Genomic DNA, 230,686 nt, shown 5'->3' with positions numbered 1-230,686 from the left:
CGCTACGCGTCGGACGACGCACCGATCGCGCTGCGCCATTTCCCGTACAACCGCTGCACCGTGAGCCGCTGCCGCGCGTGCGGCCGGCTGTTCCTGCGCTACCAGGAAGGCGGCGGCTACTTCATCGACCAGCGCATCCGCGCGCTCGATCCGGCGCTCGTCGTCGACGCCGACGCGTAAGCACCCGTCACGGGCATGCACGCATGCCCGGCCTGCACCGGCCTCTCGCCGGCCATCTGCTGCGCCCTTTTCGTCCCGATCTGCTGCTTGTCCCGCCGCCCCGCGTTCCCTACGCTGTCTCCGGTTGCCTGACACCCGTCGCAACGCCCTCCCGAGCCGTGCGCATCGTGCCGTGGCTCCTCTCGCGTATCACGTCATGTATCGATATACCGTTTTCGACCGGGCGCTTGTGCACAGCCGCGCCGCCCAGTTTCGCGACCAGCTCGAGCGCTGGCAGCTCGGCACGCTGAGCGAAGACGCGTTCCGGCCGCTGCGCCTGCAGAACGGCTGGTACGTGCAGCGCCACGCGCCGATGCTGCGCGTGGCCGTGCCCTATGGCGAACTGTCCAGCGCGCAGCTGCGCGTGCTCGCGCGGATCGCGCGCGACTACGATGTGCCCGACGACGCCACCTACCGCGCCGCATGCGACGCGCAGGCCCTGCTCGGCACGCTGCGCCTGCCGACTCGCAGCGCGCATTTCACAACGCGCACCAACGTGCAGTTCAACTGGATTCCGCTCGCCAGGGCCGCCGACGTGATGGACCTGCTCGCGACCGTCGACATGCACGGCATCCAGACGAGCGGTAACTGCATCCGCAATATCTCGTGCGACGAGCGCGCCGGCGTCGCGCCGGACGAGATCGCCGATCCGCGCCCGTTCGCCGAGGTGATGCGCCAGTGGACGACGCTGCACCCCGAATTCGCGTTCCTGCCGCGCAAGTTCAAGATCGCCATCACCGGGGCAGCCGAGGATCGTGCCGCGACCGACTGGCACGACGTCGGCCTCAAGCTCGTGCGCGACGATACGGGCGCACTCGGCTTTCGCGTGAGCGTCGGCGGCGGGATGGGCCGTACGCCGACGATCGCGACGCTGCTGCGCGCGTTCCTGCCCTGGCAGCACGTGATGAACTACATCGAGGCGATCGTCCGCGTGTACAACCGCTACGGACGGCGCGACAACAAGTACAAGGCGCGCATCAAGATCCTCGTGAAGACCGAGGGGCAACGCTACATCGACGACGTCGAGGAAGAGTTCCGCCAGATCGTCGAACACGACGGCGGGCTGCACACGATCGCCCAGGTCGAGTTCGACCGCGTCGCCGCGTCGTTCGTCGCGCCGCGCCTCAAGCCGCGCACGGCCAGCCTGCGCGACGCGAACCTGCGCGTGTCGGCCCAGGCGGCACACCATCCGGCCTTCGCGCGCTGGCTCGCACGCAATGTCGCCGATCACCGCGACCCGGCGCTGCGCATCGTCACGCTGTCGTTCAAGCGCCGCCTGCAGGCACCGGGCGACGCATCGCCGGACCAGCTCGATGCGCTCGCCGATCTCGCCGACCGTTTCTCGGCCGGCGAGGCGCGCGTCACGCACACGCAGAACGTCGTGCTGCCATGGGTGCATGTCGACGACCTGTTTCTGCTGTGGGAAGACGCCCGCGCGATCGGGCTTGCCAGCGCGAACGTCGGACTCCTGACGGATATGATCGCGTGCCCCGGCGGTGACTTCTGCGCGCTGGCGAACGCGCGCTCGATCCCGATCGCCGACGCGATCGCCGAGCGCTTCCAGGATCTCGACATGCTGCACGACGTCGGCGACATCGACCTGCACATCAGCGGCTGCATCAACTCGTGCGGCCATCATCACAGCGGCCACCTCGGCATCCTCGGCGTCGACAAGGACGGCGCCGAGTGGTACCAGGTCACGCTCGGCGGCTCGGACGGCTCGACCGCGAGCGGCCCGGCGCGGCCGGGCAAGGTGATCGGCCCGTCGTTTTCGGCGGACGAGATCGTCGATGTCGTCGAAGCGATCGTCAACGCGTACCTCGACGCGCGGATCGACAACGACGGCCGCAGCGAACGGTTCATCGACACCGTACGCCGCATCGGCACGGAACCCTTCAAGGCCGCGGCGAACAACGCGCGCCATCAGGTGGAGCCCGCATGAAGCCAGAACATCCCACCGAACGCATCCGGCTGCTGACGCCGGTCGAACATGCCGCTGATACGCAGCGGCACGACGCCGCGACGCTGACGATCGGCAACGACGAGGAACTGCCGCCGCTTGCCGCGCAAATCGCGCAGGCCGCGCGCATCGACCTGCAGTTTCCGTCGTTCACCGATGGCCGTGCATACAGCCAGGCCTACCTGCTGCGCAAGCGCTACGGCTTCGCCGGCGACCTGCGCGCGACCGGCGAGGTGCTGGTCGACCAGTTGCTGCTGATGGAGCGCACCGGGTTTTCGAGCGCGGTGCTCGGCGACGGCACGGACATCACGGCCGCGCGGCGGCAGCTCGACCGGTTCCCGGGCTTCTATCAGCACGATGCGAGAACGGCGATGCCGCAGCAGAACGCGGCAACGCCCGCCGCAAAATGAAACGGGCGGCACGCTGGCCGCCCGTACGAAGAACCGGAAAGGTCCGGCCGGCGCCCGCCGCGAAGCGGGCGCCGGCGTTCAGCGCGCCGCCACCGGCTTGCCGAACGCGCCGAGAATCTTCTTCTCGAGCGCGATGTAGTCGCGGCCGAAGTGGTGATCGCCCTGCGTCTTGATCACGTCGGCGCCCGTGTTCACGAGCGCCGGACACATCGTGTCCTTCTCCTCCGCGCCATAGAAGCACTGCACGAGCTGCGGCGGCACCTTCGCGATTTCCGGCGCGACCTTCAGCGCCTTGTCGCTCGCGGGCATGCCGAGCCAGCCCGTCACGCGGATCTGGAAATCGGCGGCCGGCGCGAAGCCGAGCAGCGACATCACGGCGACCTTGTCGCGCAGGTCGGCAGGCAGCCGGTTGTACGCGAACGGCATCACGTCGGCACCGAACGAGTAGCCGACCAGCGCCACGCGATTCGCATGCCAGCGCGCCATGTAGGTGCGCATCACGCGCGCGAGATCGCGGCTCACCTGCGCCGGCGGCTTCTCGCTCCAGAAATAGCGCAGGCTGTCGATGCCGACCACCGACACGCCGTCACGCTGCAGCGCCTCGGCGATCGTCTTGTCGAGATCGCGCCAGCCGCCGTCGCCCGAGATCACGATCGCGAGCTGGCCGTTGCCGACCTTGGCCGGCAGCTCGACGAGCGGCAGATCCGACACGTCGAGTTCGTCGCTGCTGGTGGTGTCCCTCAGGTGCGACGTGACGAGCGACACGAGCTTCGCGGAATCGCCCGCGGCCGCCGTTTCGACGAAACCCGGCATCGCGCGGCGCACGATCGTCGGATCGGGCGGGCACGGCTTGAAGCGCGGATCGAGCCTGGCCGCCGAACCGACCGATACGACGCCGGCGATCGTGTTCTCCGGCGCCATCGACAGGATCTGCTTCGCGATCGCGCCGCCCTGGCCCACGCCCGCGACGATCGGCGTGAAATAGCGCGACGATTGCGCGAGGCGTTCGAGCTGGTGGCTGACCGCTTCGGCGTCGCCGTCGAGGTGGTGGCAGGTCTCCTGCTTCGCGGCGAGATTCGTCGCGTAACGCTCCGAATCGACGCCGACCGTCATCGCACCGGCTTTCGCGAGCGCATCGGCGGCCTGCTGGTCGGCCGCACTCCAGCCGGCCTCGCGCGAGAACAGCACGACGAAGCCGCGCAGCGGCCCGCCGGGCTTGGTCACGGTCACGGGCCCGTAGCGGCCGCCCGATACGGTTTCGGCTTTCACCGCGGCCGGCTGCGTGGCGCACGCGGCGCCGGCCAGCATCATTCCCGCGCAGGCGGCTGCCGCCCGCGCGATTCCCTTCTTCAACATCATGAACGCCGACCTCCAGCCAGCAATGACAGGTCCGCGAGCGTGACGAACACGCCGACCGAGCCCGAGGCCGCGAGATAACGCGGCTCCCAGTGCGGTTCGAACTTGCTCTTGAATGCGCGCAAGCCGCGGAAGTTGTAGAAGCGGCCGCCGAAGCGCCAGACCATCAGGCCGACCCGGTGCCACGGCGACGGCATCTTCGCCGCCCCCATCCCCGAGAACGGCGCGATGCCCAGGCTCAGCTTGCGGAAGCCCGCTTCCTTCAGATGCAGCGCGAGCTGCGTAAACAGATATTCCATCGCGTACGGCGATGCGTCCGGCAGGTGCCGCATCACGCCGACCGTCGCCTCGGTGTTGAGGTCGGTCGTCATGAACGTGACGAATGCGATCGGCTTGTCGGCCTGCCGCACGAGCATCACCGACTGCGTCGCCAGATAGCCGTCGTGGAACGCCGCCACCGAGAAGCTCTTCTCACGCGCGTCGCGGCTGTCGAGCCAGCCGTCGGAGATGTCGCGCAAGGCCGGCAGCGTGGCCGGCACGTCGGGCGGTGCGATCACCTCGACCGTCAGCGCATCCTTGTCGCCGCGGCGCAGCGCGTAGCGCAGATGCGACCGGTTCGAACCTTTCAGGTCGAACTGGTCGAGCGCGATATGCGCTTCCTCGCCGAGCTTCATCAGCGTGAGCCCCGCGTCGAGATACAGCGGCAGCGCGTTGGCGCGCACCTGGTAGAACGCCGCACGACCGCTGTGCGCGTGCGCGAGCGCGATGAACTTGCCGATCAGCGCAGGCCATTCCTCGCGCGGCCCGACCGGGTCGTGCAGCGCGGCCCACGTGCGGCCGTACTTCGCGTACATCAGGAACGCCTGGCGCGATTCGGAGAACAGGAACGACTTGTCGCCCATCAGCGCGAGGCCCGCATCGCTGCATTCCTGCGCGCGGATGATCCGTTCGGCATCCGACAGGTCCTGCGCCGCGGGCTTCACGAAACGGCCGGGCGCCGGGCGCAGCAGTTGCCACAGCGCGAACAGCGCGACGAACACGCCGGCTGCGAGCGTCGCGCGCAGCGCACGCGGCGCACGCGCGTCGAACGAGAAATGCGACCACAGCTCGCGCGTGTACGGCACGTCGCGGAACGCGAAGAACAGCACCCACACGGCCAGCATCAGCACCATCGCCACCGACACGAACCAGCTCACCGTGAAGCGCTCCGCGAGCAGCGACGAATGGCGGTTGAAGCGGCGGCGGCTGACGAGCAGCAGCACCAGCAGCGTGCCGAGCACGCCGGCCTCGACGAACGCGAGGCCTTTCGCGAGCGACAGCGCAAGACTTGCGAGCGTCAGCGCGAAGGTCATCCACCACGCACCGTCGAGGCGGCGCAGCAGCCCGCGCGCGACGAACAGCAGCGCGACGCCGAGCACGCTGCAGATCACCTGCGAGCCTTCGAGCACCCACAGCGGCACGAGGTGGCGCAGGATCGCGATCCGGTGCCAGAACGCGGGCGTTGCGCTCGAGATCACCAGCATGCTACCGACCGCGAACGTCACGAGGCTCAGGAACACCGGCGCGAGCTGCGACACGCGCACGGCCTGCCGCGTGACGAGCCGGCGGCGCAGCGCGCGGCCCTCGAAACCGGCCAGCAGGCCGGCCGACAGCACGAGCGGCACGCCGAAATAGATTGCGCGATACGCGATGAGCGCGGCGACCATCGCGTGCGGGGGCACTTCGCGACCGAGCGTGAAGACCATCGCGGCTTCGAACACGCCGATCCCGCCCGGCGTATGGCCGATCATCCCCAGCAGCAGCGCGGCCGCATACACCGTGATGAAGGTCGGGAAGCCGACCGGCGCGGCCGGCAGCAGCACCCACAGCGTCAGGCCCGCGGCGACGACGTCGAGGATCGCATAGACGACCTGCGCGACGAGATCGCGCCGCGCCGGCACGTCGAACGACAGCCACTTGAAGCGCGTGACGACCGGGCGCGCCGTGCTGCCGCACATCGCGACCATCGCGGCCAGCACCACGAGCAGCGCGGCGCCGGTCCACGTCAGCACGCCGGGCGCGACGTGCAGCATCGCGGCGAGCGCCTCCGGCACGCAGACCATGCCGACCGCCGTCATCAACACCATGGCGAGCGCCAGCGTGCCGCTCGTGAACACCGTCATCCGGCCGATCTGCGCGGGCGTGACGCCCGACACGCCGTACACGCGTGCGCGGACCGCGCCGCCCGTCAGTGCGCCGAAGCCGGTCGCGTTACCGAGCGCGGACCCGGCGATCGCGCCGATCCACAACGCGACGCGCGGCACCTTCGCGGCGACATAACGCAGGCCGACCGCATCGCGGGCGACGAGCGCGAGATAACTGAGGGCCGTCGCGGCCAGCGATGCGCCCCACTCGCCGACGGACATGTGACGCAACTCGCGGATCACCGATCGGTAGTCGACGGATTCCGACAGGTGCTGGAAAACCACGATCAGCAGCAGGCCGATGCCGAGCGCGAGCAGCGGCGACAGCACACGCTCGTTGCGGATCAGCGCCCGGACACGGGCGATCACCGCCGCGGCGCGGCCGGGCGAACCAGAGTGGCGGGAAGACATAGATGTTCAGTGGTGGTGCATAGCGTGTCGCGGCGCAAGACGGCCAGGCGGCGACGTATCTGGTTGTTCTGCGTGGGCGGTCGGCCGAAGGAAATGGCAGGCGGCGCCTGGATCAGAACTTACGAGTATACGGAATTTATATTACAGAATCTTTCAGCTTCGGATTGTGCGGTTTTGTGGGGCCTCGCCCATCAAAATCGCATCAAAAATAGTGCGTTCGACAAACGCAAGGTGCGCATCATACCGGGAACCGGCGGGGATTTTTCATCGGATGAATGACTTGTGATGCATTTGGGAGAAATCTGCCGGGCGGAGCGCCGCGACGAGCACGAATTCGCAAGGCCGGGCGGGCTTCTTTGAATGGGGTCAAATGCTTTCGGCCAGCTTGTCATATCTTGCTGGCCCTTCGCCGCCCAAACGTGCAAGGATGCCTGGGCGACCCGATATCAAAGAAGCAGTGCTCGCCATGACTGCCGCGGCTCAACGCGCCAAGTCGTCGGTCTGACGACACGGGACGCTCGCCATGGCCGGGCACGGTGCTTATCGTTTCAGGCGCACCACATACAAACCGGGAGCGTTCGGATAGACACTCAGGCTGAAATTCGGCGGAGTTGAAATGAGGCTCCCCTGAATAGCCGGCTTGTACGTGACCGTCCCGCTCGATACGTCCGCCAGCTCGATCACCGGCGGGGACGGATCGGGAATGAGGTTCGACGTGAAGTTCAGGGTCAGTTTCCGGTCGGACATTTCGTAGAAACCGCCATACGTCTTGATCTCGTAGATCACATCGGCCTGAACGCCTGCGGGAACCGGATCGGGCTTGCCCAGACACACCGTCCCGTCACGAACCACGCCGTCCTGCGGCGTCTTGAACGTATACGTCGCCACGCCATCGTCGGTCACGAGCGTCATCGTTGCATTCGGGATCGTGCTCTTCGTCACCTGTATCGACTTGTAGCCGCTCGGACACTTGAATGTGGCGGTTTGATCGGTCGACGTGGTATCGGTCGCCGAACCGGTCGAGCCGTTGTTGCTGTTGCTGGTGTTACCGGTTGCCTTGGCACCGCTACCGTCACCATCTCCACCGCCACATCCCGCCAGCAGTACCGCCGCTCCGATCACGGTTGCCGCACACAGTCGATTCATTTTCATTTGCTTCCCTCTTATTTTTTAAATATTGCTAATTACTGATGCCGCATGCTCTCTTGATCGATGCAGCCCATTCTCCACTTGGCGGGCTACGCCAGCTTTCCGTCACATAGCCATCGCCGTCAAAACTGCGCCGTCAGCTGGAAGCCGAACGTCACGCGCGCGGTCGGGAAACCCGACGGCTTGTAGACTGGCGTACCCGCGAACAAGTCGTACGCGTAAGTGCCGAATCGCGTACCGACGCTTCCCTTCACACCGATCACGGCGCCGGCCAATTGCGTGCCGACCAGCGCGACGGGCTGCGGCCCCCACACGCGACCGTAATCGAGCCCTGCATACACCGCCTGCCCAGTCTGCCCGATCGGCATCTGCAACTCGTTTCGCCAGTAGAAGCCGCGCGCAGCTGCCAGCATCGTCTCGCCATCAAAACCGCGCACCGTATAGCGGCTGCCGATCGTCAGGTCGTCGATGTAGTACAGCGTGTTGCCCGTGTATTGGCCGTGGAAGGTACCGACATAGCGAAACGGCTGTTTCGCAATAGCGAACGGCATCTGCAGGTTCGCGTCGAGCACGGCCATCCGGTAGCGGTAGGTCGGGCCGCCTTCGGCCGCCAGAATGTCGTCCTGCGCGCCGAATGCACCGATGCCCTGCCGGTACGCGAGCATCCCGTCGAACTGCGCGCCGCCAAAGTAGTGGCGATCGGTCAGGCCGATCTCGACGAACGTGTTGTTGCGGCGCTGCTGCGGGATTTCCGTGTCTTCGATGAAGCTCTTGCCGAAGCGGCGCGACAGCCGGAATTGCGCGCCGAACACGTCGTTCTGGCTGCGCGACAGCACGCGGTTCAGCTTGAAGTCGATGGTCTTCGAGTTGCCGCTCGCGACGAAGGTCTGGTTCACACCCGCAATCTGCTGGTAGTACGTGTTCGTGTAGGCCGACAGCGTCGCAGTCCAGTAGCCCCACGGAATCGAATAGAAGCCGTTCCAGCCGTGCGAGCCGAGACGCTTGTCGCCGAGTTCGAGATCCTGACTCACCCCGATGTTGAAGATATCGTTCAGGCCGAGCGGGTTGTCGATGCCGACCGACAGGTTGCCTTGCAGGCGGCCGGTCGCGCGTGTGCCGGAGTTGTCGATCGAGGCGACGACGGTCCAGGGTTTGCCGCGCCTGATGTCGAGCACGACGTCACTTTCGCCCGGCGTGTCGGCAGGGACGATCTGCATCGAGACGTCCTGGCTCGAGACGCGCTTCATCTGCTCGAGGCCTTGCTCGAGGTCGCGCAGGTTCAGGAGGTCGCCATCGCGGGTCGGGAAGGCGGTCTTCCAGGTGCCGCGGAGTTTCTCGTCGGAGAAGCTCACGTGGCGGATGACGCCGGGGATCAACGCCAGCTTGAGCGTGCCTGCGGACAAATCCTGCTCGGGCAGAAGCACGCGCGTCGTGATGTAGCCGCGCGCAAGGATCGCCTGGGACAGCCCTTTCACGAGCACGTCGAGGCCCTGCTTGCCAACGCACTGCCCTTCATAGTGACCGAGCCACTCGCGCGCGAAGGCGAAGCGATCCATCGGCAACGCGGACGCGCCCTGGGCTTTCACCGTGTCGGGCAGCGAATCGGGTACGTCGAGTGCAAAACGGTCGATGCGGAAACATGGCGATTCTGTCGGCAATGACGGGAACGCGACACGCTCGGTCACCGATGAACGAACTGCAGGAGCAGAAACGGTTCTTTCGCGTTCGCGCGCTTCTTCCTGCTCGCGAGCGCGCTGATCATTGCTTGCGGGTAGCGTGCTAGGCGAAGCGGATTGCGCCGCGACTCCGGCCGATGCGAGCAGTACCGAAGCCGCGACGAGGTTGGCTCCCCGGATTTTTTTCTTCATATGCTGGTTTCTCTGGATTACGCGTACCGCGTGATCATCCAAACGCCGATCAGGATGACGAATGCGCCGGCCGCCTGCATCGGCCGCAATAGATGCTCATGCATTGCTGTGAACGACAGCACGACGAGCATGGAGATCGCCACCATGGTGGGATAGGCAATGCCGAGGGTTGTCTTGCGCAATGCGACCGCGTAAAGCACGAAGCCTGCGCCGTAAGCGGCAACGGCGGCACCGCGTGCAATCCATGGCAGTACGTCCGACTCGCCAAGTGAGATTTCCTTGAGCGCGGCAACCCTGAGCAATACGCTGGCGAGCCCGCCGAACACGCCACTCGCGGCAACGATCAGCCAGTTCATCGCGCCGCCTCCGTCGCCACCTCGATATCCGTCCGACGATTGGGCGAGACACGACTGTCACCCGAGGTATCTGTACTGCTGCTGAAAATTGCGTCGAACCGGTTCGCGCCGTGCAGCGCAATCAACACGAGCGCGGGGAACACGACCGAGAAATTGCGCGCCTCGTCCCGATAGCCGAAAAAGATGAACAGCACCAGCACGGGCAGGAATGCCGCGAAGAAGTAGCTTCGGTAGCGCGTCGGCGTCGCTCGCCAGGCTGCCAGGAAGAACACGGCAAGTGGCACGACCATCAGCGGATTTTCCAGGCTCGGCGTGAAGATGCCTTTGCCGATGAGGTTGTAAAAGGACAAATAGGATTTGGGATTCACCCAGAACTTCAGGTTGTCCCACACGTGATATTCGACGAATCCGCCAGCGTTTTCACTGTATCCGCTCATGATGAACTGCCGGGTCGCGATGCAGATCCCGAGCTGCAGTACGAGCCACGCAACGCGCCTCGACATTGCGACGTCCCGCTCGTGCAACAGGAATAACGCGAGCGGTACGAGAAAGAACGTTTCCTTGTTCAGGGAGAAGACGGCAATCATCAGCGTGCATGCCAGCATTCGCCTCTTGATCAGGAAGTAGCACGCACCCAGCACGCCGAGCAGTTCAAAGAAATCGTAGTAGTAGCCGCCCTGCTGAAACGTCAACGGATAGACGAAACTGAACGCCGCCAGAAAGCCGACGGAATGCCCGAAGCCGAGTCCGTGCAGCCTCGCCAGCTTATAGATCAGCAGAAGCGCAAAGAGAGTCGACAGCACGATCGCGATGTACGTCAGGTGATAGACGAGCGCCGTGACAGGCGTCCAGTATTCTTCCGGAACGCTCGTGAAATAAGCGTTGCGCAGGGAGTCATGTCGTTTGATCGATTTGAACAGCGTGTCCTGCTTTGCCTGGTCAAGCTGCTCGACAATCCACTTGGAGGCAGTCGGAAACGACGACCGGTAGACATAAGGCTTCGGTGCGTCGCCGTTCATCATGCCGACGAGGCTGTAGCTCGTTGCAAAGTCGCCCTTCTGATCGTCGCGGAAACCCCATTTCAGCAGCATGCTGTTCGTGATGTTTCCGGCACAGATGAACAGCAGCACGTAGACGATGGCGAAACGGCAGAAGGCTCGCACCCGGTTTTGGTTCTTTTCCGTCATTGGGTTGTCGCCGCTTACGGCGCCGGAAGGAAGTGAGCGGCCAGCACGATCGTCACCATGACGCAAAGCATGGTGAAGCTGCCGCGGTTTTCGAGGATATGAACGATCGGATCGTCGTGCATCGCGCCGCGAACCGTGGTGATCCAGAGTCGGCCGAACAAGTAGATCAGGCCGATCTGCACGAACCAGAGCAAGTGCGGAATCGCGTAGCGTGCGGCGGTCTCGGGGGCGTTGATGAAAAGGCCGAAGACGACTACTGCGGCAAGCGATGCACCGATACCGAACGGCCAGAGCACTTCGAGATCGCCCACGCGGTAATCGCGGCCTGCTGAAGCGCGTTTGTTGTGCTGACGCAAAAGCACCAGCTCGGAGCAGCGCTTTACGAGCGCGAGGCTCAAGAACGCAAATACGGAAAACGCGAGCAACCAGCGGCTGACCGTGATTTCCGCAGCGACGGCTCCGGCGATGATTCGATATGTGTACAACAACGACAACACGACGACATCGAGAAGCACGATCGATTTCAGGCGCCAACTGTATGCGGTCGTAAGCAGCAGATAGAGCGCAAACATGCCGGCAAATTCGGGCGACACCACAAATGCCAGCGCAAACGCCAGGGTCAGCAGCAGTGCCGCACAACCGAGCCCCTGCACGATCGACAGCGTGCCACTTGCGAATGCGCGGTTGCGCTTACGAGGGTGTCGGCGATCGTTGTCCAGATCCCAGATATCGTTGCCGATGTAGGTGGCCGACGCGCCAAGCGACATCGACAGGAAGGCGAGCGCGAGTGTGGCAACCTTGCCGGTGTCGAGGAACGCAAACGCAGTCAGCAGCGGAACGAACAGCAACAGGTTTTTCAGCCACTGGTGGACACGCAGCGCTTTGCACCATGTGGCAAAGCCTGCGCGCACGTTCGAAAACTCTCGTTCAACCGGAATGCGGCTGCGGACATTCGCCGCGACACCATGGGTAACGCCGACCAGGACCGCACCTTTCGCGCCGGCCCAGATCGGCAGATCGGCTTTGCTGTCACCCGCATAGACGAAGTCGTCGCCGACCTGCCGGCGAATGCCGGCCAGTTTGGTCGCGCCCTTGAGATTCGTATCGCCGCCAGTTGCGATGACGAAATCGAACAGACCGAGATGCGCGCTCACCTGCTCGGCGATCGAACGATGCGCGGCAGTTGCGAGCACGATCTTGCGGCCACGTTCGCGTTCGCTCTCGAGATAGTCGACAAGCGGTTCGCGATACGGGAGTGTCTCAGCTCGAAAATCGGCGTGTTCTGCAACTTTGGCCTTGAACGCGGCGCGCCCGCCGGCGAGCCAGAATGGCAATCGCAGCAGGTTTGAAGGCTTGCGTCTTACCGCGTGGATCACTGATTCCATCAGGGTGTCCGATGGGGTCAGCGTGCCGTCGAGGTCGACGACAAGCGGTGGTTTTCCGGTCTCTCGCATTTATTCCGCTATGTCTTTCATTTATTAATTTCACCAGCCACACCCAACCAACAACACCAACAAGCCTGACCCACAAATACGATCAATAAATTAATTGATACTCACCATCAACGCCCACAAATTCAATATAAAATTTAAAATTAATAATCAGACATGGGAGCGACGCGACGGCTCATCCTCCGCCAAAATATGCAACTCAAACCCTCGCGATTCGACATAAATACCTACCGACGATGCAAATCCACGTAAACTTCCTGCCAACTCGTACGCCTGCTCGCCGCCACCTCGCTTGCCAACATAATTAAAGGAGATTGGATTTTTCCATGACACAATGCCGTCAACCCTGTCATATGGCGTCACAACAAAATCAAACTTACTCACCCCTCTAAATACCAAAACACAATGCCCAACAAATCCATCTTCATTCTTTTTGCAAAAATCGTCCTCCATCGCACCAAACACGCCAAGCCAGTCGTTGACGTATATATGTGCATCCTCTCCATCAAAAAAATGAGCACCATACTGACAATCAAATGCAGCCAAGCAATCCCAGCAATTCTCGACAACTTTCATCTCTTCAATAATTTATTTTCAACCACCCCACCCCTCAAAAAATCAACCCTTCTTACCCGAACGCGCTTGAAGAAAAGCGCAAAATGCAAAAACCGCGGCAAACCCAATCGGCACCAATGCCCCTGGCATCCCCAAAGAAATCGCCACCGCAGTCGAAAACCCTTTCTCAACTCCAGACTTAAATATCGCAACCGAGAATATGAAAATATAAATGCACGTCAACATGAAAACAAAAACCTTCCAATATGAGAATTTCCCGATAATTTTTGCAACAACAGGCCCCAAAAATCCACCCAAAAGACCACTCCATAGACCATCAATCATTGATCTACTCCTTTTGTTTCTGCAACGCATTTTCAGGCTGAGCCGCGGCCTGAGCCGCTCGCCCCACAGTCTGACTTATCGCAAGCTTATTGGCATTTATAACAAAACCAGGAATTGCCCCAAAACTCTTGAGTGAGTTTGCAACACCTGCCCAGTTAAGCATCGATACGGTCAAAATGCTATTATACGCCCCAACCGTTGCAGCAACACCAAATCCAATCGGCGAAAAATTCCGACCAAATGACTCATAAAACGCCTGAGTCGACGAGAAATCCGATTTCACAAAAGCAGGAATTGTATAAAATCCTCCAGACACCGCCGCACCAGTTAAAGCCCCAGTAGTCAACGAATATGCTGCCTGCCCAGCCTTATATGCCTCGATCACCCCAGGGCCTGCAATTACAGCACCTGCAATTGCAGCGAAAGAGCCTCCCGCAATTACTGCGTTCGTCGCATGCTTATTGACTTCCTGAGATAACTCTGCCTGCGCCTTGAGTATCTCTTTTAATTTGGCATCCGAACACGGCGCAGTGGCACTACAGTATTTGCTTACCAGATCCACTACTACCGGATTTTGCTGCTTGCCGCCCGGAAGCGAGAGTTGATTATTCTCAGCCTCAATCTTGCCTGCGCCGGTCGCGGTTGCAACATCCTGATTCGATAGCGCGGCAATCCCCGCAACCAGACTAGACACCAAACTGTCACGCGCTTCACGCTCCGATGCCGACAAATTGCCTGACGGCGCGAGCAAACTTCCCAGTACCGAACTCGTTGCCGCTCCCATTGCAGCCGTACCGCAACTCTGGCTGCTGGCAGCTGCGCCCGCACATCCGACAATCGCGTGAAGACCGGCACGAGCCTCTTCGCTGCCAAGGTTGTCAGCAATCTGCTTCACTTGATTCGCGCCGAGTTCCTGCAGGTAGGCAATCGTAGCGTTCTGTGCGAATTGACCAACGCCCCCCGTAACATTGCCGCCCGCAGCCACCGACAAGGCTGTCAGGACTTGACGATAAGTACCACTCGGCCCCCAATTGGCGTTCAGTTCGTCAGCATGCTTCTGCGCTGCCGCGCGTTGATCCGGCGTCAACTTCGGGTCACTCGCGGCTACGTTCGCCGCATCGGCTTCCGCAGCACGATTCGTAACAAACGTCCCGACCTGATTGATGAACTGACTCGTGATGTCGAACCCGGCCTGAATTTTCCCCTTGTCGAAGATCGGCGCAAGTGCGCCGCCGGTATCTGACGTATCCCGATTGATGCTCGCCACAGTCTCAGCGGCGGACTGACCGGTGAGTTGCTGTTGCGCTGAATCGTCACGAATCGTCAACGCGCCGCCGCTTATCCCGCTTCGCGTGGTCGAATTCGCGTCGCCCGATGCGCTCAATGCAACCGAAGGCGCAACCGCGAGCCCACCATTCCCCTTCGGCAATTCGGTCCCTGCAACCGGGTTCACGTTATCGGTCTTGCCCTTCTGATCCTTGCCGATGCCGCTCTTGCTGCCCCCCGAACCGCTATCCCCACCAAAGCTGTAGCCACCGCTCAGCGCAACTTGCGACGCATCGTACGACGCATGATTTTCGATATCGCTATGCGTCAGCGTCGCCGTAGTCAGACTGTTCACACCGTCCAGCACAGCCTTGTCGCTGCTCGCGATTACGCCGCCCTTGAGATCGGTATTGCCCTTCACATCGACCTGGAAACCGCCATCGCCCGCCTTGATCCCCGATTGCTCGGTCACGCTGGCGTAGTCGCTGCTCATCTTCGTCTGGCCAACATTGCCCGCCACGCTCGATACGCACGGCGGGGGACACACGCTCATCGATACGCCCGCGTTCTGCTGCTTCGAATCGTAGCGATCCTTATCCTGCAGGCTTTCAATATTCAGGTTGCCGCCAACGTCCGCAACCACCTGCTTGCCGGATGCAACCGCGCCCTTCAGATTCGTATCTCCACCCGACTGAATGGTGAGTTGGTTGCCTGCGGTTACGTGCGTATTCGTCCACGTCGACGAATCACCGTCAGCGTTACCACGATTCCCTGCCACTCCTGCCGTGAGCGCAACCCCAGTCTTTGCGCCAACGGTGAACGAAACACCCACCGAAGCGCTCGACCCACTATTCGTACTGTGCTGACTGCTCGTATTCCGAGCCGCTTGAAGATTCACATCGCCTTCGGCGGCGAGCATCGTGTTCCTGCCCGCCGAGATCGTGCTGCCGATCACGTCGATATTGCTGTCCTTGCCGGCACCAGCCGCCGCGATCGTCACATTCCGACCCGCCGACACCGTGCTCCCCACCGCCGTGCTCGACTGTGCCTGCGTCTGGCTGTCGCTCTTGCTCGCCCCAACCGATACGTTGATACCGACACTGGCCGCCGCCGTCACCGGATTGCCACCGACCGATTTCACCGCGTCATAGGTATTCTTCGCCGCAAGCCCCGTTGTGGCCGCCGCAAGCGCAAGCAGGCGCGGATCGCCGCCCACGCTCTGCGCCGCGTTCGCCATTTGCCGGCCCGTCTGTACCGCAGCGACAACCGGATTCGTCACGCCGACCGTCAATCCGGATTGGCGGAACTGCTGTTGCTCCGCAAAATTCGTCGTATCGGTCGCGGCATCGATCTTGACGGTCTTACCGGCGAGGTTCACGTCATTGCCCGCGTGCAGCGCGCTACCAATTACGTGCAGGTCGTTGCCCGCCGCGACCGTCAGATTCCCGTTCAGCGAACCGACCATGCTGCCCGTGTTACTAACGTCTGTCGAATGCTGCTGATCCGACATCGAACGCGTGCCGACCGACACGGACAACCCGCCGTTCGACATGAACCCGGATTCTTTCTTCTCGTAGCTGTTCGCCGACTGGACGGTATCCTGAGAAGTCCCGATCGCGACGTTGTTCGCTGCGCCAAGCTTTACACCATTCGTGCCGACGATGTTGCTGCCCTGAACCGTGAGATCCCTGCCCGCCTGGATCTGCACCGTGTCGCCGGACACCGTGCTCGCCACGCCGATATTCGCGCGCGTATCGTGCGATTCCTTTGTCGCCGTACCCGACACGAAACTGCCGCGCTTGACCTGCACGTTCTGATAGCTGTCGTGCTCTTCGCGGGCTTCGGTGATTGTCACGTCCCTGGACGCCGCGATCGTCACGCCGCCAGGCGTCTCTGCGTTCGTACCGGCTGTCACCGACGAACCGGTCAACGTCACATTGCCCTTGGTCGCGTCAGTCCGGTTGACTGCCCCGAGGGTGGCATTCCGGCCGGCACTGAAGGTCGTCCCGACAGCCTGCTGATCGTATGTGCGATCGACCTCCTTGCGCGCACGGCCGTCGACCGCGACGTTGTTCAGTTGATGCTCGTCGGTTACCGCCTTCGCCGCCAGATTTCCACCCGCCACGACCGACAGATCCCTCCCGGCCGTCACGGTCGCTCCCTTGAACGACGCATCGTTGCCGCTTTGCATCGTCAGGTTGCCGCCCGCGCCGACACCGCTCGTCACATGCGTCGTCGTCGACTCTTCCCAATGATGCTGGTCGTTCAGATACAACGACTGATCCGTCTTCGACCGAACCGTATCGACGTTGATATCGTGCCCGGCCATCACGAGCGCATCACCGCCCGCCGAAAGATTCGCGCCATGAATCGACAGATCCCGCCCGGCTTGCACGGCGAGATCTCCCGTCGACGCGATCGTTCCTTGCTGGCCGATCAGGCTCTGGCTCACCTTGCTCGCGCCGGCTGCCCCGCTCACGCCGACCGTATCCACCAGCGTCGTATTGGCCACATCCCGCCCGGCCAGCACCGCCACCCGGTTGCCGGTAATCTGCCCCGACGCGTTCACGACGTCGTTGCTCGCCGACACCACCGTCGTGCCGTTCGTCCCGCTGCTTGCAATCGTGCCGCCGCGATTCAGGATGTCCGTCGCAGTCACGACCGTCTTCGTGCCGCCCTTGATCACGCCGCTGTTCGTCGTGCTGCCGGCTGCGCGGATCTCGACGTCGTCGGCCACGATCAGCGCGCCGGTCGGTTGAAGATCGTTCGCGTGCGTCTTCGCCAGATAAACGACCGGCGCGAGCACCTGCGTCGTACTTCCGTCCGGCAGCGTCACGGTCTGGTTCACGAGCCACACGATGTCGCTCGTCAGCGCATCCATCTGCGCGGCGGACAGCGCCATCCCCGGCACCATGCCGAACTGCTTCGCGTAATTCGCGCCACTGGTCATCAGCGCGCGATACTCGTCCTCGGCGCTCGCATAGCCCGGCAGGAACGTGCGCCCGGTCAATTGCGTGATCTGGTTGCGCACCATCTGCTGTTCATACATGCCGTCGCCGAGACGCTTCTCGATGCTCGCCGGATTCAGGTTGAGCTGGCCGAGCATGTAATCGCTCGAGATGAAGTTCGTGTAGCTCGTAAGGCGCGGGTCGGTGACGATCAGATACGGCTGCCCGGGTGCCGGATTGATCGAGTACAGGCCGCTCGTCGGCAGCTTCAGGTCGGGCAGTACGCCGGTCGGGTTCACCACTGACTGCACTGCGTCGACCGGCTTCTGCCCGGTCGCGGGGCCGACCTTCGACTGCCCGGTGCCGGTCACACCGCCATTGGCCTGGTTCGCGCCGAGCGTGCCGCCGGTCGCGCCCGTCGCCGAGTTTTCCGCTGCGACGTTGCGGTTGTTCACGTCCTTCGCGTCGATGTTGATCGACTGGTTCGCGACGATCGTGCCGCCGGTATTGCCGATCGCGACCGGCGCGTACACCCGCGACGGCTGCACGATCGTGCCGACGTCCGAACTGGTGTTCTCGTTCCACGCATAAGTGGAGACGATGTCGTCCCGCTGGTGCTGATACAGCGTCTGCCCGACGTTATTGACCGTCGTGCCGCCGTAGCCGCCCGAGCCTGCGCTTCCGGCAACGTCCGTATCGCCGATCTTGATCGACCGGCCTGCCGAGATCGCACTGTACTCGTTGTTGATCGTGCCCACGTTCTTCATGACGATGTTGCCGCCGGCGACGAGTTGCGCCTGCTGCGCCTGGCTCGTTACCTTGTCCTGCCGGATCGTCGTCGTGGTGTCGCGCGCGATCTCGACGCGCTGGTAGCCATTGTGGCCGTCGCTGCGGGTCGCGTATTCGCTGGCGGGATCGTAGTTGACATGCGGGTCGTAGCCGTCCCAGTAGACAGCCGTGAACGTCCCGTTGCCGTTGTCGGTCAGCGTGTTGTAGTAGATCGTCTGCGGCTGGCCGTTGACGTTGACGACGAGCACGCGATCGACCGCATTGTCGCCGTTTGTGCTGGAGACGAACTGGCTGCTCGAATACGTCGCGGTCTGCGGCGTCTTGTACGGCCCGCGCCACGTCGCATCGGAGCAAACACCGTGATTCGGCGCCGCGTTTCCGGTCGGGCAACCGATGTACTTGCTGCGCTTCGTCTCATGCTTCTTGTCGACGCTGGTCGTCTCGGTGTCGACCACGGGAGCCGGGCGCGTGTTCGTGAACGTATCGGCCGCCAGTTCGACGCTGCCCAGCGCCTCGATCGACGACTGGTCGTTCAACACCGTCGGCGCGCGATTGACGAGGAACCCATCGGCGTCTCGCTGGTCGTTCGCCGCGATGTTGATGTCGCCGACACTGAAGATGCTCGCCCCGCCGGTGTTCGACAACCGGTTCGACGCATACAGGTTCGCCCGATTGGCTGCAGCGATCACGGCCGCTGCCCCGGCATTCGAAATGACGCCAGCATTCAGCGTGACGTCGCGGCCGATGATCGTCGCCGTGTTGTTCAGCGTCGCGCTGTTCGTCGTGACCGTGTCGCCCTCGATTCGGCCCGCGTTGTCGACCGTTCCACCGTTCGCATTGACGGTCGTGTTCGCCGAATTCAGATCGGCGCCCGCCTGGTTGTCGACATTGGCTGCGTTGACGGTTAGCGCACCATTGGCGTCGAGCTTGCCCTGGTTCGTCAGCTTGCCCGACGTCGAGAACGTCAGATCGCCGTTCGCGTGCAGTTTGTTCGCGGCGGTATGCGTGTAATCGCTTGCGAGCGACACACTGCCGTTACGGCCGGCGACGACCGACCCGTCGCCGCTCAGCGAGCCGGCCGTCAGCGTCAGGTCCCGGTCGCTGCCGATCGCGCCGCCTTGGTTGACCAGCGCACCGGTATTCAACGCCACGCTGCCGCCGCTACCTGCATCGTTGCCGATCTTGCCGTTCGTGTTGTCTATCGAGGCGGTGGTCAGCCCTAGCGCGCCGTTCGCGCGAATGGACCCCGCCTGGTTGACGAGCACCGTGTTCGGGCCGTTCAGCGTTGCATTGTTCGCAGCGGACAGCACGCCGCTCGAATTGTCGAGCCGGTTGGCAACGGCGAGCATCAGATCGCGGCCCGCCAGCATCTGGGCGCCCAGGGTATTCGTCAGCGATTGTGCAGTGACCGTCACATCGCCGTTGCCGCCTATCACGCCCGCGCCGGGCTTGCCTGCCGCATTGCCGTTCGTGATCGATGCGCCTCCGTCGATCGTCGTCGCACCTGTCCCGACGTTGACGATCCGGCCATCACTGTTGTCGATGCTGCTGCCGGAAAGCGCCAGTGTCGATGTCGCATCGTTCGCCTCGATCTGCCCGCCGGTATTCCGGATCGCCCCCTGGGCGTGAACGTCCAGGGGGCCGTTGGCCTGAATCAGGCCGGCGGTGTTCGTCAACGCGCCGTTCGACTTTAGCGTAAGCGCCTGCGCCGACAACAGCGAGCCGGTCGAGTTGTCGATGCCGCCCGCCAGGACCGACACGTCGCCATTGCCGCCGATCGTACCGCCGGCCGTGTTCGACAACGCGTTCGTCGAGGTCACGCTCAGGCTGCTCGCACCGATGTTCTTGATCGAACCCGTGTCGTTCGCGAGACTGTCGGCCGCCACCGTCAGGCCGTTGTTCGCCTCGATCGTGCCGCCGCCGTTATCGATCCGGTCTTGCGCAGTCAGCGTGACGCTGTCGGCTCCGACGTAACCTCCCGCACGATTGTCCAGCGACTGGACGGCAACGGACGCCTGCCGCTGCGCACTCAAGGTGCCGGCCTGGTTCGACAGCGCGGCCGCTTGCAGCGCGAGTGCACCGTTCGTTGCGATCTGCCCGCCGTTGTTCGACAGCGTGCCGGTCGCGATCGACAACGTGCCGCTGCCGGCGTGCGCGATCTTGCCCTGGTCGTTGATCAGTGCGGTCGGCGAAAGGCTCAGGTCGGTGCTGTTGGTTTGCAGCGTACCGCCGGTGTTGTCGAACGTCCCGGAGACGGCCGCGAGCATGGCGCCCGTGCCGGTTTGCGTGATCGACCCGCCGCGGTTCGCGAGATCGCCGGCAGTCAGTGCCAGTTGCGCCGCGTTGACGGATCCGCCACCGTTGTCGAGCGACATCGCCTTGATGGCCGCCACCTGACCCGCCGCGATACTGCCGGCGGCGTTCGTCAGTGCTGCGCCTGCATCGAGGTTCGCATTTCGCCCGGCCGACAGCGTGCCGCCGCCGTTATCGAGCGACTGGCTCGTCGCGCGAATATCCTGCCGGGCGGTCACCGTACCGTGATTGACCAACTGACCGGCCTGGAGCGTGACGTCGCCGTTGCCACCTATCACGCCGCCCTGCGCGCCATCCGCCGTCGGTCCGCCCGCATTCGTCAGCAGTCCCGTCGTCGTCACCGACAACCCATCGCCATTCAGCGACGTAACGCGCCCGCCCGAGTTGTCCAGCGTCCCACCGGCCACCGTCATCCCGGCGGCGCTCTGGATCGTGCCCTGGTTGTTCAGGATCGAGCCGCCGCGCACCTCCGCGGCAGCTTGCGACACGAGTGTGCCCGACCGGTTGGCGAGCTGCCCGGCTGCCTGCACCAGCAGCGGCCCTTGCGCCGACACCTTGCCGCCCTGGTTCGATACGTTGCCGCCCGTGAGCGTGATGCCGCTATCGCTCGACACGCTACCGCGATCGTTGACAAGCGTACCGGTCGCATTCGCCGTAATGGCACCCTGCGCACTCGTCTTCGCGTCCGACAGGTTGAGGTCGCCCGCCGTCGCGTTCAACGCGAGCGCGCCGTTCGCAGCCGTCTGGCTGCCGGCAAGATTCACCCCACCGCCGGTGAGCGACGCGTTGCCGCCGGCCAGGTTCTGACTGGTCGCCGTCAGTTGCCCCGATGTCGTGACGTTCAGGTCGCCGCTGTGCCCGACGGTGCCGTCGTTGCTCACGCCCGCGCCGAGCGTGCCGGTCGAGTTCACCGAGCCCGCCGCAATCGTCGCGTTCTGTTGCGCAGCGAACGTGCCGCTGTTCACGAGATCAGCCCCCGTGTTCGCCGATACCGATTGCTCCGCATAGATCGTGCCGCTGTTGTCGATACCACCCGCTGCCGACATCGCGAGATTGCCAGTCGCCGTGGTCTTCCCGGTCAGCACGAGCCGGCCGTTCGACTGCAGCGTCATGTCACCGGCCTGGGCCGCGATCGTGCCGGCGTTACGCACGCCGACGCCACCTTCGGTGCCGACCAGATAAATCCGCTCGCTATACATCCCGCCGAGCTGGCCGACGTCGATCGCGACGCCAGGCGCGGCGCCGTCGCCCTGGATCGGCTTCGCTGTCAGCGTTTCGTGATCAACCTGGTTGGCACCCGCGACGACATTCAGGTTCTTCGCGTAAATCGCCGCATTTGCCTGTATGGCGCGGGCAATGATGTCGACCTGGTCGACGTTCGTCGCATTGAGCCCCGCGCCCTGCACGGTGACGAGACCGCGATTGACGTTGTAGCCGGCGAGCGACCCGTCCGCGCCGTAATATGGCTGTCCGGTCGTCAGCGTGGCACGCGACGTATTGATGAAGCCGCCGCCGTCGACGACGATGCCGGCCGGGTTGGCCAGCACCACTTCCGCGCGATTTCCGGCGACTTCGACGTAACCGCGAAGCTGCGACGGGTTCGCGCTGTTCACTTGGTTGACGATGATCCGCGCCGACTGTCCGGGCCCGAAATTAGGATTCCCGTTGATGTAACCGGCCTGCTGCGTATTGACGAGCGTCGGCGAGTTGTTGAGGATCGCGCCGTTTTTCTGAACATCGAACTGGTTGTAGGTATTGACCGACACGCCCGCACCCGACGGCTTCGCGATGTTTACCTGCGGCAGCCCGTTCTGCGTCTGGATCACGTGGGTGGTGGTGCCGGGCACTGGCGCGATCTGCGCCGATGCAAACGAAGGCACGGCCGCCAGCGACGCGACCGCGATCAGCAAGCCCGAGCTGCCGCGCGAACGCCGGCCGGCCCGGCTCTCACCGGATTCGGTTTTCCCCGCGGCAGTAGCTGTCTCTTCGACCGCCATCACCATTCCCCGGAGCCTGGAATACACCAGGCGGTAGGTCTTCTTGTTCATCGTCCGACATTGGTGTCTTTTTAATCCGATGAACGTTAGCAAATCAACCGTCAGGAAACCATAGGATGAATGTGAACAATTGCCAAGCGTCGTAAATATGTGAAGCACACTAACTTAAGACTTGTCTGATTGCATTTTTTATCTTCGGCTAATTCCCTTCCTCCAGCGCAGAATCGACGAAAATTCCTTGGCATTGCTTCCCGACCGTTTTCACGTCAGGTACGAATCGCACCAACGTCGGCCCCTGGTCTGTCACACAGGAAATAGTCAAAATATGTTTCGTTTAACCGCTTTATCAGGATACCGAGTGTGCCTTCGTATTTTTTCGAGGAATAAACAACCACCCTCTCCGCCGCAAAGAACTCCAGCTCTGCATTATCTTAAAAATGACGACTCATTCCAGTAACCGAGAACAGCGCATTTCCATTGACGCGACTGTTTTGAATATTCAACCTCACTTCGCCCGCTCATGCTCCCCCAACCCGATCGCCTTGTAGTCGTAAGTCGGATAGAACTCCGTCCGATACGCACCCCACGCCGTGTCTTCGAGCACCCGATTGACCTCGCGCACCCGCGATGCCGGCAACCGCAACACGACGATCTGCCCGATCCCCATCGTCACGGTCCAGCTCACCACTTCGACGCCCGGCGGCGGAAACGCCTTGTAGAACCCCTGCTTCGCCAATTGCGCGTTCAGCTCGGCGAGCGGGCGCGACTGATCGTGTTTCAGGAAGACGGTGAGCAGCACCGCATTGTCGGGCGTCGCCGCAGCCGAACCAGCGGGTACGGTCGATGTCTGGCCGATGGCCGGCGCGCTGCAGGTCACGGCCGCCACCAGCGCCGCGGCAACGGCCAAAGTACGAACCGGAAAATGAAGAGATACCGTCATGACGCGACTCCATCGTTTCGTGGCTGGAGCCGCCATCATGCGCTGCCGGGCAAATCGCCGCAGGCAGCCGGCGCAACGCTTACGCCGCGCGTGCGCCGTCGCGCTCCCGCAGCACGTCGATGAATGCGCGCAGCTTCGCCGGCACGTGCTTGCGATTCACGTAATACAGCCACATCGGCGGCAGCGTCCGGCACGCGCCCGGCAACACCTCGACGAGCGTGCCGTCGCGCAAGTCCTGTTCGATGCGCTCGCGCATGAACGCAAACGCGATCCCGACACCGGCACGCGCCGCGTCGATCACCGCATCGGCATCGTTCGTCACGAATACGCCTTCCGGATCGAGATCGACATCGCGGCGCCCGTCGTGCAGCAGCCATTTGTGCAGCCGCCCGCTCTCCGAAAACCGGAAGCGGATACATGCGTGACGTTCGAGCGCCGCAATCGACGCCGGCGTGCCGTACCGCGCCAGATAACCGGGCGACGCGACCAGCGCGCACGAAAGCGCCGGCGCGATCCGCACGCCGATCGTCCCCGGCTGCAGCCGGTCGGCGAGGCGAATCCCCGCATCGAACCCGTCCTTCGCGATGTCGACGAGTTCGTTCTCGTAGCGGATCTCGAGCCGCACTTTCGGATAACGCTCGCGGAATACGGCCAGCACCGGCGCGATCACGAGCGTGCGCGCCAGCGGCAGCGCGGTGACGCGCAACACGCCGCTCGGCTCGCTGCGCGTATCCCTCAGCGCGTCGCGCGCGTGCACGACCTGCCGGTACGCAGGCTCCGTCTGCCGCCAGTAGTGCTGCCCGGCTTCCGTCAGGCTCACGCCGCGCGTGCTGCGATTGAACAGCTTCACGTTCAGCTCGCCCTCGAGCTGCCCGATCGCGAGGCTGACGGCAGCCGGCGTCAGGCCGAGCGCGGCGGCCGCCCGCGTGAAGTTGCCGGCCGTCGCGACCGTCATGAACACGTGCAGCCCGGCCATCGGATCGCGTCGGCTCATCATTAGAAAAACTTGAAACTCTTTCGAGCGGAATGCGGATTCTCCCATATACCGCACCTGCCTACACTGGGGCCTGTCGTCCCACCGGAGCCTCGCATGGACCCGCTCACCGCCGCGCTGCCGCTCGCAGCCGCCCGCCGTACGATCGACGCAGCACTCGCGCATGCCGCGTCGCTGCAGGTCGCCGGCGTCGCCATCGCAATCGTCGATGCCGGCGCGAACCTGCTCGCGTTCGAGCGCACCGACGACTGTTTCCTCGGCGCGATCGATCTCGCGCAGCGCAAGGCGCTGACGGCGGTCCGCTTCCGCATATCGACCGGCGCGCTCGGTGCGATGTCGGGCGACGGGCTGCTGCGCGGGATCGAGCACAGCCACGGCGGGCTCGTCACGTTCGGCGGCGGCGAACCGCTCGTCGACGGCAGCGGACGCTGCGTCGGCGCCATCGGCGTATCGGGCGGCAGCGTCGACGAAGACACCGCGATCGCCCGGCACGGCCGCGACCGCTTTCAGGCAACCCTTCCCACCACAAGGTAAGCACATGGCACGGAAACGCATCCTCATTACCGGCGCAGGCACCGGCTTCGGCCGTGAAGTGGCGCTGCGGCTCGCCGAACGCGGCCACGACGTGACGGCCGGCGTGCGCGTCGCCGTCGAGATCGACGCACTGACGGACGCCGCCGCGCAACGCGGCACCACGCTGCGCGCCATCAAGCTCGATGTCACGTCGGCCGACGATCGCGCCCGCGCGGCCGAGCTGGACGTCGACGTGCTCGTGAACAACGCGGGCGTCGGCGAAGCCGGCGCGCTCGTCGACCTGCCGGTCGGGATCGTCCGCGACCTGTTCGACGTCAACGTGTTCGGGCCGCTCGAACTCACGCAGCACGTCGCGCGCGGGATGCTCGCGCGCCGGCACGGCAAGATCGTGTTCGTGTCGTCGATCGCGGGCCTGATCACCGGGCCGTTCACGGGCGCCTATTGCGCGTCGAAGCACGCGGTCGAATCGATCGCGGAGGCGATGCACGCGGAGCTGGCGCCGCACGGAATCCGTGTCGCGGTCGTGAACCCCGGCCCGTACAGCACGGGTTTCAACGACCGGATGATGGAAACGACGCGGCGCTGGCACGATCCGGCCGTCCACACGGTGACGCCCGAGCGGCTGACGTTCCCGCTCGAACAGCACGATCCGGAAGAGATGATCGCGAAGATGGTCGACGTGATCGACGGCGACGGCGGCGCGTTCCGCAACCTGCTGCCGCGGTCGTCGGAAACGTTCGTCCGTGCCGAACAGGCGCGCGCGTGGGAGCGTCAGCAGTAACGCAAACCGGCGGCGGCCGGCGGTTCATGCAGGAACGCCGTGCCCGCCGCCCGGCCTGTCGCGTGCGACGTTCGCCGTCGACGGCCTTCCCGACGGACGGCCCGGCGCGGCTCGTCGCAGGCCGACGCGTCGCCCGGCGCCGGGCCCGCAAACCGGCGGGCCGCGTCGCGCCACACCGCTCGCGGTCAGTACACGTCCCGCATGTAGCGGCGCGCCTTCGCGAGCCGCGCGACGTAGTCGTTCGCGGCTTCGTCCGACATGCCGCCGTGCTCGGCGACGACGGCCCTCAGCGCGGCATCGACGTCCTTCGCCATCCGCGCGGCGTCGCCGCACACGTAGAAGTGCGCGCCCTCCTCCAGCCACGCGAACAGCTCGGCGCCCTGCTCGCGCATCCGGTCCTGCACGTAGATCTTGTCGGCCTGGTCGCGCGAGAACGCGAGATCGAGCCGCGTCAGAAAACCGCTGTCGCGCATCGCGCCCAGCTCGTCGCCGTAGTAGAAGTCCGTCCGCGCATGCTGTTCGCCGAAGAACAGCCAGTTGCGCCCGCGCGCGCCGCGCGCCTGCCGTTCGTGCAGGAAACCGCGGAACGGCGCGACGCCGGTGCCCGGGCCGACCATCACGATCGGCACGTCGCCGTTCACCGGCGGCCGGAAATGCGCGGATTTCTGCACGAACACGGGCACGCGGCCGTCGTCCGCGCGATCGGCGAGGAACGTCGACGCGACACCTTTGCGCGCGCGCCGGCCGTTGTGATAGCGCACGGCCGACACGGTCAGGTGGATCTCGCCCGGGTGCGCGCTCGGGCTCGACGCGATCGAATAAAGACGCGGCTGCATGCGCTTCAGCATCCCGACGAGTTCGTTGCCCGACAGCTCGACCGGAAACTCGTGCAGCACGTCCGCGAGTTGTTGCCCCCACAACCATTGCTTCAGGTCGCCCTTGCGGTCGTCGCCGAGCAGCGACTTCAGCGCGCCGTTCGCGCTGCGCGACGCGATGAACGCGAGCGTGTCCGGATGCGGGCGCGTGATGTCGAAATGACGCGCGAGTGCGTCGCCGAGGCGCACGTCGCCGACACCCGCCACCGACACGGGTGCATCGGCCTTCAGCGCGGTGACGGACAGCAGCTCGTCCACCAGTTCCGGGCAGTTGGTCGGCCACACGCCGAGCGCGTCGCCGGTTTCGTATTCGAGGTTCGCGCCTTCGGTCGACAGCGACACGTAGCGCGTGTCCTTCGCCGCGCCCGGACGGTTGAGCCGCAGGTTCGCGACGAGCTTCGACGGCGCCGGATGCGCCTTCGTCGGCAGCAGCCCCGACGGGCCCAGGCCGCCGGACGGCACCGCGTGCAGCGCGGCATCGGCCTCCTTGATCCGCGCGACGACGCGTTCGAGCCACTGGTCGGCGTCGCGCTGGAATTCGACGTCGCAATCGACGCGCGCGCACAGGTGTGCCGCGCCGAGTTCCGCGAGCCGCGCGTCGAGCCGGCGGCCATGGCCGCAGAACTGGTCGTAGTTGCGGTCGCCGAACGCGAGCACCGCGAAGTGCACGCCGTCGAGGCGCGCGGCGCTGCCGGCCTGCAGCGCTTCCCAGAATTCGCTGCCGTTGTCGGGCGCGTCGCCGTCGCCGAACGTGCTCGTCATCAGCAGCACGTATTGCGCACCGGCGAGCGACGCCACCGGATAGTCGGACATGCACGCGGTGCGGATCTCGAAGCCCGCGTTCATCAGCTGCGTCGCGTAATCCTCGGTCAACGATTCGATGTTGCCGGTCTGCGACGCCCACAGCAGCACGACCTTCGGCCGCGCGCGCACGATCCGCACGCCGCCCGACGCGGCGGCATCGGCCGGCAGCGCAGAGGCCGCGGCGCCCGGCAAGCTCGCCGGCAGCGAGCGGCTGAACAACCCCGCGAGCATCCCGTCGAGCCAGAACCGCACCGGCGGCGTGAGCGGCGCGCCGGCCGGCAGCACCGGCACGCCGCCCTCGCGCCGGCCGGCGCTTGCCTTCAGCCCGCTGACGAACCCGGCCACATACAGCCGTTCGGTGTCCGTCAACGGCGGCGGCGCGAAGTCGGCAACGCCGAGCGCGGCCGCGAAAGTGTCGATGTCTGCCATGTCGGATTCCTGTGAAGCAGTCGCCTGCACCGTCGCCGGCGCGGGCCGTGCGTCGCCGGCGCGGGCATCGGGTTGCGCCGTCTGGTCGTCGGCGGACGCGATCGCAGCGGTCTCGACGCGCCGCAGCGCGACCGCGCAGTATTTCAGTTCGGGTTGCTGCGATTCGGGATCGATCGCGTCGTTCGTCACCGCGTTGATGCACAGGTCGTCGCCGTACACGTCGTTCCAGTGCATCGGCGCGAAGCAGTCGCCGCGCCGCACGCGCTCGGTCACGACGGCCGGCAGCACCGCGCGGCCGCGCGCCGAGCGGATCTCGACGCTGTCCTTCGCGGCGATGCCGAGCGCGCTCGCGTCGTCCGGATGCAGCTCGACGAACGGGCGCGGGTTCAGCTTGTTCAGCATCGCGACCTTGCCCGTCTTCGTCATCGTGTGCCACTGATGCTGCAGCCGCCCCGTGTTCAGCACGATCGGGTACGTGTCGTCGGGCAATTCGGCCGGATCGACGTGCGGCCGGGCGAAGAAGCGCGCCTTGCCCGACGGCGTCGGGAACGCGATGCGCGGCGCGTCGTCGCCGTCGGCGGCCGGGCGCAGCGGCTGGCTCACGCCGTCGTTCAGGTAGCGGATCGGGTGCCGCTCGCGCGCGGTGCCCGGCGCGACCGGCCACTGCACGGGCCCGTCGCGCAGCGCCGCATGGCTCGCGCCGCGCAGGTCGTAGCCCGTCGCCGGATTCGAGAAGCGGACGATCTCGTCGAACACGTCGGCCGCCGACGCATAGTCGAACGCATCGCCGAACCCCATCGCACGCGCGACTTCCGCGACGATGCGCCAGTCGGGCAGCGCGTCGCCCGGCGGCGCGACCGCCGCGCGCATCAGCGTCATGTTGCGCTCGGAGTTGATCATCACGCCGTCGCCCTCGGCCCACAGTGCACCGGGCAGCAGGATGTCCGCGTAGCGGTTGGTTTCGGTATCGAGGAACGCGTCCTGCGCGATCACGAGTTCCGCGGCCTGCAATCCGGCGATCACGTTCTGCCGGTTCGGCACGGTCGCGACCGGGTTCGTGCAGATGATCCAGCATGCCTTGATGTCGCCGGCCGCCATCCGTTCGAACAGGTCGACGGTGCCGTTGCCGGTTTCCTTGCGCAGCGTGCCGGCCGGCACGCGCCACAGCTGCTCGACGAAACGGCGATCGTCGTCGGACGCCACCGAGCGCTGGCCCGGCAGGCCGGGGCCCATGTAGCCCATCTCGCGCCCGCCCATCGCGTTCGGCTGGCCCGTCAGCGAGAACGGCCCGCTGCCGGCGCGGCAGATCCTGCCCGTCGCGAGATGCAGGTTGCAGATCGCGTTGGTGTTCCACACACCGTGCGTGCTCTGGTTGAGCCCCATCGTCCAGCAGCTCATCCATTCCTGCGCGTCGCCGATCCATTGCGCAGCAGTGCGCAGGTCGGCTTCCGCGAGCCCCGTGATTTCCGCCACGCGCCCGGGCGTGTAGTCGGCGAGGAACGCGGGCATCGCGTCCCAGCCTTCGGTGTACGCGTCGATGAACGCGCCGTCGGTGCGGCCGTTCGCATGCAGCAGGTGCAGCAGCCCGTTGGTCAGCGCGAGATCGGTGCCCGGCCGGATCTGCAGGAACAGGTCGGCCTTGTCGGCGGTGCCGGTGCGGCGCGGATCGACGACGATCAGCTTCGCGCCGGCCTTCACGCGGTCCATCATCCGCAGGAACAGGATCGGATGGCAGTCGGCCATGTTCGCGCCGATCACGAAGAACAGGTTCGCGCGATCGAAGTCCTGGTACGACCCGGGCGGGCCGTCCGCGCCGAGCGACTGCTTGTAGCCGGTGCTCGCGCTCGCCATGCAGAGGCGCGAGTTCGACTCGATGTTGTGGGTGCCGACGAAACCCTTCGCGAGCTTGTTGACGAGGTATTGCGCCTCGATCGACATCTGCCCCGACACGTAGAACGACAGCGCGTCCGGCCCGTGCGCATCGAGCACCGCGCGCAGGCGGCGCGCGGTGTCGGCGATCGCGTCGCGCGCCGGCAGCGGCACGAGGTCGTCCTCGCGCGCGCGGCGCACGAACGCGCGGTCCAGCCGCCCCGAGCGGCGCAGCGCGACGTGCGCCGACGAGCCCTTCGTACACAGCCGCCCGAAGTTGGCCGGATGGTCGGCGTCGCCGGACACCTTGACGACTTCGCCTTCCTCGACATGCAGCACCATCCCGCAACCGACGCCGCAGTATGGGCACACGCTCTTGACGGGGGTGGCGGTCATGCGCGCTCCGGGGCGGTCAGGCCGCGATCCACACGAAGCCGTCCTCGACCCGCGACGGATACGTGCTCACCGACTGCTCGGGTGCCTCCAGGCATTCGCCGGTGCGCAGGTCGAAATGCTGCTTGTACAGCGGCGACGCGACGACGATGCGCTCGCCGAGGCTGCCGATCAGCCCGCGCGACATCACGGCCGCCTGCGACACGGGATCGACGTTGCCGATCGCGAACACGCCGCCTTCCTCGGCATGCGCGACGTGAAAGACCGCGACCTGCTCGCCGTTGATGAGCGCGCACACGCCGGTGTTCGGCACGATGTCGTCGAGCGCGCACACGCGGGTCCAGGACGGCGGCAGACGATCGTTCATGATGGGCTCCTTGGAAAAGACACGGGTGTCGGTCAGGGTCAAACGGTGGCGGGTTCGGTTGCGGCCTGCGTCACGCCTTCGGCGACGACGGGAATCGAAACGGGCTTGCCGCCCGCCCGTTCGCCGGGCGTCGCGGGCCGGATCTGGCCGCGCGTCTCGACGAATTCGATGGTCGTGTCCGGCGCATCGCTGTTCACGAAGTGACGGAAGCGCCTGCGCGTGTCGGGATCGGTGACGGCCCGCTTCCACTCGCACTCGTAGGTGTCGACCACATGCTGCATGTCGGCTTCGAGTTCGGCGCCGATCCCGAGCCGGTCGTGCACGACGACGTCGATCAGGTAGTCGAGGCCGCCTTCGAGGTTGTCGCGCCATACGCTCGTGCGCTGCAGCCGGTCGGCCGTGCGCACGTAGAACATCAGCAAACGGTCGATGTAGCGAACCAGCGTCGCGCGGTCGAGGTCGGACGCGAGCAGTTCCGCGTGGCGCGGCTTCATCCCGCCGTTGCCGCATACATACAGGTTCCAGCCCTTCTCGGTCGCGATGATGCCGACGTCCTTGCCCTGCGCTTCCGCGCACTCGCGCGTGCAGCCGGACACGCCGAACTTGATCTTGTGCGGCGCGCGCAGCCCCTTGTAGCGATTCTCGAGGTCGATCGCGAGGCCGACCGAATCGTCGACGCCGTAACGGCACCACGTCGAGCCGACACACGACTTCACGGTGCGCAGCGCCTTGCCGTATGCGTGGCCCGATTCGAAACCGGCCGCGATCAGTTCCTCCCAGATCGACGGCAGCTGCTCGACGCGCGCACCGAACAGGTCGACGCGCTGGCCGCCGGTGATCTTCGTGTAGAGCCCGTACTTCTTCGCGACCTGGCCGACCGCGATCAGCCCTTCCGGCGTGACCTCGCCGCCCGGCATGCGCGGCACGACCGAATACGTGCCGTCGCGCTGGATGTTCGCGAGGTAGTAGTCGTTCGAATCCTGCAGCCCCGCGTGTTCCTTCTTCAGCACGAATTCGTTGAAGCACGACGCGAGGATGCCCGCCACCGCCGGCTTGCACACGTCGCAGCCGAGGCCATGGCCGTGCTTCGCGAGCAGCGCGTCGAAGGTCGTGATGCGCTCCACGCGAATCAGGTGGAACAGCTCCTGGCGCGAATACGGGAAGTGCTCGCAGATATGGTTGTTGACCGCGAGGCCCTGCTTCTTCATCTCGGCCTTCATGATCTGCGTGACGAGCGGCACGCAGCCGCCGCACGACGTGCCGGCGCCCGTGCACGACTTCAGCGCGCCGAGGCTCGTCGCGCCGTCGGCGACCGCCGTGCAGATCTGCGACTTCGACACGTTGTTGCATGAGCAGATCTGGGCGCCGTCAGGCAGCGCGTCGACGCCGAGCGCCGGCTTCGCGACGCCGTCCGACGACGGCAGGATCAGGAATTCCGGCGACTCGGGCAGCTCGATGCGGTTCAGCATCATCTGCAGCAGCGTGCCGTATTCGGCCGCGTCGCCGACCATCACCGCGCCGTGCAGGAACTTGCCGCAGTCGGACACGACGAGCTTCTTGTAGACCTGGCGACGCTCGTCCGCGTACTGGTAGGTGCGGCTGCCGGCCGTCGTGCCGTGCGCGTCGCCGATGCTCGCGACGTCGACGCCCATCAGCTTCAGCTTCGTGCTCATGTCGGCGCCCGCGAACGCAGGTGCGTCGTTCGTGTCGCCGCCCAGCTGCTTCGCGACCACGCGCGCCATGTCGTAGCCGGGGGCGACGAGGCCGTACACCATGCCGTTCCAGGCCGCGCATTCGCCGATCGCGTAGATGTCGGCGTCGCTCGTGCGGCACGCGTCATCGATCGCGACGCCGCCGCGCGGGCCGATTTCCAGGCCGCACGCACGCGCCAGCTCGTCGCGTGCGCGAATGCCGGCCGAAAACACGATCATGTCGGCATCGAGATGGGAGCCGTCGGCGAACGCCATCCGGTGCGTGCCCTCTTCGCCGTCGACGATCTCGAGCGTGTTCTTGCCCGTATGCACGGTCACGCCGAGCGCCTCGATCTTCGCGCGCAGCATCCGGCCGCCGCCGTCGTCGACCTGCACGGCCATCAGCCGCGGCGCGAATTCGACGACGTGCGTGTCGAGCCCCATGTCGCGCAGCGCCTTCGCGCATTCGAGGCCGAGCAGCCCGCCGCCGATCACGACGCCGCGCTTCGCGTGCGTGCCGCACGCCTGCATCGCCTCGAGATCCTCGATCGTCCGGTACACGAAGCAGCCCGCGCGATCGTGCCCCGGCATCGGCGGCACGAACGGGCGCGAACCCGTCGCCAGCACCAGCTTGTCGTACGCGAGCGTTTCCCCGGACGCGAGCGTGACCGTATGCGCGGCGCGGTCGATCGACGCGACGCGCGCGTTCAGGCGCAGGTCGAACTGCGGATGACGCTCGAAGAAGCCGGGTTCGACGAGCGACAGGTCGTCCGCCGACTTGCCCGCGAAGAATTCGGACAGGTGCACGCGGTCGTAGGCCGGGCGCGGCTCCTCGCCGAGCACGGTGACCTGCAGCGCCGCCGACGCGCCCGCTTCCGCCGCGACGCATTCGAGGAGCTTGTGGCCGACCATCCCGTGGCCGATGACGATGAGTTTCATGATGACGTTTCCCTCGGTCGATCAGTTCGCGACGCTGCCGGCAGCCAGCGCGCGGTCGCGCAGCTCGGCTTCGCGCGCCTTGTGTTCTTCGCTGAAGCGCACGGCCATCGCGCACAGCGCGGTCGCGGTGACGGCAAGGCCGAGCAGGCCGAGCGTGTGCTGCACGTCGCCGACGCCTTTGAGCAGGAAGCTCGCGGCGACCGCGCCGACGTTGCCGCCCGCGCCGACGATCCCCGCGACGCCGCCGAGTGCCTTGCGGTCGATGAAGGGCACCAGCGCGTAGGTCGCGCCGCACGCCATGTGCGTGAAGAGGCCGAACGCGAGCATCGCGACGAGTGCGATGCCGACGCTTTGCGCATGCGAAAACCAGATCAGCCCGAGCCCTTCGCCGACGATCAGCGCGCACAGCAGCATCGCGCGCACGTCGAGGCTGCGGCGCGCGGCGACCTTGTCGGACAGCCAGCCGCCGAGCGCACGGGCGAACAGGGCGAGCAGCCCGAACATGCCGACCGCGAAACCGGCGTCCTTCAGCGACAGGCTGAAGTGATCGACGTAGTACAGCGCGGCGATGTTGTGGATGAACACCTCGACGCCGAAGCACGCGCCGTACGTGATGAACAGCATCCACACGCGATAGTTGCCGCAGGCCGCGAAGAAGCTCGCCCAGCCGCCCTTCTTGCCGCTGTCGACCGTCACGCCTTCCTTGCGCAGCGCGACGAAGTCGCCTTGCGGGCAATCCTGCGTGAAGCGCCAGTACGCCCAGGCCATCGCGAGCATCGCGACGCCCGGCACGACCAGCGCGATACGCCACGACGAATCCTCGCCGAAGCCGAGCATCAGGCCGGCGGCGACGAGCAGCGGCATCAGCGCCTGCGTCGCGCCCGCGCCGGCATTGCCCCAGCCGGCCGTCGTCGCGTTCGCGGTGCCGACGACGTTCGGCGCGAACATCACCGACGTGTGGTACTGCGTGATCACGAAGCCCGCGCCGATCGCGCCGATGCCGAGCCGGCAGATCAGGAACGACAGGTAGTCGTGCGTGAACGACACCGCGAACACGGGGATCGCGCCGAGCAGCAGCAGGCCCACGTACACGCGGCGCGGGCCGAAGCGGTCGCACAGCGGGCCGACCAGCAGCCGCACGGCGATCGTCGCGGCCACGGCCGCGATGTTGATGTTGGCGACCTGCGCCGCGCTCAGGTGGAATTCGCGTGCGATCAGCGGCATCAGCGGCGCGCACGCGAACCACGCGAAGAAGCACACGAAAAACGCCATCCACGTCAGGTGGAACGCGCGCATCGGCGCGGTGCGGAGGCTGAAGAGATCGATACGGGTAGCTTTGTCGGTCATGTCATCCGCCAAACGAAAAACGGCGTCCTGCGCACCCGGTCTCGTCGAGACCCGATGCGTAGGACGCCGTTGCCCATGAAGCCCGTTGCCGGGCGCGTCTGTAATCGGTACTGCCGGACGAATCGCCATTGATTCGCCCGAACCGGCTTACGCAAACGCCGTGCCATGTCGCCGCGAATCGGGCCCGCAGCCCCGCCGCGCAAGGCTGGTCCGGCGTCGTGCGGCGCGCGGCGACAGCCGGCGCACGATGCGCGGTGATGCAGCGAGGCACAGATGTGGTGCGATGCAGCACTGTCGCCGTGCGACATCGCGGTGCGCGCGGGCAGGGCACGATGCACGCCGATGCGGCATTGCGGGTGCCGGCGCGCGGCGGCGGCCGACGGGCACGGGGGCCGTACTTGGCCCGCAATTGGCCCGTATTCGGCCCATACTCGGCCCGCATTTCGCCCGCACGTGGCCATCGCGTGGCGCGGTGCGCGCCGTTCCCGCCGCGCGGGCGCGACGGGCGATGCCGGTTGGCCCGGATATTGCTGAACCCGCTGCATGACACCGGCAACGGCGCCGGTGGGCAGTCCCCTCAAAACCGGGCCCGTCGTGCAGGCGGGCCGCCCAGGACAACGGCGTCCCCCCGTGCGCGGCACGGCCGGATGCCGATACGTCGACCGCCCGCCGCCGCCGCGCAACAACGCGCTATCGGCCGCCGCATGCAGGCGGCACTGGAACACGACATGACGACAGGCAAAGTCACCCTGCTGGGCGCCGGCCCCGGCGATCCCGATCTCCTCACGCTCAAGGCCGTGAAAGCGCTGGCCGCTGCCGACGTGCTGCTGCTCGACGATCTCGTCGCGCCCGGCATCGTCGAACTCGCGCCGCAGGCGCGCGTCATCCGTGTCGGCAAGCGCGGCGGTTGCCGCTCCACGCCGCAGGCATTCATCGAGAAGCTGATGCGCCGTTACGCACTGCGCGGCGCGCACGTGGTGCGCGTGAAAGGCGGCGAGGCGCTGCTGTTCGGGCGCGCTGGCGAAGAACTCGCGACGCTGCGCGCCGCCGCGATTCCGGTCGAGATCGTCAACGGCATCTCGTCGGGGTTCGCCGCCGCCGCGAGCCTCGGCATCTCGCTCACGCACCGCGCGCATTGCCACGGCGTCACGTTCGTCACCGCCCATCGTCAGGACCACGGCGAACCCGACTGGGCGCGTCTCGCCGCGACCGGCACCACGCTCGCGATCTACATGGGCATGAGCCGCGTCGACAGCATCGCCGCCGGCCTGCTCGCCGTGCTGCCGGCATCGACGCCGGCCGCGGCCGTTCAATGGGCCGGCACGCCCGACGAACGCCGCTGGACCGGCACGCTCGGCGATCTCGCGCGCGGCATCGACGCAGCACGGCTCGGCAGTCCGGCCGTGATCCTCGTCGGCGGCGCGGTCGGCGAAACGGCCGTGGCGGAGGTGCCGGACGCGGGCGCAGCGGGGGCCGCGATCGACACGGCCTTCTCCCGGGCCGCGTAGCATGCGCGACACCACGCGGCACCGGCCGCCCACCTGTCATGAAAACAGCGGCGCCGTTCGCACCGGCTGCCGGGTCGCCGCGCGCGGCACCGGCACGACGTGCGCGCGGGGCCGCCTCCGATCCGCGCATCGCGCCACGATTTCGACGCCGCCGTTCGCATCATGAGTGCGCCCGCTTCCTCCCCCCGCCTGCGCGTGCTGCTCGTCACCGATACCGACAAGCCGATCGGCGAGCTCGGCGACGCGCTCGCGCAGCTCGGCTACGACATGCTGAACGACGTCGCGACGCCCGCGCGCCTGCCGGCCGCCGTCGAGGAGCAGCATCCCGACGTCGTGATCATCGATACCGATTCGCCGTCGCGCGACACGCTCGAGCAGCTCGCGGTCATGCATGCGACCGCGCCGCGCCCCGTGCTGATGTTCAGCCACGACGCCAACCAGTCGCTGATCCGCGCGGCGGTCGGCGCGGGCGTCAGCGCGTATCTCGTCGAAGGGCTGTCGGCCGAACGCCTTGCACCGATTCTCGAAGTCGCGCTCGCACGCTTTTCGCACGACGACGCGCTGCGCCGCCGGCTCGCCGATGTCGAGCGCGAACTCGCCGAACGCAAGCTGATCGACCGCGCGAAGCGGATGCTGATGGACCAGCGCAGGCTGTCCGAAAACGACGCGTATGCTGCCCTGCGCAAGCGCGCGATGGATCAGGGCCTGCGCATCGTCGACGTCGCGCGGCAATTGCTCGACGCGTCACCCCAGTCATGAGCGCCATGGATACCACCTCTCCCGTCGCGCCGGAACGCGCGCATCTTCGCCTCGGGTTCGTCGCGCTGAGCGACGCGGCCCCGCTGATCGTCGCACAGCACCTGAACCTCGGTGCGCGGCACGGCCTCACGCTCGAACTCAGCCGCCAGCCGTCGTGGGCCGCCGTCCGCGACAAGCTGCTGAGCGGCGAGCTCGACGCCGCGCACGCGTTGTACGGGCTGGTCTGCGGGCTGCAGCTCGGGATCGGCGGCCCGCAGACCGACATGGCCGCGCTGATGGTGCTGAACCGCAACGGCCAGGCGATCTCGTTGTCGCGCGGCCTCGCCGACGCGTACCGCAACAGCGGCAGCGTGCGCGACGCGTTCGCGACGCTCGGCCGCAAGCCGCTCCTCGCGCAGACGTTCCCGACCGGCACGCACGCGATGTGGCTGAACCACTGGCTCGCGTCGCACGGTGTCGATCCGCTGCGCGACGTGCGCAGCGTCGTGATCCCGCCGCCCGAGATGGTGGCCGCGCTCGCCGGCGGCGAACTCGACGGCTTCTGCGCCGGCGAACCGTGGCATGCCGTGGCCGAGGCCTGCGACGCGGGGCGGACCGTCGCCGTCACGAGCGAGATCTGGCCCGATCATCCGGAGAAGGTGCTCGCGGCCCGGCGCGATTTCGTCGCGCTGTATCCGGCCACCGCGCGCGCGCTGATCCGCACGCTCGTCGATGCCTGCGCGTGGCTCGACAGCGCCACGCACCGTCGCGAGGCGGCCGGCTGGCTCGCGTCGCCCGACGCGCTCGGCGTCCCGGCCCGGCTGATCGCGCCGCGCCTGCTCGGCGACTACGGATCGGGGCCGTTCGCCGTGCCGCCGCTGCCGATCCGCTTTCACGACGGCGGCGCCGTGAACCGCCCCGATCCGCGCGAAGGCGAGTGGTTCCTGTCCCAATACCGGCGCTGGGGCATGCTCGACGGTTCGCACGACGACGCGGCGATCGCCCGCGCGATCGCGCAAACCGCGTTGTATGATGCTGCCGTCGCCGAAAGCGGCGCACCGGGCCCGTCGCGGGCGTGAGGCGCGCCGCGTGATGCAGGCGGCGCGCGCTCCCGCGCCACGCCTGCCCGGGCCGCCTGTCGGCGCCCGGCATGCGGCCCCCGGGGCGCCGCACGACCCCTCCGTCCCCGATCCGATTCGATGCCGAAACCCACGCGCGCGCCGCTCGACGTGCTGCTCACTGAAATCCGCGCGTGCCGTGCCTGCGAAGCCGACCTGCCGCTCGGCCCGCGCCCGGTCGTGCGTGCCCATCGCGACGCGCGCATCCTGATCGTCGGGCAGGCGCCGGGCGCACGCGTCCATGCGAGCGGCATCCCGTGGGACGATGCGAGCGGCAAGCGGCTGCGCGGCTGGCTCGACGTCGACGCCGACACCTTCTACGACGAAACCCGCTTCGCGATCGTGCCGATGGGCTTCTGCTACCCGGGCCGCGGCACGAGCGGCGACAACCCGCCGCGCCCCGAATGCGCGCCGCTGTGGATCGACCGGCTGCTCGCCGGGTTGCCGTCGATCCGGCTCACGCTGCTGATCGGCCAGTATGCGCAGCGGCATTTCCTGCGCGACGCGCGCAAGGCCACGCTGACGGACACCGTACACGCGTGGCGCGACTATGGCCCCGACGTGCTGCCGCTGCCGCATCCGTCGCCGCGCAACCAGGCGTGGTTCAAGCACCACCCCTGGTTCGACGCCGACGTCGTGCCCGAGCTGCGGCGCCGGGTCGCGCCGCTGGTCGCCCGGTAAACGAAATCACCGCCGTGTCGCGACGCTTCGCGACACCCCGTCATCCGTATCGAATCAAGCATGAACGACACCCCTACCGACCTCGACTTTGCCTGCAACGGCTGCGGCGGATGCTGCCGCGACCTGCGCATTCCGCTGACGATCGACGAGGCCACCGCGTGGCTGCAGCGCGGCGGCCACGTGGAGCTGCTGTGCGATGCGATGCCGTGGCTCGTCGAGCCCGAGCCCGACAACGCGTTCGCCGCGTACAAACGCGCACGCTCGACCGCCGCGCTCAGCGGCTCGCTGCCCGTCCGCGTGACGGTCATGCTCACGGCGTCCCACGCGGGGCCGTGCCCGAACCTGCGCGACGACCTGCGGTGCGCGATCTACGACGAGCGACCGCTCGTGTGCCGGATCTACCCGGCCGAAGTGAATCCGTTCGTGCCGCTGGCACCGGCCGGCAAGCAATGCTCGCCCGACGCGTGGCAGCAAACGCCGTTCGTCCGCGGAGGCACGATCGTCGACGCGGCCACCCACGAGAACATCGCGCGCTCGCGCGCGGCGAGCGAAGCCGAAACGCCGCTGCGGGCACGGTTGTGCGAGAGGCTGGGGATCGACACGGCGGCCGTGGCCAACGAAGGGTTCGCGATCCACGCACCGCCGGCCGCCACGCTGCTCGCCGCGCTGATGGATCTGCGCACATCGGAGTCCGCACCGGCCGGCGCCGACGCCACCACCGCCTGGACGCTGATCTCGAACCGCGCGACGACGGTGGACACGCTCGCATCGGTCGGCGGGGCAAGCCGGCGCGCCGGCGGCGACAGCCCGCACGCCCGCTACCTCGGTTTCCACCCCGACGAATGACCGCCGCGCGGCACGCCGCGAGCGGTTCCGGGCCAGGCCGCAAGGTGGCACGGATCGCCGTCGCGCCCGGTTCGCTGTACCATCGCGGCTCAACCGCGTCACGACCAGCAGAATCCTTCATGCCCTCCACCGCCCCGCCGCGCCTGTACGGGATGCCCGAACGCAGCGACCGGCTCGACTTCTACATCCGCGACCAGGCGTCGCGCCAGGCGATCACCGAGCCGCACCGGCACGCGTATTTCCAGATCCAGTTCAATCTCGGCGGCGACACCGAGCAGCGGATCGGCGGCGTCACGCGGCCGTTTCCGCGCGGCGCGCTCGCGTTCGTGCTGCCGCACCGCGAGCACCTGATCCCGCATCCGGAAGGCGCGCACTTCATCGTGATCAACTTCAGCCAGGCGTTCCTGCGCGCCGATCTCGACGTCGACCCGCTCGACCTCGAGGACGTGCCCGCCCACCGCTTTCCCGAGCTGACGCCGTTCCGCTTCCAGGAACACCTCGACTTCATCCTGACCGGCGACACCTACGACGAAGCGCGCCGCCTCGCGCTGTGCATGCTCGACACCGATCGCGTGCGCACGTTCGGCTCGACCACGTTGCTGCGCGGCTACCTGCTGCAGCTGATCGGGCTCGTCTGCACGCAGTACGCGGGCGCGCTCGACAAGCTCGCGCAGCGCGGCGCCCAGCGCGCCGGCCGGCGCGATGCGCTCGCGCGCGTGCTGCGGCACGTCCGCGCCAACCTCACCCGCGAGGACCTGACGCTCGCCGCGACCGCCGAGGCGGCGTTCCTGTCGCCCAACTACCTCGCGCACCTGGTCCGCAAGGAAACCGGCAGCACCTTCACCGATCTCGTGACGGAGCGCCGGATCGCGCTCGCGCAGTCGCTGCTGGCCCACACGAGCCGGCGCATCGCGGACATCGCCCGCTCGGTCGGCTTCCGCGACGAAGGCTATTTCGCGCGGCGTTTCCGCGCGCGGGTCGGCGTGTCGCCGAAGGCGTACCGCGACGCGAACGCCGCGCTGCCGGACGGCGACGACACGCCGGCAGCGCCCGACGCGTAGTTTTGTCCCGGTAAAACGCAGTTGCGTCGCATCCGGCGGCACGGGCGTCGGGTATCGTTGCACGCATGCCGGCCCGTGCGCCGCACGGGCGCGGCATCCGTCTTCCCACCGAACGAGGCCATCCGATGTCCGCCTATGTCATCGACGCTGCCGAGCGTCCTTCCATCGAAGTCGACCAGTCGTCCGCGCGCTTTCCGGTGCGCCGCGTCTTCTGCGTCGGCCGCAACTACGCCGACCACGCGCGCGAAATGGGCGCCGATCCCGACCGCGAACCGCCGTTCTTCTTCACGAAGCCTGCCGACGCGATCGTCCCGGCCAGCGGCACCGTCCCCTATCCGCCGCTGACGAACGACCTCCATCACGAAATCGAGCTGGTCGTCGCGATCGGCAAGGACGGGCGGTCGATCGACCCGGCCGACGCGCTGTCGCACGTATGGGGCTACGGCGTCGGCGTCGACCTCACGCGCCGCGACCTGCAGGCCGAAGCGAAGAAACTGAGCCGTCCGTGGGACTGGGCGAAAGGCTTCGACGCGTCGGGCCCCGTGACCGCGCTGCGGGCGGCGTCGGCCACCGGTCATCCGGCCAAGGGCCGCATCTGGCTCGCGGTCAACGGCGACACGCGCCAGCAAGGCGACCTGGCCGACATGATCTGGGCCGTGCCCGATGTCATCGCGTACGTGTCGCGCTCGGTCGAATTGAAGGCCGGCGATTTGATCTTCACGGGCACGCCGGCCGGCGTCGGCGCGCTGCAACCGGGCGACCGCGTGACGGGCGGCGTCGACGGCGTCGCGACGTTCGAGTTCGTCGTGGGCGCGAAGCCGTAAGCCAGAAGCCGTGACGCAGCAAGCACGGCGGCCGCCCGCGCGGGGCCGCCGTGCGATATCCCGATTTCGGTCAGTCGTAGCGGCGCAGGAATGCGTCGGCGACGGCCGGCGGATTCAGCGCTTTCGCCGATTCGTTTTCCAGCGCTTCGGCCGCGTCGTCGTCGCTGATCGACACGAACAGCGTGATCGCCGCCCGTTCGTCGCCGGTGCCGAACAGGCCCTCGCGGTCGAGCAGGCGCAGCGCACCGATCATGTCGGCGTGCAGTTGCCGCGAAAATTCCGGGAATCTCGACCGGACAAACTGCGGGCTCAGCACGTCATCGGCGAGCTTGCCGCAGATCGCATTGAACGGCGACGCTTCCGCCGCCGCATATGCCCATTCCGAAAAGCCCCACGCATACCACGGGTCGTCGTCCGCGACGGCCTGCTGCTCGCGGATCCGGCGCAGCCCCTCGACCGAATTGGCTGCCGGCACCACCGTCATCGCGCCGCTGTCGGTGTACAGCGCGAACGCGTAGAAATGCTCGTCCGGGTGCAGCGCCCGCAGCGCCCTGAATGTCGCTCTCGCGGCGTCGGCAATGTCTCGCTGGAAATCAGAAAAGTCGCTCATCGCTCCCTCGTCCAACCGCCCTTCGCGCGCCGGAGCATGCTCGGCGCGCGGCGGGTTCGTCGTCTCCCGATATTCGATCGATTGTCCGCCAATCGCCCGCGGCACGGTAGCGGTGCCCGCATCCATGCCCGCACCGATGCCCGATCCGGCGCGGCGATGCTGCGTATTCGCGTTCACCGCCCGGCGTCCCGCGCGTCGAACACCCGCACGCAGACGGCCGCCGCCAGCGCGATCGCGGCCGACAGCAGCATCATCGCCAGCGGCGCATAACCCGCGTTGCCGGGCGTCAGTACCGCCCCCGTCAGCGACGAAAGCGCGGCGCCGCCGGCGATCGTCATCGCACCGGCCAGCCCCGACGCGCTCCCGGCCAGCGTCGGGCGCACCGACACCGCGCCGGCATGGGCACCGGGATTCGTCAGCCCGTTGCCGATGCCGACCAGCACGCACGGCCCGAACCACGCGATCGCATGGGTCGCGCCGCCGAACATCGACGCGAGGCCGATCAACGGTCCCGCGCATGCAACGATCCGCCCGCACAGGATCGTCGTGGCCAGCGCGAAGCGGCGCGCGTAACGCGCGGCCAGGAAGCTGCCGCACACGAAGCCGGCCGTGATGGTTCCCATGTAGAAGCCGATCTCCGCGGGCGCGATGCCGAACACCGTTTGCGCGGCCGGCGGCGCGCCGGCCAGGAACGCGTAGAACGAGCCGGTCGAAAACGCCATGCACAGCGCGTAGGCCCAGAAACGGCGCGCGCGCAGCAGCGCCGGATACGCGCGCAGCTGCTGCCCGAGGCTCGACGACCGGTTCGCATGGGTTTCGACGAAATCGAACCCGCACCAGACGAACAGCGCGACGCCCGCCGCGCCGAGCAGCCAGAAGCTCGCGCGCCAGCCCGCCGTCTGGTCGAGCGCGCCGCCGAGCGTCGGGCCGAGCATCGGCGCGAACGCGGCCGCCATCGCCGCATAGCCGATCCGGCTCGCCGCGCGCGCACCGCCGCCGGTATCCCGGATCGTCGCCATCGACACCGGATAAACCGACGTGATCGCCGCCTGCATCAGCCGGCATGCCAGAAACGCCCGGATATCGGTCGCCATCGCACAGCCGAGCGAGCCGAGCGCGAAGATGCCGACGCTCGCCAGCACGACCGGCCGCCGCCCGAACCGGTCCGACAGCGGCCCCATCACGAACTCCAGCGACGCGGCCACCGCCGCGTAGCCGCCGAGCGAAAGCGCGACGAGCGCATAGTCGGCGCGCAGGTCGCGTGCGATTGCCGGCAGCGACGGCAGGAACAGGCTCAGCGGCAGCACCGAGCACGCGCACAGCAGGATCAGCGTCGCGTGTCGCGGCGACGCCCGTTCGGAAGCGATCGGCAGGTTCGGTTGCAAGCGGATGTCCTCCGCGCACGTGCCGCACGGCCGTGCGCAATGCAAAAAAAAGCCCCCGAACGAGTCGGGGGCGCAGGGATGCCGGCGCGGTGCCGCTACCGGACCCTGCGCCTGTGTACGACTACGATGAAGGTTGCTGCTTTCATGCCGGATGGCTCCTGGTTGCCTGGCTGGCTTCGTGCGGTGTCGGACGATACCGGACGATGGTAGGCGGACGATACCGACCGCGTCAACGCCCTAGCGCGCACGCACCGACACGAACTTCCGCGCGTTGTTGCGCTGGATCAGCACCGCGATCACGCTGCCGCCGTTCGCTTCGAGCGACTGCACGTCGTCCGGCGTCTCGAGCAGCGTGTCGTTGAGCTCCAGCACGACGTCGCCCGGCCGGATGCCCGCGTTCGCCGCCGGGCCGTGCACCGCGTCCACCATCATCCCGACCGCGAGCCCGGTCGAGCGGCGCTCGTCGTCGCTCAGCGCGTGCATCGTCAGCCCGAGGCGGTCGCCGCCGTCGCCCGCGCCCGCGCCCGCACTCGCTCCCGCTCCCGGCCCCGGTCGTGCGGCCGCCTTCGGCGCGGCCATGCCGACGGTCGTGCCCGCGTTGCCGGCGGCCTCGTCGGCGCCCGTGATCGTCAGCCTCACCGGCGCGCGATTGCGGATCACGCGCAGCGGCGTCTTCTGGCCGGGCGGCAGCGCGGCGGCCAGGTCGTTCAGCTCGGCCGAACGGCCGATCGACTTATCGCCCAGCTTGACGATCACGTCGCCGGGCCTCACGCCGGCCGCGGCGGCCGGCGAGCCGGGCGCCACGCCGTTGACGAGCGCGCCCGCCGGACGCGGCAGCCCGAACGCGGCGGCCAGCCCGATGCCGACATCCTGCACGTCGACGCCAAGCGCGTTGCCGGACGACGGCTCGCCCGGCTCCTGGGACTGCTGCGCCTGTGCCTGCATCTGCTTCTGCAGTTGCGCACGCACCTTTGCGGCAAACGCGATCGGAATCGCGAACGTCATGCTCGCGTAGCGGTCGGTGCCCGTATACACCTGCACCGCGATGCCGATCACGTCGCCCGCGCGATTGAATACGGGGCCGCCCGAGTTGTCGGGGTTCGGGGCGATGTCGGTTTCGAAGAACGGAAACGCGCTGCCGTCCGGCAGCCGGCGCGACGTCGCGCTGACGATGCCGGCCGTGACCGTGTTGCCCGATCCGTCCGGCGCGCCGATCGTCATCACCGGTTCGCCCGCGCGTACCTTCGCCGAATCGCCGATGCGCACGAACGGCAGTTTCGTCGCGGTAACGCGCAGCACGGCGACGTCGCTTTGCGGATCGACGGCCAGCACGGTCGCCTTGAATTCGCGGCGGTCCGTGAGCCGCACGGTCACGTCGGTCGCATCGTCGACCACGTGCGCGGAGGTGAGGATCAGGCCGTCGGCGCTGACGATGAAACCCGAGCCGGTGCCCGATACCGCACGCGGCGCCGTGTCGGGCGCCGGCGTCTGCGGGCCCTGCGCGGGAGGCGGCGCGCCGCGCCGGAAGAATGCGGCGAGCGGATCGTCGGGATCGAGGATCGTGAACGACTGGACACCGGCCTGCTGGTCGGGTGCGGCGGTCGTGACGGTCACGACCGCCGGTCCGTAGCGGTCGACGATCGCCGGAAAATCGACCGGCATCGCGTAAGGCGTCGCACTCGGCCTTTGCTTCGTCGCGGGTGGCGTGGCGGATGGCGACAGGGTTCCGGAAACGGCGGCCGGCGAAGGCAGCAAACAGCCGGCAAACACGCCCCCGATCAACGCGGTGCGAAGCACGGCGCGAGCAAGCGTCTGGCGAACCACGGTGCACCTCCCCCGGGAGTCGCGGCGCCGACATGCGCGAGACGCGCAGGCGCCTGACAAGCACCGGTACACGCATCCATTTATAGTCCACGCGGCCTGTTCGAACATACGAATCGAAACCCGTATGCCGGGGTGGCCGGCAAGTGCGGAGCCGCGATGGCGGTCGTTTCGAACAAAGTCGGCAATTCGTCAATCCGCACAAGTCCGATTGTCGTGCGCGGCGGTGGGCGGTTTGTGCCGGTATGCGGAGCCGAACCCGGCGGTTGCATCCGGTCGATGGACGAAAAACAGCCCGCTGGCAGCGGTGAACTTGCTGCCGCCGACCGCCGAGAAGCGGTATCGAGTCAAAGGTCGGCGGCTTCCTGCACCTGGTCGCCGCGCCGCCGGCTCAGGCAACGCGTACGCACGTCACGCCCCGCCCACCCGCTCCGCGATCGCCGACAGCATCCGCAACATCGGCTCGAACGCGTCGGCCGACGTATTGCCGAAACCGAGCACCAGCCCGTTGCCTGCCGATGCCGCATCGATCGAAAAGCCCGACAGCGGGAACGGCCCGATGCCGTGGGCGCGCGCCGCGTCGACGATCGCGCGATCGCGGTAGCGCGCAGGCATCCGCAGCGCGAGATGCAGCCCGCACGGCCCGCCCTCGATCTGGTGCGGCACGCTCAGGCTGCCGTCGAGCGCGGCGAGCAGCAACCGCCGCCGGTCGCGGTACAGCCGGCGCATGCGGCCGAGATGGCGGCCGTACTCGCCCGTCTCGATGAAATCGGCCAGCGCGAGCTGCACGTGGCGCGTGCCGCCGCGCAGCATCTCCGGCAGCACTGGCCGCACCGCGGCCAGCAGCGCGTCGGGCAGCACGAGAAAACCGATGCGCAGCGCCGGAAACATCGTCTTGCTGAACGAGCCGAGATAGACGACGGGCGAATCGGGCGCGAGCCCGTGCATCGCGCCGATCGGCTCGCCGGTGTGACGGAATTCGCTGTCGTAGTCGTCCTCGATGATCCACGCGCGATGCCGGCGCGCGGCATCGATCAGCGCGAGCCGGCGCGAGATCGACAGCACGGCGCCGGTCGGGAACTGGTTCGACGGCGTCGTATAGACGAGGCGCGGCGTCCGCTCGCGCCAGTCGTCCGCTTCGGCGCGCAGCCCTTCCGCGTCGACCGGCATCGGCACGACGTCGAGGTCGGCCGCCTGCATCGCGGTGCGCGCGCCGCGATAGCCAGGCTCCTCGACCCACACCGTATCGCCCGGGTTCGTCAGCAGCTGCGCACACAACGAGATCGCCCCCTGTGCGCCTTCCGTGATCACGATCTGCTCGGGATCGCAGCGCACGCCGCGCGTCACGGCCAGGTGGCGCGCGATCGATTCGCGCAGCGCGCGCTCGCCGAGCGGATCGCCGTAGCCGAGCAGGTCGCGGCCGCTGCGGCGCAGCGCTCGGTCGATCGCGTGGCGCCACGCGTCCACCGGGAAATGCGTCAGCGCGGGCACGCCCGGCCGGAAACCCTCCGTTTCGCCGGTGCCGATGCGGCTCGGGCGAATGCGGCCGAGCCGCTGCGCGACGGCCGGCGGCGCGGCACGCCGGCGCGGCGGCGCCGGCCGCGACAACCCGACGACACGCGTGCCGCGGCGGTCGGACTGCAGGAAGCCTTCGGCGACGAGCTGCTCGTAGACGGCGGCCGTCGTATTGCGCGACACGCCGAGCATCTCGGCCAACGCACGCGTGCCGGGCAGCCGGGTGCCGGCCGGCATCGCGCCGCCGAGAATCGCGTCGCGCACGCGGCGCAGCAACTGGCGCTGCAGCGAAGGCGCGCCCGGCGTGCGCGCCAGCGGCGCGTCGAGCGGCAGCAACGGCGCGTCGCCGGAAGGCAGGATTGTCGTCATCGGAACATCGCAGCGTGAAAATGTCGGAACGTGGTGGACGGCTAGTTGCGCACCGCCGGTCGCGGACGGCCAGCGGCGCACGGCTCGTGGCACCATAAATTTGCCAGTCTCTGGCGCTTCTCATGGTACCTCGCCACGACTACGATCGTCTGCATGCCGGCATGTCGCCGGCCGCCAACCGAAGCGAGATCGACCTTGTCCACGCTCACCAACGCTTTCCAGCAATCCATCGGCCACCCCGTTCCCGACTGGTCCGCATGCCCGCGCCCGGAGCGCATCGTGCTCGAAGGCCGCTACTGCCGGCTCGAACCGCTCGACGCCGAGCGCCACGCGGCCGACCTGTACGCCGCCTACGCCCAGGCGCCGGACGGCAGCGACTGGACCTATCTCGCACACGGCCCGTACACCGACGAGTCGAGCTACCGCGACTACGCGCGCGGCGCGCAGGCGAGCGCGGATCCGCTGCACTACACGGTGATCGACCGTGCCACGGGCCGCGCGGTCGGCACGCTCGCGCTGATGCGCATCGATCCGGCCAACGGCGTGATCGAGGTCGGCTCCGTCACGTTCTCGCCGCTGCTCAAGCGCACGCCCGTCTCGACCGAGGCGCAGTTCCTGCTGATGAAGTACGCGTTCGACACGCTCGGCTACCGGCGCTACGAATGGAAATGCGACGACCTGAACGTGCCGTCGCGCAAGGCCGCCGCACGGCTCGGCTTCCGCTACGAAGGCACGTTCCGGCAGGCGATCATCTACCGCGGCCGCAATCGCGACACCGCGTGGTTCTCGATCATCGACGGCGAATGGCCGGATGTCCGCGCCGCGTTCGACGCGTGGCTCGCACCGGAAAACTTCGACGCGCAGGGTCAGCAGCGCCAGTCGCTCACCGCGATCCGCCACGCGCAGGCGCGCGCGCGCGATGCGGCCGGCCGCGCGCACGACGCGACGCGCGTCACGGTGCGCCCGCTCGTCGCCGCCGACGAAGCCGCGTGGCGCCCGCTGTGGCAGGGTTACCAGAAGTTTTACGACACCGCGCTGAGCGACGCGGTGTTCGCGACGACGTGGGCCCGCCTGATGGATCCTGCCGAGCCGATGTTCGTGCTCGGCGCATTCGACGCATCGGGGGCGCTGATCGGGATCGTGCATTCGATCTACCACCGCTCGTGCTGGACCGAAGGGCCGTACTGCTACCTGCAGGACCTGTACACCGCGCCCGACGCACGCGGGCAAGGCGCAGGCGGTGCGCTGATCGAGGCCGTGTACGACCATGCCCGCGAAGCCGGCGCGAGCCGCGTGTACTGGCTCACGCACGAAACCAACACGACCGCGCGCGCGCTGTACGACAAGCTCGCGAACAACGCCGGGTTCATCCAGTACCGGCACGACGTGAAGAAATGACGTGACGCCGCGGCCGGCCGGCGTTCAGCCGCGAACGTCGGCAGGGGCGTATGCGTCGTCACCGTCCGCCGTGACGCCACACGCCGCGGCGGTTGCACTGGGCACCGACGCCGGGCGGATCATCTCGTCGCCATTGGCCGGCACGGGCCGCCGCACCGGCCGGAACACCGGCTCGCCCGGCTCGATCGGCTGCCCCGAGATCGCGCAACGGCCCGGCTGCAACGCGACGCGCAAGCGCCAGCGCTGTTCGCCGTAATGGCAACGGCCGCTCTCGACCCAGCGAACCAGCAACGCGTCGTCGCCGGCCTCCAGCACCGTGACGAACAGTTGCGGGCGCAACGGCGAGACGGCCGCAGCGGCATGCTCGGGAGCAGGCGCTCCGCCGAGCGTCGCGAGCGGACGCGCGGCGCCGCCGCGCGGCGGCATCGCATCGTGTTCGACCCGTGCCGGCGCATCGCACGGCACGTCTTCTTCGCAAATCAGGCTATCCATGGTGTTGAGCATGCTTGACGGATTTCCGTGCAGGTTGAACGGCGCCGCGCTCAGCGCCGGCCCATCGGTTCGCGCAGCAGCGACAGGCCGATCGCCGCGCCGGTGACGGCGGCCGCGAGCATCAGTCCGATGCCGCCCGACCAGCCGAATGCACCGACGATCGAGCCGATCGCCAGCGGCCCGATCACCTGTCCGAGATAGTTGCCCTGCACGACCCAGCCGATGCTCAGCGGCGCCAGCGACGGCGTCGGCGCGGAGCCCGGCGCGCACGCGAGGATCGTCGCCGGCAGCATCCCCGCGATCGCCGAGAACGCGAAACCCAGCGCGACCGCGAGCGGTGCCGGCGTGGCCGCGCTGAAGAGCCCCGCGCCCGCCGCGCCGATCGCGACCGACGTCGCAGCCATGACGATCCCCGGCCGTGCGCCGCGCGACAGCAACCAGCCGGCCGTCAGGTTGCCGATCACGCACGCGGCGACGATCGCCGCGCTGATCAGCCCCGCCGCGCCGACCGCGACGCCGAGGCGCTGCATCAGGAAAACCGGCAGGAACGTCATCGCCGCGAAGAACTGCACGTTGTAGGTGGCGAAACCCAGCGCGAGCAGCGTGGTCGACCGCGACGCGAGCACGTCACGCAGCGCGGGCCCGATGCGCGGCGCCGCGGCCTGCCGGGCCGGCGCACCCGCGGACGTCGTGACGGGCACCGCGGCGGCCGCGGCGAGCGTCAGCGCCGAAGCCGCGAGCCAGCCGTTGCGCCAGCCGCCGAGCAGCGGCCCGACCAGCATCGACAGCGCCATGCCGGCCGGCATGAACGTGCTCCACAGCCCGAACGCGAGATTGCGCCGCTCGGGCGGCGTCACGCGATTCAGCACGGCCGGCGCGGCGACCACCACGATCACGAAACCGAGCCCCTCGGCGAAGCGCGTGGCGAGCAGCAGCGCGAAACTGCCGGCCGACGCGCCGGCGACACTCGACAGGCCGAGGATCACCAGGCCCGCGATCAGCATCCGCCGGTCGCCCCAGCGCCGTACCAGCAGGCCGGCCGCGATGCCGCCGAACACGCCGACGAACGGAAACACCGACATGATCCCGCTCAGCGAAGCGAGCGAGCCGCCGAACTCGTGCTGCAGCGACGGCAACGCGATCGTCGCCTTGCCGACGTGCAGCGCGGACACGATGCTCGCCAGCACGACGTTCGCGACGGCGGCCCGGTAGCTGCGCGACGGCAGCGTCGCGGCATCGGCCGCGACAGGCGATTCGGTCATCTCCACCTCCGTTGGAGCGGCCGCGTGCAACGGGGTGCGTCACGCGTCCGCGATCGGACTGGCGCACATGATACAAATTGAAGTTAACTTTAAGTAAAGGGGTATCGCGCGCAACGATCCGTTTCGCCGATCGCGGCAATGGGCCCGCGCGGCGGCGAGCGGCCGACTGATTTAAGCTGTCGGCTTCGCCCCGACCACGTTGCGCCCGCATGCCGACCGCCTATCCCGCTCCCGACGCCCCGCTTCCGCTCGACGCAGCCTGGTCGACCTTCCCCCGCCGCAAGGCCGCCGTGCGCATCTTCGTCGCCGGCTACTGCGCCGCACGCGACCGGCGCGATGCGCCGCTGCACGACGGCCCGGACGGCCAGGTCGTGCGGTTCGACGCCGGCATGGGGCGGCCTTTCGAGCACTTCGTGATCGAGGGCGCGCCCGCGTATGGCGACGGCCCGTTCACCGTCGGCGCGTGGATCACGCGCTACGGCGCCGCGCCGCTGCCGCCCGCACTGGAAGGCAGGACACGCCGGTTGTCGGACGAGCATTTCATGGCCGCCGATATCGACACGCTGTCCGGCGACGATGCACTCGCGCAGGCGCTCGGGTGCCACACGCCGCGCGACATCGAAACGTTCAATGCGGACGCCCCGTTCCCGCCATTCCAGCCGAATCCGGCCGCGTTCCTGTTCGCGCATCGCCTGGACGGGCAGATCGCCGCCACCGCGCGCTACGGTTTTGCGTCGGCGCACGACATCGTCGTCGACCGCGTCGCGACGGCAGATGTGTACCGCCGCCGGGGTCTCGCGATGCAGTCGCTCGCCGCGATCGTCGCGCACGCACGGCAACGCGGCGCGCAGCGCGTGTGGCTCGTGTCCACCGAGGCCGGCCTGCCGCTGTACCGCGCCGCCGGATTCACGCGGCTCGCACCGGTCGCCGTCGACGAAATCGTCGCCTGACCGCGCGTCGAACGGCGCCGCGCGTCTCGGGATTCGTCTCATTGCACTGAGACGAACGTCCCAGCGTCTCACCGGCGTGCCGTTCAGCAGTTGCAGCAAATTTCGCGCGTCTCCCCCGCCGAATCTTTTCCTGTCAACGGAACAAGCGAATGGTGCATCGCATCACGCACGTTCCGTTGAATCGCCATCCGGCGTACCCGCTCGAGCTGGCCCCGTTCCTGCATACCGGTCGATCGCGCAATCGCGCAACGGGCACACCGGCCAACCATGCCGCGTGCCCGACGACAACCTGACGGAGACAGCAACGTGAGTACACCGGCATCGACCACCGCCCCCAGCATGAAGGCCGCCGTCTGGCACGGCCGCCACGACATCCGCGTCGAACAGGTTCCCGTTCCGGCGCGCCCGCCGGCCGGCTGGGTCACGATTCGCGTGCACTGGTGCGGGATCTGCGGCTCCGACCTGCACGAATACGTCGCGGGCCCCGTCTTCATCCCGGTCGACGCGCCGCATCCGCTGACGGGCCTGAAGGGCCAGTGCATCCTCGGCCACGAGTTCAGCGGCGAGATCGCCGAGCTCGGCGCGGGCGTGACCGGCTTCGCGGTCGGCGACCGCGTGACGGCCGACGCATGCCAGCATTGCGGCACCTGCTGGTATTGCCGGCACGGGCTGTACAACATCTGCGAGAACCTCGCGTTCACCGGGCTGATGAACAACGGTGCGTTCGCCGAATACGTGAACGTGCCGGCCGAGTTGCTGTACAAGCTGCCCGACGGTTTCCCGACCGAGGCCGGCGCGCTGATCGAGCCGCTCGCGGTCGGGCTGCATGCGGTCAAGAAGGCCGGCAACATCGTCGGGCAGACCGTCGTCGTGGTCGGCGCGGGCACGATCGGCCTGTGCACGATCATGTGCGCGAAGGCCGCGGGCGCCGGGCGCGTGATCGCGCTGGAGATGTCGGCCGCGCGCAAGCAGAAGGCGCTTGAGGTCGGCGCGAGCGTCGTCATCGATCCGAAGAGGTCCGACGCGATCGCCGAAGTCAAGGCGCTGACCGACGGCTACGGCGCCGACGTGTCGTTCGAGTGCATCGGGCACACGGCCACGGCGAAGCTCGCGATCGACGTGATCCGCAAGGCCGGCAAGTCGGTGATGGTCGGCATCTTCGAGGAGCCGGCACCGTTCAACTTCTTCGACATCGTGTCGACCGAAAAGGAAGTGATCGGCTCGCTCGCGTACAACGGCGAGTTCGCGGACGTGATCCGCTTCATCGCGGACGGCCGCATCGACGTGCAGCCGCTCATCACCGGGCGCATCGCGCTCGGCGACATCGTCTCGCACGGCTTCGAGGAACTGGTCAATCACAAGGACCGTAACGTGAAGATCATCGTTCGGCCCGCCGTCGCCTGACCGCTCGCGCGGCCGCGGCACCGATTCGCGCCGCGGCACGCCTGCTGCAGCATCGTCCTGAAGCGTCGCCCGTACACGGGCGGCGCACCTGCCTGCCATTCCCGTCCAGCCCCCTCCTTGCCGCCGTCGTCCGAAGCGGACCTGATGCCGCATCTCACGACAGACGCGCGGATCAAGAATATTCGTAATCCAAACCATCTGCCGTAGCGCGCCGCGGGTTCGATACGCGATCAGGGTTTCTCCGGATCAAGCGCGATTCGCCCGATGTCGACAGGGCACTGATGCAAGGCGATCCTGTGCAACGCGAGATCCGGCCTCCCGGCCGGGATCGCGGCCGCCCCGTGAAGGCGGCCGCCCCCCACAAAACCTTACGGCGTCACGGCGCCGACAGGCCGAGAATACGGGCCCACCCGGGACAGCTTGCAAACATGGTGTGTCATGAATCGTTCATTCTCGTTTAGCCGGGAACACGCATACAACATTCGATCGCTGACGATCCTGCAGAAGACGCATATCGGCTTCGCGCTCGTCACCACGCTGCTGGCCTTGCTCTGCGGCACGATCATCTGGGGGAGTTTCCGGCAATACCGGCAGGAAAACGCCGACCTGCAGAGCTTCGAATTCGTCCGCGGCGCGATGAGCGCCGCCAACGTGATCTCGGCCGAACGCGGCCCGACGAACGACCTGCTGGTGCGCCTGCAGGACGACGGCGCCGCCGAGATCCGCAACCTGCTCGCCGCGCGCGCGCGTTCCGACAACGCGCTCGACCGTTTTCGCGCCGGCATCGCGCAGGCAGCCGTGCTCGACGACCGCGAACGCGGCAACCTGCTGCATGCACTCGACTCCGTCCGGATGACGCTTGCCGATGCGCGTGCCGAAGTCGATGCGCTCGACGCGCGGCCGCTCGCGTCACGCACCGTTCACGATATCCAGCACGCGCAAGCGCGCCTGTTCCGGATCGTCGACACGCTGTCGCTGCTGATCGACGGCGCGATGACCGACACGGCGATGCGCGATCCGCGCACGTCCGGTGCGATCCTGCTCGCGCGGCTCCTCGGCGATCTCCGGGAATACGCGGGGCGCACGGGTTCGCTGCTGATCGCGCCGATGTTCGCGCGGCAGGCGCTCGATCGCGCGCAGCTCGCGGACATCATGCGGATGCGCGGTCGCATCGAGCAATTGCGCGCGCTGATCGACGGCGCGATCGGCACGCAGCTCGACGACCCCGACGTCGCACGCGAATATGCGCAGCTCAACGCGGCCTTCGACGCGCACATCCTGCCGCTCGTCGACGCGACCGTCGCCGGCGGCCGTGACGGCGCGTATGCCATGAGCGCCGCCGATTTTTCCCGCGCGATCGTGCCGCATTTCCGGCCGAGCGAGCTGCTGCGCGACCGCGTGATCGACCTTGCCCGGCATCGCGCGATCGGCGACCGGAACGCCGCCCGGATCAGGGTCGGGGTGTCGGCGTTCGCCACGACGCTGTGCATCGCGATCCTGGCCTCGCTCGCGCGCGGCATGCAGCGGCTGCTGTCGAAGCCGCTCGATGTGCTCGGCCGCCGGATCGTCGCGCTCAGCGAAGGCGATACGTCGCACGTCGCGATGCCGCGCGGCGTCGGGCCCGAGATCGTGCAGATCCACGCGTCGCTGGAAACGTTGCGCAACGCGACCATCCGCCGCGACATGCTCGAGCGCCAGCGCAACGACATGCTGACGCTGTTTTCGCACGACATGCGCGCCCCGCTGACGTCGCTGATCATCCTGATCGACACGCAGGCGCAGCGGGCGGGCGACGCGCAGATGAAGCAGCAGTTCGCGAGAATCGCCAGGCTGGCGCGGCACACGCTGGCGATGGCCGACGGTTTCGCGCAGCTGTCGCGTGCGGAGGCGAGCGAATACGAACGCGTGCCGGTCAACCTCGCCGACCTGATGAACGAGGCACGCGATGCGGTGTGGCCGCTCGCGCACCGGAAATCCATGTCGATCGACGACGTGCCGCGGCGCGACGACACGATCGTGCCGGGCGACCCGGCGCTGCTGTCGCGCGCGCTGATCAACCTGCTGGACAACGCCGTCAAGTACAGCGCGCCGCTGACGAGCGTCGAATGCAAGGTCGAGCCGGGCGCCGACGGCAAGACCGTGCGCTGCACGATCCGCGACAGCGGGTGCGGAATCAGCAGCGCGGACCAGACGCGGCTGTTCGAGCGCTACCGGCGCTTCCGCACCGCCGGCCAGCCGGAAACCAGCGGCGTCGGGCTCGGCATGGCGTTCGTCAAGGCCGTCGTCGAACGGCACGGAGGCCACATCCACGTGCACAGCGTCGTGCTGCAGGGCACCACCATCACGATCACGCTGCCGGCCGCGGCGGCGCCATGACGATGGTGCCGGCGGTGCCGGCGGAAAGCGGCCGAAGCCGTGCCGCAGCCCCGCGCGATTCTTCGATATACTGGACCGAACCCTTTTCGGGGCAACCGGTGGCCACCACACCCATTGCGCGTTCGCCCCAACCTGCGTGGAATTGCTCACCGTGAAACCGCGAGCCGGACTGATTCTCGAACTCTTCGTCAACCTGGTGCTGCCCTGGGTTGCCTACCGGGCCGCGCAGCCGTATTTCGGCGAAACCGGCGCGCTGTACGCGTCGGCGGTCCCGCCGGTCATCTGGTCGATCGTCGAATTCATTCGCTCACGCCGCGTCGATGCGGTGGCGGCCATCGTGCTGCTCGGCATCGCGCTGTCGATCATCGGGATGGCGTTCGGCGGCAGCGCACGCACGCTGCTGATGCGCGAATCGCTCGCGTCGGGCACGATCGGCGTCGTGTTCCTGCTGTCGCTGTTCCGCGAACGCCCGCTGATCTTCTATCTCGCGCGCGCCACCATCGCCCGCGAGATGGATGGCGGTGCCGCGCATTTCGAAGCGGTCTGGAACGCGCAGCCGGGGCTGCGGCAGATGCTCCGGCGCATGACCTTCGTCTGGGGCGGGTTCATGACGCTGGAAATGCTGCTGCGCTGCTGGATGGTCGTGACCTGGCCGGTCGAACGCGTGCTGGTCGTGTCGCCGATCATCGGCTATACCGTGTTCGGCTGTCTGCTGACGTGGACGTTCTGGTACCGGCGGCGGATGCGCGTGCGCAACAGCGTCCACATCCCGGGCCGCGACGGCGTCACCGAAACCGCCGGCCGCTGACGGCTCCCGGCCGGCATGACCGGAAGGCTGCTGTATGATGCGCGGCGTCTCGTCCGACGAATGCCGCTCCTGTCATGTCCCTCTCGCTCCTTCCATCCGCCACGATCTGGCTCGCCCTGTTCGCGGCCGCCGCGTTTGCGTGGCATCGCCCGCAGCACGGGCTGAGCGTCGGCCTTGCCGCGCTCGCTTATGCGTGCGCGCTGGCGTTCGGCAAGCTCGCGCCGCTCGCGCTGGCGCCGCTCGCGTTGCTGGCCGCGGCCGCCTGGGGCGTGATGCCCGGGCGCCCGCGCGCGGTGCGCATCGCCGCGCACGCCGTCTTCGCCGCACTCGCGGTCGCGCTCAGCCTGCACCTGCTTCCCGGCTTCCACAATCCCCTCGTGATCGCCCCGACGCGCTTCACGCCGGATGCCGTCCCGTTCACGATGTACCTGAACCTGGACAAGCCGCTCGTCGGCCTGTGGCTGGTGTGGGTGCTGCCGTGGGTCGCCCCGGACGTCCCGCTGTCGCGCGCGCTGCGCACCGGCGCGGTGGCGGCCGTCGCCACGGCGGCCGCGTGCCTGGCCGGCGCGCTCGCGTTCGGCATGGTCGGCTGGGCGCCCAAGTGGCCGGCGTCGGGCTGGCTGTGGCTCGTCAATAACCTGCTGCTCGTGACGCTCGCCGAGGAGGCGCTGTTCCGCGGCTACGTGCAGGGCGGGCTGACGCGCGCGTTCGGTGCGTTCGCGTGGGGGCCATGGGCCGCGCTGGCGATCGGCGCGGTGCTGTTCGGCGCCGCGCACGCGGCCGGCGGCTGGTCATGGATCGTGCTCGGCACGGTGGCCGGCGTCGGCTACGGCCTCGCATGGCGGCGCGGCGGACTGCTCGCGTCCGCGCTCGCGCATGCGGGGCTCAACGTCGTCCACTTCGGACTGTTCACCTACCCGATGCTCGCCGCCGCGCGCTGACGGCCGCGCGGCGCCGCTCAGTCGAACCCGGCGACCGCGTGCGGCACGTACGGGCGCTCGAGCGTGGCGATCTCGTCGTCGGTCAGCTTCAGCTCGAGCGCGGCCAGTGCGTCGTCCAGTTGCCGCGGCTTCGAAATACCGACGATCGGCGCGGTGACCCCGGCCTTCTGCGCGACCCACGCGAGTGCCACCTGCGCACGCGGCACGTTTCGTGCGGCCGCGATCGTCGCGACGGCGTCGACGACCGCCCTGTCCGACTCCGCCGTCGCGTCGTAAAGCCGCTGGCCGACCGCGTCGCTCTGCTGCCGCTCGGTCGACTCGTCCCAGTTGCGCGTCAGGCGGCCGCGCGCGAGCGGGCTCCATGGAATCACCGCGATCCCCTCGTCTGCGCACAGCGGCAGCATTTCCCGCTCTTCTTCCCGATACAGCAGGTTCAGGTGGTTCTGCATGCTGACGAAGCGGGTCCAGCCGTGCTGCTTCGACGTATGCAGCGCCTTCGCGAATTGCCACGCGGACATCGACGACGCGCCGATATAGCGCGCCTTGCCGGCCTTCACGACGTCGTGCAGCGCCTCGAGCGTCTCCTCGATCGGCGTGCCGTAATCCCAGCGGTGAATCTGGTAGAGATCGACGTAATCGGTGCCGAGCCGCTTCAGGCTCTGGTCGATGTCGGTCATGATCGCCTTGCGCGACAACCCCGCGCCGTTCGGCCCCGGCCGCATCCGGTAGAACACCTTGGTCGCGATCACGATCTCGTCGCGTTTCGCGAAATCGCGCAGCGCGCGGCCGACGATCTCCTCCGACGTGCCGTCCGAATAGATGTTCGCGGTATCGAAGAAGTTGATGCCGGCTTCGACCGCCCGCTGGATGATCGGGCGGCTCTCCGCTTCCGGCAGCGTCCACGGGTGCGAGCCGCGCGACGGTTCGCCGAACGTCATGCAACCCAGCACCAGGCTGGACACTTCCAGCCCTGTCGATCCGAATTTCACGTATTCCATTGCACGCCTCGCGATTGAAGTTGAGCTGACGGCCGGATGCGCGCCGCGCATCGGCCGGACCGTCGCATGGTATCCCGGGCGGCAAAAAGACGTGCGGCGTCGCCGCATCGGACGAAGGGGCGTTCGCCGGCGCGAGGTCGCGAGGTCGCGAGGCCGCGCAGGGCGCCGGCTGCGCGGGACGTGCGCTGCGGCGCGGGCTGCTTACTTGGCCTGGTCGGCGATTGGCTGCAGGAACGCGGAAAAGCCGGTCAGCATGATCTGCACGCCGATGCACAGCAGCAGGAACGCCGACACGCGCTTCGCGACCTTCGTGCCTTCGCTGCCGAGGTAGCGCGACAGCAGCGCGGAGCGGCTGTAGACCTGCCAGATCACGACCGCGACCAGCACGGACACGGCGATCGACACGATGCTCGACAGCATGAACTCCGACAGCTTGTGCGTGCGGTTCGCGTTCAGCGCGATCGCGGTCGCGATCGAGCCGGGGCCGACCGTCAGCGGCACGGTCAGCGGGAAGAACGCGCGCGTCATGATCGCGTTCGCGTCGATCGGCTTGACCGGCGTGTCGCCGCCGCCCGGCCCGTCGGGTTCGTTCAGCATCTGCCAGCCGGCCACGGCAACCGCGAAGCCGCCGCCGATCCGCAGCGCTTCCATCGAAATCCCGAAGAAATGCAGCACCGGCGTGCCGGCGAAAAACGCGACCAGCAGCACGATGAACGAGTTGAACGCGACCTTCCGGGCGAGCAGGTCCCGCTCGTGTTCGGTGAGCGCCTCGGTCCGTTCGAGAAACAGGAACGCGATGCCGATCGGGTTGATGATGCCGATCAGGCCGGTGAAGCCGAACAGGATCTCGGAGATAAGGCGGTTGACGATCATCGGATGAAGAATCGGTCGGGGCTGGGCCGGCGGGGCGCCGGGGGTCACGCATTGTAGAGCAAGCGCCCGCGGCGCAAAATGCGGGCTCGCCCGTTGCGCCGTCGATCGTCTCCGCTTGCGCTTATTCGGCGCCCGCCTCCCATGCCGGCGGCCGCTTCGCGAAGAACGCGGCGAAGCCTTCCTTCGCTTCCGGCGTCGCCCGCACGCGGGAGATCGTCTGCGCGGTGAACGCCGCGCGCTCGTCGGACGACGGATACTCGCCGATCGTGTCGAAGAAGCGCTTGATCTCCATCAGCGCGTTCGGGCCGTTCCGGCCGAGTTCGGCGAGCGTCCGGTCGAGCGCTTCGTCGAGCGACTCGAGCGGCACGGCCTGGTGGATCAGGCCGATCGCGACCGCCTCGCCGGCGGCGAGCTGCGTCGCGGTGAGCGCGAGCCGCCGCGCCTGGCGCTGACCGACCGCCTCGACCAGATACGGCCCGATCACGGCCGGCAGGATCCCGAAGCGTGCCTCGCTGACCGAGAAGCGTGCGTGATCGCTCGCAATCACGATGTCGCACGCCGCGCACAGGCCGACGCCGCCGCCGAACGCGTGACCTTGCACGCGCGCCACCGTCGGCTTCGGGCATTGCCGGATCGCGCGCATCATCGCGGCGAACCGCTCCGCATCGCGCAGGTTCGCGGCCGCGTCGTTCGCGCTCGCGCGCTGCATCCACTGCAGGTCGGCGCCGGCGCAGAACGCGCGGCCGTCCGAACGCAGCACGATCGCGCGCACGTCGTCGCGTGAGCCGAGCGTGGTGAACGCGCCGGTCAGTTCGGCGATCATCGTCTCGTCGAACGCGTTGAGCACGTCGCCGCGCTGCAACGCGACGGTTGCGATGCCGCGCGCATCGACCGTGACGGCCAGGGTATTCAATCCATCCATCGAACAGGTTTCCTCGGGTAGAACGGCAAACATCGGAATTACGCGGCCTGGCGGCGGTCGATCACGCGCCGGGCCTTGCCGGTCGCGGTCGCGGGAATGCCGCCCGCCGCCAGCACCGTCACGCCGGACGACACGCCGACCATCGTCTTGATCCGGTGCTGCAGCTCGCGCGCGAGCGCCGCGCGATCGCTTTCGGTGACGGACGCGGCCGCTTCGGAGCGCAGTTCGACCGCGAGGTCGAGCCGGTCCATGTGACCGTCGCGCGACAGCGTGATCTGGAACTGGCCCGACAGCTGCGGCAGCGCGACGACGATCTCCTCGATCTGGCTCGGGAACACGTTCACGCCGCGCACGATCAGCATGTCGTCGGAGCGGCCGGTGATCTTCGCGAGCCGGCGCATCGCGCGCGCGGTCGGCGGCAGCAGCGCGGTGAGGTCGCGCGTGCGGTAGCGGATCACCGGCATCGCTTCCTTCGTCAGCGACGTGAACACGAGCTCGCCCTGGCTGCCGTCGGGCAGCACTTCGCCCGTGACGGGATCGATGATCTCCGGATAGAAATGGTCTTCCCAGATTACCGGGCCGTCCTTCGTCTCGACGCATTCGCACGCAACGCCCGGCCCCATCACTTCCGACAGCCCGTAGATGTCCAGCGCGTCGATGCCCACGCGCGTCTCCACTTCCTCGCGCAGCGCCTGCGTCCACGGCTCGGCGCCGAAGATGCCGATCTTCAGCGACGACTCGGCCGGGTCCATCCCCTGTCGCACCATCTCGTCGATCAGGTTCAGCATGTACGACGGCGTGACGAGGATGATCTTCGGCTCGAAATCGCGGATCAGTTGCACCTGCTTCTCGGTCTGCCCGCCCGACATCGGCACGACCATGCAGCCGAGCCGTTCCGCACCATAGTGAATCCCGAGGCCGCCCGTGAAGAGGCCATAGCCGAACGCGTTGTGCAGCGTGTCGCCCGGGCGGCCGCCGGCCGCGCGGATCGAGCGCGCGGTCACGTTCGCCCAGGTATCGATGTCGCGCGCGGTGTAGCCGACCACCGTCGGCTTGCCCGTCGTGCCGCTCGACGCGTGCACGCGCACGACCTGCTCGCGCGGCACCGCGAACAGCCCGAACGGATAGTTGTCGCGCAAATCGTTCTTGGTCGAGAACGGGAATTTCGCGAGATCGGCGAGCGACTTCAGGTCGTCCGGGTGCACGCCGGCCGCATCGAACGTGCGGCGATAGTGCGGGACGTTGTCGTATGCGTGGCGCAGCGACCACTTCATGCGCTCGAGCTGCAGTGCCTGCAGTTCGTCGCGGCTGGCGGTCTCGATCGGCTCGAGGGCGGCGGCGGGATGCGTCGGGTGGGTCATCGGGGTGCTCCTCCAATGGAGTGATGTCGTTATCGTGTTCGAGGTGACGAAGCCGGCGTTACGACCGGAACGTGCGGCCGGCCGCATGCAGTGCGGCGATGCGCGGCGACACGCGATAGCGGTCCTCGCCGTAGCTCGCCGCCAGGTTCGACAGCACGCGAAACACGCGGCCGATGCCGATCGCATCGGCCCACGCGAGCGGGCCGCACGGGTAGTTCACGCCCTTCTCCATCGCGAGATCGAGATCGGCGGGCGAGCACACGCCCTGGTTCACCGTGTCGGCCGCCTCGTTCGCGAGCATCGCGACGGTGCGCATCGCGACCATGCCCGGCACGTCGGCGATGCCGACGACGCGAAAACCCGCCTGCTGGAACAGGCCGACCGCGTCCGCATAGGCCGCGTCGCTGCACTGGAGCGCACGCGTCAGCGCGACGAGCCCGGCCTGCGTGTAATCGCGCGCCAGGTCGACCAGCACGAGATCGGCCACGCCCGTCTGCGCGGCGCGCGCGGTCGCGGTGCGGCCGTCGGTCAGCGCGATCGACGCGCGGCCGGCCGTCGCGAGCAGGTCGTCGGCATGCGCGCCGGCCTGCCGGGCGCCCGCGATGCGTTCGGTGAAGCGCGTATGCAGCGCGGCTGCCGGGCCGTCCTGCGCAAACAGTGCGACGTCGGCCGGCGCGGCGCGCGGGGCTTCGAGATCGGGCGCGGGCGGCGTCGCGCCGTCCGTATACGAATAGAAACCGCGCCCCGACTTGCGCCCGAGGAAACCCGCGTTCACGAGTTCCTGCTGGATCAGAGACGGCGTGTAGCGCGGGTCGTTGAAGTACGCGCGGAACACCGATTCGGTCACCGCGAAGTTCACGTCGTGGCCGATCAGGTCCATCAGCTCGAACGGCCCCATCCGGAAGCCGCCGGCCTCGCGCATCACCGCGTCGATCGACGCCGGCGCACCACCCTGTTCGTTCAGCACGCGCAGCGCCTCCGCGTAATACGGCCGTGCGACGCGGTTCACGATGAAGCCCGGCGTCGATTTGGCCATCACGGGCTGCTTGCCCCACGCGGCGGCGGTCGCAACCAGCACCTGTGCGACTTCGGGCGCGGTCGCGAGCCCGCTGACCACCTCGACGAGCGCCATCAGCGGTGCCGGGTTGAAGAAATGCAGGCCGGCGACGCGCTGCGGCGCGCGCAGCCCGGCCGCGATCGACGTGATCGAGATCGACGACGTGTTGGTCGCCAGCAGGCACGCGTCGTCGACATGGCGCTCGAGCGTCGCGAAGATCTCGCGCTTCACGTCGAGCCGCTCGGCGGCCGCCTCGACGATCAGCGCTGCACCTGCGAAATCGGCCAGCGCACGCACCGCGCGGAGCCGGCTGCCTGCCGCATCAGCCTGTGCCGGTTCGAGCCGGCCCTTCTCCGCGAGCCGCGCGAACTGCGCGCGGATGCCGGCCAGCGCCTTGTCGCAAGCGGCTTCGTTCAGGTCGTACAGCAGCACCGTATGGCCGGCCGCCGCCGCGACCTGCGCAATGCCCGCGCCCATCGCGCCGGCACCGATCACGCCGACGACTGCCGACGGCGCCAGCGCGCCCGGGTTCACCGAATGTGCAGAAGAAACAGCCATCGCTTGCGATCCGTCATGAAGTGGAAGTGCGAGCGATTATAAACCGACCGGTCGGTAGATTTATGTCAGGGCGTGCCCGAATTTGTCGTGCAAGAGACCGTTACGGAAACTGCAAAGACAAAAAATTCGAACGTTCGGGGCACTTTTTGCAAACCGAAAGGTCAATGAAAGCGTTCGAATATGAGATAGCGACCCCCGAACGCCTGATAAAATCCGGCAAACCACCGGATTTCAGGGGGAAACCGCGTGTCACGCCGCCACTGCCGTCCATTGCCGGCCGCCCTTCCGGGGTCGGAACCGAGCCTCCGGCACGCGCGTCGTCTCACGCGCCCGCCTCGCGGTTTGCGGCGGGCGCATCGAATCGTTTCATCCCGCGACGGGCTCCGGCCCGCCCGCGCCCCTCGCTGCCTCGCGGCGGCGAACCCAGGGCAGCACCGTTGCGTGCTGCCATCTTTCGGTTTCATCATCCTCGTTCGGCGGATAGTACGGCCGGGCTTCGTCAACCCGTGACGGCGCGTCGCGCGCCGCCACTCGCATAAGGAAACCCTCCATGCCGCTCTCGTCCAACCAACTCCCGCACTGGACCCTCGTGGCCCCGCTTGCCGCATGGCTGGTCCTCGCGCTGTCGCGCGTCGTGCCGGCCGAAGGCCTCGTCATCGCGGTGTTCGCCGCCGCACTCGCCGGCGCCGTGTTCGCCGCCGTCCACCACGCCGAAGTCGTCGCCCATCGGGTCGGCGAACCGTTCGGCACGCTCGTGCTCGCGGTCGCCGTGACCGTCATCGAAGTCGCGCTGATCGTGTCGGTAATGCTCGGCGCCGGCCCCGAGAAATCGGGCCTCGCACGCGACACCGTGTTCGCCGCCGTGATGATCATCTGCAACGGTATCGTCGGCATCTGCCTGCTGGTCGGCGCATGGAAGCACGGCGAGCAGGACTTCCAGGGGCGCGGCGCGAGCAAGGCGCTCGCGGTGCTGGCTTCCCTGTCCGTGCTGTCGCTCGTGATGCCGAACTACCTGAACGCCGCACCGGGCCCGTTCTTTTCGAAATCGCAGCTCGCGTTCGCCGGCGTGTCGTCGCTCGTGCTGTACGGCGCATTCGTGTTCGTGCAGACCGTGCGTCACCGCGACTACTTTCTCACCGCGCACGACAGCGCGAACGAATCGGTGCACGCGGCGCCGCCGAGCAGCCGCACCGCGCTGATCAGCCTGCTGCTGCTGTTCGCGAGCCTCGTCGCGGTCGTGCTGCTCGCGAAGCTGCTGTCGCCGGCCGTCGAGCATGCCGTATTGCGGCTCGGTGCGCCCGAAGCCGCGGTCGGTATCGTGATCGCCGCGCTCGTGCTGCTGCCGGAAGGGCTCGCGGCCGTCACCGCCGCACGCGCGAATCGCCTGCAGACCAGCATGAACCTTGCGCTCGGGTCGGCGCTCGCGAGTATCGGGCTCACGATCCCGACCGTCGCGGCCGTGTTCATCTGGGTCGGCCAGCCGCTCACGCTCGGCATCGGCCCGATGGAAACCGTGCTGCTGGCACTGACGCTGCTCGTCAGCACGCTGACGCTCAGCCAGGGCCGCACGACGGTGCTGCACGGCGTCGTGCACCTGTCGCTGTTCGCCGCCTACCTGTTCCTGTCGATCACCCACTGACGCCCACCTGCGCGCGGCCCGGCGAATCACCTCCGCCGGGCCGCGCGCCGTCCTTCACGTCCCTTCCTTTTCGTTCACTTCACGCCGCCGTCAGCGCACCGGAATCACGAGATGCTGGCCCGCCAGGATCAGGTTCGGGTTGGCGAGGTTGTTGCGGCGTTGAATCTCGCGATAGCGCTGGCCGCTGCCGAGCTTGCTCGCCGCGATCATGTTCAGCGTGTCGCCCGCCTTCACCACGTACGTGTGTTCGCCCGACGCGGCCGCGGTCGTCACCGCCTGGTCGCTGACGAAGTACTTGCGCAGCAGCTCGAGATACTGCGGCGACTGCTTGAGCTTCGCGATCGCGGCATTCAGGTAGATCAGCAGATCCTGGTCATCCGCGCGCACGCCGATCTTGTACGCGATGTTCGAGCCGTCGAGCTTGGTCACCGCGAATTTCAGGTCGGTGCCCTTGATCGAGCTGACCGCGAACGGATAGTCGTAGATGAACGCATCGACCGTATGGCCGTCGATGCTCTTCGCGATGAATGCCGGATCGGAATCGTCGACTTCGACGAATTTCACGTTCGGATACTGGCGCGTGACGAACGCACGCACGTCCGGGTCGCCCTTCAGGATGCCGACCGTCTTGCCCGTGAGATCGTCGGTCGAGCGGATGGCGGAGCCTTGCCGCACGATCAGCGAATAGCCGAAATCGTCGACGTACGGCACCGAATAGACGACGCCTGCCGGCGTGTTGTCCGGGAACGTCAGCCCGTCCATCGCCACGTCGACCACGTGGTTCCCCTTCGCGTCGGTATCGAGCAGTTGTTTCGGCACGCCGGGGTACGTGTCGACCTCGTGGCGCGTATCGACGACGACCGGCTTGCCGCCGTGCGAGAACGACGGGTCCGCGAACAGCAGCCGCGCGAACTCGACGTTGAAGCCGTGCGGCGAGCCCTTGTCCTCGCCGAAGAACGGTTCGCTCGGGTTCTGCACCGAGATCCGCACGATGCCGTTTTCCGCGATCGATTTCAGCGTGCTGGCCTGCGGCGTGAAGCCGGCCGGCAGCACGCTGGCCGACGGCGGCGTCTGCGCCGCCTGGCCGCTGTCGCCGTTTTGCGCGGATGTCGAGGCCGGGGCCGCGTCATGCGCGGGAATCAGCGTCGACAGGCCGCCCTGATGAACGATCCATACGCCGACGAGCACTACCAGAAACGCGATGGCGCCAAGCAGTTTTTTCATGGTTGCGTGCCTGCAGGAAGTTATTGTTGTTTCGACGGCAGTTGCGCGGGGTTCGCCGCATCGAGCCCGGGCGCGTGCGGGGCGTTCGCCACCGCCTGCTGCTGCGCCTGCTTGACCTCGGGGTTATCCATCAGCGACGTCTCCATTTCGGAGAACGCCTTGTTGACCGAGCGCATCACCGAATCGACGGCCACGTCGGTCTTGATCTGCTCGAACGTGTCGGACGCCTGCCGGCCCGCGAGCTTGTTCATCTGCTGCGCCGCCTGCGACATGTCCCACATCGCCTTCGCGCGGTCGATCGCCGACGCGAAGTTCTTCAGCTCGGCCTGCACCTGCTTGTAGCGCCCCTCGCGGAACGAGAGCAGTTGCTTCATCGTATCGAGCTGCTGCCTGAAGCGCGGCGCGTCGTCCGGATACTGCTTCTCGAACAGTTCCGTCTTGTTCTCGAAGTTCTTCACCTCGGTACGGAACGCGGTGATGCTGTCCGCGAATTTCTGTGCCGCCTGGCGCTTTTCCGCGAGCTGGTTGATCAGCGTCTCGATCGGATTCGCCTGCGCCTCCTCGACGATCATCTTCACCTTCTGGTTCGCGAACTTCATCGCGACGACCGGCGCCAAGTAGATCGCGCCGAGACCGATCACGCCCGCCGTGACCAGCGCGATCACCCCCTTCAGGATGAACAGCGCGGCCGGTGCCGCGATCGCGACGCCGGCGATGATGATCGCCCACTTGACCAGCTTGACCTTGCCACTCCCCGAACTGCCGTTTGCTTCTTCATTCGAAAGCTGCGACATGAGTTTTTCTCCTTGAACCTCGAACCGAACTGCTTGCGTGTGCTCTTTCAAGCTCAATCGAAATGCTTCGGACTTCGGTGCCGCCGGGCAGCCAGGCAAAGCCGGCGGCGCAATACAAGGACGGGCGCGACGGGCGTCACGAGACGCCGGTGTAGGCGCCGTTCAGGATGCGGTAATGAAGGATGGCGGACGGTGCCGCGATGCGGCGCGCCGGACGGGCGCCGTTCATCGTCGCGGCTCGCGCGCGAACGGGAAAGCGTACCGAGGCACGGTACGAAACGGGATGACGGATACGTGACGCGGCGGGCGTCGGGAGAAGCGTGGTTCCGGCGGGCCGACAGACGCGGGGCCGGTATTCCGGTACGAGTGCGTAAAGGCTCATCGTTGTTCTTCTGCGTATCGCGGGTGCAGGAACCGCGCGGCCGGCGCGTCCCGCTCCAAATGCACGGACGTATCCTGCGCCGACCGGCATGCAGCGTCAAGCAGTTGTCGCAGTGCAGCGAAGCGCTGCGTTCCTCCGCTGGAACACCGGCAGCGAAACGGCTTTCAGTACGGTAAGGATTCGCAGGACTGCGACCCGTCGTGCTCGGTCAGGATTGCTTGTCATCGCATGCGCCCCCTTCCGGACTGAAAGCTTGTCACATCGCCCGGGCGGATTCCCCGGCGCATCACGTCACCGCGCCGCCCTGCTCCTGCGCGAGAAACCGCTCGACCATCGCGTTGAACACCGGCAACGCAGGATTGTCGTTGTCCGTGCGCCATGCGAGATACAGCTCGGCCGCCACGTCGGTGCCCGCCAACGGCCGGAACACCACGCCGTCGACATGCAGTTCGCGCGCCGACGCCGGCACGAGTGCGGCGCCCAGGCCCGCGCGCACGAGGCCCAGGATCGTATGCGTCTGCCCGACGTAATGCAGGTAGTTCGGCAGCCGCCCCGCGTTCGCGAACAGGCCCGAGATCAGGTCGTGGAAGTATTTCCCCTCGTTCGGCGAATACGCGATGAACGGCTGCCGGTCGAGATCGTCGGGGCCGATGCGCTCGCACGCGGCGAGCGGCGCCCCCTCCGCGACCGCGACCAGCATCGGTTCGCGCTGCACGAGCCGGTATTCGAGCGGCTGGCGGGCGGCCCGCTGGCGCACGAAGCCCGCGTCGAGCATCCGTGACGCCAGCGCGTCGATCTGCACGGTCGACACCATCTCTCGCAATTCGACGTCGACGTCCGGCAGCGCGTGCGCGGCATGCGCCAGCAGCATCGGGATCATCCGGTACGCGCTGACCGCCGTGAAGCCGAGCGTGATGCGGCCGGCGCCGCCGTGCGCGACGCGCTGCGCGGCCTGCTCGGCCCGTGCGGAGAATTCGAGAATGTGCCGCGCGTCGCGCAGGAACCGCTCGCCGGCCGCGGTCAGGCTGACCTGCCGGCTGCTGCGTTCGAGCAGCGCGATGCCGAGCGCATGCTCGAGCAGCTGGATCTGCCGGCTGAGCGGCGGCTGGGTCATGAAGAGCCGCCGGGCCGCGCGACCGAAATGCAGCTCCTCGGCGACCGCGACGAAGCAGCGAAGCTGGTGCAGTTCAATCATGCAATTCTTGAATCGATCGATAGTCTCTGGACGTTAGACCGATATCGATACGATTTCCATACTCGATTGCACCCGATGCACGGCCCGGGCCTAGCAGGACGTCAAGCTCGCTTGCGGCCGCCGGGCGACTGTTCGGTGGTCAGCCGGTCGAGTTCGCGCAGGTCGTCCTCCAGCGCGGGCGTGAGCGTCGTGCGCAGGTGGTCGAGGAACGTGCGGATCTTCGCATCGAGATAACGACGCGTCGCGTAGACGGCATACACGCTCACCGTCTGCAGCCGATACTCGGGCAGCACGCGGATCAGCCGCCCTTCGCGGATGTCGTCGAGCACCGTATACAGCGCGACGCACGCGATCCCGCGCCCGGCGCGCACCGCGACACACAGCGCGTCCGGCACGTTGACCTGGAACGGCGCGGGCTGCAGCTCGTAGATGGCCTCCTCGCCATCGCTGCGCTCGAGCCGCCATTCGCCGGCCGGCGATGCGGGCGTGTCGAGGCGCAGGCACACGTGGTTCGGCAATTCGTCGGGCGTCTGCGGCGTGCCGTGGCGCGCCAGGTATTCGCGCGACGCGACGAGCACGCTGCAGCTCGTGCCGCAGGTCTGCGCGACGTAGCCCGAATCGGGCAGTTGCGACGCCGTCACGATCGATACGTCATAACCCTCCTCGACGAGATTCGGCATCCGCTGCGCGAGCGTCAGCTCGACCGACACGTCGGGGTTGTCCTCCTGGTAGCGGACGATCGACGACACGACATGACTCTGCCCGAGCCCCGTCATCGCGTGGATGCGCATCTTGCCGCTCGGCCGCAGCAGTGCGTTGCGCGCCTCCGCGTTCGCGTAGTCGATTTCCGCGAGGATCGATTTCGCGCGCTCGAAATAGCGTTCGCCGCTTTCGGTGAGGCCGAGGTGGCGCGTCGTGCGATGCAGCAGGCGCGTCTGTACGTGCGCTTCGAGGTTCGAAACCGCGCGCGACACCTGCGCGGTGGTCGCGTCGATTTCCTTCGCGACCGCAGTAAAACTGCCGGCTTCGACAACGCGCACGAACAGGCGCATGTTTTCGAGCATGTCCATTGAATTAGCTTGGGGAGAGTCAGTGGGGAGGCGTCGGCAGCGCTCGCGTCAGGTGGGGAACGGAACGCAGCCGCGAACCACGTCGAATCGATCACCGTGCCGGGAGAAAGGCGGGAGAGCGGGCATCGCGTACGTGGTTCTGGCATGAAGGGGGGATTCAGTGGCCCGAATTGTACGCCGCTACAGACAAATTTGCGCTATTGCCACGACCATAAACTTTCATCGGATGAAAGGTTTTTGCAAGACATGCGTGTCGCGCACATGCACCGCCTTGATGCGGCGCGACAATTTATATCACAACACGATATAATTCGCGGCTCGTCGCCGCGCGCGCCCGCGCTGTCATCTTTACCGCTTACCGTCCATGTCGTCAGGCTCCCCTTCGTCGCGCCGCACGTTGCGGCAATGGCTGCACAGCTTCATTCCCCAGCCGATGTCGCTGGGCTGGCGCGAGCGCCTGCGTTCGTGCACGGGCGCGCTCGTCGGCATCGCGACAGTCGGCGTGACCATGCGCGTGCTGCCTGGCGTACCGGGCCTCGTGCCGCTGCTCGTCGCGCCGATGGGCGCGTCGGCCGTGCTGCTGTTCGCGGTGCCGGCGAGTCCGCTCGCGCAGCCGTGGTCGATCATCGGCGGCAATCTGGTCGCGGCGACGGTCGGTGTCGCCTGCGCACAATGGATCGCCGATCCGATCACGGCCGCCGCGGTCGCGATCGCGTGCGCGATCGGCGGCATGTTCGCGCTGCGCTGCGTGCACCCGCCGTCGGGCGCCGTCGCACTCACGGCCGTGGTCGGCGGCCCCGCGATCCATTCGCTCGGGTTCAGCTTCGTGCTGGAGCCGATCGCGCTGCAATCGGCCATCCTGCTGTCCGCCGCACTCGCCTATCACACGCTGACCGGGCACCGCTACCCGCACGGCGGCGTGCGCCCCGAAGCGAAACCGCAAGCGGGCGCCGCCGCACCGGCGCGCGGCCGCTTCACACGCGGCGACCTCGACGCGGTGCTCAAGCGCCGCAGCGAATGGCTCGACGTCGATCCGGACGACCTGGAAGCGCTGCTGCGCGAAACCGAGATGCAGGCCTACACACGCACGTTCGGCCAACTCTTGTGCGCCGACCTGATGACGAAGGATGCGATCGAAGTCGCGCCGTCGACATCGGTAATGACCGCGCTCACGCTGCTCGACCGCCATCGCGTGAAGGCGCTGCCCGTCGTCGACGGCGAAGGCCGCCTGACCGGCATCGTCACGCGCGCCGACCTCACGCGCCCGCTGCGCCGCCCGACCCCGTGGTGGCAACGCCTGTCCGCGCGGCTGCCGCAATCGTTCGGCGGCCAGCCGGCGAGCGTCGCCTCGGTGATGACACGCGACGTCGCGTGCGTGCCGGAAACGATGCCGATCACCGCGCTCGTCCCGCTGTTGACGCATTCGGGCCACCACCACATTCCGGTCGTCGATGAATCGCACCGGCTCGTCGGGATCATTACCCAGACGGATCTCGTCACGGGCCTTTATCGGCAGACGCAAATGCTCGAGGCTGCCTGACGTATGCCGCGCTCGTAACGCCATGTAGCGGCCGGTGCAACGCGGAGTGCATCCTATCCGCACGAATTCGGCCATTTATATCATGTTGTGATATATTTCACGCTACCGTAACCGACTGATCGACCGCCTCCGATGAACGATACCCGACGCGCGCTGACGAAAAGCGATTTCCAGCAACTGTCCGAGTTCCGCTACCAGATGCGCCGCTTCGAGCGCTTCTCCGAGCGCGCCGCGCAAAGCGAGGGCGTGACGCCGCTGCAATACCTGCTGTTGCTGCACATCAAGGGCTACCCGCATCGCGAATGGGCGACCATCGGCGAACTCGCGGAACGCCTGCAGGCGCAGCATCACGGAGTCGTCGCGCTGGTCACGCGCTGCGAAGCGCTCGGCCTCGTGAAGCGCAAGACGAGCGAAGCGGATCGCCGGCAGGTCGAGGTTCATCTCGAGCCGGCCGGCGAGACGCTGCTCGCCCGCCTCGCGGCCATGCATCGCGCCGAGCTGAAGTCGCTCAAGGACGCGTTCCAGGTTCCGCAGATCGATTACTGACCCATGCTTTTTCCACGCCGATGAATGCACCACACAAACGCGATTTCTCGACCAACGAACGCCTGCCCGGGATCGCGTTGCTTGCCGCCGGGATCGGCCTGCTCGGCACGCTTGCCGCGTTCGTGCTGTTGAGCCTGATCCATCTGTTCACGAACCTGTTCTTCTTTCAGCAGTTCTCGTTCGTCGACCGCTCGCCCGCGAACAACACGCTCGGCGCGTGGGTGATCGTGGTGCCGGTGATCGGCGGGCTGATCGTGGGGTTGATGGCGCGCTTCGGTTCGGAAAAGATCCGCGGCCACGGCATTCCTGAGGCGATCGAGGCGATCCTGTTCGGCAAGAGCCGCATGTCGCCGAAGGTCGCGATCCTCAAGCCGCTGTCGTCCGGCGTCGTGATCGGCAGCGGCGGCCCGTTCGGCGCCGAAGGCCCGATCATCATGACGGGCGGCGCGCTCGGCTCGCTGATCGCGCAGTGCGTGCACGTCACTGCCGCCGAGCGCAAGACGCTGCTCGTCGCCGGCGCGGCCGCCGGCATGACGGCCGTGTTCGGCACGCCGGTCGCCGCCGTGCTGCTCGCGGTCGAACTGCTGCTGTTCGAATGGCGTCCGCGCAGTTTCCTGCCGGTCGCACTGGCATGCGCGGTGGCGGGTTTCGCCCGCGCCGTGTTCTTCGGCGTCGATCCGCTGTTTCCGCTGACGACGGCCGCGCCGACGCCCGTCGCGCTGCTGTCGTGCATCGTCGCGGGCCTGCTGTCGGGCTTGCTCGCATGCGGGCTGTCGGCCGCGCTGTACCGCGTCGAGGACACCTTCGCGAAGCTGCCGGTGCACTGGATGTGGTGGCCCGCGCTCGGCGCGATCGTGATCGGCATCGGCGGCTGGCTCGAACCGCGCGCGCTCGGCGTCGGCTACGACGTGATCGGCGACCTGCTGCACCAGCACATCGCCTTGAAGATCGCGCTCGCGCTGCTGCTAGTGAAAGCCGTGACGTGGGTGATCGCGCTCGGCTCGGGCACGTCGGGCGGCGTGCTCGCTCCGCTGCTGATGCTCGGCGCCGGCCTCGGCACCGTGCTGTCGCCGATGTTGCCGGGCGGCGACCCGACACTGTGGCCGCTCGTGTGCATGGCCGCGACCCTCGGCGCAACGCTCGGCGCCCCGCTCACCGCGATCGTGTTCGCGTTCGGCCTCACGCATGACGCGAACGCGCTGCTGCCGCTGCTCGCGGCGACGCTCGTCGCGCACGGCTTCGCAACCATCGTGATGAAACGCTCGATCATGACGGAAAAGATCGCACGCCGCGGCTATCACATCTATCGCGAATACGGCGTCGATCCGCTCGAGCGGCACGACATCGGCGAAGTGATGACGTCCGCCGACCTGCTCGTCACGATCGACGGCGCGGCGACGCTCGATGCCGTCGAGTCGCAGTACTTCGGCGCGAAGCAGAAGCACCGTGCGTACCCGGTCGTGCAGAACGGGCGCCTGCTCGGTCTCGTCGATCGCGCGACGCTCGATGCGCAGCGCGCACAGGCTGCACCCGACACGCCGATCTCGCGCGCGTTCGCCAATCGTGCGCCGGCGGTTGCCCAAGCGCACGAATCGTGCCGCGTCGTCGCATCGCGACTCGCGATGCTCGGGCTCGAGCGCCTGCCCGTCGTCGCCGACGAGCAATCGATGCGCATCACGGGCATCGTATCGCGCAGCGACCTCATCAAGCCCGCGTTGCAGCACTTCGACGACGAACAGAAACGCGAACGCTTCCGCCCGATCGTCCCGGCCAACCTGCGCGACATCGGCACGCGCAAGGCCGGCTGATCCACCGCGCCGCGCGGCACCCTCGCCGCGCACAACCCGCTCTCGTCACCTCTGCGCACGACGCGGCACGCCCGTCGCGTGCCGCCTCGCATTCCGTCGCTTTCAGGGCAATCGCATGAAGGGGCGTTAACAATCAAGGAGTTACGCGCGGGGTTGTAAACCGAGGCGAATCAAGCGTTTACTACTATCTTTTGCGGAGGCATCGGATGGAGGAAACGCAAGCCTTGAGCATCGAAGACGCGTTCGGCGAGTTACGCGATCCGCGCAGCCGAACGCCTGCGCACGACCTGTCAGAGATGCTGGTGGTGGCGCTGTGCGCGATTCTCTCGGGAGCGGATAGCTGGGTAGCCATTCAGATCTGGGGTGAAGAGAAACTGGAGTGGCTACGCGGCTACGTGCCGCTGCGCAACGGCATCCCGTCCCACGACACGTTTGGACGGGTGTTCGCGGCCCTGAACCCACGTCAGTTCGAGGCGTGCTTCACGCGCTGGATGAGCGGTGCGTTTCCAACCTTGTCCGGCGAGGTCATCGCGATCGACGGCAAGACGGTGCGTGGCTCGCATCGCAATGGGGAGCGTGCCATCCACCTTGTTTCGGCCTTTGGAAGCGGCCTGGGCGTTGTACTGGGGCAGGTGCGCACGGCCGACAAGAGTAACGAGATCACGGCGATTCCGGAACTGCTCGATGCACTACTGCTCAAGGGTGCAATCGTAACGATCGACGCCATGGGCTGCCAGCAGGCGATTGCTCGCCAACTCGTCACGAGCGGAGCCGACTACGTGCTGGCGGTCAAGGAAAACCAGCCGACGCTGCTGGTGGAAGTTCGCACCACGCTCGAAGCCATCGACCGTCTTGCATCCGATGACCGATGGGACTGTTCGAGTGAATATCGGGAGGTCGAGAAGGACCACGGCCGGATCGAAACACGTCGTTGCCTGGTCAGTGATGTGATGAACACATGGCGCGCGGCCGCGCTCTGGCCGGGCATGCGCTCGATCGCTATGGTCGAGGCCACGCGTGAGATCGGCGAGACGGTGTCGGTCGAGCGCCGATATTACGTGAGCAGCCTGCCCGCCGATGCAACGCGCATTGCACACGCCGTACGCTCGCACTGGCGGATCGAGAACTCGATGCACTGGGTGCTCGACGTGGCGTTCGGCGAAGATCAATGCAGGGTGCGGGTCGAACATGCGGCGCAGAACTTTGCAATTCTGCGCCGCATTACGATGAACCTGCTGCGCAAGGACACGCAAACCAAGGCGGGCCTCAAGATCCGCCGGCTCAAGGCCGCCACCAGCGACAACTATCGCGCTCAACTCCTTGGCTGGTAAGCCCCTTCATGCGATTGCCCTGCCGTCGCTTTCCCTGTTTAAAGTTGGTTAACAATTCGACGGCCGAAAGTTTGTCATCATGGTGCTCATGCGACGGGGCCATCAATCAGCCATTCCACTGCGCGATCAAATAAAGAGTTGCGGCACGGCATGCACATGCATGCCGCTCGCCGCGACCATCACTTCACCACATGACCGGGCAGCGCGCGGACCACGTCGCGCATGACGTCGAACCGCACACGATGCATGCCGTGCCGCAGCAAAGTGCACAGCATCGGAGTCGCCATTTGGCAAGCGCGTTAACAACTTGTTTCGGAATAGCCGGAACCGTGCTTGTTCGATGCGATCTCACTTGCACGCAGTCCTGCTGCGCATCCCACTCAATCAATCACGACTCGAGGGAGATAACGTGAACGCGAAATACTTACCGCTCATCGCATTGACCGTGGCATTTTCTGCTCATGCAGCCGATTCTGCCCTCCAAAACGTGGGACAAAGCCAGAAACCCGCCGATCAGGTCGCGCAATGCATCGCCAAGACCTGGGCCGACAAGTCGCAGCAACAAGTGACGTCGCAGTATGAACTCGCGAACGGCCTCGCCATGGCCGTGTATGCGCCGGGTCAGCAGCCGCCGAACGGCGCCGCGGCCGTCGTGCGCCCGGCCAACGCCGCGAATGCAAAGACGTGGGTCGGTTTCCGCGGCGGCGACGCATCGTCGGCCGGCGACATCAACGCCTGCCTGTAAGAGAACAGGCGCTCCGGATGGCCTTGCGCCATCCGCTTGTGACGAGCCCCGCTTCGGCGGGGCTTTTCTTTTGCTGCGCGCGTCTTACAGGTAGCTGCAGACGTAATCGAGCGTCTCGAGCACTTCGATGTCGAAACGGCTCTTGCCCGGCACCGAGAACGATTCGCCGGCGCCGTAGGTCTGCCATTCGCTGCTGCCGTCGAGCTTCACGCGGCACTTGCCGGCCTGCACTTCCATCAATTCGGGCGCATCGGTGCCGAAGTTGAGCGCGCACGGCAGGATCACGCCGAGCGTCTTGCGCGTGCCGTCCGGGAAGAGCACGGTATGCGACACGCACTTGCCGTCGAAATAGACGTTCGCGCGCTTGACGACCGATACGTTGTCGAATTGGGTTGCACTGGTCATGAAATGCCTCTGATTGCTGGATGCCGGATGGCGATGTGGTTGGAGGCCGGCCGGAGCGGCGGGCCGGCCGCTATGATACCGGCTCGCGCGGCAGACGCCGCAATGACGTGCCCGCTGCGCAAGCCAGGTGCCCGCCGGGCGACGGCAACGCCGCACGCCCGATCGTCAGGATAACGACGCAACGACGGTCGCTGCCCGCGGGCGCAGGTTCACAGCAGCCCCTTGCGCCTCGCGGAATCGCGCAGGCAATCGAGCAGCATCGCCGCTGCCGGCGTCAGCGGGCTGTCGCGACGCGTGATGACCTGCACCGAGACGGCCGGCAACCGCTCGCGGATCGGCAGGACCGCGAACTGGTCGCGCGCCCACTCGCCCTGCAGCAGCTGCTCGGGCATCGAGGCAATCAGGTCGCAGCCCATCATCAGGCTGCGCGCGAGCCCGAAGCTCGGGCATTCGACGACGCGCGCCGGCACCGGCAACCCGTAGGCGACGAATGAATTGAACAGCACCTGCGTCGAACTTTCGGGCGACGGATTCATCAGCCAGTCGGCTTCGACGAGATCGGCGAGCGACGTGGCCGATGCGAGCGGATGCCCCTTGCGCGCGACGATCAGCGAACGGCTCGAATACAGTTCGGCGTGATCGAACTCGGCGGCCAGCAGTTCGGGCACGACGACGGCCACCGCGAAATCGAGCGAGCCGTCGTGCAACCGCGGCAGCGCGACGCCCGGAAACCCTTCGACGATACTGACGCGCGCCACCGGAAAACGCCGCCGGAACGCGCGAAACGCATCGGGCAGGATCGTCACCGCGGCGGCCGGCGTGACCGCCGCCGCGACGGAGCCCGTCATCGCCCCTTGCGCCTGCTCGATGTCGTCGCGGGCGCGCTGCATTTCGGCGACGATCAGCCGCGCGCGCACCTGCAACTGCTGGCCGAACGCGGTGAGCTGGACGCCGCGCGCGGTGCGCACGACGAGCGACACGCCGAGCGCGATCTCCAGCTCCTTGACCGCCTTCGTCAGTGCCGCCGGCGACACGTTCAGGCGCCGCGCGGCCGCGCGAATGCTCCCCTCTTCCGCGACGGTGACGAACGCTTTCAGCTGATGGTATTTCATGGCGGCGACGCGTGATCCGTGGAAACCCTGTGCTGCATGGCACACACGGGCTCAGGGTATTCCCGAGCGGCAACCGGTGGTGAGCACCAAAGCAATTTATCAGCTTCTGGTACGCAAAAGAAATTTATATGCTTGCTCGTCATATGTGCGTCAAACGCCCCAGCCGCCCCACAGGAGAGACCATGCTGCAAGCCGTGAACCCCGTCATCCCCGGTATCGCCGCGATCGCGCCCGAGCTGGTCGAGGTGCGTCGTCGCATCCACGCTCACCCCGAACTCGCATTCGAGGAAACGCTCACGAGCGACCTCGTCGCCGAGCTGCTCGCCGGCTGGGGTTACGACGTGCATCGCGGCATCGGCAAGACGGGCGTGGTCGGCGTGCTGCGCGAAGGGCAAGGCACACGCACGGTCGGGCTGCGCGCCGACATGGATGCACTGCCGCTCGCGGAAGCCACCGGCCTGCCGTACGCGAGCCGCCATGCGAACAAGATGCATGCGTGCGGCCACGACGGCCACACCGCGATGCTGCTGTGCGCGGCGCGCCACCTCGCGGCGACGCGCCAGTTCTCCGGCACGCTGAACCTGATCTTCCAGCCGGCCGAGGAAAACTTCGGCGGCGCGAAGGCGATGATGGACGACGGCCTGTTCGACCGTTTCCCGTGCGACGCGATCTTCGCGATCCACAACATGCCGGGCCGCGCGGCCGGCGACATGGCCTTCCGCACCGGCGCCGCGATGGCGTCAGCCGACCGTGTGACGATCACGCTGCGCGGTGTCGGCGGCCACGGCGCGATGCCGCATTTCGCGCGCGATCCGATGTCGGCCGCGGGCAGCATCATGGTCGCGCTGCAGACGATCGTCGCGCGCGAGGTCGATGCGCAGCATGCGGCCGTGATCACGGTCGGCAGCGTGCAGGCCGGCGAGACCTTCAACATCATTCCCGAAACCGTCGTGATGAAGCTGTCGGTGCGCGCACTGAACGCCGACGTGCGCGCACTGCTCGCGCGCCGCATCGAAGGGCTCGCGAAAGGCCAGGCGGAGAGCTTCGGCGTCACGGCGGAAGTCGACTACGACTACGGCTACCCGGTGCTCGTCAATCACGCGGAGCCGACTGCATTCGCGGCCGACATCGCGCGCCAGATGCTCAGCGCCGAGCGTGTCGAAACCGACGCCGCGCCGCTGATGGGCAGCGAGGATTTCGCGTTCATGCTCGAAGCGCGCCCCGGCTGCTACGCATTCATCGGCAACGGGATCGGCAGCAAGGGCGGCTGCATGGTGCACAACCCCGGCTACGACTTTAACGACGACATTCTCGCGATCGGCGCGAGCTACTGGGTTCGCATCGCCGAAGCCTGGCTCGCGGCCTGACGGCCCTTCATCCCATCGTTTCGCGCCAACCGGGGGAACCCCACATGGAAACGTCCGCCCTTTCGCTCGCCGGCACGCCGGTCGATGCTCGCGCCGCCGCGAAGAAACGCCGGCTGATCGCGGCCGCCGCCGTCGGCAACGCGCTCGAGTTCTACGACTTCACGGTCTACAGCTTCTTCGCGATCCTGATCGGCAAGCTGTTCTTTCCCGTGCATTCGTCGTTCGGGCAATTGATGCTCGCGGTCGCGAGCTTCGGTGTCGGCTTCGTCACGCGCCCGCTCGGCGGGCTCGTGATCGGCATGTATGCCGACCGCGCCGGCCGCAAGAAGGCGATGATCCTCACGCTGTTGCTGATGGCGCTCGGCACCGCGACGATCGCCGTCGCGCCGACCTACGCGCAGATCGGCCTCGCCGCCCCGCTGCTGCTCGTGCTCGCGCGCCTGCTGCAAGGGTTCGCGTCGGGCGGCGAAGTCGGCGCGTCGACCACGCTGCTGCTCGAACAGGCGCCGCAGCATCGTCGCGGCTTCTACGCATCGTTCCAGTTCTCGAGCCAGGGACTCGCCGCGCTCGCCGGTGCGCTGACCGGCGTCGCGCTGACGTCGACGCTCAATGCCGCGCAGCTCGAAAGCTGGGGCTGGCGCGTCCCGTTCATCATCGGCACGCTGTTCGTGCCGCTCGGCTACTGGCTGCGACGCACCGTCGAGGAAGTGCCGGCCGCCGCGCCCGCCGCCACGCACGACGAGCCGGTCGCATCGCTGCCGCTCGCGGACGTGCTGCGCCATCACGGCAAGGCCGTGTTCGCGGGCCTCGGCGTGACGATCGGCGGCACGTCGATCCACTACATCATCGTGTTCTACATGGCGATCTACGGCGTGCAGGTGTTGCATCTGCCGACCTGGCTGTCGATGACGGCCGGCTGCGTCGCGGGCGCAATCCTGATGCTCGTGACGCCGATCGGCGGCCACCTGTCCGACGTCTACGGGCGCAACCGGATCGTCTGGTGGACGCGCATCGCGCTGATGGCCGCGATCTACCCGGCGTTCATCGCGCTGAACCGCTGGCCGGGCGCCGCATCGCTGCTGTCGATCATCGCCGCGCTGTCGATCGTGCACGCGATCAACATCGGCGCGACGGGTGCGATGCTCGGCGAGCTGTTCCCGCGTGCGGTGCGCGCGACGGGCGGCGCACTCGTGTACAGCGTGGGCGTTGCGATCTTCGGCGGCTTCGCGCAGTTTTTCGTCACGTGGCTGATCGCGGCAACCGGCAATCCGAATGCGCCGGCGTGGTATGCGATTGGGTGCGGTGCGTTCACGCTGCTCGCCATCCGCTGCATGGACGAGAAGGCCGGGAAGGCACTCGACTGACCGGTGGGCGATGCCGGATGCGCGATTGACGCAGTGCGTGAGCATCGGGCATGATCGCTCCATGCGCCACACCACGACCGCCTCCTCGACCACGACGCGCACGACCGCCTTCGGCGGGCTCGTGCGGCGAGTGCGCGCAAGGTCGTAGCGCCACGATTCCTCACAGGCCCCGCCGGTTCCGGACGGGGTCTTGTCGTTTCTCCGTCCGTATCGGTCACTCAGGAGAAACGCCATGCCAGAAGCCTCTTCCCCGAAACGCGCACTGCTCGTCGTCGACATGCAGATCGGCCTGTATCACGGCCCCGAGCGGCCGTACGACGGCGAACGTGTGCTCGCGAACATCAACCGGTTGATCGACCGCGCGCATGAAGCCCGTGCACCGGTATTCGCGGTGCGGCACACCGGCCCCGCCGGTTCGCCGATCGCGCCCGACTCGCCGCTGACCGCACTGCTGCCTGAACTCGCAATCGATGCCGCACGCGATACCGTGTTCGCCAAGACGCAGTCGAGCTGCTTCACCGGCACGCCGCTCGCCGCATGGCTGCATGCGGCCGGCATCGGCGAGATCGTGATTGCGGGGATGAAGACGCAGTACTGCGTCGACACGGCGTGCCGTGCGGCCGCAGATCATGGTTTTCGTGCGGTGCTCGTGACCGACGGGCATACCTGCATGGATACGCCCGAACTGCCGGCCGAGCGGATCATCGCGCATCACAATGCGACGCTTGGAGGCCCGTTCGCGACGCTCACCACGACCGACGCATGCGTGTTCTGACCGGCACCGGTCACGCCGCCGTCAAAGCAACAACGCACGGGCAGCAACCGTCCGTGCGTTGTTGCGTGCAAGGCGTATACCTTCGCCGCTCAAAACGTATGCATCATCCCCACATACGCCCCCGTCTGCGACTCGCCCGTCATCGGGCTCGTACCCGACGTCGCGTCGCGCGGCGTCGCGAGCAGCGAAAAGTTCGAGTTGCCGCCGTTGCGCACATACGCGACCGTGCCGTACAGGAACGTGCGCTTCGACAGGTTGTACGTGGTGCCGAGCACGTACATCATCGCGTGCCCCGACGGATCGTGCGACGCGTCGCCGCCGCCGTCGCCCACCTTCACGTAGTAACCGCCGCCCGTCACGGCCCATTGCGGCGTCGCGGTGTAGGTCGCACCGAGCCAGTAGTGATCGGCGCGATCGGCCACCCCGGCCGGGCTGTCCGGCGCCTGATAGTGCGTATACGCGCCCTGGATCTTGAACTTCGACACCTTGACGTTCGCACCGACGAAATATTCGCGCGACGCGGTGAAGATGTTGCTGAACTTGCCGTTGTTGTCGCGCAGCTCGTCGTAGATGCCGCGCACGTCGAGCACCGGCGAGTGGTACGAGATCATGATCCCGTCCGAGCGGCCGAAATCGTCGGCCGCTCCATAGTTGAAGCCGCGCGACTGGTTGCCGAACGCGTATTGCGCCTGCACGTCGAAGCCGCCGATCACGGGGCTGTGATATTCGATGTTGTTGCTGGTCTGCTGCCAGTTGCGGCCGCGCACGAGCGATGCCGACGAAAACGCCTGCTGGACGAACGGGTCGAATTCCCACACCCCGTCGCTGTCGATGAACAGGTTTCGGCCGGCCTGCAGCTGGCCCCACGTGTCGCTCTTCAGCCCGACATACGCGCGCCGCGACCACATGCGCCCGCCGCCCGTCGTGCCGTTCATCACCTGGAACGCGGTCTCCAGGTTGAAGACCGTCGACAGCCCGCCGCCTAGATCCTCGAAGCCCTTCAAGCCGAACATGCTGGTGCCCCAGTCGCCGCCTTCGGCACTCCAGCGGGTCGCGCTGCCGCCGTTCGGCTGCGCGATGTGGTTCAGGTATTCGATGCCGCCGTCGATGCGGCCGTACAGCATCACGCTCGTCTGAGCAAAAGCGGCCGCCGGTGTGGCGGCCGCGATCAGCCATGCGAAATGTTTGAGTCGCAAAATGATGCCCCCTCGGAGTCTCGACCTTCCAGCGCGCGCCCCATGCGCGCGCCCCGGGTCCGTTTATCCGCGATCGATCGAGAAACGTCCGGGGCCCGCCGCGCAAAGCGCCAGCAGGCCGCCGGAGATCGCGATGTTCTTGTAGAAATGAATCATGTTGTTGATCTGCTCGCCGCCCGTCATCGTCCAGTAGTGATGGCCGATGATGCCGGTGCCGATCGTATAGAGCGCCAGCAGCAGCGCGAGCGCGCGCGTCTGGAAGCCGACCAGGATCGCGACCCCGACGAACAGCTCCATCACGACGGAGATCGCGGCGGAAATGATCGGCGCGGGCGCGCCTTCCGAACCCATGAACGCGATGGTACCGGGGAAGTCGACGATCTTCTTCCAGCCGAACATCACGAACAGGATCACGAGCAGGATCCGGGCAAGCAGCAGCAGCACATCGCGCTGGGACGCGAGAAACGGTTGATTCGGTGTCATGGTGTCGATCAACGAAAGCGATGCGCATGGCGCAAATACGCCCGGCGCACCGGATTGCGAATGAACCAGGACGGGCGGCCGCCTGCGCCACCCGTCCCGCTCTGCAACAACCGGCATCGGGCAACAACCCGATGTGCTGTGCTCCTCCTCTTGTCAGTTATCGCCCTGCTTCGTCGCGCGCCGCATCAGCGCAGCTTCGCGACGTCCTGCTCGGTCACCTTCGCGGCCGGATTGCCGAACTGCCCGGTCAGGTAGTTCGTCAGCGCGGCGATCTGCGCATCCGACAGCTCGTGGCGGAACGCCGGCATCCCGACGTCCTCGCTGCCGGCCTTGCGCTGCACGCCGTTCAGGATCACCTGCACGAGGTTGGTCGGATTCGGTGCGCCCACCGTCGAGTTGTGGAACAGCGGCGGGTAATAACCGTCCGGCGTGCCCTTGCCCTGCATCTGGTGGCAAGTCGCGCAGTTGCCGAGATACAGCCGCGCCGGATCGATGCCCGACGACGCGAGTGCGGCGCCGCGCAGCGTCAGGCCGTCCTCGGCCGGCTTGCCCCACGACGAGCGCGACTGCTTCGCGTCGCCGCTGGCAACTGCCGGCACCGTGCGAATGTACGTCGAGATCGCGCCGATGTCGGCTTCGGTCATCTTCGAGAAGCTGTGCTCGATCGCCTCGGCCATCGGCCCGGCCGCCTGCGCGAGACCCGGCACGGTGCCGGTGCGCAGGTACTGGACGAGCTGCTGCTGCGTCCAGCCGCCGATCCCGGCGTTCGGGTCGGACGTGATGTTGTAGCCGTCCCAGCCTGCCAGCACCGAACCCGACAGGAAGCTGCCGCCCGTCTCGTCGAGCGACTTCTCCTGCATCGCGATGCCGCGCGGCGTGTGGCACGTGCTGCAGTGCGCGAGGCCCTGCACGAGATACGCGCCGCGGTTCCACTCGGCGCTCTGCGCCGGTTTCGGCTCGTACGCGCCGTCCTTCAGGAACAGCCAGTTCCAGATCTTCAGCGGCCAGCGCATGCTCAGCAGCGCAGGAATCTCGTTCTTCGGCGGCGCCTGCTTGACCGGCTCGACGCCGTGCATGAAGTACGCATACAGCGCCTGCACGTCGTCGTCGTTGATCTTCGCGTACGACACGTACGGCATCGCCGGATACAGGTTGTCGCCGTTCTTCGACACCCCGTGGCGCACCGCGCGCTCGAAGTCCTCGGCCGACCAGTTGCCGATGCCCGTCTCGGGATCGGGCGTGATGTTGCTCGTATAGATCTTGCCGAGCATCGGGATCGGCATGCCGAGACCGCCCGCGAACGGCTTGCCGCCCTTCGCGGTGTGGCAGGCCATGCAGTCGCCCGCGACCGCGAGGTATTCGCCGCGCTTGACCAGCGCCGGATCGGCCGCATCGGCCGCGCGTGCGAGGCCCGGCAGCGCGAGGCAGCCGGCGAGGAGGAAGGTGAGAGTAGATTTCCGCACGGTCAGACTTCCTTCTTCAGCGTGTCCGACATCCGCAGCGCAAGCGCCGCGATCGTCAGCGTCACGTTCACCGTACCGACGGTCGGCATCGTCGAGCTGCTCGAGATGAACAGGTTCGGATGGTCAAACGTGCGGCAGTCCTTGTCGACGACCGAGTCGCGTGCATCCGCGCCCATGATCGTCGCGCCCGTGATGTGGTTGTTCGGCGCGAACTCGTCGTTGAAGACGACTTCGGTGCCGCCCAGCACCTTCGCGGCCGTCGCGTAGACTTCGCGCGTGTGGACGGCGCCGCGCTTCACGTAATCGTCGATCGCATAGGTGATCTCCGGGCGCGGGATGCCGACCGCGTCGGTGGCCGTCTTGCTCGGCACGATGCGGTTCTCGGGCTGCGGCAGGATTTCGTGGAAGCAGTCGAACTGCACGTAGCGCGCGGAACGATCGCGGATCTGCGCGTCGAGCTCCTCGGGCTTCATCAGCTTGCCGGCCTTGAAGATCTTCTGCGTCTCCTGGTTGATGCGCGACATGTTCGACAGGTGGATCTTCTTCGCGGCTTCGGTCGCGCGGAACGGGCCGTCGCGGAAGCCGATCAGCGACGTCATCTCCTGCGGGCCGCGGCCCGGCCACAGCTTCTCGTTCGCGTAGAACGACACGCCGGTGCCAGGGTGGTCCATCAGGTTGCGGCCGACCATGTCCGAGCTGTTCGCGACACCGTTCGGGAAATCGCGGTTCGCGGACATCAGCAGGATCTTCGGCGTCTCGATGCCGTTCGCGGCAATCACGAAGTACTTGCCTTCGACGCGATGGTCGGCACCCGTCTTGTCCTTGTAGACCGCGGCGGTGATGCGCTTGTCCGGCCCGGTCTCGAGCTTGTAGACGACCGCGCTGTCGATCAGCTTCGCGCCGGCCTGCTCGGCCTTCTCGACGTGCACGATGCCGTTGTACATCGCGCCGATCGGGCAGATCGGCATGCAGTTGTTGTTCCCGCAACAAGTGGGCCGGCCGTCGTACGGGCGGCTGTTGCGCGCGACCGGCTCGGTCACCACGTGGAACTTCGGGTCATAGCCGTTGAGCGCGCTCTTGATCGTCTGCTCGTTGAACGACAACGGCAGCGGCGGCATCGGGTACGGCTCCTTGCGCGGCGAGTACAGGTCTTCCTCGGGGCCCGGGCCCCACACGCCGAGTTCCTCCTCGGCGCGCTGGTACCAATGCTCGATGTCGTCGTACTGGATCGGCCAGTCGCGGCCGACACCGTACACGGTCTTCATCTTGAAGTCGTTTGGGATGAAGCGCCACGCCGACGCGGCCCAGTGCCACGTCGTGCCGCCCACCGCACGGATGTACTGCGAGTTGAACTTGTGCTCGCCCTTCAGGATCAGGTAGTCGTTCGGCGGGCCGTATTCCGGATGCGGCGCCCACGCGCTCGACGGGTACGGGGCCATGAAGTCGGTCTTGTCGACCTGGTTGCGGAAGCGCTCGACGATTTCCCAGCGCGGCATGCGCGGGCCGGCTTCCAGCAGGATCACGGACTTGCCCGCCATCGCGAGCTGGTGCGCGACGATCGCGCCTGCGACACCCGAGCCGACGACGACGACGTCGGCCTTTTGCGTATCGGTATCGGCCATCAGGCTTGCCTCTCGATCGGTTTGTCGGCCCAGAAGCCGGGTTTGTTGGGGCAATACGACGGGATCACGAGCGTATCGGACACGACGCTGAACATTAATGCTTCTTCGTAGGTAATCACGACGTTGTCGACGATGCCGAGATACCACGCTTCAAGAATCTTCAGCGCGAGTGTTTCCTGATCGGGATTCAGCGAACCGGACGCGAGTGCGCCGGCGAGTTGCGGCAGGCTGTCGGCGGTCTTGAACGAACCCTTCTGCAAGGCCTGCAGGAAGCGCTGGCCGAGCACGCGGCTCAGCCCCTTCTTGCCTGTCAATGCTTCGGAGAGCGTCATGAACGTATCGAGCGGCGCGGTGCCGGGATCGTCGGCGAGGGCCCGCAACGCCAGCGAGCCCGTGAGGCCCGCCGCCGTCAGCGCCAGTGCGCCCTGCAGCCATTGACGCCGAGTGATGCCTGTTACGGCTGCGTCGCCAGTGCGACGCGAGTGGGGAGTGTTGTCGTTGTGCATGTTTCCTTTTCTCTCGAACACCGGATTCGGGAAAACCACGCTTGATATTTCTCAAACATTGGCGCGGACCTGAAATGTACGCGCACAAATCGGATCGAACAATCTTTTTATAGTCCATTAAATGTTCCGCAATCCGAGACAATCGACATTTCGCTGCTTTTTTGTATCGTCGGCGCGACAAAGTTGCGGCCGACGCACCCATGTCGTACACCGGCGACACACTGACTGCGCGCGACGATGCAGGCGCATGTCGGTCGGTTAGAATCGCGTGCAATCAAACAGAAAGCTTCCCTCCGAGGGCGATCGAGCGATGAAGCAGCACGACAAACAGAACAAAACGGAACGCATCCACCACACCACCCGGCTGCTCTGGCGCCTTGGCGCCGTCGCGGCGCTCGGCGGCGCCACGGCACTGTCGCTGCATGCCGGCGCGGCCCGCACGGTGAGCGTCTCGCCGCAAGGCACCGTCACCGAAGTCCGGCAGAGCGTCGTCAAGTTCGACGAACCGATGGTCGCGTTCGGCTCGGCGTCCGCGCCGAATCCCGCGCGCGTCACCTGCAACGATTCCGCGGCCGCGCGCGGCCAGGGTCACTGGCTCGACGACAAGACCTGGGTTTACGATTTCGAAAACGACCTGCCGCCCGGCGTGCGCTGCTCGGTCTCGCTCAACGACGCGTTGCGTTCGGTCGCCGGCAATGCGGCCAGCGGCCCGCGCCGCTTCACGTTCCAGACGGGCGGCCCGTTCCCGGTGAACGTCCGCCCCGGCTCGCGCGAGATCGAGGAACACCAGGTATTCGTGCTCAAGCTGAACGGCCCGGCCGAACCGCGTTCGGCGCTCGCGAACATCTGGTGCGAAGCGGCCGGCATCGGCAACCGCATTCCCGTCACGGCCGCCGACGACGATGCGCGCAACGCGCTGCTCGATCACTTCGGGCTGAAGAAGGATGCCGCGCGCGTGCTGACGCTGTCGTGCGCGCAGGCGCTGCCGGCGAGCGCGAAGATGCAGCTCGTGTACGGCAAGGGCGTCACGAGCCCGAGCGGGATCCCGAACGAAACGGAACGGCGCTTCGATTTCACCGTGCGCGCACCGTTCGCCGCGAGCTTCTCGTGCGAGCGCGAGAACGCGAAGGCGCCCTGCACGCCGCTGCGCCCGCTCACGCTGTCGTTCAACGCGCCGATCTCGCGCAAGAACGCCGAGGCGATCAAGCTGCGCGGCCCTGACGGTTCGCTGTCGCCGACCTTCGCGGCCGACGACAAGAGCGAGGAAGTCACCACCGTCACGTTCAACCCGCCGCTGCCCGAGCAGGCCGGCCTGACGGTCGAATTGCCGTCGGGCCTGCGCGACGTGACCGACCGACCGCTGTCGAACGCCGACCTGTTCCCGCTCGCGACGCGCACCGCGCCGATGCCGCCGCTCGCGAAGTTCTCGTCGGGCACCTTCGGGATCGTCGAGCGCTTCGCCGAACCCGATACGCCCGCGCTCGTGCCCGTCACGCTGCGCAACGTCGAAGCCGACCTGCATATCGACGGCCTCAACACCCAGGGCGCGCAGTTCTCGAACCTGAAGGTCGACGACGACACCGCGATTCGTCAGTGGATGCGCACCGTCGACCGCTTCGACAACTGGTCGATGACGGCCGGCTCGATCGACAGCCAGATTCCCGGCCTGCTCGAACGCAAGGGCCAGCACCCCGTCTACGTGCCGCGCGAAGCCGGCGAGAAGGCGCCCGCACCGAAGGATCGCCGCATCGACGTGCGCTCGCTGACCCTGCTCAAGGGCCAGCCCGGCGTGCAGGCGCTGACGCTGCCGAAGGCGGACCCGAAGGCGCTGCGCCCGTTCGAGGTCGTCGGCGTGCCGATCGACAAGCCCGGCTTCTACGTGCTCGAACTCGCGTCGCCCGCGCTCGGCCGCTCGCTGCTCGCGAAGCCGTCGAGCATGTACGTGCGCACCACGGTGCTCGTCACCAACCTCGGCGTGCACCTGAAACAGGGCCGCGAAAACAACCTCGTGTGGGTCACGACGCTCGACAAGGGCAAGCCCGTGCCGAACGCGCAGATCCGCGTGTCGGACTGCAACGGCGACGAAATCGCATCCGGCACGACCGATGCGCAGGGGCTGCTGAAGATCGACGGCGCGTTCGAATCGAAGCGCGCTTGCAACTCGTCCGACTCGGAGCAGCGCTTCGACGACTACTTCGTGTCGGCCCGCGTGAACGATCCGAAGACGGGCCCCGACATGGCGTTCGTCAGCTCGGGCTGGAACCGCGGGATCGAATCGTGGCGCTTCAACGTGCCGACCGATACCGACAGCGCACGGACCGTGCGCGCGCATACGGTGTTCGACCGCACGCTGCTGCGCGCGGGCGAAACCGTGTCGATGAAGCACTTCATCCGGTCCGAGACGCTGCAGAGCCTCGCGTTCCCGTCGCAATACCCGACGCGCGTGACGATCCGCCATCTCGGCACGGGCCAGACCTACAAGCTGCCGCTCACATGGACGGCCGACCACAGCGCGGACTCGCAGTTCACGCTGCCGGCCGCCGCGAAGCTCGGTGAATACAGCGTCGAGCTCGAAGGCGGCCCGGAAGACTCGCCCACGTCCACCTACTACAGCGGCAGCTTCCGCGTCGAGGCGTTCCGCCTGCCGGTGCTGAAGGGATCGATCGGCGCGCGCGACGCGCAGAAGAGCCCGCTCGTCGCCGTAAAGGAGGCGCCGCTCGCGGTGCAGATCGACTACGTGTCGGGCGGTGGCGCATCGAACCTGCCCGTGCAGGTGTCGGCGCTGATGAAGTGGGCATCGCCGCCGTTCGTCGATCGCTTCGAGGATTTCAGCTTCACGCCGTATCGCCCCGACACGAGCGACGGCAATGCCGACGACGATTCGCAGGACGGCGACAACGCGTCGTCGTCGAACAACGATCCCGACGCGACGAAGCTGATCGCCGACAAGCTGCCGCTGACGCTCGACCGCAACGGTGCGGGCTCGGTCACGCTGAAGGGCCTGCCCGACGTCGACGCACCGAAGCGCATCGCGCTCGAAGCGACGTTCGCGGACCCGAACGGCGAAGTGCAGACGATTCGCGGCGACACGATCCTGTGGCCGGCCGCGGTGGTGGCCGGCATCAAGGCGGGCCGCTGGGTCTCGGTCGGCCAGCGCGTGCCCGTGCAGGCGCTGGCGGTCGACCTGCAAGGCAAGCCGCGTGCGTCCGTGCCGATCGAGATCAAGGGCGTCGCGCGCATCACGACGTCGTCGCGCAAGCGGATGGTCGGCGGCTTCTATGCGTACGACAACAAGAGCGACACCCGCGACCTCGGCGTGCTGTGCTCGGGCAAGACCGACGACAAGGGCCGCATGGCCTGCGACGCGACGCTCGAACAGGCCGGCAACGTGCAGCTGATCGCGGTGGCCAAGGACGGCGACGGCCGCACGTCGAACGCGTCGACCTCGGTATGGGTCACGCGCGAAGACGAACTCTGGTTCGGCGGCGACAACACCGACCGGATCGACGTGATCCCCGAGAAAACCTCGTACGAACCGGGCGAAACCGCCCGCTTCCAGGTGCGCATGCCGTTCCGCTACGCGACCGCGCTGGTGGCGGTCGAACGCGGCGGCGTGATGGAAACGCACATCGTCGAACTGAACGGCAAGAACCCGACGGTCGACCTGAAGGTCGGCGACACGTGGGGGCCGAACGTCTATGTGTCGGTGCTCGCGCTGCGCGGCCGGATTCGCGAGGTGCCGTGGTACTCGTTCTTCACGTGGGGCTGGAAGGCACCGGTCGAATGGGCACGCGCATTCTGGCGCGAGGGCCGTCACTATGAAGCGCCGACCGCGTTCGTCGACCTGTCGAAACCCGCGTTCCGCTATGGCCTCGGCGAGATAAAGGTCGGCACCGGCGTGCACCGTCTCGGCGTGTCCGTGACGACCGACGCGACGCGCTACACCGTGCGCAGCAAGGCGCAGGCGCACGTGAAGGTCACGCTGCCGAACGGCCAGCCCGCGCCGGCCGGCACGCAGATCGCGGTCGCGGCCGTCGACGAGGCGCTGCTCGAACTGATGCCGAACAACAGCTGGGACCTGCTCGACGCGATGCTGCGGCGACGCGCGTACGGCGTCGAGACGGCCACCGCGCAGATGGAAATCGTCGGCCGCCGCCACTTCGGCCGCAAGGCCGTGCCGGCCGGCGGCGGCGGCGGCAGCGCGCCGACGCGCGAGCTGTTCGACACGCTGCTGCTGTGGAATCCGCGCGTGACGCTGGACGCCAACGGCAGCGCGACCGTCGAGGTGCCGCTGAACGACGCGCTCACGCGCTTCCGGATCGTCGCGATCGCGGCGGTCGGCCCCGACCGCTTCGGCACCGGCAGCACGTCGATCCGCAGTACGCAGGATCTGCAGCTGATCTCCGGCCTGCCGCCGCTCGTGCGCGAAGGCGACGCGTTCCGCGCGCAGGTCACGCTGCGCAACACGACCGACCGCGCGATGCAGGTCGTCGTGTCGCCGCGCGTGACGGGCCTCGATGTCGCACCGCAAACCGTGTCGCTGGCGGCCAATACGGCAACCGAAGTCGCATGGACGATCACCGTGCCCGAGCAGGCGCTCGACGCGGCCGGTGCGCTGAACTGGCGCATCGAAGCGGCCGAACAAGGCGGCAAGCGCGCGTCCGACGCGCTGGCGGTCGCGCAGAAGGTCGTGCCCGCGCTGCCGGTCACGGTACAGCAGGCGACGCTCGCGCAGGTCGACGGCACGCTGACGGTGCCGGTGGCCTCCCCGGCCGGCGCCGCGAACAACGCGCAAGGCTTGCCGCGCGGCGGCATCGCCGTGTCGCTGCAGTCGAAACTCGCCGACGGACTGCCCGGCGTGAAGCGCTGGTTCGAGCGCTATCCGTACCGCTGCCTCGAACAGCAGACGTCGCGCGCGATCGGCCTGCGCGATCCCGCGCAATGGCAGGCGCTGATCGCCCGCATGCCCGTCTATCTCGACAGCGACGGGCTCGCGAGCTACTTCCCGCCGTCGTCCGACGATTCGCACGCCGGCAGCGCGACGCTGTCGTCGTACCTGCTCGTGGTGTCCGACGAGGCGAGCCGTCTCGACCCGCGCTTCGCGCTGCCGGAAGACCTTCGCACGCAGCTCGAAGCCGGGCTCGCGCGCTTCGTCGACGGCCGCCTCGAGCGCAACACGTGGGCGCCGCGCCAGGATCGCGACCTCCGCAAGCTCGCCGCGATCGAAGCGCTATCGCGCTACGGCGCCGCGCAGGGCCGCATGCTCGGCTCGATCGAGATCGCGCCGAACCAGTGGCCGACGTCGGCGGTGATCGACTATCACGCGATCCTCACGCGCGTGAAGGACATCCCGCAACGCGACGAGAAACGCGCGCAGGTCGAGCAGATCCTGCGGGCACGCCTCACGTACCAGGGCACGCAGCTCGTGTTCTCGACCGCGCGCGACGACGACCTGTGGTGGCTGATGACCAGCAACGAGACCAACGCGGCCCGCCTCGCGCTGGAATTCGCCGGCGATCCGGCGTGGAAGGACGAGATGCCGCGCGTGACGGCCGGCCTGCTCGCCCTGCAGCGCCAGGGCGCATGGCAGACGACCACGTCGAACGCGCTCGGCCTGCTCGCGGTCGAGCGCTTCTCGCGCACTTACGAGAGCACGCCGGTTGCCGGCGCGACGAAGGTCGCGCTCGGCGGCGACGAGCGCACGATCTCGTGGTCGCAGGCGCCGGCGCCCGCGCCCGCCGACCCGGCTGCATCGACCACCCCAGCCACCCCGGCCACCCGCGCCGCCGCGGCCCGCAGCGTGATGCTGCCGTGGCCGCGCGCGTCGCAGGCACCGGCCACGCTGTCCGTCACGCAAGACGGCACCGGCCGCCCGTGGGCCACGATCGAAAGCCTCGCGGCCGTGCCGCTGCGTTCGCCGTTCGCGGCCGGCTACCGGATCACGAAGACCGTCACGCCCGTGTCGCCCGCCGTCAAGGGCGTGCTGACGCGCGGCGACGTCGTGCGCGTGCATCTCGACATCGACGCGCAGAGCGACATGACGTGGGTCGTCGTCAACGATCCGGTTCCGGCCGGTTCGACGATCCTCGGTTCGGGCCTCGGCCGCGACTCCGAAGCCGCGACGCAGGGCGAGAAGACGCCGGACGGCGCCTGGCCGGCGTTCATCGAGCGCGACTTCGACGGCTACCGTGCGTACTACGACTATCTGCCGAAGGGCAAATTCTCGGTCGAGTACACGGTGCGGCTGAACAACGTCGGCACGTTCGGGCTGCCGCCGACGCGTGTCGAGGCGCTGTACGCGCCGTCCGTGTACGGCCTGTGGCCGAACCCGCCGATGACCGTGAAGCCGGCCGACGCGGGCAAGTAACGAGTACGCGATGATCGATCAGGTATTGCCGCGGCCGGCGCGTTTCGCCGGCCGCGTATTCGTCGCCGTCGTGCTGGCCGCGCCGCTCGTCGCGCATGCGCTGCCGGGCTACGACGAAGTGCGCCGCAACTGGCGCAGCTCCGACTGGGTGCTGCTCGCGCGCGACGGCACGCCGCTGCAGCGCACGCGCGTCGACCTCACCGAACGGCGCGGCGACTGGGTGTCGCTCGCGGACGTGTCGCCCGCGTTTCGCGAGGCGATCGTCGTATCGGAAGACAAGCGCTTTTACGAACACAGCGGCGTCGACTGGCGCGGCATCGCCGGCGCCGCGTGGGGCAACCTGTGGAACGAACGCACGCGCGGCGCATCGACCGTCACGATGCAGCTCGCCGGGCTGCTCAGCGATTCGCCGCGCCGGTCGGGCCAGCGCTCGCTGCCGCAGAAGGCCTCGCAGGCCGTCAACGCGCTGCTGCTCGAACGCGGCTGGCGCAAGGACCAAGTGCTCGAGGCATACCTGAACCTCGTGCCGTTCCGCGGCGAGACGATCGGCCTCGCCGCGCTGTCTCAGGTGCTGTTCGGCAAGGCACCGTCGGGCCTCGACGCACGCGAAGCCGCGATCGCGGCCGCGCTCGTGCGTGCGCCCAACGCCACGCCCGCGAAGGTCGCCGAGCGCGCGTGCCGGATCCTGCGCGACATGCACGCGGAGCCGGCCTGCGCTTCGCTCGACGGCTACGTGCAGCTGGTCACCGCGCGGCCGGCCAGCGCCGCGCGCGACGACGGCGCCGCCCTCGCCCCGCACTTCGCGCGACGCATCGCGGCCGAGGTCCGGCCGGCGGCCGGCGCGCAGGTGCGCACGACGCTCGACGCGCCGCTGCAGCGCTTCGCGCGCGACACGCTGATGCGCGCGCTGACCGAACTCAACGCGCCCGCGCACCGGCGCAACGTGCAGGACGGTGCGGTCGTCGTGATCGACAACGCGACCGGCGAGATTCGTGCATGGGTCGGGTCGTCCGGCGCGCTGTCGAGCGCGCGCGACGTCGACGCCGTGCTCGCGCCGCGCCAGGCCGGCTCGACGCTCAAGCCGTTCCTGTACGCGCAGGCGATCGACGAGAAACGGCTGACGGCCGCGTCGCTGCTCGACGACGCGCCGATCAACCTCGCCGCCGGCGGCGGCCTGTACATCCCGCAGAACTACGACAAGGATTTCAAGGGCTGGGTGAGCGTGCGCAGCGCGCTCGGCGGCTCGTTGAACGTGCCGGCCGTGCGCACGCTCGTGCTCGTCACGCCGCACCGCTTCGCGCGCACGCTGACCGCGCTCGGCCTGCCGCTCGCGCAGGAAGGCGACTACTACGGCTTCAGCCTCGCGCTCGGCAGTGCGGACGTCACGCTGCTGTCGCTGACCAACGCGTACCGCGCGCTCGCGAACGGCGGCGTCGCCCGCCAGGTCGTCGACCGGCCGGCGCCGGCGCCGGCGCCGGCACCGGCATCCGGCGCATCCGCAGCCTCGCCCGCCCGCGCGGCCGACGGTACGCGCGTGTTCAGCGAGGCGGCCAGCTTCGTCGTGACCGACATCCTCTCCGACAACAACGCGCGCGTACGCACGTTCGGCTTCGACAATCCGCTCGCGACGCGCTTCTTCTCGGCAGTCAAGACCGGCACGAGCAAGGACATGCGCGACAACTGGACCGTCGGATTCACGTCGCGCTATACGGTCGGCGTGTGGGTCGGCAATGCGGACGGCTCGCCGATGTGGGACGTGTCGGGTGTCACGGGCGCATCGCCGGTGTGGTCGGCCGTCGTCGGCTACCTGCACCGCGACGTGCCGAGCCGCGCGCCGCGTGCGCCGGCCGGCGTCGAGACGCGCCGCATCACCTTCGAGCGCGACATCGAACCGTCACGCAACGAGTGGTTCGTCGCGGGCACGGCGGTCGACACGATCCGGCTCGCCGCGCCCGTCACGCCGGGCAAGGACGGCGCGCGTGCGCCGCTGACGATCGGCACGCCGACCGACGGCACGATCTTCGCGATCGACCCGGACATTCCGCCGAAGAATCAGCGGATCTGGTTCGAGCGCTCGGCCGGGCACGCCGCGAAGTTCGCGTGGCGGCTCGACGACAAGGTGATCGGGCATGCCGACCGCATCGCGTGGATGCCGTGGCCGGGCCGGCACCGGCTCGAACTCGTCGATGCGCGCGGCAATGTTGCCGACGCGATCGGCTTCGAGGTGCGCGGCGCGTTCGCGAAGGCGGCCGCGCGCAAGCCCTGAATGCGCGCTTCGGTCGGACGTTTCGACCTGACGCTCCGGCCTTACTCGCCGGCCGTGTTTGCCTTCGCCGGTTGCGGCTGCGACTGCGCGGAGAAATCGAGTGCCGGCGCGGTTGAAATCGCCGCTTCGTTCGCGACGCTGAAATTCGGGCGCGGCTGGTAGCCGAAGATCTTCGCGATCACGACGCCCGGGAACTGGCGGATCTGCACGTTGTAGTGCTGCACCGTCTTGATGTAGCGGCCGCGCGCGACCGCGATGCGGTTTTCCGTGCCTTCGAGCTGGGTCTGCAGGTCGCGGAACGCTTCGTTCGCCTTCAGCTCCGGATAGCGCTCGGACACCACCATCAGCCGGCTCAGCGCCCCGGACAGCTCGCCCTGCCGCTGGTCGAACGCCGCGAGCGCGGCCGGGTCCTTCGCCATCTCCGGCGTCATCTGCACGCTGCCCACGCGCGCACGGGCCGATGCCACCTCGGTCAGCACGCGCGCCTCGTGCGACGCGTAGCCCTTCACCGACGCGGCGAGATTCGGCACGAGGTCGGCGCGGCGCTGATACTGGTTCAGCACTTCGGACCATGCGGCATTGATGTCCTCGTCGGACGACTGGATCGCGTTGTAGCCGCACCCCGAGAGCGGGGTCAGCACGCAGCACACGAGCAGGATTCGAAACCATTTCATCATGGGTTGTTTCCGGTTGAACGCTCCGGGTGGAGCGGCAGGTGAAAGGAATCAGGCGCGCAGGCAGGCTGCGCATGGACGCTACCAGCGGCCCGATGCGCCGCCACCGCCGCTCGACCCGCCGCCGCCGCGGAACGAATCGGAACCCGATTGCGACCGGGAGCCGGACGAGGATGACGACGAAGACGAGCCGCTGCCCGTCAGCTTCGCCCAGATCACGGCGAGTACGCACAGCACGCCGAAGATGCCGGACAGCACTTCCCCGACCGAATAGTCCATTTCGCGCCCGATCGCGACGATCATGAACAGCGTCCCGCCCACGATCGCGGTGATTTTGCGCACGCGCGCCGACAGGAACAGGTTGATGCCGAGCAGGCACGGCCCGACACCGGCGGCCGCCGGAACGAACGCCGCGGCGCCCAGCATGGCTTCGAGATTGCCGTTGAAGATCGCGCCGACCGGCAGCATCACGACCGGCACGACGGCCGCCACGAGCCAGGCGGCCAGGAGCGCCACCCCGCGGCGCAGCTTGCGCCACTGCGCGACCACGCCGAGCACGACGTTGGCAACCCCGAGCAGGAACCAGAACCGCACGCCGCCCGTGTTCGGGCGTTTCCGCTCGGGCAGGCCGTTCGACTGGTATTTTTCGCCGCCGGCTCGCGCGTCGCGGGGCGGCGGGTTCGCGGCACCCGTCACGGTCGCCGCGGCCGTTTCGTATGCTTCGTCGCGCCCGTCGAGCGCCGTGGCGGGTGTGGGCTGCTCCGGCGCGGCGACGTCGGCCGGCATCATTTCGTGCGTCAGCGCGTCCAGCGCATCGCTGATGCCGGCTTCAATGCGGTTCTCGCGGAATGCCGGCACGATCCGCTCGCGAATGATCCGGCCCGCGACGATGTCCGGAATCGTGCCTTCGAGCCCGTAGCCGACTTCGATCCGCACGGTATGGTCGTTGAGCGCGGCGACGAGCAGCAGGCCGTTGTTGACCTCGGCCTTGCCGAGTTTCCATTGGTCGAACACGGTGGTCGCAAACTGTTCGATCGTCGATTGTCCGGTCGACCCGACCAGCAGGATCGCGACCTGTACGCCGAGCCGTTGTTCGAGCGCGGCGAGGCGGTCGGTCAGCTCGGAGGCGCAGGCCGCGCTCAGCACGCCCGTCGTGTCCGTCACGCGGCCTTTCAACGGCGGTGCGGCTTCCGGCTTCGGGGCGACCGGATAGGCTGCGGCGGCGGCCACGTGTGTGCAGGCCGACCGGGTCGGGGTGGAAAGCGTGGCGGCCATGGACGCCGCGACGGCGACGCTGTCATCTTCGGCCGGCGCCGCGATGGCCGTGCCGCCGAACAGCAAGATCGCGCCCGCGAGCAAGGCAGCGGCCTTCCGGAAGCCGGACCTGCCGGTCACGCCCCTGGTGCCGCGTGGGTGCCGAATGCCGGTTCGGGCCGTGCCTGCCCGCGATGCCGGATCGCCTTCGCCGCCCGGCGCGCACGGCCGGCCCGTCTGTCGTTTCGAATTCATGTCGGAAACGGCGCGCCGGCTCCATCGGGAACGGCACGTTCTCTCGTCGTTTTTAATCGTCCCGCAGCATAACCAATTGTGAAAGGAACTGAAAGGTTTCCGGCCGACTTCCGGATCTCGTCATTCCAGCGTGCCGCTGCACGACGCGCTCGTCGCCAGGCCGCGTCCAGCCGCAGGCCGGCCAGACGACCGAAACGGGCAAGCAGTGCCCCGCTTCGGGACATAGAATGTGAACGGCGCCGCACCGTCGGCGCCTGCCGGTTGCCCCACTCTCCTCAAGGCCAGCGACCATGAACCTGCACCCCAGGCGTTTCATCCGCCCCGCGCTGGGCACGCTCTGCCTCGCCACCCTCGCAGCGCTTCAGGCGTGCAACGGCGATGCCTGCTTCGGCGTGGATGTCTGCTTCAACAACAACAACACGCAAACCGTCGCGCTGTCGGGCACGGCCGCGACGGGCGACGCGCTCGCGAGCGCGCAGGTGACGGTCAGCTGCGTGACGGGCTCGGCGACGACGCTGACGGACGGCGGCGGCAACTACCGCGTGACGGTCAATGCCGCGCTGCCGTGCGTCGTCACCGTGACGTCGGGCGGCACGAGCCTGCATTCGCTCGCGTACGCGGGCGGCACGTTCAATACGACGCCCGAGACCGAACTGATGATGGTCTATCTCGCCGCCCAGCTCGGCACGAACACCGCCGCATTGATCGGCAATTTCCAGGGCAATCCGCGCTACCAGCAGGCGATGAACAGCGCGAACACCGTACAGGCCGCGCAATCGGCCGTGGTGACGAACCTGCAGCAGCGCTATTCGGTCACGCTCACGGCGCCGGCGTTCCTGACCACGTCGTTCACGGTCGGGCAACCGGGTGTCGACAGCGATCTCGTCGCGCTCGCGAAAGCCGGCGCGATCGACGCGAACGGGATGCCGGATCCGGCTGCGGTTTCGCTGCTCACGCAGGCCGGCGCGACGCATCCGCTTTGACAAGCGGCCGGCGGCGGGAAGAAAGTCGCCCGTTATTGCCTGGTATCGCGCGTCAGGCGCGCGCTTCGGGCGCGTCGTCGGCCAGCAGCGCCCACCGTTCGTGGTCGCGCCATGCGCCGCCGATACGCAGATAGCGCGGAGAAAATCCCTCTTTCGTGAAGCCGAGCCGCCGAACCAGCGCAATCGACGCATGGTTGCCCGGCTGGATGTTCGCTTCGAGCCGATGCAGCCCGAGTTCGCCGAACGCGACACCGATCGCCGCGCGCATGGCGTCGGTCATCAGCCCCTTGCGGCTGAACGCCACCATCCCGTAGTACCCGAGATACGCGCTCTGGAACACGCCGCCGACGATCTCGTTGAGGTTCACCACGCCGACCACCGCCCCGGACGTGCGCTCGCGCGCGACGAATCCGACGTTCGGCCCCGTCAGGCAGCGGCCGAACCACTGGTCGAATCCCGCCTGATCGGTGAACGAGTCGACCCACGGCAGATGATGGCTCCGGCTCGCGCGATTGGCGGCGATCAGGTCGGCGGCGTCGGTTCGGGCGACGCGGTTCAGCAGGATCGGATTCATGGGGCGGTCGACAGGCGGCATTTACGCGGCCTCCCCACGCCCGCACGCGACGGGCGCGGCCTCGGCCTGCTGCTGCGACAGGTACCGCAGCAGTTTGGTGACCATCCACACGACGATGCAGGACAGCGCGACGAAGAAGACCGCGAGCGGCGTCAGGACATGGATCGACACGAAACCGGCCAGCCCCATCATCGCGGACGACACGAGCAGCAGCGCGCATCCGAGGATCGCGCTCGTCAGGCCGGCGATATGCGGAAAGAGCGAATTGCCCTTGGCCATCAGCGTCGGGTACATCGCGCCCGCGCAGAAACCCATCACGAGCACCGGCGTCGCGAGCGTCCACACGCGCAGCCCGACGGTCAGCGCCAGCACCAGCATCGCGACCGACGCCCCCGCCATCACGCGCGCGCCGATACGCAGCCGTTGCTCGGCACTCGGCAGCCCGCGCCCGTGAATGCGGTTCGACAGCCCGCCGAGGAAATACATGAGCCCGATGCCGAGCGCGAGATAACCGAAGAAGGTCGGCGGCTTGTGCAGCGTGGTCTGCACCATGAACGGCCCGACGATGTTGAACACCAGCAGGATGCTGTAGCACAGCCCCTGTGCGAGGAAGCAGCTCTGGAACACCGGGCTCGCCAGCACCTTGCCCGCGTTCGTCATCAGCGTGCGCGGCTCGAGATGCACCGGCTTCGGCAAGGTTTCGCGGTATCGCCACAGCAACGCCCACATCACCAGCGAGTACACCAGCAGGAACACGAGGCACGCGCGCCAGCCGAACCATTCCTGCAGGTGCGCGCCGATCACCGGCGCGATGATCGGCGCGAGCCCCCACGCGATCGACATGTACGTGAACGCGTGCATCAGCGCCTGGCCGGAGAACGAATCGGTGATGATCGCCTTCGCGAGCAGGTTGGTGGTCGCGATCCCGAAACCCTGCAGGCAGCGCGCCAGCACGAACGTCTCCAGGTTCTGCGCGCCGAGCGACAGCAGACAGCCGATTGTGTAGATCACGAGCCCGAACGCCAGCACGCGCTTGCGCCCGTATGCGTCGGCGACCGGCCCGAAGATGAGCTGGCCGAGCGCGTAGGCGGCCATGTAGCCGGACACGCTCGACTGGATCGCCTGCGGCGTGGTCGCGAACGACCGTGCCATGTCGGGCAGCGCAGGCACGTAGATGTCGATTGCGAGCTGGCCCGCGGACGCGAACAGGCAGATCAGGAACAACAGGAAACGCGGCGAGTTCGACTCGCGCGCGGGAGTGAGCGTGGCGTTCATGACGACTGGGGAGGATGTCGGACAGCGGTGACGCGGTCGTGCGATGTTCGAACCGCGAACACCCGTGCGTCATGTCGAATGCCGTATTGTGCCTGTTGTCGCGTCATGCCGCCGGATTCCCCTGGCACGGACGAGGTTGAATGCCGATTGCGGCATACCCGGAAATCCGCTACGGGCATTGCAGCAGACGCTTCCGGCCGCTTCGGCCGCTTGAATCCTGACTTGGGCCGGTACCTCGAGCGTCCCCGGCGACACCGATCGCGCGCGGCCCGGAGATCAAGACCTGATGCTGTTCCAGCCACTTGCCTTCCACACCGCAACCGCCGGCACGCACCGGCGGTTTTGCATTACCGAATGTCGATCAGCACCGCATCCGGTCAATACTGCGCCTGATCCGTCGGATTCCTGAACAGCTGCTTCATCTCCGCCGACAGCGGATAGTTGAGGCTCACGCCCTTCGGCGGGATCGGCTGCGTGAACCATTGGTCGTAGAGCTTCTCGGCCGCGCCCGACGTCTGCATCTTCGCAATCACGCCGTCGACCACGCGCTTGAACGCCGGATCGTCCCTGCGCATCATGCACGCGTAATTCTCGTGAACCAGCGGCGTGCCCGTCACCGTATACGCGCCCGGGTTGCGGTCCTTCGCGATCTCGCCGTACAGCAACGGCTCGTCCATCACGAACGCCACCGCGCGCCCGGTCGTGACGTTCATGAACGCTTCGGCGTGATCCTTGGCGCTGATGATCGTCATGTTCATCGCCTTCTCTTCGTTGAGCTTGCGCAGCAGGCGCTCGTCCGACGTGCCGGCCGTCGTCGCGACCGTCTTGCCGGCCAGGTCCGCGAAATCCTTCACGCCCGAATCCTTGCGCGTGCTGAAGCGGATGCCATAAAGAAAGATGCTGTTCGAGAACGCGGCCTGCTTCTGCCGTTCGAGCGTGTTCGTCGTCGATCCGCATTCGAAATCGATCGTCCCGTTCTGCAGCAGCGGAATCCGGTTCTGCGACGTGATCGGGATCTCCTTCACCGAGAGGTTCGGCAGGTTCAATTCCGTCTTCAGCTGGTCGACGATGCGCGATGCGATGTCGCGCGAGTAGCCGATGTTCTTCTGCTGGTTGTCCGAATACGAGAACGGCACCGACGATTCGCGAATGCCGAGCGACACGACGCCCGTGTCCTTGATCTTCTTCAGCGTGCCGGTGAGGGCCTGCGCGTGCGCGGTACCCGCCAGCGCACAGGACAGCGCGACGGCCAGCCAGCATAAGCGGCGATCCATGCTTTTCTCCTGACGAAACGTTGATCGAATCGCGATCCTACGCCCGACAAAATTCGCGTCGCATCAGGGAAAGCGTAAGCAACCTTCCACCGTGGCCGTGCATTGAAAGACGTTTGCCGTGCCGCGCAAACCGGCCCCCGCCGCACATTTCGCCCGACCGGCCGCACGCGGGCTCACCCCGCCTTCTGTGCCATACGTTCCAAACACGTGTTCGTGCTGCGGCGCAGCAACGTAATCGTTTGCGCCAGCCCCGGTTTTTCTCGTGAAACGCACTCAAGAAGCCGCCGCGCCAGCCGTTACCCAGTGCATGGCGCGTCGCAGCAAGCTTGCCGCGGCCGCCAGACAAAAACGACAAGGTCCGGGTCAGCCGGACCAGCGCCACCGCCGGCACGACGGTTATCTACGAGGATCGAGTTTCAACATGAGAACCAAGCGTTTCAATCTTGCGCTGGCGCGCTCCGCACATGCGCGCATGCTCGCCGGCATGCTGTCCGCCGCCGCCCTCCTGCCCCTCGCCGGTTGCGGCGGCGGAGGCGGCGGCGACGGCAGCAACCCGTCTTCTTCCAACGCGGCACCGGCACCGGCACCTGCCCCCGCCCCGACGCCCGCTCCCGGCACTCCGACGACCCCGCCCGCCTCGGCCGGCAACAATGCATGCGCGACGCAGCAGGCCGCCGTGCAGATGGCGGCGCAGGCCGCGCCGGCAGAAGCGCCGATCGATCACCTGATCGTCAAGCTGAAGACGCTGACGGCCACGCGCGCGATGGCGGCCATCGACAACGGGACGCGGCTCGACGCGGTCATCCAGCGCTCGATGACGCGCTGGACGGCACCGGTCGCCGGCAGTGCACGTGCCTATGCGAGCACGGTCGGGCAAGCCCCGGTGAACGTGCAGGTCGAACGGACGATCTCGAACGGCGCGGCCGTGCTGTCGCTCGGCCAGCGCATGGCCGCCACCGACGCAGCCGCGCTCGCGCAGGCATTCGCCGCCGATTCGGACGTCGACTACGCGGAACCGGATCACCCGATGCAGATCCGCGACACGCCGAGCGATCCGCTCTACAACCAGCAGTGGTACCTGTCCGACCCGACCGCCGGCATCGACCTGCCGCCCGCCTGGAACGTGACCAAGGGATCGCCGACCGTCGTCACGGCCGTGCTCGACACCGGCTACCGGCCGCATGCCGACCTCATGGGCAACCTGCTGTCCGGCTACAGCTTCATCAGCAACGTCAACACCAGCAACAACGGCCTGACGCGCACCCCTGACGCAACCGATCCGGGCGACTGGGTCACGCAACAGGAACTCGACAACGCAAACGGCCCGTACTATCACTGCGCGAGCCAGCCGAGCGACAGCAGCTGGCACGGCACGCGCGTGATGGGCGTGATCGGCGCGACCGCCAACAACGGCACCGGCATCGCCGGCGTGTCGTGGCTCAGCCAGATCCTGCCGGTACGCGTGCTCGGCAAGTGCGGCGGCGTGACGAGCGACATCGCCGACGGGATGCGCTGGGCAGCCGGCATCCCGGTGAACGGCGTGCCGACGAACCCGCGCCCCGCGAAGGTCATCAACCTGAGCCTCGGCGGTGTCGGCGCGTGCAGCACGACGTTCCAGCAGGCCATCGACGACGTGACCGCGAAGGGTGTGACCGTCGTCGTCGCAGCCGGCAACGACGGCTTGTCGACCGGGCTCGACCAGCCTGCGAACTGCCGCGGCGTGATCAGCGTCGGCGCCACCGATGCGACCGGCCGCCGTGCGTCGTTCAGCAACTTCGGCGCCGATGTCTCGCTGAGCGCGCCGGGCGTCAACATCCTGTCGACGTCGAACACCGGCACCACGACGCCGGGCTCGGACACCTACGGCCTCGCGAACGGCACCAGCCTTGCGACGCCGCAGGTGTCGGGCGTCGCCGCGCTGATGTTGTCGGTGAACGGCACCCTCACGCCCGCGCAGATCCAGCAGAAGCTGCAAGGCGGCGCGCGCACGACCAAGCTCGCGGCCGGCACGTCGTGCACCGCGATGCCGGCAGGCTCGGGCATTGTCGACGCAGGGGCCGCCATCGCGGCAGCCGGCCAGTAACCCGCCCCTGCTTCCACGCGGCCGCGCGCATGCCGATCACGCATGCGCGCGGCCGTTTCATTCGCGGCAATCCGGGGCTGCGCCACGCACACATCACCCCGATCATGTTTCCCGAAATAACGACCGACAAAAGGGTTGACGCTTCGCACAGCGACCCATTACCATCGCTCCCGTCTAATTACATGGAGTGTTCTGTGAACACCGATGCGAGTTGTAGTTGGTGCCTGACCAACTTGACTGCTGCCTGAGGAAAACGCGCAGAGCCTCGTCTTCTGCCGCATCCCGGGAAGCAGGATGCGGCGCCCTTCCGGCCTGACCGGCCAGATCTCCCGCCGAATTTTCGATGTTGTCGAACGCACGCGCCGCGCCGTCGCGCGCGTGCGTGTTGCGCGCGGCGTCAGCCGCGTGCGCCTTCCGTTCGCGTGCCGTCCGGCCGCGCGCCTTCGTGCGCGCGTCGCCTTCGATCGCCCGTGCCGATTACCCGCAACCGACAGGAGTGCAGATGAACTCGGACGACAGTAGTCGATTACCGCTCGCCGGTGCGACGCCGCGCATCGCCCCTCCGGCCGCACCGCACGCGCCGGCGAGCGTTCCCGCCATCACCGATCCACAGCCGATCGCGCCTGACGCGACGCGGCGGGGAGCGCTCGTGCGTCGATAACGTCACGGTCGCTCCCCGCCCGCCGCCTCGTGCGCAAGGAGCGACTCATGACAACACGACACAACACCTCGCACAAGAAACAACGCGGCTTCATCAAGGCCGGCGCCGGCCCGCAGAACGAACCGCGCATCATGCGCGCCGCGCAGGAAGCGGCCCGTCCGCTCGAAGACACGCTGAAGTCGCTGAACACCAGCACGCGCGGCCTCACCTACGACCAGGCCGCCGGCCGCCTGCAGCACGACGGCCCGAACGAAATCGCGCACGACAAGCCGCCGCACTGGACCCGCCAGCTGCTGCTCTCGTTCCACAACCCGTTCGTCTACGTGCTGCTGGTGCTGGCCGCCATCAGCTTCTTCACCGACGTCTACTTCGCCGCACCCGACGATCGCGACTACGTCGGCATGACGATCCTGCTGACGATGGTCACGATCAGCGCGCTGCTGCGCTTCGTGCAGGAATTCCGCTCGCTGCGCGCGGCCGAGAAGCTGAAGGCGATGGTCCGCACGACCGCGACCGTGCAGCGCGCGGTGACCGACACGTCCGAGCCGTCCCGCCGCGAGGTGCCGATGCGCGAAGTCGTGACCGGCGACATCGTGCACCTGTCGGCCGGCGACATGATCCCGGCGGACGTGCGCCTGCTCGCGTCGCGCGACCTGTTCATCAGCCAGGCCGTGCTGACCGGCGAAGCGCTGCCGGTCGAGAAGTACGACACGCTCGGCGCGGTCGCGGGCAAATCCGCCGGCACGCGCGCGGCCGGTGCGGCGACCGATACGTCGGCATCGTTGCTCGATCTCGAGAACGTCTGCTTCATGGGCACCAACGTCGTCAGCGGCACGGCGACGGCCGTCGTCGTCGCGACCGGCGAGGACACCTACTTCGGCTCGCTCGCGCGCAACGTCGTGAGCCACAAGCGCATCGAGACGAGCTTCGACCGCGGCGTCGCGAGCGTGAGCTGGCTGCTGATCAAGTTCATGTTCGTGATGGTGCCGATCGTGTTCATGATCAACGGGCTGACCAAGGGCGACTGGCTGAGCGCGCTCACGTTCGCGCTCGCGGTGGCCGTGGGCCTCACGCCCGAGATGCTGCCGATGATCGTCAGCGCGAACCTCGCGCGCGGCGCGGTCGCGATGGCGCGCCGCAAGGTCGTCGTGAAACGCCTGAATTCGGTGCAGAACTTCGGCGCGATGGACGTGCTGTGCACCGACAAGACCGGCACGCTCACGCAGGACAAGATCATCCTCGAGCATCACCTCGACCTGTCGGGCCACAAGAACGAGGACATCCTGCGGCTCGGCTGGCTGAACAGCTTCCACCAGAGCGGGCAGAAGAACCTGATCGACATCGCGGTCGTCGCACGTGCCGACGAGATCGGCGAGCGCGTGAAGCCGCAGGGCTACAAGAAGATCGACGAACTGCCGTTCGACTTCGTACGGCGCCGCCTGTCGGTCGTCGTCGAGGATACGCGCGGCACGCACCTGCTGATCTGCAAGGGCGCGGTCGAGGAGATGCTGGCCGTCTCCACGCACGTGCAGGATGAAGACGGCGTGCGTCCGCTCGACTTCGTCGCGCGCAAGCGGCTGCTCGAACAGGCGAGCGCGTACAACGAGGACGGCTTCCGCGTGCTCGTGCTCGCGACGCGCACGATCCCGCGCGGCGACGAGCGCCAGCAGTACCGCACCGCCGACGAACACGACCTCGTCGTGCGCGGCTTCCTGACCTTCCTCGACCCGCCGAAGGAATCGGCCGCGCCGGCGCTCGCCGCGCTGCGCGAAAACGGTGTCGCCGTGAAGGTGCTGACGGGCGACAACCCGATCGTCACGATGAAGGTGTGCCGCCAGGTCGGCCTCGAACCCGGCAAGCCGATCCTCGGCACGGAGATCGAAGCGCTCGACGACGCGACGCTCGCGCAGGTCGTCGAACGCACGACCGTGTTCGCGAAACTGACGCCGCTGCAGAAGGCACGCATCGTCAAGGCGCTGCAGGCGAACGGCCACACGGTCGGCTTCCTCGGCGACGGCATCAACGACGCCCCCGCGCTGCGCGACGCCGACGTCGGCATCTCGGTCGACAGCGGCGCCGACATCGCGAAGGAAACCGCCGACATCATCCTGCTCGAAAAGAGCCTGATGGTGCTCGAGGAAGGCGTGATCAAGGGCCGCGAGACGTTCGGCAACATCCTGAAGTACCTGAACATGACCGCGAGCTCGAACTTCGGCAACGTGTTCTCGGTGCTCGTCGCGAGCGCGTTCCTGCCGTGGGAGCCGATGCTCGCGACGCAGCTGCTCGTGCTGAACCTGATCTACGACACGTCGCAGATGCTGCTGCCGTGGGACAAGATGGACCCCGAGTTCCTGAAGAAGCCGCGCAAGTGGGAAGCCGGCAACATCAGCCGCTTCATGCTGTGGGTCGGGCCGACGTCGTCGGTGTTCGACATCACGACGTACATCCTGATGTGGACGGTATTCGGCGCGGGTGCGATGTATCACCTGAACGGCGGCGCGGGCGGCCAGATCGTGATGAACTCGGGCTGGTTCATCGAGAGCCTCGTGTCGCAGACGCTCGTCGTGCACCTGCTGCGCACGCAGAAGATCCCGTTCCTGCAGAGCACGGCCGCGCTGCCGGTGCTGCTGTCAACGTTCACCGCGATCGCGATCGGCTGCTGGCTGCCGTTCTCGCCGTTCGCGGAGTCGCTCGGCTTCATGCACCTGCCGGGCACCTTCTGGCTGTGGCTCGCCGCGACGATGGTCGGCTATATCCTGCTCGCGCAGATCGTCAAGACGATCTACGTGCGCCGCTACAAGCAGTGGTTCTGATGGTCCCGGCCTGAAGCCGGCCGGCCCACGCGCTTCGCCGTGGGCCGGCCGGCCCGCCATGCACGACACAGGTGATGCAATGAAGAGAATGCTTCCGCTCGCAGCCGCGAGCGCCCTCCTCGCGCCGTTCGATGCCCTCGCCACCCATCCGCTCGTCAGCGACGACACGGGCACGCAGGGCAACGCGAACCGGCAGTTCGAGTTCAACGCCGAGGAAACCTCGAAACAGGAAGAAAACGGCCGCCACCAGCTGTGGAACGCGACGCTCACGCGCGGGTTCGGCGAACGCGTCGATCTCTACGTGAACGTGCCTTACACGCATCTGCAGGCACGCTCCGACGAACATGGCGCCGGGCTCGGCGATGTCGAGATCGGCATGAAATGGCGGTTCGTCGAACGCGGCCCGCTGTCGATCGCGCTGAAGCCGAAACTGACGACGCCGACCGGCAACGACCGGCGCGGGCTCGGCACCGGCCGCGCGGGTGCCGGCGCAACGCTGCTCGCACAGCTCGACGTCGCGCGGTTTTCGTTCCTCGCGAATGCGGGCATGACGTACCAGCCGAATCGCCAGGGCGACCTGACGTCGATCTGGGCCGTGTCGGGCGCGGCGATCTACAAGGCGACCGACAAGCTGCAGATCGTGGCCGACATCGGCACGTCGCGCAACACGGAGCGCGGTGCCGGCGCGAATCCCGCATTCGCGATCGCGGGCGCGATCTATTCGCCGAAGCCGTGGCTCGATCTCGACATCGGCTATCGGCGCGGGCTGAACGACCAGACCTACGATCATTCGGTGATGGGCGGCGTCACGGTGCGGTGGTGACACGCAGGTGTGCGGCATCGAACCGCATACCGAACCGCCAGACGACGGGCCGCTTCCAGCGGCCCGTTTTTCATTGCGTGTCGTTCGCGCCGAACAGTTGCGCGCACACGGCGCGCCCTTCGTCGGTCAGCGCGGCGCTGCCGGTGCCGTCTTCGTTCAGCGTCGTCGTACTCAGGCCCGCGGCGTCGAGCTGCGTCAGCACGCGGCGCAGCGTGCTCATCGGCAGTTGCGTGCGTTTCGCGATCTTCGGCAACGACCAGGTCTTGCCGGCCGGATCGCTCGCGGCGTCGTTCAGCGTTGCGAGCGTCGCGACGAGTGCGGGATCGAGCGGGGATTCGTCGGATTCTGAGGTCATCGGTTCGGTCCGTAGCAGACAGGTATTCGTTCGCGCATTCAGCGCCGATTGCGGAGACTATATCGCTTCGCCCGTCAGGCGTCCTTGATCGCGGCGCGCATGAACGACACGAAGCGCGTGGTCACGGGATCGTCGCGATCCGACCGCCACGCCAGCCCGACGCGCCACTTTGCGTCCCGGCCATCGAGCGGCAGCACTGTCGCATCGCGCAGCAGGTACTGCGCGCGCGACGGAATGAACGCGACGCCGACACCGGCCGCGACCGACGTCAGCACCGACTGCACGTCCTCGGCCTGCTGTGTCACGTGCGGCACGAAGCGGCGCTCGACGCACCATCGATCGATCTGCGCGGCGAGCCCCGGGCCCCGCGCACGCTGCAGCGCGATGAAGCCGATCTCGTTGAGCACGTCGAGATCGGCCGGCACGCGCTTGAAGCCGAGATGCGGCGGCACCGCCAGCGCGAGCCCCTCATCGACCACCTTGAACGACGACAAGCCTTCGTCGGCCGGCAGGCGCAGAAACCCGGCATCGAGCTTGCCCGCGCGCAGCCGGCGTGTCTGCTCGGACGACGACAGGTCGCTCAACGTGACCGCAATGCCCGGATTGCGGCGACGAAACTCCGCGACCCGCTTCGGCACGATCGTCAGCACCGACAGGCAAATGCCGAGCCGCAGATGCCCGCGCTGCCCGCTGGTCGCCTCCCGTGCGCGCGCGAGGATCTCGTCGGCATCGCGCACGAGCGCCTGCGCGTCGGGCAGGAAACGCTCACCGAACGGCGTCAGCTCCGCGCCGTGCCGCCCGCGCTCGAACAGCTTGCCGCCGAGGCTCGCCTCCAGCGCGCCGATCTGCTTGCTCAGTGCCGGCTGGCTCATGTGCAGCGCATCGGCCGCACGGCTGAAATGGCACAGCTCGGTGACGGTCAGGAACGTACGCAGCAGTTTCAATTCCATTCTTAAAAGGAATCGTAACGATTGAAACATTCATTTTACCGATCGAATGCAATGACGTTCAATACGGGCATGCCCTTCCCGGAACCGACTGTCATGCCCCTCGATCATGCCGCCGACTGCGTGGCCGACCAGCCGTGCGATATAGCCGTCGCGAACGAACGCACCGCCGCGGCCGATACACGTGCGCCGAAACGTCGTGCCGAACGCAGCGACGGACGCAGCCGCCGTTTTCGCTTCGGCGATGCGCTCGACGACCCGCCGCCGCGCGTGGTAACGGGGTCGATCGCGATCAGTTTCGCGGTCGTGTCGCGGCGGAACTGGCCGCGTTAAGCGGTACCGGCCGCGCAAAGCCCCGCCATGTCGATCCGATACACGTTGCCGTCCGTGCCGACAACGTACAGCGCACGACCACGGCCGACCGCGCGTGCCACACCCACAGGCGCCGAATCACCATTCAGCATGCGATACGCGCGTACCACCCGTACCTGGCCATCGGTGCCCGGACGCACGAGCTGCAACACGTCGCGATCGCCGTATGCCCCGCACAACAGCGCCACGAACCCGCCGGGTTGCGCTTGGTCGTCCATCACCGCGAACGCGTGACTGCCCTTGACCGGAATACGCCATGACGCGACAGGCTGCCGGTCGCGCAAGTGGACGAGCGCGAATTCGCTGTAGTAATACAGCCAGACATCGTGGTCACCTTGAACGTTGAGCGCATAACAATCGTCGATCGGGCCCAGCCCCTCGGGCGGCGAGAACGCATGAAGCAGCTCGCCGCGCCGGCTCCAGGCGACCAGTCCGGACGCCCCGACCGGCGCCCCCCAGCCGAGATTGCCGAAGACACCTTCGTCGAAATAGGACGTCCAGATTTCTCCCGTGCCCGTGACCTGCACGGACTGGATGCCGTCGCCCAGCAGTATTTCTCCGCAACGCGTGCCGTCGCGCCGATAGAGGCGGCCGTTCAGGTCGAAGTCGTCCGGCCCGCGATAGCAGGATCGACAGCAAACCAGCAGCAGATCGTCTCCCACCGGCTGGATCTCGTGAATATCGAACGGTTCGTTGTCGACGACGAGATCGAGCAGCTTTTCGCCGTCCCGCCACGCAATCAAGCGATAGCGCCGCGCAGCCGACGGTGTCGTGATCGCGAACGAAGCGCCGTCGGAGCGTGTCCGGTCGTCGAGCGATTCCAGTGCAAATGCCGTGTACAACGCATCGTCCGCGCCGACGTTGAAGGCAACCAGTTCACCTGTCGCGGACAGGCTGCCGATCGATGCAAGCAGCAGCACGGGCAGCGCGTGCGGTTGGCGGGACATGGGTTCTCCTGACGATGGGCTCGCCATCTTGCCGGCCGTACCATCGTTTGTCACGCCGGCGCGACATATCGACGCAAAACGCGGCACACCGCAACGGCAGCCGGCAAAACAGCGCGCCGACGGCCGGCTGCTATCGTCATCCTCCCGCGATCGACCTTATAATTTCCCGCACCCGCTGACCGCCCATGCATTCCGCGCCGCCACCTCGCGCGTGGAAAGGAGACTTTCGCTTGACCGGCCTCATCGCGCGCGTGCCTCGCGCCCGGACCACGCTGATCCTCGCTCTCTCGTTCCTGCTGCTCGCGTTCGCCGCGAACGCGTCCGCGCAGCGCGCGCAGCCGCATCGCACCGCGCAGGCCCACGCGCATCCGCACAAGAAAGCCGTCAAGAAGAAACCCCACCGCAAGCACAAGGCGGTCAAGCATCGTCGCCCGAGTGCGAGGCATCAGACGATCAAGCGTCACGCCGCCCCGGCCCCGCATCGCCGCGCGAAGCGCACGACCACCGTCCGCCCGCGCCCGACTGCCGCGAAACCGCGCCTGATGGCAAGCTGCGGCTACACCCCGCGCGCGGTCAATGCCCTGCATTCGCGTGCGGCCTACGTGCTCGACGTCGACTCCGGCACGTCGCTGCTGGCGCGCAACGCACGTTCGGTGCGGCCGATCGCGTCGATCTCGAAGCTGATGACGGCCGTCGTCGCGCGCGACGCCGACCGTCCGCTGAACGGCGTGCTGCGCGTCACCGCGCGCGACCGCGACACGATCAAGTTCACCGGCTCGCGCCTGCAGGTGGGTTCGGAACTGTCGCGCCGCGAGATGTTCCATATCGCGCTGATGTCGTCGGAAAACCGCGCGGCCGCCGCGCTGAGCCGCGACTATCCGGGCGGGCGCACCGCGTTCGTCAACGCGATGAATCGCGAAGCGCGCCGGCTCGGCATGCGCCATACGCACTTCCGCGAGCCGACCGGCCTGTCGCCGCACAACGTGTCGACGGCCGAGGATCTCGCGAAGCTCGTCGGCGCGGCGGCGCAGGACCCGCTGATCCGCTATTTCTCGACGGATACGTCCACCACCGTGCGCCCGGGCGACGGCGAGCTGGTGTACGTGAATTCCGACCCGCTCGTCCGCTACCGCCGCCTGCCGATCCGGCTGCAGAAAACCGGCTTCATCAACGAGTCGGGGCACGGCGTCGTGATGCGCATGCGTGTGAAGGGCCGCCGCGAAACGGTCGTGCTGCTCGGCGCACCGACGCGTGCGGGTGTCTCGAGCGATGCCATCAAGATCCATCGCTGGCTGTCCTGCTCGATCCAGTGAGCGCGCGGGCGGCCGGCGCATTCACCTACGGGAGCGCAGCCATGCAGGACGAATACCGCTTCAACGCATTTGGCCGTCTACTCGCCGTCGTGCGCAAGGACGACCGCTGGGCCGTGTTCGATCTCGGCACCGAAGGCAAGCGACGCGCGGCCAACCTGCACATTCCGTCCGCGCTCGCCGCCGACGAACTCGCGCAATACCTCGGCGACCTGCTGCACGAGAGCGCGACCCCGAGATACAACGAGGTCGTACCGGTCCCGCTCCGCCGCGCGTAACCGCACACCCGGCCGTACCTCGAACCGGCGGTCAATTCGACAGCTAAACTTGCAAGTTTAGCTGTCGTGTTCTATGATCCGCCGCATGAACCCTCCACGCAAATCCGGCGTTTCCGCCGATATCGTCGCTGCCGACCTGACCCTCGCGGTCGGCCAGCTGGTCCGCCGGCTCCGCTCCGAGATCGAATCCGACGGGCTCGGCATGTCCCAGACGAGCGCGCTCGCGCGACTCCAGCGGCACGGGCCGATGACGACCGCCGATCTCGCGCGCGCCGAAGCGATGAAGCCTCAATCGATGAAGGCGATTCTCGCGAGCCTCGAGGAAGACGGTCTCGTCGAGCGCGAACCGCATCCGACCGACGGCCGCCAGATCCTGTTCCGGCTGACCGCGGCCGGCCTCGACGCACGGCTCAAGCGCAACGCCGCCAAACACAAGTGGCTCGGCGCCGCGATCGAGCAGCTCGACCCCGCAGACATCGACACGCTCGCCGCCGCGATCCCGCTGATCCGCCGCATCGGCGAGCAGTGAACCCGGCCCGCGCGCCCCGCAGCATTCGCGCGCACGGCTTTTCTCGTCCCTTCCACGGAGCCCCCATCATGAGCGCAACCCGTCTCGACACGAACACGGCACTCGTCGTCATCGACCTGCAGAAAGGCATCGTCGCCCTCCCCACCGCGCACCCGGTCGAGCCGGTGGTCGCACACAGCCGCGCGCTGCTCGACGCATTCCGCAGCCGCGGCCTGCCGGTGGTGCTCGTCAACGTCGCCGGCGTTGCGCCGGGCCGCACGCAGCAGCAGGCGCGCACCGGTGCGCTGCCCCCCGACTGGACCGAGCTCGTCCCCGAACTGAACCGCCAGCCCGGCGACCACGTCGTGACGAAAAAGACCTGGGGCGCGTTTACCGGCACCGGCCTCGACGCGCACCTGAAGGCGGCCGGCGTCACGCAGATCGTGCTGGCCGGCGTCGCGACGAGCATCGGCGTCGAGTCGACCGCACGGCAGGCGCACGAACTCGGCTACAACGTCACGCTCGCCATCGACGCGATGACCGACCTCAACGCGGACGCGCATGCGAACAGCGTCGAGCGCCTGTTCCCGCGCCTCGGCGAGACGGGCACGACGCAGGACATCGTCGCGCTGCTCGACCGGCGCGGCGCGTGAGCGGCGGGCGCGCGCAGCCGGCGCCGGGCCGCGCGGCCGGCCGGCTCGATCCGTCGATCTGGAAGGTCGGCGCGGTCGCCACGCTCGGCTCGCTGCTGTCGCAGCTCGACGCGACGATCGTCAACGTGTCGCTGTCGAGCCTCGCGACCGACCTGCACGCGAGCCTCGCGACGATCCAGTGGGTGACGAGCGGCTACCTGCTCGCGCTGACGCTGGTGCTGCCGCTGAACGGCTGGCTCGTCGACCGGATCGGCGCAAAGGCGCTGTATCTGTGGTGCTTCTCGGCGTTCACGCTCACGTCGGCCCTGTGCGGGCTCGCATGGTCCGCGCCGTCGCTGATCGCCTTCCGCGTGCTGCAAGGGGTCAGCGGCGGGCTGCTCGCGCCGATGGCGCAGATGATGATCGCGCGTGTCGCCGGCCAGCAGATGGCGCGCGTGATCGGCTATGCGGCCGTGCCCGTGCTGCTCGCGCCGATCCTCGGCCCGGTCGTGGCCGGCGCGATCCTGCAACACGCGTCGTGGCGCTGGCTGTTTCTCGTGAACCTGCCCGTCGGCGTGCTGGCGCTCGCGCTGGCCGCGCGGTTCCTGCCCGCCGACCGCGACGACGCGCAACGGCGCACGCTCGACTGGGTCGGCCTCGCGCTGCTGTCGCCGGGGCTCGTGCTGTTCCTGTACGGCATCGAGCGGATCAACGAAGCGCCCGGCATCGCGGCGATCGTCGTGTCGGCGCTGTTGCTCGCCGCGTTCCTGCGGGTCGAGACGCGCAACGGCGACGATGCGCTGATCGACCTTGCGCTGTTTCGCGGCAAGGTGTTCGGCGCGGCCGCGTCGACGCAGTTCCTGTCGAACGGCGCGCTGTTCGCGGGCCAGATGCTGATTCCTGTGTTCCTGATCCAGGCGTGCGGGCGCACGCCCGGCGAAATGGGCTGGCTGCTCGCGCCGATGGGCCTCGGCATGCTCGTCACGTATCCGTCGATGGGCGCACTGACGAGCCGGTTCGGCGTGCGCCGGCTGGCCTCGGCCGGCGCGTTGCTCGCACTCCTCGCGACGCTGCCGTTCGTGTTCCTCGCGCTGACCGGCTACGACCCTTACCTGCTCGTGCCGGCGCTGTTCCTGCGCGGCATGGGCCAGAGCGCGATCGGCGCGCCGTCGATCGCCGCCGCGTATGCGTCGGTCGAGCGCCGCAACCTGCCGATGGCGACGACCTCGCTCAATATCGTGCAGCGTCTCGGCGGCCCGACGTTCACCACCGTGTGCACGCTGTTCCTCGCATGGCGGCTGCAGGTCGAATCGGCGGCGGGCGGCGGCACGCCGGCAAACGCGTATGCGTGGGCGTTCGGCCTGCTTTGCGTGCTGCACGCGGCAAGCGTCGTCACGACGCTGCGCCTGCCGTTGTGGTCGGCCGGTGCGGGCGGGCAGCCGGCCGGCACCGCGCGCGCCGGTTCGCGCTGACCTTCGGTCGGCCGCACGACACGTGCGGCCGACCCGCTACGGCAGCCACATCGGCACGATCGAGATCACGAGCAGCACGCCGAGCGCCGCATTCAGGCAGTGCCACTGCCGCTCCGTGCGCAACACCCGCGCGAACAGCAGCCCGGCGAAACACCAGAGCGACAGCGACGCCATCGCGGCCACGCCGAACGCCAGCCCGAGCAATATGCCGAGCCGGGCCGGGCCGGACGCGAGCGCGGCGAACGACGCGGCCGCGCCGAGTGTCATCGCCCAGCCTTTCGGGTTGTGCCAGAGCATCCAGACGCCGCTGATGAAACCCTGCGGCCGGTGCACCTCGGCATCCAGCCGCGGCTTGCCGCCGCGCCCGATGCGCACGGCCAGCCACACGAGGTACACCGAACCGACCGCCTTCATCACGAGTTGCAACGCGGGCAGCGCAAGCAGCACGCCGCCGAGCCCGGCCGCGGCCGCCGCGGCCATCGACGCCAGGCCGGCCGCGATGCCGGCCATCATCGGCAGCGAACGCCGATAGCCGAAATGCGCGCCCGACGCAGTGGCGAGCGTCGTCGCGCCGCCCGGCGTCACGGTGGACACGATCACGAACAGCATCAGCGGCAGGTAGTCTCGGAACGGCACGGAAGCTCCCGGTTGGCGTCGTCGAAGCCCTGTTTTACGCGCGATCCCGCCATTACGACAGCGAAAGCTTTTTATGCCTGTCATTAGCGTTCATAATGCGCCGCATGGCACGTCATCTCGACATCGCGCTGCTGCGCGCCTTCGTCACGGTCGCCGATCATCGCAGCATGACGGCGGCCAGCCGCGCGCTGCACCTGACGCAAGGCGCGATCAGCCAGCAGGTTGCGCGGCTCGAAACGCTGTCCGGCCCGCTGTTCGTCCGCGAGCACCGCAACCTGCTGCTCACGGCGGACGGCGAGCGGCTGCTCGGGCAGGCACGCCGGCTGCTCGCCGTGCACGATGCGCTGCTGGCCGACATGACGGCCGGCGCGGTCGACGGCACCGTGCGCCTCGGCGCGCCGCAGGATCTCGTCGGCACCTGTCTCGCGCCGATCCTGAAGGGCTATGCGCAGGCGCATCCGCAGGTCGCGCTCACGCTCGTGTGTGAGGCGTCGCCGGAGCTGCACCGGGGGCTCGCGCAGGGCGAACTCGACGTCGCGCTGATCGAGGCGCCGGTCGGGCCGTCACGCGGCGAGTGCATCGCCGTCGACCGCCTGGTCTGGGTCGGTGCGAAAGGCGGCACCGCGTACCGGAACACGCCGCTGCCCGTATCGATGGTCGCGCCGACCTGCGCGTTCCGCCCGACGGTGCTCGACGCGCTGCGCGGCTGCGATCGCGCGTGGCGCACCGTGTTCGAGAACGGCAGCATCGACGCCACCACCGCGACCGTGCGCTCCGACCTCGCCGTCACCGCGTGGCTCGCGTCGACCGTGCCGGCCGACCTCGACATCCTGCCGGCCGGCAGCGGCCTGCCCGCGCTGCCGAACTTCGCGATCAACCTTCATCTGCCGCGCGGCCAGCACACGCCGGCCGCGACGGAACTCGCCCGCCACCTGCGCAACGGCTTCGCGCGCCTGCGCGCGGCCGCCTAGCGCGGGCCGACGCTACACGGTGCCCGGCTCCTGCGGCGCCGGCGTCGTGCCGGCGGCCTCGAGCGCCTGGTGCAGCGTCGGGAAGATGCACGACGCGCCGACGATCTCCGTGATCCGGTGACGATCCATGTCCGCGCGCAGGTAGCGGTTGACACGCCCGAACAGCACGCCGATCCCGCGCGCGTGCAGCATCCTGACGAGATCGGTCAGCGTGCGCGCGGCCGAATAATCGATGTCGGTGACCGCCCCCGCATCGATGACGAACCAGCGCGCCGGCACCGGCGCCGCATCGACGAGCTCGGTCACTTCGGCGGCGAACAGGTGATCGTTCGCGAAAAACAGGTCGGAGCCGAACCGGTAGACGATCAGCCCCGGCGCCGTCATCGCGCCCCGCCGCGTGGGCACCGGCTGCCACCTGCCGTTCCCTTCGACCGGTTCGAGCACCATCGTGTGCGGCTGGTAGCTGTGGCGCACGTGCCGCATCAGCGACAGCGCGACGGCCAGCAGGATGCCGTGCTCGACGCCGACCGTCACGACGGCCACGGCCGTGACCAGCGCAAGCGTGAACTCGCCGGGGCTTTCCCTGCGGATCGCGGCGAGGCTGCGCACGTTGATCAACCCGAGCGCGATCGTGAACACGATGCCGGCCAGCACCGCATGCGGCAGATACTGCAGCGTCGTGCTGAAGAACAGCAGGACCACCGCCACCACGGCCGCAAACGCGAGATGCCCGATCTGGCTGCGCACGCCCGCGCCGTCGGCCATCGCCGTCTGCGTCGGGCTGCCGTTGACGACAAACGCGCCGCCCACCGCCGCCGCGGCGTTCGCGGCCGCGAGGCCGAGGATGTCGGCATTGGTATCGACGTCCTCGCGATACTGCTGCGCGAACACGCGCGCGGCGGCCGCGCTCTGCGCAATGATCATCACGAAACACGACGCGGCGACCGGCACGAGATCGAGGAACTGCTGCCACGTGACGGACGGCCAGCGCAGCGGCGGCAGCCCGCCCGCGACCGGCCCGAGCACCGCGATGCCGTGCGCGGCGAATCCGAACGTGCCGCTCGCCGCGATGCTGCCCGCGACCGCGATCATCGGCATCGGCACGCGCGGCAGGAACCGCTTGCCGGCGAGAATCGCGACGACGACGAGCGCCGCGAGCGCGAACGTCGGCCGGTTCGTGTGGACGAGATGCGTGACGACGTAGTCGAGCTGCGCCAGGCTGCGCGACGCCGGGTGCGGTACGGCCAGCCCGAGCATGTCGCCGAGCATCGCGATCGACACCTGCACGCCGACGCCGGCGAGAAAGCCGACCAGCACCGTGCGCGACAGGAAATCGGCGAGAAAACCGAGCTTGAAGATGCGCGCGAGCAGCAGCATCGCGGCGGTCAGCAGCGCGACCATGCCGGCCAGCGCCGCGTATTCGGCGCTGCCGGCCGGCGCCATCGACGACAGCCGGCTCGCGAAGATCGTCGCGGTCGCGGAATCGGCGGCCACCACCAGATGCCGCGACGCGCCGAAGATCGCGAACGCGACGAGCGGCAGGCACACCGTGTAGAGGCCCGTGACGGCCGGCATGCCGGCGATGCGCGCGTAGCCGAGCACCTGCGGGATGTCCATCGACGCGAGCGAAATGCCCGCGAGAATGTCGCGGACGGCCCCGCCACGGCGGATCGGGAGGATGCCTTTCAGCAGCCGCACGCCTGACGGGCGGCTTTCGTTGGAATCTTGCATGCGTGAAGTGCGTGAATACGGGGTGGCGTGGTTCGCGAAGTCGTTCGCGCATCGTGCCCCCGGCAGGCATCGCATGGCAAGTGCGCGAAGGCGGCACGTGTCGCTCACCGTCGACGGATGGCCCGCGCGCAACGGCGAACGGCACGCCGACAACCCTGCGACGCCCGCATGATTGCATGGATCGCCGTGCACGCGCATTGAAGCGCGCAGGCCCGCCGCAGCGGCGTCGCGCCGATTCCGGACGAACCGGCGGCACATCCGGCACGCCGCGCGCGCACCGGCTTGCGGTGACCCGCTTTCGTCATCCGCCCTCACCCGATTGCAGAGGAGACCTGCGCAATGGTGAGCCGATCCGGGAGCCGCGCGTCGCGCGTTCACGGCGACGTGCCCGGAACCCGATGGCACAATCACGGTCCCTTTCATGCGCCCTTCACCGGGCGCGCGCCGCGTCGCGGCGCCGATTCAACGCACGAGAAGGCCCCTGTTTGCCCCTATGACCCTGAACGAATCCTGGTTTGCGCCGCTCGTCGGCATCCTCATCCTGCTCGCCGCCGCCGGCGCGATCACCGCCGTCGTCCATTTCCTGCTGTTCCGCGTGGTCGCGCGGCTCGCGCGGCTTTCCGCCACGCGCGTCGACGACGCGCTGTTCGAGTTCGGCGCATTCAAGTGGCTGAACCGCATCGTCCCGTTCGTCGTGATCAAGCTCGGGCTCGGCGCGGTGCCCGGCATTCCCGATACGGCCGCGCAGGTCGCCGACAAGGTGCTGTTCGCGCTGATCGTGTTCCTCGTGACGATGACCGTGAGCGCGACGCTTTCGGCGCTCGAACACGCGCATCGCACGTACCAGCGCGACCAGCCGCGCCTGTCGCTGAAAGGCGCGATGCAGCTCGTCAAGCTCGTGATGTTCATCACGGCCGCGCTCGTCGTGATCGGCGACGCAACCGGCAAGCAGATCGGCCTGCTGCTGTCCGGCATCGGTGCGATGTCGGCGGTGCTGATGCTGATCTTCAAGGACACGCTGCTCGGCCTCGTCGCGGGCGTGCAGCTGTCGTCGAACGACATGCTGCGGATCGGCGACTGGATCACGATGCCGTCGGCCGGCGCGGACGGCACGGTCATCGACATCACGCTGAATACCGTCAAGGTCGCGAACTTCGATCACACGATCATCACGGTGCCCACGTGGAAACTGATCACCGAGAGCTACCAGAACTGGCGCGGGATGACCGAGGCAGGCGGGCGCCGCATCAAGCGCGCGCTGTTCGTCGACGCGACGAGCGTGCGTTTTCTTTCGAACGACGAGATCGAACGGCTCGAACGCCTGACGCTGCTGAAGGACTATCTCGAGGACAAGGTCGACGCGATCGAGCAATGGAACGGCACGCTCGGCGCAGCCGGCGACTGCCCGGCGAACCGCCGCCAGCTGACGAATCTCGGCACGTTCCGCGCGTATGTCGCGAACTACCTGAAGGGCCATCCGCGCATCCGCCGCGACATGACCTGCATGGCGCGGCAACTGCCGCTCACGGCCGAAGGCATTCCGCTCGAACTGTACTGCTTCACCGACACGACGACCTGGGTCGACTATGAAGCCATCCAGTCCGACCTGTTCGATCACCTGATCGCGGTGCTGCCGGAATTCGGGCTGCGCGTGTACCAGCACCCGTCGGGCTTCGACATGCGGCAGATGGCCGGCGTCGTGCAAGCCGGGCAAGCCGGGCTGCAGGCGCCGCACGCGGGATGACGCGCGACACGGCGGCCGGCCATCGGCCGCCTGCCGCCGGGCATGGCGGCACTCACCGCGCCGCGCACTCCGACGCGAGCCGCCCGAGCACCTTCAGCGCATCCTCGATCTGCCGCGACCACGGATAGCTGTAGTTGAGCCGGATGAAATGCCGGTAATCGGTGCCGGCCGAGAACATGTGCCCGGGCCCGACCGTGATCCGCTCCGCGAGGGCCAGCGCATACAGCTTCATCGCGTCGACCTGCTTCGGCAGCTCGACCCACAGCACATACCCGCCCTGCGGCTGCGACAGCCGCGTGCCCTCCGGAAAGAAGCGCCGCACCATCGCGCTCATCAGGCTCGCCTGCTGCGCATACAGCTTGCGCATGCGCCGCAGGTGAAAGTCGTAGCCGTCGTGCTTCAGGTACTCGGCGATCGCGAGCTGCTCGATCGCGGGCGTCGCGAGCGTGTTCAGGAATTTCAGCTTCTCGACCTGGTCGCGGTAGCGGCCCGGCATCGCCCAGCCGATCCGGTAGCGCGGCGACAGGCTCTTCGTGAACGACGCGCAATGCAGCACGAGCCCGTCGCGGTCGAACGACTTCAGTGCGCTCGGTGTCGTGTCGCCGAAGTGCAGCTCGTGATAGACATCGCTCTCGATCGCCGGCACGTCGTGCTTCGCCAGCAGCTCGACGAGCGCGCGCTTGCGCGCGTTGGGCATCTGGAAGCCGAGCGGATTCTGGAAATTCGGCATCACCATGCACGCGGCGATGCGCTCGCGTTCGAGGATTCGCTCGAGCGCGTCGAGATCGATGCCGTCACCCGGGTGCGTCGCGACTTCCAGCGCACGCATGCCCATCCGCTCGATCGCGTGCAGCATCGCGTAGAACGTCGGCGACTCCACCGCGATCGTGTCGCCCGGCCGCGCGACGGCCTGCAGGCACAGGTTGATCGCCTCGGTCGCGCCGATCGTCACCACGATCTCGCCGGGTTCGACCGCGATCCCGCGCTCCGCGTAGCGCCGCGCGATCTGGCGGATCAGCTCCTGGTTGCCGGGCGGCAGATCGTCGATCACGCCCCAGCGGGTGCGGCGGCGGCCGATCGTCTGCGCATAGCGCGCGAGACGCTGCACCGGAAACTGCGACGCATCGGGATACGGCGAGCCGAGCGGCACCGCGTCGTCGCGCGCGATCGAACGCAGCGTCGACAGCACGAGCCGGCTCACGTCCACGGCCGACGGTTCCGCGGTCGGCGCCGACATGTGCAGCTCGGCCTCGGCGGGCGCCGACGCGCGCGCACGGACGAAGTAGCCCGATTGCGGCCGGCTCTCGATCAGGCCGCGGCTTTCCAGCACGAGGTACGCGCGCAGCACGGTCGTGACGCTGAGCTGCTGCTGCCGGCTCGCCTGCCGCACCGACGGAATCCGCTCGCCGGGCCGGTATACGCCACGCTCGATCTGCGCCTGGAGATCGTCGGCCAGTTGTTCGTAACGCTTCACGCGCCTCCCTTTCAACTTCCCTTCAACAACACAGTTGCGATCCGCACTGCCTGAATGGCCGAAACTGTACTCTTTTTTGAAGCGAAGAGGTGTACACACAGCCGAACAAGGCCCGCGCGTACTCTGCGGCCATCGACCCCGACACCCGTTGCATCATGAAAAAGAAATCCGCTACCGCGCGCATCGAACCGTACACCCACCCGGCCGCCGGCTGGGGGGCGCTGAAGGCCGTCACGATCAACCTGATCAAGGAAAAGGTCACCGGCGGCAACTACCGCACGCTGCTGCGCCAGAACCAGCCGGACGGCTTCGACTGCCCCGGCTGCGCATGGCCCGACCGCCAGCACGCATCGACGTTCGAATTCTGCGAAAACGGCGTGAAGGCCGTGGCCGCCGAAGCGACCAGCAAGCGCGTGACGCCCGAATTCTTCGCCGCGCACACGGTCACCGAGCTGCTCGAACAGACGGACTTCGAACTCGAGCAGCACGGCCGGCTCACCGACCCGATGGTGTACGACGCGCAGACCGACCGCTACGTGCCGATCGCATGGGACGACGCGTTCGAGCTGATCGCGCGCCACCTGCGCGCGCTGCCCGATCCGAACCAGGCCGCGTTCTACACGTCCGGGCGCGCGAGCAACGAAGCGGCGTTCCTGTACCAGCTGCTCGTGCGGCTGTACGGCACGAACAACTTCCCCGACTGCTCGAACATGTGCCACGAGGCGACGAGCCGCGGGCTGCCGCCGTCGGTCGGCGTCGGCAAGGGCACCGTCACGCTCGACGATTTCGAGCACGCCGACACGCTGCTGATCTTCGGCCAGAACCCGGCCACCAACCACCCGCGGATGATGGGCGAGCTGCGCGAATGCGCGAAGCGCGGCGCGACGATCGTGTCGATCAACCCGCTCAAGGAGCGCGGCCTCGAACGCTTCGCCGATCCGCAAAGCCCGATCGAGATGCTGACGATGTCGGGCACGAAGATCGCATCGACGTTCATCCAGCCGACGATCGGCGGCGATTTCGCGCTGATCAAGGGGATCGCGAAGCGCGTGCTCGAACTCGACGACGCCGCGCGCGCCGCCGGTACGCCGCGCGTGCTCGACACCGCGTTCATCGGCGAGCACACGGCCGGATTCGACGCGTTTGCCGACGATCTTCGCAACGAAAGCTGGTCCGCGCTGACCGCCGAAAGCGGCGTGCCGTACGAACAGATCGACAGCCTCGGGCAGCTCTACGCGCGCAGCGAACGCGTGATCGCGACGTGGGGGATGGGCATCACGCAGCACAAGCATTCGGTCGCGACCGTGCAGATGCTGACGAACCTGATGCTGATGCGCGGCAACATCGGCCGTCCCGGCGCCGGCCTGTGCCCGGTGCGCGGCCACTCGAACGTGCAGGGCAACCGCACGGTCGGGATCGAGGAAAAGCCGTCGCAGGCGTTCCTCGACCGGCTCGGCCACGTGTTCGATTTCGAACCGCCGCGCCACCACGGCTACGACGTCGTCGAGACGATCGAAGGCATGCTCGAAGGCCACGTGAAGGTGCTGATCGGCCTCGGCGGCAACTTCGCGATGGCGACGCCCGACACGCCGCGCACGTGGGAAGGCATGCGCCGCTGCGATCTTTCCGTGCACATCACGACGAAGCTGAACCGCAGCCACCTGATCCACGGCCGCGACGCGCTGATCCTGCCGACGCTCGGCCGCACCGAGATCGACCTGCAGGACAACGTCGCGCAAGGCGTGACGGTCGAGGATTCGATGAGCATGGTCCACGTGTCGTACGGGATGAACAAGCCGGCCTCGCCGAACCTGATGTCGGAGCCCGCGATCGTCGCGCACATCGGTCATGCGCTGTTCGGCAGCGGCAAGGTCGACTGGCTCGCCTACAAGGACGATTACGCGAAGATCCGCGACGCGATCGAGGCCACCCTCGACGGCTTCTACGACTACAACACGCGCATCGCGCGGCCGGGCGGCTTCCACCTGCGCGTCGCGTCGCGCGACCGCGAATGGCTCACGCCGACGGGCAAGGCGAACTTCATCGCGCACCCGCTGCCCGCCGACACGCCGATCCAGCGCGCCCGCGCGCTGCACGGCGAACGCCTGATGACGCTGATGACGACGCGCTCGCACGACCAGTACAACACGACCGTCTACGGGCTCGACGACCGCTATCGCGGCGTGTTCGGCCAGCGCCGCGTGGTGTTCGCCAACCGCGACGATCTCGCGATGCTCGGCCTGAAGGCCGGCGAATGGGTCGACATGGAAACCGTGTGGCACGACGGCATCGAGCGGCGCGCGGACGGCTTCCTGCTCGTCGAGTACGACATCCCGCGCGGCTGCATCGGCGCGTACTACCCGGAAACCAACCCGCTGGTGCCGCTCGACAGCGTCGGCGACGTGTGCAACACGCCGACGTCGAAGTCGGTACCCGTGCTGCTGCATCGCGCGGCCGCGCCGGCATCGATCGCCGCCTGACGGAGCACGGCGATGATCGTTCGTCCGCGCGAGCACTGGCTGCGGATGCTGCTCGTCTGGAACGGATCGGTGCTGCCGACCATCCTGCCGCAACTCGTGCTGACGCTCGCGATCAGCGTCGTCGCGGTGTGGGGCGGCGGCCGCGTGCTCGGCGAGAAGGTGCCGCTGAACCCGACGCCGTTCACGCTGATCGGCCTCACGCTCGCGATCTTCGCGGGGTTTCGCAACAATGCGAGCTACGAACGCTACCGCGAGGGCCGTCAGCTGTGGGGCGGCGTGCTGACCGCCACGCGCACGCTGGTATCGCAGGCGCTCTGCTACGGCGCGATCGACGATGACGACGCGTCACGGCAGGCGTTCGTGCGCAAGGTCGTCGCGTTCGTCTATGCGCTGAAGCATCAGCTGCGCGGCACCGATCCGGCGGCCGACCTGCGCACGCTGCTCGACGGCGCCGCCTGTACGCGTATCGCCGCCGCCCGGTATGCGCCGGTCGCGATCGTTCACGAACTGCGCGAAGCATTCGCCGCGCGCGCCGACGCCGGGCGCCTCGCCGATACGCGACTGTGGATGCTCGACGCACGCCTCGACGATCTCGTCGCGATGGTGAGCGGCTGCGAGCGCATCGCGTCGACGCCGATCCCGTTCTCGTATGACGTGCTGCTGCACCGGACCATCTATGCGTACTGCGTGCTGCTGCCGTTCGGCCTCGTCGATTCGATCGGCGCGGCAACGCCGTTCGTCACCGTGTTCGTCGCCTATACGCTGATCGCGCTCGACGCGATCGCCCATGCGATCGCCGAACCGTTCGGCGACGGGCCGAACCATCTCGCGCTCGATGCCATGACGCGGACGATCGAGCGCACGCTGCTCGAACTGAACCGCGAGCCGCTACCGGCGGAAGTGACGCCCGGCAAGGCCTATCGCCTCAGTTGACGCGCGGGCCGCCGCTCGCGCGCCCCGCCGCCCCGCCGCCGTCTGCCCGTCAATCCCGACGGCCGCGCAGGAAGCCGTCATGCGCGGCCGCCGTCTCCGCGATCGTCCGCAGCAGCACGACACCGCGCAGCAGCGCGCGCCCGTCGTCGCTGTCGACCTCGGTCACGCGCCGCAGCAGCACGCGGGCCGCCGCGCCGCAAGCCCGCTCGAGCCGGGCGAAATCCGCGAGCCCGACCCGCCCCCGCACCAACGCGACCGCACGGCGCGCCGCCGGCTCGCGCGCCGCCAGTTCGGCCAGCGCCAACAGGCTGTCGCCGATCGTCCAGGCCGCGAGCAAGTCGCGCAGGTCGCGCTCGATGAGGGTGGCTGGCAGACGGCCCGCGAAGCCGAGCTCGCGCCCGAGACGGTCGGCCGTGCGGCTCAGCCACGCGCTCGCCGGCCACGCCCGTGGATTGCGTGCGATGCGTGCGAGGTCGGCGCGCACCGCGCAATGCAGGCGCCGCCGGCTCGCGCCGGGATCGCCGGGGAACACGAGCGCGAACACCATCGCGCCGAACGCGATGCCGAGCAGCGTGGCAAGCGCCGAATTGAGAAAGGCGGCGTCGCCGATGCGCGCCGTATTGTCCGGCGACGTGAAATTCCAGAAGAAGATCGAGAAGCCGCTACCGATGCCGGCCGCGCGTGGATGACGCATTGCGATGCCCGCGCCGATCGTGAACACGCCGAGGATGTATGCGAGCATCTCGAAGCCCGACACCGCCGGCAGCAGCACGAAGTTGCAAAGGGCGCCCGCGACCGCCGCGCAGGCGGCTCCTTTCAGGAAGCCGACGGTGGCGCCCACCGAGTTCGGGCGCGTCGAGAACAGCGCGCAGACCACCCCCGTGATCGCGACGAACCCGGCGCCCGACGGCCACGCCGTCACGATCCAGAACGCCGCGGCGATCAGCACCGCGATGAACGCGCGCATCCCGTTGTGCCACGCGAGCACCGGATCGTGGTGGAACGCATAGCGCACCCGCGACGCCGGCGGATTCGGCAGGTCCAGCCACGCCTTGCCCGCAAAGGCGGCGTCGAACCCGGCAAGCAGCGCCGCCAGCCGGTCGAGCGTGAGCAGGCGCGACGGGTCCGAGCCGGCCGGCTCCGCGGCCTCGGCGCGCACCGCGTCGTCCACGCGCGCCCGCAATGCGGTGAGCGCGGCGCCCGCTTCGCCCGACGCCGCCACGCCGTCGAGCACCTGCGCGGCATCGGCGACCAGCGGGTCCGGCGTGCCGCCGCTGCGCGCCGCGTGATCGTGCAACGCCTGCCCCGCGGCCTGCGCGGACAGCACGCCCAGCACCGCCGTGCGCAGATGACCGATCGCGTTACGCACCGGCGGCGCGCCGGTGGCCGCATATTCGGCCGCCGTGTCGAGTTCGAGCGCATCCGCGAACAGCCGGTGCACGGCAGCGACGTTCGGCTCGCGGCGCAGCGCACCCGCGCCGACCGCCGCCGCGCGGTCGAGATAGCGCCTGAGCCGCGTACGGACATCGTCCAGCGGCGCGCCCGGCGCGAAGACCGTATCGAACAGCGCGCCGCACAGGATGCCGACCACCACGTAGAGGAACCGCGCGACCGCGATGTCGAACGCGTGCAACGGCGCGGATACCGCATCCATCGCGACGATCGCGGCCGTGTAGCCGGCGAGCACCGCCGCATAGGCGCGGAAATTCCGCTGGAACGTCGCGACGCCCGCGCACAGGCCGATCCAGGCGGCGAGCGCCGGCAGGAACAGTTCGGGGGTCTGCGCGAATGCACCGGTCAGCACGAGCGCGACGACCGCGCCGATCGCGGTGCCGAGAATCCGGTACTGGCTCTTCGACAAGCCCATCCCGCGGCTGCCCTGCGCGACGATCCACACCGTCGATGCGGCCCATTTCGGGTCGTCGAGATTCATCCGGAAGGCAATGTAGAGCGCGAGCAGCGACGCGGCCGTATTGCGCAACGCGAAGGCGAGCGCACCGGGCGGCAGCGTGGGCCGTGCGTCGCGCAGCACGGTGCGGAAGGCCGCGCGCGGCGGCAGATCGGGCAAGGCGAATTTCATGCGGCGAGCATACGGGGGCGCGCCGCCGCCACTAAGAGGCGCGGACAGGATGCGTTATTGCACCGGGCAGGATAATCGCCGCCGCACGGAGCGATCCGGCCGGCGAAGGTAAGATGCGCGCAGGTCGAACACGGAAGCACCCCGTATGAACTTCGAAAGCATCCGCATATTCCTGCGCGTGGTCGAGCGCGGCAACTTCACCGCCGCCGCCACGCAACTCGACATGCCGCTCAGCCGCGTGAGCCGCAAGGTCAAGCAGCTCGAGGACGATCTCGGCGTCCAGCTGCTGTACCGGACCACGCGCCGCGTGTCCGTCACCGAGGCCGGACGCGACTACTACGAGCGCTGCCTGCGCGCCGAGGACATCCTGCTCGACGCGGACCGCCAGGCCCGCGCGCTGCGCATGGCGCCGGAAGGCACGCTGCGCGTGCTGGTGCCCTACTCGATCGGCCTGTTCGAACTGGAGCCGGCGCTCGCCGAGTTTCGCCGGCGCTACCCGCTCGTCCAGCTCGTGCTGATCTACGACAACAACCCGCTCGATCTCGTCGAGCACGGCTTCGACGTCGCGCTGCGCGCGGGCTTGCTGACCGACTCCAGCTACATCGCACGCTCGCTCGGCTGGTCGCAGGCGAAGCTCGCGGCGAGCCCCGCCTATCTCGACCGCGTCGGCCGGCCCGCCACGCCGCAGGACCTTGCGCGGCACGACCTGCTGCTCGTCGGCCGCGACGCGCCCGGCCTGACGCTGCGGCTCACCAATGCGGCCGGCGAAGTCGCCGACGTGCCGGTGCGGCCGGTGCTGATCACCAACGAATCGGTGACGGTGCTGCGCCAGGCCGCGAGCGGCGGCGGCATCGCGCTGGCCTCGACGCACTACACGGCCCGCCGGCTCGAACGGAACGAACTCGAAATCGTGCTGCCCGACTGGCACCGGGCCGACGACGTCGAACTGCACGTGCTGTACCCGCGGCGCGCGACGCTCGACAGCAAGGTGCGCGCGTTCGTCGATTTCCTCGCGGAACTGTTCACCGCATGGCGAACCGCACCGTAACCGGCTCGGTTCGCACACCGATTATTGCGCGGCGCGAAATCGATTAATGAGCCGGCCCGTGTTGATGGCGGCTCGCCGCATCGTTAGCCTGTCGCGATGCACAACGACTCCACCGGCGACGCCAGCCGCCTGACCGCTGCCCGCAGACGCATCACGCGCGTCCCGCCTTCCTGACCGGCAGCATCCCGCCTTCCGAAGCCCGTCACGGCTTCGTGCATCCGATCGAGCCGCACATCGCACGCGTCGGCCCCGGCTACCGGGCCGCATCGCGCGCCGTGCGCCCTTCCGTTCAGCAGCCGCGCCGCGCCTGCGTCGCCTTCCCGCGCGTGCGTGCGCGGCGGCGCGTGCCCGCCGCGACGGGCCGCAGCCGTCAAGCACCTTACGCTTCTTACGCAGGAAACCCATGTCCACTCCGTCATCTCCAGCCCCGCTGTCGGGCGGCAAGCTCGCGATCGGCACGATCGCGGTATCGCTCGCGATGTTCATGAACGTGCTCGACTCGTCGATCGCGAACGTCGCCATTCCGACCATCTCGGGCGACCTCGGCGTGTCGGTCGACGAAGGCACGTGGGTCATCACGATCTTTGCGGCCGCGAACGCGGTGTCGATTCCGTTGACGGGCTGGCTCACGCAGCGCTTCGGCCAGGTACGCCTGTTCGTCACGTCGATCCTGCTGTTCGTGTTCGCGTCGTGGCTGTGCGGGATCGCGCCGAACCTGCCGACGCTGCTCGCCGCGCGAATCCTGCAGGGCGCGGTCGCCGGGCCGCTCGCGCCGCTGTCGCAGGCGCTGCTGCTCGGCGCGTGGCCGCGGCAGAAATCGTCGAGCGCGCTGGCGCTGTGGTCGATGACGGCGCTCGTCGGCCCGATCGCCGGGCCGTCGCTCGGCGGCTGGATCACGTACGACTACAACTGGTCGTGGATCTTCTACATCAACATCCCGGTGGGCTTCTTCGCGGCCGCCGTCACGTGGATCGTGTTCCGGGATCGCGAATCGGCCACGCGCCGCCTGCCGATCGATACGGTCGGCCTGCTGCTGCTCGTGCTGTGGGTCGCGTCGCTGCAGATCATGCTCGACAAGGGCAAGGATCTCGACTGGTTCAACTCGCCCGTCGTCGTCGCGCTCGGCATCGTCGCGCTGATCGGCTTCGCGTTCTTCCTCGTGTGGGAGCTGCACGAGGCCAACCCGATCGTCGACCTGCGGCTCTTCACGCAGCGCAATTTCGCAGGCGGCACGATCGCGATCTCGGTCGCCTACGGGATGTTCTTCGGCACGCTCGTGCTGCTGCCGCAGTGGATGCAGGGCTATCTCGGCTACCGCGCGGTCGATTCGGGGCTCGCCACCGCGCCGCTCGGGGTGTTCGCGATCCTGCTCACGCCGGTCATGGGGCGCCTGCTGCCGCGCACCGATCCGCGCTACATCGCGACGCTCGCGTTCGTCGGCTTCGCGGTCGTGTTCATGATGCGCACGACCTTCTATACCGACGTGTCGCGCTGGGACCTCGTGCTGCCGACGCTGCTGCAAGGCATCCCGATGGCGATGTTCTTCGTGCCGCTGACGTCGATCATCCTGTCCGGGCTGCCGCCGGAAAAGATTCCGGCCGCCGCCGGCCTGTCGAATTTCGGCCGCACGTTCTGCGGCGCCGTCGGCACGTCGCTGATCAGCAACGCCTGGAACGACCGCACGATCCTGCATCACGCGCGGCTCACCGAACAGGCGAGCATCGACAACCCGACCTTCGCGCAACACGTCGACACGACGCGCTCGCTGCTGCACCTGAGCCCCGATTCGGCGCTCGCGCTCTTCAACTCGTCGGTCGATTCGCAAGCGGCCGTGATGGGGCTGAACGACATCTTCTATGTATCGGCGATCATCTTCGTCGCGATCATTCCGCTGATCTGGATCACGAAACCGTCGCGCTCGGGCGGCGGCGATGCCGACGCGGCGGCGGCCGGCGCGCATTGATCCGCGTGCGCGGCGGCCGGAGCCCGCGCCGCCACGCGCCGACGTAATAAAGACTTGCAATCGATACAGGCGGAAACGTCAACAGCCGGTGCCCGCGCCGCGTTTTCTGGACAAGCGCCCACGATTCGAGCGCGCAACGACAGGAGAAAACACCATGCGAGCCCTGACCCGCCATCTCGCGATTGCCGCCGCCCTGATGTCGGTACTGACCGGCACCGCGTTCGCCGACACATCGTGGCAACAGGCGCATCCGCGCCGCGAAGCGGTCAACCAGCGCCTCGCAAACCAGAATCGCCGGATCCGTCACGAAGTGAAGGAAGGCGAGATGTCGCACGCACAGGCCGCGCGCCTGCACCGTGACGACCGCAAGATCCGCCGGGAAGAGCGGGACATGGCTGCGCAGGATCGCAGCCACATCACGAAGAGCGAAAAGCACGTGCTGAACCAGCAGGAAAATGCGGTCAGCCACCAGATCGGCCAATAAGATCGACAACACCGGCAGGTGCCCATTCGCCACCCCCTGAAACGCCCGCTGCCGCCGCGCGGCAGCGGGTGCTTGTTGTGTATCGAATCGTTTCAACGCGTCAACGGCGTCAAATGCTGCGGGTATACTCCGTCGTCAGCCGCCTGCCGCATCGTCGTCCGTCAAACATGGCCCGATTCCGGGCGGTTTCGTCGCGAAGCTTCGCGTTTCGCCTACCCCGCGCCCCAGCCTCGATACGAGACCCACGACGACCCACCATGAAACGATTCCTGCTGCTCCTTCCCGCCGCCCTGCTCGCCGCCTGCGGTTCCGCGCCGTCGTCCGACTCGGCCGCCTCGTCCGGCGCGGCGCCGATGATGTACGTGTCGTCGCAACGTCCGGCCTACGCGATCGCCAACTGCCTCGACAGCCGCCTGCCGGGCACCGAGCAATCGCAGCACAACGGCGTGACCGACATCGCCGTCGGCTCGAACTCGTACTTCGTCACGCTGACGCCGTCGGGCAACGGTTCGGTCGTCAAGGTCGTGCGCGGCTCGGGCAGCGAGCCGCCCGAGGAAACGATGCGCTTCGCGCTCGCACGCTGCCTGATCTGATCCGAACCCCGCCGACGCCGGGCGCCCGCCCGGCTCGCGCCTGCGCGCCGGCCCGTCGGCGCGCACGCTGAATATTTTCATCCGGGTGGCCGTCGATGAGAGAATCGCACCCACGATTCCCTTTCAACGGAGCCCGCATGAAGCACCTGCTGTCCCGGCTGTTCGTCAGCGCCGCGCTCGTCGCGCTTGTTCCGGCGCTGCCGGCGCAGGCGGCCACGCCGCCCGGCATCTTCGTCGTCGCCACGCAGCTCGGCGAATTCACGACCCTCGACCCGAGCGGGATTTACGAACTGGTGCCGTCGGAGTACGTCGCGAATACCTACGAACGGCTCGTGCGCGTCGACCTGAAGGACCCGACGCGCTTCGACGGGCAGATCGCGCAATCGTGGACGGTCGGCGCCGACGGCGTGACCTACACGTTCAAGCTGCGCCCCGGCCTCACGTTCCATTCCGGCAACCCGGTCACCGCCGACGACGTCGCGTGGTCGCTGCAGCGCACCATCCTGCTCGACAAGGGCCCGGCCGGCGTGCTCGCCGACCTCGGCCTCACGAAGGCGAACGTGGCGCAGAAGGTGCGCGTGGTCGATCCGCAGACCGTCGTGCTCGAAACCGACCGCAAGTACGCACCGAGCTTCGTGCTCAACGTGCTGAGCGCATGCCCGGCATCGGTCTTCGACAAGAAGCTGCTGCTGTCGCACCAGCAGGGCAACGATTTCGGCAGCGGCTGGCTCCGGACCAACGACGCTGGCTCGGGCCCGTACCAGCTCGTCAAGTGGACGCCCAACGAGACCATCGTGCTGCAGCGCTTCGAGAAATACCGCACGCCGTACCCGATGAAACGCGTCGTCCTGCGCCACGTGCCCGAAGCGTCCGCGCAACGGTTGCTGCTGGAGAACGGCGACGCCGACGCCGCGCGCAACCTGAGCCCCGACAGCCTCGCCGCGCTGACGAAGGCCGGCAAGATCAAGGTCGCATCGTGGCCGGTGTCCGCGCTGCTGTACCTGAGCCTGAACACGAAGAACCCGAACCTCGCGAAACCCGAGGTGCAGCAGGCGATGAAATGGCTGGTCGACTATGACGGCATCCAGCGCAACATCGTCAGCACGACGTACAAGGTGCATGAAACCTTCCTGCCCGAAGGCTTCCTCGGCGCGTCGAACGCGCGGCCGTACAAGCAGGACGTCGCGAAGGCGAAGGCGCTGCTCGCCAAGGCCGGCCTGCCGAACGGCTTCGACGTGACGATGGACATGCCGAACGACTATCCGTACCTCGAGATCGCGCAGGCGCTGCAGGCGAACTTCGCGCTGGGCGGCATCCGCGTGAAGCTGATTCCGGGCGATGCGAAGCAGGCGATCGGCAAGTATCGCGCGCGCCAGCACGACATCTTCGTCGGCGAATGGTCGCCCGACTACATGGACCCGAACAGCAATGCGCGCGGCTTCGCGTGGAATCCGGACAACTCCGACCAGTCGCCGACGAAGATGCTCGCGTGGCGCAACAGCTGGGACATTCCGCAACTGACGAAGGACACCGAGGCCGCGCTCGTCGAGCCGTCGCCCGCGAAACGCGCGCAGCGTTACGAAGCGCTGCAGAAGGCCGTGCTCGCGAACTCGCCGTTCATCATCATGTTCGAGAAGGTCGTGCAGGTCGCGACGCGCCCCGGCGTGACCGGGCCGGAAATCGGGCCGATCAACGACCTCGTGTCATACCGCACGCTCGCGAAATAATGGCGCCCGCCCGCGCGCCCGGCCCTGCCGGCGCGCGGGTAATCGCCGCGAGCCGCCGTGGCGGTGCTATGCCGTGCGGCGCGGGCGATCTACAATGCGCGACGCCACGGACGCCGGCCGCGACCGGCGACGATCGGGACCATCGAATCCGCCAATCCGCTTCGCCAAGGAAAACAGGATGCGCACGCTACAACAACTGCGAATGGAGTTCCTTCAGTACAAGATCGAGCCGATCGGCTGGCTCGGCGACAGCCCCTCCCGCTTCGATTTCTATACGCAAACGGCCGCCGGATGCGACACCATCCTGGAGCTCGGCGTGTTCACCGGGCTGACCACGACGGCCTTCCTGCTCGCGCAGCCGAAGCGCCTCGTGTCGGTCGACATCTCCGACGAGTATTTCCAGATCCGGCCCGAACTGGAGCAGGCGGCGAAAGACCTGTCGATCGACTTCGAATTCCGGATCGCCGACGATCTCGCGATGGAGCCGCTCGCCGCCGACCTGCTGTTCATCGACACCACCCATACGTACGAGCAGACGCTCGCCGAACTGAACCGTTTCGGCCCGCTGGCGCGCAAGAAGATCGTGCTGCACGACATGACCGTGGCCGGCGTGTACCAGGCGGTGTTCCAGTGGCTGTGGGACAACAAGCAGTTTCATATTACGTATCACGACAGCCGCGGTTGCGGCGCGGTCGTCTGCGAGCGCCACGTCGGCTACTGAGCCGGGCGCGCGCAACGGGGGGCGAACATGCAATCGAGCGAACACGCGGTCTGCGTGGCGATCAACGACAACAACCGCGCGTGGTACGAGATGCTCGTGCCGTTCCTGCTGTCGCTGCGGCACACCGGCTACGACGGCCGGATCGCGGTGATCGGCTACGGGCTGTCCGACCGCAAGCGGCAGATCCTCGCGAGCCAGTCGGTCGACGTGATCGACGCGTCGAGCGCGTATGCGCTGCCGGTCGGCCGCTTCATCGAGGCAGCCGAGTATTGCGCACGCAACCCGCAGATCCGCAAGCTCGCGCTGTACGACGCCGACATCTGGTTCTGCGCGCCGCCGTTCGACCTGTTCTCGCAGATCGGCGACGACCGGCTCCACGCGTGCCCCGACCCGCTGTTCTGCACGTTCGTCGTCACGCCGCTGATCGGCGAGCGGCGCGACCATCACTGGCGCCTCGTCGTCGACGAAGTCTCCGCACGCCACGGCAGCGCCTTGCAGGCCGGGCTCGTTGCCGGGACCGCCGACGCGTGGGCACGCTACGCCGGCCACCTGCGCGACTGCACCGCCCGCATCGGCACCGATTTCCAGGAATGCTTCGGGATCGATACGACGTTCCTGCACCTGTGGAGCGCCCAGGGCGAAACGGCGCTGCTCGATCCGGTCCAGAACTTCGTCAGCAAGTACGGCATTCACGAAGCGTTCGATGCCGGCACCGGCACGACGACGCTCCGGTATCACGGCGAGCCGATCCGCGCGCTGCACATGACCGGCGACATCCGCTTCCTCGACCGCTGGCGCTACTACGCGAACCACGTCGACGCCGCGCTGCGCGACGGCGTGCCATTCGCGTTGTCGGACGGCACGCCGGCACAGTCCGACGCGGTCGCCGCGCGCATCGCGGCAACCGACTACGTGCGCTCGGCCGGGCTGACCGTTGCGGCCGCAACGATCGAGACAAGCGCGGGCGCCTACCTGCAGGCGATCGACGAACCCGGCGGCACGATGCTGATCGGCAGCGGGAACCACGAAGTCGTGTTCACCGCGACACGCGACATCGCGCGGCTGAACGTCTATGTCACGCACCCGTCCGGGTCGCCGTCGCCGCTGCTGTGCGAAGTGCTGGTCGACGGGCAGCCGCAGCGGAAAGGCACCGAGCTGACGGCGCATTTCACGTACCGGATCGCGCCCGGCACCGTCGTCACGCTGCGCTCGACGAGCCTCGGCGGCCAGCAGTGCAATGCGATCTGGCGGCTGCGCGAGGCGCCGGACATGCAGCAGTAGGCAGCGGGCAGCAGGCGGCGGCCCGCCGCCGGTCAATTGAATGCCGCCCACACCAGGTACGCATTCAACCCGACGATCACGACCGTCGCCGCGCCGGCGACGATCCGCAGCGGCATCCGCATCGCGTAAGCGCCCATCACGTCCGCGCGCGCCGACAGCATCAGCAGCGCGATCATCGGCATCGGCAGCACGAAACTCAGCACCACCTGGCTCGCGACCATCGCGCGCGTGACGTCGCAGCCGAGCGCGACCACCGCGAACGCGGGCACGACCGTCACCGCGCGCCGCACCCAGACCGGCATGCGGCGGTGGATGAAGCCCTGCATCACGACCTGCCCGGCCATCGTGCCGACCACCGAACTCGACACGCCCGAGGTCAGCAGCGCGACGAGAAACAGCGCGCCGGCCGCCGGCCCGAGCACCGGGATCAGCGTGTGATACGCGTCGCCGATGTCGGTCATGCCCGGCGCGCTCGCGTGAAACGCCGACGACGCCATCATCACCATCGCGAGATTCACGAACCCGGCCAGCCCGAGCGCGACGACCACCTCGCGATTCGAGAAGCGCACGAGCCGCCGCCGCTCCGTATCGTCGCGCGGCGCGGTGCGATCCTGCGTGAGCCCCGAATGCAGATACAGCGTGTGCGGCATGATCGTCGCGCCGACGATCCCGACCGCGATCGTCAGCGCCGCGCGATCCGGAATCTGCGGGACGACCAGGTGGAACGCGGCCGCATGCCAGTCCTGCGGCGCGATCAGCAGTTCGCCGAGATAGCACGCGCCGATCACGCCGACCAGCGCCGCGATCGCGGCTTCCAGCGGCCGGAAGCCGCGCTTTTCGAGCGCGAGGATCGCGCAGGTCGCGAACGCCGTCGCGATCATCCCCGCGAACAGCGACAGGTGGCACAACAGCCCGAATGCGAGCGCGCCGCCGAGGAATTCGGCGAGATCGGTCGCCATCGCGGCAATCTCGGACGCGACCCACATGCCCCATACGACCGGCGCGGGAAACCGGTCACGGCACAGCTCCGCGAGATTGCGGCCGGTCACGATGCCGAGCTTCGCCGACATTGCCTGGAACAGCATCGCGATCGCGTTCGCGGCCAGCACGACCCACAGCAGCCGGTAGCCGTACGCGGCACCGGCCTGGATGTTGGTCGCGAAGTTGCCGGGGTCCATATAGCCGATCGACGCGATCACGGCCGGGCCGACGAACGGCAGCAGCGCGGCGACGCCGGTGCGGCGCCCTTCCAGCGCGGCACGCGCCGCGCCGTCGGGGTGGCCGGTGTGGCCGGTATGGCCGGCAGGCAGACTCGGCAGCGCGAAGCTGCCGGCAGGTTTGTTCGTGACGGGAATCATGGTGGTGTTCCGTTCGAATGAAGCAGGATTCCTGAAGGTCGGGCGCCGCGGCCGGCATGTCGGCTGCCGGCCGCGGCGGCAGCGGCGGCGTTACAGCGGCACGACGTCGGGACGGTTGCGCGGAAACTGCGCGATCACGTCCGGCGCGACGTTCAGGTGCGCTTCGACGAGCTTCGGCGGCGTATGCGCGAGCCAGTCGGACAGCGACACTTCCGCATAGCGGTCGGTCTTGAAGATCTCGAGGAACACCAGATCGGTGTTGCCGGTGTTCTGCACGTAGTGCCCGAGGCTTTTCTTCACGTAGCCGACGTCGCCCGCGCGGAAGTCGGCCGTCTGCGCCTTCGGCCCCGTGTCGAACACGGTCATCCGTGCCTCGCCCTGCAGGTAGTACTGCCATTCATCCGCGTTCGGGTGCCAGTGCAGTTCCCGCATGCCGCCCGGATGCACGGTGACGAGCGCCGCCGCGACGGTCGTCGACACGTTGAAGTTCGTGCTGTCCGCGATCCGCACTTCGCCGCCGCGGGTCTTCCTGACCGGTTTCATGTCGCCGAGCGAGAAGATGAACGGATGCGGCGGCGCCCCTGCCGCCGACGCCGATGCGCGCTGGGCTTCCGCGAGCGGGCCCGGTTCGTCGCCCTGGAAGATCCACAGGTTGTCGAGCGGGATGTTCCGGAATGCGTCGGCCGGCACGCCGAAGTTGAGCGCGAGCACGTCGGGCGGCGTGTGCGCGACCCAGTCGGTCAGCAGCAGCGTGTTGAATTCGGATGCGCGGCCGTTATCGAACGCGAGCAGGAATTCGGCGCCGTCGGTGCCGAGGCCCTGCAGCGAATGCGGCAGGCCGGGCGGGAAATACCAGAGATCGCCGGTTTTCACGTCCTGCACCGATGGCCGCCCGAGTTCGTCGAGCACCGTGATCCGGCACCGGCCGTCGAGCATGATGGCCCACTCGGCCTGCTGGTGCCAGTGCATCTCGCGAATGCCGCCGCGCGTCAGGCGCATGTTGACGCCGGAAATGGTTTCGGAAATCGCAAAATCGTCCTGAGTGACTTCACGCGCCCATCCGCCATTTTGAATTCTTTTATGCGAATTATTGAACGAGGCCCAGAATAACGGCATGCCGTTGATATCGGTGGCCGGCGGATCCTGAAAGGACGGAAACTGGTTGGCGATAGCCGGATTTTTGGGCCCCGGATCGGTCAGGCTCTGGCGGTTGCGCGCATTGACCGCGCCTTCCGGCGGACTGTCCGGATTGCCGAACGAGGCGGCCTTGGCCGATACCGCAATACCGGCGGCGGCAATGGCGCCGGCCGTATTCGCCAGCATCCTGCGTCGAGAAAGATTCGTCATGACTTCTCCTTCATTCTTGCGATCAAGTGAATTCCCATTACGGAACACATGCCGTTTTTCGGATTATCGAAAATCGAACATCCCGTCACGCAAGTTAAATACAATTCGACGAATAAATTAAATGAATTATTAACCTGAATTAATGAATTAAGCTGATCGACTTTAATTTTGTAATTATTGCGGTGCAGCGGGATGGCGGGAAGGGAACGGATTTCGGTGAATGAGGGGAGACGATTGCGCCCGGTCGTGACGACCCTGCATGGCGACAACACGAGATCGGGATACGATGCGGTCGACTCGAATCACCGATCGTTTCGAGCCGGCCCGTGCGGATGCGAATACGCCGGATCCCGGCGACCTGCGCCGCGACCGGAAGCGGTTCACTCTCGCGGCATCGCGTCGAGCCGTTGCGCGGCAAACCTCAAGCCGCCCAGAATCCGTTCCGCGACCCGTGCCGGAAAGCCGGGCGGCAACGCCGCGGCGACCGATTCGATCACATGCGGCGTCATCGCGACGAGCCGTTCGACGATCGGCGTCGCGATATCGCCGAGCAGGCAGTGCTCGGCCATCGCGCTAAAGTGCCGTCGCGTGATGTCGCGCATCGCATAGTGCTTGCGCTTGCCGTGCACGGCCATCGCGAGCTTCGCCTTGTGCCACGACCACTGGTTCGCGCCGTCGCCTTCGACCGGCCAGATCGACATCACGTCGTAAAGCGGCGTCAGCCGGAAACGGCCGCCCGCCAGCAGGCGCAGGCTGAAGTTCTTCGCATGCCCGTCCGGTGCAGCAAGCATCCAGAACACGATCAGGGCGGCGAACAACGTGTCGAGATCTTCCCGCGACGTTTCGGAGCGGCGCAGGAGGCCTGCGAGATCGGGCACACCGGGGCCGCCGTGCGACTCGTACTTCAGATGAGGCGGCACGCCGAGCGCCTGGCAGAAGTCCTCCTGCGGCATGCGCAACAGCCACCCGCCATCGCGATGCAGCGCACGATCGAAGCGTGCGACGGACAGAACCTTGTGCGCGCCGAAACGCACGATTTCCGCCTGCGCGACCGACAGGCCGAACGCGCGCAGGATCGCGAGGCACAGCCACTCGTTCTCGACGGAGGCCGTCAGGTCGGCCCGCTTGTTGCCGACCAGCCCGAGCGGCAATTTCAGAATATGCGTCGTCGGCGTCGCGCCATGCGGGCGCATCCAGCGTCCGTCATGAAACAGCAGTGCGGTCTTTTCCTGCGCGCCGGCCAGCGACAGCCGGAAATCGTCGTCGTCCCCGCCTGCCGTCGCCACCCCGCTCGCCTGATCGAGCACGCGTGCCACGTCGTCGTCCGACAGCGGCGTACCGTCGATGCGATTCAGGCCGGTCGGCGCATCGTCCTCGCCGAGCAATTGCACCGCGCCGATGCAGTCGCGGCCGAGCGCGGCGAGCAGATCGAACGGCTCGGTCGTCGCCGTGCCGAACCGGGCGGCCAGGCGGCGCCGAATGGCATCGCTGTCCGGCAGCAGGTTGTCGAAGAAGTGATTCACGCGTTCGCCGCGCAGCGGTGCTTCGCCGACACCGAACGGCAGCGACAGCGACAACGGGCGGCCGACGGCCGATTGTTTCCAGTCAGCGTCGTACAGGAGTTCCATGTCGCCGCGCGCGGGAATCCGCCACGTGCCGACCCGCTGGCCGTTCGTCCAGATCGACAATGCGCGCGTGTGCGTTCTGCGTCCCATCGCTTACCACTCGACGTCGGCTGCGTCGTGCCCGTCCTTCGTACGGATGCTGAGTTCGAGACCGTACAGCGCGGTCAACTCGAGCAACTGGCTAAGCGACAGGCTTTCGGTACGCGTGGTTTCGAGCGACGACAGGCGCGACTGGCCCACGCCGATTCTCCCGGCCGCTTCCGCTTGCGTCAGGCCCTTTGCCTGACGCGCGGAAGACAGGATTTCGCCCAGTTGCGCGGACGTATTGACGATGAAGTTCACGGCACGGATCCCCGAAGACAATAAATGCAGTATATGCCTGACAGACATAAACGCAAATTATCTCCATCAGACATAAACGCAAATTATTCCTGGCAGAGATAAAATCAAGCCCCTTCCGGCGCGGACCGCCCCACCGTCGAACGCACTTCCGACCCTATCACCTATCCTCACACCATAGTTTTTATCCGCTGGCGCGAATGATTTTGGCTTCGTTAGATAGATGACATTCGATCATCAGACGACAACGATCTAACAGCCGATGACCTGCGCGTTCGCCCGTACCGTCGAATCCCGCTACGCCGAGCTCACGCCGACCGCGAAGCGCATCGCGAGCTACATGCTCGCGAACCTCGACCGGCTCGGGCTCGAAACGGCCGACCAGATCGCGCAGCAGGCCGGCACGAGCGGCATCTCGGTCGGGCGCTTCCTGCGCAGCGTCGGCTACCGCAATCTCGACGACCTGAAACGCGAGCTGCGCGGCGGAGGCGATCGCCCGTGGATGATCACCGACCGGCTCGACGAATACCGCCGCATCGCGGGTACGCAACCGGCCCACGGAAACGGCAACGGCGATGCCGGCAACAGCCCGCTCGCATCGTCGCTCGAGCGCGAGCTCGACGCGATCCGCCACGTGTACCGCCTCGCCGAAGGCCCGGTGTTCGCGCAGGTCGCTGACCGGATCGCGCATGCGGACGCGGTATTCATCCTCGGCATCCAGTCGACGCGCGGGATCAGCAACGCGTTCAGCAGCTACCTCGAGTACCTGCGCCCGCGCGTGTTCTATTCCGACGGCCAGTCGGGCTCGTACGTCGATTCGCTGAACTCCGAATTCGAGCGGCCGTACTGCATCGTCACCGACACCCGCGCGTATTCCCGCAGCGCGCGCCGCTATTGCCAGGCGGCCGCCGAGCGCGGGCAGCCGTTCGCGCTGGTCACCGACCTCTCGTGCCCGTGGGCGCGCGACTGGCCGGCCGACCTGCTGCAGGTGAAGACCGACGTCGGCCAGTTCTGGGATTCGCTCGCACCGCTCACCTGCCTGTTCAACCTGCTGATCACGGCCGTGGTCGACCGCCTCGGCCCCGCGATCGACCGGCGCGTCGCGCGCAACCGCGAACTGCAGCACACGTTCGACCAATTCGAATCCTGAGCGAGCCCGACCGAACCCGAACCGCCAATGAACGACCACCGCCTCGTCGAAATCACGCCCGCCACCCATCGCGTCGACATCGACCTCGTCTACGCGACCGACCGCAACCTGACCGGCAAGCCGATCTACCGCCGCGCGCACTGCCTGCTGCTGGCGCCGGCCGAGGCCGCGTTGCGCCGCGCGGTGAACGTCGCCGCGCAGGCCGGCTTCACGCTGCGCATCTACGATGCGTACCGGCCGCCGCAGGCGCAGCAGGTGCTGTGGGATTTCCTGCCCGACCCGAACTTCGTCGCCGATCTCGGCCGCGGCTCGAATCACAGCCGCGGCACCGCGCTCGACCTGACGCTCGTCGGCGCGGATGGCGAGCCGCTCGACATGGGCACCGGCTTCGACGAGATGGTCGCCGCATCCGGCCACTTCCACGCGGGGCTGCCCGAAGCCGTGCAGCGCAACCGCCTGCTGCTGCTCGGCGTGATGCACGCGGCCGGCTTCGCGCACATCGACAGCGAATGGTGGCACTACGAACTGCCCGGCTCGCATGCGCTGCCCCAGATCGACAATGCGGCAAGCGGCCCGTGGCGCCTGATGTGACGGCCCGACGCATTCTCCCCACCGTTCACGTTCAACGACTTCAACGACACATGGAGCGCAGATGAAACCCCTGACATCCCGGCTCGTCGCGGCGCTGGCCGCCGCATCCGTTCTCGCCGCCGTTCCGCTGTCCGCCGCGCATGCGGAGACGCCGAAGGACATGTTCGTGATGGCCACGCTGCTCGACGAATTCACGACGCTGGACCCGGGCGAGGTCTACGAGCTGGTGCCGGAGGAATACGTCGCGAACACGTACGACCGGCTCGTGCGCGTCGACCTGCGCGATCCGTCGAAATTCAACGGCGACGTCGCGCAGTCGTGGACGGTGAGCACCGACGGGCTGACCTATACGTTCAAGCTGCGCCCCGGCCTCAAGTTCCACTCGGGCAACCCGCTGACGGCCGACGACGTCGCGTGGTCGATCCAGCGCGCGGTGCTGCTCGACAAGGGGCCCGCGGCCGTGCTGACCGGCATCGGGCTCACGAAGGCGAACGTCGTCGCCAACGTGAAGAAGCTCGACGACCTGACGGTGTCGGTCACGACCGACCAGAAGTACGCGCCGACCTTCGTCCTGAACGTGCTGGGCTCCTGGCCCGCCTCGGTGCTCGACAGGAAGCTGCTGCTGTCGCACCAGCAGGGCAGCGACTTCGGCAACGCGTGGCTGAAGACCAACGAGGCCGGCTCCGGCGCGTACAGGCTGGTCAAGTGGACCGCCGGCGACAGCGTCGTGCTGCAGCGCTTCGACGGCTACCGGCTGCCGCTCGCGATGAAGCGCATCGTGCTGCGCCACGTGCCCGAAGCCGCGAGCCAGCGCCTGCTGCTGGAGAACGGCGACGTCGATGCGGCACGCGACCTGAGCCCCGACGATCTGGCGTCGGTCGTGAAATCCGGCAAGGCGAAGGTGTCGGCATCGCCGCAGGCGACGCTGCTGTATCTCGGCCTGAACACGAAGAATGCGACGCTCGCGAAGCCCGACGTGCAGGAAGCGCTGAAGTGGCTCGTCGACTATGCGGGCATCCAGGGCAACGTGGTGAAGACGACCTACAAGGTCCACCAGACCTTCCTGCCCGAAGGTTTCCTCGGCACGCTGAACGCGAACCCGTACCGGCTCGACGTCGCGAAGGCGAAGGCGCTGCTCGCGAAGGCCGGCGTGCCGAACGGGTTCTCGGTGACGATGGACGTGCGCAACGATTATCCGTACACCGAAATCGCGCAGGCCGTGCAGGCGAACTTCGCGCAGGCGGGCATCAAGGTGCAGCTGATCCCCGGCGACAACAAGCAGACGCTCGCGAAATACCGCGCGCGCCAGCACGACATCTACATCGGCGAATGGTCGGCCGACTACATCGATCCGCACAGCAACGCGCAGGGTTTTGCGTGGAACCCCGACAATTCCGACAAGTCGAGCTATAAAATGCTGGCCTGGCGCAACAGCTGGGACATTCCGCAACTGACGAAGGAAACCGACGCCGCGCTCGCCGAGCCGACCGCCGCGAAACGCGCGCAACGGTATCAGGCGATGCAGAAGGAGATGCTCGCGCGCTCGCCGTTCGTGATCATGTTCGAGAAAGTCGCGCAGGTCGCGACGCGGCCCGGCGTGAGCGGGCTCGAAGTCGGACCGATCAACGATCTCGTGTCGTACCGCAACCTGAAGAAGCAATAAGATTCACCGCATGTCGACTCCCGCCTCCTCCCTCGAAGCCCTGCGCACGCTGCCCGCGCGGCGCCCGGCCGTGCGCTGGGCACTGCGCGTGCTGCGCTGGACGCTCACGCTCGCCGTCACGTTCGCGGGGCTGCTCGCGCTGACGTTCGTGATCGGCCGCAAGGTGCCGATCGACCCCGTGCTCGCGATCCTCGGCGATCGTGCGTCGGCCGAGGCATATGCGGCCGAACGCATCGCGCTCGGGCTCGACAAGCCGCTCGTCACGCAATTCCTGATCTATGCGCGCGATGTACTGCACGGCCATCTCGGCATGTCGCTGCTGACCGCAAACCCCGTGCTCGACGACATCAAGCGCGTATTCCCGGCCACGCTCGAACTGGCGACGATCGCGACGCTGATCGGCATCGCGATCGGCGTGCCGCTCGGCGTCGCGGCTGCCGTGAAGCACAACCGTCCGATCGATCATATCGCGCGCTTCGTCGGGCTGATCGGCAATTCGGTGCCGGTGTTCTGGCTCGGGCTGATGGGGCTGCTGCTGTTCTATGCGCGGCTGCACTGGGTCGGCGGGCCGGGCCGGCTCGATCCCGTGTACGACGGGATGGTCGATCCGCGCACCGGCAGCCTGCTGATCGACGCGGCGCTCGCGGGCGAATGGGACGTGTTCCGCAACGCGGTGTCGCACATCGCGCTGCCGGCCGCGATCCTCGGCTACTACTCGGTCGCGTATCTCAGCCGCATGACGCGCTCGTTCATGCTCGACCAGTTGAGCCAGGAATACATCGTCACCGCGCGCGCGAAGGGCTTGCCGGAGCGCCGCGTGATCTGGCGGCATGCGTTCGGCAACATCGCGGTGCCGCTGCTCACCGTGATCGCGCTCACGTACAGCAACCTGCTCGAAGGCTCGGTGCTGACCGAGATCGTGTTCGCGTGGCCGGGGCTCGGCTCGTACCTGACCGGCGCGCTGCTGAACGCCGACATGAACGCGGTGCTCGGCGCGACGCTCGTGATCGGCGCGATGTTCATCACCGTCAACCTGCTGACCGACGCGCTGTACCGCGTGTTCGATCCGCGTGCGCGCTGAGGCGCCGACACGACATGACCGCTTCCACCCTGCTTCTTTCATCGCCCATGCCGAAGGTCGTCCAACCATGAACGCCGAGCGTCTCACGCTGCGCGCGTGGCTGCTGTCCGACGCACCCGCCTCGCGTTCGCAGGCCGCACTCGGCCTCGCGTATCGCCGCTGGCGCCGTTTCGCCGGCAACCCGCTCAACCTGTTCGGGCTCGCGATCCTCGTCGCGCTGATCGTCGTCGCGATCGTCGGCCCGCTGATCATGCCGCACGATCCGCTGCGCCAGGTGCTGTCCGACCGGCTGCTGCCGCCCGGCTCGCCGTCGCACTGGCTCGGCACCGACCAGCTCGGCCGCGACATCCTTTCGCGGCTGATCGCCGGTTCGCGCCTCACGCTCGGCATTGCGCTGCTCGTCGTCGTGATCGTCGTGCCGATCGGCCTCGCGATCGGCACGACGGCCGGCTATTGCGGCGGCTTCGTCGACAGCGTGCTGATGCGCATCACCGACATCGCGCTCGCGTTCCCGAAGATCGTGCTCGCGCTCGCATTCGCGGCCGCGCTCGGGCCCGGCGTGATCAACGCGGTCGTCGCGATCTCGATCACCGCGTGGCCCGCATATGCGCGGCTCGCGCGCGCGGAGACGATCCGCATCGCGCAGGCCGACTTCATCCACGCCGCCCGCCTGCAGGGCGCGTCGGGCCCGCGCATCCTGCTGCGCTACATCGTGCCGCTGTGCATGTCGTCGGTGATCGTGCGCGCGACGCTCGACATGGCCGGCATCATCCTGACCGTCGCGGGCCTCGGCTTCCTCGGCCTCGGCGCACAGCCGCCGAGCCCCGAGTGGGGCTTCATGGTCGCGTCGGGCCGCAACGTGCTGCTCGACGCGTGGTGGGTCGCGACGCTGCCCGGCTGCGCGATCCTGCTCGTGAGCCTCGCGTTCAACCTGCTCGGCGACGGGCTGCGCGATGTCTTCGATCCCCGCCATGGAGCGTGACATGCCGATGAACCCCGCCCCCACGCCCGCGCCGCTGTGCGAGATCGACGGCCTGAAGATCGGCTTTCGCGGGCACGACGGCACCGTCACCGATGCCGTGCGCGACCTGTCGCTGACGCTCGCGCCCGGCGAACGCCTCGGCATCGTCGGCGAATCGGGCTCCGGCAAATCGCTGACGGGCCGCGCGCTGCTCGGCCTGCTGCCCGACGCCGCGCGCTGGTCGGCGCGCACGATGCGCTTCGCGGGCCACGACCTGCTCGCGATGTCGCCGCGCGAACGCCGGCGGCTGTGCGGCAGCCAGATGGGCATGATCCTGCAGGACCCGAAATATTCGCTGAACCCGGTGATGACGGTCGCCAAGCAGATGGGCGAAGCGTTCCGGCTGCACGAACCCGGGCTGCGCGGCCGCGCGCTGCGCGAGCGGATCGTCGATGCACTCGCGGCCGTGCAGATCCGCGACCCGGCGCGCGTCGCCGATGCGTATCCGCACGAGCTGTCGGGCGGCATGGGCCAGCGCGTGATGATCGCGATGATGGTGTCGACCGGCCCGCGCCTGCTGATCGCCGACGAGCCGACCTCCGCGCTCGACGTCGCCGTGTCGATGCAGGTGCTCGCGGTGCTCGACGCGATGATCGCGCGCCACGACACGGGCCTGATGTTCATCAGCCACGACCTGCCGCTCGTGATGTCGTTCTGCGATCGCGTCGCGGTGATGTACGCGGGCCGCGTGGTCGAAACCTGCGCCGCGCGCGACCTGCGCAACGCTTCCCATCCCTATACGCGCGGGCTGCTCGCGGCGAACCCGCCGCTCGCGAACCCGCCGGACGAACTGCCCGTGCTGCGGCGCGATCCGGCGTGGCTCGAACCCGCGCCGCCCGCCGGCACGCCCGCCGATCGACAGGAGGCCGCACGATGATCGACGTCGATCACGCATCGATCCGTTTCCCGACCCGCACGGGTCACGTCGACGCCGTGCGCGACGCGAGCTTCGCGGTGCGCGACGGCGAGGTGTTCGGGCTCGTCGGCGAATCGGGTTCCGGCAAGTCGACGCTGCTGCGCGCGCTGACGGGCCTCGTGCCGCTCGCGTCCGGCAGCCTGTCGATCGACGGCCGGCCGGTCGGCGGCACGCCCGATCGTGCGTTTCGCCGCCACGTCCAGATGGTGTTCCAGGACCCGTACGCGTCGCTGCATCCGCGCTTCACGGTCGACCAGACGCTGCGCGAACCGCTGTCGATCCACGGCATGAGCGACACCGATGCGCGCATCGCCCGCGCGCTGTCCGAGGTCGGCCTCGGCCCCGCGTTCCGGTTTCGTTATCCGCACCAGTTGTCGGGCGGCCAGCGGCAGCGCGTCGCGATCGCGCGCGCGCTGATCGTCGAGCCGCGCGTGCTGCTGCTCGACGAACCGACGTCCGCGCTCGACGTGTCGGTGCAGGCCGAGATCCTGAACCTGCTGCGCCGCCTGCATCGCGAACGCAACCTGACGATGATCCTCGTCAGCCACAACCTCGCGGTGATCGGCTTCCTGTGCCAGCGCGTCGCCGTGATGCAGCAGGGCGAGATCGTCGAGCAGCTCCGGATCGAGGACGTGCGCGCCGGGCAGGTGGCGCGCGACTATACGCGCACGCTGCTGAATGCAACCGAAGGCTATCGTCGTCTCGAGCCTGCGCCGGGCGCGCCGGCCGCGTGACATCCGCACGTCGCGCCGCCATGCGATACTCGGCACGCCACGCGCCGGCTTGCCGCCGCATGGAACCCTTGTGCGCCGCACGGGTCAACTTCGTTTCGTCAACAGCTCAACCGCAATAGGGAGGCGTTCATGCTGCAATTCATCGAAACCCTGGTCGTCGGGCTCATCGTCGGCCTCCTCGCCCGCGCGCTCAAGCCCGGCGACGACAAGATGGGCATCCTGATGACCGCCGTGCTCGGCATCGTCGGCTCGCTGATCGCCGGCTACGTCGGCCGCGCCGCCGGCTGGTACTCGCCGGGCCAGGGCGCGGGCTGGATCGCGTCGATCGTCGGCGCGATCGTGCTGCTCGTGATCGTCGGCGCGGTACGCAAGCGCATGAACTGAACGGCGCATCTTCGCCCCAACGCAAAACGCCGCTCGAGACGAGCGGCGTTTTGCTTTCCGGACGGCGCAAGGCCGTTGCCCGCACAACGGTCGCGACGACCGTTCGCCGTTCGATCTTATCCCCCCGGCTTTTCCCTGACTTGCGATTGCGCAGATTCGGCCTACATTGATTCAAGCAATTCGCAATCGTTTGCCTATAGTCATTATTTCGATTTTTTCATTCAAGAGGCCCAATGGTTTTGCCGTTTACGCATACAGCATCGCGGCGTTGACGGACTGCCACCCGAGCGGCCCCGCTGCGACGCGCTTCCTATATGGAGCCTGTCATGAAGCACCGCCATATCGCCGCCTCGTTCGCCCTGGCTGCCTCGCTTCTGGCCACTTCCTCGTCCTTCGCCGCCGGCGCGTCCGGCATCATCCACTTCTCCGGCATGATCGTCGAGCCGCCCTGCTCGTTCGCGCTCGATACGCCCGATCTCGCCAATGGGCGCGTACGCGCCGACTGTCCGCGCCCGGCAACCGGCCAGATCGCGTTCGTCGACGCGGCGAGCCAGCAGGCGATCAAGACCACGACCTTTACTCAGGCCTCGCGCGCAATCGTTTTACCGAGCCGTCCCGGCAACAATCACGCACCGATGATCGCGGTCGTGACATACCAGTGAAGCCGCTCGCCGGCGCGACGCCCGGCGGGTTCCGCACGCCGGTTCGGTGAACGCGCGCGGCGCCGCTCAGTCGCGGTGGCGCGCGATCCAGTCGCTGAACGCGCGGATCTTCTGCTGGTTGCCGATGTTCTCGGGATAGACGAAGAAGTAGCGCGCGCCCGTCTCGAGCACGAGGTCGAACGGTCGTTCGAGCCGGCGCGCGCTGACGTCGTCGTCGACGAGCGTCACGTCGCCGACCGCGACGCCCAAGCCCTGCATCGCCGCGTTCGTCGCGAGATCGAGCGTGTCGAACGTCGGCCCGCGCGCGGGATCGACGCCGCGCTCGCCCGCGTAATCGAGCCAGGCGCGCCAGTCGCGATGGTCGCGGGTCGGATGCAGCAACGTGTGACGCACCAGGTCGCCGACCGAGTCGAGCGGCGACGTCTGCCGCAATTCGGGCGCGCAGACGGGCGTCAGCCGCTCGTCGAACAGCGGCAGCGCGAACACGCCCGCGCCCGGCGACGTGCCGTAGACGATCGCCGCGTCGAACGGCTCGGTCGAGAAATCGACGACGTGCTGCCACGCGGTCGTGATCTGCACGTGGAGATCGGGATGCTCGTCCTGGAAGCGCATGATGCGCGGCAGCATCCAGCGCATCACGCAGGTCGGCACTTTCAGCGCGAGATCGGTGCGCTGCCGCGTGAGCTTCATCGAGATGTCCTCGATCCGCGCAAAGCTCTCGTTGACGACCGGCAGCAACTGCTCGCCTTCCGCCGTCAGCGTGAGGCCCTTCGCATGCCGCTTGAACAGCGGAAAGCCGTAATGCGCCTCGAGCGTCTGGATCTGCCGGCTCACCGCCCCTTGCGTGACGCACAGCTGCTCGGCCGCGCGGGTGAAGCTGCGGTGGCGGGCCACCGTCGAGAAGATCTGCAGTGCGTGCAGGGGCGGAAGTCGGTGCATGAAGAAGGCAAACGCAAAAACGGCGCGAAAGGGCCGCGCGCCGGCTCCGGCGCGCGCTGTCCGACACGATAAGCCAAACGCCGGTTTTGCGCGAGGCGCGAGGCGTTAGGGCCTGTTCACGCTAATAACGGGCTTGCGCTGGCCCTAGGCCGTCGCGGTGAGCGCGCCCGCCACGATGCGCGCCGCCGACGCGACGACGTCCGCGCGGGCCGCCGCCGCGGCTTGCGGCTGCGTGAACGACACGGCCATCACGATCGGCGCACGCGACGGCGGCCACAGCACCGCGACGTCGGTCGTCGTGCCGTAACCGCCCGTGCCGGCCTTGTCCGCGATGCGCCAGCCGGGCGGCACGCCCGCCGCGATGCCGGTCGCGCCGCGCGCGCCGCCGACCATCCATTCCGTCAGTTGCGCGCGCTGCGGTTCGGGCAGCGTATTGCCGAGCACCAGCCGCTGCAGCGTGTCGATCATCGCGACCGGTGTCGACGTGTCCCGCTCGTCGCCGGGCGCCGCGTGAGTCAGTTCGGGTTCCCAGTGATCGAGGCGGAACGACGTGTCGCCGCTCGCGCGCGCGAACGACGTGACGGCCTGCGGGCCGCCCAGCACGCCCATCAGCAGGTTGCCGGCCCCCTTGTCGCCCGACTGCAGCATCGCCACGCACAGCTGCTCGATCGTCATGCCCGTGTCGACGTGGCTTTCCGTGACCGGCGAGCCCGACACGATTTCATAGCGGCGGTAAAGAATCCGGCGCGGCAGCAGCGACGCGTCGAGCGAGCCGCGCGCGAGCATCGCGGCGGCCGCGACGACCGCATACGTGCCGCACAGCGGGAAGCGTTCGCGCGCGTGGTGCGCGATGCGCACGCCGTTCGACGTATCGAGCGCGGCGACACCGAGCCGGCCATTCGACGCCTTCTCGAGCGCGGTCAATTCGGCCTGGGCGGCGTGGGCGCGCCCCTGGTCGGCGACCGGCGCGGAAGTGCACGCGGCCACGAACGGCGCGGCCACGGCGGCAAGCAACAGCGAGCGGCGTGTCGGAGAGTGTTCCATGGATGAGGTGTGTTCTGTCTTCTGTCGGAAACGGTGGCACGAAGCGACGCGGGCACGCCTTGACGAAGCGCCCCCGTTCGCGCCGGCGGCCGGCCCGCGGCGGCATTCACCGCGCATCCCCGAAAGACGGCCGTCGGCCCCGCGCGAAGCACGGGACTCGCATGAACAGGCCCTAGCGTAGCAGCGACCGCCGCCACGTTCCAGCGAAACGACCCGGCCTCACCCTTGCGACGAAGGCAGGTACGGCATCGGATTGACCGGCTTGCCGTCGCGCCGCACTTCGAACAGCAACGCGACGCGCGAGTTGTCGAGGTCGCCCATCTCGGCTATCTCGTCGCCCTGGCGCACGATGTCGCCCGTCTTCACGAGCAGCTTGCGGTTGTGCGCATAGGCGGTCAGGAAATCCGCGTTGTGCTGGACGATGATCAGGCTGCCGTAATCGTTCAGGCCGGTGCCGGCGTACATCACGCGGCCGTCGGCCGCGGCGCGGACCGGGTCGCCCGGCCGGCCGGCGATCTGGATGCCGCGGTTCTGCCCCGGCCGGAACCCGTCGACGATCTTGCCGTTGGCGGGCCACTTGAGCGCGACACCGCCTGCATGCCGCTTCGTTTCCTTGACGACCTGACGGTCGCTCGCGGTCGACGCGGTGGCCTGCGCCGATGCCGGGCTGCTCCCCGCGCCATTGCTCGCAGCCGACGAGGCGGCCACCTGCACGCCGGCCGCGCCCGGCGGCGGCAACGGCTGCTGCCTGACGATGCGCAGCACCTGCCCCATGCGCAGCCTGCCGTTCGCGCCGAGCTTGTTCCAGGTGCGCAGGTCGGCAATGCTGCAGCCGTTCGCGGACGCGATGCCCGTCAGCGTGTCACCGCGCTTCACGACGTACTTCTGCGCGACGAGAATCGGCGCGGGAGGCGGGGTGGCAGCCGCCGGCGCAACGGCCGGCGGGCTCGACGGTAACGACTGTGCCGCCAGCGTGTCGCTCGGCGGAACGGACTGCGTGCTTGCACAACCGGCCATGACGAGCACGGCGGCCAGGCCCGGCAGCCACGCCGCGTGACGGTGAATCTCGTGCGATTTCATGGACGATCCGACTCCGGTTTGACAATCTTTCAAGCATCTCAAAAACGGAACGGCCGACGTGTAACCGGATGAAAACAATGATGACAAACGATCACGAACCGGATGCCGGCCGGCATTCGCTACCGGTAATACGGTCCGATTCGGAAAAACTTGATGGTTTTTTCGCGCGGAAACGGAAGAATTTTCGTTTCGTAAAACTATGACGAGCTCGTTTTGATAGGTGTCGCAGCGTGCCACTGCTGCGCGCCGCGACGCTCAACGCAGCCACGCGGCGAGTTCGGAACAGGCCCACGCGATGCCGATGCACAGGAACAGCACGTGCAGCGCGATCTTGAACGACACTCCCCACGACGGATCGATCCGCATGACAGGCTCCCCCGGTTGATGTGCGGCCATGATCCGTCATCGATCGCGCCCCGAAAATACGGAACCGGCGAATCGGGCCTCAGGCTAAGCCTGAGACCCCGGCCGCGGTTCCCTGCTAACTTATCGGCCATTCCAATGCGATCGCCCCCACCCATCATGCGCTTCGACCTGACCGACCTGCGGCTCTTCCTGAACATCTGCGAGGCCGGCACGATCACGAGCGGCGCCGAGCGGACCCACATCACGCTGCAGGCCGCGAGCGAGCGCATCCGCGGCATGGAGGACGAGCTCGGCGTACCGCTGCTGCACCGGACCAAGTCGGGCGCGCAGGCCACCGACGCAGGCCGCGCGCTCGAACACCACGCGCGCACCGTGCTGCAGCAGATCGACCACATGCGCGGCGAACTGCAGCAATACGGCCAGGGGCTGCGCGGGCATATCCGGCTGCTGTGCAACACGGCGTCGCTGAGCGAATACCTGCCCGACGCGCTGGCCGACTACCTGCCGCATCATCCGAAGCTGTCGATCAGCGTCGAGGAGCGCTCGAGCCAGGAGATCGTGCATGCGATCCGCAACAAGACGGCCGAGGTCGGCATCGTCGCCGATTCGGTCGGCCTCGGCGGGCTCGAACAGAAGCCGTTCCGCGAGGACTGGCTGATCGTCGTCGTGCCGGCCGCGCACCCGCTCGCGTCACACGACAAGGTCGCATTCGACACGATCGCCGACGCCGACTTCATCGGCCTCACCGACGGCAGCGCACTGCAGGTGCATCTCGCCGACCAGGCACGCGCGCTCGGCAAGCGGATCCGCTACCGCGTGCAGTTGAAGAGCTTCGATGCGATCTGCCGCGTGATCGCCAGCGGCGTGGGCATCGGCATCGTGTCGCGCCATGCGGCCGAACGGGCGATGCAGACAATGGACGTGCGGCTCGTCGAGCTGTCCGATCCATGGAGCCACCGCCGCCTGAAGCTGTGCGCGCGGTCGTTCGACGCGCTGCCGAAGTACACGCGCGAATTCGTCGCGTTCCTGTCCGGCGAAACCGCGCCAAGGTGACGCGCGTCGATCGCGGTCGATGCCGCGATGTATGCACGATTCGCTTCGATCCTTATGGATAACGTTTTCTCTCGAAATCCGGCGCGCATATGTCGCCGGATAGTCTCTCTGCTCGCCGCGTCCGCATCGACCTCCCGCGCTTCACCTCGTCACGACCGAAAGAAATCCCCGTAATTTTTGCGGCATTCCAATCTGTCGCTCCATTTCCTCGTACCCCGCCATCCGGGTTTTTCCCGGCGCGTTCGACGTGAAAGTTCATTGACATCACGCCGCTCGATGCCTAAATTTGGAAAACGTTTTCCAATGCATCCGCGCGACGCCGGCCACGGCCCGCGCAGGGAGAACGCTTGCCCGCTCGAGTGGTGATTCAGGCCGTCCGTCTTCAGGGATCAGGGTTGCAAGGCGGCGCCAGGCACGGGCATCGAGCGCGGCGACGGCCACCCCCGCCCGTCCCTCATCACTATTCAAGACTGGAGACACAATGCATCCGCGCAGCAGATTCGCGCTCGGCGCCGCGCTCAGCGCCCTTTCCGTCCTGTTCGTCAGTGCCTGCGGCGGCAACGACATCACCGATCCGCCGTCTTCGTCGTCCCCGCCGTCGTCCCCGCCGTCGAACTCGACGCCGACGTCGCCGCCCGCCTCCGCGCTCGCGGCGAACTCGCTGCAGGCGCTCGTCTACGGCGCGGCCGACACGCGCGTGCCGGCCGGCACGGATACGCCGATCACGATGATGGGCCAGATGCGCGCGCTGTTCGACCTGATCCGGAAGTCGCCCGACTTCACGCAGGTCGTGATGGATCTCGGTGACGGCACGCCCGTCCACGTGCTCGACACGAACACCGGCGACAAATTCCTGCCCGGCAAGCTCGCGCTCGGCCTGTCGTACATCCTGATCGACATGAAGTCGAAGAACGATCCGCAATACGCGAGCTACCTCGCGACCTACCAGAAGATCACGACCGCGATGATGGCGCAGTCGGGCGGCAACTATACGTATGCGAACACGTCGTGGGGCGAGTACTACTATCTCGTCGCGCTGAACAACCTGCAGGCGCACGGGATGCTCAACGAAGTATTCAGCGACGCGATGCTCGCGACGCTGCAGCAGCGGCTGCGGTTCTGCGACATGTTCGGCCCCGACGCGAGCGGCAAGGTCGATACGTGCCCGGCCGCCGGCACGCCGATCGACATCGCGTCGCTCAACACCGCGCAGAACTACTATGCGGTGTCCTACGGAATCGCCGGGCTGCGCCAGAAGCTCGGCTGGGGCAGCCCGTCGTTCGCGTCGAAGACCGATCCGTCGGTCGCGACGATGGGCGCGCGCGACGCGCTGCTGTACACGCTCACGAACCATATCCGCAACGACTCGTCGGGCGGGTTCTCGGACGAAGCGTCGAACACGCACACGACCTACTACGACCAGGCGCGCTTCGACCGCTACAGCACGCTGCTGATCGGCGAAGTGACCGAGCGCACGTTCGAGATGGGCAACGAAGCGAATTTCACGCCGGAACTGAAGGGGTATCTGCGCAAGTCCGTCGACCTGATCCTGCCGCAGCTGAACGGCGACGGCGAAGGCTTCAACTACGGCCGCTCGATCGGCCCGTACGGCGATTCCGCGTTCATGGAAGTGCTGACGGCCGCGGCCAACGCCGGCGTGCTGTCCGACCAGGAGAAGCAGGTCGCATACGCGTTCATCACGAAGGCGGCGCATCGCTTCGACACGTTCTGGTACGACCCGTCGCTGCCGACGCCCTCGGTGAACATGTGGGTCAAGGGTCGCGGCACAGACGCGTATCGCGGCAAGCCGCGCGTGATGGGCGAGAACTTCAGCCTGCTGCACCAGTACCTGTACGTGAACGCGTGGTGGAACAAGCTCGGCTTCGGCGGCAAGGCACCGATGGCCGACGCCGACTACAACGCATGGCTCGACGCGCTCCCGCGCTACACGCTCACCTGGTACAACCGGCCGAACGACCCCGCGCATCCGTACAGCGCGGCGCTGGTGACCGTGCGCGACGGCCGGCGCGTGATCAACCTGAACCTCAGCCAGGCGCCCGACTACAACTCGTTCACGCCGTACTACCCGGTGCCGTCCTCCGACAAGCTGACCTACGGCACGACCGATCTCGGCTACGCGTTGCTGATTCCGCAGGTGTCGTACAACGGCAAGACCTACATTCCCGTCACGTACTACAGGAACCTGAATGTCCAGCAAGGCAACGGGCAGGTGATCGTGTCGTTCGATACCGCGAAGTTCCGGCTCGCATCGAAGAACGCGGCGTACACGACGGATCTCGATCTCCAGGTGCATACGGTGCTGACGTTCGCGCACGGCTCGGTGGCGCGCAGCGACACGCTGAGCACCGGCACGCTCACCGGCAACCTGTCGGTCGAAACGGACTTCACGTCGTTCGCGGATTTCGCCTCGACGCAGGCCAACGGCGACGGCGTGTCGGTCACGTACGCGAACAGCCCCGCGACCGGCTATGCGGCGACCGGGTTCGACAACTGCGCGCTGTCCGCCTTCGATACGGTGAACGGCACGACGAATCCGCTGTCGACGACGCCGATCGGCCAGTTGCATTCGAACTTCGCGTGCACGACGAAGCCGTTCGCACTCGGCGCGGGCGCGACCCGGACGTTCGGGTGGACGCTGAAGTACGCCGATCCTGCCTGAGCGGTGTGACCCGCGCCCTGTGAATGCGCCCGAAGCCGGTTTCGACAACCGGCTTCGGGATCGTCACGGACAGCGGGCCCGCTCACCGCCACCCCGAAGCCGCCATGTACGCGCCGAGCGCGATCAGCCCGACGAAGAAGCAGCGCTTGAAGACCTTCTCGCTCATCACGCGCCGCGCATACTGCCCGCCGGCCATACCCGCCAGCGCCGGCACGAGCGCGAGCGCCGACACGCCGAGATCGACCGTCTCCAGCGCACCCGTCACGCGCAACTGCAGGCCGAGCACGATCGTCGACGCGGTGAACGACAGCCCGAGCGCCTGGATCAGGTCGTCCTTCGACAGCCGCAGCGCCTGCAGGTACGGCACGGCCGGCACGACGAACACGCCGGTCGAGGCCGTCACGACACCCGTCAGGTAGCCGACCACGGCCGACAGCCATTTTTCGTGGCGCCCCGGCGCGGGCAGCCGCGCGGCGGCGAGCCCCCACAGCCCGTAGAGGATCAGCACCACGCCGAGCGCCGCATGCGTCCAGGTGCTGCCGGCCGCGAGCGCGGGCAGCCCGCCCGTCAGCGTGCCGATCGTCAGACCGGCGAGCAGCGGCCACAGCCGGCGCAGCAGCGGCCCGAACGACGGGCCGAGCCACAACTGCCACACGTTGGTGATGAACGACGGCACGAGCAGCAGGCTCGCGGCGGCCGACGGCGGCATCGCGAGCGTCAGCAAGCCCATCGCGATGGTCGGCAGGCCGAGCCCGATCATTCCCTTGACCGCGCCGGCCAGCAGGAAAACCACCGCGACGATCGTCAGCGTATGAATGTGCATGAAAGGCATTCCGTCCGGATGAGTACGGCGCCGATGGTGAACCCCGATCGCGCCGCCCGCCATCTGGCTTTGCCTGAGGCTGGCTCGGGCCTGCCGCGCGGCGCCGGCGCGGCCGGCGCGCGCGCACATTCGCACACCGCGCCGCCGCCGCCCGGCACACACCTGCCTTCGTTCAACGCAGGTCGCGTGCGCCGGCTACCGGCCCGGCCGATCAGTCCCCGTGAAATGTCCCCCGTCCCTGCTCGCTGTCGAGGTGAGCCATCTGTGCGGCCGGATAACGCTCACCGGCAGCCGCCCCGGCGGGAACCGCCGCTTCGATGCGCATGATGTCATCGACCGTTAGTTGCATCTCGACCGCCTGCAGCGCGTCCTGAAGCTGCGTGCGCTTGCGCGCGCCGATCAGCGGCACGATATCGCCGCCGCGCGACAGCACCCACGCGATCGCGACCTGCGCGGGATTGCTGCCCTTCTCGTCGGCGATGGCACGCAGCGCGTCGACGAGCGCGAGGTTGTGCGCGAGGTTCTCGCCCTGGAAGCGCGGGCTCGCCGCGCGGAAATCGCGCTCGCCCTGCCGCGCCGTGCTCCAGCGCCCGCCGAGCAGCCCGCGCGACAGCACGCCGTAGGCCGTCACGCCGATCCCGAGTTCGCGGCACGCGGGCAGGATCCCGGCCTCGATACCGCGCGACAGCAGCGAATGTTCGATCTGCAGGTCGGAGATCGGCGCGACGGCCGCCGCGCGGCGGATCGTGTCGACGCCGGCTTCCGACAGGCCGACATGGCGCACGTACCCGGCCTTCACGAGATCGGCGATCGCGCCGATCGTCTCCTCGATCGGCACCGCCGGATCGACGCGCGCCGGCCGGTAGATGTCGATGTAGTCGGTGCCGAGCCGTTTCAGCGAGTACGCGACGAAGTTGCGGATCGCCGCCGGCCGCGCGTCGTAGCCCGCAAACCCGCCGGCCGGATCGCGCAGCGCGCCGAATTTCACGCTGATCAGCACCTGGTCGCGTGCCCGGCCGCGCAGCGCATCGCGGATCAGCATCTCGTTGTCGCCCATTCCGTAGAAATCGCCGGTGTCGAGCATCGTGATGCCGTGGTCGAGCGCCGCGTGCAGCGTCGCGATGCTCTCGGCGCGATCGGCCGGCCCGTAGAAGTCCGACATCCCCATGCAGCCCAGCGCGAGCGCCGATACCCGCGGGCCCGACCGGCCCAGTTCACGCATCTCCATGTCCGTTTCCTCGAGTGATGAATCAACAGGCCGGATTCTGGGCGCATCGCGACGCACGATAAATGCGAAACACTCCACCAAACCATTCGACGCTGATTAACAATGGAGCCTGTCCATCCGCCCACACCCCCGCCCCGCATGGATCATCTGCATGCAATGCGCATCTTTGCGCGCGTCGCCCATCTCGGCAGCTTCACGAAAGCGGCCGAGCAGTTGCAACTGCCGCGCCCGACGGTCAGCAACGCCGTCCAGTATCTGGAAAAGCACCTGAAGGTCCGCCTGCTGCAGCGCACGACGCGGCGCGTCGCGCTGACGGCCGAGGGGGCGACCTACTACGAGCGCTGCATGCGGTTGCTGGCCGATCTCGACGATGCGGAAACGCTGTTCGAGGACGCCGGCGCGACGCCGCGCGGCGCGATCCGCGTCGACCTGCCCGAGCGCTTCGCGGTGAACCAGATGATTCCGGCGCTACCGGATTTCCACGCCCGCTACCCCGACCTGCGCGTCGTGATCGGCACGACCGACCGCTTCGTCGATCTCGTCGCCGACGGCATCGACTGCGCGGTGCGGGTCGGCACGATGTCCGACACGTCGCTCGTCGCGCGGCGCATCGGCGAGCTCGCGCAGATCAACTGCGCGGCGCCCGCGTATCTGGCGCGCCACGGCACGCCGCGCTCGCCGGACGAGCTGCCGGACCACGTCGCGGTCGGCTTTTTCTCGAGCCGAACGGGCCGTGAGCTGGACTGGGAGTATGCGGACATGGATACGGGCGAACTGCATGCGGTCAAGATGCGCAGCGTCGTGTCGGTCAACAGCTCGCAGGCGTATCTCGCGTGCTGTCTTGCGGGCCTCGGGCTGATCCAGGCGCCGCGCGAAGGGCTCGGGCCGCTGCTGGCGGACGGCTCGCTGGTCGAGGTGCTGCCGGAATGGAATGCCGAGCCGCTGCCCGTGTCGGTGGTGTTTCCGACCGGGCGGCATCTCGCGCCGCGCGTGCGGATCTTCGTCGACTGGCTCGCGGAGACGCTCGGCGGCCCGTACCGGGCGGGCTGACGCGGGCTGGGGCCGGGGCACCGGCCCCGGCCGGTCGAAACGCTCAGAACTTGTGGCGGATCGCGGCGCGCACCGCGAACTGGTTCGACGACGCCGACGGGCCGTCCGTCCCGACCACGTAGCCGCCGTCGGCCGCGGTGCCGGTCTTGTCGCCGGCAACCTTCTGCCATGCGCCCTGCAAGTAAACGTCGGTGCGTTTCGACAGGCTGTAGTCGGCCATCAGGCCGACCGTGTGGTACTTCGGCTTGAACGATCCGGCCGCGGCGTCGAACTTGCCGTCCGTGTACACGTACTGCGCGCCGAGATAGAAATCCGGCGTGAGCTGGTACTTGCCGTTGATCTCGAAGTTCTGGAACTTCGTCGCGGTCAGCCCGAGGCCGGCGAACGTCGAAGCCGGCAGGTAGACCGTCGATACCGGATTCTTCACGTCCGTCTTCGTATAGACGAAACCGACCGTGGCCGGGCCGAACGTGTAGTTGACGCCGCCGCCGAAGATCCGCAGGCGGTCGGCGACGAAGTTCGCGTCATCCGCGGTGATCGCGCCCGCGCTGCCGACACCCGGGTTGTTCGCCTGCAGGTACGCAGCCGCGACCTGCAGCCCGGCCAGCGAATACTGCGCACCGAGGCTGTACTGCCGGTTGTTCGAGAAGCCGGTGCTGTTGCTGAAGCTGTACGTGCCGCCGAACGTCAGGCCGTTCCAGTCGGCGCTCGCATACTTGACCGTGTTGTTGACGCGGAACGAGTTGTCCGTGTTGTCGTTGTCGAACGGGTGCGAGAACAGCGTGCCGCCCCAGTTGCCGTTGGCCGTGAGCGGCGCCAGATAATCGACGACCGAGTCGTACTGGCGGCCGAAAGTCAGCGTGCCGAAACGCGACTCGGAGAGCCCGACGAACGCCTGGCGGCCGAACATGCGGCCGCCCTGCCCGAGCCGGCCGTTGTTGACGTCAAAACCGTTTTCCAGCGTGAAGATCGCCTTCAGCCCGCCGCCGAGATCCTCGCTGCCCTTCAGGCCCCAGCGGCTGCCCTGCGCATAGCCGCTCGCGAGCTGGTAATTCGACTTTCCGACCCCATTCACATTCACGTTGTTCGTGTAGTTGAAGCCTTCGTCGATCACACCGTACAGCGTCACGCTGTTCTGGGCGAAGACCGGCGCGGCGAAAGCAGCCAGCGCGGCGGTAAAAATGACGTGCTTCTTCATGACGAATCTCGGGAGCCGGGGCCGGGCGCGTCGCGCGCCCGGCGAATGTTCGATCTGTTGTAGGTGTGGCCCGCAGGGCGGACGACGCGGTGTGCGGCCGCGTGAGGACAAAATGGTGTCACGTCGCAAACCGTCCGTCCATCGGGGCATGTGAACCCTGCGCAAAACGTTGCGCTCGTCCAACTGCCCCGTCGCGCGGACGGCCTGACCCGGCTTATCGGCAGCGGCGGGACGCGCCGCCATCCGCGTAAACCCGAGCCCTGGCGCATCGGTGGCACAATGCGCATCCGTTCGTCATTTCTTCACGAATTCATGCTTCACCCCGATTCATGCGCGGCGTGTGCCGGCCGCGCACGCGGCCCGCGCCGGAAGGCGGCCCGATGACCGCGCCGGCCCGGGCCGGCCGCTACGCCGAGCTCGATTTCTTTCGCGGCCTCGTGCTGCTCGTCATCGTCGTCGACCACATCGGCGGCAGCATCCTGTCGCGCGTGACGCTGCACGCGTACGCGCTGTGCGACGCAGCCGAGGTGTTCGTGTTCCTCGGCGGCTTCGCGACCGCGATCGCGTACAACTCGCTCGCCGAGCGGCACGACGAAGCCGCCGCGCGCCAGCGCTTCATCCGGCGCGCGTTCGAGATCTACCGTGCGTTCCTCGTGACGGCCGGCCTGATGCTGCTGATCACGGCCGTGCTGAACGCGTTCGCGATCGACGGCCCGAACATGCCGACCAACGACCTCGACGGCCTGCTCCACAAGCCGCTCGCCGCGCTGCGCGACATCCTGCTGTTCCGCCGCCAGCCGTACCTCGCGTCGGTGCTGCCGATGTACGCGTTCTTCGCGCTGCTCGTCCCGCTCACGCTGCCGCTCGCACGCACGCAGCCGTGGCTGCTGCTCGCGTTCAGCGGCTCGCTGTGGTTCGCGGCGCCGCATGTCGCGCGCTTCCTGCCGACCGTCGAAGGCGCGCCGTGGGACTTCAACCCGTTCGCGTGGCAGTTCCTGTTCGTGCTCGGCGTGATCGCGCGCTGCCAGCCCGTCTACCAGACGCTCGCGCCCAAGCCGCAGGGCTGGCTGCTGACGGCCGTGTCGCTCGCGATCGTCGCGGCCGGCGCGTATTACCGGCTGCGCATCGAACCGTTCCCGACCGATCCGTCGATCAAGCAGAACCTCGGCGCGCTGCGGCTCGCGAACTTCCTCGCGATCGCGTGGCTCGCGGCCAAGCTCGTCCACCTCGGCTGGATGAAGAAGGTCGCGCACGCGATGCCGTGGATCGGCACGATCGGCCGGCAGGGGCTGCTGTGCTTCGTCGCGGGCACCGGCATCTCGCTCGCGGTCGATTCGCTGCTTTACCAGGCGACCGAGGGCTATCTCGACGTGAAACTCGGGCTGACCGCCGACGTCGTCGCGATCGGCCTGCTGTATCTCGTCGCCAAACTCTACGGGCCGCTCGTCGCGCGGCTGCCGTTCCGATCGCGGCGATGACGCGCCGCGCCGTCATGCGCCGCTGCTACGATAGCCGGCGCCTCTCCTGAAACGATTCGACATGCGCCGACTCGCCCTTCCGTTCGCCCTCGCCCTGATCGCCGGCTCCATCGCCGCCGCCCGCGCCACGCCGCCCGCGCCGGCGGTATCGCCCGCGCCGCCGCCCGCCGTCCAGACCGCGACGACCCCGTCGGCCGCCCAGGAGCCCGCGCTCAATCCGGGCAGCAGCGTCGTGCTGCGCACGTTCCGGTCGGCGTCGCTGAAGCGCGACTGGTCGTACACGGTCTACCTGCCGCCCGGCTACAACCCGGAAGGCGCGCGCTACCCGGTGATGTACCTGCTGCACGGCAATGCCGGCAACGCGAACGACTGGGTCACGCAGGGCCGGCTGCAGGCCACCGCCGACACGCTGATCGAGCGCCGCGAGATTCCGCCCGTCGTGATCGTGATGCCGCAGGGCGGCACCGACTGGTACGTCGACCGCAAGGAGAAGATGCAGAGCGCGTTCCTCAACGACCTGCTGCCCGAAGTCGAAGCGCACTTCGCGGTGTCGAACCAGCGCGCGGGCCGTGCGATAGGCGGCGTGTCGATGGGCGGGTTCGGCGCGCTGCGCTTCTCGCTGCTCGAACCGGGGCTGTTCTGCGGCGCGATGCTGCTGAGCCCCGCGATCTACGCGAACGAACCGCCGCTCAATTCCGCCGCGCGCTACGTCGGCGTGTTCGGCGACCGGCAGTTCGACCCGCGCGTGTGGCACGAACTCAACTACCCGACGCTGATGCGCGGCTATTTCGCGCGCAGCTGGCGCATCCCGATGTTCATCGCGGCCGGCGACGACGACCTGACCATCCAGGCCGAATCGAGCGTGCTGTACACGCACCTGCGCCGCGCGCAGAACCCCGCCGAACTGCGCATCGTCGACGGCGGGCATACGTGGGACGTATGGCGCGGGCTGCTCGGGCCGGGACTGAAGTACGCGCTCGAGTGCGTGAAGTGATCGCGGGCGGGCGCTACCCCGCTCGTCTTCACCCGGCCCGACGGTGACCGGCCGGCCGCAGGCCGTCGCCCTGTCCCATCCGCTGCGCACGCCGTCCCGGCGCGCCCGGGCCTGACGGCGGGCTCAAAGCCACGTGCCGCCCTGCCGCTCGTCCGGCTCCCCGCTGAGCGCATCGAAATCATGAATCCAGTCCAGGTGATGCAGCACGCTGTCGCGCTCGGCCAGACGCGCATTGCGCGCCTGCGCGGCCGGCCCGTCGGGCAGGTGCAGCACATCGGCCACGGAAATCGATGCGTACTGTACCTTGCGCGTGCGGCCGCGACGCAGCCGCTCGTACGCTTCCTGCGCCTCTCGCCAGTTGCCCGGCCCGGCCTTCGCCAGTTGCGCCGCCAGCACCACCGCATCCTCGATCGACTGGTTCGCGCCCTGCCCGTGGTGCGGCACCAGCGCATGCGCGGCGTCGCCGATCAGCGTCACGCGCCCGCGGCTCCAGCGGCCGAGCGGCGGCCGATGGAACAACCCCCAGCGCTGGCTGATCGGCACCACGGTGATCATCTGCACCACCGCCGGATGCCAGTCCCTGAATACACGCAGTTGCTCGCCCTCTTCCGACGGCATCACCCAGTCGCGCGACGGCCACGGTGACGGATGACGCTCGACCAGCAGGAAATTCTGGTCGCCGCCGTCGCCGATCGGATAGTGCAGCAGGTGCCCGTGCGGCCCGATCCAGTACTGCAGCGTTGCGGGATCGGGCAGCAGGCTCAGCCGCGCGGCCGGCACCACGCCGCGAAACCCCGAACAGCCCGAATACAGCGCATCGTCGTAGCCGAGCATCCAGCGCCGCGTGATCGAGCGCGCGCCGTCCGCGCCGACCACGAGATCGGCGTCGATGCGCACGCCGTTGTCGAATGCCAGCGTGACGCGATCGGCGTGCTGCACGAGATCGGTCAACCGGTGGCCGAGATGGATGCTGTCGAGGCCGACCGCCTTCGACAGCAGGGCCTGCAGATCCGCGCGATGCACGCCCCAGTACGCGCCGCCGAATTGCCGGCGATAGTCGGGCTCGCCGCGGTGATGGCCGATCACCGCACCGCTGCGGCCGTCGCGATAGACGAGCCCCGGAATGTCCGCGCACACCGCGTCGAAGGCCGCACGCAGGCCCATGCGTTCGTAGAAGCGCGTCGCATTGGCCGACAGCGCGACGGCCGCGCCGACTTCGCGCAGCACCTCCGTCTGTTCGTAGATCTGCGCATCGATGCCGTGCTCGCGCAGCGCGAGCGCGAGCGTCAGCCCGCCGATTCCGGCGCCGACGATCGCAATCTTCAGGTTCGTCTGCATGATGAAGGTGTCTCCGATATTCCGATGTGGGGTGTGCGACGTGCGCAGCGGCCATGCCGATTGCATGGGCCGTATCGGTATTCTCGGGAGCCGACTTTCATTCCACAATAAAATGAAATGAATCTGCATCATCACTGGATGCAATGAACATGGCGAGGCAAAACCCATGGAACTGAGCGATATCGATCTCAACCTGCTGCTGCTTTTCCAGCGGCTGATGCAGGAACGGCGCGTGTCGAGCGTCGCCGAGCAGATGAACATGAGCCAGCCGGGCGTGAGCAACGCGCTCGCGAAGCTGCGCCGCCGGCTCGGCGATCCGCTGTTCGTGCGCGGGCCGGGCGGCGTGGTGCCGACGCCGTTCGCGCTGCGCCTGGCGGAACCCGTGTCGCACGCGCTCGCGACCCTGCACGCTGCGCTCAATCCCGAGACCGGTTTCGATCCGCTGCGCGCCACGCGCACGCTGACGATCGGCATGACCGACATCGGCGAAGTCGTGTTCCTGCCCGCGCTGCTCGAACACCTGTCGCAAGCGGCGCCGGGCATCGCGCTCAATACCGTGCGCAACACGAGCATCAACCTCGGCGACGAAATGGCCGACGGCCGCGTCGATCTCGCGATCGGCCTGCTGCCGCAGCTCAAGGGCGGCTTCTATCAGCGCCGGCTGTTCGATCAGCGTTATGTGTGCCTGTTCCGGCGGGGGCATCCGCTCGAGGACGCGCCGCTGACGGTCGACGCGTGGCGCAATGCCGAACATCTGGTCGTGGTGTCGGCCGGCACCGGTCACGGGCAGGTGGACGAATGGCTGAAGCGCCGCCGCGTGGCGCGCCAGGTGCGGCTGACGGTGCCGCATTTCATGAGCGTCGGCTACATCCTGCAGCGCACCGACCTGATCGCGACGGTGCCCGAGCATCTCGCGCAGCAGCTCGCCGCACCGTTTTCGCTGGGCTGGCGCGCACTGCCCGTCGCGCTGCCGGGGACGCCGATTCACATGCTCTGGCATGCACGGGTCAACCAGGACGAGGGGAACCGGTGGCTGCGCGACGTGGTGGTCGATCTGTTTGCGCAGACCGGCACGCGGGCACGAAAGGCCGCGCCCGGCCGGACGAAGTAGTCAGCCGAACGTGCGTTGCGATGTCGCCCGGACATGCGCACCGCGCATTTCGACTACATTGCCGGATGCGGCGATGATCCCGGTCATCGGCCGCCTCGCCTTCTTTCAACCAGCAGGAAATCAAGCCATGTCTGTCTCGAAGAAATTCGCAGCCGTCACGGGCGCCGGCTCCGGCATCGGTCGCGCAGCGGCCGTCGCGCTCGCCCAGGCGGGATTCACCGTCGCGCTGCTCGGTCGCACGGAGGCCTCGTTGCGCGAAACGCAGGACGCAATCCGCGCCGCCGGCGGCGACGCGCACGTGTTTCCTGTGGACGTCACCGACGAAGCATCGGTCGACCACGCGTTTGCGCAGATCGCGCGGCAGTTCGGCCGGCTCGACGTGCTGTTCAACAATGCCGGCCGCAACGCGCCCGCGGTTTCCCTCGACGAATATGAATTCGATCTGTGGAACAGCGTCGTCGCGACGAACCTGACCGGCGTCTTTCTGTGCGCACGGGCCGCATGGCGCGTGATGAAAGCGCAAACGCCGCAGGGCGGCCGAATCATCAACAACGGCTCGATCTCGGCGCATGCGCCGCGTCCCGATACGATTGCGTACACGGCCACCAAGCATGCGGTGACCGGAATCACCAAGGCGCTGGCGCTCGACGGCCGCCGGTACAACATCGCGTGCGGCCAGATCGACATCGGCAACGCCGCGACGTCGCTGACGGAACGAATGACGCAAGGCGTCCCGCAAGCCGACGGCAGCCTCGCGCCCGAAGCGCGCATGGACGTCACGCACGTCGCGAACGCGATCGTCCAGATGGCGAACCTGCCGCTGGATACCAACATCCTGAACATGACGATCATGGCGACGGCCATGCCGTTCGTCGGGCGGGGATAAGCGCGCGGCGACATCGAATCCCGTTCGGGCCGCCTGCGTCCGCGGCGCTGCATCGCCGGGCCGGCCCGAATCATGCGCGCTCAGCTCGCTGCGAGATATCGCTGCGGCGATTCGCCCGTGATCCGTCGGAACATGACGATGAACGCGCTCGCGCTGCGATACCCGAGATCTTTTGCCACCTGCGCAACCGACTGGCCGAGCGCGAGGCGCGTGATCGCTTCCGCGACACGCATCTGCTGCCGCCAGGCCACGAACGTCAGCCCCGTCTCGGCATGCAGCCGGCGCGCGAGCGTACGGCCGCTCGCGCCGAATTGCTCGCCCCAGAAGTCCAGCGTGAGATCGCTCGCGGGGTCGTTCATCATGTGCTCGCACAGCTTGAGCAGGCGCTCGTCGCGCGGCAAGGGCACACCCGGCTCGGCGAGGCTCGGCGTTTCCGCGAGCACTTTCATCAGCAACGACGCGGCGAGCCCGGCACGGCTCGTGGCCGTATAGGTATCCGCCCCGTCGACCACCGTGAGCGCGAGTTCCCGCAGCAACGCCGACACGGCGATGACCGCCGGCTCCTCCCAAGGCCACGGAAACACTTCGGGTTCCACATAGACGCTGCATAGCGCGGTGTCACCCACCGCGTGCAGTTCGTGATCGACGTCCGACGGCAGCCACACCGCCCGCGACGGCGGGAGCGTCCATGTGCGGGCCGGCGTGAGCACGCGGACGACGCCCTTCGCTGCAAAGACCAGCTGGCCATGGCGATGCTGATGCCAAGCCACGCGTTCGCCTTGACGGTAGTTCACGAGAGTCGCGGCCACCTGGCGCGGCAGCGGCACTCGCGCCAGCGGATAGCGCTTGAGCAGGAAGGCCTTCATCGGAGACGTTCGAAAGGAAGTGCGCCATGATATTTCAAATTCACCAAATTCTGTCAAAAAATCGATATCGCCTGTCTACCTTTCGGCTGCGGGAGGCATTAATCTCCTTACCCATCAATGGTTACGGCCAAATCCCGCTCGCCACGTTTAATACGTCTCATTCTTATTTATGAGACACAACACGTGCAACCAGCACGTCCGCACGCCCTTCGACGACTTATGCCTCTCATTGCCTCATTGCTCCGCTACTCACGCTGGTTGCTGCCGGTCGCGCTATTCGCGAGTCTCGCGAGCGGCTTCGCGAATGCGGCGCTCGTGGCACTCATCAATCAGGCGTTGCAAGCGTCGGGCGCACAGCTGATGCACCTGGGCATGCGCTTCGTACTGCTCGCCGCGCTGGTGCTCGTGACGCGCATCGGCTCGCAGGCGCTATTCATGTATCTCGGTCAGCGCGTCAAGGCTCAACTGCGCATGCAGACGATCGGGCGCATTACCGCCGCGTCGTTCCGCGATCTGGAGCGGTGCGGCGCGGCCCGCGCGGTGGGCGCGCTGACCCAGGATCTCGACAGCATCGTCGTGTTCTTCGTGAGCCTGCCCTCCATTGCGATGCAGGGCGCCGTGATCGTCGGCTGTCTCACGTACCTCGGCATGCTCTCGCTGCCGATCCTTGCGGTCGCGCTGGGCGTGCTCGGGGCCGGCACGCTCGGCACGCAGCTGGTGAGCGCCCGTGCGCTGCGTCATCTGCGCGCCTCGCGCGACCGCGAGGACACGCTGCTGAACCAGTTTCGTGCGTTGTTCGACGGCGCCAAGGAACTCAAGCTGCATCGCGCCCGCGCGGACGCGTTCGTCGGCAGCGAGCTCGCACCGCACGTGGAAGCGGTGCGCGTGCAGCGCACGCGCGGCTATGTGCTGCACGCGCTCGCGGCAAGCTGGGGCAATTTGCTGCTGTTCGGTTTCGTCGGCCTGACGACTTTCGTGCTCGCGCATCTGTTCGGCGCCGACGCACACGTCATGTCGGGTTACGCGCTCGTGTTCCTCTATCTGATCATGCCCGTCGAAGGGCTGCTCGCGGCGCTACCGTCGCTCAACTCGGCACGCGTTGCGTTCGAGCGCATCGGCGCGCTCGAAGCGGCGCTGCCTGCCGAACCAGGCAATCACGCCGATTCCGCCCCAGCCCCGGCCGAAGGATTCTCGCGCATCGCGTTCGAAGGTGTCGAACATCGTTATGTGCGCGAAAGCGACGACGGCCTGTTCACGCTCGGGCCCATCGATCTGACGTTCGACGCCGGAGAGCTCGTGTATCTCGTCGGTGGCAACGGCAGCGGCAAGACCACGCTCGCGAAGCTGCTCGTCGGCCTTTACGCGCCCGAGCGCGGCCGTCTGCTCGTCGATGGCGTCGCCGTGGACGACACGACGCGTGCCGCGTATCGACAGCGTTTCTCGGTGGTCTTCAGCGATTTTCATCTGTTCGATTCGCTGCTCGGCCTGACCGGCGAACGCGAAGGGATGGCGCGTACGTTGCTCGTCGCGCTGCAACTCGACCACAAGGTGCGCATCGAGCGCGGCACGTTCTCCACGCTCGCCCTTTCGCAAGGTCAGCGCAAACGCCTCGCGCTGCTGGTCGCATTCCTGGAGGATCGACCGTTCTATGTCTTCGACGAATGGGCTGCCGATCAGGATCCGGCCTTCAAGGACGTGTTCTATCGCACGCTGTTGCCCGCGCTGAAGGCGAACGGCAAAACCGTGCTGGTCATCACGCACGACGATCGCTACTTCGATCTCGCCGACCGGCTCATCAAACTCGAGAACGGGCGCATCGCCGCGATTACCGCGGACACGGCCGGCGCGGACAATGCTCGGCGTACGGGCGGCAACGACATGGCGAGCGCGGCATGAGCCATATCGTGCGCGACGAAGCAGCCCGCTCCGCATGCGGCGACACCGGCAATGCCGCGACGTTCTCGCTCGAACGCGTGTCGTACGTCGCCAGCGGCCGTCCCCTGCTGCAATCGATCACTCTCGCGATCGAACCCGCATGCGTGACCGGGCTGGTCGGGCACAACGGTTCGGGCAAATCCACGCTCGTCAAATTGCTCGCTCGTCAGCTCGCCCCCACTGCCGGCACGATTCGCTACGCGGGCAAGCCGCTCGCCGGCTGGGGCGCACGCCAGTTCGCGCGCCAGGTCGCGTATCTACCGCAGCAGACGCCGCCCACCGACGGCATGACCGTGCACGAACTGGTCGCCCTCGGGCGTTATCCGTGGCATGGCGCGCTCGGACGCTTCGGGGACGAAGACGCCGAGCACGTCGAGCGCGCGATGCGTGCAGCCGATGTGCTCCGTCACGCCGATCGCCCCGTCGACGTACTGTCGGGCGGCGAGCGTCAGCGTGCATGGCTGGCGATGCTGGTCGCACAGGACTGCCGCTGCATGCTGCTCGACGAACCGACGTCGGCGCTCGACCTCAACCATCAGCTCTCCGTGCTCGAACTCGTGCGCACGCTCTGCGCGACGAGGGCGATGAGCGCCGTCGTCGTTCTGCACGACGTGAACATGGCCGCGCGGTTCTGCGACCGCATCGTTGCGCTGCGCGAGGGCTGTCTGCTGATGCGCGAGCGCGCCGCCGACATCATGGACCCGGTCCACCTCGAATCGATCTACGGCGTGCCGATGCGCGTGAGCGCCGATCCGGTCAGCGGGCGGCGTCTGGGGTTTCCGGCATGAACCTGCTCGTTGCGAATCCGCGCCGCCGGCAACTGCTCGTCGCGCTCACCGTGCTCGCCGGCTCCGGCACACGGTTCTCCGCGCCATGCGTCGCTGCCGCGGTCACACGGTTCCCGCACCGCATCGTGGTGCTCAACTGGGAACTGACGGAAACGCTGCTCGCGCTCGGGCGCGCGCCCGTCGGCATTCCGTTGCCCGACTGGTATGCGAGCGGCATCGTGACGCCGCCGTTGCCGGCCGGCGTCGCCGATGTCGGCCTGCTCTATCAGCCGAATTTCGAGGTGCTGCTCGCGCTCGCGCCGGATCTCATCATCGTCACGCCGGCGCATGCGGCGTTGATGACGCCGCTACGACGCATCGCGCCGACGCTCACGCTGGGCACATACATGAGCGCTGCACGGCCTCTCGAAGTGCTCTGCGATGAAACCTCCGCGATGGGGCGCGCAATCGGGGCGCCGCTATCCGCCACCGAGCTGATCGCCGCCGCGCAACAGGAATTCGCGTCGGTGGCCACCCGGATCGCGAGCACCGGGGCTCACCCGGCGCGAGCCGTGATCGTCGCCGAAGCACTCGACGAGCGACATTTTCGCGTCTATGGCGCGGGTAGCCTGTTCGACGACGTGCTCGCGCGCATCGGCGTCGACAATGCGGCCCACCCTCGCGACGCGGCGAGCCGCGCGGCCTCCACGCCATGGCGCACCTCCGTAACCGGCTCGGCCACCGTCGCGCTGGAACGCCTGTTCGATGTCCCGCACGCGGACATTCTGCTGATCGGGCCGCTGCGCGCCGCCGTGCGTGCCGCGCTGAACCAGAGCCCGTTGTGGCGTGCGCTGCCTGCCGTGCGCGAGAAACGCGTCGCAGTACTGCCGGTGATCGCGGCCTTCGGCGGACTCGTGTCGATGCGCCGCTTCGCCGCGGCCGTCTCGGTCGCCCTCGCCACACTTGAGCACGGCGGAGGCGACCTTGCGTAACCTCGTGCTGGCCGGACGCGTCGCACGGACAAGCGATCGGCGCCTGGCGCTGGTCGGCGCCATGGCCGTACTCGCCGCATGCCTCACCGCCACGGACGTGCATCGCGCATTGGCGGGCGCATCCTTTTGGCACGCGCTCGCGGCCACCGCCGACACGCAGGACGTGGGGGCCTTGCTCGTCCACTACAGCCTGCTGCCACGCGTCGCGATGACGCTGCTGTGCGGCGCCGCACTCGGTCTCGCGGGCGCGCTGATGCAACAGGTGCTGCGCAATCCGCTCGCTGAACCCATGACGCTCGGGGTGTTCCCGGGCGCGTATCTCACGCTGTCTGTCGCGACGATCTGGATGCCCGGCTGGTTGGCCATGGGTCGAAGCACGCTGGCACTGGCGGGCGGCGCGACCGCGATGCTCGTCGTGTTCGCGCTGGCATGGGCGCAACGTATGTCGCCGCTCGGCGTGATCCTCGGCGGCATGGTGGTGAACCTGTACTGCGGCGCAATCAGTCTCGCGATCTCGGTGGTGCATTTCGACAGGCTTGCGGGCTTGCAGATCTGGGGCGGCGGCGCGCTCGACCAGAACGGCTGGCAACCGACGCTGCATCTGGGCATGCAGCTCGCCGCCTGCGCGGGCGGCGCCGCACTGCTCTATCGTCCGCTGAGTCTGTTCGACGCAGGCGACACGACGGCGCGCCATCTCGGTGTCGCGGTCGGATGGGTGCGCGGCGCCGCGTTGTTCGTCGCGGTCGCGCTCACGGCGTTCGTGGTCGCCGAAGTGGGCGTCATCGGCTTCATCGGCCTGGCCGCACCGTTGCTGGCCCGCCTGGCCGGCGCGCGGCAATTGCGCGCGCGGCTCGTGTGGTCACCGCTCACCGGCGCGGCGCTGCTGTGGCTCACCGATGAAATCGTGCGCACGGCCGCGCGGGCCGACCTGTTTTCCGCACACGTGATCGCGACCGGAAGCGCGACCGCGATCGTGGGCGTGCCGCTGCTCGTCGCGTTACTGCCGCGTTTGCGCACGCGGCCCGATGCGCATGCTGCAGCGGGCCCCCGGCACGATCGCCGCGCGCCTCGTGCGATGGCGCTGGTATGGGCCATGCTGCTACCGCTCGCATGCCTGCTGTCGCTGGCGGTCTCTCGCGGCCCCACCGGCACGAGCGTCGCCACGCTCACGCAAATCGAGAGCCTGCTGTTCTGGCGCGGCCCTCACCTCGTCGCGGCGCTGGCGGCGGGCGCTCTGCTGGCAGTCGCGGGAACACTGCTGCAACGCATGAGCGCGAATCCGATGGCGAGTCCCGACGTGCTCGGTGTGGGTTCCGGCGGCATGTTCGGCATGGTCGCCGTGCTGTTTCTCGGTCACCGCCTCGTTCCCGCCGCGCTGGTGGCAGGCTGCGTGGCCGGCACGTTCGCGACGTTGATGCTGCTCGTCTGGTTCGGACGGCGCGCGCGATTCGCGCCTGAGCGCCTGCTGCTCGTCGGGCTGTCGATCAGTGCGCTGTTCAACGCGGTAGTCGGCGCGCTGATGTCAAGCGGCGATCCGCGCGCGGGCGTGCTCGTCGATCTGCTGATCGGATCCACCTACTACGTCGCGCCCAACATCGCATGGAGCGTCGCGGCACTGGCGCTCCTCACGCTCGCCGTTGCACCGCTGACCGGACGCTGGCTCGCCGCTCTTGCGCTCGGCACGGACGTCGCGGCGAGCGTCGGCGTGCCCGTGGGTCGCGCGCGCTTCGCATTGCTGCTGCTGGCGGCCATGTCAACGGCGGCGGCCACCGTGATTGTCGGACCGTTGTCGTTCGTCGGGTTGATCGCGCCGCATATCGCACGGTTTTCCGGTGCGCGCCGCCCCGTGCCGCAGCTTTATCTGGCCGCAACCCTCGGCGCGCTGCTGATGGTGACGGCGGACTGGCTCGGGCGGCAGATCGTTTTTCCGCAGGAAATCGCGACCGGCCTCGTCGCCACGCTGCTCGGCGGACCGTGGCTCGTCGCGCTCGTGATGTTGCGCGGGTTGCGGCGGTAATTGCGTCACGGGTCGCGGGATCGACCACGATGTCGGTCCGGCGATTGTTCGGTAGTGCATGGATTCAAGACAGACGAGGCCGTCAGATGCCCGTCGATAAAGATCGTCCCCCCCATTTTTCAACCCGCCGCTGGCGGGAGGAAGCAGTTCGACATTTTTCAACATCGGGATGATCAACCATGACAACGAGAATAGACCACCCGCGCGCGCGGCGCGTGACGACGGGACGACGCAGCGGTGCCCCGCTCGCCTTTTCGGCGCTGTGCCTCGCCTCCTCGTGGGCGAACGCGCAAGGCTCGCCCGCCCCGGCCGGCGGCATGCTGCCCGCCTTGACGGTGGTGGGCACAAAGGACGCCGATGCGACAACCGAAGGCAGCGGCAACTACGCTGCAAAGTGGGCCACCATCGGCGGAAAAGTCGCGCAATCGATCAAGGAGACGCCGAACTCGGTCTCGGTGCTCACGCGCGAGCGGATGGACGACCAGAACATCACGACCATCCAGCAGGCGTTGCGCTCCGTGACCGGTGTCAGTTCGATCGACTACGGCGACGGTACCGCGTACTTCCGCGCGCGCGGCTCGCAGCTCGGCATTGAATTCGATGGGGTCCCGACGCTGAGCGGCCTGCAGTATCAGTTGCAATTCGATCTGGCGATGTACGACCGCGTCGAAATCCTGCGCGGCCCGGCAGGCTCGATCGATGGCATGGGCGAGCCGGGCGGCGTCGTCAATCTCGTGCGCAAGCGCCCTCAGGATCAGTTCCATCTCGGCACGGAAACACAGGTCGATTCGTTCGGCAGCGTGCGCCAGATGATCGACGTCACCGGGCCGCTGAACAAGGACGGCACGCTGCGCGGACGCGCCGTTCTCGTGGGCAGCACCGGTATGCAATCCATCGAGCGCACGCGCAGCAAGGAGGTGATGGCCTATGGTGCGCTCGATTGGGACCTCACGCCGCGCACGACGCTGTCGTTCTCGGGCGGCTATCAGGTCTCGCCGATTTCCGGCATCGATTACGGTGCGGGCGGCGTGCTGAACAGCACGCGTACCGCGCTCACCGGGCGCGTGCCGAGCGAATATACGCGGAACTTCAGTCCGAGCTGGAACTACGCGTACACCTCGTTGCAGGAGGTCAACGCCAACCTCGTGCATCGGTTCGAAAACGCGTGGCAATCTTCGACCACGCTGTTCTACCGCCACGAACTCTCCAAGGCCTACTACGCGTACTCCGGCCCCGGCGCGACCGCAAACGGCCTCGCGCGCTTCGGAGACCAGCGGCAGCGCACGAGCTATGACTGGTTCGGCGCGGACACCAATGTATCCGGCCCGGTCCGCCTCTGGGGGCAGACGCATACGCTGACCATCGGCGCGAACTACGCCGTGATGACATCGGGCGCGCAATCGGGTTATCGCGCGTTGAGCGGCCCGTACGGTGGCGCCTACAGTCTCTACGATCCCAATGCGGTACCCGCCGTGGACGTACCGTACACGTTCGGCACCAATCACCGCACCGTGCAATACGGCGTCTATGCGCAGGCGCGTATCAAGCTCGCCACGCCGCTGACGCTCGTGCTCGGCGGCCGCGAGGCGTTCCTGCAAGACCGCACGCAGTCGACGTTGCCGAGCGTCGCGGACTGGACGACCAACGCACAGGTCAATCATCGCTTCCTGCCGTCCGCCGGCTTGCTGTGGGACATCGTGCCGTCGCTGACGGCCTACGCCAACTACGCGCGGTTCCTCGATGCGCAAACGCAAGGCACGTACTCGGGGCCGGGCCTGCCGCCGCGCTCGGGAGAGCAGTATGAAGTGGGCATAAAAAGCAGCCTGCTCGATGGCCGCCTGAATGCGAACGCCGCGCTGTTCCGCATCAACGACGACAACCGCGCCGTTGCCGATCCTGCCCATCAGTTCTATTACGTATCAGCAGGCAAGGCACGCAATCAGGGTATCGAACTCGAACTCACTGGCCAGCCGACGCCAAACTGGAATCTCTATGCCGGCTACACGTATCTGAACGCACACTACGAGAACGACTCGCCCGATCTCACCGACGGCACGGATCCGAAGCATTTGTTCAAGCTGTGGACCCGATATACGCTCTCGCAAGGCCCGTTACGCGGATTCTCGATCGGGGGCGGCATGCTCGCTCAAACGCGGATTTCGCGTGGCGTCGAACAGGGCGGCTATGCGGTTTTCGACGCACAAGCGGGATATCGTTTCACCAAGCACGTGACGGCGTCCTTGCAATTGAATAACGTGTTCAATCGCAGGTACTACATTCGTCCGCCCAGCACCTATTACAGCGTATTCGGCGATGCGCGCAACGTGATGCTGACCGTGCGTTCCGATTTCTAGGTGCCGCCGCGACGATCGGCCCGAGCACGACACCCATCTGCTCTGCAAGCTGCGTATACGACAGCACTTTTTCGAAGCGCTGCCGCGTAGAAATCTGTGGCAGCAGCACTTCGCGAGCGACAAGCCCCTGACTCGTGAGTGCGCCACAGACGGCGGACAACGCGATCAGCCACCCGATTCCGCTCCAGGCGACATAGCCGGCGATGCCGATCATGCAGGCGACGGCCCGACTGATCCGGCTCGCTCGCAGCACGCGAACGGGCGGCACGCGGTCGCTCAATGCACCGCAGACCGGAAAGGCGATGAATCACGGCAACGCTTCGATGAAAAATGCGAGCCCGAACCACGTCGCTTTATGCGTGATCTGAAAGACGACGAGCGGTACCAGAAAGAGCAGCATCTGGTCCGCGAGCCGCGACAGAAAAAGGGAACCCAAGAAGGCCGGCTGATCGATGCGCATCAAACGTATGCCCCGCGAGAATGATCAGGACACACCCGGGTGAGCCTGCTTCACCAGGCTTCAGTACGCCTTGCATCACTCATCAAGGCGCACCCTCGCTTGTCGTTTTAGTACACGAAAAACTTGCACCTCACCACCCGCCAAGCGGATCAATCCCCGACCGTCGTCCGAACGTTCCACGACACCGGAGCGTCGGTTGCGCGCTGAAGATACCGGCACCGAATTGCTTGAGGTCAGACCAACCCCACGGCCGAATGTCTGAACGACGAACCATACGCAGTATCAGGCAACCGATCCCGTCCGCTCAGGCGTGAACGGAAAGTACCGGCCGGTGCCGTCGTCCGGTACAGGCCGCGCTTCTTCAATTCCGGCACGATCAGTTCGGCGAAATCGTCGAGCGTGCCCGGGCTGATAAGCGGATTGAGCATGTAGCCGCTCGTCGTCGACTGCCGCGCATGCTCGGCGAGTTGATCGGCGACCTCGTCGGGCGAGCCGACGAGGATCAGGTCGGTGCCGCGCGTGACGCTCGCGAACTTGCGCCGCACGTCGCCGGCGGTGAGCGGCTTGCCGCTGCCGTCGGGCCTCATCACGTAGGACGTGAGCCCTTCCGTCTGCGTCGTAAGCGGTTCGTCGTCCGCGTAGCGGTCGATGTCGATGCCGGTGTCGCCCGCGTAGCTGACGAGTTGCGCGTGTTGGTGATAGTGCTGCTGCAGCAGGTGGTATTTCTCCTTCGCGTCGCTCGACGAGCGCGCCGTCACGATCCGCAGCACCGTCAGCGACTTCACGTCGTCCGCCGACCGGCCGCGTTCAGCCGCCTGCCGGCGAATCTCGTCGAGGCCCGCGCGGATCTCGTGCGGATTCGACTTCGCGACGAACACCACCTCCGCGTGCTTCGCTGCGAATTCGCGTCCGCGCCCGGACCAGCCGGCCTGGATCAGCACCGGCGAGCGCTGCGGCGACGGCGCGCAGACGTGCGGCCCCTGCACGCGATAGTGCGTGCCTTCGTGCGCGATCGGCCGCACGCGGTCGCCACGCGCATAGCGCGGCGCGTGCTTGTCGGCGACGACCGCGTCGTCCGCCCAGCTCCCTTCCCACAGCTTGTAGACGACGTCGAGAAACTCCTCGGCGCGCGCATAGCGTTCGTCGTGACCGATCATCCGGTCGAGCCCGAAGTTGCGCGCCGCGCTCGTCAGGTAGGACGTCACGATGTTCCAGCCGATCCGGCCGTTGCTCAGATGATCGAGCGTGCTGAAGCGGCGCGCGAGCGCGAACGGATGCTCGTAGGTCGTGCTCGCGGTCACGCCGAACGCGAGCCGCTCGGTCTGCGCGACAAGCGCCGGAATCAGCATCATCGGATCGTTCGCGGGCGACTCGACCGCCCACTGCAGCGCGGCATCGGCCGACCCGCCATAGACGTCGTACAGGCCGAGCACGTCCGCGAAGAACAGCATGTCGAGGTCGGCCTGTTCGGCCGTGCGCGCGAGGTTCGACCAGAACGCGAGTGTATTGGCGCGCAGCCGTTCATCGGCAGGGTGGGTCCACAAGCTTGGTGCGCCACCGCAACCGACACTGGCTTGTTCATACAGGGAAAACAGCAACGGGCGAGGATCGGACATCGTCGAAATCGGTATCAGGGAAGGAATCAGTTGGGTGCCGCCCACGCGCCCGACGACGCGCGGCGGCGGCGCCGTGCTGGCGTGCGCTCGTCTGGCGCGCGCGTAAGGTAGCGATTGACGTGCTGCTCGAAACGGCCGGCAGGAACGATCAGCAGCGCGACCAGTACGACATAGACGATCGCCGCGCCGGCCAGCGGCTCGTACACGCGCAACGTCTCGAAGCGCAGCGTATTGGCCGTTCCCATCACGTCGAACACGGTCACGGTCGACGCGAGGACGGTCGATTTCAGCAGCAGGATCGCCTCGCCGACGAGCGCGGGCAGCGCGAGCCGCCACGCGCGCGGGCCGACGATGCGGCGCAGCACCTGCGCGCGCGTCATGCCGTATGCGTGCCCGGCTTCGATCTCGCCGGCCGGCACGCCGGCGATCGCGCCGCGCAGGATCGTCGCGACATACGCGCTCTCGTTCACGCTCAATGCGACGATCGCGTACCAGAACGCGTCGCGCAGCAGCGGCGATGCCCAGCTGTCGCGCATCCATTCGCGCGGCACGATTTGCCCGAATCCGTAGTACAGCAAATAGAGCTGAACGAGCAGCGGCGTGCCGCGAATCAGCATGATCCAGCCGCGCGCGGACCAGCGCAGCGGCGCATGGCGCGCACCGGCGGCGAGCGCGAGCGGCACGCCCAGCAGCACGCTGGCCACGCCCGAAAAAAGTGTCAGCGCGAGCGTCGTCGGCACTGCGGCGAGCAGCTTCGGCATCACCGTATCGAGCAGGAACGGCAGCGAGAAGATCATGCGGTTGCGCGCCTCGTGCCACGGTTCGCGTGCCGCTCGAGCACCGCGAAGATGCCGGTCGACGCGATGCTCAGCAGCAGGAAAAGCGCGGCCGTGACGAGATAGAAGAATACATAGTGACGGGTCGCGCCGGCCGCGAGCTGGCTCGCCTTCAGCAAGTCCGTGAACGAGCCGAGCACGCTGATGAACGACGCGTCCTTGGTCGCGTTCAGCCACACGTTGCCGACGCCCGGCAATGCGAGCCGCGCGGCGGCCGGCAGCCGGATGCGCGTGAACGTCTGCCATGGCGTCATCCCGTATGCATGCGCGGCTTCGATCTCCCCGATCGGCACGTTGACGAGCGCCGCGCGGAAAATGTCGGTCAGATACGCGCCCTGGATGAAACCGAGCGACAGCGCAGCAACGAGGAACGGCGGGAACGCGAAGCCGTCGGGCACCAGGCCGCCGCGGCGCAGCGCGCCCTCGACGGCAGGCGCGAGCGCATAGAACGCGAGCAGCAGGCACAACAGCTCGGGCAGCGCACGCACCAGCGTCGTGTAGAGCCGCGCGAGCCATGCGAGCGGCGCGTGGCGCGACAGCTTGCCGAGCGCGCCGGCGATGCCGAGCAGCACGCCGGTGCAGAACGACGATGCCGCGACGCCGAACGTCAGCGCGAACGCGCCCGCGAACACACGGCCATATCCACCGTCGTCGAATGCAAGCAGCGCGAGCAGCGAGTCGTCCGCGGCCATCGGGTCAGCGGCCCTTCTCGATCGTGCCCTTCAGGTTCGGATAGCGGGCGGTGATCGCATCCCACGTACCGTCCTGCTGCAGCTGAGCGATCGCGGTCGACAGCTTGCCGCGCAGCGCATCGCCTTGGCGCACGCCCGCGCCGATGCCGAGGCCCAGCACCGGGTTGTCCGCGCACGTCGCCTTGACCTCGAAGTCCTTGCCGTCGCGCGACGCGAGGAAGGCCGTGAACAGACCCTTGCCTTCCTGCACGTAGTCGACCCGGCCGGACACCAGATCCGCGAGCGCGTTGTCGAACTTGTCGAACGCCTTGATCTGCGCATCCGGCTTGAAGCGGGAATCGAGGAAGGCCGAGAAGTTCGTGCCTGCCTCGACGCCGATCACGCGACCCTTGAAGCTCGCGGGCACCGCGCAGTCGACGCGGCGCCGATCGCTTTTCGCGCCGACGAACACCGTCGGCGATTCGTAATACGCGCGACTGAAATCGATTGCCTTCTGCCGTTCGCCGGTGATCGTCATCGACGACCAGATCACGTCGATCTTGCGGTTCTGCAACGCCGGAATCAGGCCGTCCCACGCAATGTCGGTGAGTTCGCACCGCACGTTCAGTTTGCCGCACGCGGCATCGAGCACGTCGATTTCCCAGCCCTTCCACTTGCCGGCCGCGTCCTTCGAAAAGAACGGCGGATACGATTCGGCGTCGATTCCGACGCGCAACGTCGGCTGGGCCGCATGGGAAGCCGGCACGAGGCCGACCACAAACACCGCGGCCGCGGCACGGCGGACACTGGAACGCATCAAACGATTCATGTGGCGAATTTCTGAAATAACGTCGGAACGACCGGCGTCGCAGCCGGCAGGAGGCGAGACTGTAATGCGCGCCGACGTGTGTACCAAATGGTTATTTTTTCGATGAATATCTGATCGCGCGATATGGCGGAACGGCGCACCGCCGAACGCCCAGCACGGTGCATCGTTCGACCGTTCGCCCGCTCACGCCTCCGCTGTTTCGCGCTGCAACGCCGGCAACTCCAGATTCGCGCGGAAATCACCGCCCACGTAGTCGGTATCGAGCAGCGCGCGACGACGCAATTCGGGCAGCAAGCCATTGAGCAGCAGGTCCTCCTGGTCCGGCTGACCGAGCCCGTGCAGCGACAACACGTCGACGAGCCCCGCGCGATAGCGCGCCTCGATCGCATCGGCGAGCTGCTCCGGCGTGCCGGCGACGAACCAGTGGCCGGTCTCCTGCGCGCGGACGATCAGCTCGCGCAGCGTCAGCCGCTGACGCGCATAGCCGACGAAGATCGCAACACGCCCTCGCCGGCGATGCACGCTGTCGATCGCCGGCAGCAGCGCCCCCGGCAACGGCTGGTCGAGCGGCAGGTCGCGCAGGTCGACGACGCCGCCGAGCATGTCGGCGAGCTTCAGCCGGCCTTGTTCGTAATCGATGCGTTCATGCTTGTCGCGCAACCGTCGCGCGACGTCGGCATCGGATTCGCCGATCACCGAATGGAACGAGTTCATCACGAGCGGCAGCCGGTCGCCACGGCCGAATGCGATGGCCTGCCGATGCAGTTCTTCGACGAATGCGTGCGCGTCTTCGTGCGTCGGCTGAGACGTATACACGACCTCCGCATACCTCGCGCCGAGCGATACGCCGCTGGCCGACTGACCCGCCTGAAACAGCACCGGCCGGCGCTGCGGCGACGGCGGCACGTTCAGCGGCCCCTGCACCTGGAAGTGCTCGCCGTGATAGTCGATCGCCCCGAGCTTGCGCGGATCGACCGAGATACCACCGCCCTGCCCGCGCCGCGTCGCGCCCGGATCGTTCGCGTCAAACAGCGCGTTGACGACCTCGACGAATTCGGCCGCACGTGCGTAACGCCGTTCGGGGTCGGGCAGCGCCGCATCGCCGAAATTCTCCTCGCCGACCGACGACGTCACCGCGTTCCACGCAGCACGGCCGCCGCTCACGTGGTCGAGCGTGCCGATCAGCCGCGCGAGGTTGTACGGATGGTGATACGTCGTCGACACCGTCGCGACGAGGCCGATCGTCGACGTCGCCTGGCTCAGCGCCGCCAGCGCGACGATCGGCTCCTGGCTGCCCGTCGTGCCGGCAAGGCCGGCCGAATCGGCCTGCAGCAGGTCGGCGGTAAAGAGGCCGGTGATCTTCTCGGCTTCCGCCTTGCGTGCGAGCGACGCCGCACGTCGCACACCGTGCACGGCATCCGCGTCGCCGGGTGCGTACAGCACGCTCGCCGCGCCGACGAGCGTCTTCAACCGTCTACGTGGGCCGCTCATGACGCGGCTCCGTTCGTCGCGCGATGGCGCGTAACGAGGGTGAGCGTCTCACGCAGTACGCGTTTTCTATTCATCTGTATTCCTCTTGATTCCGTTCGATCTGACATTTCATGTCGGCATCGTGGCCCCGCATCGCCCGGCAGGAGCCAGGCACACGCCGCGAGACGACGCGCAGTCAACGACCATAATGCAAGCCCCCCGGTCGGCCGGAACGAATATTTTCGGCTTTCGATATTCTTCTTGATTGTTTGACCGTGCGAACGGCGCCGCAAAATAATTCGGCATGCCAAACCCGTTGATCAGGCCGTTTCGACCCGCGCCGATCGCTTCATCATGACGTTCGACGCCATCCGCTCCGACTCCGATTCGTCCGTTTCGACCGCGTTGCCGTTCCGCTTGAGCGTGCTCGACAAGAGCCCGGTCGCGCCGGGAGAAACGGCCGCCGACGCGCTTGCGCGCAGCGTGTCGCTCGCGCGCTTCGCCGATGCCGCCGGCTATCACCGCTACTGGCTCGCCGAACATCACAACACCGCCGCGCTCGCGTGCCCGTCGCCGGAGATCCTGATCGCGCACGTGCTCGCGCATACGCGGCGCATTCGCGTCGGCTCGGGCGGCGTGATGCTGCAGCACTACAGTCCGTACAAGATCGCGGAAAACTTCAACCTGCTCGCGTCGCTGGCGCCAGGCCGCGTCGATCTCGGTATCGGCAAGGCGCCGGGCGGCCTGCCGCTGTCGACGCGCGCGCTGCAGGCCGGCTACGATCCCGCGCGGCGCGCGTCATTCGCCGATCTGGCCGACGAACTGAATCGTCATCTTCAGGGCGCAGCCACGGCTGCCGATACGACCGGTCAGGATGACGCCACGCTGCATGCGACGCCGCGCCCGCCCGAGCCCGCACAACCGTTCCTGCTCGGCGCCAGTGCGGAAAGCGCCGCGCTCGCGGCGCGGCTCGGCTGGGCGTTCGTCTACGCGTCGCATTTGAACGCCTCACCGACCGATCTGGAACGCGCGTTCGATGCATACCGCAGCGCATCCGGCGGCCGCACGCCGCTGCTTGCGGTCTCCGCGATCGTCGCGGCAACCCGCGACGCGGCCGCGCAGCTGGCGAGCGGACATCAGGGCTTTCGCGTGCAGGTGGGCGACACGCCTGCCGTCAACGTCGGCAGCCTCGATCAGGCGCACGCCTATATCCGGCAGGCAGGCGGCGGCCCGCATCGCATCGATCCGCGCGAAACGCGGATCGTGCACGGCACGCGCGACGACGTGCTGCACGAACTGCACGCATTGCATCGCCGCCACGGGATTGACGAATTCGTCATCGATACGCCGCTCGCCGATGCCGCACCGCGTATTGCGTCGCTGCGGCTGCTGGCAGGCGCGTCGGCCGACGAGCACGGCGCGGCGGCGTCGCGGTACCGGCCCGATGCGCGGGAATCGCGCGAGCGCGCCGCGACGCCGCAACCGGACTTCGAGGGCACCGCGCGATGACCGATACGATCCGCATTGCCGGCGCGGACGACGTGCCGGCCCTTTACGCGCTGCTGCAGGATGCGTATGCGCCGCTCGTGCCGCAGGGCGTGCTTTTCACGATCACGCGCTCGCCGATCGAGCGCGTCGCGCAGACCGTCGCGCGCGAAACCACGTTCGTGCTCGAACACACGACACCGGAAGGCCGACTGGCCCTCGCGGCCACGCTGACCGTGCGCTTTCCATGGGTATCCGGCGAACGCCACCGCATGCCGTATCCGTTCCTCCACTGGTTCGCGGTCGCGCCCGCGTTCAAGCGGCAGCGGTTCGGGCACGCACTGATCGAGCACGTCGAATCGCGGTTCCTGGCCGCACAGGTGAAAGCGCCCGCGACCTATCTCGCGACCGCGACCAACCATCCGTGGCTGCAGCCGTACTACGAACGTAACGGCTACCTGCCGTTCGATCGCTCGACGAATGCGCTCGGCACGCCGCTCGTCTGGCTGCGGAAAATCCTGCTCCCGGAGCTCTATCGCGATCCGGCGGCAGACGATGCCACCGCGCACGACGTGCCGCTCCACGCAAACGCGTGACGCCCCCTCCTCCGGGCTTCGCGCACCGCATCCCCTGCTACCCACCTCGTGAAAGGCTGCCACGCATGACATTCGCATTTCCGGATTCCGCTCTCCGCGCTTCGCGCCGCACCGCCTCGGCCGCGCTGCTGGTCGCGCTCGCGTTCCCGTATGCGGCGTTCGCACAGGGCACGCCCGTCTCCGGAGGCGCGCTGACCTGGGGCGTCGAAACGGAGCCGCGCACGCTGAACCCGCAACTGAACGGCCAGGACAAGGTCGAGCTGCTCCTGCGCAACGCATACGAAAGCCTGCTCGCACAGAAGCCGGACGGCAGCTACGTGCCGTGGCTCGCGACCGGCTACAAGGTCTCCGCCGACGGCAAGACGTATACGTTCACGCTGCGCGACGGCGTGAAGTTCACCGACGGCGCGCCGTTCGACGCGAAGGCCGTGGCCCGCAATTTCCTGAACGCGCGCGAACTGTCGTACTCCGCGGGCAGCCAGCTCGCGCGACTGATCTCGCACGTCGCGGACGTGAAGACACCGGACGAGCACACGGTCGCGATCACGCTCGATGCGCCGTATGCGCCGTTCCTGACATTCGCCGGCCGGCTGCCGCTGCTGTCGCCGAACGCGTTCGACCGACCGAGCCTGAAATCGGGCGGCCCCGACATCGCGGGCACCGGCCCGTTCATCCTGCGCCGCTACGTCAAGGGGCAGGAAATCGAATTCGCGAAGAACCCCGACTATCGCTGGGCGCCGCCGACGGCGGGCCACCAGGGCCCCGCGTACCTGGACCGGATCGTCTACCGGTTCCTGCCCGAATCGTCCGTGCGCACCGGCGCGCTGCTGTCAGGCCAGGTCGACGTGATCGAAGGCGTGTCCGGCAACGACGCCGCGCTGATCCGCAAGAACGCCGATTTCACCTACCGCCGCGCGCTCAACACCGGCACGCCCTACTCGCTGTTCCTGAACGTCGGCTACGGTCCCACGCAGGATGTGAAGGTGCGCCGGGCGCTGCTGGAAGGCCTCGACATAACGGGCATCGTGCAGTCGATCTACCGCGGCGAGCGCACGCGTGCATGGGGCGTCACATCGCCGATCGATCCGCTCTATGTCGCATCGATCGAAAAGACTTACGGCAACAACCCGAAGCTCGCGAACCAGTTGCTGGACGAAGCCGGCTGGAACGTCCGCGACAGCGGCGGCTACCGCACGAAGAGCGGCGAACGGCTGACGATCGCGGTGATCCAGGCGCAGGCAACGGTGCGCGACCAGCGCGACGTGCTGCTGCAGGCACTGCAGGCGCAGGCGCGGCAGCGACTCGGCGTCGACCTGAAGATCCAGTACGTCGACGACGGCACGTACGTCGAAGCGCGCAAGAGCGGCAAGTTCGGCTCGATCGCGAATTCGAACACACCGCCGGACGGCATCGACATCGAAGGCCACTACCTGCCCGTCGATCGCGGCGGCGCGTTGAACTACAGCCGTGCGGCGGCGCCCGAGCTGACGCGCTGGCTGCAGGCGGCCGCACGCACGCAGAACATCGCGGAACGCAAGAAGCTGTACGGCGAGCTGCAGCACTTCGCGATCAACGAGCAGGCGTACGCGGTGCCGCTGTACGAGCCCGAAGACCAGATCGCCGCCGCGAAGGCGGTCCAGGGGCTGCGCTTCCGCTCGTTCGCGCAGATGCCCGAGAACCCGTACGACGTGTGGATCAAGAAGTAGGCGGGCGCGTCGAGCGCGTTGCCCCGCACGCCGCGCCAAACCGACAGGAGATATCGCACATGAACCCTTCGCCTTCCGCTCCCGTCCCCGTCCCGGACGCGCTGCCGGCCGCACGCTCGCCGGCCCCCTGGCGCCGCTGGCTGCATTCGCCGGTCACGACGCGGCTCGCGACCGGCGCGCTCGTACTGTGGGCCGCGGTCACGCTGTCGTTCGCGGCCGTGCATCTCGCACCGGGCGACATCGTCGGCATCCTGATCGGCGAGCAGCTGAGCACGCCGGAGATCGAAGCGGCGATCCGCCGGGAATGGGGACTCGACGAGCCGCTGCCGCTGCAATACGTGCACTACCTGTGGCGCGTGCTGCACGGCGAGTTCGGCCGCTCGTACATCCTGAACACCGACGTCGCACCGCTCGTGCTCGGCCAGCTGTGGCCGACGCTGAAGCTCACGGGCGCGGCGTTCGTCGTGACGATCGCGTTCGCGGTCGGCCTCGCCGTGCTCACGGCCGGTCGCCGCTGGGCGGGGCGCGCGGCATCCGGCGTCGAGCTGCTGCTCGCGTCGACGCCGTCGTTCTGGCTCGGCATCATGCTGCTGTTCGTGTTCAGCTTCACGCTGAAGCTGTTCCCGGTGGCCGGCGATCGCGGCTTCGCGTCGCTCGTCCTGCCCGCGCTGTCGCTCGGGCTCGCACAGGGCGCCGTGATCGGCCGCGTGCTGCGGCAAGGCATCGAGCGCGCGCTCGACGAGCCGTACGCGCTCACGGTGCGTTCGTGGGGCGTCGGCGGCCTCGCGCTGCGCGTGCGCCATGCGCTGCGCCACGCGGCGCTGCCGGCCGTCACGCTCGCCGGCTGGCTCGTGGGCGGGCTGCTCAGCGGCGCCGTCATCACCGAGCAGGTGTTCGGCCGGCCGGGCCTCGGCAAGGTAACCGTCGACGCGGTGCTGTCGAAGGACATGCCGGTGATCCTGGCGATCGCGATCCTGTCCGCGGCGATCTACGTCGCGCTCAGCACCGCCGTCGACCTGCTGTACCTGCTGATCGATCCGCGCCTGCGCGATCGCCGCGCACCGCGTTGAACCGGAGGCTTCGATGTCCACTCCCGTCGATCTCACATTGCGCGCCCCGGCGACATCCGCCGCGGCCGGCTGGCTGCGCCGCCATCCGGGCCTCGCGCTGGCTGCCGTCTATCTGCTGTTGAACGCGATTGCGGTCATCGCACCGGGCTGGCTCGTGCACTACGATCCGCTGGCCGCCGATCCGCTGTCCGCGCAGCTCGGCAGCAGTGCCGAGCACTGGCTCGGCACCGACCAGCTGGGCCGCGACATCTTCTCGCGCGTCGTGTACGGCGCACGCTACTCGCTGTCGATCAGCGCGGCCGCGATCGGCGTCGCGACGCTGTTCGGCACCGCGCTCGGGCTGTTTGCCGGCCTTGCGCGCGGCTGGCTCGACGAGCTGATCACGCGCGTGCTCGACGTCGTGTCCGCATTCCCCGACCTGCTGCTCGCGCTGATGCTGATCTCGTTCACCGGCCCCGGCGCGGTGAACCTCGTGTTCGCGCTCGGCGTCGCGTCGGTGCCGCGCTTCGCGCGCGTGGTGCGGGCGCAAACCTTCGTCGTCGCGGCTTCCGGCTACGTCGAGCACGCGCGCACGCTCGGCCTCGCGCCGGCGGTGCTGGTCTGGCGGCACGTGCTGCCGCATGCGATCGCGCAGGTACCGGTGCTCGCGACGATCGGGCTCGGCACCGCGATCATCGGCACGTCGGGACTGAGCTTCCTGGGCATGGGGCCGCAGCCGCCCGCCGCCGAATGGGGGCTGATGCTCGCCGAGGGCCGCAACTATCTGTACAACGCGTGGTGGATCGCGGTGTGGCCCGGCGTCGCGATCACCGCGGCCGTGATCGCCGTGAATGCGCTCGGCGGCTACTGGCAGGCGCGCTTCGAACGCAGGGAGGCAGCATGAGCACGATCGCGTCCGCTGCGCCGGCTACGCCGGCCCGCGCCGCACCGCTGGTTCGCATCGAACGCCTGACGATCGGCTTTCGCGGCGCGCACGGCACGCAGCCCGTCGTCGGACCGCTCGACCTCGCCGTGCATGCCGGCGAATGCGTCGCGCTCGTCGGCGAATCGGGTTCCGGCAAGTCGGTCACAGCACGCAGCCTCGTCGGGCTGAACGGACCCAACGCGGTGATCGACGCCGAACGCTTCGAGATCGCCGGCGCCGACGCGCGCCGCCATCGCGAACGCGACTGGCGCGCGATACGCGGGCGCCGGATCGGCTACGTGCTGCAGGACGCGCTGGTGTCGCTCGATCCGCTGTGGCGCGTGCGCGACCTCGTCGCCGAGGCGCTGCGCAACACGCGCGGGCGCGATGTCGCGGCGCGCAGCGCCGACCTGCTGCGCGCGGTCGGCATCGACGATCCCGAGCGGCGGCTGCCGCAGTATCCGCACCAGTTGTCCGGCGGCTTGCGGCAGCGCGTGCTAATCGGCACCGCGATCGCGGGCGGCGCATCGCTGCTGATCGCCGACGAGCCGACCACCGCGCTCGACATGACCGTGCAGCGCCAGATCCTGTCGCTGCTGCGCGCGCGCCGCGATGCCGGCGACGCGGTGCTGCTGATCAGCCACGATCTCGCGGTCGTCGCCGAGCTCGCCGATCGCGTGCTCGTGATGCGCGCCGGCCAGGTCGTCGAACAGGGCCCGGCGCACGACGTGCTGACCGCGCCGGCGCACCCGTACACGCGCGAATTGCTGGCGGCGATTCCCACCGCCGCATCGCGCGGGTTCCGGCTCGCGACCGCCGCGCGCGTGCCGCTGCCGCCGAAGCGCATCGATGCGCAGGCACCGGTACTGGCCGTCGACGCGCTGACGAAACGCTACGGCGATCGCGCCGCGCCGGCCGCGGTCGACGGCGTGTCGTTCACGCTCGCACGCGGCGAGACGCTCGGCATCGTCGGCGAATCCGGCTCCGGCAAGTCCACGGTCGCACGGATCGTGCTCGGGCTCGTCGAGCCGGACAGCGGCACCGTCGCGCTCGACGGCCAGCCGTGGAGCGGTGTGCCGGAAGCCGCACGCCGCATGCGTCGCGCCCGACTGCGACTGATCGCGCAAGACCCGTACAGCTCGTTCGACCCGCGCTACTCGGTCGGGCAGATCGTCGGCGAAAGCCTCGACGCGGCCGGTGTCCGCGGCGATGCGCGTCGCCGCCGCGTGCTGCAGCTGCTCGACGAGGTGCAGCTCGGCGCCGGTTGCATCGACCGCTACCCGCGTGAATTGTCCGGCGGGCAGCGGCAGCGTGTCGCGATTGCGCGCGCGTTCGCGTCGAACCCGGCGCTGCTCGTCGCGGACGAACCCGTCAGCGCGCTCGACGTGTCGATCCAGGCGCAGGTGCTGGATCTGCTTGCCGATCTGCAGGCCGAGCACGGCACCGCGATGCTGTTCATCTCGCACGATCTCGGCGTCGTGCATCACGTCGCCGACAGGATCCTCGTGATGCGCGGCGGCCGGGTGGTCGAAAGCGGCCCGGTCGAGCGCGTGTTCGGCGCGCCGTCGCACCCGTACACCGCGTCGCTGCTCGATGCGCTGCCGACGCTGGCCGGCGCGCGTGCCGCGCCGCCGCTCGTCGCGCTCGCATGATCTTTGCCCGTTCCCGCTGACCCTCCGCCATCAGACGGCTACGGCGTCGAACCGGTAGCCCCGGCTTCCACGCGAACGCCGTCACGTTCACTTCCGACGTTTTCGGCAGCCGTTCGCGCGATATGACGATAGGCCGTCGGCGCATGTCCGGACATGCGCTTGAACGCGTTACTGAATGCGCTTTCGGACGAATAGCCGAGCGATTGTGCAAGCAGGGCGACCGGAATGCGCTCGTCGCGCAAACGGCGCTCCGCAACCCGCATGCGCCACTGGCCGAGATAGGTCAGCGGCGCGACGCCGGCGCTCGCCCTGAAGTGCGCAGCGAACGTGGTTCGTGACATCGCGCACGCGGCGGCAAGCTCGTCCAGATGCCATGCGCGTGCGGGATCGCCGTGCATCAGTCGCAGTGCGGGTGCGATGCGTGGGTTGCTCAACGCGCGCAACCATCCCGCCAGGGGCGCGGACGTGTTCAGATGGGCGCGCAGTATCTGAATGAAAAGCAGCTGCGAAAGCTGGGCCGAGACGAGCTGCGCGCCGGGCAGATCGGCCGCTCGCTCTTCCACGAGTTGCTCGAGAAGCCAGCGCACCTTCACGGCCTGCGGCGATGCGGCCGGTACGTGAATCCAGGGCGGCAGTACGTCCGACAGCAAGTTGCCGGTTACCGGATCGAGCAGGACGTGTCCACCGATGTGGGCGAAGTCATCGCCGTCACCCAGTTTCACCGCCGACTTGCCCGCGCCCGAGAACAACGTCATCGCATCGACAGGTGGAACGCCAGGGTCGCTCGCGAGAACGAAGGACCGTTTTGCCGTCAGCAGACCGACATCCCCGCTTGCGAAGCGGATTGGCGTTTCCTCTCCGTCGATGGAGACCCAGCACGTGCCCTTCACCACCGCGAAGAATTTGATCTTGTCGGGTGCCGGAAAGCGAATGGCCCAAGCGCCGCCGGCCGAGAAGCCTCCCGTTGCCAGCGATTCGGCGTTCGCGAGTCTCAGGATGTCGGAGAAGGGGTCGTCACTCATCATCGTACTGTCGCGCAAGTAAATCGCACTATAAAGCATTAACACGCGGCAGACCGGCCCTTAACCTTCCGGTTCTTCGTCCCTGACATTCAACGACATGAACAGCACATCCAGCCTCGAATCGGTTCTCGTAACGGGCGGCACCGGCTTCATTGCACAACACTGCATCCTGGCGCTGCTGCATCGCGGCTATCAGGTACGAACCACCGTCCGCTCGCTCGCACGCGAGACGCAGGTGCGCGCCCAGCTCGAAAGAGGCGGCGCAGAACCCGGAGATCGCCTGTCATTCGTCGAGGCGGATCTCCTCGCCGACGACGGCTGGCAACAGGCAACCGCCGGCTGCGCCTACGTCGTGCATGGCGCGTCGCCCACGCCCACCGGCACGCAGACGAGTGAAGACGATTGGGTCAAGCCCGCCGTGGCAGGCACGCTGCGCGTGCTGCGTGCGGCGCGGGACGCGGGTGTCCAGCGCGTCGTGCTGACCTCCGCTTTCGGTGCGATCTGCGCCGGACACGGGCCAATGAGCCGCCCCTTCGACGAGACCGACTGGAGCAACCTGACGGCCGCCGATGTCTGGCCTTATCAGAAGTCGAAGACGTTGTCGGAACGCGCGGCGTGGGACTTCATCGCGCGAGAAGGACGCGGCATGCAACTGTCCGCGATCAACCCGGTGACGGTTGTCGGGCCCGTGCTCGGCGACGACTATTCGCACTCCATCCGCCTGATCAGGGGCATGCTGAACGGCCAGCCCGGCAATCCGCGCATCAATTCCGGCTTCGTCGACGTGCGCGACGTCGCCGACCTGCATGTGCGGGCGATGACCCACGACGCCGCGAGCGGAGAGCGCTTCATTGCCATTGCCGGCGAAAGCATGTGGCTCGCCGAAGTCGCGCAGGTGCTCAAGGCGCGCATGGGGGATGCCGCGCGCCATGTGTCCACCCGGGTGCTGCCCGACTGGCTGGTGCGCATCGGCGCGCTCAGGGATCCTGCGCTGCGAGGATCGCTGCCGTTGCTCGGCCGCAACCTGAACGCCACCAGCCAGAAGGCCATCAGCTTGCTCGGCTGGTCGCCCCGCCCGCGCGAGGACGCCATTGTCGCCACTGCCGAAAGCCTCGTGCGCCTCGGGCTGCTGCGCGATGCCGGCCAGCGATAACGGCAGCGGATTTCATCGCCCTTCGTCGCATGACTACTCAGTCTTGCGACGAGCGCATCGACTCGTCGCCGATCTGCACTCCTCTCAACCCTTCTCGCAACGCCGTCACATTGGCCACACCGTTCAGTTGCTCGAACTCCCGTTGCGCTTCCTGCCAGAGCGGGGAGGCTCTTTCGTGCAGGCGCCGTCCCTCCTCGGTAAGTTCGACGAGGCGGCTGCGGCCGTCGGTGGGCGACGGCTTGATCGTGACGAAGCCGTCGCGCTCCAGGAAGCCAACCATCTTCCCCATCGCCGTTCGTTCGATATCGAGCCGTTCGGCAAGGGCGTTGACCGGCGTACTTCCCACTTCGCGCAGGGCGGCCAGCGTGAGGAATTGCGTGATGCGCAAGCCCGAGGGCTCGAGATGACTATCGTAGAGTCGGGAGATCTGCCTGCTCGCCTTCCTTACGGCGAAGCAGTTGCATTGATCGATGCCAAGCGGCTGGTTGACGGGCAACATCGGGTGCACTCCTGATTTCGGTTCCTTGCGCGAACGCTACGCACGCGTCGCGCAAAGGTATGGTCGTATCCATCGATGATAGCCGGGAGCGACAACGCTGGCACACGATCCGCGCACCTCGTGTCTCGCCGCCGAATCCGGCTCGTGTCGACCGCGGTGTTCAAAGCCCGGCCGGTGGCGTGATGTAGCCGGGTATCTCGGCCGCAAGCGTGCTCTTCAGCACCGCGGTCCCCTCGTCGGCCATGACCTCGCTCTTGCCGGCGACGAGCGCGTCGTAGGTCCGTCGTACGACGTCACCGGGACTGGCTTTGGGCACGTCGATGCCGTTGGTCAGATCGGTATCCACGAACCCGACGTGCAAGCCGAGAACCTGGATGCCGCGCTCGCGCAGGTGAAAGCGAAGCTGGTTCGTGTAGCTCCAGGCGGCGGCTTTCGACGCGGCATACGGCGTGAGATTCGGCCGCGGGAGCCACACGATGTCGGAAAGCACGTTGATGATCGCGGCATGCGGCTGGGCCGCGAGGATCTGTTCGAAGGCCTGCGTGACGCGCACCACGCCGTAGTAGTTGGTATCGAACAAGCGGGCGGACTGCGCTTGCACGTCGGCCGCCAAAGGCCCGTCGATCAGCGCGGCAATGCCCGCGTTGTTGATCAGCAGGGTCGTGTCGGCCGCCCGTTTCGCGGCCTCGGCGATCGACGCCGGATCCGTGACATCGATTCTGACCGGCACGATGCCCGGCTCGTCGAAACCGCTCGTGTTGCGCATACCGGCGTACACTTTCGCCGCCCCGCGCCGCAGCGCCTCGCGTGCAAAAGCGAGGCCCAGGCCGCGATTGGCACCGGTGATGAAGACGGTGGCGTTCTTGATATCCATGACAAGCTCCTGTTTCAAAAGCCGCGTGTCGGGGGCGTGTCGACGCCCGCTACGAGCACGCGGGTGCCTGGCTCAAAGAAAGACGTGCTCCGGCAACTGCTTCGAAAGCGACTCCCGCAGATGGGTCGCGAGCGTCAGTACGGCGCCAAGCGGGCTCATTCGCACGCTGACTCGCGGCACCGAGCCGTCGGCATTGCGATCGACGACCACGACCGCGCTCAGCGTCTCGCCGCTCGTCAGTACGGCCTCGTATTCGAGAAAGAGCCGTGAGCCGACGGCCTGAACAAACGTGGGCGTCTGCGAGACGTAAAAAGTCCCGACGGCGTCGACGGCGAGCCGGATTTCGTCGCGCCCGGTCACGGGCGTGCGCAACACCGAGCTGACCAGTTCGGCATCGGCCGTCAGATCATCGAGAAACGGGTGGCGATCAGGCTGGATGGGTGACATGTTCAAACCCCTCGATTCGTTTCAGGGACGTGTTCACACGAATGCGGCCCGATATTTCTCGACGAACTGCTGGACCGACAGCGGCGGCGTTCCGGTGATCTTCTCGACGGCGTCGTTGGTGCCCGAGAAGATGCCGTCTCGGTAGTTCTGCGCGACTTCGACCAGATGCTGCGTGAGGAACGGCGGAAACTTGTAAAGGGTCTCCATCTTGATCCGGAATTCCTCGATGGAAGTCGGCGCGTATTCGATCCGGGCGCCGAGAACCTCGCTCATCGCCTCTGCGATCTCGACGTGGTTCTTCTCGACGGGGCCGTGCAGCGTGTAGGTCTTGCCCTCGTGGCCTTCGGGTTTGGCGAGGAGGTGGGCGATCACGCGGCCCTGGTCGTCGCTGGCGATGGGCGCGTGACGGCCGTTGCCAAACGGAAATTCGATCTTCTTCGTGGCCCATATCTCCCGCGCAAAATGCGGATAGACGAGCCAGTCGGCAAAGAAGGTCGGGCGCAAATGCGTCGTCGCGACGCCCGACCAATCGAAGACCTGCTCGGAGACCCAGTGATCCTGTGCCGCGTGGCTCAGCGACGCCCGACGCGCGGAAATCTGCGACATGTTGACGATCGCCGTGACCCCCGCTTCCTTTGCCGCCTGTGCGAAATAGGCTGCGGCCCCGATGATCCCCGGCGCGATCGGATGAAGGAAATACGCCGATCGGATGCCTTCCATCGCTGCCCGAATGTCGTCGATGCCGGTGAAGTCGCCGATCGCGACATCGACGCCGCGCTGCCTCAGGGCGGCCGCCCGATCGTCATCGGTGCGCACGTAGGCACGTACGCGTTTGTGCATCTTGAGCAGTTCGTCGATCGCCATACCTCCGGTGCGTCCGGTTGCACCGCTCACAAGAATCTCAGGCTCGTTCATCGTTTCGCTCCGTTCGAAAGTGAGAGCATATGCTCCCTTGAGACGAAGAATAGGAGCATATGCTCTCAACGTCAAGTTTTTTTGGTTGGCGCCCCGGATAACATCACGCCGGGTTCGGCAGGCGGCATTGTTGGCGAGCATCGAGGCGGAGAGCGTTCCGTCTGAACTCAGCGCTTCGACCGGCCACGCGTTGTACGCCCGTGAAATAGTCGCGATAAGCAAAGCGGGAATCGTTGTTTGCCGCGCCGCGCCCGGTTGCCGAAAATCATCGTTTCCCCGCGCGGCTCCCGCGTGCTACACGCGCTCGACCATGACCGATTCCCGTTTTCCTCCCCGAGCACCGCGCTCCGGCCGGCGCGCGGCGCTGCGCCAACTCGCCGGCGGCTGGGCGGCCGCGATGCTGCCCACCGGCGGCGCGCTCGCGAGCCAGCCGCTCGACGTGCCTCCGTGGACGCGCGCGCCCGGTGCGCCGCTGCTGTCGCCACCGTACGGCGCGCCGGGGCAGCACGAGCGCGACGTGATCCGTCGCAGCGCCCGCACGCCCGCGCTGCCCGGCTCCGGCTCGTCGATGACGCCGCTCGCCGACCTGTTCGGCGACATCACGCCGAACGGGCTCGTCTACGAGCGTCATCACGCGGGCGTGCCGGATATCGATGCGCAGCGCCATCGCGTCGTCGTGCACGGCCTCGTGCGCGAGCCGCGCGTCTTCACGATCGACGACCTGCTGCGTTTTCCGTCCGAATCGCGGATCCACTTCCTCGAATGCTCGGGCAACACGGGCAGCGAATGGAACGGCCCGAGCGGGCTGCCCGTTCAGTTCACGCACGGGTTGCTGTCGTGCTGCGAATGGACCGGCGTCCGGCTGTCGACGCTGCTCGATGAAACGGGCGTCGATGCCGACGCACGCTGGCTGCTCGCCGAAGGCGCGGACGGCGCGGCGATGACGCGCAGCCTGCCGCTCGACCGGATCCTCGAGCGCGCGCTGGTCGTCTATGCGCAGAACGGCGAACGGCTGCGCCCGGAGAACGGCTACCCGGTGCGGCTGATCGTGCCGGGTTTCGAAGGCAATACGAACATCAAGTGGCTGCGACGGCTGAAACTGGTGCGCGCGCCGGAGATGACGCGCGAGGAAACGTCGAAATATACGAATCTGCTGCCCGACGGCTGCGCGCGCCAGTTCGTGTTCGAGATGGACGCGAAGTCGGTCATCACGCGGCCATCGGCCGGGCACCGGCTCGCCGCGCACGGCTATTACCCGATCAGCGGCTACGCGTGGTCGGGCCGTGGCCGAATTCGCGCCGTCGACGTGTCGACCGACGGCGGTCGCACGTGGCGGCCGGCACGGCTCGCCGGCGACGCGCGCGACCGCGCATTGACGCGCTTCGAGGCCGACTGGATATGGCGCGGCGAGCCGGCCGACCTGCAAAGCCGGGCAACCGACGAAACCGGCTACGTGCAGCCGACCCGCGACGCGCTCGTCGCCGCGCGCGGCCTGAACTCGCAGTATCACTACAACGGCATTCAGAACTGGCGCGTCGGCACGGACGGCGAGGTGCGCAATGCGTAAGGTGCTCGTTTGCCTGCTGGCGGGCTGCGCGATAACGTCGGGCGCGTTCGGCGCCGGCTTCGGCCTCGGACAGCCAGTCGATCGCGCGGCGCTCGCCGCGTGGGACATCGACGTCGCCCCGGACGGCACCGGCCTGCCACCCGGCGCGGGCACGGTCGCACGCGGCGGCCACGTGTTCGCCGACAAATGCGCGATGTGTCACGGCGCCGGCGGCGAAGGCGGTGTCGGCGATCCGCTCGTCGGCGGCATCGGCTCGCTCGCGAGCGCGAAGCCCAAAAAGACGGTCGGCAGCTACTGGCCGTACGCGACGACGCTGTTCGACTACATTCGCCGTGCGATGCCGTACAACGCGCCGCAATCGCTGAGCGCGGACGACGTCTATGCGGTCACTGCGTACGTCCTCCACCTGAACGGCATCGTGCCCGGCGACGCCCAACTCGACGCGCGCACGCTGCCGCGCGTGAAGATGCCGAACCGCGACGGTTTCGTGCCTGACCCGAGGCCGGGCAAGCTGTGACCCGTCCAGCTCCCCTTGCCGCTGCATCGAGCAGTGCACCCGCGCGCGTCGCGCCATGCGTCGCGCGGATCGACCGCATCACGGGCAGTCATTCGGCAGGCCCCTGTTCCGGTGGATCGGGGCACGTCGCGGCAGCGCGCGACGCGGTATCCGCTACGCGGCGTATGTGACGCGCCGTCCGCAAGTATTGGGACCCACCCGCCCCGCGTGAAAAGCCGATTTCAGCTTACGTCACGCATGGGCCCGGACTGATCGCGTCCCGACGCGTCAGTGCTGAATGCCCCAGCGCCGCACGGTCGCGCGTTCGAGCGTATCGAACACGAGGTTCTCGACCAGCAGCCCGATCACGATGACGGCCGCGAGGCCCGCGAACACGCGATCCGTGTACAGCTCGTTGCGGTTCTGGAAGATGTACCAGCCGAGCCCGCCTTGCCCCGCGCTCGCGCCGAACACGAGCTCGGCCGCGATCAGCGTGCGCCACGCGAATGCCCAGCCGACGCGCAGCCCCGACAGGATCGACGGCAGCGCGGCAGGCACGAGGATCAGCGCGATCTGGCGCAGGCCGGTGAGCCCGTAGTTGCGTCCGGCCATTTTCAGCGTGACGGGTACGCCGGCGAAGCCGGTATACATGCTCAGCGCGAGCGGCCACAGCACCGCATGCACGAGCACGAACAGCAGGCTTCCGGTGCCGAGCCCGAACCACAGCAGCGCGATCGGCAACAACGCAATGGACGGCAGCGGATTGAACATCGACGTGAGCATCGTCAGCAGATCGCGACCGATGCGCGTCGATACCGCGAGCGACGTCAGCGCGAACGCCAGCAGCACGCCCAGCGCATAGCCGCGGAGCAGAACCGACATCGAGATGCCCGTCTTGACGAGCAGTTCGCCCGACTCGATGCCCTGCACGAACGCAGCCAGCGTCGCGCCGAAGGTCGGGACGAGCAGATCGTTCGCGACGATGCGCGCGACGATCTCCCAGACGGCGATCAGCACGAGCGCGATGACGCTGCGGCGAAACCACGCTGCGCCGGCGATGCGGCGCAGCAGCGGCGCGGGCGCCGCGCGTTCGGCGTCGGGCAGCGCGTCGAGCGTGCGCGTGTATTCGTCGCGCACGGGCGGCCGCGGCGGCAGGGCCGGATCGATCGTACTCATGATGCGGCGTCCTCGGTCGTCGGTACGTGCGGTGCGTCGGTGTCGAACAGCAGGCGGTGAATCCGGGCGACGTTGTCGCGGAAGTCGCCGGTATCGACGTTGTCGAGCGAATGCTCGTGGCTGTTGAGCTCCGCGCGCACGCGGCCCGGATGCGGCGACAGCAGCAGAATCCGGTTGCCGACCACGAGCGCCTCTTCGATCGAGTGCGTGACGAACAGCAGCGTGAAGCGGAACTCGTCCCACAGCCGCAGCAGTTCCTCCTGCATCTTGCGGCGCGTGAGCGCATCGAGCGCCGCGAACGGCTCGTCCATCAGCAGCACGCGCGGCTGCATCGCCAGCGCCCTCGCAATCGCGACGCGCTGCTTCATGCCGCCCGACAGCGTATGCGGATAGGCATCGGCAAACGTGCCGAGGCCGACCTTGTCGAGATAGTGCAGCGCGCGCTCGCGTGCTTCGACGCGCGACAGCTTCGCGGCGACGCGCAACGGAAACGCGACGTTCTCGGCGACCGTCTTCCACGGCGGCAACTGATCGAACTCCTGGAACACGACGATGCGGTCGGGCCCCGGCCCGCTTACGGGCCGGCCGTCGAGCGCGATCGAACCCGAGACGGGCTCGATGAAGCCGGCGATCGCCTTCAGCAACGTCGACTTCCCGCACCCCGACGGGCCGAGCAGCACGAAGCGGTCGCTGCCGTACACGTCGAAGCTCACCTGATGCGTCGCGCGAACGATCCGCGCGCCGCTGCGGTATTCGAGGCTGACCCGGTCGATCGCCAGCAGGCGTTCGCTGTGCGTGCCGGCCTGCGCGGCGTTCGCGGCCGGGCGACCGTCGGCACGCGTATCGGGCACGGCAGACGTGGCCGGCGACGCGCCGCCACGTGCCGCATACGGCGGCAACCAGGTTCGGGGAGAAGTGGCGTTCACGATCGAATCTCTTGCGGGAAAAGCATCAACATACGGCCGGGCACCGTGTGGACCAACCATCGATTGCGCATATCGAAACCGCGCCGACGCATAAGCGTCGATCGCGGCGTCACAGCATCGGCGCCGTTCAACTGCCGCCGGCCGTCGCCGGATCGTCGAAGAAATAATCGCGCCACGACTTCGGTTCGTTGCGGATCGCGCCGGTGCGATGCATGAACTGCGCGAGCGGCAGCGTATTCTGCGGCGCGGTCTTGAACTGCACCTGCGGATTGCGCAGGATCTTCAGCAGCAGCGCGCGATCGATCTTCGAACCGTTCACGCGAATATAGGTGTCGGCCGCGCGCTCCGGATCGGCCGCGATCTGCCGTGCGGCGTTGGCCAGTGCGGCGACGAACGCACGGTAGGTCTTCGGGTTGTCGTCGCGGAATTTCTCGGTCGCGTACAGCACCGTCGCGGAACTCGGGCCACCGAGCACGTCATACGAATTCAGCACGATGTGCGCGTTCGGGTTGCCGGCGAGTTCCTGCTCCTGGAACGGCGGATTGCCGAAGTGACCGGTAATCACGTTGCTGTTCGCGAGAATCGCGGCCGTCGCGTCCGGATGCGGAATCGCCTGCGTCAGCGCATCGAGCTTGTCGAACTGCTTGTCGCCCCACTGCTTCGCGGCCGCGTACTGCAGCACGCGCGACTGCACCGACACGCCGACCGCCGGCACCGCAATGCGGTCCTTCGCGCTCAGGTCGGCGATCGTCTTCACGTTGGGGTTGCTGCTCACGAGGTAGTACGGAAAATTGCCGAGCGACGCGACACCCTTCACGTTCTGCCGGCCGCGCGTGCGATCCCACACGGTCAAGAGCGGACCGACGCCCGCGCCCGCGACGTCGACCGCGCCGGACAGCAGCGCGTCGTTCACGGCCGCGCCGCCCGACAGCCGCACCCAGTCGACCTTGATGTCGAGGCCAGCCTTGCGCCCTTCCTTCTCGATCAGTTGCTGGTCGCGCGCGACGTTCAGCATCAGGTAGACGACGCCGAACTGCTCGGCGATGCGGATGCGGCCCTCCGCGTGCGCGGCTTGCGGGATGATCGCACCCGCAAAGGCGAGCGCGGCGGTGAGCGTGGCCGCCAGCGCGCGACGCGCCGGCAAGAACGAAAACGACATCGGAACTCCGGTCAGGAAGGGGCAGGAATGAATGACGCGGCGCGCGGCTCAGAAAGGCGCATCGCCCTCGATCGTCGTGCGGTACAGCTTGCGGCGCAGGTGGTCGGGCGTGCCGGCGGCGAGATGCATCAGCGAACGGTTGTCCCAGAACACGAGGTCGTGGTCGCGCCACGCATGCCGATACAGGTGCTCGGCGCGCACGCTGTGCGCGAACAGTTCGTCGAGCAGCGCGCGGCTTTCGTCGTCGGGCAAGCCGATGATGCGCGTCGTGAAATGCTCGCTGACGAACAGTGCCTTTCGGCCGGTTTCAGGATGGGTGCGCACGACCGGATGAACGACCGCCTCGACCTGCGCGATCTGCTCGGGCGACAGGTTGGGCCGCCACGGGCTGCGCGCCTGCAGTTCCGCATAGCGCGCGAGATACGTATGCTCGGCGCGCCGCCCTTCGACTGCGCGGCGCAGGTGCGCGGGCAGCGTGTCCCACGCGAGATGCATGTTCGCGAACAGCGTATCGCCGCCTTCCGCCGGCAGTTCCTGCGCGTGCAGCAGCGAGCCGAGGCTCGGTTTTTCCTTGTACGACAGGTCGGAGTGCCAGAAATGGCCGGCATCGCCGAGCCCGACCGGTTTGCCGTTCTCGACGATGTTCGACACGATCAGCACTTCCGGGTGGCCGGCCAGCGCGAACTGGTGCAGCACGTGAATCTGCAGCGGGCCGAAGCGGCGGCTGAACGCGATGTGCTCGTCCGGCGTGATGCGCTGGTCGCGAAACACCAGCACGTGGTGATCGAGATGCGCGCGATGGACGCGCGCGAAGTCGCCGGCGTCGAGCGGTTGCGACAGGTCGAGGCCGATCACTTCGGCGCCGAGCGGCGCGTCGAACGGCACGATGTCGAAATGCTGCGCCGCGCCGTCCGGCCGCAAGGCAGGATGTCCAGCGGATAGCGTTGCGGCGTCGCGAATGGCGGTAGTCGTCACGGCATGGCCCTGATTCGGTCAAAACGCGAATCTACGAGGGCGTGCCGGCGTGCGTCAACGAAGCGATTCGGATACGTTTATCTGCTGCGGTGATAAAGATCGCTGCTCGCGCATACGACGCCGGCGAGCAATACCGTATGCAGTTGCGCGCCGAAATCGCGCACGCGTTCCATCACGGACTTGTTGCGGCGCACGAGGAAGCGTCAGCTGGCGCCCGCCGCCAGGTGTCCACACCGAGCCCGCTCGATACATGCGCACAGCGCTTCGGCGATAGCGTCGATCGGTGCGCCGGGCCCGAACGTCGCCGCGACACCCTTCATCTTCAGGTGTCGCGCATCCGCTGCGGGAAAGATTCCGCCCAACACCACCTGAATCGCGGCGTCATACGACGCCAGTGCGTGGAGTAGCCCTTCGACCAGTTCGAGGTGGGCACCCGACAACGACGAAATGCCCACGATGTCGGCGCCATACGCCTGCGCGGCTGCCGCCACACATGCCGGCTGCTGAAACAGCGGCAGGCGCAGGACGTCGAATCCGGCGTCCTCGAGCGCAGCTGCGACGACGGCCGCACCGCGGTCGTGTCCGTCCTGGCCGAGCTTGGCGATCATGATGCGCGGCCTGCGTCCCACGCGTTGCGCCAGCCGGTCGACGCAGCCCTTCGCCGCCCGCCATGCAGCGTCGCCTCGCCGATGTTCGCCGTAGACGCCCTCGCCGTCCGCTTCCACCGCCACGACATGCCGCGGCCATACCGATTCCAGCGCGCGCGTACACTCCCCGACGCTCGCACGTGCCCGCATGCAGTCGATCGCCAGTGCCAGCAGGTTTCCGGTGCCGTCGCGCGCGGCGTCGGCCAGCCGCTGCAACGCCGTCGCAACCCGCGCCGGATCGCGCGCGGCCTTGACGGCTGCGATTCGCCGCGCCTGCCCGGCACGCACGTGACGGCCGTCGATCTCGCACACCATGAATTCGCCAGTCGGTTCGTCCGCGACGAAACGGTTCACGCCAACCACGGTCCGGCGCCCCGAATCGACCTGCGCCTGCGTCGCGGCCGCGGCGCGCAGCAAGCGCCGCTTGACCCAGCCGGACTCGATCGCGGCGATCACGCCACCCTGCGCGTCGATAGCGGCCAGCTCGGCGCGCACGCGTGTCGCGATGTCGTCCGTCAGCGACTCCATCATGTACGAGCCGGCCCACGGATCGACCGTGTCGCACAGTCCCGTTTCATGCTGCAGAATCAGCTGCGTATTGCGCGCGAGGCGCGCCGCCGCGGCGGAAGGCAGTGCAAGCGCTTCATCGTACGCATTCGTGTGCAGCGACTGCGTGCCGCCGAACGCCGCGGCCATCGCCTGCGCCGTCACGCGAACGATGTTGTTTTCCGGCTCCTGTGCCGTCAACGACCAGCCCGACGTCTGGCAATGCATGCGCAGTGCGCACGCCCGGGGCGAACGCGCGCCGCACGCGTGTGCGATCTCCGCCCACAGCAGGCGCGCCGCGCGCAGCTTGGCGATTTCCGTATAGAAATCGCTGCCGACGCCGAAGAAAAAGCTCAAACGGGAGCAGGCTTCATCCGCAGGCATGCCGCGTGCGGCCAGCGTGTCGACGTACGCGCGCGCGTTCGACAGCGTCAGCGCGAGCTCGAGCACGGCATCGGCGCCGGCTTCCTGGAAGTGATATCCCGACACCGACAGCGCATTGAAGCGCGGTGCATGCCGCGCGAGCCACAACGCGACGTCGGCGACGATCCGCATCGACGGCTCCGGCTCGAAGATCCACGTATTGCGGACCATGTACTCCTTCAGGATGTCGTTCTGAATCGTCCCGCCGATCCGCTCGGGCGGCACGCCCTGCTCCTCGGCGGCCACGACGAACGCCGCCATGATCGGCAGGACCGCGCCATTCATCGTCATCGACACGGTCGTCGCGTCGAGCGCAATGCCGTCGAACAGCCGCACCATGTCCTCGACCGTATCGATCGCGACGCCGGCCACGCCGACGTCGGCCCGCGCCTCGGTGCAGTCCGAGTCGTAACCCCGCTGCGTTGCCAGGTCGAATGCCACGGACAACCCCTGCGCGCCCTGCTCGAGTGCCGTGCGAAACGCGAGATTGGAGTCTGCGGCGTCGGCATGCCCCGTGTATTGCCGGATCGTCCATGGGCGATCGGTATACATCGACGCGTACGGCCCGCGCACATAGGGCCACGCTCCGGGCATGCCGTCGAGATGCGCGACGGCGTCGAGATCGCTGCGCGTGTAGAGTTTCCGCAGCGGCACCGCGCGCGCGCCTCGATCGTTTCGCGCGACGTTCTCCACGCCGGTGCCCGGCTCCATGCATGCGGCTTCGTTCATGCCCGACTCCAGCGCTTTTGCGTGATCACATCGGCAATCTTCGTCCCGTCGCCGTCGCGCACGATTTCGCTCCAGTGCAACAGGCCATCCGCATCGGATCGAGCACGCGCGAAACGCACGGTCAACGAATCGCCGATGTCGAGATTTCCATGAAAGTACAGTTGACGCGCCGCCAGCACGGGGGCTTGCTCGAAGCGGTAATGCTGCCATTCCGCGCGGTCGACGAATGCCTGGAAGCTGGCGAAGTAAAGCAGGTCCGCGCCATTGAAATCCATGTTCGGGCATGGCAGAAACGAGACGCTTTCGCCATCGCCCTCCGCGAGGCCGGCGAGCGCCGGCACGATCGACGCATCCCGCACGCGCAACTTCTTCGCACGTTCCGCCATCGCCAGCGCATCGGCCGGAACCGGTCCGGTGCGGCCGTCGATGCCGGTCATGCGCGCCTTCGCCACCGAGCGGTTGCTGCCGGCGTGTTCGCGCGTCACGAACGTCGACATCATCCGCACGATACCGGCTTCGTCGTCGCCGTGCCGGATCCGCTGCTCGCTGAAATGGCGAATCGGGCCGACCCTGCGAAGCGCGACATGAAGCGCAAACGTGTCGTTCTCGCGAATCGCGTGACGGCGGTTCATGTCGACGTGCACCGCAACGAACGACGCATAGGCGCGCCGCCCCTCGTCGTCGAAGAACTCGGGGACGTCGCGGCCGCCGTGCGCGGCCAGCGCGTCCCAGTGACACTGCCCGCACTCCTTGAGCAGCCAGTTCTCCGCGAGCCCCGTGTGCGCGAGTTGCGGCATGCCGGCCCGATAGCGATGGATGGCGGTATGCATCGGCGTCAGGCGGCCAGGCTTTCGGCCGAGCGCCGCGCGGCCGTCGTCCCGGCCTGGATCTGGTCGACGATATGGGCGGCATCGCGCGCCACCCCGGAGAATCGCCCGGAACCCCACGTATATAGCCAGGGCAGCCCGACGAAGTAGAGCCCCGGAACCGGCGTCACACCGCGCCGGTGCGCGGGATAACCGCGGCCGTTGAATACCGGCGCATCCAGCCAGCTGAAATCCGGAGTGAAGCCGATGCACCAGACGACCGATGCGATGCCGCTGGCCGCGAGATCGAGCGCCGTGCGCTCGCCGGCCGGACGCCACACGGGCTCGTAGCGCGTCGCCGGCGGCGCCGCGATCCCGTTCTTCTCGATATGGGCATCGATGCCGGCATTGATCCGGTTGTACGTATCGTCGGCGCTGTCGAGCTGCGCCGACAGATCCGCGGAGAAGCGCAACTGCCCGCCCGCGAAATCCTCCAGCCGGCCGTACAGTTCCATCCCTTCGGCCGCAAAGCGGCGCAGATCGATATCGCGCCCGCCATCGCGGCCGGTCACATAGTGGTTGGTATTGTCGCGCACGCCTTCGCGCAGCGGATGCGCATCGACCGGCATGTCGTAGTACTGCATGTCTGCCAGCCAGTCGACGACGTCCCTGCCCCGGTAAAAACGCGCACAGCGCGGTGCATCGCCCACCGCGAGGAACACCTTCCGCCCGGCGAGGTGGAGGTCTTCCGCGATCTGCGCGCCCGACTGCCCCGATCCGACCACGAGAACCGGTCCGTCCGGCAATGCGGCCGGATTCCGGTATTCCGACGACTGAATCTGCACGATCGTTGCCGGCAACCGCTCGGCCATCCGCGGCACGATCGGCCGATGGTAGCCGCCCGATGCAACGACGACCTGATCCGCCGTGTACGCGCCGCGCGACGTCGCGATGCGATAGCGCCCGTCCGCGTCGCGCGTCACACGCTCGACGGCGGTATGTTCCAGCACCGGTGCATCGACGCTGCGGATGAATCCGTCGAGATACTCGACGATCTCGTCCTTCGTCATGAAGCCGTGCGGATCGGCACCGCGATACGGATAACCCGGCAGCGCACACTGCCAGTTCGGCGTCACGAGACAGAACGCGTCCCAGCGCTGCTTGCGCCACGTGTGCGTCACGGTCTCCTTTTCGAATACGAGATGATCGATACCTGCCTGCTTCAGGTAGTAGCTGATCGACAACCCCGCCTGCCCGCCGCCGATGACGGCTACGCGCAGATGGGAATCGGATTCCGGGAGGCTGGATGAAACAACGGGTTCGCTTGACATGATGCAGTCCTGAATGTGTGTTGAAGAAGACAGTGGATTCCTGCGTGCCTTACGCCTCAAACGAGTTCGATGACGGTCACGGTCGCGTCGCCCTGCGGCGCGAATCGTTCCGCGTTCGCTTCGATCCGTGCCAGCTCGTCCATCGCGGCCGAGCACGCGAATCCGTATTTCTCGCGGACGCGATCGGACGCGATACCCAGCGCGCGTCGGGCTCGCTCGACGAAGTCGTCGAGCGCGTACTGCGTCTCGGGCGTGAAGAATTCCGACACGACGGTCGAAGGCGAATAGCAATTTGTTTCCGACTGATCGGGCCAACGAACCCGAAAATGCATGACCGGCATGATTCCTCCTCATTCAGTGGACACGACTCGCGCACGCTGCGCCAGCCGGGCCCGGTAGATATCCAGATGCCTTCGCGCACTCGCTTCCCATGAGTAGCGGTTCAGCACTGCGGGGACGGCATGTACGAAATCGGGAACACGCCGTCCCGAGAGCGCGTCGCGCAGCGCGTCGGCGATCGATTCCACATCGCCGGGATCGGCCCACACACACGCGTGCTCGTCCAGATACTCGGTAAAGGGTTCGATTTCGGACACGATGACGGGCTTTCCGCAAGCAAGCCCCTCGAGCACGACCAGACCGAATCCCTCTCGGATCGACACCATCGACACCACGTCGGCACAGTGCATCAGCGCGACCAGCGCCGCGTCGTCGAGCGGCCCCGTCGACACGACGGGTTCGTCGACGCCGATCCCCAGCCCGAGGGCAGCGGCGCACGCGACGAAGCGGCGTGCGTATGCGTCGTGATCGAGCAGGCTCGCGCCGCCCGCGATCACGAGCCGTGCATCGGGCATCGTGCCGCGCAGCCGGGCGAACGCCTCGAGCAATGCGATCGAGTTTTTTCGCTCCTCGATCCCGCCGATCGCCAGGACAATCGGGCCGCCGTGCAGGCCGTACCGCTGCCGCACCGTCTGCATGTCCGCCTGGTCCGCACGAGCGAACCGGGCGACGTCCACGCCGTTGGGCACCACGCTTGCGTCGACCCCGAACGTCTTGCGCATCGTGGCCGCCCACACCGCGCTCACGCACAGCACCTGGTCCGCCGCGCGCCACGCACGTTCCTGCCAGCGCTCGAGTTGCGGGTCGTCGAATACGTCGAGGTGATGCACGGTCCGTACGAATCCGTGTATCGCGCCTGACTGTCGCAACTCGGCCAGCGCATTGCCCGTGATGCTGTCCTGTGCATGCAGGACGTCGAACCCGCCCGCCTCGTGCTCCAGCAACGCGCGCCTGATCGCGGCAATCCGCGCGGACACCATTTCCGCGACGCTGCCAGGGCGGTCATCGACGCGCGCCAGCACGACGCGGCACGGGACATCGCGGAACATCGCCTCGCCCGGCGCGGCCGGCGCGAACACGGTGACGTCGTTTCCCGCTTCGTGCAGCGCACTGGCGAGTTCAAGTGCGTGCACGACACCGCCGCGCGGATTCACCGAATGGGTCAGCAGCGCGATGCGCAACGCGTCGCCACTCATCGGACACCTCCGCCGCCGGTCATAAACGGTTCGATCCGGAAATCCCACAGCACCGCCGTTTCGCCCGCCTCTTCGACGATGACCTCGCGCGTTGCGTCGATATCGCCAATCACGGCGCACGCGAGCCCGCGCGCCGCGAAGCGCTCCACGATCGCGTCGGCATGCGCCGGCCGGACCGACAGCAGGAACCCGTAGCTCGGAAAGGCCGTCAGCCAGCGATCGAAATCGACGCCGGGCGGACGCGGGATCGCGTCGAGTTCGATGCGCGCGCCGACGCACGAGCATTCGACGAGCATCAGCGCCGTACCGAGCACGCCCGCCATCGAGATATCCTTCGCGGCATCGCACAGCCCGTCTTCGGCCAACGCCGGCAGGATCTCGAGATCGCCGCGCAGCCGGGCCGGCGGCGCGCCGACCGACGCATTCCAGAACGGATACGGATCCTCGAATGCGCCACGCAGGTCGACCGCCATCATCAGGCGATCGCCCGGCCGCGCGCTGAAGCTCGACAGCAGCGCGCGGGCCCGGCCCAGGATCGATACCGCAAGCTGCCCCTGCGCGCTGCGCGTGTTGCTGTGGCCGCCGACGATCGGCACGCCATACGCCGACGCAGCCGCGGCCATCCCGGCGAGCACCGGCCGCGCGGCGTCGATTCCGTCGCTCCACAATGCATCGACGACGGCGATCGGCCGCCCGCCCATCGCGTAGATGTCGCTGATGTTCGCCATCACGCCGCTGTACCCCGCGAACCACGGCATCGACTCGACGAAATCGCCGACCATGCCCTCGATCGCGAACAGCAGGTAACCGTCCGCGTCGGGAATCGCCGCGCAGTCGTCGCCGAGTGCCACCGCCTGTGCGAGATCCCGCTCGCCGTTCGGCAATGCCGCTGCGAGCGATGCGACCACGCCGGAGATGTCGTGCTTGTGCTGGAAGCCGCGACTTGCGCGCAGCGTTGCGATGCGACCGTCGACACTCATGGCCGCACCTCCGAGCGCAGGACGAAACCCTCGAACGGCGTGCCGCACGGCGGATAGTGCGCAAGCCGGGCCTGCATCAGTTGATGAGGACGTCCGAACAACGTTTCTTCGCCGAGCGCATCCCAGTGAAGCCGACGAAACAGCGGCACGTTCTGCGATTGCACGTGTGCGACGAAGGTTCGGCAACCTTCGGCATGCGCGCTGCTGACGGCAAGTGCGATCAGCATCGAGCCGATCCTGCCCTGCCTGCGAAACGCCGGATGCACCGCCAGCCGCGAGCCCATCCAGGTTCCGGGCACGGTTTCATGAATCCGCACCGTGCCGACCACTTGCTCGGGCAGCCCCGCGCAGCAGCTGACTGCGACCAGCAGTTGCGCGTGGCGATCGATATCGTCGCGATCGTCGCCGGCGAAGATCCCCTGCTCGATGCAGAACACCGCCCGGCGCAATTTGTACGCTTCGTCGATTTCCCACGGAAGCGCCGCCCATTTGATCCGGTATTCGGCGGGCCGGTAGGTGTCGCGGCAGTCGGCCAGTCCCATCTCTGCGCAGTACATGCTCACCCCTCGTAGGTCGAAAGCGACGAGCAGGCGCCGCACTTTCCGCAGCCTGCCTTGATGTCGGCGGAGCGCATGCCGGCGTCGCGCAGCATGGCGCCGAGCGGTTCGAGCACCGCCCGCATGAACTCCGGCGACGGCGCCGGATGACTCTCCAGCGGCGTGCCGCTGATCGGGACGAACGGCACGACGAACGGATACACGCCCAACCCGATCAGTTCGCGCGACATGTCGAGGATCGCGGCCGCGCTGTCGCCGAGCCCGGCGAGGATGTAGGTGCTGACCTGGCCGCGGCCGAACACGCCGACGGCCGCGCGGAATGCCGCCATGTATCGGGACAGCGGCACGCTCGCCTTGCCCGGCATGATCCGTTCGCGCACCGCCGGCGTCACGGCTTCCAGATGCATGCCCAACGTATCGATCCCGCTTGCCTTCATCCGGTCGAACCAGCTGTCGTCGTCCGGCGGCTCGCATTGCGCCTGGATCGGGAGATCGACGGCCGCCTTGATCGCGAACGCGCTTTCGCACAGCACGCGCGCACCGCGATCCGGCGTCGGCGGTGTGCCGGTCGTCAACACCATGTGCTTGACGCCGTCGAGCAGGACCGCCGCGCGCGCAACCTCGGCGAGTTGTTCCGGCGTCTTGCGGGCGATCGTCCGGCCGGCCGCGAGCGACTGGCCGATCGAGCAGAACTGGCAGGTCTTGCGCCGGCTCTCGTAGCGAATGCAGGTCTGCAGCACCGTGGTCGCCAGCACGTCGGCGCCATGCAGCGTCGCGATGTGCGAGTACGGCACGCCCTCCAGGGTCTGCAACGCGTAGAAGCGCGGGCTCGACGGAAAGCTGATGCTCGCGATCGGGATGGTGCCGCGCGAGAGCAGGCTGACGCCCGCCGCATCGGGCGCCGCCGCGACGAACGGCGAATCCCACGCGGTACTCGTGTGCACCGGCACCATGATGGTCACGCCGTCGACCGTCACGGCCTTGTGATCGGACGGCCCGGCGCCGCCGCGCCGGCTCGCGGCGCCCACCCGCGGATCGGCGAGACGCAGCCCGACCGACTGCAGTTCAGTCATCAATTGCCGGCTCTGCACCGACGGTTTCGCGTTCGCGCTCATGGCAATGTCCCTCGAAGTCGCGTGCGGCCGGCACGCCGATCCCCATCGGGGTCACCGTCGTCGCCGGCCGATCGTTGATGGCAAGACTCAGCAGTTCCGGCCGTGCATAGTGGCCGACCGAATCCATCATTCGCTTGCGCTTGGTGATCAGCGACATGTCCAGGTCGGCGATCACCATCCCTTCGCCCTCCCGCAAGGGCTCGGCCAGATGCTGCCCCTCCGGTGACACGATCGCGGTATTGCATCCGCCGCGCAGGGCCTTCTGCAGATTCGGATCGCCCGTGATCGACTCGATCTGGGCGTCCGTCAGCCAGCCGGTCGCATTGACTACGAAGCAGCCCGCTTCCAGCGCGTGGTGGCGGATCGTGACTTCGATCTGTTCCGCAAAGATCGGGCCGACCAGCGAGCCGGGAAACTGACTGCAATGAATTTCCTCGTGCTGCGTCATCAGCGCATAACGGGCGAGCGGGTTGTAGTGCTCCCAGCACGCGAGCGCACCGACCCGTCCGACACCGGTCTGCGCAACCTTGAGTCCGGCCGCGTCGCCCTGCCCCCAGATCATCCGCTCGTGAAACGTCGGCGTGATCTTGCGGCGCTTCACCGCGAGGCGCCCGTCGACGTCGAAGATCAGCTGCGTGTTGTACAGGCTGCCGTGGTCGCGCTCGTTCACGCCGAGCACGACCACCATCCCGTGCAGACGCGCGCGCTCCGCAACGGCATGCGTCACGGGGCCCGGCACCGCCACGGCCTGCTCGTACAGCCGCATGTGATCGGCGCCGGATGCGACCGGCGTCCGCACGAACGAGAAGTACGGGTAATACGGCACGAATGTTTCAGGAAAGACGATCAGCTGGACGCCCTTGCCGGCGGCCTCGTCGATCGCCGCGCAGACCTTGTCGAGCGTGCCGCCGGCGCGTTCCAGATCGGGAGCGATCTGGACGGCTGCCGCCCGGACGATGCGTTTGTCGGACATGATGGCACCCGTCATTCGATCAAACGGTCCAGGTATGGATGACCAGCGCGTTCTCCTTGCGGTGAAGCAGCTGGATATCCAGCACGTCGAGCGGATTGATCGGTCGAATGCCCTCGATCAGCGACGCTTCGCCATGCCCGTAGAGCGCCTGCAGCGCAAAACGGCACGCGTAGACTTTCCCGCCTTCTTCCATGAACTTGACGAGTTGCTTGTTGAAGTTCAGATGACCGGGAAACGCCTCGTCCCCGAGCGTCGGAAACCCGCGCTGGAGGCCGAGCGTCACGCCGGGGCCATAGAGCAGCACCGACGTCTCGAATCCTTTGCGTTGCAGGCGAGTCGCCTGCAGCAGGTTCACGAAGCCGATCGATCCCTCGAACGCAACCGTGTGGAACGTCACGAGCGCTTTCTCGCCCGGTTCCGCCTTGACGTCTTCGAACACCTTTTCCTCGTAATCGACGAGGAAATCTCCCTTCTTGTGCAACGGCTGATTGACTGCGGGCATGGCACGCTCCGTTTGATAATGAGTTCAGTGATATTCCCGAACACTTTCGAGTCCGGGCGATCTCATTAACGCAACGCATATGCCAACCAGGCACAGACCTGATGCGATCACTCTCCGATCATTCAATCGATAAATGCCGATGCAGCCGGTCCGATCCTTGCGTGACCGAATGCGGTTCGGACAGGAAGTATCCCGTCCGGGCGACGGCGCGCACCCGTGTGAAGCAACAAGCAAGCATGCGTGCGCATCGAGCGTGCATCCATGCATCAATCCGATACATGATGCGATCAATGCAATCATCTGGCTTCGGAATGGCGATATAGATATTTCCGATTAATGCGCCATGCTAACGTTTTGATGAATCATCAAATGGAAACAGGTATGGATTACATAATCCATCATTGGTCGAAGCGACTCCTGGAAAGCAGGAAGCCGGCGTACCTGCTGATCCCCGACCTGATCGAGGAAGACCTGGCGGCGGGCCGGCTGAAACCACGCGACCGCCTACCCGGGCTGCGCGATCTCGCCGGTGCGCTGAACCTGAACTACACGACGGTGGCCCGCGCGTATGCTGAAGCCCGCAGGCGCGGCTTGCTCGATACACGGGCAGGAAGCGGTACATTCGTGCGCGGCCCAACCCGGACGATCCCGCTGTCGGGCGGGAGCAGCATCGAGATGTCGATGAACATGCCACCGGAGCCGCCCGAGATGGCCGGGCGACTGCAGGAATCGGCTGCCGCATTGTTCGCCGCGGCGGACCCTTACCAATTGATGCGATATCAGGATTTCGGCGGCACACCGGCGGATCGCGCCGCCGGCCGCGCATGGCTGGCCAATCGCCTGCCCGGCTGCAGCAGCGATAGCGTGCTCGTTTGCCCGGGAATCCACAGCGCCCTCGTCGCGCTCGTTTCCCGGCTTGCGAGCCGCGGCGACTCGATCTGCCTCGATTCACTCGCTTACCCCGGCATCAAGGCCATCGCATCGCAACTGGGCGTGCGGTTACAGCCGCTGCCGCGGGACGACGACGGGCCGTTGCCGCATGCCTTCGAATCGCTCTGCCGAAGCGGACAGCCCGCTGCCCTGTACTGCAACCCGACCCTGCAGAACCCGAGCACGCTCACGATACCGTTCCGGCGCCGCGAAGCGTTGGCCGATATCGCCACACGCTACAACGTGCCCATCATCGAGGACGATGCCTATGCGATGCTGCCGCAGAGCGCGCCGCCCCCGCTGGCGCTGCTGGCGCCAGAACTGACCTACTACGTGACCGGCATGTCGAAGAACTTCGGCGCCGGGTTGCGCATCGCTTACCTGCTCGCGCCGACGGTGCGCGAAGCACAGCGGATCGCCGGCGCATTGCGCGCCACGACCGTGATGCCGAGCCCGTTCACGATGCTGCTGTCCACCCAATGGATCAACGACGGCACGGCGAGCGAGATGCTGGCGGCGATTCGATCGGAGGCGCATGCACGGCAGGCGATCGCGGGCCGGATTCTCGGCGCATGGCCTTTCGATGCCCATCCCGACGGTTTCCATCTCTGGTTGCCGATTCCGCGCGAGTGCCTATGGACCGCACCGGATCTGGCACAGCATCTGCGGAGTCGAAACGTCGCCGCCGTGGCGAGCGCGGCATTTTCGACGGACGGCGACCCGCCGGCGGCGATCCGTATCTGCCTTGGCGGGCCGCAGGATCGGGAGCAGTGCCGGGACGGCCTGGAGCTCGTCGCGGATGCACTGACCGACGCGCATCATCTTTATGGTGCGGCGATGTAGCGGCCGATACCGCGTCGAAGACAAATGGGCGAACCCCCGGTTCGCCATCGCGCTCGACCCGCGACCGTCAGAACTTGTGGCGAATGCCGATCCGTGCCGCAGTCTGAAAACTCGTGCTGGACGGCGATCCGAGCGCTGCTTCGATTTGAGCGCCGTGTGCATGATCATGCGCGAGCGCGCCAACGAAATACACGTCCGTTCGCTTGGAAATGAAGTAATCCGCCCCGATGGTCACCTGGTTCGCGCTGCCGACGCCGTTGTTGCGCTGTTGAAACTGGAACCCTGCTCCAAGCGAAATATCGGGCTTGACAAAGTAAGTCATGCCACCGTCGTAGGTCAGCGCCCGAGCCCGGGTGCCGCTGCTCAACTGAACATCGGTCACGACACCAAAAATCTGCGCTTTCCCCAGGCTGTAGGTTGCACCGCCGGCGTATTCGGTCAAATTCGCGGAAGACGTCGCGTTATGCTGCTTGAAATACGACAGCGATGCGGCGAGCCCGCCTTGGCTGTAGTTCAGCAGAAAATTCATCGAGCTGTTGGTGCCCAACGAGCCGGCGACATTGCCGAAACCATACATGGCGCCGACACTGAAACCCGAAATCGTCGGCGAAAGATACTTCACCGAGTTGTTGACGTTATCGCCCCACAGTCGGTTATCGAGCGTATATCCGCCAGCCGCATACGCCGGGATTCCCCACCCCAGGATGCCCGCTGCCGTATTTCCCGCAATCGAGTACGCCGGAAAGATATCGCCGATGAAGTCGTATTGCCGCCCGAGCGTCAGCGTGCCGAAGCGTCCGTCAAGGCCGACGAAGGCTGCGCGATTGAACAAAAGCCCGCTCTGCGCCAAGGCCCCGTTGGAAAGTTGAAAGCCGCTTTCGAGCGTGAAGATCGCCTTGAGTCCGCCACCCAGGTCCTCTTTACCCGTCAGCCCCCAGCGATCTCCCTGCGAAGACCCGGATGCAAACTGCACGAGCGCGCCATGTCCGGTGCTCGATGTCGCATTGTTCGTGTACGTAATACCCGCATCCACCAGCCCGTACAGCGTCACTGAGGACTGTGCATGTGCCACGCCGCATCCGACCGCGGCGCACACCACCATGCTTCGCTTGATGACCGTATTCATATCGCTTTCCTAATTTTATGCGTAGCTTTCGTTGACGAAAATGACTGAGGAAAACGTCCCGCTGGAAATGCATCGGAATCGTTTGGTCAATGGGCAGGCGTCTCCGGGTAATCCTCCAGCTTGCCTCGCTACAACGAACAGTCTCGGCACGTCCGCTTCCCACTGCGCATCTACTCTATGAGCACCGTTTTTTGAGCCCCATCGTTAGAAATATCGACAGGGAAAACTTGGCCTGAGCCTGCGCTCAAGAAATGCGGGCGCCCTCGCGAACCTCCCTTCCGATCTGCAATAGGCAGTGGACCTGACTGCGGCATGAATACAACGGACAGGTAACGGCAGTGAAGTTCGTTGCTGATCGGGATTTTTTGCCTTGCTATGCTTGATGTGTAATGCGAACCAGTCTTTCGAGGCTGTCGAGCATGCTGTCTCCCGATTCCACCTACCGATGAGGCACCCTTGAAGCCACAAGTTCACGATCTCACGCTCGACGAACTCCGACTTTTCGGTGACATCATCGGGCGACTCGAGGAGCTCGGGCCGATCGTGGATGTCAGGCGCGTCGTTTTGTCAGACCTGACCCGGCTGCTGCGATCCGATTTCTGCGTCTCCTACAACTGGGATGCCGAAAAAGGGATGTACGCCGACCCGATTGCAGTCAATGTCGACTCGGATCACGTGCGTCGCTACACGAGCTGGTACCAGCACAATGACCCGATGACGGCGCAACTCTGCAAGCGGCGCAGGGCCACGTTGGTGGAAGAAGTGATGGACCGGCCTGCACTGGAGAAAAGCGAGTTCTACAACGAGTTTCTCGCGCAGGATGGGTTGCATCACGGAATCAACGTGTTTGTCTTCGACGGCGAACGCCAGCTCAGCGACCTGAGAATCTGGCGAACGAGGAATCGGCCTGAGTTCGAGATGCGCGACAAACTCGTGCTCGATGCGATCGAGCCGTTCCTTTGCCGCGCGATCAAACGCCGGACAGGCAGCGCGACAGGGCTCACGGACCGTGAGAACGAAATCGCCCAGCTGGTCGCAAAGGGTTGTACCGATCAGGATATCGGCCGTCTTCTCTGCATCAGCCTGTCGACCGTGCGCACCCATTTGCGGCGGATCATGGACAAGAAGGGATTCTCCAACCGCGCGGAGCTTGCTGCCTCCGTCGCTGCGGCCGGAACGTCCCCGCCGTCATGACGATCGAACGGCGCGATCGACGGCCACGTACGCGCGACGCGACAAATCGTCCGATACAAGAGACTAAACCGCCAATACGGTTTCGTACCGATGCCGGCACGAGCCCCTCCAACGCCCACCGCGGCACTTGCATGCAGCGCACGTTCGAGTACCGGCCGGGCGTCGGGTGACAGCCCCTCCCACAACGTCGAATAGGGAGCTGCCAGGCGAAAGCCACGTGTATCGTCGACCGCGGGAAGCGCTGAACCGTTTCCGGACAAGATCTCGTCCAGCAACATCACGTCGGCGACGGTGCGGGCGATCGGGCCGACCGTGTCGCGCGTGGGCGATATCGGCACGACGCCTCCGGACGGATAGCGTCCGTGCGTCGGACGAAAGCCGACCAATCCACACAGCGCCGCCGGTATGCGCACCGATCCGCCCGTGTCGGTGCCGAGCGCCGCCGGCACCGCATCACTCGCCACCAGCACGGCAGACCCGCCGCTGCTTCCGCCTGGAATTCTGGACGGGTCATACGGGTTGCGGGCCGGGCCGAAAAATCCGTTGTGGTTGGTGCAGCCGAAAGCGAGTTCGTGCATGTTGGCTTTGCCGGCGGCCAGCGCTCCCGCGTCGATCACGCGTGCCACGACGGGTGCGTTAGTTCGAGGTACGGCGTCGCGGAGCGCTGCCGTTCCCGCGGCGGTCGGCATGCCCGCGCAGTCGATGTTGTCCTTGATGGCCAATGGAATGCCGGAAAGCGGCAACCGGCCCGTTCGGGCTATGAGTGATTCATCGTGTTCCCGCGCCGCTTGCAACAGCGCGTCACGGTCGAAAAACACGAACCCGTTCAGCGACTCGGTTTTGGCGTGTTGATCCACCAGCGCCTGAACGTATTCCAGGCAGGAGATCTCGCGTCGATCGATCGCGCCTTTTGCGTCGACGACTGAAAGCCGCGGCAGCGGTTGGCATCTACGTCTCTCGTGCATTTCGGTCTTCGTAGATTGCGCGTCGGCTTTTTTGTAGCGCATCTTCAGAAATGACGATGGCGTAGCCAACCCTGGCAGCGCCCCTCTTCGCCGCGGATACCGCCCCCCGGCCGACGCAGGCGGCCTCGATCGAGCGAGTCCGCGCAACGGTCTGAAATCCGCCTGCGCTTCGACGGACGTTCAGGCCGCGTCGATGTTCGAGACGGAATGCTTCGACGTCGCAGCGGGCACCGTTTCATCGAGAAACATCCCCACGAGCGCGCTCACCAACGACACGCCCCCGACGATCAGCATCGGATAACCCAGACCGAACGTGTCGGCGAGCCCACCCGCAACCACGGGCATCAGGACCCCGCCAATGAGTTCACTGACAGCGGTCGGAACGCCTACGGCCGAACCGGTCAGCGTGGACGGTACGGATTCGCAAGGAATCACGGCAAGAAATAGAGGTGCGATGCCGAAGCCGCAAATCCCGGCAGCAAAGAGGTTGACGAACATCACGATCGGAGAAGCGTGACAAAGAACGAACGCCAACATCAGGACGCCATAGCAAGCCGCCGAGACGACGAGCACGATACGCCGCCCGAGCCGATCCGATATCGCCGGAACGGCGACCATTCCGATAAACCCGCCGAAACCCCATCCGGAAATGATCAAGCCGACCGTGCCGAGGCTGAGGCCCACGACTTTGGTCAGATAGAGCGCGACGAACGTCGAGAACACGAACAGGCCCGTCTGGAAGAGCGATCCGATGACCGTGGTCAACCAGATGTTCTTGTATCTCAGCACGGTCAACGGGCCGCCCGAGGCCACCCGGACTTGCCTGTCGCGACCGGCTTCCGTCTTTCGCATGGTCCTGCCGATCAGGAACGTCAGCAAAAGCCCCGGAATACCGAGCACGAAAAACACCCACTCCCAGCGCATGTGCATCACGAGCTGGGTAGCGATGATCGGTCCAAGGCCGATACCCAGAAGCGGGAAAAACGATTGATGAATGCCCAGATTCAAGCCGCGCCGGCTCGGCGTCGATATTTCGTCGATCGTCGCGACGCTGGCGCTGAAGACGCCGCCCTCGCCCACGCCAAGGAGGCCTCGCACGAGCAGCATGCTGTGGAACGACTTGGCGACGCCGGTAAAGGAGGTCATCACCGAGAAGAAGATCGAAGACCCCAGCAGAATCTTGCGACGCCCATGGCGATCGGACAGACTCCCGAGCACCCATGTCGAAATGGCCCAGGTCAACGCGAGAACCGACGCGATTGCGCCCGCCTGCGTGTTGTTCAGTTTGAGCTCCGGCAGAAGAACCGGAAACAGATACACGATGACCAGGCGATCGAGTCCAACGATGCCGAACAGCACCGCAAGAAAGATGACCATCTTCCATTCGTATTCTCTATTTTGTTTGTAGTTCATATCGATATCCTAAATATATCGTCGTGATTGAATGGCTGCTTTTTCAAAGAAAACCATCCCGCTTCAATCGGTATCGAGCCAATACGGCAGCGACACGAAAACCTCCGTCCGGCTCGCCACGGAATCGCATGGCGAGCCCGACAGGCCGCTACCGATCTCCGCCACTTCTCGCCAGCTCCGGCGAGCAACCGTTGTCCGACGATGTTTGATCATCGGCGACCGTCTCCCCGGCGGGGCCATCGAGGATCTCGGTGACCGGGGGGCGCGGTCGCCGGTCGATCAGCAACCGCAGAACGTCAGGCCGCGAGTAATGCCCCACGGGATCGAAAACGCACTTCGAAAGCGATTGCATGCCGAGGTCGATATCGGCGTAGAGCAGGCCTTCCGCGGTTTCGTCGATCTTGTCGAACAGTTCCGCCCCGTCGGGCCCGTATCCGACGCTGTGGCCACCGCCTGCCCGCAACAGCTGACGTTTGTCCTCGGTGTCGCAAAGGCTCTCGACCATTTCCTCGGTGACGACTGTCGAAGGCGCGAGGACGAAGCAACCTCCTTCGACGGCATACGTCCGCGAAACCGCGTTGTTCACCTGGTGGCTCAATGCGCTGGCAAATTCATAGAGCGAGAAGCTCGGCCAGGCCGCAACGTGGACCTGTTCGCCTTGCGCATACATTGCGGCCTTGGTCAAAGGCTGCACGTGTTCGGCACAACAAAGCCCGCCGAGCTTTCCCAACGGACTGTCGATTACGGTCAGGCCACTGCCCTCCCCGTCACCGAAGACCGTCCGCTCGAGATGGGTAGGCTTGAGCTTCTGTCGTTGCAGGAGGGTTTCTCCGTCGGGGCCGATGATCCATTGGGAGATATATAACGAATGGCCCTTGCGCTCCGAGAGTCCCATCACCACCGTGATGCGGTTTTTTCTGGCCGCGGCCCTCAGTGCATCGGCTTCCGGACTGTCGTAGCTCAGCGAGTTGTCGAAATATCGCTGAACATAGCCTTTGCTCATATACCAGGCCGGTGTACCCAGCCAGATGTAGAACGGGTAGCCCGGCAGCCACACTTCAGGGAACGCGATCAGGGCGGCGCCGGCCTGCGCCGCCTCTTCAATCAGGCGTATGGACTTTTCGATTCCGGCTTGAAGATCAAGGAACGCCGGGGCGGCCTGCACGACAGCCGCCTTATATTGGGGATGGTTGAGAGCCAAGATACTCCTCCACGACTCGCGGGACGGGACGCCCGCAACGTTGTAGAGGAAGTGTCCGGGGACAATATGGCGGACGCTTGACTCTGACAGAACAGGATTTTTACTTATGCTGCCAGCCGGCGGGATTACCGCGCAGCCCGCTCAGGGGCGATTCAACTAACGTCGCGATGCTTCGCACGGTAGTCGCGCGCAGACACGCCAAAGTGACGTCGAAACGTGCGACTGAAATGCGATGCATTATTGAAACCCCAAGCCATCGCGATATCGGTAATCGAGCGGTTAGCGTACGCGCGTTGCTGAAGCCACTCGCCGCACCCGTTGAGTCTGGCCGTACAGATGGTCTCGCCGATCGACTCCCCGGCCTCGGCGAACAGGCGATAGAGGTAACGGCTGGAAACCCCCAGTTCATCGGCGATCAGTTCGGGTCCCAGTTCCGGGTCGTGAATCCTGTCCTTGATCAACGCGCGCGCCCGCAGCAAATGCATCTCTTTCACGTTGGATCTGGGCAGCGGAACCGTGTTGAAATAATCCGCCAACGCCAGCGCGACCAGGTTGGCGGACACATCGCCAAGCCTCTCGCAAGCGGTCATCGCGCCTTCGTCTGACGAAAGCACTCGGTGCAGCGACGCGATATGGTCCGCGGCGATACGGCGTATCCCGGTGGCCGCAGGAATACGCACCGCGGTGTGCTGCCGGCCGCACGGCACCAATTTCTCCAGCGCCTGGCGGGGAAAGCGGATCGTGTAGTGCTGTCCGGAAAAATGCCAGACGAAATAGCGCGACGAGTCGAACAGCACCATGTCGGTAGGGTCGACGAACGCGGTGCGGGCATCCTGCTCGAGTGCACCTCGCCCCTCGATCTGTATCGACACGAGCAGGTAGTCGTCCGCCGTGCGCCGCACGTCGTCCCAGTCGTGAGCCGCGACGTGATCGACCGCCGAGATCCGCGACACACACACTCCGCCCGTGTTCACGCTGGAAATCTCGCCACGAAATCCCTGATCGGATTCGGTCCTGAAAACCATGGGGACGCAACTGGCCCGAACCTGATCCGCCCATGCCAAAAGCCGGTCGTCGCGATGGTAATGATCCGTGGTCGTCACTTGATTCATGGCACAAGGTTCCGGCGGCAAATACGCGGGAGCGTCACCCCGAACAATTGCGCATCCAGAATCCGCCGTCAATGCGCAGTTACCTATGACGGCCGCTTCGAAACATAGCTGCGATCGAGCTCGCCCACCGAGCGACAACCGATGAGGGCGAGCGTCCGGTCAGTTTCCCGTTTGATCATGTCGATGACGTCGCTCACGCCGGTTTCCCCTCTGGCAGCCAGCCCGTACAAGGTGGCCCGCCCCAGCATCACGGCGTGGGCCCCCAGCGCGACCGCCTTGACGACGTCGGCCCCCGTCCGGATGCCGCTGTCGAGAATGACCGTCGTGCCTGAGGTGCGCTCGACGATATCCGGCAGCACGTCGGCCGTCGCGGGCAGGTCGGCGAGTTGCCTGCCGCCGTGGTTCGAAACGATGACGCCGTCCGCGCCGAGCGCGACGCACCGCGCGGCATCGTCGGCCGTCACGATGCCCTTGACGAGGAGCTTGCCCGGCCATTCGTCCCGCAAACGGCGCAGGTCGTCCCAACTGAAGCTCGCATCCATCTGCCGGCGAAGAATCGCCGCCTGGGAGGCGGTGTCCGATGCATCGTCCGTGGCGAAATTCTTCAACTCCGGCATGCCGTTCATCAGATAGGACCAAAGCCAGCGCGGGTGCGACAGTCCGTCGACGGCCGCACGTGCACTTGCCTTGAACGGCATGGCAAAACCATTGCGAAGATCGCGTCGGCGAAAGCCGTTCACCGCGACATCGGCGGTGAGGATCAAGGTCGAATAGCGAGCCGAACGGGCACGATTGACCAGACTCTTCGCGAGGTTGCGATGAACGACGTACAGTTGAAACCACAGGTCTCCGTCGGCCCCTTTTGCCACCTCTTCGATGGACATGTTGGAAGCCGTCGATAGCGCAAACGGAATACCGGCCTTGCCCGCCGCGCGCGCAAGTGCGAGGTCGCCCTTCGGCCAGAACGCGCTATTGAGGCCCGTCGGCGCGATCACCAGCGGTAATGGAATCAGCCGCCCTAAAAGCGGCACCGACTGCTCTCGCGTGCTGACATCCGACAGCCGGCGCGGCAACAACTGCAGCCTGTCGAACGCCGAACGGTTATGCGTCAATCCCGATTCGTCGTCCGCCGCGCCTTCCAGATAGTCGAACACCATGCGTGGCAACCGCCGTCTGGCTTCGTCACGATAGTCGCTGACGGAGAAAATGCCGGGAAATCCTGTTGTCATGATCGGGGTACTGTCAGAGTAAATCGTGATGCGAAAAGCACGAGACGCGCTGCACGCCGGTTTCGCGCGTCTCCCTCGGTCATTCGAGGCGGAAGACGACCGAGTAACGACGCAAAGTCGAAAGCTAGACGGCAACGCTCCCAACATAGTTTTCCGCCATGGACCTCGCCGCAGTCTCGGACGTAGTCACATGCTCGAGCTCGGCAACCTGCAACTGCTGTTCGAACGGCGAGGCATCGTCGAGACGATGCATCATTCGGGTCATCCAGTAGGAGAAATGCTCGGCGCGCCAGATCCGTTTCAGCGCAAGCTCGCTGTACGAAGCGAGTTGCGCTTCATCGCCGGTCCGGTAATACGCGTCGAGTCCACTGCTCAGGATTCGTACGTCGGAGACTGCCAGGTTGAGACCTTTTGCTCCGGTAGGAGGAACGATATGAGCGGCGTCGCCGGCAAGAAACAGTCGGCCGTGCTGCATCGTCGTCGAGACGAAGCTCCTCATGCCGACGATATTCTTCTGAAAGATCTTCCCGTCGACAACGCACTGACCATCGGCCGAGTCGACGCGCGCGTGCATTTCGGCCCAGATCCGGTCGTCGGACCAGTTGTCGACCGAATCTTTCGGGTCGCACTGGAAATACATGCGCTGAACCGTCGGCGAACGGGTACTGACCAATGCAAAACCGCGATCATGACGTGCATAGATCAGCTCGTCTGCGGACGGCGCACCTTCGACCAGAATGCCGAACCAACCGAACGGATAGACGCGCTCGAAATCGCGGCGAACGCTCTCGGGAATCGCCGAACGGGACACCCCTTGCGAACCGTCGCATCCGATCACGAAATCACAGTCCAGCGTATGTGATTGCCCTTGATGCACGAACCGTATCGACGGGGCCGACGTGTCGATGTTGTGAATCGAGACATCCGCGACACCAAACAGGATAGAGCCGCCTGCAGCAACCCGAGCCGCCACCAGATCCTTGATGACTTCGTGTTGCGCATAGACGGTGATGGCCCGCCCAGTCAACGCCTTGAGGTCGATGCGCCGCCGCTTTCCTTCGAAGGCGAGTTCAAAGCCGTGATGCAACGCTCCTTCCGCCTTCATACGCTCACCGACACCGGACGCTTCAAGCAGGTCCATCGTCCCCTGCTCGAGTACACCCGCCCTGATCGTCGATTCGATCTGCTCGCGTCGGCGGGTTTCGAGCACGACAGACTCGATACCCTTCAGATGCAAAAGATGAGAAAGAAGGAGGCCGGCAGGACCGGCGCCAATAATGCCTATTTGAGTGCGCACGCCATCTCCAACTGAAGGTACTGTCAGACGTTTTTCGTCATTCGGTTCAACATGAGCGACATCGTTACGTGCCCTGCGCGGAGCGCGTGACAAACGTCGCCCTCGACACTGATCTCAAGCGCCCTTGATGGGCGGAATATGACGACGCACGATCATCAGGCAGATAAAAACCATCGCCATCGCGGCGCCCAGCATGCCCAGGTACGCAGACGCTCCGCCCTGCGTGATCACGAAGGCCCCCGCGAACGCGCTGAGAATCGCGCCGAGCCGCCCAAACGCGAGCGCGGATGCGGTCCCGGTCGCGCGAATCTCGGTGGGATAGACGTACGCGCAAAGGGCATACATCGTCGACTGAACCGCGTTCACGAAGAGGCCGTGCAACCCGATTCCGAACACGAGCAACGTCGTGTGGGCAGAGACGTCGAGACCGCGCAGGAAAAGCGCGCTCGCGGACGCCATCAGGCAGCATACGAGCAAAGGCCAGCGCGACCCGAACCGACCGATCGCCACTGCGCAGCCCATTGCGCCGAGTACGCCGCCGAGGTTGTAGGCGGTAAGACCTGAACCCGCCACCGAAGCGCTGAGTCCCTCGCCTGCCAGCATCGTCGGCAGCCAGCTGAATGCGCTGTAGACCGCGACGAGGTTCATGAAGAAAGCGACCCAGATTGCGAGCGTGTCGCGGCCTTGATGGTCCGCGAACAACGCGCGAAAGCCTGGGCGCTGCCCCGCCTTCTGCTCCTTCTGATCGGCGAATACGGCGTGCGGCTGAATCGAGCGGGACATGCGGGACAGCAGGTGACGCAGTTCATTCCAGCGTTCCTGATGACGCACAAGATAACGCGGCGATTCCGGCATGACGAAATACAGCAGGAGCGCCAGTGCGACGGGAAGCGTGCCGCCAATCAGAAAGAGCCCGCGCCAGCCGTAATGCGGAAGCACGACACTCGCGAATAGCCCCGCAAGCATGCCCCCCAGCGGTACGCAAACGATGGTTGCGGTCACCGCGAGCGTCCGCCGGCGAGCCGGCGTAAATTCCGCCGTCATGGTCGTCGCGCTCGGCAGTGCGCCGCCGATACCCAGTCCCGCGAAGAAGCGCAGGATGGCAATGGTCATCACGTCCGGCGACAGCGCAATCGAACTCGTCGCCAAGCCGAATACCAGCACGCTGCCGATGATTGCCCAGCGCCGACCGAACCTGTCCGCGAACAGCCCGGCGAACGCGCTCCCTATACCCATGCCGACGAGGCCGGCCGCAACGGCGGGCGCAAATGCGTTGCGCGTGATGCCCCATTCCTTGATCAAGCTGGGAATGGCGAACCCGATGAGCTGCCCATCGAAGCCATCCATCACGATCGCAAGCGCGGCGAGCAGGACGACCGTTCGCTGGAACGCCGAGAACGGTCCGTCATCGAGGGCACGGCCGATGTCTACGGTCAGCAGAGGCGGATTACGATCGTTCATTTCGCTCTCCCGGACAGACCGGCGAAGTCTGAATCGCAGTCCTGCGTAATTCGTTTTCCGACGCGACGGTCGGACTCCAACCGGGCGCGATCGAGCGACGACTCGAAATTGATGACGGGCATTGCAGTCTCCTTAAGCCGGTCGCTCGTCGTTTCAGGAGCGAAGGCGTCTCAACGATATCGGGTTGTTATTGTGTTCGTGCCCACCATCCGGAAGCCCATCGCGTCCATGGTGAGAAACACGTGCCATGACCGCGGCAACGATCAGAACGGATAGTGACGAGGCGTCGTTTGCACGGTGATCCAGCGCAAATCCGTAAATTCCGCGATCCCGGCCTTGCCGCCGAAATGCCCGAAACCACTGGACTTCATCCCGCCAAACGGCATTTGGGCCTCGTCGTGAACCGTCGGGCCATTGACGTGGCAAAGCCCGGACTCGATACGCTTCGCGACCGTCAACGCCCGCGCGACGTCACGGCTGAAGACTGCCGCCGACAGGCCATATTCGTTGTCGTTGGCACAGGCGATGGCCTCTTCGTCGCCATTGACGCGAACGATCGCCTTGACGGGCCCGAACGACTCCTCCCGGTAGATATGCATGTCCGCCGTCACGTGATCGAGCAACGTGGCCGGCATGAGCGTGGTCTCGGATTTCCCTTCGCATACCAGGGTCGCACCTTTCGCCAGCGCGTCGTCGATCAGGTCGTTGCATCTCCTGACCGTCGCCATGTCCACGACGGAGCCGAGCACGGTCGGCCCCTTTCTCGGATCGCCAAGCGGCAGGCTCCGTGCCTTTTCCGCCAGTCGCGCGACGAATTCATCGGCGATCTTCGTGTCGACGACGATGCGTTCGGTCGACATGCAGATCTGGCCGGAATTGGCGAACGCCCCGAATGCCGCGCCTTGAACCGCCGCTTCGATATCGGCATCGTGAAGCACCAGGAACGGCGCCTTTCCGCCGAGTTCGAGTACCGAAGGCTTCAGATATTTCGCGCACTGGGTCGCGACGATGCGGCCGACGCGCGTCGAACCCGTGAAGTTCACCCGCCTGACCGCCGGTTCGGCAATGATCGCTTCGACGATGTCGCCCGCATTCGCCGGCGCGTTCGTGACGAAGTTCACGACGCCGCGTGGCAGTCCGGCGTCCTGTAACGCTTCGATGATGAGGCCGTGGGTCGCGGGGCAGGTTTCGGAACCTTTGAGCACGACGGTATTGCCGCACGCCAGCGGCAACGCGATGGCACGCACGCCGAGGATGACGGGCGCGTTCCACGGTGCGATCCCGAGCACGACGCCGGCGGCCTGCCTCACGCCGAGCGCAAGACTGCCCGGCACGTCCGACGGAATCACCTCGCCGGAGATCTGCGTGATCATCGCAGCCGCTTCGCGCAACCCGTCGGCCGCAAGCTTGACGTTGAAATCCGCCCACAGGCGGGACGCGCCCGTTTCGGTTGCCATTGCCAGCGCGAAAGCGTCGCCTTTTTCTTCGAGCGCATCCGCGGCCCGATTCAGTAGAGCGCGTCGCTCGCCGGGGCCCATCGCCGACCATGCGGGAAACGCGGCGGCCGCCGCATGCACCGCCGCTTGTGCATCGGCGACAGTCGCGGCCGGCGCCGTAGAGGCAACCGTGTCATCGAGCGGGTTACGGCGCTCGAATGTCGCGCCATCGCGAGCCATCTCACGCTCGCCGTTGATCAACATCGTTACCTGATTCATTACCGTCTCCTGGAATATTCTTGAAAAACCGGCCTGCCGAATCACCGACTCGCGGTCAGGCCACGACAATTTCGACGACGCGTGTTTTTCCCGAAGACAACGCGTCTTCCAGCGCGGGCTTCAGCGACAGCGCGTCGCTCACTCGAATGCCTTCGCACCCCATGCTGTTGGCCAGGGAAACGAAATCCAGCCCTGGCAGGTCGGTGCCCTGTACCGGATCCGACGCGGCGAAGCCGAACACGGGCGCGAATTCCTGCAAGGCGGCGTAGCGCGAGTTATTCAGGATCACGAATGTGATCGGAAGATCGAGCTGGACCGCGCTATAGATCGCTTGCGGCGAATACATCGCCGAGCCGTCGCCGATGAGGCCGATCACGCGGCTGCCGGGTCTGGCCAAGGCGACGCCCACCGCGGCGGGCATGCCGTAGCCCAGACCGCCGCTTGCCATCGTGTAGAACGTCTGACTGCGCGTGAACGGCAGATAACGTTGCATGACGGGGCGCGAACTGGGCGCCTCCTCGACCACGATATCGGCTGCGTTGCGGACTTCGGACAGCGTCTGCAACGCATAAGCGACCGACATCACTGCCGTGGGCTCGGCTCGCTCGACCGCCTCGCGCGGCGCCGGCAGGGGCCGGCCTCGCGGTGCCGGCCGGGCGAGCAGGTCCACCAGCCCCAGGCGAATGTTCGCCACCACCGACGTGCCGACCGGGGTCCAGGCAGCGGTAGCCGGATCGTCGATGAGCTGGTACAACGCCGCGCCAGCGGGCACATGCGGGCCACTGCCTTCGACGTGATACGCAAAAGCCGGCGCCCCGACGACGAAGATCAGGTCATGCCCGTTCAGCGTCCGAACGATTTTTTCGCGCATCGCCGGCAGGAAGCCGACGAAAAGTCGATGATCTTCAGGGAAGCTGCAGCGTGACGACATCGGCGCAACATAAACCCGCGCGTTGTGGCGCTCGGCCAGCTGGATGGCCTCGCTCCACGCATCGGCACGATCGAGTTCCGCGCCGACGACGAGGGCCGGCCGTTTGCAGTCGTCCAGCGCGTCGCCGATCTCCGCGATCCGTACCGGATCGGGGCGGAACCGGGTGCTGATCGGGGTCGCCTCGACGAAGTCGGCCGGCTGATCCCAGTCGTCGACCGGAATGGACACGAACACCGGACCACGCGGCTCCTGCATCGCCACGTGGTAAGCACGGGCGAGGGCCAGCGGAACATCCGCGGCACGAGCCGGTTCAATGCTCCATTTCACATAGGGCCGCGGCAGCTCGGTGGCTTGCGATGCCGACAGAAACGGATCGAACGGCAGAATCGAACGGGCCTGCTGGCCGGCCGTGATGATCAGGGGCGTCCGGTTCTTGAAAGCCGTGAATACGTTGCCCATCGCGTTGCCGACACCGGCTGCCGAATGCAGGTTGACCAGCGCGGCATTGCCGGTGGCTTGGGCATACCCGTCCGCCATACCGACCACCACTGCTTCCTGCAATCCGAGCACGTACCGGAAGTCCTCCGGGAAGTCGCGGAACATCGGTAGCTCGGTCGAGCCGGGATTGGCAAACACGGACGTCAATTCGAGGCGCCGCATCAAGTCCACGACGGCATCGCGAACGGTCGGCTGCCCACTTGTATTTCGTTGCATCTCGAATCCTCTGCGGTTCGCCACTCAGGCTGGCGGTGATGGGATGAGCCGCAGTATGGGATTCGGCACCCTGTTTGAAAATTGCCAAAAAAGCTCAAAGTCATTACATTTTGGCATGCGTCTATCGGAATGCCGGATCGGCCAATTCCGCCCGGATGCCTTGTCGGAAAAGGCTGTTCGCCGTCGTCGGGGGCTCGGCGGTGGTCGCAATGAGCGGGCACCGCGAGCCCTTGCAGGGAAGACACCTAGCTAGCGCCGGGCGACCCGGAATCTCGTTCGCCCCTTTCCCCCCTTTCAATCTGGTTCGACACGATGAGTTTCAATCTGCAGCAGTTGATGATGTTCACCACGATCGTCTCCGCAGGTAGCCTGGGACGAGCCGCGGCCATGCTGAACATGACCCAGCCGGCGCTGAGCAGATCGATCAAGCGGCTCGAGGAGTCCGTCGGGGGGGCGCTTTTCGAGCGTCACACCAAAGGGATGCAGCTGACCGCGCTGGGCGAAGCATTGATGCCGCATGCGATGTCGCTGCAAAGGGAAGCCGAACAGGCGCGCGAGGAACTGGACGCGATGCGCGGCCTGGCGAAAGGCGTGATCAAGGTCGGCGCGGTGGGCAGCATAGCGAGCCTCGTCTTGCCGATGGCCATCGCGTGTGTGCTGGAGAAATGGCCCAATCTGCGCGTCGAGGTGATCGAAGGCGTGTGGGATCGTCTCGTCGAGGGCCTGCTCGCTTATGAAATCGACCTGGCGCTTTGCACATCGGGAATCGAAACCGAGGATGTCGCTGCGATCTCCGATTGTTCATGGACCGACAGGAGTTTCGTGGTCGCGGCACTCGATCATCCGTTACGGGCGAAGCGCGGCCTTCGACTCGACGACACATTGACACAACGGTGGGCGCTCACGCCCAAGGGAACCGGACCTTATGCCCACATGCAGGAAACCTTCAGGGCCCGCGGCCTGCCAATGCCGGCCATCGCGGTCGAGACCCGTTCGGTCACCGTGCTCAAAAGCCTCGTAGCGCGATGTGGCTTTGTCTCGTGGATGGCCGAACCGATGTACGACACCGAAAGCAAAGCGGGCGTCATCGACGCTCTGGATATCGAAGGCCTGGATGCGCAACGCACCCTGACGGCATTCCGGCGCCGGCGAGGCACGCTACCCGCGCCCGCCGTCAAGCTGCTGGACGAATTGCGTCACCTGACGGGGTCTTTGCGCAAGGAAGGGCAAAGCCTGTCTTGATGGCCGTGAATCGGGCGTGCCCGCGATTCGTGCGTTTTGGCATGACCCAACGCACACCCGGCCTTGTTCAATGGAAATCAGCCATAAATCATTGAACTAATTGGTTTTATAAGAACAACCAAGCATCAAACATCCGGATCCGGAATCCGCGCCGACTGAATCACAACCAGCGTGTCCCCTGCCTCGATCCTGCAAGGCGGGTCCTCGTAGAACGAAAAAATCTTCCCGCACCGATCGAGCCCGACGACGATCGCACCCGGCACGACGTTCGTCATGCAGCCGACCTCTTGCGGCATCGCCTCGCGCTCCAGCAGCGTCGCGCGTCCGCGCGTCGACAGCATGTCGTTCACGAACGGCACGATATAGCGGCTATGCACGGCGTCCGCGAGCAGCAGCGCGCCGATCTTCGTCGACGACACGATCACGTCGGCGCCCGCCTGCCGCAGTTGCCGCTGGTACAGGTTCTCCTGGATCCGAACGACGATCTTCGTATCGGGCGCGATGCTGCGCACCGACAGCGTCAGCAGGATCGCGGTCGGATCGTCGGTCACCGAAATGATCACCGCCTTCGCCGAACGCACCTGCGCCTGCTGCAGCAGATCCTCGTGCGCGGGATCGCCGAGCAGCCCGGTCACGCCGAGCGACGTCGCGGCCTCGAGCGCCTGCTGCTGCGAATCGATCACGATGACCGTCGCCGGATCGACGCCGCTCTCGAGCAATTCGCGCACCGCGATCGAGCCCGACAGGCCATAACCGCATACGACGATGTGATCGGACAATTGCTTTTGCAGGCGTTTCATGCGGAATTCCTCGACGACGCGCTGGATCACGAACTGATAGGCCGTGCCCAGGAAAATGAACCAGATGACGATGCGGATCGGCACGATGAAGAACGCATCGATGAGACGCGCCCGTGCGGTGACGGGCACGATGTCGCCGTAGCCGACCGTCGCGACCGTGACCATCGTGAAGTACACGAGATCGGCGACGGTCATCGGCGTGCTCTTGGTCGAATCGCGCAATCCGTCGCGATCGAGATACAGCACGAGGAACGCGAGCGTGCACAGCAGCGCGACCGCGCCGAGACGGAACAACAGTGTGCGGCGCGGCGACGTCGCGCGACGCGTGAACAGCGTGCGCGCGCGCGGCGCCTGCCACGGGTTGCGCGCGCGGCGCAGGCGTGAGCGCAACGAGCGGCGCTGGGCGGAGGGCGATGCCAACGGGGAATCTCCTGAAGGATGCGGGCTCGATTCTACGATGGGTCGGCCGCGACCGGCCGACGTCATCACATCTTCGTCCGCTACAACATGCTGCGCGGCCGCACCATCGTCCCGTCGACAAAACGCTGCGCGCGAAATGCCGACAGGTCGAGCGACGGCGCGCCGGTGTCGATCCATTCGGCAAGCAGCCGCCCGACGATCGGCCCCATCGCGAAACCGTGGCCGCAGAACCCCGTCGCAATCGCGAGCCCGGACGGCGTGCCCGGCGCGTCGATCACCGGAATGCCGTCGGGCAGCACGTCGATCAGGCCGGCCCAGGCCTCGACGATCTGCGCGTCCTTCAGCGCGGGAAAGATCGTCTTGAGTTTCGCGAGTGCACGCGGCGCATGCGCGCGATTCGGCTGCGGCTGCGGATCGCGCGGCTCGATCGGCCCGGTCGCACCGTTGATGCGCGCAAGCGCATCGCGCCAGGCAGCCCCGTTCACGTGCAGCCGGAATTTGTCGCGCTGCGACCAGAACTCCGGCCAGAACAGGCTCAACCCGCGCAGGTGGCCGAGCGTCAGGTCGACGTCGACCTGCATGTCGTCGGCGAGATTGATCGCGCCGTTCTTGCGCTGCCGGATGCCGAGGCCGTGCCCCCACACCGTCGACGCCGACACCGGCGGCACCACATTGGTGCGCATGCAGGTGCCGCGGACGGCCTGCTGCGGCAGCCGGATGCCGACGCCGTCGAGCAGCCGGAAGCTGGTCGCGCCCGCCGCGCAGATCACGCGCCGCGTGCGAATCGTGCCGCGCTCGGTCACGACGCCGACCACCGCGCCGCCGGCTGTCTCGATCGCGGTCACGCCGCAGCCTTCGAAGAAGCGCGCGCCGGCCTCGACGGCACGCGCGGCGAACGCGGCAGCCACCCGGCGCGGCTCGGCCTGCCCGTCAGTCGCGGTATACAGCCCGCCGAGCGTGCGTGCCTGCGGCGAAAGGCCGCTGACGCGCTCGTCGATCTGCGCGCGCGTCAGCGTGCGCGTGTCGAGTCCGTGCTCGCGCGCGACCGCGAGCCACGCGTTGAACGACGCCCAGTCCGTTTCGTTGTCCGCAATATAAAGACAGCCGCCCTGCCGCCATTCGAGATCGAAACCGAGGGTTTCCTCTAACGTTTCCCAGATCCGCATGCCGGCCATCATCAGCGGCACCTCGGCAGCTTCCCGGCCCTGCTGCCGCACGAAGCCCCACGCCCGTGTCGACTGCTGCCCGGCGATTCGCGACTTGTCGAGCACGACGGCCTTCAGGCCGCGCAGACCCAGGTAATACGCGGCTGCGCAGCCCATGATGCCGGCACCGGCGATCACGACGTCGGCGTCGGCCGGGAATGGCGTATCGCCAAGGGTCAGGGCATCGTGCAGCGGATAGGTGGTCGTCATTGTTTCCTGTCAGGGGTTAATGCATCCGGATACGGGCGGCGGTGGTAACGTCGTGACACACCTTTCACACAAACGCACCTTTCACGACGCTGAATAACGACCATTTTGCGGTAAAGTTATCTTTTCCGCGCGTGGCCGGTCGGCTCGCCCCTGGACGTCACGAAGACTGTCCGCCGAGACTGCCGCAAGGCGTCGTTCTGAACGTCACGATCCGTTCCCGTAGCATGACCACTGAAGCAATCACCACGGATTCCCTCGCGGTTGCCGAGCGCGTGCGCGAGCTGATGACCCGCAACGGCATCGGCAAGCGCCAGCAGACCACCGAGCTATGCCGCATCCTCGACCTGAGCTTTTCGCAAGGCCATCGTAAGCTGCGCGGCAGCAGCCCCTGGACGCTCGCGCAGATCAAGAAAGTCGCCGAAGCATACGGCGAACCCGCCGCCCAGCTGTTCGGCGCGCAAACGCTCGACCCCGGCATGGTCGGCGCCTATTCGCAGGAGGCCGTACTTTATGCGGGCGTCGCCGAGATTCCGTGCACCGCATGGATCGGCGCGCCGCTCGAAGCCGGCGCGCGCCCCGAATTCGTCGCGTACGAACAGAACGGCCGCTGGCGCGTGCTGCGCCACACCGGCGTGCTGTACCAGAACGCGTACGACGTGCACAAGATCGAGATCTATCCGCGCCGCGCGGAGAGCGACAAGCTCGTCGTCGCGGTGATCGACCCCGATCGCGTCAGCGCGACCGAGCTGTGCCGCTATCTCGAACGCCAGGGTTTCGCGACGGCCGCATTCGACGGCCTCGCGCCGTTCGTCGACGCGCTGCAGGGCCAGGCGTTCGACGCGGTCCTGACCGAATGGCTGTTCGACGACAGCACGGCCGCCACCGCGATCAAGGCCGTGCGCACGTCCGACAACCCGGGCGCGCCGATCTTCGTGCTGACGGGCGACCTGCTCACCGGCCGCGCGAGCGAGGCCGACATCAGCGAAGTGATCCGCGCGTTCGACGTCGTCTGTTACGAAAAACCCGCGCGCATGGCGATCCTCAGCGCCGATCTCGCGAAACGGCTCGCACGCGGGTAACGTCCGCGGGCCGTTCCCCGTCCGGACGGCCATCGTCCGCGCGGCACAGCGGTCGTGAACAGGGTCGTGGATCAGTACAATAGCCGCACCCGTTCACGCCCACGCCGGCATCCGCCGCCCGACGCCATGGCCCGCCTCTTCCCCGACGACTGGAAAAGCCTCGCCGCGACCGGCGCGGCCGAACGCGAGCGCGAAACGCTCGCCGCCCTCGAACACGCGCTGCCCGACGGCTACACCGTGTATCACGGCGTGCACTGGACGCGCGCCGACCAGGCGTTCTCGGTGTTCGGCGAGGCCGCGTTCGTCGTCGTGAGCCCGGCCGGCCGCGTGCTGCTGATCGAGCAGAAAGCCGGCTTCCTGCGTGAAACGCCGAAGGGGCTCGTGAAGGTCTATCTGCAGAAGGAACGCAACGTCCCGATCCAGCTCGCGCGCACGCAGGAAACGCTGCATCGGCGCCTGACGGCCGCGCTCGGCGCGGGTGTCTACGGCGTCGAGGCGCTGCTGTACTGCCCCGACTACTCGATCCGCGACGCGTCGATCGCCGGCGTCGCGGCCGACCGCATCGTCGATGCGTCGCGCAAGGCGCAGCTCGCACAGGTGATCCTGCGAATCCTGCCCGAGGACGACGAGCACTTTCCGAACGCGCCGAAACTCCACCATTTCCTCGCGGACGAGCTCGCGCTCACGCCCGATACGAGCGCGCTCGTCGGGCAGGCCGGCACGCTTGTCACGCGGCTGTCGGGCGGGCTCGCCGCATGGGCGCGCCAGCTCGAATTCGCGCCGTTCCGGCTGCGCGTCACCGGCACGGCCGGCTCGGGCAAGACGCAGCTCGCGGTGCAGGCAATGCGCGATGCCGTCGCGGCCGGCAAGCGCGTGCTCTATGTGTGTTTCAACCGGCCGCTCGCCGACTACATCACGCGCATCGCGCCGCCCGGCGCGAAGATCGCGAATTACCACCAGCTGTGCGACTGGGTCGCGCGCGACGGCGGTTATACGCCGGACTTCCAGGTGCCCGGCGAATTCGAACGGCTCGAGGCACGCTTCGCGCAAACGCCCATTTCCGAACGCTGGCGCTTCGACGTGCTGGTCGTCGACGAAGGGCAGGATTTCCACGCGCCGTGGGCGGCCGCGCTGGAACGCCTGCTGGTGCCGGACGGCGCATGGTGGTGGCTGGAAGATCCGCTACAGAACCTGTACATGCGCGAGCCCGTCGCGCTGCCGGGCTGGGTCACGCTGAAAGCGCTCACGAACTACCGGAGCCCGCGCGACCTGCTCGAATTCGTGCGCGACATCGTCGGCAGGGTCGAGCCGCTCGCGGCCGAGCTGCGCTCGGGCAGCCCGTTCGACGGTTCGGATCCGTCGGTGTCGGCGTACGGGGAAGAAGGTGCGTCGCAAGACGCGTTGGCCGAAGCCTGCGTCGACGCGACCAAGCGGGCGATCACGCACGCGCTGTCGCTTGGCTTTCGCAAGCAGGACATCGCGGTGCTGTCGTATCGCGGCCGCGAAGGCTCGGTGCTCGCGCCGCTCGACCAGCTCGGCCCGCACCGGCTCAAGAGTTTCACCGGCAAGTACGACCTGTTCGGCAACCCGGAATATCGCGAAGGCGACGTGCTGCTCGATTCGATCTACCGCTTCAAGGGCCAGTCGGCGCCGTGCGTGATCCTCACCGAGGTCGACTTCGACACGCTCGACGCGCGTGCCGCGCGCAAGCTGTTCGTCGGTGCGACGCGCGCGACGATGAAACTGCTGATCGTCGCGTCGTCGCGTGCGGCCGCGCAACTCACGGCAGGGTGACCAGGTAGCGCGGTTCGTCCGACTTGACGACGTTGTTCGCCATGATGCCCGCTGACACAGTCGGGCACATTTCATTCTGCCCAAAGCCCTGATCCGCCGGCCTTGTGCCCGATTCCTGCGACACCTGATGGTTCATCCGCTTGCGGTCCGCCGCTACGATGCCAGGCCATTCCGTATGGCATTTGAAAGGCGTCGATCGATGGCTGCAGTGAAAATCGCTTTGGGTTTCGGCAGGCACGCCACCTTGGACAATTCCGTTTCTTCGGGCGCGTTGACGCTCCAGCAGAGACGAGATGCAGACGAGTTCTTGCGGATCTGGCCGATCGCAAGTGTCGGGAACGAAACCCATAGAGCGTCGGACTACATTCGACGGCTTGGGCTTCGTGCGTCGTATGGCGCGGCCGGCGACGCTGTTGCGCTACTTCGCTCGGCCATACGAGGGGGAGGAGTTTCCGTTGCAATCGAGCGAACAGCTACGCAATCGGGCGCGAGCGGCGGAACCGGAAAGCCAGTCGCCCGAAGGGTTATGGCGGCCGGACCGTCGTTCACGCCGTTCTCCAATCTGGAAAGCATCAAACCCATCAATAGGCCGCCGTCATCTTGCGAGCCGATCACGGCGCGCAGTTGGGCCACGCCGAGCGACGTGAGCGCGGACGAACTCGTCAGCTATCTCCAAAGCGTCGTGGAGCACTGGTCTGAAGGAGCAACCCGGCAGGCAGGCGATTGCCTCACGTCCACGCTACTCGACAACGCGCAGCCGTTCGAGTATTTGGAACTCTCGCCCGGCAACGACATTCTTGAAATTGCCAAGACGCCGAACGCCGGAAAACCCGGTACCTGGTACACGAACCCAGGCAGCGGACAGATGCGCCTGTACGGGCAGGATGGCCGCCCCGCGGTCGACATCGATTTCGACCACGATCATGGCC

Annotated in this window: 187 protein-coding genes and 2 pseudogenes (2 of these 189 cut by a window edge); 88 read left to right on the top strand and 101 right to left on the bottom strand. The window is 67.1% G+C overall.

Annotated features, from left to right (window positions below; translation table 11 throughout):
* From APZ15_RS30660 to APZ15_RS30650, 3 genes are all read left to right on the top strand, one after another.
* Nucleotides 1-180, top strand: the 3' portion of a protein-coding gene (locus APZ15_RS30660) for a hypothetical protein (RefSeq protein WP_027791795.1). Its footprint begins 216 nt before the window's first position; the window shows 180 of its 396 coding nt (coding positions 217-396); the start codon falls outside the window, past its left edge; it ends in the stop codon at nucleotides 178-180.
* A 196-nt stretch (nucleotides 181-376) separates the two neighbouring features.
* Nucleotides 377-2,161: a nitrite/sulfite reductase gene (locus APZ15_RS30655; RefSeq protein ID WP_027791796.1), complete on the top strand. Its 1,785-nt coding sequence runs from the start codon at nucleotides 377-379 to the stop codon at nucleotides 2,159-2,161.
* Nucleotides 2,158-2,589 (top strand): DUF934 domain-containing protein, encoded by a 432-nt coding sequence (locus APZ15_RS30650; RefSeq protein WP_027791797.1) that lies wholly within the window; start codon nucleotides 2,158-2,160, stop codon nucleotides 2,587-2,589. The genes APZ15_RS30655 and APZ15_RS30650 overlap by 4 nt, the downstream gene beginning before the upstream one ends.
* Nucleotides 2,590-2,667: 78 nt before the next feature.
* On the opposite strand, the gene APZ15_RS30645 is transcribed toward APZ15_RS30650, so the two are convergent.
* The 12 genes from APZ15_RS30645 to APZ15_RS30600 all read right to left on the bottom strand — a co-directional run bounded on the left by APZ15_RS30645 (nucleotide 2,668) and on the right by APZ15_RS30600 (nucleotide 24,697).
* Nucleotides 2,668-3,948, bottom strand: coding sequence for a virulence factor family protein (locus APZ15_RS30645; protein WP_027791798.1), 1,281 nt, complete (start codon nucleotides 3,946-3,948; stop codon nucleotides 2,668-2,670).
* On the bottom strand, nucleotides 3,945-6,539 hold the full coding sequence (mprF, locus tag APZ15_RS30640; protein WP_027791799.1) for a bifunctional lysylphosphatidylglycerol flippase/synthetase MprF: 2,595 nt from the start codon (nucleotides 6,537-6,539) through the stop codon (nucleotides 3,945-3,947). Before mprF ends, APZ15_RS30645 begins: the two co-directional genes overlap by 4 nt.
* Nucleotides 6,540-7,079: 540 nt before the next feature.
* The gene (locus APZ15_RS30635) at nucleotides 7,080-7,691 is read right to left on the bottom strand and encodes a hypothetical protein (protein WP_226153216.1); all 612 of its coding nucleotides are present in this window, start codon (nucleotides 7,689-7,691) and stop codon (nucleotides 7,080-7,082) included.
* A gap of 119 nt (nucleotides 7,692-7,810) precedes the next feature.
* Nucleotides 7,811-9,556, bottom strand: coding sequence for a ShlB/FhaC/HecB family hemolysin secretion/activation protein (locus tag APZ15_RS30630; RefSeq protein ID WP_034196065.1), 1,746 nt, complete (start codon nucleotides 9,554-9,556; stop codon nucleotides 7,811-7,813).
* Nucleotides 9,557-9,573: 17 nt separating this feature from the next.
* Nucleotides 9,574-9,912 (bottom strand): hypothetical protein, encoded by a 339-nt coding sequence (locus tag APZ15_RS30625; RefSeq protein ID WP_027791802.1) that lies wholly within the window; start codon nucleotides 9,910-9,912, stop codon nucleotides 9,574-9,576.
* Complete coding sequence (locus APZ15_RS30620; protein ID WP_027791803.1) at nucleotides 9,909-11,099, bottom strand: membrane protein; 1,191 nt, start codon at nucleotides 11,097-11,099, stop codon at nucleotides 9,909-9,911. The genes APZ15_RS30625 and APZ15_RS30620 overlap by 4 nt, the downstream gene beginning before the upstream one ends.
* A gap of 14 nt (nucleotides 11,100-11,113) precedes the next feature.
* Nucleotides 11,114-12,553 carry a UbiA family prenyltransferase gene (locus APZ15_RS30615; RefSeq protein ID WP_027791804.1) on the bottom strand — a complete coding sequence of 480 codons (1,440 nt, stop codon included), beginning with the start codon at nucleotides 12,551-12,553 and terminating at the stop codon, nucleotides 11,114-11,116.
* A gap of 147 nt (nucleotides 12,554-12,700) precedes the next feature.
* Nucleotides 12,701-13,126 carry a hypothetical protein gene (locus APZ15_RS40100; RefSeq protein ID WP_080982034.1) on the bottom strand — a complete coding sequence of 142 codons (426 nt, stop codon included), beginning with the start codon at nucleotides 13,124-13,126 and terminating at the stop codon, nucleotides 12,701-12,703.
* Between the two features lie 42 nt (nucleotides 13,127-13,168).
* Nucleotides 13,169-13,450 (bottom strand): hypothetical protein, encoded by a 282-nt coding sequence (locus APZ15_RS41350; RefSeq protein ID WP_124531892.1) that lies wholly within the window; start codon nucleotides 13,448-13,450, stop codon nucleotides 13,169-13,171.
* A gap of 4 nt (nucleotides 13,451-13,454) precedes the next feature.
* Nucleotides 13,455-22,814 (bottom strand): hemagglutinin repeat-containing protein, encoded by a 9,360-nt coding sequence (locus APZ15_RS30610; RefSeq protein WP_080982033.1) that lies wholly within the window; start codon nucleotides 22,812-22,814, stop codon nucleotides 13,455-13,457.
* A gap of 454 nt (nucleotides 22,815-23,268) precedes the next feature.
* The gene (locus APZ15_RS30605; protein ID WP_027791805.1) at nucleotides 23,269-23,703 is read right to left on the bottom strand and encodes a hypothetical protein; all 435 of its coding nucleotides are present in this window, start codon (nucleotides 23,701-23,703) and stop codon (nucleotides 23,269-23,271) included.
* A gap of 79 nt (nucleotides 23,704-23,782) precedes the next feature.
* Nucleotides 23,783-24,697 carry a LysR family transcriptional regulator gene (locus tag APZ15_RS30600; RefSeq protein WP_027791806.1) on the bottom strand — a complete coding sequence of 305 codons (915 nt, stop codon included), beginning with the start codon at nucleotides 24,695-24,697 and terminating at the stop codon, nucleotides 23,783-23,785.
* A gap of 96 nt (nucleotides 24,698-24,793) precedes the next feature.
* On the opposite strand from APZ15_RS30600, the gene APZ15_RS30595 reads away from it, so the two are divergent.
* Both APZ15_RS30595 and APZ15_RS30590 read left to right on the top strand, forming a co-directional pair.
* Entirely contained in the window at nucleotides 24,794-25,231 is a 438-nt protein-coding gene (locus APZ15_RS30595) for a GlcG/HbpS family heme-binding protein (protein ID WP_027791807.1), read from the top strand.
* A gap of 4 nt (nucleotides 25,232-25,235) precedes the next feature.
* On the top strand, nucleotides 25,236-26,012 hold the full coding sequence (locus APZ15_RS30590) for an SDR family oxidoreductase (protein ID WP_027791808.1): 777 nt from the start codon (nucleotides 25,236-25,238) through the stop codon (nucleotides 26,010-26,012).
* A gap of 185 nt (nucleotides 26,013-26,197) precedes the next feature.
* Here APZ15_RS30590 and APZ15_RS30585 read toward each other — a convergent pair whose 3' ends face one another.
* From APZ15_RS30585 to APZ15_RS30570, 4 genes are read right to left on the bottom strand one after another with little or no spacing between them, the layout of a single operon-like run.
* Nucleotides 26,198-30,385: a bifunctional nitrate reductase/sulfite reductase flavoprotein subunit alpha gene (locus APZ15_RS30585; protein ID WP_027791809.1), complete on the bottom strand. Its 4,188-nt coding sequence runs from the start codon at nucleotides 30,383-30,385 to the stop codon at nucleotides 26,198-26,200.
* 16 nt (nucleotides 30,386-30,401) lie between these two features.
* A complete protein-coding gene (nirD, locus tag APZ15_RS30580; protein ID WP_027791810.1) occupies nucleotides 30,402-30,749 on the bottom strand; it encodes a nitrite reductase small subunit NirD in 348 nt (115 codons plus the stop codon).
* Nucleotides 30,750-30,787: 38 nt separating this feature from the next.
* Nucleotides 30,788-33,379 carry a nitrite reductase large subunit NirB gene (nirB, locus tag APZ15_RS30575; protein ID WP_027791811.1) on the bottom strand — a complete coding sequence of 864 codons (2,592 nt, stop codon included), beginning with the start codon at nucleotides 33,377-33,379 and terminating at the stop codon, nucleotides 30,788-30,790.
* A 21-nt stretch (nucleotides 33,380-33,400) separates the two neighbouring features.
* A complete protein-coding gene (locus tag APZ15_RS30570; protein ID WP_027791812.1) occupies nucleotides 33,401-34,726 on the bottom strand; it encodes an MFS transporter in 1,326 nt (441 codons plus the stop codon).
* A gap of 728 nt (nucleotides 34,727-35,454) precedes the next feature.
* Here APZ15_RS30570 and cobA point away from each other — a divergent pair.
* The 7 genes from cobA (at nucleotide 35,455) to APZ15_RS30535 (ending at nucleotide 41,502) form a co-directional block, all read left to right on the top strand.
* Nucleotides 35,455-36,234 carry a uroporphyrinogen-III C-methyltransferase gene (cobA, locus tag APZ15_RS30565; RefSeq protein ID WP_027791813.1) on the top strand — a complete coding sequence of 260 codons (780 nt, stop codon included), beginning with the start codon at nucleotides 35,455-35,457 and terminating at the stop codon, nucleotides 36,232-36,234.
* A gap of 162 nt (nucleotides 36,235-36,396) precedes the next feature.
* Nucleotides 36,397-36,993, top strand: coding sequence for an ANTAR domain-containing response regulator (locus APZ15_RS30560; protein ID WP_027791814.1), 597 nt, complete (start codon nucleotides 36,397-36,399; stop codon nucleotides 36,991-36,993).
* Nucleotides 36,994-36,998: 5 nt separating this feature from the next.
* Nucleotides 36,999-38,051 carry a CmpA/NrtA family ABC transporter substrate-binding protein gene (locus APZ15_RS30555; RefSeq protein ID WP_027791815.1) on the top strand — a complete coding sequence of 351 codons (1,053 nt, stop codon included), beginning with the start codon at nucleotides 36,999-37,001 and terminating at the stop codon, nucleotides 38,049-38,051.
* Nucleotides 38,052-38,171: 120 nt separating this feature from the next.
* A complete protein-coding gene (locus tag APZ15_RS30550; RefSeq protein WP_027791816.1) occupies nucleotides 38,172-38,771 on the top strand; it encodes a uracil-DNA glycosylase family protein in 600 nt (199 codons plus the stop codon).
* 60 nt (nucleotides 38,772-38,831) lie between these two features.
* Complete coding sequence (locus tag APZ15_RS30545) at nucleotides 38,832-39,617, top strand: YkgJ family cysteine cluster protein (protein ID WP_027791817.1); 786 nt, start codon at nucleotides 38,832-38,834, stop codon at nucleotides 39,615-39,617.
* A 119-nt stretch (nucleotides 39,618-39,736) separates the two neighbouring features.
* Nucleotides 39,737-40,678, top strand: coding sequence for a helix-turn-helix transcriptional regulator (locus APZ15_RS30540; protein WP_027791818.1), 942 nt, complete (start codon nucleotides 39,737-39,739; stop codon nucleotides 40,676-40,678).
* A 125-nt stretch (nucleotides 40,679-40,803) separates the two neighbouring features.
* Complete coding sequence (locus APZ15_RS30535; protein ID WP_027791819.1) at nucleotides 40,804-41,502, top strand: fumarylacetoacetate hydrolase family protein; 699 nt, start codon at nucleotides 40,804-40,806, stop codon at nucleotides 41,500-41,502.
* A gap of 70 nt (nucleotides 41,503-41,572) precedes the next feature.
* Here APZ15_RS30535 and APZ15_RS30530 read toward each other — a convergent pair whose 3' ends face one another.
* The 4 genes from APZ15_RS30530 to pdxR all read right to left on the bottom strand — a co-directional run bounded on the left by APZ15_RS30530 (nucleotide 41,573) and on the right by pdxR (nucleotide 47,202).
* Complete coding sequence (locus APZ15_RS30530) at nucleotides 41,573-42,112, bottom strand: DUF4303 domain-containing protein (protein WP_027791820.1); 540 nt, start codon at nucleotides 42,110-42,112, stop codon at nucleotides 41,573-41,575.
* Between the two features lie 173 nt (nucleotides 42,113-42,285).
* Nucleotides 42,286-43,497, bottom strand: coding sequence for an MFS transporter (locus tag APZ15_RS30525; protein ID WP_027791821.1), 1,212 nt, complete (start codon nucleotides 43,495-43,497; stop codon nucleotides 42,286-42,288).
* A 237-nt stretch (nucleotides 43,498-43,734) separates the two neighbouring features.
* A complete protein-coding gene (locus APZ15_RS30520) occupies nucleotides 43,735-45,321 on the bottom strand; it encodes a trypsin-like peptidase domain-containing protein (protein ID WP_027791822.1) in 1,587 nt (528 codons plus the stop codon).
* A 408-nt stretch (nucleotides 45,322-45,729) separates the two neighbouring features.
* Nucleotides 45,730-47,202 carry a MocR-like pyridoxine biosynthesis transcription factor PdxR gene (gene pdxR, locus APZ15_RS30515; protein ID WP_049116771.1) on the bottom strand — a complete coding sequence of 491 codons (1,473 nt, stop codon included), beginning with the start codon at nucleotides 47,200-47,202 and terminating at the stop codon, nucleotides 45,730-45,732.
* A gap of 195 nt (nucleotides 47,203-47,397) precedes the next feature.
* Here pdxR and APZ15_RS30510 point away from each other — a divergent pair, with 195 nt between their 5' ends.
* Nucleotides 47,398-48,600, top strand: coding sequence for a GNAT family N-acetyltransferase (locus APZ15_RS30510; protein ID WP_027791824.1), 1,203 nt, complete (start codon nucleotides 47,398-47,400; stop codon nucleotides 48,598-48,600).
* A gap of 24 nt (nucleotides 48,601-48,624) precedes the next feature.
* Here the strand turns inward: APZ15_RS30510 and APZ15_RS30505 are convergent, their stop codons facing one another.
* Both APZ15_RS30505 and APZ15_RS30500 read right to left on the bottom strand, forming a co-directional pair.
* Complete coding sequence (locus APZ15_RS30505) at nucleotides 48,625-49,104, bottom strand: DUF3331 domain-containing protein (protein WP_027791825.1); 480 nt, start codon at nucleotides 49,102-49,104, stop codon at nucleotides 48,625-48,627.
* Between the two features lie 38 nt (nucleotides 49,105-49,142).
* Nucleotides 49,143-50,354 carry an MFS transporter gene (locus tag APZ15_RS30500; RefSeq protein ID WP_027791826.1) on the bottom strand — a complete coding sequence of 404 codons (1,212 nt, stop codon included), beginning with the start codon at nucleotides 50,352-50,354 and terminating at the stop codon, nucleotides 49,143-49,145.
* A 209-nt stretch (nucleotides 50,355-50,563) separates the two neighbouring features.
* Between APZ15_RS30500 and APZ15_RS30495 the strand changes: the two genes are divergently transcribed.
* From APZ15_RS30495 to APZ15_RS30475, 5 genes are all read left to right on the top strand, one after another.
* Nucleotides 50,564-51,304: a GNAT family N-acetyltransferase gene (locus APZ15_RS30495; protein ID WP_027791827.1), complete on the top strand. Its 741-nt coding sequence runs from the start codon at nucleotides 50,564-50,566 to the stop codon at nucleotides 51,302-51,304.
* A 339-nt stretch (nucleotides 51,305-51,643) separates the two neighbouring features.
* Nucleotides 51,644-52,708: a 2,3-butanediol dehydrogenase gene (locus APZ15_RS30490; RefSeq protein ID WP_027791828.1), complete on the top strand. Its 1,065-nt coding sequence runs from the start codon at nucleotides 51,644-51,646 to the stop codon at nucleotides 52,706-52,708.
* A gap of 438 nt (nucleotides 52,709-53,146) precedes the next feature.
* Entirely contained in the window at nucleotides 53,147-55,084 is a 1,938-nt protein-coding gene (locus APZ15_RS30485) for a sensor histidine kinase (RefSeq protein ID WP_027791829.1), read from the top strand.
* 151 nt (nucleotides 55,085-55,235) lie between these two features.
* On the top strand, nucleotides 55,236-55,892 hold the full coding sequence (locus APZ15_RS30480) for a VC0807 family protein (RefSeq protein WP_027791830.1): 657 nt from the start codon (nucleotides 55,236-55,238) through the stop codon (nucleotides 55,890-55,892).
* 74 nt (nucleotides 55,893-55,966) lie between these two features.
* The gene (locus APZ15_RS30475) at nucleotides 55,967-56,833 is read left to right on the top strand and encodes a CPBP family intramembrane glutamic endopeptidase (RefSeq protein ID WP_027791831.1); all 867 of its coding nucleotides are present in this window, start codon (nucleotides 55,967-55,969) and stop codon (nucleotides 56,831-56,833) included.
* Nucleotides 56,834-56,850: 17 nt separating this feature from the next.
* On the opposite strand, the gene APZ15_RS30470 is transcribed toward APZ15_RS30475, so the two are convergent.
* The 5 genes from APZ15_RS30470 to APZ15_RS30450 form a co-directional block, all read right to left on the bottom strand.
* The gene (locus tag APZ15_RS30470; RefSeq protein ID WP_027791832.1) at nucleotides 56,851-57,831 is read right to left on the bottom strand and encodes an aldo/keto reductase; all 981 of its coding nucleotides are present in this window, start codon (nucleotides 57,829-57,831) and stop codon (nucleotides 56,851-56,853) included.
* A 201-nt stretch (nucleotides 57,832-58,032) separates the two neighbouring features.
* The gene (locus tag APZ15_RS30465; protein ID WP_021162011.1) at nucleotides 58,033-58,704 is read right to left on the bottom strand and encodes a MarC family protein; all 672 of its coding nucleotides are present in this window, start codon (nucleotides 58,702-58,704) and stop codon (nucleotides 58,033-58,035) included.
* Nucleotides 58,705-58,825: 121 nt separating this feature from the next.
* Nucleotides 58,826-59,626: an enoyl-CoA hydratase-related protein gene (locus APZ15_RS30460; RefSeq protein ID WP_027791833.1), complete on the bottom strand. Its 801-nt coding sequence runs from the start codon at nucleotides 59,624-59,626 to the stop codon at nucleotides 58,826-58,828.
* Between the two features lie 38 nt (nucleotides 59,627-59,664).
* Nucleotides 59,665-60,987, bottom strand: a complete 1,323-nt coding sequence (paaK, locus tag APZ15_RS30455) for a phenylacetate--CoA ligase PaaK (RefSeq protein ID WP_027791834.1) — start codon at nucleotides 60,985-60,987, stop codon at nucleotides 59,665-59,667.
* Between the two features lie 58 nt (nucleotides 60,988-61,045).
* Nucleotides 61,046-62,602 (bottom strand): 3-hydroxyacyl-CoA dehydrogenase, encoded by a 1,557-nt coding sequence (locus APZ15_RS30450; RefSeq protein WP_027791835.1) that lies wholly within the window; start codon nucleotides 62,600-62,602, stop codon nucleotides 61,046-61,048.
* A gap of 550 nt (nucleotides 62,603-63,152) precedes the next feature.
* Between APZ15_RS30450 and APZ15_RS30445 the strand changes: the two genes are divergently transcribed.
* On the top strand, nucleotides 63,153-64,241 hold the full coding sequence (locus tag APZ15_RS30445; RefSeq protein ID WP_027791836.1) for a calcium:cation antiporter: 1,089 nt from the start codon (nucleotides 63,153-63,155) through the stop codon (nucleotides 64,239-64,241).
* A 90-nt stretch (nucleotides 64,242-64,331) separates the two neighbouring features.
* Here the strand turns inward: APZ15_RS30445 and APZ15_RS30440 are convergent, their stop codons facing one another.
* The 5 genes from APZ15_RS30440 to APZ15_RS30425 form a co-directional block, all read right to left on the bottom strand.
* Nucleotides 64,332-65,465: a transporter substrate-binding and LysM peptidoglycan-binding domain-containing protein gene (locus APZ15_RS30440; protein WP_027791837.1), complete on the bottom strand. Its 1,134-nt coding sequence runs from the start codon at nucleotides 65,463-65,465 to the stop codon at nucleotides 64,332-64,334.
* Nucleotides 65,466-65,485: 20 nt separating this feature from the next.
* On the bottom strand, nucleotides 65,486-66,259 hold the full coding sequence (locus tag APZ15_RS30435) for a hypothetical protein (RefSeq protein WP_027791838.1): 774 nt from the start codon (nucleotides 66,257-66,259) through the stop codon (nucleotides 65,486-65,488).
* 136 nt (nucleotides 66,260-66,395) lie between these two features.
* Nucleotides 66,396-66,641: a hypothetical protein gene (locus APZ15_RS41345; protein ID WP_124839794.1), complete on the bottom strand. Its 246-nt coding sequence runs from the start codon at nucleotides 66,639-66,641 to the stop codon at nucleotides 66,396-66,398.
* A 286-nt stretch (nucleotides 66,642-66,927) separates the two neighbouring features.
* Entirely contained in the window at nucleotides 66,928-67,836 is a 909-nt protein-coding gene (locus tag APZ15_RS30430; protein WP_027791839.1) for a LysR family transcriptional regulator, read from the bottom strand.
* A 101-nt stretch (nucleotides 67,837-67,937) separates the two neighbouring features.
* Nucleotides 67,938-68,906: a LysR family transcriptional regulator gene (locus APZ15_RS30425; protein WP_027791840.1), complete on the bottom strand. Its 969-nt coding sequence runs from the start codon at nucleotides 68,904-68,906 to the stop codon at nucleotides 67,938-67,940.
* Nucleotides 68,907-69,270: 364 nt separating this feature from the next.
* Between APZ15_RS30425 and APZ15_RS30420 the strand changes: the two genes are divergently transcribed.
* The 5 genes from APZ15_RS30420 (at nucleotide 69,271) to APZ15_RS30400 (ending at nucleotide 74,876) form a co-directional block, all read left to right on the top strand.
* On the top strand, nucleotides 69,271-70,446 hold the full coding sequence (locus tag APZ15_RS30420) for an HPP family protein (protein ID WP_027791841.1): 1,176 nt from the start codon (nucleotides 69,271-69,273) through the stop codon (nucleotides 70,444-70,446).
* 132 nt (nucleotides 70,447-70,578) lie between these two features.
* Entirely contained in the window at nucleotides 70,579-70,992 is a 414-nt protein-coding gene (locus APZ15_RS30415; protein WP_027791842.1) for a MarR family winged helix-turn-helix transcriptional regulator, read from the top strand.
* Between the two features lie 20 nt (nucleotides 70,993-71,012).
* Nucleotides 71,013-72,800 (top strand): chloride channel protein, encoded by a 1,788-nt coding sequence (locus APZ15_RS30410; RefSeq protein ID WP_027791843.1) that lies wholly within the window; start codon nucleotides 71,013-71,015, stop codon nucleotides 72,798-72,800.
* Nucleotides 72,801-73,006: 206 nt separating this feature from the next.
* Nucleotides 73,007-74,131, top strand: coding sequence for an ISAs1 family transposase (locus APZ15_RS30405; protein WP_049098614.1), 1,125 nt, complete (start codon nucleotides 73,007-73,009; stop codon nucleotides 74,129-74,131).
* A gap of 409 nt (nucleotides 74,132-74,540) precedes the next feature.
* Nucleotides 74,541-74,876: a hypothetical protein gene (locus APZ15_RS30400; protein ID WP_021162025.1), complete on the top strand. Its 336-nt coding sequence runs from the start codon at nucleotides 74,541-74,543 to the stop codon at nucleotides 74,874-74,876.
* 84 nt (nucleotides 74,877-74,960) lie between these two features.
* Here APZ15_RS30400 and ppnP read toward each other — a convergent pair whose 3' ends face one another.
* Entirely contained in the window at nucleotides 74,961-75,281 is a 321-nt protein-coding gene (gene ppnP, locus APZ15_RS30395; protein ID WP_006478890.1) for a pyrimidine/purine nucleoside phosphorylase, read from the bottom strand.
* Between the two features lie 209 nt (nucleotides 75,282-75,490).
* A complete protein-coding gene (locus APZ15_RS30390) occupies nucleotides 75,491-76,393 on the bottom strand; it encodes a LysR substrate-binding domain-containing protein (RefSeq protein ID WP_027791844.1) in 903 nt (300 codons plus the stop codon).
* A 182-nt stretch (nucleotides 76,394-76,575) separates the two neighbouring features.
* Here APZ15_RS30390 and APZ15_RS30385 point away from each other — a divergent pair, with 182 nt between their 5' ends.
* The 3 genes from APZ15_RS30385 (at nucleotide 76,576) to APZ15_RS30375 (ending at nucleotide 79,899) form a co-directional block, all read left to right on the top strand.
* Nucleotides 76,576-77,760, top strand: coding sequence for a M20 aminoacylase family protein (locus APZ15_RS30385; protein ID WP_027791845.1), 1,185 nt, complete (start codon nucleotides 76,576-76,578; stop codon nucleotides 77,758-77,760).
* A gap of 44 nt (nucleotides 77,761-77,804) precedes the next feature.
* Nucleotides 77,805-79,124 carry an MFS transporter gene (locus APZ15_RS30380; RefSeq protein ID WP_027791846.1) on the top strand — a complete coding sequence of 440 codons (1,320 nt, stop codon included), beginning with the start codon at nucleotides 77,805-77,807 and terminating at the stop codon, nucleotides 79,122-79,124.
* Nucleotides 79,125-79,356: 232 nt separating this feature from the next.
* Nucleotides 79,357-79,899: a cysteine hydrolase family protein gene (locus APZ15_RS30375; RefSeq protein WP_027791847.1), complete on the top strand. Its 543-nt coding sequence runs from the start codon at nucleotides 79,357-79,359 to the stop codon at nucleotides 79,897-79,899.
* A gap of 89 nt (nucleotides 79,900-79,988) precedes the next feature.
* Here APZ15_RS30375 and APZ15_RS30370 read toward each other — a convergent pair whose 3' ends face one another.
* From APZ15_RS30370 to APZ15_RS30350, 5 genes are all read right to left on the bottom strand, one after another.
* Complete coding sequence (locus APZ15_RS30370; RefSeq protein ID WP_027791848.1) at nucleotides 79,989-81,095, bottom strand: porin; 1,107 nt, start codon at nucleotides 81,093-81,095, stop codon at nucleotides 79,989-79,991.
* A 63-nt stretch (nucleotides 81,096-81,158) separates the two neighbouring features.
* Nucleotides 81,159-81,578: a DoxX family protein gene (locus APZ15_RS30365; RefSeq protein ID WP_027791849.1), complete on the bottom strand. Its 420-nt coding sequence runs from the start codon at nucleotides 81,576-81,578 to the stop codon at nucleotides 81,159-81,161.
* 185 nt (nucleotides 81,579-81,763) lie between these two features.
* Entirely contained in the window at nucleotides 81,764-83,041 is a 1,278-nt protein-coding gene (locus APZ15_RS30360) for a cytochrome c (RefSeq protein ID WP_027791850.1), read from the bottom strand.
* A gap of 2 nt (nucleotides 83,042-83,043) precedes the next feature.
* Nucleotides 83,044-84,663 (bottom strand): GMC family oxidoreductase, encoded by a 1,620-nt coding sequence (locus APZ15_RS30355; protein WP_027791851.1) that lies wholly within the window; start codon nucleotides 84,661-84,663, stop codon nucleotides 83,044-83,046.
* Entirely contained in the window at nucleotides 84,663-85,169 is a 507-nt protein-coding gene (locus APZ15_RS30350; protein ID WP_027791852.1) for a sugar dehydrogenase complex small subunit, read from the bottom strand. The genes APZ15_RS30355 and APZ15_RS30350 overlap by 1 nt, the downstream gene beginning before the upstream one ends.
* Before the next feature lie 310 nt (nucleotides 85,170-85,479).
* Here APZ15_RS30350 and APZ15_RS30345 point away from each other — a divergent pair, with 310 nt between their 5' ends.
* Together APZ15_RS30345 and pbpC are read left to right on the top strand one after the other, a co-directional pair.
* On the top strand, nucleotides 85,480-91,536 hold the full coding sequence (locus tag APZ15_RS30345; protein WP_027791853.1) for an alpha-2-macroglobulin family protein: 6,057 nt from the start codon (nucleotides 85,480-85,482) through the stop codon (nucleotides 91,534-91,536).
* A 10-nt stretch (nucleotides 91,537-91,546) separates the two neighbouring features.
* Nucleotides 91,547-93,802 (top strand): penicillin-binding protein 1C, encoded by a 2,256-nt coding sequence (gene pbpC / locus APZ15_RS30340; protein WP_027791854.1) that lies wholly within the window; start codon nucleotides 91,547-91,549, stop codon nucleotides 93,800-93,802.
* 41 nt (nucleotides 93,803-93,843) lie between these two features.
* Here the strand turns inward: pbpC and APZ15_RS30335 are convergent, their stop codons facing one another.
* Both APZ15_RS30335 and APZ15_RS30330 read right to left on the bottom strand, forming a co-directional pair.
* Complete coding sequence (locus APZ15_RS30335) at nucleotides 93,844-94,476, bottom strand: LemA family protein (protein ID WP_088611417.1); 633 nt, start codon at nucleotides 94,474-94,476, stop codon at nucleotides 93,844-93,846.
* An 81-nt stretch (nucleotides 94,477-94,557) separates the two neighbouring features.
* Nucleotides 94,558-95,751: a TPM domain-containing protein gene (locus APZ15_RS30330; protein ID WP_158605827.1), complete on the bottom strand. Its 1,194-nt coding sequence runs from the start codon at nucleotides 95,749-95,751 to the stop codon at nucleotides 94,558-94,560.
* Here APZ15_RS30330 and APZ15_RS41900 point away from each other — a divergent pair.
* Both APZ15_RS41900 and APZ15_RS30325 read left to right on the top strand, forming a co-directional pair.
* Nucleotides 95,750-96,067 carry a hypothetical protein gene (locus tag APZ15_RS41900; protein WP_134255110.1) on the top strand — a complete coding sequence of 106 codons (318 nt, stop codon included), beginning with the start codon at nucleotides 95,750-95,752 and terminating at the stop codon, nucleotides 96,065-96,067. The genes APZ15_RS30330 and APZ15_RS41900 overlap by 2 nt on opposite strands.
* Before the next feature lie 208 nt (nucleotides 96,068-96,275).
* A complete protein-coding gene (locus APZ15_RS30325; protein ID WP_027791856.1) occupies nucleotides 96,276-96,968 on the top strand; it encodes a hypothetical protein in 693 nt (230 codons plus the stop codon).
* 52 nt (nucleotides 96,969-97,020) lie between these two features.
* Here APZ15_RS30325 and APZ15_RS30320 read toward each other — a convergent pair whose 3' ends face one another.
* The 3 genes from APZ15_RS30320 to APZ15_RS30310 all read right to left on the bottom strand — a co-directional run bounded on the left by APZ15_RS30320 (nucleotide 97,021) and on the right by APZ15_RS30310 (nucleotide 100,091).
* Nucleotides 97,021-97,542, bottom strand: coding sequence for a GNAT family N-acetyltransferase (locus APZ15_RS30320; protein WP_027791857.1), 522 nt, complete (start codon nucleotides 97,540-97,542; stop codon nucleotides 97,021-97,023).
* Nucleotides 97,543-97,563: 21 nt separating this feature from the next.
* Nucleotides 97,564-98,817 carry a multidrug effflux MFS transporter gene (locus APZ15_RS30315; protein ID WP_027791858.1) on the bottom strand — a complete coding sequence of 418 codons (1,254 nt, stop codon included), beginning with the start codon at nucleotides 98,815-98,817 and terminating at the stop codon, nucleotides 97,564-97,566.
* Nucleotides 98,818-99,194: 377 nt separating this feature from the next.
* Entirely contained in the window at nucleotides 99,195-100,091 is an 897-nt protein-coding gene (locus APZ15_RS30310) for a glutamate/aspartate ABC transporter substrate-binding protein (protein WP_049098212.1), read from the bottom strand.
* A 421-nt stretch (nucleotides 100,092-100,512) separates the two neighbouring features.
* On the opposite strand from APZ15_RS30310, the gene APZ15_RS30305 reads away from it, so the two are divergent.
* The 4 genes from APZ15_RS30305 to APZ15_RS30290 all read left to right on the top strand — a co-directional run bounded on the left by APZ15_RS30305 (nucleotide 100,513) and on the right by APZ15_RS30290 (nucleotide 106,471).
* Nucleotides 100,513-102,174 (top strand): S8 family peptidase, encoded by a 1,662-nt coding sequence (locus APZ15_RS30305; RefSeq protein ID WP_027791860.1) that lies wholly within the window; start codon nucleotides 100,513-100,515, stop codon nucleotides 102,172-102,174.
* A gap of 343 nt (nucleotides 102,175-102,517) precedes the next feature.
* The gene (locus tag APZ15_RS30300) at nucleotides 102,518-102,835 is read left to right on the top strand and encodes a hypothetical protein (protein ID WP_057056484.1); all 318 of its coding nucleotides are present in this window, start codon (nucleotides 102,518-102,520) and stop codon (nucleotides 102,833-102,835) included.
* A 47-nt stretch (nucleotides 102,836-102,882) separates the two neighbouring features.
* Nucleotides 102,883-105,648, top strand: a complete 2,766-nt coding sequence (mgtA, locus tag APZ15_RS30295) for a magnesium-translocating P-type ATPase (protein ID WP_080982110.1) — start codon at nucleotides 102,883-102,885, stop codon at nucleotides 105,646-105,648.
* A 79-nt stretch (nucleotides 105,649-105,727) separates the two neighbouring features.
* Nucleotides 105,728-106,471 carry a transporter gene (locus tag APZ15_RS30290; protein WP_027791862.1) on the top strand — a complete coding sequence of 248 codons (744 nt, stop codon included), beginning with the start codon at nucleotides 105,728-105,730 and terminating at the stop codon, nucleotides 106,469-106,471.
* Nucleotides 106,472-106,541: 70 nt separating this feature from the next.
* On the opposite strand, the gene APZ15_RS30285 is transcribed toward APZ15_RS30290, so the two are convergent.
* A complete protein-coding gene (locus APZ15_RS30285) occupies nucleotides 106,542-106,826 on the bottom strand; it encodes a transcriptional regulator (RefSeq protein ID WP_027791863.1) in 285 nt (94 codons plus the stop codon).
* A gap of 74 nt (nucleotides 106,827-106,900) precedes the next feature.
* Nucleotides 106,901-107,776, bottom strand: a complete 876-nt coding sequence (locus APZ15_RS30280; RefSeq protein ID WP_027791864.1) for a LysR family transcriptional regulator — start codon at nucleotides 107,774-107,776, stop codon at nucleotides 106,901-106,903.
* A 51-nt stretch (nucleotides 107,777-107,827) separates the two neighbouring features.
* Between APZ15_RS30280 and APZ15_RS30275 the strand changes: the two genes are divergently transcribed.
* A complete protein-coding gene (locus APZ15_RS30275) occupies nucleotides 107,828-108,106 on the top strand; it encodes a hypothetical protein (RefSeq protein ID WP_027791865.1) in 279 nt (92 codons plus the stop codon).
* Here the strand turns inward: APZ15_RS30275 and APZ15_RS30270 are convergent.
* Entirely contained in the window at nucleotides 108,103-109,092 is a 990-nt protein-coding gene (locus APZ15_RS30270) for a hypothetical protein (RefSeq protein ID WP_049098211.1), read from the bottom strand. The genes APZ15_RS30275 and APZ15_RS30270 overlap by 4 nt on opposite strands.
* A 230-nt stretch (nucleotides 109,093-109,322) precedes the next feature.
* Between APZ15_RS30270 and APZ15_RS30265 the strand changes: the two genes are divergently transcribed.
* The 5 genes from APZ15_RS30265 (at nucleotide 109,323) to APZ15_RS30245 (ending at nucleotide 113,292) form a co-directional block, all read left to right on the top strand.
* A complete protein-coding gene (locus APZ15_RS30265; protein WP_027791866.1) occupies nucleotides 109,323-110,405 on the top strand; it encodes a serine hydrolase in 1,083 nt (360 codons plus the stop codon).
* Between the two features lie 41 nt (nucleotides 110,406-110,446).
* Entirely contained in the window at nucleotides 110,447-110,680 is a 234-nt protein-coding gene (locus APZ15_RS30260; RefSeq protein ID WP_027791867.1) for a DUF7661 family protein, read from the top strand.
* Nucleotides 110,681-110,753: 73 nt separating this feature from the next.
* Complete coding sequence (locus APZ15_RS30255) at nucleotides 110,754-111,209, top strand: MarR family winged helix-turn-helix transcriptional regulator (protein WP_027791868.1); 456 nt, start codon at nucleotides 110,754-110,756, stop codon at nucleotides 111,207-111,209.
* Nucleotides 111,210-111,277: 68 nt separating this feature from the next.
* On the top strand, nucleotides 111,278-111,841 hold the full coding sequence (locus tag APZ15_RS30250) for an isochorismatase family protein (protein ID WP_027791869.1): 564 nt from the start codon (nucleotides 111,278-111,280) through the stop codon (nucleotides 111,839-111,841).
* Nucleotides 111,838-113,292, top strand: coding sequence for a DHA2 family efflux MFS transporter permease subunit (locus APZ15_RS30245; protein WP_027791870.1), 1,455 nt, complete (start codon nucleotides 111,838-111,840; stop codon nucleotides 113,290-113,292). The genes APZ15_RS30250 and APZ15_RS30245 overlap by 4 nt, the downstream gene beginning before the upstream one ends.
* Before the next feature lie 36 nt (nucleotides 113,293-113,328).
* Here the strand turns inward: APZ15_RS30245 and APZ15_RS30240 are convergent, their stop codons facing one another.
* Nucleotides 113,329-113,928: a LysE family translocator gene (locus tag APZ15_RS30240; protein ID WP_027791871.1), complete on the bottom strand. Its 600-nt coding sequence runs from the start codon at nucleotides 113,926-113,928 to the stop codon at nucleotides 113,329-113,331.
* A 95-nt stretch (nucleotides 113,929-114,023) separates the two neighbouring features.
* Between APZ15_RS30240 and APZ15_RS30235 the strand changes: the two genes are divergently transcribed.
* The gene (locus tag APZ15_RS30235) at nucleotides 114,024-114,899 is read left to right on the top strand and encodes a LysR substrate-binding domain-containing protein (protein WP_027791872.1); all 876 of its coding nucleotides are present in this window, start codon (nucleotides 114,024-114,026) and stop codon (nucleotides 114,897-114,899) included.
* 12 nt (nucleotides 114,900-114,911) lie between these two features.
* Here the strand turns inward: APZ15_RS30235 and APZ15_RS30230 are convergent, their stop codons facing one another.
* Nucleotides 114,912-116,630, bottom strand: coding sequence for a SulP family inorganic anion transporter (locus tag APZ15_RS30230; protein WP_027791873.1), 1,719 nt, complete (start codon nucleotides 116,628-116,630; stop codon nucleotides 114,912-114,914).
* Between the two features lie 493 nt (nucleotides 116,631-117,123).
* Between APZ15_RS30230 and APZ15_RS30225 the strand changes: the two genes are divergently transcribed.
* Complete coding sequence (locus APZ15_RS30225; protein ID WP_027791874.1) at nucleotides 117,124-118,374, top strand: mechanosensitive ion channel family protein; 1,251 nt, start codon at nucleotides 117,124-117,126, stop codon at nucleotides 118,372-118,374.
* 52 nt (nucleotides 118,375-118,426) lie between these two features.
* On the opposite strand, the gene APZ15_RS30220 is transcribed toward APZ15_RS30225, so the two are convergent.
* Nucleotides 118,427-119,848: an aminotransferase-like domain-containing protein gene (locus APZ15_RS30220; RefSeq protein WP_027791875.1), complete on the bottom strand. Its 1,422-nt coding sequence runs from the start codon at nucleotides 119,846-119,848 to the stop codon at nucleotides 118,427-118,429.
* 155 nt (nucleotides 119,849-120,003) lie between these two features.
* Here APZ15_RS30220 and APZ15_RS30215 point away from each other — a divergent pair, with 155 nt between their 5' ends.
* The gene (locus tag APZ15_RS30215; RefSeq protein ID WP_027791876.1) at nucleotides 120,004-122,328 is read left to right on the top strand and encodes an FdhF/YdeP family oxidoreductase; all 2,325 of its coding nucleotides are present in this window, start codon (nucleotides 120,004-120,006) and stop codon (nucleotides 122,326-122,328) included.
* Nucleotides 122,329-122,340: 12 nt separating this feature from the next.
* Complete coding sequence (locus APZ15_RS30210; RefSeq protein WP_027791877.1) at nucleotides 122,341-123,261, top strand: bestrophin family protein; 921 nt, start codon at nucleotides 122,341-122,343, stop codon at nucleotides 123,259-123,261.
* A gap of 49 nt (nucleotides 123,262-123,310) precedes the next feature.
* On the opposite strand, the gene APZ15_RS30205 is transcribed toward APZ15_RS30210, so the two are convergent.
* A complete protein-coding gene (locus tag APZ15_RS30205) occupies nucleotides 123,311-125,341 on the bottom strand; it encodes an FUSC family protein (protein WP_027791878.1) in 2,031 nt (676 codons plus the stop codon).
* Between the two features lie 145 nt (nucleotides 125,342-125,486).
* On the opposite strand from APZ15_RS30205, the gene APZ15_RS30200 reads away from it, so the two are divergent.
* From APZ15_RS30200 to APZ15_RS30165, 7 genes are all read left to right on the top strand, one after another.
* Nucleotides 125,487-126,389, top strand: a complete 903-nt coding sequence (locus APZ15_RS30200; protein ID WP_027791879.1) for a LysR family transcriptional regulator — start codon at nucleotides 125,487-125,489, stop codon at nucleotides 126,387-126,389.
* Between the two features lie 403 nt (nucleotides 126,390-126,792).
* The gene (locus APZ15_RS30190; protein ID WP_027791881.1) at nucleotides 126,793-128,352 is read left to right on the top strand and encodes a DHA2 family efflux MFS transporter permease subunit; all 1,560 of its coding nucleotides are present in this window, start codon (nucleotides 126,793-126,795) and stop codon (nucleotides 128,350-128,352) included.
* A gap of 154 nt (nucleotides 128,353-128,506) precedes the next feature.
* Nucleotides 128,507-128,836, top strand: coding sequence for a hypothetical protein (locus APZ15_RS30185; protein ID WP_027791882.1), 330 nt, complete (start codon nucleotides 128,507-128,509; stop codon nucleotides 128,834-128,836).
* Between the two features lie 257 nt (nucleotides 128,837-129,093).
* Nucleotides 129,094-129,429 (top strand): hypothetical protein, encoded by a 336-nt coding sequence (locus APZ15_RS30180; protein WP_021161344.1) that lies wholly within the window; start codon nucleotides 129,094-129,096, stop codon nucleotides 129,427-129,429.
* 137 nt (nucleotides 129,430-129,566) lie between these two features.
* Nucleotides 129,567-131,156: an ABC transporter substrate-binding protein gene (locus APZ15_RS30175; protein ID WP_027791883.1), complete on the top strand. Its 1,590-nt coding sequence runs from the start codon at nucleotides 129,567-129,569 to the stop codon at nucleotides 131,154-131,156.
* Between the two features lie 178 nt (nucleotides 131,157-131,334).
* The gene (locus APZ15_RS30170) at nucleotides 131,335-131,877 is read left to right on the top strand and encodes a class I SAM-dependent methyltransferase (RefSeq protein WP_021161346.1); all 543 of its coding nucleotides are present in this window, start codon (nucleotides 131,335-131,337) and stop codon (nucleotides 131,875-131,877) included.
* A gap of 27 nt (nucleotides 131,878-131,904) precedes the next feature.
* Nucleotides 131,905-133,158 carry a hypothetical protein gene (locus APZ15_RS30165; protein WP_027791885.1) on the top strand — a complete coding sequence of 418 codons (1,254 nt, stop codon included), beginning with the start codon at nucleotides 131,905-131,907 and terminating at the stop codon, nucleotides 133,156-133,158.
* A 32-nt stretch (nucleotides 133,159-133,190) separates the two neighbouring features.
* On the opposite strand, the gene APZ15_RS30160 is transcribed toward APZ15_RS30165, so the two are convergent.
* From APZ15_RS30160 to APZ15_RS30145, 4 genes are all read right to left on the bottom strand, one after another.
* Nucleotides 133,191-134,516 carry an Nramp family divalent metal transporter gene (locus APZ15_RS30160; RefSeq protein WP_027791886.1) on the bottom strand — a complete coding sequence of 442 codons (1,326 nt, stop codon included), beginning with the start codon at nucleotides 134,514-134,516 and terminating at the stop codon, nucleotides 133,191-133,193.
* A 90-nt stretch (nucleotides 134,517-134,606) separates the two neighbouring features.
* Nucleotides 134,607-135,863: an oxalate decarboxylase family bicupin gene (locus APZ15_RS30155; protein ID WP_027791887.1), complete on the bottom strand. Its 1,257-nt coding sequence runs from the start codon at nucleotides 135,861-135,863 to the stop codon at nucleotides 134,607-134,609.
* 380 nt (nucleotides 135,864-136,243) lie between these two features.
* Nucleotides 136,244-137,578 (bottom strand): type II toxin-antitoxin system HipA family toxin, encoded by a 1,335-nt coding sequence (locus APZ15_RS30150; protein ID WP_027791888.1) that lies wholly within the window; start codon nucleotides 137,576-137,578, stop codon nucleotides 136,244-136,246.
* A 3-nt stretch (nucleotides 137,579-137,581) separates the two neighbouring features.
* Nucleotides 137,582-137,830: a helix-turn-helix domain-containing protein gene (locus APZ15_RS30145; protein WP_021161351.1), complete on the bottom strand. Its 249-nt coding sequence runs from the start codon at nucleotides 137,828-137,830 to the stop codon at nucleotides 137,582-137,584.
* Nucleotides 137,831-138,089: 259 nt separating this feature from the next.
* Between APZ15_RS30145 and sapR the strand changes: the two genes are divergently transcribed.
* From sapR to APZ15_RS30100, 9 genes are all read left to right on the top strand, one after another.
* Nucleotides 138,090-138,977 carry a sap1 transcriptional regulator SapR gene (gene sapR / locus APZ15_RS30140; protein ID WP_027791889.1) on the top strand — a complete coding sequence of 296 codons (888 nt, stop codon included), beginning with the start codon at nucleotides 138,090-138,092 and terminating at the stop codon, nucleotides 138,975-138,977.
* 27 nt (nucleotides 138,978-139,004) lie between these two features.
* Nucleotides 139,005-139,568: a D-alanyl-D-alanine dipeptidase gene (gene ddpX / locus APZ15_RS30135; RefSeq protein ID WP_027791890.1), complete on the top strand. Its 564-nt coding sequence runs from the start codon at nucleotides 139,005-139,007 to the stop codon at nucleotides 139,566-139,568.
* Nucleotides 139,569-139,629: 61 nt separating this feature from the next.
* On the top strand, nucleotides 139,630-141,231 hold the full coding sequence (locus tag APZ15_RS30130; protein ID WP_027791891.1) for an ABC transporter substrate-binding protein: 1,602 nt from the start codon (nucleotides 139,630-139,632) through the stop codon (nucleotides 141,229-141,231).
* 10 nt (nucleotides 141,232-141,241) lie between these two features.
* Nucleotides 141,242-142,312 (top strand): ABC transporter permease, encoded by a 1,071-nt coding sequence (locus tag APZ15_RS30125; protein ID WP_027791892.1) that lies wholly within the window; start codon nucleotides 141,242-141,244, stop codon nucleotides 142,310-142,312.
* A 67-nt stretch (nucleotides 142,313-142,379) separates the two neighbouring features.
* Nucleotides 142,380-143,294 (top strand): nickel transporter permease, encoded by a 915-nt coding sequence (nikC, locus tag APZ15_RS30120; RefSeq protein WP_027791893.1) that lies wholly within the window; start codon nucleotides 142,380-142,382, stop codon nucleotides 143,292-143,294.
* 1 nt (nucleotide 143,295) lies between these two features.
* A complete protein-coding gene (locus tag APZ15_RS30115) occupies nucleotides 143,296-144,210 on the top strand; it encodes an ABC transporter ATP-binding protein (RefSeq protein WP_027791894.1) in 915 nt (304 codons plus the stop codon).
* Complete coding sequence (locus tag APZ15_RS30110; protein ID WP_027791895.1) at nucleotides 144,207-144,983, top strand: ABC transporter ATP-binding protein; 777 nt, start codon at nucleotides 144,207-144,209, stop codon at nucleotides 144,981-144,983. The genes APZ15_RS30115 and APZ15_RS30110 overlap by 4 nt, the downstream gene beginning before the upstream one ends.
* Before the next feature lie 129 nt (nucleotides 144,984-145,112).
* Nucleotides 145,113-145,367 (top strand): GlsB/YeaQ/YmgE family stress response membrane protein, encoded by a 255-nt coding sequence (locus APZ15_RS30105; protein ID WP_027791896.1) that lies wholly within the window; start codon nucleotides 145,113-145,115, stop codon nucleotides 145,365-145,367.
* A gap of 326 nt (nucleotides 145,368-145,693) precedes the next feature.
* Nucleotides 145,694-146,029 carry a hypothetical protein gene (locus APZ15_RS30100; RefSeq protein ID WP_027791897.1) on the top strand — a complete coding sequence of 112 codons (336 nt, stop codon included), beginning with the start codon at nucleotides 145,694-145,696 and terminating at the stop codon, nucleotides 146,027-146,029.
* Nucleotides 146,030-146,095: 66 nt separating this feature from the next.
* Here APZ15_RS30100 and APZ15_RS30095 read toward each other — a convergent pair whose 3' ends face one another.
* From APZ15_RS30095 to APZ15_RS30085, 3 genes are all read right to left on the bottom strand, one after another.
* On the bottom strand, nucleotides 146,096-146,968 hold the full coding sequence (locus tag APZ15_RS30095; RefSeq protein WP_027791898.1) for a LysR substrate-binding domain-containing protein: 873 nt from the start codon (nucleotides 146,966-146,968) through the stop codon (nucleotides 146,096-146,098).
* A 144-nt stretch (nucleotides 146,969-147,112) separates the two neighbouring features.
* A complete protein-coding gene (bla, locus tag APZ15_RS30090; protein ID WP_027791899.1) occupies nucleotides 147,113-148,012 on the bottom strand; it encodes a class A beta-lactamase in 900 nt (299 codons plus the stop codon).
* A gap of 219 nt (nucleotides 148,013-148,231) precedes the next feature.
* A complete protein-coding gene (locus tag APZ15_RS30085; RefSeq protein WP_027791900.1) occupies nucleotides 148,232-149,092 on the bottom strand; it encodes a peptidoglycan DD-metalloendopeptidase family protein in 861 nt (286 codons plus the stop codon).
* 522 nt (nucleotides 149,093-149,614) lie between these two features.
* Between APZ15_RS30085 and APZ15_RS30080 the strand changes: the two genes are divergently transcribed.
* Nucleotides 149,615-150,511, top strand: a complete 897-nt coding sequence (locus APZ15_RS30080) for a LysR substrate-binding domain-containing protein (protein WP_027791901.1) — start codon at nucleotides 149,615-149,617, stop codon at nucleotides 150,509-150,511.
* A 481-nt stretch (nucleotides 150,512-150,992) separates the two neighbouring features.
* A complete protein-coding gene (locus APZ15_RS30075) occupies nucleotides 150,993-153,191 on the top strand; it encodes a hypothetical protein (protein ID WP_027791902.1) in 2,199 nt (732 codons plus the stop codon).
* An 82-nt stretch (nucleotides 153,192-153,273) separates the two neighbouring features.
* Here APZ15_RS30075 and APZ15_RS30070 read toward each other — a convergent pair whose 3' ends face one another.
* Nucleotides 153,274-154,014, bottom strand: a complete 741-nt coding sequence (locus APZ15_RS30070; protein ID WP_027791903.1) for a sulfite exporter TauE/SafE family protein — start codon at nucleotides 154,012-154,014, stop codon at nucleotides 153,274-153,276.
* A gap of 211 nt (nucleotides 154,015-154,225) precedes the next feature.
* Nucleotides 154,226-155,242 carry an aldo/keto reductase gene (locus APZ15_RS30065; RefSeq protein ID WP_027791904.1) on the bottom strand — a complete coding sequence of 339 codons (1,017 nt, stop codon included), beginning with the start codon at nucleotides 155,240-155,242 and terminating at the stop codon, nucleotides 154,226-154,228.
* A gap of 138 nt (nucleotides 155,243-155,380) precedes the next feature.
* Between APZ15_RS30065 and APZ15_RS30060 the strand changes: the two genes are divergently transcribed.
* Complete coding sequence (locus tag APZ15_RS30060) at nucleotides 155,381-156,292, top strand: LysR family transcriptional regulator (protein ID WP_027791905.1); 912 nt, start codon at nucleotides 155,381-155,383, stop codon at nucleotides 156,290-156,292.
* Between the two features lie 43 nt (nucleotides 156,293-156,335).
* Here the strand turns inward: APZ15_RS30060 and APZ15_RS30055 are convergent, their stop codons facing one another.
* Nucleotides 156,336-157,490, bottom strand: coding sequence for a porin (locus tag APZ15_RS30055; protein WP_027791906.1), 1,155 nt, complete (start codon nucleotides 157,488-157,490; stop codon nucleotides 156,336-156,338).
* 380 nt (nucleotides 157,491-157,870) lie between these two features.
* Between APZ15_RS30055 and APZ15_RS30050 the strand changes: the two genes are divergently transcribed.
* The gene (locus APZ15_RS30050) at nucleotides 157,871-158,968 is read left to right on the top strand and encodes an OpgC domain-containing protein (protein ID WP_027791907.1); all 1,098 of its coding nucleotides are present in this window, start codon (nucleotides 157,871-157,873) and stop codon (nucleotides 158,966-158,968) included.
* A 61-nt stretch (nucleotides 158,969-159,029) separates the two neighbouring features.
* A complete protein-coding gene (locus APZ15_RS30045; RefSeq protein WP_027791908.1) occupies nucleotides 159,030-159,962 on the top strand; it encodes an alpha/beta hydrolase in 933 nt (310 codons plus the stop codon).
* A 123-nt stretch (nucleotides 159,963-160,085) separates the two neighbouring features.
* Here APZ15_RS30045 and APZ15_RS30040 read toward each other — a convergent pair whose 3' ends face one another.
* A complete protein-coding gene (locus APZ15_RS30040) occupies nucleotides 160,086-161,300 on the bottom strand; it encodes an FAD-dependent oxidoreductase (RefSeq protein WP_027791909.1) in 1,215 nt (404 codons plus the stop codon).
* A gap of 166 nt (nucleotides 161,301-161,466) precedes the next feature.
* On the opposite strand from APZ15_RS30040, the gene APZ15_RS30035 reads away from it, so the two are divergent.
* A complete protein-coding gene (locus APZ15_RS30035; RefSeq protein ID WP_027791910.1) occupies nucleotides 161,467-162,411 on the top strand; it encodes a LysR family transcriptional regulator in 945 nt (314 codons plus the stop codon).
* A 127-nt stretch (nucleotides 162,412-162,538) separates the two neighbouring features.
* A complete protein-coding gene (locus APZ15_RS30030) occupies nucleotides 162,539-163,297 on the top strand; it encodes an SDR family oxidoreductase (RefSeq protein WP_027791911.1) in 759 nt (252 codons plus the stop codon).
* An 80-nt stretch (nucleotides 163,298-163,377) separates the two neighbouring features.
* On the opposite strand, the gene APZ15_RS30025 is transcribed toward APZ15_RS30030, so the two are convergent.
* A complete protein-coding gene (locus APZ15_RS30025; protein ID WP_027791912.1) occupies nucleotides 163,378-164,163 on the bottom strand; it encodes an AraC family transcriptional regulator in 786 nt (261 codons plus the stop codon).
* A 219-nt stretch (nucleotides 164,164-164,382) separates the two neighbouring features.
* Here APZ15_RS30025 and APZ15_RS30020 point away from each other — a divergent pair, with 219 nt between their 5' ends.
* The 5 genes from APZ15_RS30020 to APZ15_RS30000 all read left to right on the top strand — a co-directional run bounded on the left by APZ15_RS30020 (nucleotide 164,383) and on the right by APZ15_RS30000 (nucleotide 172,228).
* On the top strand, nucleotides 164,383-166,059 hold the full coding sequence (locus tag APZ15_RS30020; RefSeq protein ID WP_034196066.1) for a cyclic peptide export ABC transporter: 1,677 nt from the start codon (nucleotides 164,383-164,385) through the stop codon (nucleotides 166,057-166,059).
* The gene (locus tag APZ15_RS30015; RefSeq protein ID WP_027791913.1) at nucleotides 166,056-166,886 is read left to right on the top strand and encodes an ABC transporter ATP-binding protein; all 831 of its coding nucleotides are present in this window, start codon (nucleotides 166,056-166,058) and stop codon (nucleotides 166,884-166,886) included. Before APZ15_RS30020 ends, APZ15_RS30015 begins: the two co-directional genes overlap by 4 nt.
* A 50-nt stretch (nucleotides 166,887-166,936) precedes the next feature.
* Entirely contained in the window at nucleotides 166,937-167,857 is a 921-nt protein-coding gene (locus APZ15_RS30010) for an iron-siderophore ABC transporter substrate-binding protein (RefSeq protein WP_226153246.1), read from the top strand.
* A complete protein-coding gene (gene fhuB, locus APZ15_RS30005) occupies nucleotides 167,850-169,874 on the top strand; it encodes a Fe(3+)-hydroxamate ABC transporter permease FhuB (RefSeq protein ID WP_226153247.1) in 2,025 nt (674 codons plus the stop codon). Before APZ15_RS30010 ends, fhuB begins: the two co-directional genes overlap by 8 nt.
* A 179-nt stretch (nucleotides 169,875-170,053) precedes the next feature.
* Nucleotides 170,054-172,228, top strand: a complete 2,175-nt coding sequence (locus APZ15_RS30000) for a TonB-dependent siderophore receptor (protein ID WP_027791915.1) — start codon at nucleotides 170,054-170,056, stop codon at nucleotides 172,226-172,228.
* Between the two features lie 4 nt (nucleotides 172,229-172,232).
* Here the strand turns inward: APZ15_RS30000 and APZ15_RS29995 are convergent.
* The 6 genes and pseudogenes from APZ15_RS29995 to APZ15_RS29970 form a co-directional block, all read right to left on the bottom strand.
* Nucleotides 172,233-172,688: pseudogene (locus tag APZ15_RS29995) on the bottom strand (MFS transporter); the annotation flags it as partial.
* A gap of 233 nt (nucleotides 172,689-172,921) precedes the next feature.
* Nucleotides 172,922-174,304 (bottom strand): LLM class flavin-dependent oxidoreductase, encoded by a 1,383-nt coding sequence (locus tag APZ15_RS29990; RefSeq protein WP_027791916.1) that lies wholly within the window; start codon nucleotides 174,302-174,304, stop codon nucleotides 172,922-172,924.
* A gap of 26 nt (nucleotides 174,305-174,330) precedes the next feature.
* Nucleotides 174,331-175,101: an ABC transporter permease gene (locus APZ15_RS29985; protein ID WP_027791917.1), complete on the bottom strand. Its 771-nt coding sequence runs from the start codon at nucleotides 175,099-175,101 to the stop codon at nucleotides 174,331-174,333.
* A complete protein-coding gene (locus tag APZ15_RS29980) occupies nucleotides 175,098-175,832 on the bottom strand; it encodes an ABC transporter permease (protein ID WP_027791918.1) in 735 nt (244 codons plus the stop codon). The genes APZ15_RS29985 and APZ15_RS29980 overlap by 4 nt, the downstream gene beginning before the upstream one ends.
* Nucleotides 175,833-175,836: 4 nt before the next feature.
* On the bottom strand, nucleotides 175,837-176,640 hold the full coding sequence (locus APZ15_RS29975) for a transporter substrate-binding domain-containing protein (protein WP_027791919.1): 804 nt from the start codon (nucleotides 176,638-176,640) through the stop codon (nucleotides 175,837-175,839).
* 183 nt (nucleotides 176,641-176,823) lie between these two features.
* Nucleotides 176,824-178,131 (bottom strand): NtaA/DmoA family FMN-dependent monooxygenase, encoded by a 1,308-nt coding sequence (locus APZ15_RS29970; protein WP_027791920.1) that lies wholly within the window; start codon nucleotides 178,129-178,131, stop codon nucleotides 176,824-176,826.
* A 333-nt stretch (nucleotides 178,132-178,464) separates the two neighbouring features.
* On the opposite strand from APZ15_RS29970, the gene APZ15_RS29965 reads away from it, so the two are divergent.
* From APZ15_RS29965 to APZ15_RS29940, 6 genes are all read left to right on the top strand, one after another.
* Complete coding sequence (locus tag APZ15_RS29965; protein ID WP_027791921.1) at nucleotides 178,465-179,619, top strand: MsnO8 family LLM class oxidoreductase; 1,155 nt, start codon at nucleotides 178,465-178,467, stop codon at nucleotides 179,617-179,619.
* Nucleotides 179,616-180,191 (top strand): GNAT family N-acetyltransferase, encoded by a 576-nt coding sequence (locus APZ15_RS29960; RefSeq protein WP_027791922.1) that lies wholly within the window; start codon nucleotides 179,616-179,618, stop codon nucleotides 180,189-180,191. The genes APZ15_RS29965 and APZ15_RS29960 overlap by 4 nt, the downstream gene beginning before the upstream one ends.
* 65 nt (nucleotides 180,192-180,256) lie before the next feature.
* Complete coding sequence (locus APZ15_RS29955) at nucleotides 180,257-181,897, top strand: ABC transporter substrate-binding protein (protein ID WP_027791923.1); 1,641 nt, start codon at nucleotides 180,257-180,259, stop codon at nucleotides 181,895-181,897.
* Nucleotides 181,898-181,956: 59 nt separating this feature from the next.
* Entirely contained in the window at nucleotides 181,957-182,967 is a 1,011-nt protein-coding gene (locus APZ15_RS29950; RefSeq protein WP_027791924.1) for an ABC transporter permease, read from the top strand.
* A 13-nt stretch (nucleotides 182,968-182,980) separates the two neighbouring features.
* Nucleotides 182,981-183,850: an ABC transporter permease gene (locus APZ15_RS29945; RefSeq protein WP_027791925.1), complete on the top strand. Its 870-nt coding sequence runs from the start codon at nucleotides 182,981-182,983 to the stop codon at nucleotides 183,848-183,850.
* On the top strand, nucleotides 183,847-185,523 hold the full coding sequence (locus APZ15_RS29940; protein WP_027791926.1) for a dipeptide ABC transporter ATP-binding protein: 1,677 nt from the start codon (nucleotides 183,847-183,849) through the stop codon (nucleotides 185,521-185,523). The genes APZ15_RS29945 and APZ15_RS29940 overlap by 4 nt, the downstream gene beginning before the upstream one ends.
* Nucleotides 185,524-185,561: 38 nt before the next feature.
* Here the strand turns inward: APZ15_RS29940 and APZ15_RS29935 are convergent, their stop codons facing one another.
* Nucleotides 185,562-186,584: an AraC family transcriptional regulator gene (locus APZ15_RS29935; protein ID WP_027789302.1), complete on the bottom strand. Its 1,023-nt coding sequence runs from the start codon at nucleotides 186,582-186,584 to the stop codon at nucleotides 185,562-185,564.
* Between the two features lie 58 nt (nucleotides 186,585-186,642).
* On the opposite strand from APZ15_RS29935, the gene APZ15_RS29930 reads away from it, so the two are divergent.
* Nucleotides 186,643-187,698: an SDR family oxidoreductase gene (locus tag APZ15_RS29930; protein WP_027789303.1), complete on the top strand. Its 1,056-nt coding sequence runs from the start codon at nucleotides 186,643-186,645 to the stop codon at nucleotides 187,696-187,698.
* Between the two features lie 37 nt (nucleotides 187,699-187,735).
* On the opposite strand, the gene APZ15_RS29925 is transcribed toward APZ15_RS29930, so the two are convergent.
* The 4 genes from APZ15_RS29925 to APZ15_RS29910 form a co-directional block, all read right to left on the bottom strand.
* Entirely contained in the window at nucleotides 187,736-188,197 is a 462-nt protein-coding gene (locus APZ15_RS29925; RefSeq protein ID WP_027789304.1) for a MarR family winged helix-turn-helix transcriptional regulator, read from the bottom strand.
* Nucleotides 188,198-188,357: 160 nt separating this feature from the next.
* On the bottom strand, nucleotides 188,358-189,071 hold the full coding sequence (locus tag APZ15_RS29920; protein WP_027789305.1) for an SDR family oxidoreductase: 714 nt from the start codon (nucleotides 189,069-189,071) through the stop codon (nucleotides 188,358-188,360).
* A 72-nt stretch (nucleotides 189,072-189,143) separates the two neighbouring features.
* The gene (locus APZ15_RS29915) at nucleotides 189,144-189,518 is read right to left on the bottom strand and encodes a hypothetical protein (RefSeq protein WP_027789306.1); all 375 of its coding nucleotides are present in this window, start codon (nucleotides 189,516-189,518) and stop codon (nucleotides 189,144-189,146) included.
* 33 nt (nucleotides 189,519-189,551) lie between these two features.
* The gene (locus tag APZ15_RS29910; RefSeq protein ID WP_027789307.1) at nucleotides 189,552-190,433 is read right to left on the bottom strand and encodes an NmrA family NAD(P)-binding protein; all 882 of its coding nucleotides are present in this window, start codon (nucleotides 190,431-190,433) and stop codon (nucleotides 189,552-189,554) included.
* 310 nt (nucleotides 190,434-190,743) lie between these two features.
* Between APZ15_RS29910 and soxC the strand changes: the two genes are divergently transcribed.
* On the top strand, nucleotides 190,744-192,000 hold the full coding sequence (gene soxC / locus APZ15_RS29905; protein ID WP_027789308.1) for a sulfite dehydrogenase: 1,257 nt from the start codon (nucleotides 190,744-190,746) through the stop codon (nucleotides 191,998-192,000).
* Complete coding sequence (locus tag APZ15_RS29900; RefSeq protein ID WP_027789309.1) at nucleotides 191,993-192,517, top strand: c-type cytochrome; 525 nt, start codon at nucleotides 191,993-191,995, stop codon at nucleotides 192,515-192,517. Before soxC ends, APZ15_RS29900 begins: the two co-directional genes overlap by 8 nt.
* A 267-nt stretch (nucleotides 192,518-192,784) precedes the next feature.
* Here APZ15_RS29900 and APZ15_RS29895 read toward each other — a convergent pair whose 3' ends face one another.
* The 14 genes from APZ15_RS29895 to APZ15_RS29830 all read right to left on the bottom strand — a co-directional run bounded on the left by APZ15_RS29895 (nucleotide 192,785) and on the right by APZ15_RS29830 (nucleotide 206,876).
* On the bottom strand, nucleotides 192,785-193,672 hold the full coding sequence (locus tag APZ15_RS29895; RefSeq protein ID WP_027789310.1) for an ABC transporter permease: 888 nt from the start codon (nucleotides 193,670-193,672) through the stop codon (nucleotides 192,785-192,787).
* Nucleotides 193,669-194,658: an ABC transporter ATP-binding protein gene (locus tag APZ15_RS29890; protein WP_027789311.1), complete on the bottom strand. Its 990-nt coding sequence runs from the start codon at nucleotides 194,656-194,658 to the stop codon at nucleotides 193,669-193,671. Before APZ15_RS29890 ends, APZ15_RS29895 begins: the two co-directional genes overlap by 4 nt.
* A gap of 67 nt (nucleotides 194,659-194,725) precedes the next feature.
* Nucleotides 194,726-195,757: an ABC transporter substrate-binding protein gene (locus tag APZ15_RS29885; protein WP_027789312.1), complete on the bottom strand. Its 1,032-nt coding sequence runs from the start codon at nucleotides 195,755-195,757 to the stop codon at nucleotides 194,726-194,728.
* Between the two features lie 48 nt (nucleotides 195,758-195,805).
* Nucleotides 195,806-196,732 (bottom strand): TauD/TfdA dioxygenase family protein, encoded by a 927-nt coding sequence (locus tag APZ15_RS29880; protein ID WP_027789313.1) that lies wholly within the window; start codon nucleotides 196,730-196,732, stop codon nucleotides 195,806-195,808.
* 203 nt (nucleotides 196,733-196,935) lie between these two features.
* A complete protein-coding gene (scpA, locus tag APZ15_RS29875) occupies nucleotides 196,936-199,077 on the bottom strand; it encodes a methylmalonyl-CoA mutase (protein WP_027789314.1) in 2,142 nt (713 codons plus the stop codon).
* Complete coding sequence (locus tag APZ15_RS29870) at nucleotides 199,074-199,907, bottom strand: Pnap_2097 family protein (RefSeq protein ID WP_027789315.1); 834 nt, start codon at nucleotides 199,905-199,907, stop codon at nucleotides 199,074-199,076. The genes scpA and APZ15_RS29870 overlap by 4 nt, the downstream gene beginning before the upstream one ends.
* A gap of 5 nt (nucleotides 199,908-199,912) precedes the next feature.
* Complete coding sequence (locus APZ15_RS29865) at nucleotides 199,913-201,214, bottom strand: MSMEG_0569 family flavin-dependent oxidoreductase (protein WP_027789316.1); 1,302 nt, start codon at nucleotides 201,212-201,214, stop codon at nucleotides 199,913-199,915.
* 56 nt (nucleotides 201,215-201,270) lie between these two features.
* Nucleotides 201,271-201,555 (bottom strand): MSMEG_0570 family nitrogen starvation response protein, encoded by a 285-nt coding sequence (locus APZ15_RS29860; RefSeq protein ID WP_021156903.1) that lies wholly within the window; start codon nucleotides 201,553-201,555, stop codon nucleotides 201,271-201,273.
* Between the two features lie 9 nt (nucleotides 201,556-201,564).
* Nucleotides 201,565-202,749, bottom strand: a complete 1,185-nt coding sequence (locus APZ15_RS29855) for an MSMEG_0565 family glycosyltransferase (protein WP_027789317.1) — start codon at nucleotides 202,747-202,749, stop codon at nucleotides 201,565-201,567.
* A complete protein-coding gene (locus tag APZ15_RS29850; protein WP_027789318.1) occupies nucleotides 202,746-203,729 on the bottom strand; it encodes a sll0787 family AIR synthase-like protein in 984 nt (327 codons plus the stop codon). Before APZ15_RS29850 ends, APZ15_RS29855 begins: the two co-directional genes overlap by 4 nt.
* Nucleotides 203,726-204,286, bottom strand: coding sequence for an MSMEG_0567/Sll0786 family nitrogen starvation N-acetyltransferase (locus APZ15_RS29845; protein ID WP_027789319.1), 561 nt, complete (start codon nucleotides 204,284-204,286; stop codon nucleotides 203,726-203,728). The genes APZ15_RS29850 and APZ15_RS29845 overlap by 4 nt, the downstream gene beginning before the upstream one ends.
* 2 nt (nucleotides 204,287-204,288) lie before the next feature.
* A complete protein-coding gene (locus APZ15_RS29840) occupies nucleotides 204,289-205,359 on the bottom strand; it encodes an MSMEG_0568 family radical SAM protein (protein ID WP_027789320.1) in 1,071 nt (356 codons plus the stop codon).
* Nucleotides 205,352-206,374 carry a Nit6803 family nitrilase gene (locus APZ15_RS29835; protein WP_027789321.1) on the bottom strand — a complete coding sequence of 341 codons (1,023 nt, stop codon included), beginning with the start codon at nucleotides 206,372-206,374 and terminating at the stop codon, nucleotides 205,352-205,354. The genes APZ15_RS29840 and APZ15_RS29835 overlap by 8 nt, the downstream gene beginning before the upstream one ends.
* 19 nt (nucleotides 206,375-206,393) lie before the next feature.
* On the bottom strand, nucleotides 206,394-206,876 hold the full coding sequence (locus tag APZ15_RS29830) for an MSMEG_0572/Sll0783 family nitrogen starvation response protein (protein ID WP_006405208.1): 483 nt from the start codon (nucleotides 206,874-206,876) through the stop codon (nucleotides 206,394-206,396).
* 381 nt (nucleotides 206,877-207,257) lie between these two features.
* On the opposite strand from APZ15_RS29830, the gene APZ15_RS29825 reads away from it, so the two are divergent.
* Complete coding sequence (locus APZ15_RS29825) at nucleotides 207,258-208,649, top strand: aminotransferase-like domain-containing protein (protein ID WP_027789322.1); 1,392 nt, start codon at nucleotides 207,258-207,260, stop codon at nucleotides 208,647-208,649.
* A gap of 67 nt (nucleotides 208,650-208,716) precedes the next feature.
* Here the strand turns inward: APZ15_RS29825 and APZ15_RS29820 are convergent, their stop codons facing one another.
* A complete protein-coding gene (locus tag APZ15_RS29820; RefSeq protein ID WP_049096295.1) occupies nucleotides 208,717-209,775 on the bottom strand; it encodes a porin in 1,059 nt (352 codons plus the stop codon).
* 456 nt (nucleotides 209,776-210,231) lie between these two features.
* Between APZ15_RS29820 and APZ15_RS42750 the strand changes: the two genes are divergently transcribed.
* Entirely contained in the window at nucleotides 210,232-210,969 is a 738-nt protein-coding gene (locus APZ15_RS42750; protein WP_027789324.1) for a helix-turn-helix transcriptional regulator, read from the top strand.
* Between the two features lie 236 nt (nucleotides 210,970-211,205).
* On the opposite strand, the pseudogene APZ15_RS42745 reads toward APZ15_RS42750, so the two are convergent.
* The 9 genes and pseudogenes from APZ15_RS42745 to mdlC form a co-directional block, all read right to left on the bottom strand.
* Nucleotides 211,206-211,934 (bottom strand): annotated as a pseudogene (locus APZ15_RS42745) (amidase family protein); the annotation flags it as partial.
* A 180-nt stretch (nucleotides 211,935-212,114) separates the two neighbouring features.
* Nucleotides 212,115-213,347: an MFS transporter gene (locus APZ15_RS29810; protein ID WP_201800289.1), complete on the bottom strand. Its 1,233-nt coding sequence runs from the start codon at nucleotides 213,345-213,347 to the stop codon at nucleotides 212,115-212,117.
* A 148-nt stretch (nucleotides 213,348-213,495) separates the two neighbouring features.
* Nucleotides 213,496-214,548 (bottom strand): carbon-nitrogen hydrolase family protein, encoded by a 1,053-nt coding sequence (locus tag APZ15_RS29805; RefSeq protein WP_049096296.1) that lies wholly within the window; start codon nucleotides 214,546-214,548, stop codon nucleotides 213,496-213,498.
* 152 nt (nucleotides 214,549-214,700) lie between these two features.
* Nucleotides 214,701-215,660, bottom strand: coding sequence for an AraC-like ligand-binding domain-containing protein (locus tag APZ15_RS29800; protein WP_049096297.1), 960 nt, complete (start codon nucleotides 215,658-215,660; stop codon nucleotides 214,701-214,703).
* A gap of 83 nt (nucleotides 215,661-215,743) precedes the next feature.
* Nucleotides 215,744-216,889: an alpha-hydroxy-acid oxidizing protein gene (locus tag APZ15_RS29795; RefSeq protein WP_027789326.1), complete on the bottom strand. Its 1,146-nt coding sequence runs from the start codon at nucleotides 216,887-216,889 to the stop codon at nucleotides 215,744-215,746.
* A gap of 124 nt (nucleotides 216,890-217,013) precedes the next feature.
* Nucleotides 217,014-218,186 (bottom strand): 4-hydroxybenzoate 3-monooxygenase, encoded by a 1,173-nt coding sequence (locus tag APZ15_RS29790; protein ID WP_027789327.1) that lies wholly within the window; start codon nucleotides 218,184-218,186, stop codon nucleotides 217,014-217,016.
* A 114-nt stretch (nucleotides 218,187-218,300) separates the two neighbouring features.
* Complete coding sequence (locus tag APZ15_RS29785; RefSeq protein ID WP_034195951.1) at nucleotides 218,301-219,647, bottom strand: MFS transporter; 1,347 nt, start codon at nucleotides 219,645-219,647, stop codon at nucleotides 218,301-218,303.
* A 263-nt stretch (nucleotides 219,648-219,910) separates the two neighbouring features.
* Nucleotides 219,911-221,362, bottom strand: a complete 1,452-nt coding sequence (locus tag APZ15_RS29780) for an aldehyde dehydrogenase (RefSeq protein WP_027789328.1) — start codon at nucleotides 221,360-221,362, stop codon at nucleotides 219,911-219,913.
* A gap of 55 nt (nucleotides 221,363-221,417) precedes the next feature.
* Nucleotides 221,418-223,007: a benzoylformate decarboxylase gene (gene mdlC / locus APZ15_RS29775; protein WP_027789329.1), complete on the bottom strand. Its 1,590-nt coding sequence runs from the start codon at nucleotides 223,005-223,007 to the stop codon at nucleotides 221,418-221,420.
* A gap of 312 nt (nucleotides 223,008-223,319) precedes the next feature.
* On the opposite strand from mdlC, the gene APZ15_RS29770 reads away from it, so the two are divergent.
* Nucleotides 223,320-224,249, top strand: coding sequence for a LysR family transcriptional regulator (locus APZ15_RS29770; protein ID WP_027789330.1), 930 nt, complete (start codon nucleotides 223,320-223,322; stop codon nucleotides 224,247-224,249).
* A gap of 125 nt (nucleotides 224,250-224,374) precedes the next feature.
* Here the strand turns inward: APZ15_RS29770 and APZ15_RS29765 are convergent, their stop codons facing one another.
* Together APZ15_RS29765 and APZ15_RS29760 are read right to left on the bottom strand one after the other, a co-directional pair.
* The gene (locus APZ15_RS29765; protein ID WP_027789331.1) at nucleotides 224,375-225,469 is read right to left on the bottom strand and encodes a potassium channel family protein; all 1,095 of its coding nucleotides are present in this window, start codon (nucleotides 225,467-225,469) and stop codon (nucleotides 224,375-224,377) included.
* An 80-nt stretch (nucleotides 225,470-225,549) separates the two neighbouring features.
* The gene (locus APZ15_RS29760; protein WP_027789332.1) at nucleotides 225,550-226,884 is read right to left on the bottom strand and encodes an NAD(P)/FAD-dependent oxidoreductase; all 1,335 of its coding nucleotides are present in this window, start codon (nucleotides 226,882-226,884) and stop codon (nucleotides 225,550-225,552) included.
* 224 nt (nucleotides 226,885-227,108) lie between these two features.
* Here APZ15_RS29760 and APZ15_RS29755 point away from each other — a divergent pair, with 224 nt between their 5' ends.
* Both APZ15_RS29755 and APZ15_RS29750 read left to right on the top strand, forming a co-directional pair.
* A complete protein-coding gene (locus APZ15_RS29755) occupies nucleotides 227,109-227,963 on the top strand; it encodes a helix-turn-helix domain-containing protein (protein ID WP_006485970.1) in 855 nt (284 codons plus the stop codon).
* A 126-nt stretch (nucleotides 227,964-228,089) separates the two neighbouring features.
* A complete protein-coding gene (locus APZ15_RS29750) occupies nucleotides 228,090-229,757 on the top strand; it encodes an ATP-binding domain-containing protein (protein WP_027789333.1) in 1,668 nt (555 codons plus the stop codon).
* Here the strand turns inward: APZ15_RS29750 and APZ15_RS42345 are convergent.
* Nucleotides 229,744-230,106, bottom strand: coding sequence for a hypothetical protein (locus APZ15_RS42345; RefSeq protein WP_226153248.1), 363 nt, complete (start codon nucleotides 230,104-230,106; stop codon nucleotides 229,744-229,746). The genes APZ15_RS29750 and APZ15_RS42345 overlap by 14 nt on opposite strands.
* 177 nt (nucleotides 230,107-230,283) lie before the next feature.
* Here APZ15_RS42345 and APZ15_RS42340 point away from each other — a divergent pair, with 177 nt between their 5' ends.
* Nucleotides 230,284-230,686 carry the 5' portion of a hypothetical protein gene (locus APZ15_RS42340; protein ID WP_226153249.1) on the top strand. 92 nt of this gene lie beyond the right edge of the window, so the window shows 403 of its 495 coding nt (coding positions 1-403); its start codon is at nucleotides 230,284-230,286; its stop codon lies off the right edge, out of view.

It is taken from the genome of Burkholderia cepacia ATCC 25416, assembly GCF_001411495.1.
Lineage (GTDB): Bacteria > Pseudomonadota > Gammaproteobacteria > Burkholderiales > Burkholderiaceae > Burkholderia > Burkholderia cepacia.
Note: the sequence above shows the minus strand (reverse complement) of the source record. Positions and strands in the feature narration are given on the sequence as shown.

Bases quoted from the DNA above. Each gene is read 5' to 3' on its own strand.
- APZ15_RS30165 (WP_027791885.1), top strand. From the start codon at position 131,905: ATGCAATCGAGCGAACACGCGGTCTGCGTGGCGATCAACGACAACAAC.
- APZ15_RS30490 (WP_027791828.1), top strand. From the start codon at position 51,644: ATGAAGGCCGCCGTCTGGCACGGCCGCCACGACATCCGCGTCGAACAG.
- APZ15_RS29960 (WP_027791922.1), top strand. From the start codon at position 179,616: ATGACCGATACGATCCGCATTGCCGGCGCGGACGACGTGCCGGCCCTT.
- APZ15_RS30040 (WP_027791909.1), bottom strand. From the start codon at position 161,300: ATGCAGACGAACCTGAAGATTGCGATCGTCGGCGCCGGAATCGGCGGG.
- APZ15_RS29985 (WP_027791917.1), bottom strand. From the start codon at position 175,101: ATGATCTTCTCGCTGCCGTTCCTGCTCGATACGGTGATGCCGAAGCTG.
- APZ15_RS29825 (WP_027789322.1), top strand. From the start codon at position 207,258: ATGGATTACATAATCCATCATTGGTCGAAGCGACTCCTGGAAAGCAGG.
- APZ15_RS30460 (WP_027791833.1), bottom strand. From the start codon at position 59,626: ATGGATGGATTGAATACCCTGGCCGTCACGGTCGATGCGCGCGGCATC.
- APZ15_RS30630 (WP_034196065.1), bottom strand. From the start codon at position 9,556: ATGAAGAAAAAAATCCGGGGAGCCAACCTCGTCGCGGCTTCGGTACTG.
- APZ15_RS29860 (WP_021156903.1), bottom strand. From the start codon at position 201,555: ATGCCGGTCATGCATTTTCGGGTTCGTTGGCCCGATCAGTCGGAAACA.
- APZ15_RS30085 (WP_027791900.1), bottom strand. From the start codon at position 149,092: ATGAAATCGCACGAGATTCACCGTCACGCGGCGTGGCTGCCGGGCCTG.
- APZ15_RS30595 (WP_027791807.1), top strand. From the start codon at position 24,794: ATGGACCCGCTCACCGCCGCGCTGCCGCTCGCAGCCGCCCGCCGTACG.
- APZ15_RS30175 (WP_027791883.1), top strand. From the start codon at position 129,567: ATGAAGCACCTGCTGTCCCGGCTGTTCGTCAGCGCCGCGCTCGTCGCG.
- APZ15_RS30290 (WP_027791862.1), top strand. From the start codon at position 105,728: ATGAAGAGAATGCTTCCGCTCGCAGCCGCGAGCGCCCTCCTCGCGCCG.
- APZ15_RS30615 (WP_027791804.1), bottom strand. From the start codon at position 12,553: ATGCGAGAGACCGGAAAACCACCGCTTGTCGTCGACCTCGACGGCACG.
- APZ15_RS30180 (WP_021161344.1), top strand. From the start codon at position 129,094: ATGAAACGATTCCTGCTGCTCCTTCCCGCCGCCCTGCTCGCCGCCTGC.
- APZ15_RS30485 (WP_027791829.1), top strand. From the start codon at position 53,147: ATGAATCGTTCATTCTCGTTTAGCCGGGAACACGCATACAACATTCGA.
- APZ15_RS30200 (WP_027791879.1), top strand. From the start codon at position 125,487: ATGAACTTCGAAAGCATCCGCATATTCCTGCGCGTGGTCGAGCGCGGC.
- APZ15_RS30585 (WP_027791809.1), bottom strand. From the start codon at position 30,385: ATGACCGCCACCCCCGTCAAGAGCGTGTGCCCATACTGCGGCGTCGGT.
- APZ15_RS30545 (WP_027791817.1), top strand. From the start codon at position 38,832: ATGAACGACACCCCTACCGACCTCGACTTTGCCTGCAACGGCTGCGGC.
- ppnP (WP_006478890.1), bottom strand. From the start codon at position 75,281: ATGACCAGTGCAACCCAATTCGACAACGTATCGGTCGTCAAGCGCGCG.
- APZ15_RS29990 (WP_027791916.1), bottom strand. From the start codon at position 174,304: ATGTCCGATCCTCGCCCGTTGCTGTTTTCCCTGTATGAACAAGCCAGT.
- APZ15_RS30530 (WP_027791820.1), bottom strand. From the start codon at position 42,112: ATGAGCGACTTTTCTGATTTCCAGCGAGACATTGCCGACGCCGCGAGA.
- APZ15_RS30025 (WP_027791912.1), bottom strand. From the start codon at position 164,163: ATGAAGGCCTTCCTGCTCAAGCGCTATCCGCTGGCGCGAGTGCCGCTG.
- APZ15_RS41345 (WP_124839794.1), bottom strand. From the start codon at position 66,641: ATGAGCCTTTACGCACTCGTACCGGAATACCGGCCCCGCGTCTGTCGG.
- APZ15_RS30065 (WP_027791904.1), bottom strand. From the start codon at position 155,242: ATGGAGATGCGTGAACTGGGCCGGTCGGGCCCGCGGGTATCGGCGCTC.
- scpA (WP_027789314.1), bottom strand. From the start codon at position 199,077: ATGAACGAAGCCGCATGCATGGAGCCGGGCACCGGCGTGGAGAACGTC.
- APZ15_RS30270 (WP_049098211.1), bottom strand. From the start codon at position 109,092: ATGTCCCGCCAACCGCACGCGCTGCCCGTGCTGCTGCTTGCATCGATC.
- APZ15_RS30320 (WP_027791857.1), bottom strand. From the start codon at position 97,542: ATGAATCCGATCCTGCTGAACCGCGTCGCCCGAACCGACGCCGCCGAC.
- bla (WP_027791899.1), bottom strand. From the start codon at position 148,012: ATGGAACACTCTCCGACACGCCGCTCGCTGTTGCTTGCCGCCGTGGCC.
- APZ15_RS30475 (WP_027791831.1), top strand. From the start codon at position 55,967: ATGTCCCTCTCGCTCCTTCCATCCGCCACGATCTGGCTCGCCCTGTTC.
- APZ15_RS29795 (WP_027789326.1), bottom strand. From the start codon at position 216,889: ATGACAACAGGATTTCCCGGCATTTTCTCCGTCAGCGACTATCGTGAC.
- APZ15_RS30550 (WP_027791816.1), top strand. From the start codon at position 38,172: ATGCCGAAACCCACGCGCGCGCCGCTCGACGTGCTGCTCACTGAAATC.
- APZ15_RS30235 (WP_027791872.1), top strand. From the start codon at position 114,024: ATGCGCCGCATGGCACGTCATCTCGACATCGCGCTGCTGCGCGCCTTC.
- APZ15_RS29820 (WP_049096295.1), bottom strand. From the start codon at position 209,775: ATGAATACGGTCATCAAGCGAAGCATGGTGGTGTGCGCCGCGGTCGGA.
- APZ15_RS30315 (WP_027791858.1), bottom strand. From the start codon at position 98,817: ATGAACGCCACGCTCACTCCCGCGCGCGAGTCGAACTCGCCGCGTTTC.
- APZ15_RS29750 (WP_027789333.1), top strand. From the start codon at position 228,090: ATGGCCCGCCTCTTCCCCGACGACTGGAAAAGCCTCGCCGCGACCGGC.
- mprF (WP_027791799.1), bottom strand. From the start codon at position 6,539: ATGTCTTCCCGCCACTCTGGTTCGCCCGGCCGCGCCGCGGCGGTGATC.
- APZ15_RS30060 (WP_027791905.1), top strand. From the start codon at position 155,381: ATGGATCATCTGCATGCAATGCGCATCTTTGCGCGCGTCGCCCATCTC.
- mdlC (WP_027789329.1), bottom strand. From the start codon at position 223,007: ATGCAACGAAATACAAGTGGGCAGCCGACCGTTCGCGATGCCGTCGTG.
- APZ15_RS30655 (WP_027791796.1), top strand. From the start codon at position 377: ATGTATCGATATACCGTTTTCGACCGGGCGCTTGTGCACAGCCGCGCC.
- cobA (WP_027791813.1), top strand. From the start codon at position 35,455: ATGACGACAGGCAAAGTCACCCTGCTGGGCGCCGGCCCCGGCGATCCC.
- nirB (WP_027791811.1), bottom strand. From the start codon at position 33,379: ATGAAACTCATCGTCATCGGCCACGGGATGGTCGGCCACAAGCTCCTC.
- APZ15_RS30540 (WP_027791818.1), top strand. From the start codon at position 39,737: ATGCCCTCCACCGCCCCGCCGCGCCTGTACGGGATGCCCGAACGCAGC.
- APZ15_RS30285 (WP_027791863.1), bottom strand. From the start codon at position 106,826: ATGACCTCAGAATCCGACGAATCCCCGCTCGATCCCGCACTCGTCGCG.
- APZ15_RS30095 (WP_027791898.1), bottom strand. From the start codon at position 146,968: ATGCACCGACTTCCGCCCCTGCACGCACTGCAGATCTTCTCGACGGTG.
- APZ15_RS30105 (WP_027791896.1), top strand. From the start codon at position 145,113: ATGCTGCAATTCATCGAAACCCTGGTCGTCGGGCTCATCGTCGGCCTC.
- APZ15_RS30070 (WP_027791903.1), bottom strand. From the start codon at position 154,014: ATGCACATTCATACGCTGACGATCGTCGCGGTGGTTTTCCTGCTGGCC.
- APZ15_RS30215 (WP_027791876.1), top strand. From the start codon at position 120,004: ATGAAAAAGAAATCCGCTACCGCGCGCATCGAACCGTACACCCACCCG.
- APZ15_RS30075 (WP_027791902.1), top strand. From the start codon at position 150,993: ATGCATCCGCGCAGCAGATTCGCGCTCGGCGCCGCGCTCAGCGCCCTT.
- APZ15_RS30150 (WP_027791888.1), bottom strand. From the start codon at position 137,578: ATGGGACGCAGAACGCACACGCGCGCATTGTCGATCTGGACGAACGGC.
- APZ15_RS30535 (WP_027791819.1), top strand. From the start codon at position 40,804: ATGTCCGCCTATGTCATCGACGCTGCCGAGCGTCCTTCCATCGAAGTC.
- mgtA (WP_080982110.1), top strand. From the start codon at position 102,883: ATGACAACACGACACAACACCTCGCACAAGAAACAACGCGGCTTCATC.
- APZ15_RS29940 (WP_027791926.1), top strand. From the start codon at position 183,847: ATGAGCACGATCGCGTCCGCTGCGCCGGCTACGCCGGCCCGCGCCGCA.
- APZ15_RS30435 (WP_027791838.1), bottom strand. From the start codon at position 66,259: ATGTCGCAGCTTTCGAATGAAGAAGCAAACGGCAGTTCGGGGAGTGGC.
- APZ15_RS30445 (WP_027791836.1), top strand. From the start codon at position 63,153: ATGCCGCTCTCGTCCAACCAACTCCCGCACTGGACCCTCGTGGCCCCG.
- sapR (WP_027791889.1), top strand. From the start codon at position 138,090: ATGACCTGCGCGTTCGCCCGTACCGTCGAATCCCGCTACGCCGAGCTC.
- APZ15_RS29840 (WP_027789320.1), bottom strand. From the start codon at position 205,359: ATGACTGAACTGCAGTCGGTCGGGCTGCGTCTCGCCGATCCGCGGGTG.
- APZ15_RS30260 (WP_027791867.1), top strand. From the start codon at position 110,447: ATGCAGGACGAATACCGCTTCAACGCATTTGGCCGTCTACTCGCCGTC.
- APZ15_RS29970 (WP_027791920.1), bottom strand. From the start codon at position 178,131: ATGAGCGGCCCACGTAGACGGTTGAAGACGCTCGTCGGCGCGGCGAGC.
- APZ15_RS30305 (WP_027791860.1), top strand. From the start codon at position 100,513: ATGAGAACCAAGCGTTTCAATCTTGCGCTGGCGCGCTCCGCACATGCG.
- APZ15_RS30225 (WP_027791874.1), top strand. From the start codon at position 117,124: ATGACCCTGAACGAATCCTGGTTTGCGCCGCTCGTCGGCATCCTCATC.
- APZ15_RS29845 (WP_027789319.1), bottom strand. From the start codon at position 204,286: ATGTACTGCGCAGAGATGGGACTGGCCGACTGCCGCGACACCTACCGG.
- nirD (WP_027791810.1), bottom strand. From the start codon at position 30,749: ATGAACGATCGTCTGCCGCCGTCCTGGACCCGCGTGTGCGCGCTCGAC.
- APZ15_RS29910 (WP_027789307.1), bottom strand. From the start codon at position 190,433: ATGAACGAGCCTGAGATTCTTGTGAGCGGTGCAACCGGACGCACCGGA.
- APZ15_RS30425 (WP_027791840.1), bottom strand. From the start codon at position 68,906: ATGGACATGCTCGAAAACATGCGCCTGTTCGTGCGCGTTGTCGAAGCC.
- APZ15_RS30420 (WP_027791841.1), top strand. From the start codon at position 69,271: ATGTCGTCAGGCTCCCCTTCGTCGCGCCGCACGTTGCGGCAATGGCTG.
- APZ15_RS30330 (WP_158605827.1), bottom strand. From the start codon at position 95,751: ATGGCCGCCACGCTTTCCACCCCGACCCGGTCGGCCTGCACACACGTG.
- APZ15_RS29780 (WP_027789328.1), bottom strand. From the start codon at position 221,362: ATGAATCAGGTAACGATGTTGATCAACGGCGAGCGTGAGATGGCTCGC.
- APZ15_RS30125 (WP_027791892.1), top strand. From the start codon at position 141,242: ATGTCGACTCCCGCCTCCTCCCTCGAAGCCCTGCGCACGCTGCCCGCG.
- APZ15_RS30055 (WP_027791906.1), bottom strand. From the start codon at position 157,490: ATGAAGAAGCACGTCATTTTTACCGCCGCGCTGGCTGCTTTCGCCGCG.
- APZ15_RS41900 (WP_134255110.1), top strand. From the start codon at position 95,750: ATGGACGCCGCGACGGCGACGCTGTCATCTTCGGCCGGCGCCGCGATG.
- APZ15_RS29930 (WP_027789303.1), top strand. From the start codon at position 186,643: ATGAACAGCACATCCAGCCTCGAATCGGTTCTCGTAACGGGCGGCACC.
- APZ15_RS29900 (WP_027789309.1), top strand. From the start codon at position 191,993: ATGCGTAAGGTGCTCGTTTGCCTGCTGGCGGGCTGCGCGATAACGTCG.
- pbpC (WP_027791854.1), top strand. From the start codon at position 91,547: ATGATCGATCAGGTATTGCCGCGGCCGGCGCGTTTCGCCGGCCGCGTA.
- ddpX (WP_027791890.1), top strand. From the start codon at position 139,005: ATGAACGACCACCGCCTCGTCGAAATCACGCCCGCCACCCATCGCGTC.
- APZ15_RS29975 (WP_027791919.1), bottom strand. From the start codon at position 176,640: ATGAATCGTTTGATGCGTTCCAGTGTCCGCCGTGCCGCGGCCGCGGTG.
- APZ15_RS29890 (WP_027789311.1), bottom strand. From the start codon at position 194,658: ATGGTTGGTCCACACGGTGCCCGGCCGTATGTTGATGCTTTTCCCGCA.
- APZ15_RS30410 (WP_027791843.1), top strand. From the start codon at position 71,013: ATGAATGCACCACACAAACGCGATTTCTCGACCAACGAACGCCTGCCC.
- APZ15_RS30450 (WP_027791835.1), bottom strand. From the start codon at position 62,602: ATGGCTGTTTCTTCTGCACATTCGGTGAACCCGGGCGCGCTGGCGCCG.
- APZ15_RS30230 (WP_027791873.1), bottom strand. From the start codon at position 116,630: ATGCAAGATTCCAACGAAAGCCGCCCGTCAGGCGTGCGGCTGCTGAAA.
- APZ15_RS30080 (WP_027791901.1), top strand. From the start codon at position 149,615: ATGCGCTTCGACCTGACCGACCTGCGGCTCTTCCTGAACATCTGCGAG.
- APZ15_RS30255 (WP_027791868.1), top strand. From the start codon at position 110,754: ATGATCCGCCGCATGAACCCTCCACGCAAATCCGGCGTTTCCGCCGAT.
- APZ15_RS30415 (WP_027791842.1), top strand. From the start codon at position 70,579: ATGAACGATACCCGACGCGCGCTGACGAAAAGCGATTTCCAGCAACTG.
- APZ15_RS30280 (WP_027791864.1), bottom strand. From the start codon at position 107,776: ATGGAATTGAAACTGCTGCGTACGTTCCTGACCGTCACCGAGCTGTGC.
- APZ15_RS30130 (WP_027791891.1), top strand. From the start codon at position 139,630: ATGAAACCCCTGACATCCCGGCTCGTCGCGGCGCTGGCCGCCGCATCC.
- APZ15_RS29870 (WP_027789315.1), bottom strand. From the start codon at position 199,907: ATGCATACCGCCATCCATCGCTATCGGGCCGGCATGCCGCAACTCGCG.
- APZ15_RS29760 (WP_027789332.1), bottom strand. From the start codon at position 226,884: ATGACGACCACCTATCCGCTGCACGATGCCCTGACCCTTGGCGATACG.
- APZ15_RS42345 (WP_226153248.1), bottom strand. From the start codon at position 230,106: ATGGGTTTCGTTCCCGACACTTGCGATCGGCCAGATCCGCAAGAACTC.
- APZ15_RS29830 (WP_006405208.1), bottom strand. From the start codon at position 206,876: ATGCCCGCAGTCAATCAGCCGTTGCACAAGAAGGGAGATTTCCTCGTC.
- APZ15_RS30620 (WP_027791803.1), bottom strand. From the start codon at position 11,099: ATGACGGAAAAGAACCAAAACCGGGTGCGAGCCTTCTGCCGTTTCGCC.
- APZ15_RS29770 (WP_027789330.1), top strand. From the start codon at position 223,320: ATGAGTTTCAATCTGCAGCAGTTGATGATGTTCACCACGATCGTCTCC.
- APZ15_RS30350 (WP_027791852.1), bottom strand. From the start codon at position 85,169: ATGCACAACGACAACACTCCCCACTCGCGTCGCACTGGCGACGCAGCC.
- APZ15_RS30205 (WP_027791878.1), bottom strand. From the start codon at position 125,341: ATGAAATTCGCCTTGCCCGATCTGCCGCCGCGCGCGGCCTTCCGCACC.
- APZ15_RS30365 (WP_027791849.1), bottom strand. From the start codon at position 81,578: ATGACACCGAATCAACCGTTTCTCGCGTCCCAGCGCGATGTGCTGCTG.
- APZ15_RS30250 (WP_027791869.1), top strand. From the start codon at position 111,278: ATGAGCGCAACCCGTCTCGACACGAACACGGCACTCGTCGTCATCGAC.
- APZ15_RS30170 (WP_021161346.1), top strand. From the start codon at position 131,335: ATGCGCACGCTACAACAACTGCGAATGGAGTTCCTTCAGTACAAGATC.
- APZ15_RS30190 (WP_027791881.1), top strand. From the start codon at position 126,793: ATGTCCACTCCGTCATCTCCAGCCCCGCTGTCGGGCGGCAAGCTCGCG.
- APZ15_RS30115 (WP_027791894.1), top strand. From the start codon at position 143,296: ATGCCGATGAACCCCGCCCCCACGCCCGCGCCGCTGTGCGAGATCGAC.
- APZ15_RS30100 (WP_027791897.1), top strand. From the start codon at position 145,694: ATGAAGCACCGCCATATCGCCGCCTCGTTCGCCCTGGCTGCCTCGCTT.
- APZ15_RS29935 (WP_027789302.1), bottom strand. From the start codon at position 186,584: ATGCTTTATAGTGCGATTTACTTGCGCGACAGTACGATGATGAGTGAC.
- APZ15_RS29800 (WP_049096297.1), bottom strand. From the start codon at position 215,660: ATGAATCAAGTGACGACCACGGATCATTACCATCGCGACGACCGGCTT.
- APZ15_RS30300 (WP_057056484.1), top strand. From the start codon at position 102,518: ATGTTGTCGAACGCACGCGCCGCGCCGTCGCGCGCGTGCGTGTTGCGC.
- APZ15_RS29950 (WP_027791924.1), top strand. From the start codon at position 181,957: ATGAACCCTTCGCCTTCCGCTCCCGTCCCCGTCCCGGACGCGCTGCCG.
- APZ15_RS29865 (WP_027789316.1), bottom strand. From the start codon at position 201,214: ATGTCAAGCGAACCCGTTGTTTCATCCAGCCTCCCGGAATCCGATTCC.
- APZ15_RS30045 (WP_027791908.1), top strand. From the start codon at position 159,030: ATGCGCCGACTCGCCCTTCCGTTCGCCCTCGCCCTGATCGCCGGCTCC.
- APZ15_RS30380 (WP_027791846.1), top strand. From the start codon at position 77,805: ATGGAAACGTCCGCCCTTTCGCTCGCCGGCACGCCGGTCGATGCTCGC.
- APZ15_RS30035 (WP_027791910.1), top strand. From the start codon at position 161,467: ATGGAACTGAGCGATATCGATCTCAACCTGCTGCTGCTTTTCCAGCGG.
- APZ15_RS30610 (WP_080982033.1), bottom strand. From the start codon at position 22,814: ATGAACAAGAAGACCTACCGCCTGGTGTATTCCAGGCTCCGGGGAATG.
- APZ15_RS30625 (WP_027791802.1), bottom strand. From the start codon at position 9,912: ATGAACTGGCTGATCGTTGCCGCGAGTGGCGTGTTCGGCGGGCTCGCC.
- APZ15_RS29945 (WP_027791925.1), top strand. From the start codon at position 182,981: ATGTCCACTCCCGTCGATCTCACATTGCGCGCCCCGGCGACATCCGCC.
- APZ15_RS30495 (WP_027791827.1), top strand. From the start codon at position 50,564: ATGCCGACCGCCTATCCCGCTCCCGACGCCCCGCTTCCGCTCGACGCA.
- APZ15_RS30405 (WP_049098614.1), top strand. From the start codon at position 73,007: ATGGAGGAAACGCAAGCCTTGAGCATCGAAGACGCGTTCGGCGAGTTA.
- APZ15_RS30555 (WP_027791815.1), top strand. From the start codon at position 36,999: ATGGATACCACCTCTCCCGTCGCGCCGGAACGCGCGCATCTTCGCCTC.
- APZ15_RS29980 (WP_027791918.1), bottom strand. From the start codon at position 175,832: ATGGCCGCGGACGACTCGCTGCTCGCGCTGCTTGCATTCGACGACGGT.
- soxC (WP_027789308.1), top strand. From the start codon at position 190,744: ATGACCGATTCCCGTTTTCCTCCCCGAGCACCGCGCTCCGGCCGGCGC.
- APZ15_RS30570 (WP_027791812.1), bottom strand. From the start codon at position 34,726: ATGACCGACAAAGCTACCCGTATCGATCTCTTCAGCCTCCGCACCGCG.
- APZ15_RS29925 (WP_027789304.1), bottom strand. From the start codon at position 188,197: ATGTTGCCCGTCAACCAGCCGCTTGGCATCGATCAATGCAACTGCTTC.
- APZ15_RS30605 (WP_027791805.1), bottom strand. From the start codon at position 23,703: ATGACGGTATCTCTTCATTTTCCGGTTCGTACTTTGGCCGTTGCCGCG.
- APZ15_RS30155 (WP_027791887.1), bottom strand. From the start codon at position 135,863: ATGACGAATCTTTCTCGACGCAGGATGCTGGCGAATACGGCCGGCGCC.
- APZ15_RS30560 (WP_027791814.1), top strand. From the start codon at position 36,397: ATGAGTGCGCCCGCTTCCTCCCCCCGCCTGCGCGTGCTGCTCGTCACC.
- APZ15_RS29755 (WP_006485970.1), top strand. From the start codon at position 227,109: ATGACCACTGAAGCAATCACCACGGATTCCCTCGCGGTTGCCGAGCGC.
- APZ15_RS30470 (WP_027791832.1), bottom strand. From the start codon at position 57,831: ATGGAATACGTGAAATTCGGATCGACAGGGCTGGAAGTGTCCAGCCTG.
- APZ15_RS29920 (WP_027789305.1), bottom strand. From the start codon at position 189,071: ATGGATATCAAGAACGCCACCGTCTTCATCACCGGTGCCAATCGCGGC.
- APZ15_RS30355 (WP_027791851.1), bottom strand. From the start codon at position 84,663: ATGGCCGATACCGATACGCAAAAGGCCGACGTCGTCGTCGTCGGCTCG.
- APZ15_RS30390 (WP_027791844.1), bottom strand. From the start codon at position 76,393: ATGAAATACCATCAGCTGAAAGCGTTCGTCACCGTCGCGGAAGAGGGG.
- APZ15_RS30635 (WP_226153216.1), bottom strand. From the start codon at position 7,691: ATGAAAATGAATCGACTGTGTGCGGCAACCGTGATCGGAGCGGCGGTA.
- APZ15_RS40100 (WP_080982034.1), bottom strand. From the start codon at position 13,126: ATGAAAGTTGTCGAGAATTGCTGGGATTGCTTGGCTGCATTTGATTGT.
- APZ15_RS30325 (WP_027791856.1), top strand. From the start codon at position 96,276: ATGAACCTGCACCCCAGGCGTTTCATCCGCCCCGCGCTGGGCACGCTC.
- APZ15_RS30500 (WP_027791826.1), bottom strand. From the start codon at position 50,354: ATGACCGAATCGCCTGTCGCGGCCGATGCCGCGACGCTGCCGTCGCGC.
- APZ15_RS41350 (WP_124531892.1), bottom strand. From the start codon at position 13,450: ATGATTGATGGTCTATGGAGTGGTCTTTTGGGTGGATTTTTGGGGCCT.
- APZ15_RS29785 (WP_034195951.1), bottom strand. From the start codon at position 219,647: ATGAACGATCGTAATCCGCCTCTGCTGACCGTAGACATCGGCCGTGCC.
- APZ15_RS30645 (WP_027791798.1), bottom strand. From the start codon at position 3,948: ATGATGTTGAAGAAGGGAATCGCGCGGGCGGCAGCCGCCTGCGCGGGA.
- APZ15_RS30160 (WP_027791886.1), bottom strand. From the start codon at position 134,516: ATGATTCCCGTCACGAACAAACCTGCCGGCAGCTTCGCGCTGCCGAGT.
- paaK (WP_027791834.1), bottom strand. From the start codon at position 60,987: ATGACCCACCCGACGCATCCCGCCGCCGCCCTCGAGCCGATCGAGACC.
- APZ15_RS30015 (WP_027791913.1), top strand. From the start codon at position 166,056: ATGAGCCATATCGTGCGCGACGAAGCAGCCCGCTCCGCATGCGGCGAC.
- APZ15_RS30185 (WP_027791882.1), top strand. From the start codon at position 128,507: ATGCGAGCCCTGACCCGCCATCTCGCGATTGCCGCCGCCCTGATGTCG.
- APZ15_RS30600 (WP_027791806.1), bottom strand. From the start codon at position 24,697: ATGAGCCGACGCGATCCGATGGCCGGGCTGCACGTGTTCATGACGGTC.
- APZ15_RS30650 (WP_027791797.1), top strand. From the start codon at position 2,158: ATGAAGCCAGAACATCCCACCGAACGCATCCGGCTGCTGACGCCGGTC.
- APZ15_RS30000 (WP_027791915.1), top strand. From the start codon at position 170,054: ATGACAACGAGAATAGACCACCCGCGCGCGCGGCGCGTGACGACGGGA.
- APZ15_RS30335 (WP_088611417.1), bottom strand. From the start codon at position 94,476: ATGAAATGGTTTCGAATCCTGCTCGTGTGCTGCGTGCTGACCCCGCTC.
- APZ15_RS29915 (WP_027789306.1), bottom strand. From the start codon at position 189,518: ATGTCACCCATCCAGCCTGATCGCCACCCGTTTCTCGATGATCTGACG.
- APZ15_RS30050 (WP_027791907.1), top strand. From the start codon at position 157,871: ATGACCGCGCCGGCCCGGGCCGGCCGCTACGCCGAGCTCGATTTCTTT.
- APZ15_RS29965 (WP_027791921.1), top strand. From the start codon at position 178,465: ATGACGTTCGACGCCATCCGCTCCGACTCCGATTCGTCCGTTTCGACC.
- APZ15_RS29885 (WP_027789312.1), bottom strand. From the start codon at position 195,757: ATGTCGTTTTCGTTCTTGCCGGCGCGTCGCGCGCTGGCGGCCACGCTC.
- APZ15_RS30385 (WP_027791845.1), top strand. From the start codon at position 76,576: ATGCTGCAAGCCGTGAACCCCGTCATCCCCGGTATCGCCGCGATCGCG.
- APZ15_RS30030 (WP_027791911.1), top strand. From the start codon at position 162,539: ATGTCTGTCTCGAAGAAATTCGCAGCCGTCACGGGCGCCGGCTCCGGC.
- APZ15_RS30440 (WP_027791837.1), bottom strand. From the start codon at position 65,465: ATGAAAAAACTGCTTGGCGCCATCGCGTTTCTGGTAGTGCTCGTCGGC.
- APZ15_RS30505 (WP_027791825.1), bottom strand. From the start codon at position 49,104: ATGCTCAACACCATGGATAGCCTGATTTGCGAAGAAGACGTGCCGTGC.
- APZ15_RS30275 (WP_027791865.1), top strand. From the start codon at position 107,828: ATGACGTTCAATACGGGCATGCCCTTCCCGGAACCGACTGTCATGCCC.
- APZ15_RS29895 (WP_027789310.1), bottom strand. From the start codon at position 193,672: ATGAGTACGATCGATCCGGCCCTGCCGCCGCGGCCGCCCGTGCGCGAC.
- APZ15_RS29810 (WP_201800289.1), bottom strand. From the start codon at position 213,347: ATGAACTACAAACAAAATAGAGAATACGAATGGAAGATGGTCATCTTT.
- APZ15_RS29855 (WP_027789317.1), bottom strand. From the start codon at position 202,749: ATGAGTGGCGACGCGTTGCGCATCGCGCTGCTGACCCATTCGGTGAAT.
- APZ15_RS29955 (WP_027791923.1), top strand. From the start codon at position 180,257: ATGACATTCGCATTTCCGGATTCCGCTCTCCGCGCTTCGCGCCGCACC.
- APZ15_RS30430 (WP_027791839.1), bottom strand. From the start codon at position 67,836: ATGATTGAACTGCACCAGCTTCGCTGCTTCGTCGCGGTCGCCGAGGAG.
- APZ15_RS30465 (WP_021162011.1), bottom strand. From the start codon at position 58,704: ATGATCGTCAACCGCCTTATCTCCGAGATCCTGTTCGGCTTCACCGGC.
- APZ15_RS30375 (WP_027791847.1), top strand. From the start codon at position 79,357: ATGCCAGAAGCCTCTTCCCCGAAACGCGCACTGCTCGTCGTCGACATG.
- APZ15_RS30110 (WP_027791895.1), top strand. From the start codon at position 144,207: ATGATCGACGTCGATCACGCATCGATCCGTTTCCCGACCCGCACGGGT.
- APZ15_RS30020 (WP_034196066.1), top strand. From the start codon at position 164,383: ATGCCTCTCATTGCCTCATTGCTCCGCTACTCACGCTGGTTGCTGCCG.
- APZ15_RS30345 (WP_027791853.1), top strand. From the start codon at position 85,480: ATGAAGCAGCACGACAAACAGAACAAAACGGAACGCATCCACCACACC.
- APZ15_RS29835 (WP_027789321.1), bottom strand. From the start codon at position 206,374: ATGTCCGACAAACGCATCGTCCGGGCGGCAGCCGTCCAGATCGCTCCC.
- pdxR (WP_049116771.1), bottom strand. From the start codon at position 47,202: ATGACGACAATCCTGCCTTCCGGCGACGCGCCGTTGCTGCCGCTCGAC.
- APZ15_RS30590 (WP_027791808.1), top strand. From the start codon at position 25,236: ATGGCACGGAAACGCATCCTCATTACCGGCGCAGGCACCGGCTTCGGC.
- APZ15_RS30210 (WP_027791877.1), top strand. From the start codon at position 122,341: ATGATCGTTCGTCCGCGCGAGCACTGGCTGCGGATGCTGCTCGTCTGG.
- APZ15_RS30310 (WP_049098212.1), bottom strand. From the start codon at position 100,091: ATGGATCGCCGCTTATGCTGGCTGGCCGTCGCGCTGTCCTGTGCGCTG.
- APZ15_RS29850 (WP_027789318.1), bottom strand. From the start codon at position 203,729: ATGAGTGTCGACGGTCGCATCGCAACGCTGCGCGCAAGTCGCGGCTTC.
- nikC (WP_027791893.1), top strand. From the start codon at position 142,380: ATGAACGCCGAGCGTCTCACGCTGCGCGCGTGGCTGCTGTCCGACGCA.